The following is a 230686-nucleotide window of genomic DNA, read 5'->3' as shown; positions in this document are numbered from 1 at the left end:
AATTGTACTTGAACATAATTGTGATATTTGAGTTTTGACTTTTCTTTATTGCAAAAGGTCGCAAGAAATTCAGCACTTGAAACCAGTAAATTGACGCTGAAATCCACTTTCCTTTCGTTGAGTAGTTTTTTTGAAGATGTTCATATAGATCACCCTGTATCTCTTCGAGTAAATAATCCTTACAGAATAACTCCAATAAGCGATCGGCCCACTTAGGCGGCTGAACATCCATCATCAAACAGTTTTAATAGCGTACTGCTCCCAAAGGTTTACTCTTAAATCACGAGATAATTCAAGTGCTTTTCTTCCCGCAGTAGTGATTTCAAAGATTCGCTTTCTTCTTCCCCCTCTTTCCTTGGTGGCGCCTCCTAACTTGGAGTTGAGGAGTCCTTTTTCTTCGAGCCTACTGAGTACTGCATGCACAGCACCTATTGTGGTACTCCGTCCTGCTTGCTCTTTGATTAACTCCATAATAGCCAGTCCGTAGGCCTCTTCACCAGCGATACCCACAATGAGCAAAACAATCTCTTCAAATTCACCAAGATTCGATCCTTTCATAAGCTTCTGCAGTATTTTGTTCTACAAACATAGAAGATATTACGATAGTTTAAAATTATTTGTTCTACAAATACAGAATTAATCAAAAAAAAACCGCTATACATCTCTCGATTTGTATAACGGTTCAAACTAATCAACTAATTTCTATTACAAGCTTTGTTCTAATAATCGTACATTTTCAAATAAAATATTGTTCTCCAGATGAATATGTCTATGCAAGTCATTCACAAACTCCTCTAATTTTGCAAAAGCAACCTGATAGGTATTACAAGCATCCTCAGGTGGTGTAAAATTGCTTGACAAAGCTGCGATTTGTTTGAATGCATCTCCTTCAAAGTCATGCTCGCCTTCCATGGCTTGTATTGGGTTAGAAATGCTTCCGAATGGGAAAGGAGGCATAGGTTTATTGTGCAACTTAGCTTGCTCGATATTTTCTATGGCAGGAAATAAGATCAACTCCTCCTTTTTCATATGATCATACAAGGCATCCGTTGCTTCCTCGAAGATCTCTTTGATTTGAATCAATTCAGGATGTCTCTCTCCATGTACATTGGCGATTTTACTCAACAATTGAAATAGATAAGGCACCGTATCTTCAATATACGCATGATGGGTCTCGACTATATGTTTGATAAGCTGTGTATTGGTCCATCCTTCGTAGGAAATGGAACCGCTTTGCTGTTCATTTAGTGAATTAAGCTCTTCCAGCACACTATCCACATTCAACCCACTTTTTTCGCAGGCCTCAGATAATGGCACCTTTCCTCCACAACAAAAATCCAACCCATTGGCGCTGAAAATTTGTGCGGTTCTAAAGTCTTGTTTTACAATACTAGCTATTGTTTCTTGTTTATTGATCTGCATGATTTCCCTTATTTTTGACCAAAATTAACAAGGCGAAAGAATCGATTTTATGACCCAAATCATAAGAGAAAAAAATGATTGACCCAAGTATATTACAAGAGGCTGGAGCAAAGAAAATACATCTGAAAAAAGGAGAATGGGTTTTCAGACAAGGAGATCACGCGCTCAACTATTTCCAACTAATTGATGGTCAGATCAAGATGAGCAATTTCAGTGAGCAAGGACAGGAATTTGTTCAAGGGCTATTCACCGAAGGGCAGAGTTTTGGAGAACCTCCATTATTCGTTGACGTCACTTATCCAGCCAGTGCTCTGGCAACTACAGATAGTAATTTGCTAAAACTCGGAAAGGATAAATTCATGGACTTGCTGCTGGCCAACCCTTCAGTAAATCTGGAGGTTTCTAAAAACCTCGCCAAGCGACTTCACTACAAAGCAGTAATGGCAACAGAAATATCTAGCCACGATCCAGAACATAGAGTTTTAACGCTTCTAAAATATCTGAAAGCAGAAATGAACCTAAATACGGATGAACTGTTTGCCATTGAGCTCACTCGTCAGCAAATAGCGGATATGACTGGCCTGAGAGTAGAAACAGTTATTCGTGCAATAAAGAAAATGGAATCTGAGGGTATACTCATCATAAAAAACAGAAAAGTATATCTATAGTTTTAACTAATAACGAGGTGACTACTCTTGCTAAAGGCAAAATAATAAATATAATTATTTCAAGATGAAATTTTAAGTATACTTGAACTTTCACGGAAAATCTTAGTCCCATCCTATTCTTTATTGAATATTATTATTTTTACCTAGTGGCAATAGTTATGCAATGATTAGGATTAATCAGGACATCAAGTTCCACACAATAGCCGGCTAAACTTATCAAATAAGCAATCGACAAATTGCATTTTTATCATTTAAGCAAAAGCAAATAAAAACTTTTCAGCTATGACTACTGTGTTTAGAACCCTAAGAGATGATGAAATCGAAATTGTAATGAACGCTCCAGCCATGGTCGCTATGCTAATTGCTGGCGCAGACGATGATGTGGACAAGGATGAAATTGCAGAAGCCATTCATTATGCAACTACAGCTAAGCATCGGTATGATAAACTTGGTGAGTATTTTGAAGATATTGCCAGTCAATTCGAAGACATATTCAAAAATTATATTTCTGATTTACCAACTGATTTGGATACCAGACAACACACGATCACTTCGTATTTACGTCAGCTAAATGGTATACTGCCTAAGGTAGACCCTGAAGTGGCTAAACAGGTGCATCAATTTTTACTTGATTTAGCAAAGGTAGTTGCTGAGGCCTCTGGTGGTGTTTTTGGAATTAAAAAAATTAGCAAAGCAGAAGCCCAATGGTTGCCACTAGACATGATTGACAAACCAGCGGATTACGAAATGATGTAATTCTGTACAAAAAAAACATGAAGCCAGATTCAGCAATTGAATACTGGCTTTTTTTATGCCCATTTGCAACTATTTGAGTGGAGTGATGATCTATAGTCTAGATATAACCAAAAACTCAACTCATGTTTAAACACAACCTCATTCTGACCATTCGGAATTTTAAAAGATTCAAAAGTTCCTTTTTCATCAACCTGATTGGATTATCAACCGGATTGGCTTGCACTATGTTTATCTACCTGTGGGTGATTGATGAAATGAATACTGATAAGTACCATGCCAAAGATGAACGACTTTTTCAAGTCATGGAACATCAGCAATATGCCAACAATATTATGACTACCTGGTCTACTCCTGGGATCCTGGCTGAAACCCTCAAAGAAGAATTTCCAGACATTGAATATGCAGCAACAACTACGTGGGTAAATAAAATGACATTGACCTTTGAAGATAAAAATCTGAAATCAGAAGGATGGTATGTAGGTTCGGATTTCTTCAACATTTTTTCTTATGATCTAATCTCGGGTTCTCCTGATCAGGTTCTCCTGGACAAAAACCAAATTGTCATTTCTGATGTTCTCGCAGTTAAAATGTTCGGCACGACAGAAAATCTCATTGGCAAATCATTACAGTTAAACCATGACGAATCATTTCTGATATCAGGTATATTTAAAAAAATGCCTCCTACATCAAGTACCATTTTCGACTTTGTACTTTCATTTGAAAAATTTAAAGAAGATAATGTTTGGGTTACTCATTGGGGCAATAATGGACCTCGTACTTACATCACCATACAAGAAGGAACAAGCGAAGAAATTGTAAACAACAAAATTGCACCATTCATTAAGACAAAAAATGAAGACACCAATGTGACGCTTTTTCTCAAAAAATTTTCAGATAATTATTTGTATGGGAGATATGAAAATGGGCATCCTGCTGGAGGAAGAATAGAATACGTCCGGTTATTCTCGATCATCGCTGTATTTATATTGCTTATCGCTTGTATCAACTTCATGAACTTATCAACAGCTAGAGCCTCTCGAAGAGCCAAAGAAGTAGGTATTAAAAAAGCAGTTGGCGCGCCCAAATCCACCATCATCTCGCAATACATGATTGAATCTTTAATCATGTCTATGATTTCATTCACCGTTTCAATCGTGATTGTCTTCTTACTGCTTCCAAATTTCAATGAGATCACAGGAAAGGGAATTTCCAATTCTTTTGATCTGAATGTGATCTTAGTATTTTTTGGATTAACCATTATTACAGGAATAATCTCTGGCAGTTATCCAGCAATCTATTTATCTAATTTCACAATAGTTAAAGTTCTCAAAGGAGAAATGAAAGGTTCTCTAGCTGAGCTTTGGGCTAGAAAGGGCTTAGTGATTTTTCAGTTCACTCTATCCATTATACTAATAGTATCCGTGATGGTCATTTATAAGCAAATTGACTTCGTACAATCCAAAAGCCTCGGTTACAACAAAGACAATATGATCTATTTTGACCAGGAAGGTAAAGTGGAAAGCAATGTGGAGACTTTTCTTACTCAACTAAAATCTATACCCGGCATTGTATCTGCCACAAGCACCGGCCATACGTTACTTAATAGAAACAACAACACCTCTGGTCTGGAATGGAAAGGCAAAGACCCTGAAGCCAATATACTTTTTGAGAATGTTAGAACGAACTATGATATTTTTAAAACACTAGATATCACATTCAAAGAAGGAAGGGCCTTTTCCCGATCATTTGCCACGGATACTTCGAAAATCATTTTCAATGAAGCTGCAATCAAAGCGATGAATATGGAAGATCCTATTGGAAAGACGATTACGCTCTGGGAGGAGAATAAAATGGAAATTATTGGCGTAGTGAAGGATTTTCATTTTCAGTCATTGCACAATGAAGTGAAACCTCTGTTTTTTATACTTACTCCTGAAAACACTTGGCACATTATGGCCAGAATTCAGGCAGGAACAGAAAAACAGACACTAGCCGAATTGAAGGATTTTTATGAAGAATTCAATCCGGGCTTCGCATTTGAATACTATTTCATGGATGATACTTACAAAGCCCACTATGAAGCAGAACAACGAGTATCTACTCTTTCTAGATTTTTTGCTGGAATGGCTATTGTTATTTCCTGCCTTGGATTATTTGGGTTGGCTAGTTTCACAGCAGAACGCAGACAAAAAGAAATTGGCATCAGAAAAGTATTAGGATCTAGCGTTTTCAATATTGTATATCTGCTATCAAAAGATTTCACAAAACTGGTAGGTCTATCCATTCTATTAGCACTTCCTATTAGCTATTTCCTTATCAGTGACTGGCTAGATCAGTTTGCTTTTCGGATCAGTCTGGAAATATGGTTCTTTATCGGCGCTGGACTACTGTCTATGTTCATCGCATGGCTAACGGTTGGTTCACAAGCATTGCGTGCTGCTCAAATCAACCCAGCGGAGTGTTTAAGAGACGAATAAAGATTTTTGATTGATGGTTATATAGAAACGGCTGCCTATGGCAGTCGTTTTTTTTATTACACTATATATTTGTTGAAAACTGAAAGCCTATGTCATACGATGAACCAGTGATGAAACAACTCCTTCGATCAATTCCTCAGGTCGGAAAAGTAGAATGGATTGGAATACGCCAGGAACGTAAGGCAACCCCTACAGCGGTAGAGCACGTGATAGCTAAAAAAAAGACTGGTTTAGAAGGTGATCATTTCAAAGGAAGCCTCACTGGAAAAAGACAAGTGACTTTGATTCAAAAAGAACACTTAGAAGCTGTAGCGTCTATCCTCGGTAAGGACAGCATTGACCCGGTGCTTACTCGTAGGAATATTGTTGTCTCAGGCGTCAACCTACTTTCTTTTAAATCCCAAAAATTTAAAATCGGAGAAGTTACACTAGAAACATCAGGAATATGTGCACCCTGTAATCGAATGGAAGACAATCTGGGGCACGGTGGTTATAACGCTATGAGAGGACATGGCGGAATTACAGCAAGAGTAATTTCGGAAGGAGAAATCAAGATTGGCGATAAGGTTTTGTTAGCTTAGAATTTCCACCATTCATACTCGTTCAACATCAAAGCAATCAACTTAAATATATAAATATTTCAATATATAATTTCAGTATTAACTGATTATTAGCACCTGAAATATAAATAAACGAATAGTATACCGCATTCGTCGAAAACGATAGCCTTTGCTAATTATAGCTATTACTTTACTATTTCCAATCCCCCACTTTATCCCCTTTTTTGTTAATACAAAGTATATTTAACAGCTATGACTATAGATCATTCTTCGGAGAAAAGGGCCATGGTGAGGATGCAACAAATCTTTGATTTGTTTACCGAGCTTTCTGCCGATCAATCTTATCATTTTGACAAAGTACTCAAAAGGGCTACCGAGCTAGTTGAAATGGACATTGGAATCATCAGCCATATTGACAATAGTAAATATGAAGTACAAGAGGTGTATTGTACGGGAGAGAATGTGATTGAAAAAGGACAGTCATTCAGTCTAAACGACACCTACTGCAGCCTCACTTACGCCAGCAACAACATTGTGGATCTTAATCACATCGGTGCGTCAGAGCACTGTAGCCATCCTTGCTACCAGAACACAGAGTTGGAAGCATATATTGGGGTGCCAATCGAGGTAAGTGGTAAGAAATATGGCACGCTTAATTTCTCATCGCCATCACCACGAAAAAATCACTTCAATCAATTCGATAGAGATTTTGTTTTGTACTTAGGGCAGTGGTTGGGTCAGCATATTACCAGATTAGAATACGAAAAGAAGTTGAGTGAAAAAAACATACAACTCCAAGAACTTCTCGATGAACGCGAAAAATTAAGTTCCATTCTAATTCACGACCTCAAGGCACCTTTAAACAATTTAAGTGGTCTTTTGGATATCTCTGAGTCTATGACCGATGAGCATGTGATTTCAGACATGATGAAAGACTCATTGAATCGAGCCTTTGGGTTGATTAAAGATTTGCAGGAAATCAATCAGTTGGAACAAGGATTGACCAAGTTTCAACCTACCATATTGAACGGAGTTGAAATTGCAGAAATCATTATTGGCCAATTCATTAATGCTTCACAACAGAAAAATATTAATCTGGTTCTTTTGAGTATTGAAGAATTGATACCAGTGGAATCTGATATGAAATTGCTCTGTCGATCATTAAACAACCTGGTTTCTAATGCGATCAAATTCTCGAATGCAGATTCTACTGTAGAGTTGAGTGTATTCCAGGAAAATGATCAATTGCACTACAGAGTCAAAGACCAAGGGCCTGGGATCAGTCCCGAAGATCAAAAGAAGCTCTTCAAAAGGTTTCAGCGGCTTTCTGCAAAACCAACAGCCAATGAACACTCTTCTGGACTTGGCTTATATATTGTCAAAGAAAACTGTAAAATCTTAAAAGGTGACATAGCAGTAGAAAGTAAAGTTGATCACGGCACAGCGTTTACGTTGTCTATTCCATTAAAAGTGCAAAACAATTAGCGACAGCAAATACATGCCATCGCTAAATCAAAAATCAAGTCACTAAACTAACTATGCTAAAATATCTTCTCGAGTGACAGGGAGTTTTCTGATACGTCGGCCAGTAGCATCATAAATAGCATTGAGCACTGCTGGAGCCAATGGCGGTGTAGCTGGCTCTCCTAAGCCAGTAGGAGGCTCCTCACTCGGCACAAAATGCACTTCAATTTCCGGTACTTCATCTATCCGAAGTAATTTATTATTATGAAAATTGCGCTGCTGGACAACGCCATTTTTGATATCAATCCCACCATATTTCAGTGCAGACAATGCCCAAATTATACTTCCTTCCACTTGCCCTCGTCCAAAATGTGGATTGACTACGATTCCACAGTCTAATACACTCGTAATCTTCTTTATACGAATCCCCCAGTCGGAATCGTCCTTTTGTACTTCCACAATATGCGCACACACTGTACCAGCAAAAAAATCTTCCATGGCAAAACCTCTGCCTGTTCCTGGAGAATTCGCTCTTTCCCAAAATTGATTTTGTTCTACATAGTTGAGTACGCTTCTATAGTTTTTCCTCAGCGTAGTTCGAAACTCCTTTACCACCTCATCAAAGGGCTTTTGCCCTTCACGTGTTGGCCTATTGAACTTGACTGTTTCTATCTCCTTTGCCAGTAGTTCTTGTCGCAAAGCGATCGGATCTTTGTCTAATGCAATGGCCACCTCATCTATGAAGCACTCTTTGCCCATGGAACTAGAGTGAACCTGTACACTTCTCCAGGCTCCCTGATGCACCAGGCCATCTACCGCATTGAGATACGTATCCATATGCTCGACATAGTAAGGATGTTCCCATAAGTGATCTCCCGAACCGTAGTCCACCGTCTTAATAAGTTTTACTTGCATGCCTGCCAATTGACCCTCCTTGAGTAAAGCACTAAATCGCGATTCTTGAAAAGGGTGAAAATAGTCGTGTTGGATACCGTCCTCTCTGGACCATGTCAGTTTCACCGGCTTTTTAATTTGTCTAGATATATAGGCGGCTTCAATAGAAGTGTCTGGATAATATCTACGACCAAAAGAGCCCCCTGAATTTTGGGTATGCACCTCAATTTTATCTTCTGAAATATCTACTGCCTTAGCGACATTCAGCACAACGCTACTGGCATTTTGCGCACCTACCCATATCTGACACTTATCACCATCATAGTGAGCGGTGGCATTCATGGGCTCCATCAACGCATGCGCCTGATGCGGGTTGATATAGGTGGCTTCAATCTCACGATATCCATCCTCCTCTTTCAGCTTTTGATAGTTTCCTTGGGTATAAACAGGCTCTTCAAACTGCTCTCCAGCTTTGCTAAAAGCGTCTTCTAATTTCTTGTTGTTATTAGCTGCATTTTCTCCTAAATCCCATTCCACTTTCAATGCCTTTCGACCCTTGAACGCCGCCCATGTAGAGTTGGCTATCACCACCACCCCTTCCTGTATATGATTCATATCTTCTGCAGGTTCCAAGGCGGGCAATGCAAAGACCTGAGTCACACCATTGACCTTCAACGCCTCGGTGTCATCAAAGGCCTTGAGTTTACCTTTATAAACCGGGCACTTCTCTATGGAAGCATAAACCATGTCTGGCAAGTCTACATTGATGCCATAATTCGCTCCGCCGGCTACAACCTTATCAGTGATCAGATTACGAATGGGTTGACCCACAATCTTAAAATCGGCTGGTTTCTTAAACTCTACTTCCTCCGGCGCTTCAAGTTTAGAGGCGGCTTCAGCCAACTCGCCAAAACTTAGTTTTCTGTTAGTTGCGGTTTCTTTCACCCATCCTTCTACTACTTCCAGTTGATCAGCTGATATCTCCCACTGATTAGCAGCCGCGGTCTTGAGCATCTCGCGGGCAGTAGCACCCATTCTCCTCATCAGATCCCAATGGTCTTGTATGGTACCACTTCCACCTGTGGTTTCACGTATCACACCGATATACTTCTTGTCATAACCAGCCCGATTCACTTTTACCTTAGACCAGTCTGCTCCGAGTTCTTCTGCAAGTATCATAGGCAAGCCCGTTCCAGAACCTTGACCCATTTCATGGGCCGTCAATTGGAAAATGACATTACCATCCAGATCAATACTCAGAAAATGATTCAATTCAGAAAAACCACCTTCACTTCCTGACTGTACCAATTTAGCCATTCCAGGCACAGACATGGCTAGCATAAAACCTCCACCTGCTAATGAGCTGACTTTTAGAAATTCTCTTCTACTTGTTTTCATGACTCTTGAGTTTTGGCCGCTGTTTGAATCGCTTTCATTATTCTCGGATAAGTACCACACCGGCAAACATTGCCTTTCATGGCTCGATGAATCTGATCTTCGCTGGGCTGAGGAATACGCTCGAGTAAAGCAACCGCAGACATGATTTGTCCCGTTTGACAATAGCCACACTGTGGTACATCAATCTCCTTCCATGCTTCCTGCACCGGGTGATTTCCCTTTTCAGATAATCCTTCTATGGTAATCACCGACTTGCCTTGTAATCGCTCAATAGGTATTACACAAGAACGCACCGGCGTGCCGTCAATATGTACGGTACAAGCACCGCATTGGGCAATACCGCAGCCGTATTTGGTTCCATGAAGTTTCAACAGGTCTCGCAAGACCCATAACAAAGGCATATCAGCATCGGCTTCTATACTTTTTGATTGTCCATTAATGTTGAGTTGATATGTAGGCATATTATTTTTTTGATAGTTGAGGTGATAGTGTTACAAAATCAGCTTCATTACCCCAGGCGTTCTGGATGTAATTGATTACTTCGATGGTTTCCTTTTTGGAAATTGGAATAGCCAGCATACCGCCATTACCAGGAGATCCTTTTTCTATCAGGTACTTTGCTCTTTCTGTGAAGTCTGAAGCTATAGATTCACGCGTGAGCGTTGGGTAAGTTCCTCCAAGCCCCTTACCATCCGCTCCATGACAGCTCAGGCAATTCGCCAGATAGACCTCTTGCCCTCTCGCCCATTCCAGCTGTTGCTCATCCGACAAGCGACTGCAAGCACTAACTCCCCAGATACAAGCACACAGCGTCACTATTTTGAGTTTTGATATCATCTTTCGGTTCTTTTTTAAATAAGCTAACGAAAAACGTAATTGGAATGTACCCAGTCACTACGTACGACAGGATTAGGACGATCAATGACAACTGACCTACAATCCTCCAAATCGCACACTGATTGCACGAATATGAACATATGCTCACATATTGAAAAATGCTATCTGTCTGATAATCTATGAATTACCGTATCGGCACGTATTTTGGCACAATGGAGGAAAAACCAAGACATGCTAAAAAATTACTTTAAAATTGCACTTCGCACACTGATCAAGAACAAGACCTACGCTTTGATTAACATCCTGGGTCTTTCTGTTGGGATAACTTGTGCATCGCTCATCCTATTTTATGTAGAAGATGAATTGACTTATGATCAATTTCATAGTCAACATGAAAATATTTATCGCATAGTTGAATCAGACCACTCTGACCCCTCAGATGTACAATATTATGGTCAAACCTCACCAGGTGTATCAAATGCCATGCTCAGCGATGTTCCAGGAATAGATGATCGAACCAGAGTTTTTCAACCTGGAGGGCATATTGACATATTATGGAAAGGAGATAAAGAGCAAGTCCGTGACTACCTAATTGCTGATCACAACTTTTTTGATTTTTTTGATTTTGAATTTATCGCCGGCAACAAAGAATCAGCGCTCAAGGATAAAAATTCGATTATACTCACTGAAAGCGCGGCAGAGCGGTTTTTTGGCAAGGAAAATCCTATAGGCCAGACCATGAAGTGGACAGAACTTCATGATGTAAAAGTTACAGCCGTTCTCAAAGACCTTCCTGATAACTCTCACCTTCAATTCAGCGTTCTGCTTTCTTTTAATACTATTCAAGAAGAAGATGGTGGTGACGAATACCTCAGCAGCTGGAGAAGTTATGGTGCGCATTCTTATGTGCTACTCAATCCATCTACTCATGTACAAGCGGTAGAGGATAAATTTCCGGAATTAGTTACCAAATACGACAAAAGAAATACGCCCGAAGAAAGAAAATTCAGTCTTCAAAAAATGGAGGAGATATACCTCGATTCAGAAGACATCCAATATGGCATCACTGAAGCTAAGGGCAATGCATTCTACATAAAGTTATTCGTTGGCATTGCGGTCTTTATAATGATCGTTGTTTGCATCAATTATGTAAACCTGTCAACAGCCAAGTCTACTCAACGAGCCAAAGAAATAGGACTACGCAAAGTCAGTGGCGCCAGCAAAAAGCAATTGATCTCTCAGTTTTTGATTGAATCCATCGTTTTAGCTTTTTTCTCTTTCTTATTTTCTGTTTTGTTGATAGAAATCCTTCTGCCATATTTCAACGAGGTAGCCGGAAAAACTTTCGACCTCAACCAAGAAAATATCCTCAACATATCTTTAATTATTTTCTGCATCACCTTGTTTCTCGGAACTGCCTCGGGCTTTTATCCGGCCTTGGTGCTTTCTAAGCTACAACCCGTAGCCAGCCTTAAAGGTGAAGTAAAAACCAATTCTATGAATGTAAGGAGTTCGTTGGTTGTAGTACAATTTGCCATTAGTATAGTGATGCTTGTAGGGGCCATTGTTATTTATCAACAAATGAAATTTATAGAAAACAAGGCGCTTGGATTCGATCAGGAAAACATGCTGGTAGTGGATATAAATTCTGGCAATGTTCGAAGAAACTTTGAAGCCATGAAATCCCAATTGGCACAAGTGCCAGGTGTAGAAAAAGTGGCTACTTCTTCTCGCGTACCGGGTGAATGGAAAAACATAAGTAGAGTCGACTTCAAGTCACATCAAGCCAGTCAGGATTCAGTCAATTCCTACTTTATGTGTTTTGATGAACAAATGCTGGACACCTACCAATTCGAATTGTTGGAAGGATCCAACTTCACAGGAAACAAAGTTACTGATTCTACGAAGGTGATTTTGAATGAAGCTGCCGTCAAAGCGATGAACTTAGAAAATCCGATAGGACAAACCATCTATCTATCTGCCAGAAATTCTGGCCCGATGCAAATCATAGGTGTGGTGAAAGACTTTCATTATCAATCCCTACATAATGACATTGCGCCTATCGCCTTGGGCTACTGGGCCAATCCGGTCACGGCCATAGACTACTTTTCATTGAAGCTTAACACCTCGAACTTCAGTGAGACATTGGCCGGAATAAATGCTGTGCATGACAAATTTGACACAAGCACATCGATGGAGTGGCATTTCCTCGATAATCAAATCAACAACTTTTATGTCAACGACCAACGCATTGGTCAGCTCTTTGGAATTGGCGCTGTGATTATGTTGATCATTGCAGGCTTTGGTTTATTCGGCATCACGTCTTACATGATCGACAGACGCAAAAAAGAAATTGGGGTGAGAAAAGTCCTAGGGTCCACTGGCATACAGCTGGTTGCCTTACTCTTCAAGTCTTATGGCAAACAAGTACTCATTGCTTTTGGTGTAGCAGCACCGTTTGCTTACCTGTTCGCCAGCGAATGGTCGAGTCTTTTCACCTATAAAGAAACTATATCAGTAGTAGTTTTTCTTGTAGCCGGTTTAGTTGTAATGCTGTTCACTTTCCTCACGGTGAGTTACAGGGTGATCAACGCCGCCAGGCTAAACCCTGTAGATGTACTGAAAGACGAGTAGTTGGTTCTCCGTCTCAGTAGCAAAAAACTATAGGTCATTTACTCAAATTGATAATTCAGACGAAAGCCAAGCTTTATCTGAATAGAACCTACCATCCGAGTCGCCGCTAACGACAAAGGGTGGTAGGTTTTTTTTGATTACAGATCAAAGACCATCAAACAATTCATCAAACAACCGCTTGACCTGTATGTCCTGCTCGGTTGCATTTCCTAATGCGACTGAAATCTTCTAGGGCATTTCAAATGCCGGAAAGAACAATCGCAATTCAATTGCGATCGAGCGAGAATCGTGTAAATTAAATAAGACTTCTCTTATTACTAGGATGTTGTAAACTTCAATTTTATTTAATGTTAACTAGCTCATCAAACAACCGTTTAACCTGTAGATCACCAAATCCATAGATACTTTCTCTTTTGTTGAATTCTTTGAAAACCGGGCCAAATTCCTCAGTTTGTAGTTCGTTTATGATCTGCTTGAGTGACTCTTTGGGTCTGCCCAAACTTCCCTCCTTGGGTAACCGATCCAGATGTGCCTGAATGGCTGCAGGGATAAATGGAAAGTCAGTTTGAAGTTCCTGCCCAACGCTTACTAGCCGATCAAGATCATCGGCTCTATATGCTTCCCACAGTCCGGCCAAGTCAGGTAAAGCATCTATCTGAACCCGGTCAGCATAAGCCTGTGCTAGCCCTTGCTGATCCAGTGCGGCAAACCCATATGGGGTATGAACTTCGGGCCTGATCAAAAAGACATCAGCTTCTTTCACCAATTGCTGTAACACATGACACACAAACCAAAAGTTGACCTGACAAAACAGGTCGTCTTCAAACCAGAGATTGATTTCTGACCCATTGGAAATAGCCTTAATCTTCTCAAACTCATTTACGGTCAGATTTCGGTAGTCTTCGACAGTAATATCCCCATAAGTCTCTGATAAATACTTCGCCCGCACCTGAAACAGCTCTTCCAGTGTTTGGCTTTTTACGTCACCATCCACCAGGCATTCGCGTGCTACCAATAGCTCTCCTTTGATGTAATTGGGAAATTGCTCCTTGAGTGCGTCGCCGTTGAGTATGTGGTAGGTTATCATGGTTTTCTAAAAAATTAGGTCGTTTCAAAAGTTTTCAAACCGTCATCGCGAGTGCAACGAAGCGATCTTAAAGCTCAAAGACCGAACGTATTTTAAGATTGCTTCACGTTGTTCGCAATAACGTTAACTTTTGAAACAGCTTCATCTACGACAAGATTTTACTTCTTATTTTCACCAAAAGACTTGTTCGGATACTCAGGTACCGGAGGTACATCTCTTGGATCTTCCTTGATCAGCTTTTGCAGATGCTCTATGGCGGCATCCAACTGTGCGTCCTGACCATTGAACGTAGCGTGAGGCAGATTGTCTAACTCCACATCCGGCACAAAACCGTGTCCTTCGATCACCCATTCGCCTTTTTCATTATATACACCAAACATCGGCGCTCTGGCATAGCCGTTGTCACTCAGACGATTACCGCTATGCAACCAGATCTCGCCTCCCCAGGTTCGTGTACCTATGGTCACGCCCATACCTAACTCTCTAAATCCTTCAGCAAAGGCCTCGCCGTCGGAGTACGTATTTTCATTCACCAATACTACCATGTGCCCTCTAAAAGCGTACGGCATATTCCAGTAGGGCTCCCCATTTCTAGCTTTCCAATACATCCATGCTTTTCTTAGCAGTTTCTCAAGAATGAAGCTGTCAATATTTCCACCAAAATTATATCGCACATCTATGATTAATCCCCGTTTGTTGAACACTGGATAGAATTCACGATAGAACTGACTCAAATCACGACTTCCCATAGCACGCAGGTGCAAATAGCCGATTTCGTCATTTCCTTTCTCTTCTACTTCCAGTCGTTTAGCATATTCCCAATCTCTATATCGCAGGCTGTATTCATCAGAAATTGGTTTTACAATAATATCTCTGGTGTCTGCTCCTCTTTTCAACGTCATTCGAACTTGCTTGCCTTGTTGGTTTCGGATCAACTCACCCATATCCATGGCCGATAAAGCCGCTCTACCGTTCACGTTGGTGATTACATCTCCCACGCGAACATCCAAATAGGGGTCGTCCAAAGGCGATTTTTCATTTGGGTAATCAGGGTCCACTTGGTAGATATAGTCGATTCTGAATCCTTGATTCACTTCGTCTCTACTAAACTCAGCACCCAAGCTCGCAACCGAAATATCTTTATTATCCAACCTCCAATCTCCTCCTCGCACACTGGTGTGCAAGGCTGAAAGTTCTCCCACAAACCGTCCAATCAAATCTGATAATTCTTGTCGAGTCGTCACTCTTTCTACCAATGGCAGATACTTAGCATGCATCGCATCCCAATCTACCCCATGCATGTTTTGATCATAAAAATAATCTCGCTCCATACGCCAGGCATCTGTAAAGATCTGTTTCCAATCTTCCAACGGAGTAATGGCAAATCGCCAGCCGCTGAGATCAATTTTACTATCTGATAGGCTACTCACTTTGCCTGTTCCGGCATCGATCATGTAGTAACTGTTCTTTTTTGTTACTAATATTTTCTCCCCATCAGCAGAAAGTTCATAACCATCCGCTCCTTCAACCATCGTTTTCACTTTAGCTTCTTCATTGTCAATTTTAATGACGTTCAAATGACTTTTTGCATTCAGACCGGTTTCTCTGGACATCAAATAGATGGCCTTTTTATTAACGGATAATCTGCTGTAGTTGCCAGCCGACACTGGCACTTCCATGATTCTTTGCTGGATACCTGGTAGATCAATCTCAACTACCAACTTGTCGTCTTCTCCTTTCTTCTTACCTTTTTTGCTCTTGGTTTTTGCAGGCTTCTCTTCTCCCACTTTGTAGAGTTCATCCGGTTCTCTAAATGGTGATCTTGTTCCTTTTTTCAACGCCACATGATAAACCTTTTCGCTTGCATCGAAATATGGCTCTGGCTGTCTGGTACCCCATGGGCTTCCTACTAAAGACGTAAAACTTCGATCCGATAAGAAATAGATAAACTCCCCGTCCGGGCTCCATTTCACACTCATACTGTTGGCTCGATCCGTAGTAAGATCAAAAGAGTTTCCTGTGTTCACATTATGTACCTTAATCTGGTACATGGTGTTTTTGGCAGCCTGTACAAACGCAATCCACTGGCTATCCGGTGACCAGGAAAAATCAAGAATACCTTCTTCATTGGTAGAGATTAACTTACTCACACCCGTTTCCAAATTGAGCACATACATGCGGTTGGCCAAGTCATCGTATGCCAGCCACTTTCCATCAAGCGATGGAACACCGGCGTATCTCAGGATATTCCCATCGCTGGTCAATTGTTTTTCGCTGCTCAGTCCATCAGCTGACATCTTCACAAATTCAAATTCCCCAGACTCGTCCGACAAGGTATAGACATCCTCTCCATCATGAGAAAAAACAGCATCCCGCATTCTTACATTTTTCTTTTCCGTAAAGGAAACCATGCGACCAGATTTAGCCGGAGCAACAAACACACGTCCCCTTGCCGTAATCACCATTCTATCCCCAGACGGGCTCGGATGCACCGATGTGATGTACTGCGCTGGATTACGTTCCCACTTCTCTCTCAACTGATCCATATCCGAAGCCAATCGAATATCAATCACTTTGGTTTGACCTGTAGAAATATTTAAATGCCAGAGATCAGCCCCTCTTTGATAGACAATATTGCCTTCCGATAGATTGGCATATCGCACATCAAAGGCTGTGTGAGTAGTATGCTGCTTAAGGTCGACTCCTGATTCGTTCATCGACCAGATATTCATGGTGCCATCACGATCTGTGATAAAGTACACTCGACCATTGTACCACATCGGATGATGACTTTCGCCCAAATGGTCCGTAGTCAGTTTCACCGCCTCTTCCGAACCTTCGGTAAACTTCCAGATCTGTCTGGCCGTCCCTCCTTTGTATCTTTTGGTCACATTTCTATGAAAACCTGGTCTCACAAAGTAGACTGTTTTACCCGAATCGTTGAAAGAAGCTTCACTTGCTTGATATAGTGGAATTCTTGATTTTTTCTTTGATTGTAATTCAATAGTCACCAATTGATAATCAGGCAATTTGGAGTAAGCCATGGTAGCATACACCAATTTACCATCTGGTGTCCATTCATTCACTACAGAGCTATTGGACTCATAAGTCCATCGTGTAGGTAATCCACCTTCGATGGGCATGGTATAGATTTCTCTAGGTCCTTCATATCTGCCAGAGAAGGCTAAAGTTTTGCCATCTGGAGAAATAGCTGCATTCGTTTCCTCCTCCATGTGTGTAGTCAGACGCTTGGCCAAACCACCTGCGAGAGGCACAGACCAAAGGTCGCCTTCTGCCGTGAATACCACCGTATTTTGGTGTACATCAGGAAATCGATAATAGCCTTGAAAGCCCTGGGCAGAAGCAGCAAAAGAAGTCGCGAGATAAATGAAAAATAATAAAGAAATTTTGGTCAGTCGTAAAGACGAGTGGTCAATCATGGTGATAGGATTAGGGTCTAAAAAGTATTCTATGCTCAAGAGCCAAGGTAAGAAACATATTTTACCCTAATTATCTATACAGTACTAAGACTAAAAGGTTCAAAATAACATGAGGGGTTAAAAAGTTATTTTAAAGGAGTTTGTTTTTAGTACTTGCTTGTGCAACTCACCATCTATGTTCCTATTTTGACCGGTGTACATAGCTCAATCAAAAAACCATTATTGTCCAGCACATAGCCTACCTTTTGTCCCCATGGCTTTTCTACCAGAGGTTCATATTCGGTAGCCCCTGCTTTTATTGTTCTTTGAAATTCGGATTCAATGTTTTCCGTAGTGAAAGCGAGTTCTACCCCAAACGGTTTGCTTGACCTCGATATCGGTTCAAATCCTTTTTTGAAATTTGATGCCCCCAATTCTCTTGAGGCAAAGGCCAGGGTTGTTGCTCCTGTGAGTAATTCTCCGTAATCATTTTCAGGGGTGACAAACTTCCTTTTCAAGCCAAAGGCTTTTTCATAGAATTCAACGGTTTCTGTTACAGATTCAACGTACAGGATGGTATAGGCAAATTTCATATTTAAATCTTGATTTCAACTTGTTGCTCTGGTCACTTATTGAAAGTGAATTAGCTATTACGAGTCGATTTAGATTTGGGTTTGCTGGCTTTGGCCAAAGGGTTGAATGCCAGACACAAGTCGATCCAGTGCTCTAAGTCAGATTCAAAATCAAATCCTGGAGGAGTGATGAATATATAGCCCTTCATAGGCCTGCCGGTAAAATCCATTGGCAGACATTCTTCCCTATTTATGTGTTGCTCATAAGCCTCCTCGCCTATTCGAGCCATCAACAAGCTGTCTCCATATTTTTTATCGATGTGAATGCCGCAAAACATTTTATCATCAACCATAAACAGTAAACCTCCCATCATTTTCTTGCTATAGAAGTTCACTGACTTATTTTTCAAAATGTTGGTGATTCGTTCACCGAGATATTCGTCGTAGGCCATTGGGTTTACATTACAGCAGTAGTATCTTCTTCCATCTCTATGACTTCCGGTTCTGGAAAATAGTTGATGGTATTACTTTCAACCAATTGCTTTAGGTTGCCTAGATTTTTTTCTTCTTGCTCCTTCATCATGGCCGGAAAGAACGATACGATCGATTGATTCATCAAACCATTGCCTGTCACTAAAGATTTAGTTCGTACGATAGTCTTACCATCCTTTTCCTCCAGAGATATTTCATAGTCCATGTTCATGAAGTCCATGGTAAAAGTCATCGCCATCAATCGGTTGGGCTCTATAGCAGTGATGGTTTCTTGCATCACCATTTCTTCACCGTTTTCTTCTACGTAGATATTGGATACAGCGCCCACGGTGTTCTTCTCACCACTCACCAACTCACCCCTCTTGTAGCCTTCGAGCCATTCGATAAGACGTGATTCATCCGACATCACAGCCCAGGTCTCAGCAGCAGATTTGTTTACGCTAACTTCGCAGTCATATGCTATCGATGGCGTCATGAGTCCCTTACCCAAAAATATGACGACCAAGGCCAGGACAACATAAAGGAGATACTTTAGATATTTCATGGTTTAGTGGGTTTGTTGAACAACTAATTTAAGGAATTTGGGAGAATGTTGTTGGATGGGATAACATTTATGTTCACCGTGCACTTCTCTCCCTTAATATGCCAGTATAGACTTCATTATACAAATCAGAACCTATAAGAATACTACGAACAAACGAGCATAGCTAAGCCCGATGGAAATCTGATCATAATACCGATGCTACTTTTCCTACCATCAACCTAGTGATTCAAGGTAAGCATCAATCGCTTGTTTCCAGTCCTGCAGATCGTGCTGATACATTCGTTTGATATGGTGTCTGTTGAGTTCGTTGCCTTTGGGTGTTAGTCCGATGTAGGTATAAGTCACGGTTGCTTTCGTGTGCTTATCCTCCGCGATCGACTCGCAACTGACTGTAATCGTCCAATCCCTATGGGCTGTGGAAACAAAGTATTGAATGAGATTCGAGGCTTTATCAAACTGAATGACACGCCACAGATAAGAATCTTCTTCACCGTGCCCATCTACAGAAAAAGTTGTACCTACTTCGATAACCTCCGTTTCAGGGTAAATCAATTTTGGGTTCCAACTCTTCTCCCATTTCCGTTCTTCAAAGGCGTCGAATAGAGGAAAGACCGTTTCAATATTCTCCTCGATAACAAACGAGGCAGTTTGGCTCACTTTTTCAGCCACAAAAGGTGATGTGCTCATGGTATCTGATTTTTTGCACCCTAGTAGTATTAGGGCTATTACGAAATGTTTCATGTGACAAAATTGGCGGATGCCAGTCTCAATTGCATTTACATTTGTTGAGAAAACCGCTTGCGTGCACGGCTGAGTTGAGTCGGTGTGATACCCAAAAAATTGGCCACCAAATAATGAGGAATACGATTAATCAGATTAGGATACTCTTCTAAAAACAGCCTGTATTTTTCTACGGAGTTCAAATTTACCAATGCGACCAATCGAGATTGCAGCCGCTGATTCATCTTTTCAAAGGCTCGGTTGATGATGTCAGTAATTTCCTGATTCTTATTGACATGAGACATCACTTCGGAGAAGTTGGCCATAGAAATGGTCGTCTTTTCTACTGCCTGTAGGTTGATGGTTGCAGCTACATTAGGAATGAAATTGCCAGATATGATGTCTCCCTCATGGTAAAAATGTGTAGTGATTTCATGGCCTTCCTGATCATAAACAAACCCTCTGATCACGCCCTGTTCAATTCCACAAATTTTTTGATTCATCTGGCCTTGCCGAATGAAAAATTCTCCCTTTTCCAACACCAAAGTCTGGTGCAAGGAGTCCACGAAATTGAATCCTTCAGATTCCATCAGAATTATATACCCTTTGACTAACAAGTAAATATAATGATCAGGCTTTACTAAAAGTCAAACTGGTTCAGCGACCTTCTCTATGCTTACCACTGACTTTTCTATGATTCTGGTTTGATTCTTTCGAGTCTCTTGTTCAACTCTATTTCGATTCTTCTTCTTAATCTTCAGCCACACCCAAAAAGTAGTAACCGACAGCATCAACCAAAAAACATCTATAAACAGCACCTGAATGTGGCCATCTTGTAGCGAATTCCAAAGCCAGGTGCCCGATGTGAGTCCATTGACTATCGGGATTAAAAAGCCTATAGTGCTTCCAGACAACAAAGTCACACGGTTCATGAAATTCAAGTCCTTTTTCCATATCAAAAAGGCCGAAGCAATCAACCACGTAATAAAATAGAACTGGTACAGAAAAGTCATACCTACTCCTACGGTTTTAACAGCTATGAAAGCCAACGCAGTCACCGGATACATACTCAAGCAAATGGCCAAGTACACCCGAGCGACTCGTTCATTGAATATTCTTCTCTTCTCTGGTACATTCTTTTTTCGTCGAGCCACTAGCCAGATCATGACACCAGAGGCAATAACAAAGCAGGATATGATTCCCAATACAAAGGAGACCAATTTGAGGGCATACCCACCATAGTCGCCGTAATGCAGACGGTAGAGCGTATTCATAACTCCATCTCTGTAACTGGCTGTCTCGAAGGGATTTTGCTCATCTACCCATTCACCGCTTGAGACTTGATACAGTCGCTTGCCTGGGCCGGTAAACTTCGCATCCCGATCAGTCTCACCTTCTACGGCGATGTGCATGTTAGCATCTCCATAGTTGAAGATGTGAAGATGATTTACAGTGAATGCTGGCCAGTCCTTTTGGGTTTCTGCAACTAAATCATTGATGCTGAAGTCTGCCATCAAAGGCTGGCCCAAGTATTCAATCTCCGGTTCACCATAGCCCAAATCATCGTAAAGCGCGGATTCGTCACCGTCATAGAGCATGAATACGCTAGGCGCAATAAGTACGGCTTTGATCATGAAAAATGCACCCGTAACCGCATATACAAACTGAAAAGGCAATCCGATCGTACCGAGTGCGGTATGTGCATCCGTCCATAGAGTTTTGAGTTTGGCCCAGGGCCTAAACAAATAAAAATTGGAAATGATCTTGTCCCAATGCACCAAAATCCCTGTGATAATGGCAAACAAAAAAAAGAAGGCGGTAAAGCCAGAGAGGTAATAACCATACGGATAGGGAACTTGTGCGAAGAAATGTAGTCGATACAAAAACTCACCTAAAGAATAAGAGCTGACATAATCCGCAGTATGAAGTGTCTTAGTATCTTGATAGAAGAAATGTTCCGCTTTTCCTTTCTCTTGTGCCAAATTGTCTTGGGAGGGGTCTAGACTCACCGCAATCCTGCGTTCTATATGATGTCGAGATATGGAAATGTTTCTGCCATGCAATGCGTATTTTTCATCAAGCGAATCGAGGGCAGCATCCAAATCCATTGAGATTTGTTCCGTATTTTCTACGGCATGGTTCCGTTCCCAATTCACGATTTCGTCTCTGAAAAAAGAGAACGAACCAGCAAAAAAGATGATATACAAAATCACACTAATTACAATACCACTGACAGTATGCAGGTGAAACAGCACATTATAAATTCTCTTACTCATCCTTCTATATTGATTCTGGTAAATACAATTTCCCTGCATAAACCACGCCCATAAAAACAGCGGTCAGCAACAAATAAACGCCCCAGGTTTTCCAGCCATTTTTACCCAAAAAGGCCACGACCATAAGCGCAGCCCAAAGAATGAATCCTGTAAACGTAGCGGTAATCAGCACCGTAGAGCGATCCAGCCACTGTGCCAAGGCGAGATGAAGAGACATAGTCACCAGGTAACCGCCTAGGATAGCTGCTGAAATTTTTGCTATGCGCTGATGCAGTGATTTGGTCAGGTGTTTTTTGTTTGCCGGCATATCAGTAAATCAAAAATTCTAAAACAAAACAGATGGCCGTAAGGCTCAGTACAAACTTGTAGTTGAGCACCTTAAGCGGCACCAACAGCACGATCAAGCTACCCAAGGTCATCAACTGGATAAAAAAGAAAAGTACCCCTGCTCCCAATCCCCATGTTTGTACAGAAAGCACCAATGACATGAGGAAAAGCGCAATTCCAGTTCCTCTGGTATTAATACTCTGCTGACGAAACCATTGAACAAATGGCAAGTCGTTGCTAAACTCCACTCTATTGGATCCTATGTACAATGAAAAAAAACCAGAAAAAACCAGAAAAACAGATAGCGTGATCATGAATGAATATTAATTGTTGATATAGGCGGTGGCGCAATGCCAGATGAATTCGTAATCCTTCCCTCTAAACTGACCCGGCACTTCTTCTTTGATGGTGGTCTCTACGATATACTTGGTTTGCCAAGGCAGTTGAAAAGAGACTACACCATTCTCATCGGTTTCCAATGTTTTTGACCACTGATCTGCCACGAATACCTTCACCTCGTTTTCTGCCAGAGGTTTTCCCTGATAGGTCACCAAAAGTTTGATTCCGTCCTCAGAGACTAATCGCTGAAGAGCGATGCCTTCTTCGTTTTGAGCGGTGGTATCAGCTTCCTTTTCTCCAATTTGCACCTTGGCGATGGAATTGTAATGCGTTCTGAAAATACCGAAGTCATATTGAGTATAGTCTATCACATCAATCTGATCATTGTCTAGCACAATGGTATAGGTACCTTCTTTCTTCGGCGTAAATGAGGCCAAATAATGATCTTCTTGAGCGGATACTTCCAACTCCGTCTTTTTACCTTTTGGATCTATCACAAATAGCTGAAAATCCTTCACAGCGTTGAAGCCATCTCCTCCTACTTTTTCTATCACACCATACGTGTATTCCCCGAAATGGACTTTGATAGTTTGCTCTTGGTTTAGTTTTCCAGCGGGACTGGTTTCTACCCACATATAGTGAGCTGACGCCAATGGAATGGTCATTACCGTCATCAATATGATCGAAAGTATTTTTCTCATGATTCTTAATTTGCTAGTCGAAATGCCCAAACCAACATAGTATGAGCACTTCGACACTTTATTTTCAATTGCCAGTTTTCTGTTCAAAGAACTAATTGGCAAAAATTGATTGAAGCTGGTTGCCGATAATCTTCGCGCCTTTGGTCGCTGTTGCAGTAGCTGCATCCACTTGATACACGTAAGTTTCGCTACCATCATTTACAGAGATATAAACCTTCCCATCTTCAACCAAATATGGGGTTTGATACTGCCCGCCATGCATTGGCACATCATCTACTATGGTAACCGTTTCATTTTCCAAGTCTAATACGGCTATGTTCAAAATTGGGGTAGATACGCCGAAAGCCGCCCATTGTGAAGATTCTGAAGCTTGCTCATCCAGAGTAGTAGAAATCACTCTTGCAACCACTAAATCGTTTCCGGCATAAGCCCCTGAAATAGCTTTGTAACCTGAGGCCTCCACATCAAAATGATAGTTTGCATCAAATTCGTCCTCTCCAGCATTGATTTTAAGGATACCAGATGGTTTGGTTACTTGAGTAAATCCAGTAACCTTAGACCCTCCAGAAATGGTGAAATGATCTCCAGTTTCATTTTCTAAGATGGCAGGTGAACCACCATAGTAACCAATAGGTCCTACTCTAATGTCCTTGATTGTTTTGATATATTCCAAATCAGGATAAGAATAAACACTAACAAAGGCTGAATCTGTTGTAGGTGTAGCCCAGCTCACTCCATGAAGTGGATAAAAACTTACGAAAACTTTGTCGGCATCTCTAAAAATGCCGGTCGGCCAGGCATTGAGCTGCTCTCCTTCTGCATCATAACTCTCATAAATTGGATGCTTCACGTTTTTGTGAATGGCAATGTCCTCTACGTTTACTACCTGCAATTGGCAGTCGAACGACCCACCACCCCATGGCGCACCAATCGCCAGAAAATTTTCATCATCCAATGAACTCATCATATCCATTCGTTCAAAAACGAATTTTCCTTCTTGAAGAAGCTTACCACTTTCCTCTTTGAAACCAATACACTCGTTCAAATCGTACCCAAAAGCAAAATAAGTTCCGCCAAAATCACCATAGTAGTTCCATCCTATCAACTCAGTACCTTGACCTTCAGCTGTGATTTCTCCTGACATCAGGTCATCGACGGCTAGATAATAATCTGCAGTCTCATCTTCAGAAACCGCTATTCTCAAAGAGGTCACGTATTTTGAACTCAACCCTTCTTCTACTTCCTCGTTTTCGTCGTCGTCGCAAGATGCACTCAAAAACAAGAACAACACCACCAACAATTGGATGGTCATTCTATTTAAATTCACTGTAAACATTTTGTTTTTAATTTGATCCATTATTTATCTATTGTAAAAAATAACTCAGCTTGAGATTGTAAGCTCTCCCCGGTTTCTGTAGTAAGAAATTGTCATACAATTTTTCGTTCATTAGGTTGGTGCAGCTTAAGGACAGGTTGTATTTACCGTTTAGCCAAGTGTAAGATGCTGACAGGTTATGGGACAATTGTCGAGGAATATCAGCTTTGGTTTCTTTATCCCCGTTGATCGGCCACTTTAGGAAAAACTCTTCGACAAATGCTGTAGACCAGTTTATTCCCAACTTGCCTGTCTCATGTCCTATTTGATCGAAGAGTACGCCCACTTTTGCATTACCAAACAAAATGGGCATATTAGGTACTTGAGCTTCATATAGATAGTTGGTGCCTCCAGTGAGTGGGTTGATTTCGGTATCATTTACAATTTTTTGATAAGTACCGTTGACCTCAATGTTTAAAATTCGCTTGTAGTTATATTTTATTCCCCCTTCAAAAATATTAGCTTTTGCAGCTAACAAATTCTCATAGGCACTTTCGTTACCAGTGGCATGATTTCTTATTAAGTTTTCTGGTAAACGATAGAGGTATCCGACTTCAACAAGAAATTCGTTTTCTCCATATCTTTTTCTTCCCAAAAAACTTATGTTATAGTTTTGGCTTTTCTCCGGTTGTAGTGTTGGGTTTTCATATATCTGTAAACCATTTCCAAACAGTTCCAAAACCTCCGGTAATCTATAAGTATTCTCATAGGATATTTTGGCTTGCAAACCATCAGTAAAAAAGTAAGTAGCAGCAATTCCAAAACCTTTATAGAGGTCTGAATTGGTTATTGGCACTAGCTCATCTTCATCAGTCTCAGTCCGAGTTAGAGCATTTAAATAAAAGAGTTTTCCAAAAGTCACAGTCTTCAAGCGATTATCTAACAAGTTCAGCGAATAGGCCAGACCTGTAATATTCTTCTCTAATGTGTTGGGTTCTTTAAATGGCACTGAACTCATGGCAATTGGGTCGTCTCCCACGCGATTGTAGTAGCTGTAGTTGTTGTTCAAAGAGATAGCCTGTTGATCGTTGATTTCATATGAGATATTGGCAGAAGCCAGAAAAGCATTATCATCAAACCTAAAGAGTGTCTTATCCCAACTGATTTCCCCTGAATTAACCGAAACATCTTTGGTAGAAAATTCGCCCAACCAATTGTATTTGCGACTACTTGTATCAATTCGCATGCTTTCACCATACTTATAGGTAGCATTAAATCGAAGGTCTAGCCCCTCGATCATCAGATCATTTTTTTGATATTTCAAAGTTGGTATCAGTACTTTGTCTGTGGTATTTGCCTCTCCAACTACATTAGTAAGGTTAAATCCGGTTTGAATTTCTTTTTCATTACTTGAAACAATAACTCCCACAAACAATCTGTCTGCAAAGGGCTTATTTTCCACACCTACTTCCAATTGCAATGTTTGAGATTGGTAACCATCATGAAATCGTTCCACATCTTGTTCTGTTACTTTACCTGAGTTCGTATCCACAACCTCGGCTGTTACTGTATAGTTATTGTCAGAGTAATTGAAGAAACCGTTCGCTTTTACTACCAATCCATGGTCAGTGGTAACTCTACCTACAATAGCTGCACGATGGGTATTGAATGAACCTATAGAATAAGAAGCATTAAGATAGTTCTGAATACCTCTGTCTGTGGTTACGTTCACTGCTCCACCCAACGCATCTGATCCTAAATGAACGGGAACAACCCCTTTGTACACTTCGATTTTTGAAATCAGGTTTACCGGAATGTTATTTAGAGAAAGAGAAGAACCAAAATAATCCATCGGTATATCGTCTATAAAGAACTTGACCTGGCTACCAGAGAATCCATTGAGCGAGAAGTCAAAATTAGAACCAAGACCTCCTTCTTCTCTAATTCGTACACCTGTAGTGGTATTAAGTATCTGATTGACATCTAAATTTTGAATCTTGAGTGGTTCAGCGTCGATGGCAGTAATCGCAAAGGTCTGTTCTCTTAATTCAGTGACTTCTGATTTAGCTTCAATAGTCACCTCATCCAGACTGGTGGCATCAGTTTTCATTACTATGTGAAGTGGAGTCGTTTTTCCTTTGGCTATAACTACAGTCTGGATTTGCTCTAAATGACCCAGTGTAGAAATTTTAATTTGATGAGTCCCTGCCTTTATTTCTTTGAGGCTGAACTTGCCATTCATATCAGCGATTCCACCTGTATTGGTACCTACAATTAGAATTGTACTTCCAGGAAGTGCTTCACCTTTTTCATCTACAACAGTTCCACTTACAGACTGTGCTGCTGCCGTCCACGTCACAATCTGAAACCCCACAAAAAACCACAGTACCTTCTGCATTATTCTTATTTAGAATCGTTATAAATAGAATGCAAATGTACGTTTAGCAGCTGCAGCGGTGCAATCGCTATTGATAGTGAAATAGTAAACTACAATTTAGCTAGACCTAGTGAGCAGTCAAGAAAAGAGTCACTAGAAGTAGTGACTAAGGTTTAACGGCAATTGATTTAGTCAGGAAAATACTCACTGAGTATGGCCAGAAAATCCTCTTTGGTCAGAGGTTTTTTCAGAAATGATTTGATTTCATTAATGCCTTGAGCTTTAGCTTCATCATCAGGGTTCAAGGAGGTGGTTAACATCATAATAATCACCTGGCCCTTTTTAGAAGCGTCCAATTCATTATACTTATCTAAGAATTCCCATCCATTCATACCAGGCATATTAATATCCAATAAAATGAGATCTGGCTGAGGGTACTGTCCTTCTTTCTCTGTACATAGGTAATCCAATGCCTCACGTCCACTTTGAACGGCCACAATAGAACGGGTACAATCCAATTGTGAAATAAGCATCTCATTAAGAAAGTTAGTAGGCTCATCGTCATCTACAAGCAATACACAGTTCAATTTTTTCATGGTGCAATCATTTAGGTATTGAAAAATAAAAAGAACTTCCATTCTCTGGTACGGATTCCACCCAGATTTGTCCTCCGTGCAATTCAACAATTTTACGACAATGGGCCAAGCCTATGCCAGTCCCTTCATATTTATTCTTGTTGTGCAAACGTTGAAAAATTTCAAATATCCGATCTCGGTGCTCGTCTGCAATTCCAATGCCGTTGTCTTCTACTGAAAATACGATCTCATTTCTTTTTTTCTTTGCTTTTATTTCAACAATAGGAGATTCATCTGGCTTTCTAAATTTCATACCATTCGAAATGAGATTCTGAAAAAGTAGACGCAGCTCTACAGGATAGCCATTGACTGTTGGTAATTCATTTACTTTGAGAAGCGTATCAGATTCTTTTAACCCAGCGGCCAAATCTTTCTTAAGATCTTCCACAAGATCGTTGCAATTGATGGGTTCTTTTGATTCACTTTTTCCCAATCGACCATAATCTAATAAACCCTTGATCAACTGACTCATACGTCCGGTGGCATCTAAGATGAATTGTAAACTCTTCTTGCCTGTTTCATCGAATTGGTCATGGTATTTAGCTACCAGCATTTCTGAAAAACTAGTTATCGTCCGCAGCGGTTCTTGTAGATCATGAGAAGCTACATAGGTAAACTGCTCAAGTTCTTTGTTCTTGTTTTGCAATTGCTGACTGAATAATTCCATAGATTCTTCAGCTCCTTTTCGAAAAGAAATATCACGAATCGCTGCACTTATTAAAGTTCCTTCTTCTGTTTCCAGAGGACTAAGGGCTACCTCCATTGGAAATTCTTCTCCTGATTTCTTTTTACCTATTAATTCCACACCTATACCCTTCTGATCGAAATTTGGAATGTCAAAAAAACCGCTCCTATGCCCTTTATATAATCGGCGATATCTCTCTGGCATTAACAACTCTACACTTGTACCTATAAACTCCTCTTTTTCATATCCAAACAGATTAGTTATTTGTTGATTGATCAGCTGCACCTTCCCACGCTTGTCAGTAATGACCATAGCATCTGGAGCGCTTTCCAGCAGAGACTTATATCTTTCATTGCTTTGTTCAATGATCTGTTGTTTATCCCTTAACTCTTTGGTTCTTTCCTTAACTCTTTCTTCCAAATGATTTCGTGCTTCTTCAAGACTTCTAAATCCATTTTTTGCCATCATAACCAAGGCCGTACATACCCAAATCACAATCACTGAAATGACACGGTTCATACCAAATATCGCATCTCCAGTTGCTTCTGACCTTGAATAAATCAGCCCCAATACAATAAGAATTGTACAAAGCACTCCTGCATAAACAGGAGTCCGTCTACCTGGCAATAACCAGCTGTAGAAAATGACTATACAGTACATAGCACCTACTGCCACACCTAATGGTACTAGTAAATCTGCAATGAAGACCATAGAGGTAATGAACAGAGCAAAAAATGCCAGCACCATTATTTGAATCCAATCCTGATAATTCGATTGATGTTTCACTTCTTGGCTTTTAACTCGAGTAATTCCTTTTCTAGAGATTCGATTTTAGATCTGTATTCTGCGACCACATCATTCGGTTCCTTTTCTTCATCTATCAAATTAACCTGAAGGATTTTTGGCAAGTCACGAATAAGAGCAAAAACCGTAATTAGACTGACAATGGCAGTTAGGAACCTGATCAAAGCACTGAGTCTGTACGCAGGCCACCAAAACATAAGTGCATCTAAAATATGAGTAGCCCCGCAAAAAATAATGAATGCACCAAACAACCAGAACACAGGTAAAAAAGAAATGTCTTGTCGCCGTTGGATAAAATAAATGATAATAACAGGTATAATAAAATAAGCCAGCCAAATAGCGAAGTCACTGGTGATATACAACCAGCCATGAAAATTAGACCATTCTCCGCAAATCCAACGAGGGGGCCAGTCAGATGTATCAAAAAGGTTTTGTAAAAATTCAATTAATTCACTCATAGCAATAGCAGTTCTCGGTGATGATTTCATTTGGAGATCTAAAAAACAAATCTCTCATACTAAACAAGTCCTCTTTTGCTGATTGAGTAAATTCTAAGAATGCTGAAGATAATTTACAGGATTTGATTCAAAGATCAAAAGCTGCTGATTCTTATTCTGAATACAGTTGCTAAACCCACCTTCGCTCCCCTTTATAGCATATCCTGCTTTTTCGCAGGATTATACTTGCAATAAAGCACTTCAAGCTTTGCCAACCATCATTTTTAGCTCAGAGTCAGTAGTATATTTTTGTACGTATAAATACGTATTTCACATACACAAACTACGTAAGTTAAAATCAAACACCAATACAATATGTACGCTACTATTTCTCAAGAGAAAGCTACCAAAATCAACTTATTCGACTTTAAGTCGCTTCAAATGCGAACTTTTCATCTGAGCTGGATGGCCTTTTTTCTATGTTTCTTTGGCTGGTTTGCTCATGCACCGTTGATGAACTCCACCATCGGGCCGGACATGGACCTCAGTAAAGCACAAAAAATTACTGCTTTTATAGCTTCTGTCGGTGTCACCATTTTTGCCCGACTACTTATTGGTAATCTCTGCGATAAAATAGGGCCTCGCAAAAGCTACACTTACTTGCTAGTATTTGGTGCTATCGTAGTGGCAGGTTCTTCATTCGCCTATAATTGGGAAACATATTTGATTTCAAGAATGGCCATTGGTGTTATAGGAGCTTCGTTTGTGATTACTCAATATCACACCACAAAAATGTTTGCACCTAACGTTGTGGGGATTGCCAATGCAACTACTGCTGGATGGGGTAACCTAGGTGGCGGTGTGACACAAGCTTTGATGCCACTAATCGCCTCAGGCATGTTGGCTTTAGGCTTTGCCGAATCCGAGCTTTCTAAATGGAGACCAGCTATGTTCGTACCTGCTTTGATCATGGTAGGTGTGGCCTTTTTATATTGGAAGTATACCAAAGACACTCCAAAAGGAAACTTCGATGAAGCACCGGATGAGAAACCAAAAACTGCCAAAGGCGAATCTGGCCTATTCATGTCGGCAGTGAAAGACAAAAGAGTTTGGATTCTATTCGCTATCTATGGTGCTTGTTTTGGATTAGAACTTTTTGTAAACGGCAGAGCGGCTACATATTATCAAACCAAATTCGAGCTCAATGAAACTACGGCCGGTATGATTGCCGCTTTGTTCGGACTAATGAATTTATTTGCTCGATCTATGGGTGGTTGGTTAGGCGACCGATTCTCTAAAACGGGAGGTTTGAGTGGAAGAGTAAAATGGTTGGTCATGGTACTTTTTGCTGAAGGATTTGCCCTGATGTTATTTTCCCGAATGGACATGTTAGGCCTTGCGATTATCACAATGATCATTTTTTCGCTCTTCGTGCAAATGGCTGAAGGAGCCACTTATTCAGTAGTTCCATTTATCAATAAAAAATCGCTTGGTGCAGTAGCTGGTATCGTAGGTGCCGGTGGCAATGTTGGCGCCGTGATGTATGCTCAATTTTTGCTTCGAAGTGGTGCCACATTAGAAAATAGCTTTTTGTATTTTGGAATGGCAGTGGTGGCCATCAGTTTGCTCGGGCTCGGAATTAAATTCTCTGATGCTGATGAAGCTGCAGCGGTTGAAGAACAAAAGAAATTAGAAGATATGAAAGAGCGATTGCTTACTAAAGAGAAGCTCGCGGCCTAAGACTTTTGGGTTTAATGTTGTAGAAGCCCTGTTTCGATTTCCGAAATAGGGCTTTTTTATTGCCTGGCGAAAATAACTTCTCTGCCAGGTTAGCTCGTCTAAAAATAGTTATTTCAGATTTAGGAGTACCTCCCCATCTGGATCTTAGATTCAGACCTACCCCCTATTCGCCTACTATGGCGACGAACTGAGTTCCAGACCCTCTCCGGTTCATCCTTTTAATTCCACAATTCATCTACATCATACCCCGACTTACCGATTTATTATTCTGATTATTGTTGCCAATACTGAGTTTTGAAGTATCAAAAAAATAAAACTCAGATGACCAAATCAATTTTAACACTACTCTTAATAGGTGCTTCACTACTCACCGAAGCTACTACGATCAAAGGCCGAATCACGGACCCTACCGGCGAAGGCCTCCCGGGAGTCAACGTATTTATCAAAGACACCTACGACGGTGCTACTACGGACATGGATGGCAACTACTCATTTGACACCTTTGAAACCGGCGAACAAACCTTGGTGGCCAGTTTTATTGGGTACAAAAAGCATGAACAGCTGGTTGACCTTTCAAAGCCTATTTCTCTGAATATCGAATTGAAAGAGGAAGTAAACCGACTCTCAGGTGTGACCATTACGGCCGGCAGCTTTGAAGCCAGTGACTAGTCCTAAATAAGCGTTACAGATTTTAGGATAAAATATTAGATAGCATCGGGTTTCAACTCGATGCTATTTTTGTTTCTATAGTTTCTGATCTTGACCTTATCTTGCTGGTGCATAAGGGCTGGTGTATTCATCCAACAGCTCCAATGAGGCCGATCATGATTGTAAATATAAATACTCTGCTCAATGAGTTTGTCCATTAGTGTTACATCTGATGTGGTGATCCCTAAGATAAATTCATGTTTCAATATCCCATTCACCCTTTCGGCTATAGCATTTTGATACGGATCATAGGTTTCTGTCATACTACAAGTAATTGCTGCCTCATCAAGCAACTGCTGATAAGCATCGCAACAATACTGCAACCCTCTGTCTGAGTGATGGATCAACATTCGCTCAGGATATATACGATTGGCAATAGCCATATTAAGGGCTGATATTGCACCTGAAGCATCTAGGCTTTTCGATACATCATAGCCCATGATCCGCTTTGAATAAGCATCCGTGACCAGCGATAAATACATCGGGTTTTTCCGTGTTCCAATGTAGGTGATATCCGATACCCATACTTGCTCAGGCCTTTGTATGGAAAGCCCATCAATAAGGTTTTTATGTTTTCTAAATCGATGATGTGAGTCAGTAGTAATATGATATTGTCTCTTAGGTGCTATTTGGAGGTGATTTGCTTTCATAATAGCAAATAGCCTGTCTCTTCCAACTCCCAGCGGCTGAAGTTGGTCATAAAGTAAATGATACAACTTTCTGGTACCGATACGAGGCATTTTCATACGCACCTTTTCAACCATGATTACTACCTTGGTGGCTATTTCTTGCTTTTGTTTACTCCTTCTGATAGAGCGGTAATAGATTTGCCTATTCATCCCCAACAGTCTACAGATCTGGGTTACCCCTTCTTTTTGTTCAACCTTGAATCGATCAACTGTTGGGGTAAAGACTTTTTTCTGATAGGGAGTTTGAATTCTTCTTCGGCTATGTCGATCATCATATCAAAGAAAATAGCTTTCTTATCTGCGTTTTCAACCTGCTGTTCAAGCTCTTTTTTCTGTTTTTCCAACAGCCGTACTTTCTGTTCGAGTTCGTATAGTTTTTGGTCTTTAGATTTTGGCATCCGAAGTGTTGATTTATTGACCCAATCAAAGTTACCGTATTTCCGAAGCCAATTGGTAACTGTAGAGTGTGACTGAATACCATACTTGCGAGCGGCGGCTTTTATACCTAACTCTCCGCTTTCAACTTCTGACACAACTGACAATTTAAAAGCGTAGCTGTAGTCCTTCTGTGTTCTTTTAACATACTTGTTCTCTGTGAGTTCGTTCATGACGTCGTTTTTTGTGTAACGCTATTTCAGGACGAGACACAGTGACGAAAAAAAAGCTGTGGTACTTAAACCGCTAGACATTGCCATGACAGCAGGTGTACTAGCAGATATCCCTGGTGCTTTGAGCAAACTACCTGGAACTTCCACTAATGGTGAATCAGGCAGACTATTCGTAAGAGGCGGTACTGCGGCAGAGACACAAGCTTTCATCGATGGTATTTTAGTACATAGCTTTTATACTCCAACACCGAACAACGTTCCTTCCAGAAGCAGATTCTCTCCTTTTCTCTTCAAGGGAACTTTCTTTAGCACCGGTGGCTATTCAGCAGAATATGGGCAAGCCTTATCTTCTGTATTGTCTTTGAATTCTAATGACATCGCAGACGAAACCAGAACAGATTTTTCCTTAATGACCGTGGGTGTGGATGCGTCGCACACACAGAAGTGGGAAAATGGTTCAGCCTTTGGACAGGTGAATTACACCAACCTCGACCCATATATGAGCATGGTGGACCAAGCCTACGACTGGGAAGATGGCTACACATCTCAAAGTGGTACGTTTATGCTTCGCCAAAAGCTCAGCAAACACGATATGTTGAAAGTATATGCGAATTACGACCACAGCGCCTTTGTCATCAATCAAGAAAGCTTGAATCAAGCAGGCTATGATCATACGGATATGGGCAACACAAATTTCTACTTGAACACAAGCTATAAAAGAGCAATTGGAGAAAATAGCACGGCTTATGTAGGCACTTCTTATGGGCGAACATATACAGATGTAATCTTCAATGAAGCGCATGTCAAAGACACGCAAAACAGTATTCATGGCAAAGGATACTTCACTTCGGATATCAACAGTCTTTCTATTAAGGTAGGCGGAGAAATCATGAGCACTAAGCATGAAGAAAAAACAGTAATAGCAAATGGAGGCACCTTCATTCCTGACTATACCAATCATCTATCCGCTGGATTCGCAGAAGCTGATTACTACCTGACCAACAGCCTGACCATACGTGGTGGATTGCGGTATGCTCACTATTCCATATTCAATGAAAGCGCACTGTCGCCGAGATTGTCCATGGCATTGAAAACTGGAGAAAATGCTCAACTGTCATGGGCCTATGGAAAGTTCCACCAAATGCCAACGAGAGATCTAATGCTCCGCTCACAGCAAATGAGTTTCGAGAGAGCAGACCACTACATGCTCAGCTACCAAACCATCAACAATGGCAGAACTTTTCGCTCAGAGATCTATTATAAAAACTATGATGAACTGGTGAAATTTGATGGCAACGACCCATTCAACCCTACCACTTTCAACAACAGTGGTGGTGGATACGCCCAAGGCATTGACCTTTTCTGGAGAGACAGTAAAACCTTCAAAAATGTAGACTACTGGGTGTCCTATTCATACATTGATACCGAAAGAGATTTTAGAGACTATCCCTATCAGGCCAAACCAACATTCGCAGCAGGACACAATTTTGCCATTGTTTACAAGCATTGGCTGCCAACAATGAGAACGCAAATAGGTGCCTCATATACTTACAACAATGGTAGACCTTATAATGACCCAAATAAAGATGAATTCAATGGAAGTCAAACCAAACATTACTCGGACCTGAGTTTCAATTTCGCTTATTTATTCAAACCAAATTTTATCATCTACGCATCTGCCACCAACCTCCTGGGCCGTGACAATGTATTCGGCTATGACTATGCCGACAGTCCGAATGCCAGCGGTATCTATGAATCCAGACCTATAGGACAACCAGCCAAACGGTTTTACTTCCTAGGGGTATTCATTACCCTGACCAAAGACAAGAATAAAAACAACCTTGAAAACTTATAACCAACATTTATAAATCAAAATTAAGAACACATGAAAAAGTCAATTTTAACTGTATTGGGAATTGTGGTAGCCACACTTTCTATACTCGCTTCAGATGGACAAAATGAACTGACTGTAGTGATAAAAAACATGAAAAGTACGGAGGGTGTACTTGAGGTCACACTTTTCGACTCGAAAGGCAACTGGCTCAAAGATGGTCAGATGCAAAAAGCTGCCATTGACAATACCGGAGAAGTTATAGTTTCCTTCAAAGACGTACCATCGGGCACGTATGCCGTCGCAGTGATCCATGATGCGAATGATAATGGAGAATTGGACACGGGTGCATTTGGAATCCCAACTGAAGCCTATGGTTTTTCTAATGATGCCAGAGGCATGTTCGGCCCTGCCGATTTTGACGAAAGTCAATTCGAAGTAAACCAAGACAAACAAATTGAAATCAATATCAAATAACTCAACTAAATATCATACTATGAAATCTCTAAACATCCTTATCGTATTTGTGATTGCGGCCACCTTCGCTCATGCCCAAAACAAAAAATACATCAAAACCATGGAAACCAGTATTCCAACTATTTTCCAGGCTGAGAGCACAGAATCTCTCGATGCCACCGCCAATAAATTTGATCGAATCGGACAGGCAGAAGAATCAGAATGGGAGCCGTACTATTACGCTGCTTTGTCTCATGTGTTCAAGGCTTTTAGAATTGAAGATTTACAGGCTAAAGACAAAGTGTTAGACCAAGCGCTTGTTTCGCTGGGTAAAGCCGGCATGCTTTCTGAAAATAATTCGGAAATCATTGCACTCCAAGGCTTTATCAATATGATAAAAATAGGCGTAGACCCTGGTACTCGAGGGCAGACATTGTCTCCAAAAATCATGGCAGATTTTGGAAAGGCGATGGAATTAGCACCCAACAATCCTAGAACCAATCTTTTTATGGGCCAGATGTTATTTGGTACTGCTCAGTTTTTTGGCACTGGTGTAGAAGATGCCTGTGCTCTGGTGGACAAATCAATGGCTCTTTTTGAATCTGAAAAGCCAGCATCTAGCATTGCACCAAGCTGGGGACTATATAGCGCCAAGCAGTATAAGCAGCAGTGTGAGTCTGCGCTTGCCAAAAAAGAAAGTCAAGAATAAAAGTATGCATTCCTCCCAGAGTTACTCTACAAAGAACTCTGGGAAGCTGCTCCTACCACAGAAATCCGTGTATTTAATCCAAAGTAAGAAGAGCTCATTTAAGAATTGCTTGACTTTTAAGCCAACCTCTTTATTTTGCATCTTTAACTCGAATCATGTCAAACATCAACTATTGTAGCAGTATTTCGAAAGACCCCAAGGCTCTTATCCAAACTTGGTTTACCATTCCATTTCTTGGTGCACTGGTGATCACCATTTTTTATGATTTTCATAATCTTAGAGAAGGAGATTACCTTACTTTCGTTCAAAGCTGGGGTGTTTCATATGCCTTTTGGAGCCTGATTTCAAATGGCCATAATATTATCATCTATTGGATCGAAAAGCGATGGACGTGGCTGGACCATCCAGTCCAGCGAGCAACCATTGGCATTCTCGCCATCTTTGCTTATACACCTATTATCTCCTTGTTGATTATATTTTGTTTCGTTGAATTTGTACTTGGTGTTAGTTTTCAAAAAGTACTAGAAGACCAAAGTGTCTTCAGTTTACTGCTCGTTCCTATGCTTATAACGGTAGTAGTTGCCCTGTGGGGACATGGTCGTGGATTCTTTATAGAGTGGAGACAGGCCGCCATCGACGTAGAACGCCTGAAAAATGAAAACCTAAAATCAAAATTCGAAACACTCAAAACACAAGTCAATCCTCATTTTCTATTCAATAGCTTGAATGCTTTGACTTCATTGGTGTATGCGGATCAAGGGAAAGCTGTAGACTTTATCCTAAAACTCTCACAGGTCTATCGGTATGTACTGGATCATCAAAACGATGAGGTAGTACCATTGCAAACTGAAGTCGATTTTCTAAAGTCCTTCGTTTATCTCAATACGATACGATTTGGGGACAATTTTGAAGTCGAGTATAAAAACATGGATGACTTCGATTCGATTGAAACTGTTCCACCCGTGACGCTTCAAATGCTTATTGAAAATTGCATCAAGCACAATGAGATTTCAAAAAAGCATCGGCTGAAAATATCCATAGAAAGGAGCAACGGATCGGTGAGTATTACAAACAACATCAATCCCATCCAATCTGCCAAGCAGGACTCTAGTGGATTAGGTCTAAGTAATATCATATCTCGATATGAAATGCTTTCAGATCAAAAAGTGGAAGTAATTCCTTCTGCTAATGTTTTCAAAGTTATTGTTCCTATCCTTTCGTTAGACTCATGAAAGCACTAATTGTTGAAGATGAGGGTATTGCCGCCGATCGACTGATCCAGTTATTGAAACAATTGGATGATTCTATTGAAATTCTTGAAAATTTAGATTCTGTCAAGTCAGTTGTGGAGTGGCTACAAACCCATACTGCCCCAGATCTCGCTTTTTTTGATATCCAATTGGCCGATGGTTTGAGTTTTGAGGTTTTCAAACAAGTAGATATAAGTTGTCCAATCATTTTCACCACAGCTTATGATCAATATGCCATAGAAGCCTTTAAAGTCAATAGTATCGATTATCTATTGAAACCGATTATGGAAGTTGATTTACAGAGAGCGCTTGATAAGTTCAAAAAACAAAATCAGCCGATTCCTTCCGTAGATGTCTCTGCACTCATGAATTTAATGCAGCAACAAAACAAATCCTACAAGGAGCGATTTGTCATCAAAGTAGGCGAACATTTAAAATCAGTGTTGACTGACGAAGTTGAAATCTTTCTAAGTGAGAATAAAGCAACTTATCTCTTATCCAATGATAGCAAGAAGTACATCATAGACTTCACTCTTGATCAAATTCAGGAAGCTGTAGACCCTCTGTCTTTTTTCAGGATCAACAGAAAGTATCTGATCCAAATCGACGGCATCAAAGACATCATCACCTACTCCAACAGCCGCCTCAAACTAAAACTCCACCACTTCAACGCGGATGACCTGATCGTCTCACGTGAAAAAGTCGCACAATTCAAAGAATGGCTGGACCGATAACTCTTTAAAATACTCCGTCATTACCCGTCCCGATCGCTATAGGGATACGGGTAATCTGCCTATGATTTGTAGGAGATTCATCGGGAGTAGCTGTCTTTCCTTACAAATCATGGACTATCGCCGCAGGATAACGACTTTGAACAATCCCGGAACCATTTCACATCCATTTTATTTTTCTATATCAGCAACAAACACCTTGAATATGCGTATTCAAATTTTCGTTTTATTACTCATATTTGCTCATTCGCTTTCAGCACAAACTAAAAACATGGAAATAGCAACTTTCGGAAACGGCTGCTTTTGGTGTACAGAGGCCATATTTCAAGAATTAAAAGGAGTATCAAAAGCCATATCTGGCTACATGGGTGGAGAAGTAAAAAACCCCACCTACAAGGAAGTTTGTTCTGGCACTACAGGCCATGCTGAAGTACTGCAGATCACTTACGATCCTTCGTTGATTACTTTCGATGAGTTGCTAGAGGTTTTTTGGAAAACACACGATCCTACTACGCTTAACCGCCAAGGTAATGACGTGGGAACACAATACCGCTCAGCAGTCTTCTATCACAATGAAGAACAAAAGGACTTAGCTACCCAATACAAAACCAAACTGGATACGTCCAACGCATGGAATGATCCGATAGTCACAGAGATCACCGAAGCAGACACCTTCTACCCTGCCGAAGACTACCACCAGGAGTATTTCAGCCTCAACGGCTCACAGCCTTATTGCAACTTCGTCATCCGCCCGAAGGTGGAGAAGTTTAAAAAGGTGTTCAAGGATAAGTTGAAGGGGTGAGAAATCAGTATTAAACCTATAAGGTTTTTAGCCAATTACTCCTGTGAAATCGCAAATGGATGAAGGTCCATCGGATAACCATCAGAAGAAGTGGCTCCACCATCATCTCCAAACACCCCATGATATAAGATATTGGTTCCTGACGCATCGTCTATATAGAAAGTCTGCTTGAATGCACCAGATTGATTATCCCTACTACTAGTTTGTTGGCCTTTCACTTTGTTCGCAATCACGGTAGTCCCATTCAATTGAGCTTCGATGGTTTCTAGCACCTGAAAAGTAATAGTCACCGTTTCAGTAACGTCGGGATCCTCGCATGCCTCACTACTATACTGATGGATAGTAATTACAAGATTTTCATTTTCAAAATCAAAGGATTCATTCAAACGATACGAGGTAAAGTCGATACAATCTGATTTCCAGATTCCATCCAATGAAATTTCATTTCCCGAACTGGTTAATGCAGTGGTTTTTATAGGGTCTTCTTCACTACAACTCCATAATAGAAAAAACAAACTGACAATGGAATACACTTTTTTGTTATACATTTTATTGAATTTTTGATGATGACCAAATCAACGACGAATCGACAGAACATGTCATCATTTTTTCTTTTCAGATATTCGGATTCATGCATTCGAATAAAATAATTGTGTAAAATTGATTTATGATCCTGATTCATGACTTGTCCATATTATTCAATACCATTTTTTTGGGCATGAGTATCTTCATAGCCTTCTTACTTTGGAATCAAAAAACGATTTATCGCCAGTCCAATCGGATGCTCTCATTACTACTAGTATCCATCGCATTGATCACATTTAATACTATCGTCCGACTCTCCTATTACATGGAGCAAATGGACTTCTATCAGCACATTTCTAATGCCGCTTTATTATTAATGGGTCCTGCTATTTATCTATTTATTAACATCAGGGTATCAGTAAAAAAAATGAACAAGTGGGTGTTTCATTTCCTCCCGTTTTGCTTTTATGTATTGATATTTTTAAGCCATTTAATCTGCTCTTTCCCTGAAAAAATTGACCTAGTTGACCAATTTGCTTTTATCGCCTTCGTGGTTCAATGGGTCACCTATCTTGGTCTTTCTTATTATTTAGTAGACAGGTATCAAAATCAGACGAAACAGAGTTTTTCCAACTTGGATAATCATGATTTTAAATGGATAAGAGTAGTGATTGTGCTTCTTTTATCCACTCTGCTTCTTAGGATAGGGTTATTAGTCTATTCAAACTTGGTCGAAAAAACACTTGATGTCATTGGCCTCAATTTGACTTTGGTTTTTGCGATCATCACCTGCTATTTGGGTTTTAACATATTTAAAAAACCAGAGTTATTTGTTAAACTTGACAGTTATGCCCAATCGAAATTATCAGTTACTGATCTCCAGCTCAACAAAGAAAAAATTGAAAAAGTGATGATAAATCAGTCACTGTTTACAAACCCGAAATTGACTATTAATGAATTAGCCGATAAAGTAGGCCTACATAGTCGTATAGTCTCACAAACACTCAATCAAGAAGTCAATCAAAATTTTTTCGATTTTGTAAATAGCTACAGAGTCCAAAATTTGATTGAAAAGTTAAAAAGTCCAGACGCAAAGAGCTACACCCTTCAAGCATTGATGGAAGAGTCAGGATTCCAATCCCCTTCAGTTGCCTATGCAGCATTCAAAAAAGTTACCGGTACTACTCCAGCTAGATTTAGAGAAACTATAGTGTCAATTGAATAAAATTACTTCGATCAGCTCATTTTTTTAGGGCGGAATACTACTACCCTCAAGACTTTGGTCAAAACAGCTCACAACCATTTGACAATTCTTTGATCCGTCATAAAATAGAGAAGTTTAGAAAGGTGTTTATGTATAAGTTGCAAGAGTGATATAACCTCCTTTGCGCACCTGTTGCGCGATCTGTCAGTTCTTACAACTGCAACCTTTGACACAGATTCTATAGCCGGCGCGCATCTGTGATGCGTGACACTTCTTGACTGGCATTTTAACGGCTTATCTATATTTCAGACGCATTTTGAAATGCGCCCGAGTGGCATAGAACATAATGATTAGATCAAAAACTGGCGGTAGATAAAACCACTGGAGATTGCCGCTTCGATCCCTTCATTTCTCAATGAATGGATGCTCCTCGCAATGAAGTGGAGAAATTGGATTCAGCAGTATTCAAACAAAAATCAAACTTTTAAACGTCATTGCGAGAAAACTGCATGGCTGATAAGCAAAGCAGTTGACGCGGCAATCTTGTCAGTACTAACCATTCCCAAACCGATAAGTTTTAAGCTCCGGGTCGTGTCCTCACGGACCTTCTACTCCTGCCTTAATGACTTCACCGGATTGGCTGTAGCCGTACGGATAGACTGAAAGCTGATAGTGGCCAAGACCAAAGCAATGGTTATCAGGCTGGCTATACCAAAGTTCCAATAAGAGATATCCACGCGATAAGCAAATTCATCCAGCCAGGAGTTGGCTAAAAAATAAGCTGTAGGAATAGCTATCAACATAGCGCCTATAGCCAATAAAACAAATCGTTGTGAGAGCATTAAAACCAATCCTGAAACCGACGCTCCTAGCACCTTGCGGATACCAACTTCTTTCATTTTTTGTCCGGCGATAAACATAATCATACCATAAGACCCTAAGCAGGAAATCAAAATGGCTAAAATGGAGAAATTGCTGATCAATTGACCCAACTGCTCCTGCTCGCCATAGCTCTGTTCCAATTGCTCATCCAGAAACTGAGCGGCAAAGGTCTCCGTTGGGAAATGTTTATTCCATACTTCCTCGATCGCACTCAGCGTCTGAGGTATGTTTTGATTGTTAATCTTAAAAGAAAAGTGTGTAAAAGCTGGTATGCGGATATCTATGATCATAGCTCCCATGCCTTGAGATAATGGCATAAAATTAAAATCCTTAGCCACACCGATTACCTTTCCTATTTTTCCTTCTACATTAATCGACTTGCCTAATGCTGTTTCAGGAGAACCAAAGTCGTAAGTATCTATAGCGGTCTCATTGATTATAAAAGCCGTCTGAGGGTCAGTTTCAAATTCTTCTGAAAAATTTCGACCTGCTATTATGTCTATACCATAAGTACTTACAAAATCAAAATCTACAGAAAGTACAGGGGCCAGCAGATTATCTTCTGCTGTAAACCCATGCGGAATTACATTTCGGTGGGCTACACCTTGTCCAGGTATCCCAGCAGACAACGTACTAGCCAATACACCAGGAATACTGGTCAATTCAGTCTCGAACGCATCCATTGCTTTTCTTTTATCCTCACTGACTGCTCCAAATACATTATTGAAATTAGCACTCATTACTGGAGCTGTCACCATATGATCCCTATTCAGCCCCAGGGGTTTGTTTTGCAAAAAATTCAACTGATCAAACACGATTAGCGTTCCTGAAATCAAAAGAATTGAAATCGAAAACTGAATGACAATCAATCCTTTTCTAAAGGACAAGCCTCCTTTAGCACTTCCGCTACTTAAGCCTTTCAAACTATATATTGGAGAAATTCTGGTGGCGAAAAATGCTGGATATAACCCCGCTAATAAACTGGTGATAAAAAACAATCCTACATACCCTATGATAATCTCAGGACGGTAAAGTGCTGCCAATTCTAATTCTTTTCCTGTCACACTGTTGAGGACTGGCAATAAAAACACGGACGAAATGTAAGCCACTGCTGCTGCAACCCCTGCGGTTACAAAGGACTCACCAAGGAACTGCGCAACTAAACTTCCTTTCCAAGCACCCATCACTTTTCGCATCCCAATTTCTTTAGTTCTCTGTAGGGATCGAGCAGTGGATAAATTCACAAAATTGATACAAGCAATCAATAACGTCAATGCTCCCACAGCCATAAAAACAAATAAAAATATGCGACTACCTGATTGTTCAAGTTGAGCACCAACTTCATCATTCAAATGTATATCCAGCAATGGCTGAATTTTGAATGACTGTCCCTTCTGCATGTTTTCCGGGATTTTTTCTGTTACAAAATCTGCGAATCGATCATTTACAGATTCAGGGGCTGCCCCTTCTTTGAGGAGTACATAAGTGGGAGAATGAGAAACCATCCAATTCCCTTTAAAATTTTGCCGCAGTCCGGTCGCCAAAGGTTCGGGTTCTAAATCATACATGTTTTGAAAAGGAACCATGGCGTTGAAGTGAAAATGTGAGTTCGTCGGATATGCTGCAACGACAGCTGTCACTCGAAAAGACTTACCTTCCATTTTGATGACTTGTCCTACAGCAGATTGGTTACCAAAATACTTTTCAGCCAGTTCTTTGGTAATGATGACCGTGAATGGTTCATGCAATGGCAATTCTGCCGAACCTTCTAAAAACTCAAAATCGAAAATTTCAAAAGTCGAGGAATCAGTAAAAAAAACATTTTCTTCTTCAAATTTCTTCATGTCCCCATGAAGTCCATCTACCTGAACACTGATACCTCGAGTAAATAGTCGAGTGGTCTTTTCTATTTCAGGAAAGAAGTCATTCAGATGCTCTGCGAAAACAGGAGGAACTCTTGCTATGTTGAATTCCTGAATAAAGTATTGCAAGCGATAGATACGATCTTTTTTACTCTGAAACTTATCGTAACTCAATTCATCATTGACAAATACAAAAATGAGCAAGCAACAGGTAAGTCCACCTGCTAAACCAATGATATTAATGAAGCTAAATGCCTTGTGTTTGAATAGATTCCGAAAAGCAATTTTGATGTAGTTCGTGAGCATGACCGAGTATTTAAGTTGAGTATGTTCTTACAGTTAGTACTATATAAACCAATATTATTACATATCAGCATTCGTTTTTAGGAGTGGAATTTTCTGGATACAAGCGGTTACGCATATCCCTATTTCTACAGTTTTTGCTGAATTAACAAAAAAGAAATTCAATTTGTTATGCATGCATACTATTTTTTTATATATTTGAATTTGTTATGCATGCATAACAAAAGAAAAGTCATTAACTTTAAGCATTAATAAAGAAATAGATATGGAAACCACAGCGGAAAAAAGATCGATTCGAGGAGGAGAATTTCTCATCAAAGAATCACAAGCAGAAGACATCTTCATCAGAGAGGAGTTTTCTGAGGAGCAAAAAATGATGGCTCAGGCTACTAAGGATTTCATTGAAAAGGAAATCAACCCTAACATAGAAAAAATTGAAAAACAAGAAGAAGGATTAATGCCTTCCCTAATGGAAAAAGCTGGTGAGCTTGGACTATTGGGTGTTGCAGTACCAGAAGAGTATGGTGGGCTAGGCATGGACTTTAACACTTCCATGTTGATCGCAGATGAGATAGGTGCGACTGGTTCATTTTCGACAGCCTATGGTGCACATACAGGCATCGGAACTCTACCTATTCTATACTATGGCAATGAAGAACAGAAAAAAGCTTACCTACCAAAACTGGCAAGTGGTGAATGGAAATCATGCTATTGTTTGACTGAACCAGATGCTGGGTCAGATGCCAACTCTGGCAAAACAAAAGCTGCTTTGACAGATGATGGTAAGCACTATGTGATCAATGGACAAAAAATGTGGATCTCCAATGGTGGATTCGCTGATCTACTGATCGTATTTGCTAAAATCGATGACGACAAGAAATTGACTGCTTTCTTAGTAGAGAAAACTTATGGCGGTATCACCATGAACGATGAAGAAGTGAAGTTGGGAATCAAGGGCTCTTCTACACGTCAAATTTTCTTCAACGACTGTAAAGTACCTGTGGAAAACATGCTCTCAGAAAGAGAGAATGGATTCAAAATTGCCGTAAACATTCTAAATATTGGAAGGATTAAATTAGGCGCTGGTGTAATCGGTGGATGTAAGGAAGTAATTTCACAGTCAACAAATTACTCCAACGAAAGAAAGCAATTCAACACGCCAATTTCAAGCTTTGGAGCTATCAAGCATAAGTTGGCTGAAATGGCAATCAAGACTTGGGTGACTGAATCTGCGGCTTATAGAGCTGGACAAAACATCGATGACAAAATTGCAGACCTGATCGGTCGCGGTACAGACCCTGCAGAAGCTAAACTGAAAAGTTTTGAGCAATTCTCTATCGAATGTGCCATCATCAAAATACACGGATCGGAAATGCTTGACTACATAGTAGATCAAGGTGTTCAAATCTATGGCGGCATGGGCTTCTCAGAAGATGCACCGATGGCCAGAGCCTATAGAGATGCACGTATCACAAGAATTTATGAAGGCACCAATGAAATCAACCGAATGTTGATGGTCGGAATGATCATGAAACGAGCAATGAAAGGAGAATTGAATATTATGGAGCCTGCCATGGCAGTTGCGAAAGAATTGGTTTCGGTGCCTTCTTTCGAAGTCCCAGATCTTTCGAAGCCTTTCGCTGAAGAGAAAGATGTCTTGAAGAAATTGAAAAAGGCAGTCTTGATGGTCGCTGGTAAAGCAGCTCAGACTTTTGGTCCTAAGTTGGAAGAAGAGCAAGAGATTATGATGAATGCAGCAGATATGATGATCGAAATCTACGCAGCGGAGTCAGCGCTTTTGAGAGCAGAGAAATTAGTAGGAATGAATGGAGAAGAAGCTGCCAAAATGCAAATAAACGCTGCCAAAGTGTACTTGTATGAAGCTGTTGAGAAAATCAACAAAGCGGGCAAAGACGCGATAGCTTCTTTCGCTACCGGAGACGAGCAAAAAGTAATGTTGATGGGATTGAAAAGGTTTACCAAAATGAATCCCGTAAACATCAAGCAGCTAAGAAGAGAAATCGCTGATCATTTGATTAGCAAAAACCAATACGCTCTTTAATTAAGCGCATATCCAAAATACAATTGTTTGATTTAGTATCTAAAGGCCGTTCTAGCGAGAGCGGCCTTTTTCTTTTTTGGACAGGTCAACGATACAATGAAAGTCAAGTCCCCTCCACGGAGGGGTTAGGGGTGGGTTAATTGCCCTGAGCTGTCATTTCATTCACAGTATAATATATCTCATTCAATACCCATTTGATATTGGTTTTAATATCAATGTCATCAAACCTTAAAAATTTGACTCCTAAAGACTCCAATCTACCTTGTCTCTTTTTGTCTTTTGTTGGTTGATCATCGTGATAATGACTCTCTCCATCAACTTCTATGGCGAGAAACAGATCTTTGCAATAAAAGTCAACAATAAAATGATCTATAGGTATCTGTCGGCTAAACCGTACACCCAGTTGTTTGTTTTTAATTTCTTGCCAAAGTAGAATTTCAGCTAAAGTCATATTGTTCCTTAGTTTACGCGCCAGAGGAACTAGTTTTTTATCGTATGGAATGATTTCACGCATAGGTTAAAGATAATGATTTGGATGAACCCACCTCTAAATCTCCTCCTTGGAGGAGACTTGCGTATTTTATAAGAAAAGGCCAACCAGCTATGTCAATGGTTGGGGAATCCTCTCACCCCAACTCCCCCACAATCAACTTCCCATGATAGGCATCCGCACCGATGAGTTGATCAATTTCAAGCAGGTTCTTATCTGTCACTTTACCTGCAGCTATAATTTGAATTTTGCCTTGAGCAGCTTCTATCATTCTTTTGATATTCTCCGCCCCTTCTTTCGCTGTGGGTTTTCCGCCAGAAGTCAATACTCCTGTAATTTCAGGAATAGCAAGCAGTTGCCTCACTCCTTCCGCCGGGTCTTTCAATTCATCAATCGCCTTATGAAAAGTGACATTCATTGGCGCGGCAAGTTGAGCCAGTTTTTTTGTGGTTGCGAGATCAATATTGTTTTGCTCGGTGAGAAGGCCAAGTACAATTTCTTGCACGCCCATCTTCTTTAAAATTTCAATAGTAACGGCCATCTCATCAACCTCGTCTTCTGAATAGACAAAATCCCCTCCTCTTGGTCGAACCATCACTTTCGTGTGAATGGAGAGACTATTCAATACCTCCTCCACTAACTTCATATCCGGAGTGATTCCATCCAAATCCAACCTTCCACAGAGTTCTACTTGAGTAGCTCCCATTGCTTCAGCTATTTTAGCTCCGTCTAAATATTCAACACATACCTCTTTAATCATTTCAGAACAAGATACATCCATAAATAAATAAAAATACTTTTAAAGTGAGTAAAAGCCTATTAACTTAAATTGTCAAATTGTCTAGATCCTATGAAAAAACTATTCTTCTCACTTCTAATTACAATACCATTTTTTTCAATCATCCAAGCTCAAGACAAACCCGTTTCTGTCTACATGAGTGAGTACAACGTAACTCCAGAAGATTTGGAGGCTGGATTGAAAGACGCCAATGCCTCTTTTCTATTCGAGGCCCGAGTTCATCAAATTGTAGGACAAGACACGACTACACAGCTGGGGAGGTTTGACCCCAAGCTCCCAGTTTCTGAAAAATGGATGATACTAGAGCATGACGGCAGAGTACCGACTAAAAAAGAATACAAAACATTCTACAAATACCATAACACAAAAAAAGACGGTATAAACGCTTCCATCATGGCGGATAGCTGGGCTATTGAATCTGAGGATGATAACATTTTGGTTATTAGTTTCATGTATGAAGAAAAGTCACTTCCCAAAAAGTATCATTTTTTGGCTGATACCAAAGGGCACGCACATATCAATAAAAAAGCCAATCGATTGATGCATGTGGTTTTCAAAAACAAAAACTCGCAAAAGGTTAAGCAATACAAAGTAGATTCTTATGAACTCTTTATGAAATATTACTTTGACACCCGCGATAAAGTCTACCTGATCGAATGGGAAGATCTAAAAATGGAGACATCCAACGGTCCTTTGAAAGAATTAACCGAATTTTTTGATTATCGTAAAGTGAAATAACTATGAAAAACCTAACCTATGTATTTATTATTGGCTTGCTCATCAGCGGCCTGTCTATTTCAAATGTTTCAGCACAAAAGCTCAATTATGGAAACTCTGTTTCCATCTTAGTACCCACAGGCAACTTTGGTGACCTTTATAAAGGTGGCTTTGGCGTCAATGCCAACTTTGAAGCTAAACTCAGCAAAATAGCGATTATTGGCGAATTCGGATATTCCATGTTTACTGGCAATGATTTAGATGGCTCCGCACTGGAAGATTTAACTGCTTGGGATTTGCTGGCTGGAATCAAGCTAAATCTACTTGGACCACTTTATATTGAAGGAAGAACGGGCTATTACTTTGGTGATTTTGACGAATTCGTACTTATACCTGCAGTAGGTGCAAGATTCAAAAAATTTGATCTCAATGTAGGCTACCAAGCCGCTGGAGATGTGAATTTCATGAATTTTAGAGTTGGGTATCTATGGGGAGGGTCGGATTGACAACCCTTTCTATTTCTTTTTATTCCACTTGAAAAGAGGAATACGTTCGCCTTGTGCTGAACATTCGATCATTTTAGCCAAACGACGCTGGCGAGTGGCATCTTGTTTTGCACTAATGACCCACCAGACGGTGGGTTTTTTGATAGAAGGTGGTAAATCATTAAAATAAGTCCAGGCCAGTTGATTGGCACGAAGCTGATCTTCATATTCTTTGGGGAGCTTAATTTCCTCCTGCTCAAAAGATGCTTTCCGGGCATTTTCTTTATCCCTTTGGTTGTAAATGTCCATGCCTGCTGGAGAAACCAAATCTTCAGCGATCAAGTGTTTCATCTTTTTAAGATTCACCGCACTCCAGTGACTTTTGGCTTTGCGCGGCGTAAACCTAATCTTATAGCTATCCTCATCGATAGATTTTCTGAGCCCATCAATCCAACCGTAACAAAGTGCTTGATCCACAGATTCTGACCATGTCATGGAAGGTCGACCAGATTTCACTTTATAAAATCCCACCCATTGCTCCGTGAGCTTCTGATGGTGCGTTGCTAGCCATTGACCAAACTCAGGTGACGAAGAGAAAAAAACTACTTGCTCAGACATATTCATTAATTAACCTCAATTCAAATGTATAAAAGGTCGATGATAAATCTGCCTTGCCCTATTGTGACATTTCCCATTGCTCTCACTCTATACTTTGATCTTTATTTGTTTATCAAATTTTAACAACAGAACGGTATGAAAGTACAACTGGCCATAGCCATTGTGACTATTGCGCTCTCAGCGTGTAGAACTAACACTTCCAATTCTATTACTTCAGCTCCATTTGCAGCAGAAGTAGACAGCCTACTTTCATTAATGACCATTGAAGAAAAGGTTGGCCAGCTCAATTTGTATGCTGGTAGCTGGGAGTTCACCGGACCTGTACCTGAAGACGTTAACAATCAAAAAAAGTTTGAGAATATTAAAAGCGGGCGTGTTGGCGCTATGCTCAACGTAATCACTGCTGAAGGAACCAGAGAAGCTCAAAAACTAGCTGTTGAAAATAGCCGGTTGGGCATCCCATTACTCTTTGGATACGACGTCATTCATGGTTATAAAACCATGATGCCTATTCCTCTAGGTCAAGCTGCCAGCTGGGATGCCGAAGTAGCAAGGACCGGTGCCGAAGTAGCGGCCAGGGAAGCATCGGCTTCCGGAATCAACTGGACTTTCGCACCGATGATGGACATAGCGCGAGATGCGCGCTGGGGACGGATGATGGAAAGTCCCGGCGAAGATCCATATTTAGCTTCGTATATGTCTAAGGCCTGGATTGAGGGTTTTCAAGGCGGTAACCTTTCAAACGAGGCGACTATCGCAGCCTGTGCTAAGCATTTTGCAGCCTATGGTTTTGCTGAAGCTGGTCGTGACTACAACACCGTGGACATCAGCATGCAAACGCTATACAACATGGTATTACCTCCATTTAAGGCGGCCAGTGAAGCAGGTGTAGCCTCATTTATGAATTCATTTAATGAAATAGGCGGTGTACCTGCCAACGGAAGTGAACTACTTCAGCGCGAATTACTCAAAGGAGCATGGAACTACCAAAACGGGTTCGTAGTCTCAGATTGGGGTTCTATTGGAGAAATGATCACTCACGGTTTTGCGGCCGATACATTGGAAGCTGGATACAAGGCGTTGACTGCTGGGAGCGACATGGATATGGAGGCCCATATCTATGAAAATTCTCTCGAAGAGCTTGTTTCATCTGGCAAAATCAATGAAGAGATATTGAACGATGCGGTTCGAAGAATCTTAACTATCAAATTTCAGCTAGGTCTATTTGACAACCCCTATCGATACAGTGACGTAGAGCGAGAAAAATCAGAATTGCTTACCAAAGAAAACTTGCAAATAGCCAGAGAAGCCGCTCGTAAATCTATTGTACTTCTAAAAAATGATAACGACCTACTTCCACTTAGCAAAGAAGGACAATCCATAGCCGTTATCGGTTCATTGGCCGCCGACAAAGATGTGCCCTTAGGCAGCTGGAGAGCTCAAGCCAACGAAGGCAGTGCTGTGTCGGTCTTAGAAGGAATACAAGGTGCTGTTGCTAACAAAGCCGATGTCAATTTCGCACAAGGATATACTTTGACGAAAGGAAGAAGACAGTTCATTTACGAATTAGAAATTGTAGAAGGAGATCAATCAGGATTTGCTGAGGCCATTAATCTGGCCAAGAAAGTAGATGTAGTCGTATTGGCTCTTGGAGAAGATTGCTGGCAGTCCGGCGAAGGACGTAGCCAAACAGACATTGGCCTAAAAGGTGATCAAATGGACTTGATGTATGAATTACTAAAAGTGAATAAAAACATTGTGGTGACACTCATGAATGGTCGTTCTTTGGCTATCCCTGAATTAGATGAAAATATTCCTGCCATTCTGGAAGTCTGGCATCTGGGGTCCGAAGCAGGCAACGCCATCGCCGACGTATTATTTGGAGACTACAATCCTTCTGGAAAACTCCCCGTAAGTTTTCCAAGAAACGTAGGGCAATGTCCAATTTATTACAACCATAAAAATGGTGGGCGACCTACTACAAACCCACACGATGCCGGCATGGTGTTTTGGTCACACTACACAGATTCTCCAAACACACCGCTCTATCCATTTGGTTATGGCTTAAGCTATACTACGTTTGAGTATAGCGATCTCAAGCTCTCATCATCAGAATTGAATCAAGCTGGTGAGATTTCTGCATCAGTTACAGTTAAAAATACCGGAAAGGTAAATGGACAGGAAACGGTACAGTTCTATATCAGGGACTACGTTGGGAGTGTCACCCGACCTGTGAAAGAATTAAAGGGTTTTGAAAAAATTACGCTAAAGCCTGGGGAGGAAAAAGAGGTCCAGTTTACTATCAATAACGAAACACTCTCCTACTATCGGGCAGATCTGTCTTTCGGCTCTGAGCCTGGCAAATTTGCTGTGATGATAGGTGGCAATTCCCAAAAAATATTAATGACTGATTTTAGATTAGTTGATTAATAGATTTTAGCAAAAATTAGTTTTGGGTAAGTGGAGAGGAGTCGAGAGGCTCCTCTTTTTTTTATCTGCATTAATGCATGCGATCAGGTCGCACTTCTAAGTTCTTTAAGATTGCAGCTTCTGCCTCCAAAAACTCCGACCAACGTTTCATCACGTAATCTTCTGGTTTAAACTTCTTTGCCATATCCAAAAAACTATTGTAGTGACCAGCTTCGGATACCATCAGTTCAAAATAAAATTTACTAAGCTCGTCATCCTCGATATTCTTATGCAAGATTTTGAATCTCTCGCAGCTACGCGCCTCAATGAGTGCATTCAAAAGCAGCTTTTCCACCAATTGATCTTCTCTGCTTCCACCTCCTTTGAGAATCTTTGATATCGCAAGTACGTATTCATCCTTTCGCATTCGATCCAGTTTGATGCCTCGTTTTTTCATCATCTCAAGTACACGCTCAAAATGGCTCCATTCTTCAGCCACCAAATCAGTCAGCATTTCTACCAGTTCTTCATGCTCAGGATATTGTACGATCAATGATATGCCAGAGGAAGCAGCCTTTTGTTCACAATAGGCATGGTCGATTAAAATCTCCGCAATAGACTTCTCTGCAATATTTACCCAACGAGGGTCCGTAGGTAGATTAAGGCCAAGTGTTGTTTTATTCTGCTGTTCCATGGTTATCAATCATAAAAATGCCACCTCAACCCAAAATCAAACATTTTCCTTGTCCCGGGATAGTATGGAGTCTCAAAATATCCTTCCTCTTTCTTTTGGTTGAAATACTTAAACTTGGCCCATATGCTCAGTTTTTGAGCCTTCATTACAAAGAAGAGATCTGCGGTCCAAAAAGAAGGGACCTTGAATTCATTTTGGAGGTGAAATTGTTGTGTAATCGGATCATAGGCATTGGCAAAATAGGCCGACTGCCATCTGAGGTTAACCCCCAATTGCATTTCCATATAATTATTGAAAACAATATTTTCATAATACCATTTGCCAAAATAATTCCAGTCTGGCGTACGAATAGCATCTGCTCCATCCCCCGATACATTATTGAAAATAACTCTATTTTCAAACTTGAAATGCTTCATCGAAGCGAAATCCGCTTTTAGCGAATATTTGTTCACTAACGCCACAGCTGAATTTTGAGCGGGCATTTTATCCAATCCAAAATAAACGTAGTTGTTTATAGTTGATATTTTCACTTCCGGCTCTAATCTTACAAATGAAAATTCATAAAATATTGACCCAGAAATTGTATTAGACAAAATATCAGAAAAACTGTTTGACCATTCGTAGTGATTACCAAAATACCTTTCTGTCATGAATGATGGCAAATATTTGCTCGAGGTATATTCAGCTTTTAAAAAATTGTTTTGGTAACGGCCAGAAAACATATACTGACCACCATCATTTACTTCCACTTCACCACTCAGTACATTACTTTTTGTGATGTAGAGCATAATATCACCACCCAAATAATTCTCTGCTGTATGTCCAAACGAATCCAGGTGTCTGTAGCTGAAATCCATATCTCTTCGTTTTACATAGCCTGAATAGTAGATACGCTTCCCTGCTCGCCCTTTCAAACCGGCTTCAACCTTCCATTCTTTAAATAATGAAGCATCCAGAGTAGAATCTGTACGGATTAAAAACTGTTCATAATAATCGGTAGTAGATGACAATGGAAAATCTTCAAATTTATTCTCCACATTATTCCGCTCTACTACAGCATATATCTCAAAGAAATCAGCCACAGAATACTCTTGATACAAGTGTAGTCTGGTCCGATTGTCATAACTCTTCGCATTTCTTAATTTGATATCTGAGTCCTGATATTGAAAGTAATCCCGTTCTTCTGGATCTTCTGGCAACTTGATCCCTCCGGTTTCACTCGCTCCATGCTCGAATTTGTATGCATGAAACATCAGATGATATTTTGAATTTTTGGAACTATGAAAAGTATAAGCATCAATCACTGTCCCTGAGATTTGAGTCTCCCGCAATGAGGAAGCACCAATAAGTTTAAATGAAGAAATTTTATGAACATCAAAGCCAATATTCCATTGTGCATTGATATTTCTGGAAAAATTAAAATCAACGACATTTCGACCTTTACCTCCTAATCCAACACTCAACTCAATAAAAGGAGACTTGGAATCATAATATTTAAAGTCAGCAGACTTTTTTACATAAGGCGTATAGGATTCAAACCCTGTAGTCCTTCCTACTGTTGTGGGTTCGCTGTAATAAATTGGCCGCAAGGCAGTTCCATTGTTTCCCAAATCCTGATACACTGTTTCTGTTCTGTCTTTAAACTCAAACTTTTCGAGGTTATGAATTGCCGTATCTATGGTATGGTATAGTGTATCGCTACGCATTAAATCCTTTTCGAAAATGTACCTCGTAGTAGTAGGCCCATAGACCAACTTCGTCGAATCATCGAGCATCTGCGACCAAGCCGGAGATGAGAGGCATATAAAAACAAAAAAGAATATTCTATTCACTATCTGGATTTGCGTTTGGCAAGATGTTCAGAATCAAGCGCTCAAAGTTAGAACGATCTGATATAAATTCTATTTCTTCGGTAGAATTAAATGCGTTTAAAGCGTTAATTGAGTTTCTAATAAAAAAGACCAAGCTCCCTTTCTTTAAATACGGCATCATATCTTTTTCTATTTTTTTATAATCGCCTTGATCAGGTGAATTGTATACTAAAATAGCATCTGCTTCATTCATCCCTTTTATACTCTCCTGCAATTTTCCAATGGGGTAAAGGGCATCCTGAGTAAAAGGACGACTGTAATCTGTGATCAACAACCTGAATTGTGGACGGATTTCTTGCGGTGAATAAGCATCATCCATTACGAAAGCCGGAGTACGAGGATTACATTGATACCATTCCGAAAGACCGAGTACTTTGTGTTTGGTGCAAAATGTTTGTGGAGTATTTAGAGGATTGAGGTAGGCAACAGAATCATCTTTTACTTTTTCCAAATGGTATTTAGCTACATTGGAGCCATCTACATGAAGGGTTCCTTTTAGTAATTGTTGTAAATATCTAGATATGGCAATGGTGGGGTCATCAGCTAGTGAACCAACAAATACTACTGGAACTTCAAACTCAACGGATTTCCAAATACCCAGATCAAACAATCTATTTCTCAATAGGCCTCGACTCCAGTTCAAAACCGCTAGGGGCCACCACACATACCTCCATTTTGCAATCATCATTCAAAATTAATCGCCCCATGACTAACCTCATCTTAGATAGCTCATTAATTTAGCCAAAGGGATTACTTATATTTAAAGAACTATGCGAATAAATGACATTATAGGAGCGCTGAACCAATGGGCTCCGCCTTCTTATCAGGAATCCTATGATAACGCCAGGCTTATCACAGGAAATCCAGAACAAGAACTTCGAGGTTTATTGGTTAGTTTGGATTGCACCGAAGAGGTGGTACAAGAAGCGATAGCTAAAGGAGCCAATTTGATCGTTTCGCATCACCCTATAGTTTTTAAAGGTCTTAAAACATTCATTGGAAAAAACTATGTGGAACGCACGGTAATCAAAGCCATCAAAAATGACATTGCCATTTTTAGCATTCACACCAACCTTGACAATGTAAACACCGGAGTTAATCGAATGATCTGCAATCGTTTAGGTTTAATCAACTGCAAAACCCTCGCTCCCAAAACCGGCATTCTAAGCAAAATAGTGACCTTCGTTCCTTCGAAGGATACACAGAAGGTACTGGATGCACTTTATGCAGCAGGTGTAGGGCATATTGGCAACTATGATGAATGTAGCTTCCAAGTCAAAGGAACGGGAACTTTTAGACCTAATGACCAAGCCAATCCAGCGATAGGGAAACACAATAAAAGTGAATCAGTTGATGAAACAAGAATAGAAGGCATATTCCCATCTCATCTAAAAAACAAGGTAATAGCTGCTTTAAACAAAGCACATCCTTACGAAGAAGTAGCCTATTATCTCACATCACTGGAAAATGAAAATCAAGAGGTAGGGTCTGGCATGGTAGGTGAATTAGCATCTCCTATACCTACCGAATCTTTCATGAGACTTCTCAAAGAGCAATTCAACTTAAAGGTTATTCGTCATACGCACTTTCACAAAACCGAAGTGAAAAAAATAGCTGTTTGTGGAGGGGCAGGAAGCTTCTTACTGGGTCATGCCAAGGGAGCGGGTGCTGATGTTTTTGTCACGGCAGATTTTAAGTATCATGAGTTTTTTGATGCCGAAGAAAAAATAATCATATCCGATATTGGACATTATGAAAGTGAGGTGTTTACAAAAGAATTGATTTGCAATTTTTTAAAAGAAAAATTCGCTAATATTGCACTCAATTTATCCGAGGTGGATACAAATCCTATAAAATACTTTTAAAATACATGGAAAGTACGGTAGCAAAAAAGCTCGAAGCTCTAACAAAATTACAGTCAATAGATTCACAATTAGATGAATTAATTAAAGTCAGAGGGGCTTTACCTGAGGAAGTGATGGATCTCGAAGATGAGATAGCCGGATATGAAACTAGGGTAAACAATCACAACGGCCAAATCGAGGAATTAGAATTGGCTATTTCTAACAATAAAACTGCTATTAAAGATGCAGAGAAACTCATTGCAAAATATGAGGAGCAGCAAATGAATGTTAGAAACAACAGAGAGTATGATGCAATCACCAAAGAGGTTGAATTGCAACAGTTGGAGATTCAGATTCTTGAAAAGAGAATAAAAGAAGCTTATGCTAATATTGAAGCTAAGAACGAAGAAATCGCCGACACTAAAAATGCTCTTGAAGAAAGAAAAAAAGACCTCGATAGCAAAAAAGGTGAATTAGACAATATCACTACTGAAAGCAAAGAGGAAGAAGATAAACTTCTTAAAGGAAGAGAAAAAGCATCTAAAGGTATTGAAGAACGTTTACTCCTTTCTTACAACAAGATCAGAGAAAATGTAAGAAATGGCTTGGCAGTAGTTCCTGTAAAAAGAGATGCGTGTGGCGGATGTTTCAACATCGTTCCTCCTCAAAAACAAGCTGAGATCAGAGAAAAGAAAAAACTGATTGTTTGTGAGCACTGTGGAAGAGTATTGGCAGATGTAGAAGAGGTAGTAGTAGAAGAGAAAAAGCCAACAAGAACAAGAAGAAAAGCAGCGGCAAAGAAATAAGCTAGTTTGAAGGCTGTTCTAAAACATATAACAATAATAAAGGTGAGCGTGTCTCACCTTTTTTTGTTTTTTACCTTTCTTATTTTTTTACCAGGCCAGGCACAAAGTATCAAGGATCACCCTGAGATATACGAAGCATATCACGATGTATTGAAACTTAAGTTGGAGAGCGGCAGAGCCAAACTCAATCAAGTGATTCCTAATCATGCTCAGCTAGGTCATTATCACTATGTGAAAAGTCTTGCGGACGTGGTAGAAATACTTGTGACTGAAGACCCAAAACTTTTCAAAAAATACGAGGACAGTGAAGAGGACAACCTGGATGGCCTTCGAGAAATGGAAGATGACGATCCTCATAAACGTTTCTACAATGCTGAAATAAGAACCCAGTGGGCCATCGTAAAAATTCTATTTGATGAAGACATGAGAGCAGGCATGTCATTAAAAACTGCTTACAATTACATTGAAAAGAATATTGAGAAACATCCTGATTTCACTGCGAACTACAAATCGTATGGCACATTACATGTGCTATTTGCGGTGGTACCCGAAAGTTACCACTGGGTACTTAAACTCTTTGGTATAAGAGGAAATGCCATCCTTGGATGGGAAGAGCTGAATAAAATACAACCTGACAATCCCTACTGGCTCGAAACAGGACTTATCAAGACGCTTATTTCTATCAATATTCTCAACAAAGAAGAACAAACCTTATCCCTATTAGAAGAATTGAGGCGTTCTCATAAAGATAATCTCATTGTCAACTATTTGTACAATACAGCACTTATCAAATTCTCGAAAAGTGAGCAGGCTTTACCTAACCTGAGGAAGTTACTTTTTACCAGCTCAGATTACTATCGCATAGATAACATCTATTACAAACTGGGGGATATTTATATGCAAAAACAGCAGTACCCTTTGGCCAGATACCATCTATCTAAATTTCTGAACCAGTATGATGGTCAAAACTACATCAAAGACACATGGTTCAAAATCTTCCTGAGCTATTGGCTTGAGGACAATGAAAAGATGGCTGAGATCCATTGGAACAAGGCAAAGGAATCTGGTCAGACACTAGCCTCTGCTGATAGGAATGCCAACAGCCTATTGGAAGAAGACGAATATCCAAACCCACTACTTATGAAAGCCAGACTGGCCACAGATGGTGGATATTTTACTTTAGCCAAACAAGCGTTAGATGATATCCAACAAGGATCATTAGCCAATAAAAAAGAAGAGTCTGAATATTTCTATCGTTTCGGGCGCCTGTACGACAAAACAGGAAGGAAACAGGATGCTATTTTCAATTACTTGAACGCTATTAAGAAAGCTGGGAAGGAAAACTGGTATTTCGCACCTTCGGCATGTTTGTATACTGGTTATATCTATGAATCTCGAAATGAACTAGAAAAAGCTGAATTCTATTATGAGAAGGCAATATCCTATAAGAAGCATCCGTATAAGGCAGGTATAGACCACAAGGCCAACGCGGCGTTACAACTTCTCAGAGACAAGCTTCCAAAAAAGAAGAAATAGATTAGCAGCAGGTGCCTTCAACGCAAATGGTTTGCTTAGCGAAAAACTGAGAAAAAGCTACCGAAATAGACTCCCATTTCTCTGAATCAATACAATAACAGGTACTCGTTCCTTCGATGTTGCCTTTGATGATTCCCAAATTCTTAAGTTCTTTAAGATGTTGAGAAACAGTCGCCTGCGCCAAACCTAATTCACCTACGATATCTCCGCAGATACAACTATTGGCTTTGAGCAAGTACTCAAGAATAGCTATTCTAGCTGGGTGCCCTAATGCTTTCGACATCACGGCTAATTCATTCTGATGTACTGAGAATTTTTCTGTTTTCGATAATCCCATAATCGTAATATTACGACAAATTTAATCAATAGTTTTTTGATCTAAATCTTGAGCAGATTTGACCATTCTCGAAAAGACTATCGCTGATTTATTAAGTCTTCCATAGATATGAGGAAAAAGAGCATTTCTCGACTTCACATCATTGATTTTCACTTCGACCTCCACTTTTGCTAAATCTATCCCTAGCAAAACCAATTCATCATTGGGATTGAAATACTTTTCATAAGAAGTCCTTAACTCAGAGATATAGGAGGTATGAATAAACCCTTCTTCTTGGAGAGAAGGGTGAGTATATAATGTACTTTGTTCCTGCTCCTCCCAACTTGTCTTTGTAGCTAAATGAAAACTAATTGACTCTTGACTCGATGGAGACTGAAACCTCCGAGCCTCAACAAAATTTATAAATGTATTAAGCACAAACTGATTGGCTCTAATCAGAAAAACATGTCGTTCCTTCCCTTCCATTAGCTCCAAGCCATCCTTACCTAAGAAGCCATAATACATCCATGCAAAAAAAAGAAAGACTAAAAACAGATTACTTTGATAATGATACCAGCCTAAAGACAAGGCCAACCAGGACAAGCAAGTACCTATTCCTCCAATTACAAGAGGAATAATCAACTTTTTCCGGCTGACAACGAGACTCTTGATATTCGTTAATAGAAAATCCGATCGTTTGCCTTTGAAAATGACAACCAAAGTCTGATCATACAAGAGCAACATGTTTTGTGCGTCTTCACTCTTCCCTAAATAGCATTTGAGTAATACGGGTTGCATCAATGTCTTTTTAAAAAATCAATCATTTTCGATACAAGCACTTTAGTAAATTCAGGCAATTCAGGTTCGCTCCAAGGGTGCTTGCCTCCAAAAGTATGATTGGCTCCATTTATACGATGAGTCTCCATGGATGGATAAACGCCCTTCAACAGTAGCAATGCTTCAACCGGCACCGTTTCATCATCTGTACCATGAATTGCTAAGAAAGGAATATTGAGTTTTGACAGCTGACCTGATATTCTGAATCGCTGGGAATTTTTCTCGAAGTCCTCGACCATTTGATAATAAAGAGGCATGTCTTGAAGCGTGCGAGCATTTTTGATGTACTGAACACCTTCCTCTTTCCATTCTTTTACAAAATCTGCCGACCAAAATGCTTCTAAATCAGCCACTGCAGCCCATGTAACTAGTCGCTTCACTCTTTTGTCTTCGCATGCCTTCAGGATAGACACTGCTCCTCCACGACTATGACCTGCCAAACATAGCTGAGAAGGATCAATTTCATTACTAGGAAGGTCTAACTTATGATTACAAATATGGTCGATCACCACTTCGATATCATCCAACTCTATACTGAAGTTATTTTTCCCAAATGCCTCTAAATCAACAAATTCTTGAGGGTGATCCGGTGTAACTCCATTATGGGAAAGGTTCATTTTCACATATACGTAACCAGCTTCGGCAATTTCATCTGCTATAGCATTAAAATGCATCGCATCTTTAAACCCTTTAAAGCCATGAACGAATAAAATCACAGGCTTTTGCACGTTATTAGGTATATACCTTACGTCAATAGCAAATGGTCTCTGATGATGTTTCGAATTGAGTATGAGTTCCTTTTTTATCATCTGTTGTGCTGAGTGTAAATCCAAATATCAACATCCTGATCTCATTATAGAAATAATTATCAAGAACCTTCTAATAATTTTCAGTCTGTTGCCTCATTGTATTAATTTGCGGCCAAATAATGGCGCTTAGAATAAAAGACATCCAATCCCCTGTAGCCAATGAGATGGCTGAATTCGAAAAAAAATTCAGACAGTCCATGAAAAGCAATGTAATGCTCCTGGACAAAATCATGGCCTACATTGTAAAACGAAAGGGAAAGCAAATGCGCCCACTATTCGTATTTCTAAGTGCAGCTACTACTGGAACAGTATCCGAAGCATCTTATCGAGGAGCATCTCTTATAGAACTTTTACATACAGCCACTTTGGTTCACGACGATGTGGTGGATGACTCTACCTACCGAAGAGGTTTCTTTTCTGTAAATGCTTTATGGAAAAATAAGATTGCTGTTCTTGTTGGAGACTTTCTTCTTTCAAGAGGCATGCTTCTATCTATCGATAATGAAGACTTCGATTTGCTCAAACTAGTCTCTGAAGCCATCAGGGAAATGAGTGAGGGAGAACTGCTTCAGATGGAAAAAGCTAAAAAACTGGATATCACAGAAGAGGTCTACTATGAAGTGATCCGACAGAAGACTGCCAGTTTGATTAAAGCCTGTTGTGCGGTGGGTGCTGCTTCAACTGGTGCTGACCCGGTGACTGTGCAAACTATGGGAGAGTTTGGTGAGAAGGTAGGCATGGCCTTTCAGATTAAAGATGACCTGTTTGACTATGGCACACAAGAAATTGGGAAGCCTCTGGGCATCGATATCCGAGAGAAGAAAATGACTCTACCGCTTATTCATGCATTGAATCAGGCCACCAGCTCGGAGAAAAAAAATATCAAGCGCATCATCAAAAAACACAGCGAAAACACGAAGAAAGTGAATGAAGTGATTGACTTTGTAAAAGAAAAACAAGGCATCGCTTATGCTACGGATGTGATGAATACTTATCACGCTGACGCCATCCAGATGCTAAAGACTTTTCCAGACACGCCTGCTCGTCAGTCATTAGAGCAGCTCGTTCAGTTCACTATTGAAAGGACTAAGTAGTACTAACTTCTAATTATGATTTGCATTAACCATTTTATCTAGATAGTCTGTCACTCATTTTATCAATAAGCTAGCTTACCAAATAATCTAGAGCCTCATCTCTAGTCGAAAAAGGAATAAGTTTGTTTGGAGTAATTTTATTGTAACCCATTAACAGTACTTTTTTTATACCTACAACTCCTACAATTGCGGCCTTTACTGACTTATGATTGAATAATTTTTCCCCTGATTTTTTTGCTGCATCCATGTACTTTCTAGATCCAGGAATATTTGTCACATCAATAAGATGCAAACTTTTTCCTGGGATCGACCCTACCACTTCTTCAGATTCTTTAAGAACAGCAAGCATTTCTTCAGTGTTTTCACAATTAGTATAATCTATTAGTACCACCTGTTTTCCTTTATGAACTAGTAATTTAACAGCCATCTTAATTTGATTAAATTTTAGTAAATATCTCTATGAGAGAAATAAATACCCAATGATCACAGTATACAAATCATATACAGCTTCGCATACATACTTCTATTCTAACAAAATGAACCCAGATGTTTTTTTATCAAAGGGGTTTTAGCACGTTCACTGCGAGTTTTAAAGAAGTGATTTTTTGAAGAAAAATATAGCTCACGTTATAGATGTGATGAATCCCCTGCTCGTCAATCATTGGAACAGCTGGTTCAGTTTACCATCGAGAGGACAAAATAAAGTTTCTTACTCAAAGGCTAATTCCTTAAATCCACCAATTCTATTAAAAAGGTAGTACCTTTTCCTACTTCTGAATGAACTTCTATAGATCCTTTTAGATTAGTGATAATCTCTTTAACGATATACAACCCAAGTCCGGTACCATCACTTTTATGTGTAGCCCGGTAAAACATATTGAAAACCTTCTCTTGCTCTTCGAGTGGTATCCCAGGTCCATTATCGGCTATAGTTAGTTTTATCCCAGCCTCTGTATTATCAATGACAACTTTGACAAAAGGATTGGAAACATCATCTGGTGAGTGATGCTTGTAAGCATTAGTAATTAGGTTATTCAGTACAATCTTTAGACGATTGGCATCTGAGTGAATTAAACCATCCCCATTACATTCAACTATAGGCTCTATTTTGGGGAAATTCTCAGAGTAAGTTAACCCTTCGATTACATCCTCCACTTCCTGCCTCAAATCCAAAGTTGTTATCTCCAACTCCGTTCTGGCGTTTTTGGAATGATCTACAATATCTTGAAGCAAGGAGTCAAGTCGCTCTACACTATTTTTGATATAAGCCAGATACTCCTCCTTATTTGGTGTTTTATCTAACGAAGCGACATTAATTAAACCTAAAATGGATGACAATGGAGAGCGCATTTCGTGCGACGCACTGTAAACGAAGCGATCCAACTCAGCATTCACTTTCCTCAATTCTCTGTTTTGATTATTGATAAACGCCACACGCCAGGAAAAGAATAAGAAAATAGTAGACAATACAATTATGATACATAGAGCAAAAAACCAAGTGGTTTCATAGTAGAACGGGTCAACCGTGAAAGTCAAAGCATCACCCTCCTCATTCCAAACATGACTATCATTGGTGCCCATCACTCTAATAGTATAATCACCTGGCGACAGGTTGGTGTATTCTACCGTTCCTTCGTATGTTGCTGCGCTCCAACCTTTATCATATCCTTCTAACTTATACTTGAACTGGTTTCTATCGGGGGAGCTAAAGCTCAATACGCAGAAGTCAAACCTATATCGAGAAGTCCCTGGTCCTATTTGAATCTTAGCTTCTTCAATATTGATCATTTCATCATCAGCTATCATTTGTCGGATTTTAACCTTCGGGATATAAACATCTCTGTCAAATGAAAAAGGATCTATAAAGACTACACCCCCTAGTGTTGGCACACTTATATGACCATTGGATAATTTGGTGGATCGGGTGGCACCAGTACACTCTTCTGTATTCATTCCACTACTCTGATCTACAATAAAGTAACTTAAATGTTCCACTTCTCCCGCCCTATACTCTTCCCAGTTAGATTTTTGAATTTGAAGTACTCCCAAATTAGTAGTCAGCCACATATGATCATAATCATCAATAATCAGGTCGAAGAAAGTATTACTCCTTTGGTCGGACTGTAGTTTGACCCTCTCAAGGTTTTCTCCATCAAAATACAACAAGCCACTGTTGGCAGTCACAAAGGCACTTTTCTTAGAATCAAAGTCTACATTGAAAATTACCAAACCGGAATCATCTGTTGATACATGATGAGTCTTACAATCACCATTTGGCTTTATAATGGTCAGCCCACCACTAAAAGTCCCCACATAAATATCACCATTAGCCGACTCTTCAACAGCAAGCACAAAATTGGATTCCAATCCATTGCCATTAGAATAGACTTGCAAGACCTTACCTTCTCGAAATTTGACGAGTCCTCCGGATCTGGTACAAAACCAGAAATTTCCTTTTGAATCCTTTAAAATTCTCCTGAAGTCGTTTGCAGGCATACCGTTCAATTCAGAATACACCCTCTCTTTTCCTTCTTTGATATGGATGATTCCTACGTAAGTGGCCAACCAAATGGACCCGTCTGTATCATGGTAAATATCTCGAATACCATTTCCATGCAATTCCGTTTGTACTTTCAGGCTATTGATTTTATCTCCATCATAAACGTCAATAATATTTCCATCTGTACCAATATAATAGTTGCCATCCCAAGATTCATGTATCATATTTATTCGTGTACTCGACAGCTCAGGCTCAGACAAATTAATTACTTTACTCCCTTTGATTTGAACAAGCCCTGAACGATTTGAAGACATCCATATTTGATTCTCCTCGTCCTGATGCAGTCCATTGATTCTAACTAAATCAATATCATGTTTAGAATAAAGCCACTCAATTTTTGCTGATTGAGGTATCCACCTGGCCACTCCGGCCTCTGTTCCAATCCACAAGCTTCCACGATGATCAACTAATAGGGTATTGATATAATGATCTTCAAGAATTGGAATTTCTTGAAGAGCGAGGTCATTACCTAAATCCATGGATTGAAGGCCTTTTGCCGTACCCATAAAGAGTTTATTTTCTCGATATAAAAGTGCCAATACATTATTGCTTAAAATCCCGTCATCCAGGCCAAAATGGAGAAAACCATCCTTACCGACTCGATTGAGCCCCCCACCTTCGGTACCAAACCAAATATTATGATTATCATCTTCTGTAATGGAGCGGATCATCGCATGACCAAAAAGCTCTCCTTCCACTTTGTATAAAGAATCATCCATTACCCTAAAAAGCCCTTCATGATTGGAACCTATGTATAAACTACTATCCGAAGCTATAAACAACCTCCGTACAGATCTAGGAACTGTTCCACCCCTTGGTTTATAAGAACTAAAGAGACCATTTTCGTATTTCACTATACCATCGCCGTTGCTTGCTATGTAGATGACACCATCATGGCCTTGTGCAATATTGTAGAACCCATCATTTTTTAAAAATGACAATCTATTCTTGTCATAAGAATCTACTCTTTCACCATCATAAATCATAAAACCATTGTAGGAAGTCACCCAGATCAAACCTTCTGAATCTTGAAACACCGAATTAGTATTATTTGAAGGCAAACCATCTTTATTAGTCCATTGCTTAAGGCTTATGTTGTCTATGGACTGATCAGGGTCAAATGAAGACAATTGTCCCAATACAATAGTACTGGACATTAGGAGGCATATAACCAAAGTTGGTTTTAGTTTCATGGTCAGTTTCTTCCAATTAGCTGATAAAGAATGAAGAAGATAATGAATAATAATTATTAATAATAAACTGAATTGTTCGTCGAACATAAAAAAAGGCAGTGACTAAATGGTCAAAACCAATACCATAAGCAAGTCCCATTGTTGAATACTCACCAATTAACTACTTCCTACATTATTAATTCACAATCCTTAGTTATTTTAGACTTTAGAATTGTTTCAAGCCTAGGACAGTTCAATTTTCATAAATGAATATTTCCAAAAAGAGTCTTTTCCTTATAGTTATTAGTCTAATTATCCGCTTGGAGTCCTTTGCTCAATTAAACGCTGGCTTTGGGCAAAATCCAAATAAACAACAATGGCAGGAGCTCACGTCTCCAAAAATTGACATTGTGTTTCCACAAGGAAAGGAGGCACAAGCTCAGCGCATTGCGAGTCTTATCAATTATCAAGGTACAGCACTTACGGGTACAATAGGACCTATAGTAAAGAAACCCAACCTTCTATTACAGACTGAAACTGTTATATCAAATGGATTCGTTGGCCTTGCTCCTTTTAGAAGTGAATTCTTTGCCACTCCTCCTGCAAACATGAAAATTTTTGGAGCCATTGGTTGGTTGGATCTTTTGTCCTTACATGAATATAGACATGTACAACAAAACAACAATTCACTTCATGGAATGACCAAGGCCTTGAGGTATCTGCAAGGCGAGAATGGATGGGTATTTGGGCGAGTACTAGTAGTGCCCAATTGGTTTATGGAAGGAGATGCTGTTTGGGCAGAGACCAAATTCTCTTCTGGAGGCCGAGGTCGTGTACCTCATTTCACTAAGGAACAACGTGCAATTACCTTGTCTGGAATGAACTATAAATATCAAAAATTTAGAAACGGATCATTCAAAACCCAACTACCCAGTCACTACCCTACTGGATATATGTTATGCTCATACCTCAGAAATGAGGAAGGAGCAGAAGTTTGGAACGAGATTTTCTCTGATGCTACCGCCTGGAAAGGTGTATTCTGGTCTTTCAATCAAGCCATCAAAAGTCATTCGAAATATCGAAACAGCAGTCAACTATTTGATGCTGCTTGGAAAAATATGAATTCAAAATGGCAAAAGCAGCGATTGGCTGCCAATATCCAACTTGGAGAATCAATTAGCAGTAAACGTAAAACAATCACATACTACACCTTTCCGCAGGAATCGGCTCCTGGGAAAATAGTAGTATGGAAAAGGAGTTATCAGCATACGGATCAAATTGTAGAAATTTCGGATAAACAAGAACGTGTCCTTTTTTCACCCGGTTACAACCTCTGGCAATACTTCAATATCAAAGAGGAGTCATTTGTTTGGACAGAGCTATCACAAAACGCAAGAAGAAATAATGAGAGTTATTCAGACATTTATATCAAACAATCCGAAGACACCCCCAATGAGAGAATTACTATCAATGAAAATTATTTTAGCCCTGTTTTTGGAAAAAACACTGAAGAAATTTTTGCCGTCAATTATAATTCTGATTTAATTCCTACACTTCAAAAAATCAATCTAGCTACTAAAGAAATAAAAGACATCATCGCTTTTAGCACTAATGAGTTTTTAGGCAGGATTTCCTTCTTAGAAAAGGAAAATGCCGTTATAGCCGTATATAAAGAGATCAATGAATTGACGCTCATTAAAATCAACCTAACGAATGGACAAACTGAGGAATTATTACCTCGGACCAAGCATACTATAGATGATGTTTCAATTCATAATGGGTACGCTTATTTTTCCAGTTCATACACAGGCATTGACAATATATTTCGCACGCCTTTAGATGGGTCGAAAAAAATTGAACAAATGTCGTCAGAGCAGGTGGGAGCCTACAATCCAAACGTAAGTGATGATGGTAAAACCTTATATTATACCGTTTTTGATGAATTGGGTTTTGAAGTAGCCCAGCGGCCAAATGAAAAACTAAAGAGTGCTACACCATTTGTTTATCAAGAGCCTACTCAAATGGAATGGCAAGATGAGACGCCTGATTTATTTGAAATCAAATCGGCCTCGGTCATTACAGAAGCACCCAATAATACATACACCACTCGTGCTTATTCAAAATCTCCATTCAGAGGCATTCAAGCACATTCCTGGAACATCATTCCTTCCACTGTTGCTCCAGGTTTATCACTAATCATGAACAACTACACCAATGACATCGCAGGTCATGTCAGTGCAGGATATAACTTCAATGAAGAAGGGGCGTATTTTGGTACATCTTTGATTTACTCCAGGCTTTTTCCTGTAATATCAATAAATGGAAGACACAACTTCCGCACTTCTGACTTCCTATTGCCTTCAAATAGACTTGCACGTGTAGGCTATAGAGAAACAGTTATTGGAGGTAAAATAGGTATACCATTGAAATGGCTAAAAAACAATTACAGAACCACACTAGAACCGTCAGTTGCTTATGATTACCACATCACTAAAAACATAGCTGAAGAGGGTAACAATTTTCAAATTGATGATACGAATTACTCTACGCTAAAAGAAGGAATTTCATTTTCATTTCTTCGTAGAACGGCGCGACAGAATCTCGCACCAAGATTTGGTGTGAGTATATCCTCTTCATATACACACAATTTAACCGAAAAATCAAATCAGAAATTTACTGGAATAGGAAGGTTGTATTTACCCGGAATCAGCATAAATCACTCCTTGAAGTTGACTGCTGCCTATCAGGACGAACCCCTCAGTAATGTCTTTCAAGAAGTAGATTTATTTCAGTATTCAAGAGGATACAAAAGACCCATCAACGATAGATTTTTTAGATTATCTGTTGACTACGCTTTTCCTTTGCTCTATCCGGACTTAGGCTTTTTTGGCCTTACCTATTTCAAAAGAATACGAGTTAATGCATTCTTAGATATTGGAAAAGGCACAATCGATCAACTAAACTCTAAACTGGATTATAACTCCACTGGGTTGGAGATTATTTTTGACAACACTTACTTAAACCTGACAATTCCATTGAGTATCGGTATTAGAGGTTCATATCTATTAGACACAGATCCTCAAAAACCAAATAATACGTTTGTTACAGGGCTATTTATTACTGGTAGCTTTTAATACTCATATGGAGGAGTACCTGTCAACTCCCAATGTCCTAAGGATATCGGAATATTTCCGATACTATTCAATTCATCAAAGAAATCTCTGGTTATAAATGGTTCCCCTTCCAATTCTTTAAGCCTAGCCACTTCGGCTATAGCATTCTCCAGCAGATATTTGCCGGTGATATAGCTAGTACCATACCCTGGTTGCCTTAAGTAAAGGTGTTGCTCAAAAAGCAATAACTCTTTCTCGGTCTTCATCCAACCCCGGGGTGTATATTCTGAATGAATACTGCCAGCTTCTTCCATGGTCATTTCATTGGCGTGTGCATAGAGTGAACCAAGACCTCGAGCAGCTCTCTGTGCAAACATGATATAGACAATTTCTCGGACTCTGGGTGCGTCGTCATACAAGCCGGCTTGCATAAACATTTCTTCTACAGCTGTAGCAGTGCCCTCATTTCTAGAGTCAAAAATATTGTACAATAAGGGGCCTTTTCGGATTTCACTGTCATGCGGCTCAGTGTCCATTCTGGCCAATTCAAACCAATGGTAGAAATGAGAATACAACGGCCTCGGATCATAATGCTCACCTATGATGAAGAAGTTTCTCTTTTCCTCAGGAACAAACTTCCCCAAATGCTCGCGTAAAGCCGGATCAAAATAGTCTTTAACAGTCACAATCTCCTGCTTATCTAAGAACCCAATCAGGCTCTTGGCCGCAGCATCTGCCATGGCATCGTAAGCTTCCGGAGAATCGGCGGCTTCCAATTCAGGCAACTCACGATTCCTATGCTCTTCCAGTTTTAATGAAGACCAGGCTCGCGCTAGTTCTCTCTTGAGTAGCATTACCTCATCATCCCAGGTCAATGGCACCAAATGTACATTTTGTAAATACCAGGTATAGTTGTCTTTACCAATTCCTGACGGACCGTTTTTCGATTCGGATTGTTTCTCCAACCAATTCACCAAATCTGTAGTTGCCTCTTTGGCTGACTCTATAGCCTGAACTATCTCTGAATCTGACGAAACCCCTGGTTTAGCCATCAGGTTATCCAGAGCAGTATTTTGATAATCAATATAGGCGATGCCTGCAATCCACAATTCCCTGGCATTGCCTGTCAGGTTTTGTTTGGCTTGTGTAAACAAGGGAGGAATGACTTGCAAATCGGAAAGCAACTGATCTTTCCTTTCTCCACTTACAGGGAAATCATACATCCATACTTCTGTAATCTCATGATGTGTAGGCCCTTCATGTGCGGGGACATCACTTCGAGCTTCCCAAACGGAATAATAAAATGCCGGGTCGCGTGCCCAGGGCTTGAGTATACGATGATTGAAGTCGTAGCCATTCATCTCCGCCCAAACAATCATCCAGTCTACTTTCTCATTTGTGTCCCAGCCGGAAGTGTCCATGGCTTGCAATTGATTTTGCAATTTCTTGAATTCAGGCCATCGCTTCTCGAATGTGGCAGCCGTATAGTCAGGAGCTCCATCCATCCTTGGAGGATTTTCAAATTCCCGCCAGTTTTTAAATAGCGCAACAAGATCAGAATAGTCAGATGTTACTTTTACAACTGGAGCTTCTTCCTGATTGGTAGTGCTGCAAGCAAAAAACAATACTGCACAAAAGAGGGATAAAATGTATTTCATTAGTTTGATTCTTGTTTAGCATGTACCATAAGTGAAATCTTATGGCAATTCATTGAGGGATTTAGAAGGATACCGCATTTTAGCTGGGCAACCTCTTTTTTATAAATTTTATCTGGCCATTGTGATTGGATTCATGCTCGCAGACATGAAACCATTTACAATGATTGTTGGTCATTTGCTTACCAAAGAAGGGCTCAGCTTTCATCAACCAATCGTCGTCACGTTTGGCGAATTCTTTCTCAGTTTCAGCTCTTACCCCCGACAGTTTCATCAGATAAAAATCAATATCATAATCTTTTATTTTCTCCCGCCCCATGTCCCCGAGACCCATGGGCAAATCCCATTCTTGCTTTATGTCATCACTCCACGAACCCCATTCCATTTCATCAAAGGTATTCAACTGATAATACCGCTCAGTTGCGGCCAGATGCCAAAGCATCGCGCCAATGGAATTGGATTGATCATCGATTTGAAAGTCTAACTGTTCTACTGTCAAATCTTTCACTGAGTCGACCACCCAAGCACGCATCATAGTCATGGTAGATAGCAAGGTGCCTACTCTAGGGGAATATCCCTCTTTCGGACCAATCATATATATGCTGTCTGCATTCTGAAAATTCTCCTCTTGAACAAACCCTGTCAAGGGTGTAGCCAGCAGCCCAGCTGCCAGCACGCCCGAATTTCTAAGGAAATTTCGTCGCTCGATGTTTTCTTCTAATTTCATTTTCTAAGTGGTTTATTCGGCAATCGCAAAGCAGCTGACATTAAAACTGTCCTGAATCGACATCCTTAATGAATTGAATCAAAGCAGGGAAATAAGTTTCCGGATCGTCAAATTGTGAACAATGACTCCCGTTGGTTGTTACACTTCTCCCATTTTGCACTTCTTCTGCCATCCACTTCATGTACTCAGGGTCCATGGTATCGTGTTTAGCTCCGAGCATCAAGGTAGGCACTGTCAGCTCTTTGAGTCGGCCGGATACATCCCAGTCTGATAGCGTAGCATCTTTGGTCATGCCAAATTCGCTTTGTCCCTGCATATAGGTATAAACTTGCGGATTCAAATGCGCAAATGCCACATTGACCGCTTGCGGCCATTCGCTGAGTGGTTTCCTCAATATATGTTCGGTATAATAATGATTCATGAGCAATTCCAAATACCTTGGTTTGTCAAATTCTTCATTAGCCTCCATTGTTTTGATCTCGTTCAATACCTCAGGATCCATTTGTGGGCCTAGCACCTCATTGGCATATTTGGTGTATGCTGGCGCGCTCGCCACCATATTAGAAATAATGAGGCCCTTCAGATTTTCCTGATATTTGAGTGCATACTGCATTGCCAGCATACCACCCCACGACTGCCCATACAGATAAAAGTTGTCCTTGTTGAGATTGAGAGCTTTTCGTACTTGCTCTACCTCCTCTACATATCGCTCTATCGTCCACAACGAGGTATCATTGGGCTGATCGCTAAAATAGGATTCCAGCTGATCGTAATAGATGTATTCGATTTCCTCTTTCGGCAAATAGCCGTTGAAATTATCGAAAAACTCATGTGTACCACCGGGGCCTCCGTGCAAAAGCAACACCCGCATTGTTGGGCTGTTGCCCATACGCTTGGTGTAAACATTGAAAGTACCTTTGGGTGTTTCGATCGGGATCATCTTTACACCCCCTGTGGATTGATCATCCTGACCAGAATAATCAAAGAATCCAATCTCATTTTCGGTGGATTCATTAGGCTTTTCAGCACTGGTACAACCAACCAAAAAAACCAAGGACAACAAAAGGAGGCTATATAATCGATTCATGGGATAATGTGATTGAAGTGAAATTTGGGTTAATAATCTTCAATATAATAAGTATGAAGGAATATGTATCGAACACCAACTACAATACTATTTTACTGAACAAGCAGCAAACTATCGTACCCTTCCATTTTCACCTTGCCGTCATCGATCAACAACCGGATGGCTTCAGTAAACACAAAGTCGCTTTTGGTATCCACTGAGTCTTTCAATTCATCTATGTAAGTAGTGCCCGAGGACACAAGTACCAATATTCCAGATTTGGTTTCATCCAGTGCAGCCATCAGCTTTTCTTCTTTTTTTGCTTTGATACACACATCACAAACGCCACAATTCAGATAAGCCTTTTCATTAAAATATTCCTGAAAGACCCGTGTACGGCAGCCTTCATGATTCTCTGCATAGGCCTTCATCGCCTCTACTTTTTCTTTTATTACCTGTTGGCGAGGCGCCACTTCATTATAGTATTTTTTCAAGGCCGAGACTTCCAGTCTGGGCGTGAGGTAAGTAAGCTGTGGCAGCGTCTTCATTGGGTCATAGATGATTACTCCCTGTTTCTCCAGTAGCTGCAGTTTCTTGATCACCTCACTTTTGGATAGTTTGGCCAGTTTGGCCAGTTCAAACTCAGACACATTCATAAAGTCGGTATAGAGCCCTCCTCCATACAAACGAAGCATCGACTTGATCACGGATTGATAGCCTCCATTAGAGATGGTAAATTTATACACTTCGCTAGCATCCAGTGCGAACTTGACCGTACTCGATTTATTCAAACTCTCACTAACCATGATCAAACCCATCTCTTCCAATTTCTGAATACAAAAGTGTGCTTCTCTTGGATTGAGTTGATAGGTAGACGCAAACTGCTTCAGATCAAAATCATAGCTCTGCCATTGACTACTGCCCGTCGCCAACTTGAAGTAGTTAGCTATGGCCTGATAAACCCGCTGTACATAGTCGAGCTTTGGATTACGATGTTTTTCACTTTCGCTCAAGCGAAAGAGATCGGATGGATTGTATAGTAAGACTGCAAATGCACTTCGTTCGTCTCGGCCGGCACGCCCTGCCTCCTGATAATAAGCTTCCAATGAATCTGGTAAATCCAGATGTACGACTACTCTCACGTCAGGTTTATCGATCCCCATACCGAAGGCATTGGTAGCCACCATCACACGTCGTACATTGTTGATCCACTCTTCTTGTTTCTTATTACGAGTGGCGGGGTCCAATCCTGCGTGATAGAAATCTGAAGAGATGCCATGCTGGTAGAGGTATTTAGCCACATTCTGGGTTTCCAGACGACTCTTTACATACACGATGGCTGAGCCTTTGACATTGTTTAAGATATCGATGAGTTTTGGTCCCTTGTTCTCCAACTCAAAAGCAGAGTAAGACAAATTAGCCCGTGCGAAGCTCTTTTGAAAAACGGCGGGTTCGTTGAACTCCAATTTTTCGCAAATGTCGTTGGCTACATCCGAGGTAGCTGTAGCCGTTAGGGCAATTTTTTTGGTGTGTGAAAGACAATCGTAGATAGAAGCAATCTCCACATAAGACGGACGAAAGTCATAGCCCCATTGTGAAATACAATGTGCTTCGTCGATGGCTAGTAGCCCCACGTTCATTTTCTTCAATCGTCCGATAAACAGATCGGATTTGAGCCGCTCAGGCGAGACATAGAGAAACTTCACTTTGCCAAAAACACAATTGTCCAAAAGAATATCGATTTCTCGTTTGGGCATGCCGGATGTCACTGCAGCTGCCGCAATGCCTCGATTTTTGAGCTGCTGTACTTGATCGATCATCAGAGCGATCAATGGAGAAATGACAAGACATACCCCTTCCAGCATCAAGCCGGGCACCTGAAAACAAATGGATTTCCCTCCACCCGTGGGCAAAAGAGCGAGCGTGTTCTTACCTTCGAGCACAGACTCGATGATCTCCTCCTGCAAAGGACGAAAAGTATCGTATCCCCAGTTTTTTTTTAGTATGTTCTTGGCTTCGCTCAATCGATTGAATTATTTGTAACAAATAAACGAATAACTCAGTTAATTCCTACAAACCTTAGACACATGAACAAGATTAACCTCAAAGAAAAATTCAGCCTATTCGACGACTACTGGCATCCTCGCATCATCGGTAAACTCAACGGCCAGCTCGTGAAAATCGCCAAATTCAAAGGCTCCTTTGAAATGCACAAACACGACCATGAGGACGAACTCTTTCAGGTGATCAAAGGACAGATTCAAATCAAGTTCGAAGACCGGATGGAAACACTAGACGAAGGTGAAATGATCGTAGTACCCAAAGGCGTACTGCATCAGCCCAGTGCAGCAGAAGAGGCTTGGGTGGTAATGTTTGAGCCAGCTTCTACTGTAAACACAGGAGAGAAAGAAAATTCAGAATTGACCCAAGAGAATTTGGAGTGGATTTGAATAAATATTAACTCTGGTATAAAAATTAGTCTTGTAATAAAGCAATAAGACTGCTTCGTCGTGCCTCCTCGCAGTGACGTTGATTAATTATAAGTAGAGAGCGCCATCAAATAATGTCATCGCGAGGAACGGGGACGCCTAGTCGACGCGATCACGTAAATTATTTACCCGCCTAACCAAAAGAGAACTTCCGACAACCCATACTAGCCTATTCAACTATTAGCATTTTGATCTACTACCAAAACACCTTAAACTTGGACTTCAGCTTTTTAGAAAATTAATTAATATGGTATATACAAAATTTGGATATACCGCATATGCACAGTATCCATATATTAGCAGCAATATCAAAAATTACATGAAGAATTGGAATAATACAGGAAAAGTTAAAGCTACGATACTTTTTATCCTTGCAATAATCAACCTATTTAACCCCATTGAATCACCCCTGAACTTTTCATTTATGTTATTAATTCAAGCTGTGATAACGATATTGTTTGCAGCCTTTATGGTTCCAATAGCAATTAAAATAAACAAGGTTATTTTTGGTCTCAACTCAGAAACACCGAATTGGAATCACAGTATTTTATCATTTAAAAGAGCATTATCTGGATGGCAATTCATGGCATACTTCTTTATAAGTACTGGAGTTTCGATGATACTTGGAGCATTAATTCACTACCAAACATTCAATGCAATTGGAATCGTTGCAATTTCTTTTGGAACAGGCATTTTATGGGGTATCAAGCGAACAGCGATAAATTGAAAAGACAAATTTAATAAGGAGTTTATTCAAATAACCCATAAGACGAACAAGGATCCTTGAGATTGACAATAATGAAAAAAATGCTAACATTACCTATCTCTCCATGGTGATTACTGCAAGAGTCGAGTGCAGCGGGTTCTACCAGCACCGGAAAATCTTCGCTTTCCCTCACGTAGCTAAAAAAAGGCAGTGACCAAAATCAAAGATTTTCCTAATTTGTAACCGAAACAATATACGACAAGCACCACAGAGGATAGTTTGACCGTTACCCACCTACTCCACCAAAACGCTATCTGGTAATAGTTCTTGATATTGTGGGCCGTAGGTTTTGATAAATTCCAGATAAGCATCCGACAGGATTTGACTCCAGTTTTCGAAGGTTCGGAGTTGGCCGTAGTTGGAGTCGATGATGGCTTTCGCATTTTCTGATTTTTTGAATTCTACCGTATTCATGTGCTGCATGTATTCGATGCCATTTTTCTGATACATCTCCTGAAATGCATATAGGCTGGAGAGTTCCAATAAAATGTCTTGATCAAAATCCTTGATAGCACCTGTGGAATTAGCCACATTCCAGGCGGCATTGCTTAATAATGGGATATTAAATCCCAAGGAATATTTCATTGGTTTATCTTGATCATAAGAGTCCTTATATACCTTCACTTCTTCCAAGCGTTCTTGATAGGTCAATTGCTCTTCGGCTACATCTTTTTGGTTGGTGTAGATTTCCATGAAAATATTCACCAAAGCCCTTTCCGCCAGTTTTTGATCATTGTTGGCTTCCCGCCAATGATTCAAGCCTAAGGCCAAAAGCACTGCAAATACTACGGACACAAACTCCATCAGGAGTTTACCTATCCATCCTTTTTTATTTTCCATCGGTCAGGTTTAGATGTTTGATTTTATCTACCAATACTTCGTTGATCTTTTGGTAAGACTCGAACGACCAACCACCCACATGTGGGGAAAAGAGCATCCGATCGTCTTTGATCAACTGATTAATTATTTTGGCTTGTGCATCGGTCAAAAAATGAAGTTTTTCATTCTCCAATACATCCAGTGCAGCCATGCGTACCGTTCCATCTTTCATGGCAGCAAGCAAATCTTTTAATGGCACCACCTCTCCCCTCGAAGCATTGATGAATACAATCGGTTTTTTGAATTTTTTGAAATAGGCGAGATTGACCATTTTTTTGGTTTCCTCAGTCAGTGGCACATGCAAACTGAAAATGTCAGCCTGCTCAAAAACATCCTCCATAGCCACTTGCTCGGCATAGAGGTCGCCATAGTTTTCCTTGTATTTGTCATACGCGATCACCCGACATCCAAATCCACTCAACTTCTCTGCTACGGCACTACCCATGTGTCCATAGCCCAGAAGACCTACAGTCTTTCCGCTGATTTCAAAACCACGATTACCTTCTCTGTCCCACACTTTGTTTCGCACATCCATATCGCCATGTCGAAGATTGTTGGATAATGACAACAACATGCCCACTACATGCTCCCCCAGTGCATCGCGATTGCCCTCCGGCGCATTAAGCAGTTCAATATTTCTTGAGGCCAAATAGTCCACATCGCACTGATCTACACCAGCCCCTGCACGTGCGATAAACTTCAGTTCTTTTTGACCTTCGAGCAATTCTTGGTCGATTGTGGTCTTACTTCTGACTACAAACCCTACAAACTGATCTTTGCGATTGATAATTTGCTCCCTGGTAATATTGGGCTCATAATTTGGCTCAAAGCCGGCTTTTTTCAACAATGTAGAAATGCTCTTGTGCATTTCGTCGATGATTAAAATGCGATGATTGGTCATGGAATTAGAAACCGTATAGAAAATGTGCTACTAGAAAATAAACTGTCAAACCCAGTAAATCGTTGGCTGTGGTAATGAATGGTCCAGAGGCCATAGCAGGATTAATACCTACCCGATCCAATATCAACGGCGTAATGGTACCCATAAAAGAAGCCAGCAACACCACACTAAAAAGAGCAATGGCCACAGTGCCCGCCATGGCTTGATCTGACGTAGAGAATATCACAATGCCGAAAACAATCAAAGCGAGAATGATGCCGTTGACTACTGCTACAAATAGTACCTTGATCATTTTTTTGAAAAGGGAATCCTCGAAGGCATTGTAACTGGCTAAGCCCTGCACTACTATAGATGAGGACTGAATCCCTACATTTCCCCCAGTCGCAGTGATAAGCGGGATGAAAAATGCCATGGCTGGAATGAGCGCAATATCTTTCTCGAACAGGCTGATAAATTTAGCACCCAACAATCCGCCCACCAATCCAATCACCAACCAAGGCAAGCGGGCTTTTGATAGTATCCAAACACTGTCGTCCTCCTCCACATCACCCGAGATACCGGTCATCATCTGACGGTCTTCTTCGGCCTGCTCAGTAATGACGTCCATCGCATCGTCAATCGTGATACGACCGACCAGTTTGCCTTTCACATTCACTACAGGCAAAGCTTCCAAATCGTACTTCTGCATGGTGAGCGCAACCTCTTCTTCGTCGGCATGTGTACCCACCGAAACAATATCTTCTTCGTAAATATCAGCCACCAAAGCATCGGGCTCAGACAGGATAATTTTCTTTAGAGAAACTCGACCGAGTAACTTACCTTCGTTGTCTACCACATAGACCGAGTAGATTTTCTCTACATTTTCAGCCTGTTTTCTAATTTCTTCGATACATTGTTGGATGGTCCAATTCAGATTGGCACAGATCATCTCCTTGGCCATCAAGCCCCCTGCCACATCTTCCTCGTAGCGTAGCAGGTCAAGGATGTATCCGGCTTTTTCATCGTTTTCAACAGAGGCGATTACTTCTTCGCGCTTCTCTATCGGCAACTCATTGATGACGTCCACTCCATCATCTGAGTCCATCTGATCCACAAAACCCGCGAGTTCGTCTGCGGTGAAATTTTCGAGAAATAAAGATTGACGATCCTCTTCAAGATTCACAATGATCTCTGCTCCTACTTCTACATCCAAAAGGTCGATCACGAACTTCGTCTGTTCGGCGTCGAGTTCTCGAATAACTTCTGAAATATCTGCGGGATTTACACCATCAAGTGTAGAAGTGACAAAGCCCTCCTCTTTAGCATCCACCGCTTCGGTAAAACGCTCGAGATATTCCTTCGACAGTTCAAACTCCATGTGCTCAGTCATGACCTTCAATCAGTTTAGTCAATTCGATAAAATCTGCTACAGAAAGTTGTTCGGCGCGCTTGTTTAGCACATCCATTTGCTGTGCAGATTCGGGCAAATTTAGCCCTTTCAATGCGTTTCGCAAGGTTTTGCGTCGCTTTCCAAAACCTTCCTTGACTACTCGTTTGAATAGTGCCTCATCACAGTCTAGTTGCTCTACATTATTGCGAACCAGGCGTATCACACCTGAGTTTACCTTGGGTGGTGGATTAAAAACATTGGGTGGAACGGTAAACAGATATTCTATATCATAATAAGCCTGAAGCAAAACACTAAGAATACCATAAGTCTTATTTCCTTCTTTGGAAACAATGCGATCTGCCACTTCCTTTTGGATCATGCCGACGACATAATTGACCTGATTTCTATTTTCTAAAACCTTAAAGAATATCTGGGAAGAAATGTTGTATGGGAAATTGCCAATAATACTCAACGGTTGGTCTTTGAATATTTTCTTAAAATCACTTTTAAGAAAATCTGCGTATTGGATATCTACCTTTTGTCCGATGTATCTATGCTTAAGATAATCGATTGATTCTGAATCCAAATCCATCAAAACCAATTGATCGATGTCTTTGTCTACCATCAGATCAGAAAGCACACCAGTACCGGGCCCCACCTCCAACACACAAGCAGGTTTAGCTACGTCAAATAATCCTTTCACAATATTATTCGCAATGTTTTGATCTTTGAGAAAGTGCTGACCTAAATGTTTTTTGGGTTTTACTCCAGCCATAGTTTATGCAATGATTAATCGAGAATCGACGCTAGTATTCGGTTTAATTTTCTAATTTAATTGATTGCAAGTATGGATCAAGAACACTAGGTGTATCTCAGGTATTCCATTTAAATTAGCAATCATTTATATATTCAATACATACCTAAATGTAGATGATCCATATACCAAATACGTGGTTGTGGATCATTAAATTTTGACATTAGACATGGACAAAGAATCTAAAAGCCATAAACAAAAACCATTAATTGGAATCACAATGGGTGACATCAACGGCATTGGACCGGAAGTGATCATTAAGGCATTGGAAAACAGTAAAATCACCCAACACCTTACACCCATTATATATGGCTCGGCAAAAATACTTTCGTTTTATAGAAAGCAACTCGACCGTAACAATTTTAATTTTTCACCTATCAACAATTTGTCAAAACCATACCATAGAAAGGTGAATGTACTCAACTGTTGGGAAGATGTGGTAGAAATAAACCCAGGCGAGGACAATGCCACTGGTGGAAAATATGCTTTCAAGGCGTTAGAAGCGGCCACCAATGATCTAAAAGAAGGAAAAATCGCAGCCTTGGTGACTGCGCCTATCAATAAACTCAACATCCAAAATGACAATTTTAAGTTTGCCGGACATACGGAATATCTCGCAGAAAAAGCCGGTTCGAAAGAAAGTCTGATGTTCATGGTATCCGACTCCATGCGAGTGGGTGTTTTGACTGGGCACATTCCACTCAAAGATGTAGCTGCAGCAGTCACTAAAGAAAGCATCATCAAAAAGCTCAAAATGATGAGTAAATCCCTCAAGCAAGACTTTGGTATTCAGAAACCAAAAATAGCCGTATTAGGACTCAATCCACATGCCGGCGAAGATGGTCTCTTGGGTAAAGAAGAAATTGAAATCATCCGTCCGGCCATTGAAGAGTTCAAATCAAAAGGGCAAATTGTGATGGGACCTTACCCTGCAGATGGTTTCTTCGGCTCTGGAGAACACCACAAATTTGATGCGGTACTAGCCATGTATCATGATCAAGGGTTGATACCTTTCAAAAGCCTTACTTTTTCGACTGGAGTCAATTTTACAGCAGGTCTACCTTTCGTTCGAACTTCTCCTGATCATGGAACTGCCTATGCTATCGCTGGGAAAGGTCAGGCAGATGAAGGTTCTATGCGTACGGCTATTTATGCGGCATTGGATATTGCCAATTCTAGAATGGAAAACTCGACTTCATAAATGCGAACACACTGGATAAAAATTAATCCAAATGGAACGAGTGTCGGATTAGCAGAAATAACATCTGAGCATGATGAAATTCTAAAACAAGACCATTCAGACTTAGATCATCTCCATCCAAAAAAAAGGCTAGAATTTTTGGCTTCCCGCCAATTGATGGCACAACTGTGTGAAGGTTTGTATATTCCTTACCAGGGAATTGAAAAAGATGAATTTGGCAAACCTCATTTGATAAACTCCTCTTATCAAATTTCTATTTCTCATAGTTACCCAATGGTTGCTTGTGCCATACACCCTTCCAAACCATGTGGCATTGATATTGAGTCTATTCGTCCTCAATTGCTAAAAATCAAACATAAGTTTCTTAATCCAAAAGAGCTCTCTTACTGCGGCGACGATTTGAAAAAATTATGCTTGCATTGGTCTAGTAAAGAAGCTTTGTACAAAGTTCATGGCAGAAAGAGCCTGATTTTCGCTGAGCAGCTCGCCATTCAACAGATTTCCCCAAATGAGATCCACGCCGAAATCATAACTGATCAAAACATCAAGAATTATATACTCAATTATGAGTATTTTTTAGAATATTTTCTGGTTTATAACGTTTAATTGATGCGCTTCTAAAGTAAGAATCAGTAAAATTTCTACCTTTAAAGTAGTTACCAAAAACCGAACATGAACCTAAAACTCACCTATACCATTGGGGCTATGTTAGTCTCCTCTCTTTGCTTTGCTCAAAACATAATTAGCAAGAACCTTCGCTTGTACAATGTAGTGACGGATAATGAAATCACAATGAATCAATTCGATTCTCATAGTGCCGTTGTCATGGTATTTACCAGTATTCGATGTCCTTATGCCAAGCTATACAAAGAGCGAGTAAGTGCATTATCGGCTCAGTATTCAGATCAAAATGTACGTTTCGTTTTTGTAAACCCACATGCCTCTCATCCTTCAAAAAAAGAAACTATTGCACATATGAAGCAGGAAGCCAATAGCCTAGACGACGACTTGCTATATTTTGCTGACAAAAACCATACGGTGCGGAAATCATTAAATGTAGAAAAAAGTCCTGAAGTAATTATACTTACTCCTACCACCAAAGGGTATCGGAAAGTATATCAGGGAGCGATAGATGATAGTCCACAGTCGGAGTCTTTAGTTCGCAACAATTATGTGCAGATGACATTGAATAATGTACTATCAAACAAAGAAATTTCGGTAGCCTATCAACAACCCGTCGGGTGTCGAATCAAATAGATTTCGCAGATCTGAACGCTTACATGTAAAAAAGTATGATAGCAAGCAGCAGTAGTAATAAGGGCTTTTTGGTTGGATAGCTTAAGAGCAGTACAACATAGTATACTCGTCTTCCTGCGATTGTCAAGTCCAAAAATGAAATGGACTGGTAATGGTAATAAATGGTTACATTTATGTCATCAACTTTCAAAACTCATGAAATACATCTTACTTGGATTGTTGATTTCTTTGCTTCTGTCATGCAATAAAAAAGAATCAACTTCAACATTTGAAACCCTTCAATACACACTTCTTTTTGGTGATAACAAAGCTGGATTCTTCACTAGCTCACAAACAAGTGATGATACATACCAGTTTGTTTATGAATATAACGATCGCGGAAGAGGACCACATTTAGAAGAATCCATAAGGCTCAATGAAGAAGGAGTCATCCAATCATTAGAAATTCAGGGTCACAATTATCTAAAAGATACAGTTACAGAAATATTCTCTCTAGGAAGTGAGAAAGCCAAATGGAAAAGCGCCTCAGAATCAGGTGAAGCAAAAAGTCAAAATGCATTTTACCTAGGCATCAACAGCACACCCGGCTGCTGGAATCTTTTAGTGAAGAAATTATTAGAATCAAAATCCATTGACCTATACCCGAGCGGAACAGCAAAGCTCTCATCTATCAATGAATACACCATAGGTGATACACTTAAGTTGAAGCTTGTAGAATTTGTAGGCATTGAATTTGAACCAAATTATGTATGGTTGGACTATGAAAATCGATTTTTCGCCTCGCCTTCTTCATGGCTCACAACTATTAAACAAGGCTATGAATCTATAGGACAGCACCTTTATGAAATTCAAACCAACAAACAGAAAGAGAATTACAGGAACCTAGCCACTGAACTAACAATAATTCCACAAGGAAAGCTGATTATTAAAAACGTGAATGTATTTGACTCTGAGAATGGCTCACTTCTCACAAACAAAACAGTAACTGTAAAGGGGAAATACATTGAAAGCATAACAGACCAAGCAAAAGCAGAAGAGAATTCACTCGTAATTGATGGAACGGGAAAAACACTACTTCCTGGATTGTTTGACATGCATGGTCATTTATCTCGTTCAGATGGTATATTAAACTTGGCTGGCGGGGTTACCTCGGTGAGAGATATGGCGAATTCTTTTGAACTTCCCACCATCAGAGATGAGTTTAATGCTAATACAGTTTTAGGTCCAAGAATATTAATAATGAGTGGTTTTATTGATCAGGCAGGCCCATACGCTGGTCCTGTAGGTAAAATTATAAATTCATTGTCGGAAGGGCTCGAGGCGATAGACTTCTATCATGATCGAGGTTACCAACAAATAAAACTGTATAGCTCCATTGACCCTTCTTGGGTAAAGCCAATGGCCAAGCGAGTACATGAATATGGCATGAGATTAAGCGGCCATATTCCTGCTTATATGATTGCAGAACAAGCAATCAATGATGGCTACGACGAAATTCAGCATGTAAATATGCTTGCCCTGAATTTTCTAGGAGATACTATCGACACCCGAACGCCCTTACGATTTTCTATGGTGGGCAAATATGCCCATAGCATTGATCTTGAAAGTGAAAATTTTCAATCCTTCCTTAGATTATTGAAGGAGAAAGATATAGTTATCGACCCGACAGTTTCAATTTTTGAAGGCATGCTCACTTCAAAACCTAGAGAACCAGACCCTAGTTTTGATACCATTTTGGATCGCTTACCTATTCAGGTTAAAAGAGGCTTTTATTCTGTGGGGTTACCAATGACAGCAGATGAAGCACCAGTTTTCCAACAATCCTATCTCCACCTTTTGAAAATTGTAAAAGCACTTTTTGATGCTGGAATTCGAATTGTCCCAGGCACTGATTCTATGGTGGGATTTGGCTTGCACGAAGAACTAGAAAATTATGCAAAAGCGGGAATACCAAATGCAGAAGTCTTAAAAATCGCTACGCTAAACTCAGCCAAGGTTGCTCAAGCCGACAATTTAGGAGTCATAAAAGAAGGCTATTTAGCAGATATGATTTTGATAGACGGAAATCCTCTTGAAGACATGAGCGACATCAGAAGAGTAGAAACGACCATAAAAGATGGCAAGGTCTATGACTGTAAAACGCTCTATGCAACCGTAGGAGTAGCTCATTTTAAATAAAAGTGATGAAGCATTTATTCACTGTTATACTACTAGCATCCTCCTGGTTGTCCTATGGACAAAAGTGGCCGATGCGCAATGACTCAAATTTTGATGCTTCAGTATCTGATCCTGCTTTTGTTCAAAATGAAGGTCCAAAGATTCTACTAGACGGTGGCCATCATAACTTTTTCATTAAAGAAGGATTTATCAAACCACTCGAACAGGTAGCAAAAGCAGACGGTTTTCAGCCAATTATTGACAGCGCAAAGTTTACGACTCCCTATCTCAAAAAATTTGATATTGTCATAATCATTACGGCATTGCCTTTTGATTTTACAACAAAGACATCTGTGACTAACGAGTCGACATTTACCAATAGCGAAATCAATCACCTTTATCAATGGGTGAATGATGGAGGCTCGTTGCTAGTGTTCAGTGAGCATGCTCCTTTTGATCAGGCTATTAATCCGTTACTACGTAAGTTTGGCCTAGAATCTTCCGTAGGCTATGTTATTGATTCGTTGAATTTTGACCCTAAAGGACATCCCGGTTGGATTAAATTTTCTAAAGATAATGGGCTTCTGAATCAAAATCATCCCATAACACAAGGTCGTAATGAAGAACTAAAAGTCACAAGAGTGATGACCTATGGTGGCAGTGCCTTGAGAGGGAAAGGTTACGACAATATCTTTCGGCTAGCAGCTTCGTCTCAAATAATCGAACACCACACCGGAGTTGGGCCAGAAGGGTCAGGAAACTCTCAATGTCTAGCGGCAAAAATCGGAAAAGGTAAAGTAGTTGCTTTTGGAGATTCCAATGGATTTACTGCTATGTTGTTTGATTCAGATAATGACGAAAGTTCCTGTGGGATGAGTGACAAAGACTATGAATGGAAAAAATTAGTTCGGAACGTGTTGTATTGGCTCAGTAATTAGGCCAATGATCCAAATGTCTAATTTCATTATCTCGTAGCTTACATATTTTACTTAGAACAATTACCCCAAAGCTTTAGTCTTTTTTGAGGGAGCTATTACCTTTGCGTTTTATTTCGAAACACACACTATGAAAATATTTCCAAGTAATCCCTGGCACAAAGTGGCCGTTGGCGCGGGCACGCCAGATGTGGTGAATGGTATCATTGAAATCCCACAAAACACAAGGGCAAAATACGAACTTGATAAAGACTCTGGTCTTTTGATGATGGACAGAGTCCTTTATTCTGCAATGTATTACCCTGCTAACTATGGCTTCATTCCTCAAACATACTGTGATGATGGTGATCCGCTGGATATTGTAGTGTTGTCTCAAATCGACATTGTACCGATGTGTATCGTTTCTGCCAAAGTGATAGGTGTAATGCGCATGCTCGACGGTGGCGAAGCAGATGATAAAATCATCGCGGTTGCGGAAAATGACATGAGTGTCAATCACATGAATGACATTGGCGATTTACCTCCTCACTTTACCAAGGAATTGAAAAACTTCTTTGAGGATTATAAAAAGCTAGAGCAAAAAACAGTAGAGGTAGAAGAATTTCAAGATGCCGCTACAGCTAAAGAGATTATTCTGCAGAGTATTGTTGACTATAAAGAATTAATGGCTCAAAATTCATAAAAAACAAACCAACCATGACCGAAATCCTATTCCCTACCCTGGCGGCGCTGATTGGCACCGCCTTTGGTGGGCTGATCACCTACTTCACCCAGCGTCAACAGCTCAAACATGATGTAGAACTCCTGAAGCAAACCTACAAGACAGACTTCATGGCTGAGGAGACTGCGAAACACTTTTTGAGTCATAAGACGTATACCGACCGATCATTCGATGTACTAAAGAAGCATCTGGGCGGATTTGATGATGACGAATTAAGAAAAATTCTAGTAAGGGCTGGTGCCATCCGTGAATTTAGAGAAGACGGATCCGAATGGTGGAGGCTATTGTCACGTATGGATGAATACATCGAAAGAAAGAAGAATGGCAAATAAATGCTATTCATTCTGAAGAGTCAACCAGTCATTAATTATTGGAAATAGTTCTTCAGGAAAATCTCTTGTGTTTGCATCCAACAAACTATGGTCGGCATTTTCAAAACTATAAATAGTGAAGTTTGATTTGTCCATGGCCATTACAATCTCCTCATCATACAATGTTGGGTGGCTGGTATCTTTTTCACCAAATATGAATAGTGTCTCTATTTTCATATCCGCTAATACTGGCTTTGGATCATACCCAATTGTTCCTTCGTATTGGTAAATTGACTGATTGGCTTCGGTTATCGACAAACCTTCGGCTATCAAACTTTCATAATAATTCTCTTCTCCAGTAGAAGCAGCTCCTCCGCTTACAAAAAGCATCATACTAATATCGGAAGCCATTTGCTCGTGGACGATGGTGCTCACCCAAGTACCCTGACTTGCTGCAAAAAGCCCAATTCTATCTGATTTCAAATCCATATGTTTCTTTAATAGCTTAACAATACTCTGCACATCTTCGGCTCTTGCTGTCAAAAAATCAAAGGGGTTTTCAATAGTTTCCAAAGGGTAACTCCCTGTAGATCCACCTAAGCCACGCTTATCATATATATAAAGTCCATAACCAAAGGAATTGAATATTGGAGCAAAAGGTGCTGTACTTTCCCTACTTTCATTACCCGACCCTTCTACTGCAATCAGCACAGGGAAAGGTCCATTCCCTTCGGGCAAAAAGAGCTGTCCCTCAATAGATGCGTTTTCGATTTGAGTAATAAATACACCTTCCCCTGAAATCACATCATCTCCTGAATCACAAGATGAAATTATTAATAGAAAAACCAACCATCGAAAAGTGCATTGGGACTTTTGTGACTTATATGTGCAATGCATATCAAATGAAATCAAGTCAATTTAAAATATAGTATACCTTAAAGACGACCCAAGCAGGCCTGACACGTAGCACAAACCAAATGATCTCATTATTTTATATCTACTTCAACCAAATAATGATATTTTTTTTACTGATACAGACCGGTAACTTAATCATCAATTTTCAGAACAAAAACTGAAATTAACCTTATGAACAGTTAAAATATTAACCACTATTTAATACAAATACATCAGTTAATTCTCTTTTATATCCAAAAACACCTCGAAGATAAATATCCCCATAAAACAGCCTTTAAATCAAATCAAAGCTATATCCGTATATTTACTGAGCACAAATTCACGAATATTATAGAGTTTCAATGAAGCTTGATTCGGATAACTTGCACATGTAATCAATTAAGATAAATCCAAAAATAACTGAACGATGAAAAAGCTATTATTTACCCTCGGCGCAGTATTTTTTATTTGCACAGTAAGCCAGGCACAAAGTAAAAATGATTTGAAAGGACCCAAAGCCAAAAATTATAAAGTTTGGCAAGACGACAGTCCATCGGCCACTGTATTCACCTCCGCGGATCAAGCCACATTGAAAGGCCCCGAAGCCAAAAACAAAAAAGTATGGGCAGATACGACAGCTGATGAAAATAAAGTAGTCATCAAAAGAGATACTAGAAGAAAAGGCTTAAAAGGGCCAGCGGCTAAGAACTTTAAGCCTTGGAAATAATATTTATGTGATCAACAGATCACTAAAAAGATCAATTTTCTTCAAATTTTTAAGACTTGCTCCATTACCACATTAGGTAAAAGAGCGAGTCTTTTTTCTTAGAAATAACTAGCAAACCCAAACTGAACCCCTGCGGTTTTAGATACCGGGTTACCCAAAAAGTCCCTCTCCCAGTGTCTTCTATAGTTTAGTCTCAACAATGTGTTACTTGAAAATCTTAAGCTCAAGCCCGGGACTATTGCAAAAATCTCATCGTAAATTTTAGTCCCTGTTGACTTAAAAACATCTTGATTATAGTCCACATATTCCAGGCGATTAATCAAATTCAGTGTCACACCTTTCCATCCCAACATATCCTTTTTAAGAATTGGGTAAATCAAATCTAAATGAGTTCCTAATTGCTTATTCCCAAATTGCTGACCGTAATCCTCAGGCACGTCAATAGTAGCCCAGGCAGTTTCACTGATCAATTGTAATTTTGAAAACTGAAGATTAAAATCTATTGCAAATAGACTGACACGACGCTTGTCATCCACCGGCTCACCTTCTATTTCAAATTCATTGTAGATACCAGTATATCCTGAAACTCCAAATTCACCCAAATGAGATACATTAAACGCCAGTCTAGACGAAAAGGCTGGTACACCGTTATTGTCTCTTGCAAACATTTCTTCAGACTTTCCTGCATCTAGAAAAGTACGATTCTGTTCGTTGGCAATGATGCCATTACTTAGTCCATTGGTCAAATACAACTCATAAGTAAATTTATGCTTGCCCACTGGGATCTTACCATAGAATCCCATGCCTACCTCAGATAAAGTAGACGGAATTACATCTGTAGAAACTAAGGGTCGTTCGACAAATTCCCATTTCGGACTGTCATGATTCTGATTGAAATATCCGATCGGTGGCAGTAAAATACCCATTCGAAAAACTAAGGCTGGATGAATTTCAAAATCCAATAATGCTGTTTCCAATGCAATTTCTTCGGTACCGTGTTCAAATTCGAGTTCAGAAATAAACTTTATTCTCTCGTGAACCGAGGCAAAAAGAAAAATATTGAATCTTCTAAGCTCCATACTAAATCCGTCAGATATTCCATCTGTAGAGAAATAATTGGTATTTCCTTCTACATATCCACCAATCGAGGCAGAAGAAGCGCCACCTTGAGCCTCATAGATAAATGGCCTGTTAAAGATCGCTTCCAAATTGGTATAAGTAGAATCTGTATCTTGTGAAAATGCCGGAACTATTGACCAGGCTGATAAAATGAAAAGTGCTAGATAGTTTTTCATGATTTTTATAAATCACATCACCTGATTAGGTAATGAAAATAAAGTCTTCGTTTGTAGTTACTTTGAATTTCTTGAGGTCTTCTTCTGCCGGCCCTGTAATTACTTTGCCGGTGTTTGTAAATTCACTTCCATGACACGGGCAGTGCAATTCTTGACCAAATGGCGCTACTTCACACTCTTTGTGCGTGCACAACATGAGAACAGCTGAAAAACTAGCTCCATTTTTCATCAGATAAATGGGTGCAGGCAATCTATCGTCTTTGATAACTACAGCTGATCGTTCATCAAATTCAGACTTAGCTACTTTTATACTTTTGTCCACCACAGCATACTGTGCATAATATACCTTGGCACAGGATGTAAGGAGGGTGCCACCAGCTATTGCTCCCAGGCACACAGCACCTGTCTTCTGAATAAATTTTCTCCTCTCCATCTTACAAGGATTCTAAAAATTGTATGACAAAAGCCCGGTCTTCTTCAGAGAGGCTCATATAATTTGAAACTGACTGAGTCGCCTCGCCACCATGCATAGTGATAGCATCATTAATGCTTCGGGCCCTTCCGTCATGTAATAAGAAGTACTCTCCTCCTTGCGCATCTTTTGACAGGCCAAGTCCCCAAAGCGCCGGTGTTTTCCACTCAGAAGTGGTGGCAGTCCCTTCGGTGTATCCATCATCCAAACCTGGTCCCATATCATGCATCAGTAAGTCGGTATAAGGATGAAAAGTCTGATTAGCTAAAGCTTGAACCGCATGGTCGCCCGTATGAAATGTAGGCATGTGACAAGCAGTACAGCCAATTTGCTCAAACAACTCTTCTCCTGCTATCACTGATGGATCATCTTCACCTCTCCTTAAAGGAGGCTTTAGTGTACTGAGGTAAAAAACAACCTCATTCACCGTACTAGCAGAAACTTCAGGATCATCTACACTGCCGATGGTGATATCAGAATCATTGTAATTGATCGGGTCTTCTAAATCAAAATCAGAGGTCACCCCCATATCCTGTTTATAAGCTCCTACTGTCTGCATTTTCAAATCTATGGCGCCTGCTTTTTTGCCAAATCGTCCGATATATGAATTTCCGTTGGCAATATGAAAAGCTCTGGGTTCAAAAAAGTCTGGCGCCTCAATATAATTGGGAACACCAGATATGCCATCACCATCCAGATCATTGGGATCAGCATTTGCTAAAATATCTGCATCAGATACAGCTTCCAGAAGTCCCAGTCCAGTAACAGCTGGCGCCAGAAAAGTAGTGACCCCTGTAGCTTCCGCTGGTATAACTTCCGCATTGAAACCTGGAATGGCTCTGATTTGAAGCTGAGGACCTCCTTGATTTAGCATGTGATCAAAACTTCCATTGGTAAATTTCCCAAATCGCGTCAAAGCAGAAGAAGGATGTCCTTTGCCATCACCTGGATGACAGGTGATACAAGAAGAGGTTACGAAATATGGCCCTAAACCTGTTTCAGGAGTAAACACTTCGGAAAATTTCTCATCTCCAGCCAAAAACACCCTCAGCTGAGCTGCTGACAAGCCTTCTATTGGACCATCGAGCACCTCATTGTCAGCAGGGGCACTAGGCATAATCTCCTGACAACTCTGCACGGCTCCCATTAGAAGGAGTAAGAAGTATATTCTCTTCATTTTTATTGTTCTAATAATATTTTAAAGCAAAGCTAGTTTATTTTTTAGATAAGCCTAAATTATTTATTAGAAAAATCATGACACAAAAAAACCTCTTGGAATGCAAGAGGCTTCGTTTAAATCTCATTCATCACAAATTAATCGTAGTACAAACTAACATCACCCCCAGAGGCGTGTAAGCTCACTAAGGAACCTCCGCCATTAACTCGACCTTCTACCAAATGATCCTTAGAAGTTCCAGAGAAATTATCGAGTGTGGTCCGTATATCTTCGGCTCGAAGGAGCAAATCAAATCCCTTATTGCCAGGAATAGTAACAGCTATACTTCCATCAGAGGTACGAAGCTCTAAATCACCATTCAACTCAAGCATATTGCCTTTAATCTGTCCATCGGAAGTCCTGGCTTTCATTGTACCTGAAAGATCACGAAATGAAATATCACCATCAGACGTATTCAATATCATGACACCGTTAGCTCGCCCAATTCGTAAGTCACCATCACTACTGGTGAGTTCCATATTTCCATCGATACCTACAGCCGTGATATCTCCATCGCTAGTCACTAAATCTGCATTCCCATTAATATTCTCCAATTCAACATCACCATCTGAGGTTCTGCCATCCACATCTCCATTTATATTTTTTAATTCTATATCTCCGTCGCTTGTAATCGACTCTAAACCTCCTACAATTTGATTCATATAAATATCGCCATCTGAAGTCCTTGCATATATGTCTCCTTTTACTCTAGATACATCTATATCGCCGTCACTTGTTTGCATCTCTTGAGCAGCGGTCAGTCCTTTCATTTTCACATCTCCATCAGAGGTTCGTAAGTCACATGAAGTTTTGAATGGAGTATATATATCAAATGAAACATTAAGCCTGTTTCTCCAATCTTTCATTCGATATTGGTACCGTTGTTTAACTGATATGGACAAATAGTTATTACCAGAAGAAATGTCAATGATAAATTCCTCCGCCAATTCTTCTTTTGAGATCCTCAACACCTCATTATTGCGTTCAACAATGTAGAAGACTTCTATTTCGTTTTTATCCGATGGATAAACGGACACATCACCATCAGCTGTATTGATTGATAATTTAGGTGCATCTGATACTGCATAGACTTCATTGTAAGAATACTCATTCTTTTGAGTATATCCATTCCATGAAATGAACAGGCAACTTATTATTAAAGAAGTGAATAGTGAGTTTTTCATGACTTTAGTTTTATAGTAAATAACAAAACAAAGACATGGCACTTTCACAGAAGTTGCATGAAAATGAAAATTATCTGGTTTGAGTAATAGAAACAGAAGCTTTTTTGCAAACTCCTTTTATTGGAGGGTTATGTTTGCTTACTGATGCTGTGACTTGCTGAACAGCATCAAACTGCTTGAGCAGCTCTCTACACATAGAAGAAGCCAATGTTTCCAGCAATTTAGTTGAAACAGACATGATGGTGGATACGGTCAGGTAAATCTCCTCGTAGTTGATGGTTTGATCGAGATCATCGTCTGTATACGCTGTATTTTCTACCAATACCTCTATATCAACAGTGTATTTATTACCTACTTTTCTCTCCTCTTCATAATACCCGTGATGGGCGAAGAAGTCTAATTCTTCCAGCCTTATTGTAGTCATTGATTAATCTTCCAATTCGTCAAAAAATGACAATCCACCTTCCACAACTGGTGCTTTCTGCACTTTTGGTTTAGCTACCTGTGGTGTAGGCGCTGTCCTTGAAATAGGGTTTTCTTCAGAAATGTAATTTTTCTTGACCGTAGATTGATCATTTGCCTCTGGTTTGGCTTCCTCCAAATTGTCTTCCTTGGTTGGCTCTTTTTTGATCTTCTCCATTTTCACTTCTTCAAGTTTGATGGATTCAATTTTTGAAACGCTTTCATCAGAGTGGTTGCTTACTCTTTCAGATGTTTCACGAAGCAATTGCTTCACTTTCTTCACGTGTGTTTCAATACCAGACTCTTGATATTTGACTTTCTCTACCTTGCTCATGACATCACCAGAAAGCATTTTGAGTTGGGAAATGATATTGTCCCTTTGGTTTTCTATGATGCGATAGTTTTCCTCCAATTCTTTCACTTCACCTGTCATTTCTTCCATGACATCCCGTGCTTCCATTTCAGCCTTTTCAATGATTGCTCTAGCTTTATTCTTAGCTTCGTTAATCATCGCATCTGCATTGATTTGAGCTTCTTTAAGGTGTAGAGCAGCTGTTTTGTTGGCCTGATCCACGACACTGGCTCCAGTATCTTCAGCTGTTTTCAGTGTTTTGAATAAAGTAGTTTCTACTTCTCTGAGTTTCTGAACTTCTTGTTCAAGTTTATCTCTTTGCTGCTTGAGATCTTTGTTTTCGTCTAGAAAACGCTCCCATTCGTGCGAAAGGGATAATAAAAATGCCGTAACCTCGTCCTTGTCTAGTCCTCTAAATGACTTTTCGAACGTTTTTTGCCTAATTTCTAATGGAGTAATCTTCATCTGTCTATAGATCTTTTAAACACCAAAGGGATCAATTATGATTCAATCACCTCATCCGATAGATGTTTGGTTCAAGCTATTTCGATCAGTAGTTTTCTATACCTATCAATCTTAATATACTTATATTAATACGTACAAACTGGTAGTTTAATTACTAATTGGGCGGCTTATAATGCAATTATAAACATTATTTCTTAATATCTATACGCCAAACGCCTATAGAACGGTCATCACTACAAGAGATTAAAAGGTCTTCGTATTCCATCCAGAGCAATTTATTCACCGAAGTTAAATGCCCTTTATGTCGCGCTTTATCAATCACTTTGATCAATTTACGCTGCTGATAGTCCCAGATTTTAATCGTTTTGTCCATGCTGGCACTGGCCAAATAAGCTCCATCTACTCTCTCTACGATATCATTAATCGCGTACATATGCGCATTGATAGACTCGTCCAAATCCAAAGAATTGGAATCTGAAAATTTGAGCCTTGCATCTCGACTACCACTGATGATGAATTGATCCTTTTCTATTAATGCAAAAACTGAATTGTCGTGAACATGAACTTCATGCTTTAATTCAAAACTTGGCAGTTCAAATTTTCGAATAAATCCATCGCTCGACCCTACCAAACAATGGTTATCATTAGTGATTAGTATCTCGCGAAGGTTCTGATCACAAACCTCGACCTCTTTCAATACTTTGAGTTTTGGTAAGTCGATCACTACAAGTTTTCCATCGCCTGTGCCTACGATCAACAAATCCCCAATGACTTGCATATCAAAAATAGCGGCTTTGGTAAACTGTAAAGAACCTAGTTCCTTATTGGATAAGACATCAATCAGATGAATGCCTTCATAGTTTTGAGCAACAATTAGTAAGTGTCTTTCAGGAACTAAACGAATGGAATATACAGAGGCAGGCACCTTCGCAATCAATCGGCCACTCTCCGTTTTATTCAAATCCCACTCAACGATATGACCATCACCTCCTGCGGAATAAAAGAGATGTGGCTCTACTCCTTTTTCAAGTGTGTACACCGCATCAGAATGTCCAGTGTAGGTAATTGTTTTTTCAATCTGGACCATGGGGTCTAATTAGGCCTGTATGGCTGACTTTATTTTGCGGGCAGTAGCAGCCAATTCTTCCTGTGTTGGTTTCAATTTGGGGCGCGCAAAATTGGCGTCCTCCATATTATTCATCGGAATCAGGTGTACGTGTGCATGTGGCACTTCCAGTCCCAAAACTGAAACAGCGATTCGTTCACATGGAATCGCTGCCTGAATACCTAAAGCAACTTTTTTGGCAAAGAGGTGTAAGCCAGCTAAAGTCTCATCGTCCAAGTCATAGATATAATCAATATCCACTTTAGGAATGGCTAAGCAATGACCCTCCATCAATGGATTGATGTCAAGAAACGCCAGATAATTGTCATCTTCAGCTACAATATGTGCTGGTATTTCCCTTTTGATTATTTTACTAAATATGCTTGGCATGATTATGCAAGTCCGATTTCTAAAATTTCAAACTCGATTTTACCGGCTGGCGCATCTATGATAGCTACTTCTCCAACTTTCTTTCCTAACAACCCTTTACCAAAAGGTGATTTTACAGAAATTTTTGCGGCTTTCAAATCAGCTTCTTCTTCGGCAACGAGTGTGTATTTCACTTCCATACCGTTTTTCTTGTTTTTGATTTTTACCGTCGAAAGAATAGATGCTTTAGACGTATCAATTTGCGATTCATCAATTACTCTCGCATTTCCTACTACCACCTCCAACTTTGCAATTTTCAATTCTAGTAAGCCTTGCGCATCTTTTGCGGCGTCATATTCAGCATTTTCACTTAAATCGCCTTTATCCCTTGCTTCAGCAATTTGCTTTGCAATATCCGTTCTGCCATGTGTTTGAAGATGGTTCAGTTCGTCTTTTAATTTCTGAAGTCCTTCTTTTGTATAATATGATACACTCATGATGTTTGGTTTATAATAAAAAAGAACGGTCTCATTGCTGAAACCGTTGCTTGTTATTTTCTTAAATGTCTGCGCAAATCTACGAAGAAATAACGAATTACCCTTTCGTTTAGTTGCCAGAATTCAACGTTTGAACTTATCCTTTATTTTGCTCTTTTATCAAATTCAGAGCAGATCCCGCTTTAAACCATTCGATTTGGCTATCATTATATGTATGATTGGTAACAATTGAATCTTCTGACCCATCCGCATGCTTAGCTACGATAGTAAGTGGCTTTCCAGAGGCAAAATGTTCCAAATCAACAAAGTCAAATGTATCATCTTCTAAAACTTTATCATAGTCAGACTCATTAGCAAAAGTTAATCCTAACATTCCCTGTTTTTTCAAGTTAGTTTCATGAATTCTCGCAAACGACTTCACCAATACTGCGATCACGCCTAAATGACGAGGCTGCATGGCTGCATGCTCTCTTGATGATCCTTCTCCATAATTATGATCTCCTACTACGATCGTTGGAATTCCTGCTGCTTTGTAGCCTCTCTGAGTCTCAGGCACGGGACCATACTCGCCTGTCAATTGACTTTTTACTTTGTCCGTTTCACCATTGAATGCATTCACCGCACCGATCAAAGTATTATTCGCAATATTGTCCAAATGACCTCTAAACCTCAACCATGGACCGGCCATAGAGATGTGGTCAGTAGTACATTTGCCTTGAGCTTTGATTAGTAATTTTGCTCCCGTGATGTTCTTCCCATCCCATGGCGCAAACCCTGCTAGCAATTGAAGTCTTTTAGAATCTTCCGCCACAGACACCTGAACAGATGAACCATCTTTGGCCGGAGCCTGATAACCAGGGTCTTCTACATCAAAACCTTTGGAAGGCAATTCATCTCCTTTAGGCGGGTTCAACTTCACTTGTTCACCCGATTCACTGGTCAAGGTATCAGTTATCGGATTGAACCCTAAATCACCGGATATTGCCAATGCAGCCACCATTTCTGGAGATGTGACAAAGGCATGGGTGTTTGGATTTCCATCTGCTCGTTTAGCAAAATTTCTATTGAAGGAATGGACGATTGTATTCTTTTCTTGCTTATCCGCTCCAGCTCTAGCCCATTGTCCGATACATGGTCCACAGGCATTGGTAAACACCTTCGTACCTAGTTTCTCAAAAGTTTCGATGATTCCATCCCTTTCGATGGTATACCTTACCTGCTCAGAACCAGGGTTAATACCGAATTCAGCTTTAGGCTTGATGCCATGCGCCACAGCTTGCTCTACAATCGAAGCTGCTCTGGTCATATCTTCATAGGATGAATTGGTACAAGATCCAATCAAACCCCATTCAATTTTAGTAGGCCAATCATTCGCTTTTGCCTTTTCTCCCATTTCAGCAATTGGTGTGGCCAAATCTGGCGTAAAAGGACCGTTTACGTGTGGAGACAAAGTTGATAGATCAATTTCTATGACCTGATCAAAGTATTGCTCAGGGTTGGCGTACACTTCATCATCACCTGTTAAGTGTTCTTTGATTCCATTGGCAAGGTCAGCAACTTCAGCCCGACCTGTGGCCCTCAAATATCTTTCCATGGATTCGTCATACCCGAAAGTAGAAGTAGTCGCTCCTATTTCTGCTCCCATATTACAAATGGTACCTTTACCTGTACAAGAAAGGCTTTTGGCTCCATCTCCAAAATATTCTACTATTGCTCCAGTTCCTCCTTTTACTGTCAGGATTCCTGCTACTTTCAAGATCACATCTTTGGCTGAGGTCCAGCCGTTCATTTTGCCAGTCAGCTTCACGCCAATCAATTTTGGAAACTTTAATTCCCAAGGCATACCCGCCATTACATCTACTGCATCGGCTCCACCAACGCCTACAGCTACCATTCCCAAACCTCCGGCATTTACCGTATGGGAATCTGTGCCTATCATCATACCACCAGGAAAGGCATAATTTTCGAGCACTACTTGGTGAATAATTCCTGCCCCAGGCTTCCAAAACCCAATACCATATTTATTAGAAACTGATTCCAGAAAGTTAAAAACTTCATTTGAGGTGTTAATCGCGTTTTGTAAATCTGCTGCCGCACCAATCTTTGCCTGGATCAAGTGATCACAATGAACCGTGGTAGGTACAGCTACCTTTTCCTTGCCGGCCTGCATAAATTGAAGCAGTGCCATTTGTGCTGTAGCATCCTGACAAGCAATTCTATCCGGTTCGAAATCCACATAAGACTCCCCTCTTTGATAAGGTTTTGATGGGTCTCCTTCGGTCAAATGCGAGTAGAGTATTTTTTCTGATAGGGTTAATGGTTTTCCCGTTGCTTTTCTTGCTGCCTCTACTCTATTTGGAAATTTAGCGTAGACGCTTTTTATCATGTCGATATCAAATGCCATAAATATAATTTTAATTATTCCTAATTAGTCTTCTAATTTAACTAATAAACGGGGATTATGTCACTAGCGTTAGTGATTAGACATCAATAAAATTGATAACAAAAAAGCCCTAGTCTATGATTTCTCGTCTTTGTTGGTCTTTTGACTAACAGCCTACAAAAGTTGTGGCCAAACGATTTCCTAATTCCATGCTAGACGAACCTAATGAATAATAGTTCATGCAATCAACAAGCTGTAGTAGATTCGTTGGTCACAAGACTAACGAAAGCAGCGGAAGATTTTTCGTGAAAACAAAAAAAGCCCAAGCCTATGACCTGGGCTTTCCTTATTGCTAGAAATATTTTGCTATTTCACAAGTAGCTTTCCAGAAGGCTTAAACTTGGTCAAGTCTATACCCTCTACAGCTGCCTCGTACTCATCCAATTTAGGTGTACGTCCAAGGAGTGTAGACATCACCACGACTGGTGTTGAAGAAAGCAAAGATTCTCCTTTTTTCTCATTAGAATCTTTCACCACTCTACCTTGGAACAATCTTGTAGAGGTTGCCATTACGGTATCACCTGGTTCTGCTTTTTCCTGATTACCCATACATAGGTTACATCCTGGACGCTCGAGGTACAGCATGTTCTCATACTTGGTACGTGCTTCGCCCTTAGGCGCCTCATCATTGAATTCGAAGCCCGAGTATTTCTGTAAGACTTCCCAGTCACCTTCTGCTTTCAATTCATCCACGATATTGTATGTAGGAGGTGCAACGACTAAAGGTGCGTTGAATTCAACTTTCCCTTTTTGTGACTCAATGTTTTTCAACATTTGCGCCAAAATTTTCATGTCACCTTTGTGTACCATGCAAGATCCAATGAACCCAAGATCTACTTTTTTATCTCCTCCATAATAAGACAATGGACGGATAGTATCGTGTGTATATCGTTTAGACACATCTGCGTTGTTCACATCTGGATCGGCAATCATTGGTTCAGCAATTTGATCCAAGTCAACTTCTACTTCGGCATAATATTTCGCTGAAGCATCAGGAGTTAATGCAGGTTTTTCACCTGATCTGATTTCAGCAATTCTAGCATTGGCTTTATCAATCAATCCTTGGAGCACCTGCTTCTCATTATCCATACCCTTATCGATCATAATCTGGATTCTGCCTTTGGCAATTTCCAACGATTCAATCAAAGTCTCATCTTCAGATATACAGATAGATGCTTTAGCTTTCATTTCTGCTGTCCAATCAGTAAATGTAAAGGCCTGATCGGCCGTCAATGTACCAATATGAACCTCTATCACTCTTCCCTGGAAGACATTTTCGCCGCTAAACTGCTTTAGCATTTGCTGCTGCGTTGCATGCACCACATCACGAAAATCCATGTAGCTCTTCATTTCTCCTTTGAAGGTCACTTTTACAGACTCAGGAATTGGCATGGTTGCCTCTCCTGTAGCCAAAGCCAAAGCCACAGTACCAGAATCAGCACCGAAAGCCACTCCCTTTGACATTCTCGTATGAGAATCACCACCAATAATGATCGCCCAATCGTCAATTGTAATATCATTTAACACTTTATGAATCACATCAGTCATGGCGTGATATCCTCCTTTCGGATCACGTGCCGTGATCAACCCGAAGTCATTCATAAACTGCATCAATTTAGGAATATTGGCTTGAGCTTTTTTGTCCCAAACTGAAGCTGTATGACACCCTGATTGGTAAGCGCCATCTACGATTGGTGAAATGACTGTGGCAGCCATGGCTTCCAATTCCTGAGATGTCATTAAACCAGTGGTATCTTGAGACCCTACAATATTTACTTCTACACGAACATCTGATCCGGCATGCAGAGTTTTACCTGGTGTAGTACCCACTGCATTTTTGTTGAAAATCTTTTCTACTGCTGTTAGCCCTTGTCCATCATTGGAGATTTCTTTGGAAGCGGCGAATACTGAAGGGGCCTCTATCCCTAAAGTCTTTGCAGCAAATGTTTGAAGTTTTTTACCAAAAACAACAGCGTAAGAACCCCCAGCTTTGATAAATTCTACTTTCTGAGGTGTCAGTGCTGCAGAAATATCTTTTACCACATCTCCGTTTTTGTAAAGCTTTTTTTCCTTGGTATTGATGGTCAATACCGTTCCTGTCTCTACCGAATAAGCTTGTTCCAATACAGGCTCTCCATCAGCATCAACTACAGTTTTACCATCAGCATCTTTTTTCTTCACCCAATTTTGAAGATCGATTCCAATACCACCAGTTACACCTACTGTCGTTAGGAAAATTGGAGAAATACCATTGGTGCCTGCTATAATCGGAGCAATGTTAATGAAAGGCACATAAGGACTGGCCTGGACACCTGTCCACAACGCAACATTATTTACACCAGACATTCTAGATGAACCTACGCCCATGGTTCCCTTTTCAGCGATCAACATCACTCGCTTATCTGGGTATTGTGCTTTAAGAGCGGAAAGCTCTTGTTGCATTTCTTTGTTGTGTTCGAAAATACACTGTCCATGTAGCTCGCGATCTGATCTCGAATGCGCATCTGCGCCTGGAGAAAGCAAATCCGTAGAGATATCTCCCGTACCAGCGATGAACGTCACAATGTCAATTTCTTCTTCTACTTCTGGAAGCTTCGTAAAAAACTCAGCCTTGGCATAGCTTTCCAATAAATCTTTTGCAATCGTATTTCCTTCATTGAAAGCAGCCTCCAATCGCGCCATATCAGCATCGTAAAGGAAAACCTGCGTCTTAAGGATATCCGCTCCTTTTTTAGCAATAGCCTCATTTTCACCAAGCGCTAAATCAAGCAATACGTCAATAGAAGGCCCACCCTTCATGTGTGATAACAACTCAAATGCAAAATCCGGCTTGATTTCCTCTACGATAGAATTACCAAGAATAATTTCTTTTAAGAACTTCGCCTTTACTCCAGCGGCGCTCGTTGTTCCTGGTAAAGTATTATAAATAAAGAATTTGACTGCATCGTCTCTGTGCTGGTTCCCTGAATCTTTGATGAGTGCTATTATTGCACTTGTTAGACCTGCACCATCAATCGGCTTAGGACTTAGCCCCTGCTCTTTTCTTTCTTCAATCTCCTTGATGTAATCGTTGTATTGCTTTTGAAGCATATCCGGATCATTTGCCATAATCGCTACTATTAAGTTGAAATTTTGTATTAAAAATTAATCGGTGGGTCAAATGCTAATTTTTAAGGTGGCAAAAGTATGGATTTTTACCTGCAATTCACACCCTGACCATTCAAAAATGCGGTATGACTTTGGGAATTATTACAAGGATTTAGGAAAGTTAGCCTACTTTATGCTGATAATATTTGAGTAAATCTGTAGAGGTCACAATACCAACCAATTTTGTCCCGTCTACCACTGGTAAAGCATGAAAATGATTCTTCAGAAATATATCAGTGGCCTCTTTGATTGTTCCTGAAATGTCAATCGTGATTGGTTTTTTCATCAGCGCTTTGACACTTACCTCCTCCAGCTCTTCAAACAATATCCGATCGCCTGAATCCAATACTTGACAAAACTGCTTCATCATGGCGACATCTGATTTGCTGACCATACCCAGTAAAGTATCTCCAGAAACCACAGGGACGTGACGGATTTTAATATTATCAAAGACATTAGCTACTTCCTTGAGGTTATCCTCCAGCGTCACGGTAATGAGGTCCGTGATCATAATATCTGACATTAGCATTGACATAAACTTATTGATTCGTTTATTCCAAACTTAATTTGATTATCCAAGCAATCAAAGTGTCAATACTACATTTCTATGGAAATAAAAAAGCACAACTTTCGTCGTGCTTTAAGTCTTTTGAATTTCTACTTAGTCATCAAACATTGAATCTGAAATGCATCACATCACCATCCTTAACAACATAATCCTTACCCTCTATGGCTAGTTTTCCGGCTTCTTTACAAGCTTGCTCTGAACCTAGCGCTTCGTAATCTGGAATCTTGATCACTTCTGCTTTAATAAATCCTTTTTCGAAATCAGTGTGAATTACACCTGCTGCTTGAGGAGCCTTCCATCCTTTTTTAATTGTCCAAGCTCTCACCTCAGTTTCACCAGCAGTGAAGTAGGTAATCAAGTCTAATAGCTCATAAGCAGCACGAATCAATTTGTCTAGTCCAGATTCTTTCAGACCATACTCTTCCAAAAACATTTCTTTTTCTTCTGGCTCTTCAAATTCCGCAATTTGAGATTCAATGGCAGCACTCACTAAAATCACTTGAGCGTCTTCATCTGCCACAGCTGCTTTCAACGCTTCTACATGTTCATTGCCAGTATGAATTGCTGACTCTTCTACATTGGCTACATAAATCACTGGCTTGATGGTTAGCAACTGCAAAGGTCCTACTACCTCTTTTCGTTCTTTAGTCAACTCTAGTGCTCTAGCGTTTTGACCGGATTCCAGCAACTCTTTGTATTCACGTAGCACTTCTACCATCGCTTTCAACTTGGCATCCCCTGACTTAGCTGCTTTTTCGTTTTTCTGGAGTTGTTTGTCAATTGACTCCAAATCCTTCAATTGTAGTTCGGTATCAATTACATCTTTATCCGCTACAGGGTTCACATGACCATCAACATGAACAATATTGTCATCATTAAAACAACGGGTTACGTGCACTATCGCATCTACCTCTCGAATATTGGCCAGAAATTTATTACCTAGTCCTTCTCCTTTGCTGGCTCCTTTTACCAATCCTGCGATATCTACAAACTCGATTACAGTAGGTAAAACTTTTTGTGGATTAACCAGCTTTTCTAATATACCAAGTCTATTATCAGGCACGGTAATTACACCTACATTAGGTTCAATCGTACAGAAAGGAAAATTGGCAGCCTCTGCCTTTGCATTAGATAATGCATTAAAAAGGGTTGATTTACCTACATTCGGCAAACCTACAATCCCACATTGCAATCCCATTTATATTATATTTTTTGATACTTGAAAAATCCTGTAGCTCTTAAATCCGTCTCTGATTTCCATGACAGACACACGAATGATCGTATAGACTGGAATGGCTGCAATCATGCCCGGAATACCGGCTAAACTTGCGGCCGCAAAGATAACAACAAAAATTTCTAATGGATGCGCCTTCACACTTTTAGAAAATATGAGTGGCTGGAGAAGCACGTTGTCTGTGATCTGTACGACACTAAATACAGAAACAATCTTCAACATAAAAATAACCGTAAACTGATCAAAGGCGAAATGTCCACTAGTGGAAAGGCCAACGATGATTCCGAAAATTGCTCCGAGTAATGGACCCATATACGGAATCAGATTGGCCACAGCAGCAAAAACAGCTATCGTAAGCGCATATTTTACACTAAATATAGAAAGGCCTAAACCAGCGATGGAAAAAATAGCCATCATTTGCAAAACCAATCCAATCAAATAATTGGACAACAAGTGCTCAATCTTATGTATAGCTGAAATAAATAATTCAAAATATTGATTGGGTACGATAGCAATCAATCGACGGCTCAATAGACCATTTTCCAAAAGAAGGAAAAAAGTAATGAAAGCTATGGCCAAAACACTTACAAAAAAGCCTCCTGTAAACGTCAAAAGATTGTTGATGATATTTCGAAAGTTGAGATTACTTACAAATCCGAATACATTAGATCTCATCGTTTCTGTGAGGCTATGCTCATCTTCACTCACGAGTTGGTATTCTATGAGAAAATTTTCTACCGCCACCACCGGTTGAGACAGGTTTGAATATACCTTATCAAAGCTCACATTGGAGAGTACATTCACTTGCTCAACAATCAGTGGGATAAATAGCAAGACAAACGAAAACACTACTCCTACCACCGCACAGTAAGAAACCAAAATGGCTATCACTCTAGGCATTCTTACCCTATATATATACGTTCTATGGATAAAATTAGTAAGTGGCCTGAGTATAGTAGCCAATACTATGGATATACAGATGTAAATGAAGATATCACTAAAGAGCCACGCACTAAATACAAATAATGCTACGACAATAATTAAAAACAATAGTGTTCTTCTGATCATGATTTAAAAATAGAAAAAGCTCTTGGAGTACCCAAGAGCTTTTAAGTTTCTTCTATCAAAGAATTATATTAATCCCATTTTAGTTCGCTGTCATCATTGGATGGAACAGTCGCAGGTTGACTCTCATATTCTTCTTTCTCTCTATCAAATTGCTCAAAATCAACTTCAGGCATCAATTCAGTTTTAACATGATTGACAGAATCATTGAGCGCTTGAATAAATTTATTGAAATCCTCTTTATATAAGAATATTTTATGCTTTTCGTAGAAATAACCATCATCCTTGTAACGTCGTTTACTCTCAGTAATGGTTAAATAATAATCATTTGAACGTGTGGCCTTTACATCAAAAAAATAGGTTCTTTTCCCCGCTCTGACTCTCTCAGAAAATATCTCTTCTCTTTCATTATCCTTATGATCTTCCACTTTTTTTCAGTTTGATTTAGTAGTTAGAATTTAGATTTTAACGATTAATTAAAGTCATTAAAAGCTTTAAATATAATGTTTTTTAATTCACAAAAGCAAATCACACCTGATAAACTCAATAAGATCAATCAAGCCCCTAAATCCTATTAAAAATTTCCCCTAAAAATTCACTTTTTATTATAATATTGACAACGACACAGATCATTTATATCTTGCGTCCGTTGACCTAATAAAAAAATCTGTGAAATTTGATATAGACATTAACAAACTCAAAGAGTACGCCAATGTAGAATTATTAGCTCGTCAACTCGTTGAAGGTTTTATTACCGGTTTGCACAAATCCCCTTACCATGGGTTTTCGGTAGAATTTGCCGAACATAGATTGTACAATTATGGAGAAAGTACGCGGCATATCGACTGGAAAGTATTTGCCAAAACTGACCGGCTTTATACCAAGCGCTACGAAGAAGAAACAAACCTAAGGTGCTACATTGTGCTAGACACCTCGTCTTCCATGTACTATCCAAAACCTTCGTATGGTAAAATCAAATTCTCCATTTTGGCCGGAGCAGCTATTTCATTTTTATTACAAAAACAGCGTGATGCTGTTGGCCTATTTACGTTTAGCGATCAAATTGATTTTCAATCGGACACTAGGTCTACCTCTTCCCATGTCCACCATCTTCTGAATAAGTATCAACAGCTTTTCGAAAAACCACCGATCAAACAGAAAACTAATGTGGCTCAGGTACTTCATGAAATAGCTGAGAAAATTCCTAAACGATCTCTAGTGGTAATATTTTCTGATATGCTACAGCAGGAAAACGATCAGGAAGAGCTATTCTCTGCACTCAATCATTTGAAACACAACAAACATGAAGTTTTGCTGTTTCATGTCCATGATAAGGAAACAGAACTTGACTTTCAGTTTGAAGATAGGCCCTATCGCTTCGAAGATTTAGAAACTGGTCAGGTTGTAAAACTGACACCGACAGAAATAAAACAAGTTTATAAAAAGTCGATGGATGAATCTTTCAGAGATTTATTCTTGAAATGCTCTCAGCTAAAAATTGATTTTGTGGATGCTGACATCAAAAGCGGTTTCGACAAAATTTTGAGCACCTACTTAACCAAAAGAGCAAAGATGGGTTAGTCAAACCCATCAATTTTCATATCTTTATTTCATGCAAAATTCCAACGAACTCAAACTAGCCAATGTCGCCTACTGGATGATCGTTATAGCTGGCACAATTGCAGTTTTGATGTACTTTCAGAATTTTTTAAAAGTATTCTGTATTTCATTTTTTATCTGGTACGTCGTAAAGAAAATTAGAGATCAGGTCAGCAAAATCAAAATAGGGAAGTTTAAGCTCCCAAAATGGTTGGTTACGGGAATCAGTACAACAGCAGTTTTTCTAGTCATCTACACGATTGCAAAAATTATAAGTACAAACTTTAAGAGCCTGGCACAGAACCTACCTCAGTACAGTGACAATATTTCCAAAGCGCTTATTTCTTTGAGTAACCTGACTGGTATCGAAAACTTAGATCATTCATTTGATTCTATGTTTTCAGAATACAATTCCAGTATCGTCACTTATGCTGGTTCTTTTGCAGGGGCGGTGGGTCAGTTTATCATCATTCTAATTTATGTCGTTTTCCTCCTTTTGGAAGAAACATTGTTTGAAGAGAAAATTCAAAAAGTATTAAAAACCACTGCGGCAGGTGGAAATATTTACAAGACTTTCAATGCGGTCACGAACCTTTTTGACGACTATCTATCTGTGAAAATATTTACCAGTTTTTTAACTGGCCTACTCAGCTATTTTGCCTTGTTGATCATTGATATAGAATTACCAGCACTTTGGGCATTCATTATCTTTCTATTCAATTTCATTCCTTCTATCGGGTCCATAGTGGCGACGCTCTTTCCCACTTTGTTCGGATTGATTCAATACGGCGAACCACATATAGCGCTTACTGTCCTCGTTGCCGTTGGTGCTATTCAGATTTTGGTTGGCAATGTGCTTGACCCAAGACTGATGGGAAGCAGGTTAAATATCAGTCCTCTAGTGGTTCTATTAAGTCTAACATTGTGGGGCTTTCTCTGGGGAGTGGTTGGGATGATTTTATCAGTTCCGATTACAGCCACTTTGATCATCATTTTTGGACAATTTGACAACACCAGGCCTTTGGCGATTCTACTTTCACAAAATGGTGAGATCCATTTTGGAGAAGAAAATGAAGACTAAACAGTCTGTTCCGCCATGTATTTTTTGAGCATAGTAGCACACTGAGCTTGTACTTTTTTGTGCAAATAGCTGGTCCAGCCTAATAAAATTCCTGGCATACCTAGTGCCATTCTGCTCCACTTGTAGAAATCAAAATAGTCTCGATGCCCTACAATCAGTCCATCTTTAAACTCAAATTTCGCATCAATTACGTTATGTACTTTTCGCCCAGTTTTTGAAAATGGGTATTTAGCTTCCCAGTCCACACCACCAAACTCGTTTTCAGACCAGGCGTTCTTAAAAGTAATTTCAATGTTGTTGTTACCACTCAACAGCATGTCCCACATGGCACAAGCCTGCTTGTAATCCAAAACACCGAATGCTGGGTCTTCAAATTCCAATTCTTTGTGATAGCATTCAGCCATAGTTTTGGCATCCTTTTCATTGAAGGCAATGTAAAATTTCTCAATAAGGGCAACGTGTTCTTTTACAAGCATAATTAGATTTTTAGAATTTTCTTGATAAATCGATCAACCCGTCTGGCAGGCACTAAACTTAGCAAGTGATACTTCACAAATTTATTTTTAATCACCACATCAGAGACTTTTGGTCTATTGCTTCTGAAGGTCTTAAAAACCCGATGAGCAAAATCATCCGCATCTATCGCATCCTTAGACTCTTTGTCTACAAGTTTTATAAAGCGCTTGAGTATGGGTTCATAGACCGTCCCTTCAACCTTGTCCATATTTACATCAATTTTATCCCATATAGGTGTTTGTATGGGGCCTGGATTGATAGTCACAGCATCAATACCATAGACCAACAATTCTCTTCTCAGTCCTTCTGTAAAACTATCGACAGCTGCTTTTGATCCAGCATAAGGGGTCATAAAAGGCATAGTTCGCTTGCTGGCAATCGAACTCATATTGATGATTTTTCCCGGCTTGAATGGACAGTTATCTTGCGCACCTAACAGAGGCAAAAAGGCCTTTGTTACTGCAATCAAGCCAAAGTAGTTGACCTCATACTGCTTTCGATAAGCATCCAGGTCAAGTAATTCAACAGCACCTGTCACTGCAATACCAGCATTGTTAATTAATAATTCTAATCCGGCTCCATTGAGCTCATTTGTCAAATCAGCTGCAGATTTTTGAATAGCCAGCTCATCAGTTACATCAAACAGTAAAGGATGAAAATTCTCTCCCAACTCTTTGCTCAACCGGCCGGCATCCCCTGGTTTTCTTACACTTCCATAAACAGCATAGCCCTCTTGAATGAATTTTTTAGCACAAGCTGCGCCAATCCCGGTCGAAGCTCCTGTGATTAGTATATTGGCTTTGGTCATCTTTCGAAGATAACAAAAAAAGGGGCTGTTGTACAGCCCCCTTTAATTAAGTATTATTCTATTCTCTATTTCCAGACGTTCAAATCAAAGTCGTCTGCAAATTTTGATGCTTTCTCATATCCAGCGTCATGATGTCGAAAGATACCCATTGCTGGGTCATTATGCAAAACTCTTTTAAGACATTTTTCTGCACGCTCCGTTCCATCAGCCAAAACAACCATGCCAGCGTGTTGTGAATAACCCATGCCTACACCTCCGCCGTGATGAAAAGAAATCCAGGTTGCACCGCCTGTAGCATTAGACATTAAGTTCAACAATGGCCAATCTGAAACAGCATCTGTTCCATCCTTCATACCTTCTGTTTCTCTGTTAGGAGAAGCTACCGATCCGCAATCCAAATGGTCTCTACCTATCACGATTGGGGCTTTCACCTTGCCTGATTTTACCAAGTCATTGAAAATCAGACCGGCCTTTTCTCTTTCGCCCATTCCTAACCAACAGATTCTACAAGGTATCCCCTGGAAAGCCACTTTCTTCTGAGCTTCTTGTAGCCAGTTGATCATGTGCTTATTTTCAGGAAATGCTTCTATCAGTGCTTGATCTGTCACATAGATATCTTCAGGATCTCCAGACAACGCCGCCCACCTGAATGGGCCTTTGCCTTCACAAAATAGTGGTCGCACATATTCCGGCACAAAACCATTAAAATCAAAAGCATTTGGCTCTCCACCCTGCTTGGCGAATTCACGTATGTTGTTTCCGTAGTCAAAGGTTTTACTTCCTTTCTTCTGTAAATCCAACATCAATCCTACGTGTCTGGCCATGCTTTTCAGTGAGAGTGTCTTGTATTTCTCTTGGTCGGTCTTTCTAAGTTCAGCTGCTTCTTTCAACGACAGTCCATTAGGCACATAGCCAAATACTGGATCGTGTGCAGAAGTCTGATCTGTCAATACCTCAGGAACAATTCCATCAGCAATCAGTCTTTCCAACATATCACCAGCGTCAGCCACTAAACCAACCGATAAATTTTCTCCCTTAGCTTTAGCCTCCATCACCCAATCACGTGCTTCTTCATAGGAATGTGTCATTCGGTCAATGTATTTGGTATCCAATCTCTTTTGGATTCTGGCTGGGTCAATGTCAGCACCAAGAAAAGTTGCTCCCGCCATAGTAGCGGCTAGTGGCTGAGCGCCACCCATACCCCCTAGTCCGGCTGTTACGACCAATTTCCCTTTCAGGCTTCCACCAAAATGCTTTTCTCCGCAAGCCACAAACGTCTCGTAGGTTCCTTGCAAAATACCTTGCGAACCAATGTAAATCCAGCTCCCAGCGGTCATCTGTCCATACATCATCAACCCTCTTTCTTTGAGCGACTGAAAATGCTCCCAATTGGACCAGGCAGGCACAAGATTGGAGTTAGCAATTAATACACGGGGGGCTTCCGCATGTGTACGTACAATACCCACAGGCTTTCCTGATTGCACTAAAAGACTCTCGTCCTCTTCTAGCTTCAGCAAAAGCTCAATGATTTTCTGAAGTGATTCTACATTTCTAGCCGCCTGTCCGGTTCCGCCATACACCACCAACTCGGATGGGTCTTCCGCCACTTCCTCATCCAAATTGTTGAGTAGCATACGAAGCGCCGCCTCAGTCTGCCAAGTCTTGGCGTGTAGCTGATTTCCTGTTGGTGCTTTGTAGTTAGGATGCGAAGCGTATTGATTAATAAATTCCGAATACTTCATTGTTATATAGTTTAATGTTGTTGTGATCTGCGGCAGCATGGGCTACAGATACAATTTCTTTATTTCTAATTAAGTCAGTAGCGATGATCATATCATCTCCAAAGATCCTATCCTCGGTAGCGAATGTGATTTGTTTGCGAACATGGGCATGCACCTCTTCTAGTATCGCGCTTGATTTTAAAGGTCTTCTAAAATCAAATCCTTGAGCCGCGCAAAAGAGTTCGATTCCTAAGATATTTTCTAAGTTGTCAAGGATGGTATTAAATTTTCGTCCTCCAATAGAACCCATACTCACATGATCTTCCTGCCCCATGGATGTAGGCACGCTGTCTGCACTCGATGGGAAGCACAAGCCTTTGTTTTCACTGACCAAAGCGGCAGAAGTATATTGCGGAATCATAAAGCCAGAATTGAGGCCGGTGTTTTTCATGAGCAGTGTTGGAAGCCCTTCGTCTTCACCCTCCAACATGAGATACACTCTTCGATCTGAAATATTGCCAATTTCGGCAGAAGCCAACGCAGCGTAATCGATAGGCATCGCCATCGGCTGACCATGGAAATTTCCTCCGCTAATAGTTTTATCTACACTGCAAATGATCGGATTGTCAGTTACCGAATTGATCTCTACGGTCAACATATCCTTCAAGTGCAACCAGGCATTTCGGGAAGCACCATGCACTTGTGGCATGCAACGTAACGAATATGGATCTTGTACCCTGCTGCAGTTTTGATGGGACTCAATAATTTCTGATCCAGCCACCAATTTTTCTAGGCGATCAGCTACATAGATCGAACCCTGATACGGTCTGATTTGATGCAATTCCTGATCAAAGGGTTTCATAGAGCCTTTCAATGCCTCTAAGCTCAAAGCCCCAATAATATCAGCTGAATCAAGACAGTTACTCATTCGTACAAAACCCTTCAAAGCGTAGGCTGCGATGAATTGTGTTCCATTGATTAGTGCCAAACCCTCTTTTGGCCCAAGGTTGAGCGACGTTTTATTTTCCTTTTGAAATAATTCTTTGGTCGTAACCCAGCGATCATCTTGCCAGATTTTCCCTTCACCAATCAACGGCAAAAACAAATGAGCCAAAGGTGCCAAATCTCCTGACGCTCCCACTGAACCTTGTTGCGGTACGTGAGGAATGAAATCATTCTCAATGTGCCAAATAATTCTTTCCAGTGTTTCCAGGGCCACACCCGAGTACCCTTTCGACAAAGCGTGTACTTTTAAGATCATCATCAACTTAGCCACATCGAGCGGAGTCTCTGCACCCACGCCGACACTATGACTTCGGAGGATATTCTCCTGCAGTTTGCCAGCATCAGCCTTATTGATGATCGTAGTGCATAGCGATCCAAATCCGGTATTTACGCCATAGACTATCTTTTCTTGTTCGGTGATATCCAGCACATTTTGGCGACTGGCCAAAATCTTTTGCGTGGCTTCTTCATTCAAAACACCCTGGGAGCGGCCTTCGGCTATGTCGATGGCTATACCCGGGGTGAGATGATCGATTCCATAATTGAAAATCGGCATAATATTGTTGTTTATCAATTGGGGTTGTTAGAACAATCACACATTGTTTGGGGCTTCGAGAGCCTCAGCCTGACAAACTCATGTGCCTTGTTGTTGAATGAAAAAGTCTATGCTTTTAATTCATGAACAATATTAATTGCTAATTTTGATTACTGAAAATACTTTGTAGATCAACAATTGATAACAATGAGTAATCAAATAGAATTCAGACACCTGAGATATTTTATGGTTGTAGCTCAGGAATTGCACTTTCGGAAGGCATCAGAGCGGCTTTTCATTACCCAACCGGGTTTGAGTCGTCAGATCAAACAACTGGAAGACGAATTGGGCGTGCAACTTTTTATCAGAAACAAACGCACCGTGGAACTGACCGATGCCGGCAAGTATCTGTATGACGAGAGTTCGAATCTGCTCAATCAATTGGAATCTATCAAACGCTCTATCCAACTGATCGACAAAGGAGAAGAAGGTGAATTAAACATCGGTTTTGTGGGATCGGCTATGCAAGCCGTCGTCCCTCACCTCCTACTCAAGCTCAATGAAAAATTCCCAAAGATTCATACGTCTCTAGAAGAAATGAGCAATGAAGATCAAATCTTTGCCATCCAGCACAACAAACTGGATATAGGTTTCATTCGTGCCAAACAAGCCCCTGAAGGAATTGCTTTTAAGCAGATATTCAAGGACAACTTCTCGATTGTGCTACCCAAAAACCACAAAATCAACGAGGGCAACTTCAAAGACCTGAGTCAATTCTCCCAAGACAACTTTATCCTATTCTCTAGTGACTACAGTCGCACCTACTACAACAAAGTGATGAGTATCTTCGATGATCACGGCTTCACACCAAAGATCTCTCACAAATCGGTACATGCCAATACGATCTTTCGCTTGGTAGAAAATGGACTTGGTGTGGCTATTGTCCCCACTTCCTTGAAGCATGGATTTGATCTAGACATCAAATTCATTGAATTGAAAAACGTGAAGCAGATCACCTACCTCTCTCTGATCTGGAAAGAAGGTACCACTAATGGGTTGATAAAAAAGTTTGTGAGTTTGGTGGGGTAGACCTTAAGGCACAAGTTGTGAGTCTGTGCCTACGGGGAATTGTTAATCTCTTTTATGTTCTGGTTCTTCGTTGTTCGTTCGCCTGTTTCGAAGAAAATATGCTTGGGCAAATCCAAGAAGGAAAAACGGGCTTGCCATTAATGCTGACCTTAGAGTTAGACTTTGGCTCATAAATAGTGTAAAGAGCAAGAAAATCACATACGTAACTACGCCAACTTTTATTCCTTGCTTTACCCAGTTTGAACGATTTATTTCTATTAGAGTCTTGCCATCATTCTTGTTCGTATACCGAACAGAATATCTTCTTACTAAATACAGAATTGTTGCTGTTATCACGCTGAAAAAAGTAAGCCAGAATCCTGCAAATAAGAAAGTTTGTTGAGTTATGGTTTCATCTAAAAATAGGTGAGCAAATCCGATAATCAAAAGACACAATGTTACAAGTAGCAACCATAAAAAGAGAAAAATGTAAAACCAATTCGAAAAAATTTTGTTAGGATTCATGAGTTCTATGTTCCGAAAATAATCGTTAACAATTTCAGAAAAGCCATGCACTTGATGCTCACTACATCAATACGGATTAATCTAACTTTTGATTTTTCTAAAAAAAAGATGCTACGCAAGGATATAAAATATTTAGTTCAGATCAAAAACAAGCAGCAGATCAGGCCAGATGGGATTGCCGCGTCGATTGTTTGCCTCGCGGCAAAACACTCTCCTCGCAAGGACGGGTTGAAATTAACTTCAGTAGAATTTAGTGTAAAACAATCTTTTGATCGTCATTGCCAATCGTTTTGTTCCATGCCAATCGAATGCCCAATAGCTATGGCGAGTAGCCATGACGTGCTTTTGATGAGTAAAATAGAATTGTCAGTCTGAGGTACTGGAAGACGACAGTGCCAGGTCTACCCTTCGAGGACCTCAGGGTGACAATTCGAGGGCCTCAGGGTGACACTTCGAGGGCCTCAGGGTCACACTTCGAGAGCTTCAGGATAGCACTCATGTGCGCATCACGTCAATCTCAATATTTATTGTAGAAACCTATAAAACCAGCAAATGAAGACCAAAGGATTACCCGGACCTAGGTCGGGTAATGACGAGGTAATCGTTATGGCTTCAACAACCGCCTAAAATTATCACAGAAAACCGCGGTAGACACTGCCACATTTAAAGACTCGGCACCTCCATAACCAGGGATAAAAACTTCTTGAGTCAGGTATTGTTTTAAGTCTTCTGCCAAGCCTTCAGATTCATTACCAAAAACAACTACTGCCGGTTCCTGGAATTTCAATTCATGGATATTGTCACCTTGTAAAGTGGTGCCATAGACATGTTCAGATTTATTTAGCAGTTCACCAAGAACTGCATAATGCACTTGTACCCGCGCAAACGAACCCATAGTGGCGGAGATCACTTTAGGGTTGTAGCAATCTACAGACTCAGGTGAACACACAATCTGTTTAAAGCCGTACCAGTCGGCGATCCTGATGACCGTTCCTAAGTTTCCTGGGTCTTTGATGCGGTCGAAGGCCAATATTGATTGTGTATCATCGATTCCGGTCTGTGGAGGTATTTTGACCAAGGCTAAAGCGGCATTGTTACTGGAGAAGCTCCCGACTTTCTTTAAGTCTACTTCCTTCGTTTCAGTCAGCAACGCCGAATACGCTGATAGCTTCTCTTGATACTTCTCCAAAAAGCTATTCGTTGCGAACACCTTTATCACTTCTAGGTCTGAGTGAAGCAATTCTAGCACATTTTTTGCCCCTTCCACGACAAATTGATTTTCCAGTTGCCTGAATTTTTTTAATTGTAGGGATTTAATGAATTTTGACTCTCGATTTGAAATCATCAATTGTTGTGCTTTATTTATCAAAATTTAGCTTTTGCGCGGCATTCACGGCGATCTAAAACCGAAAGCTGATATTAGTCCAAACTTAATGGATAATCAGTAAATCAAGGCAATTGATCATCGACTAGACAGAGAAAAGTATTAACATTTTCAAACCTTCATATAGGCCTATTATTCTAATCCTATTTCTGTTTCTCACAGGATGTATGGGAAGGAGGTTTTTACCTGACGGCGAATCCTTATTAGTCGAACAAAAACTGGATGGAGCAGACAAATTGAATAAAGAAGAAATTCAATCTCTTTACGAATACGAACCCAATCGAAAAATACTTTTCATTCCGTGGTCACCCTATGTAGGCATATATCAACGAGGGTTGAAGCGTTATGATTCAGCAAAATATGAGCAGAAAATTGAAGCCATTCAAACCAAATTCAATAAAAAAATAGCAAAAAAGGACAAAGAGAAGAAACAAAAAAGGCTTCGAGCCAAAATGAATAAAAAGGTCAATAAAGAGGTCCGAAATATAAAAGAAGGAAATTTTGGAATGAGAATGGGTGAACCATTGGCCATTTTTGACTCTGCCAAAGAGAATGCCACTGTGGAGAAAATCCAGGATTACATGGAAACCAAAGGTTACTTTAATTCAGAGGTGACTTATACGACTGAGAGTACTTTCAAAATGGTTTCTACACTTTATACCATTGAAAGAAATCAGCCTTACGTTATTGATTCTATATTCTACAATATACCAGACACCGCTATGTACAATAGAGTGATTGAATCATCTGATGAATCGCTATTGCGGACCAGTGAAAATTATGAACAAGCAAATCTGGTAGAAGAAAGAGACCGACTCAATACCTATATGCTCAACAATGGCTATTACAATTTCAGCCGTCAATTTATCAGTTTCGTTGTGGATTCTTCTTCACTTGGAGATAGAAAAGTTATCATCGGACTAACTATTCGAAACCCCAACAATCAACCCAAACACAAAGTATATACGATAGATTCAGTCATATTCACGACAGATGCAGACATTACAGGTTTAGTCTCAAATAGGCAGAATGAGGAATACAAAGGAATTACGTACCAATTCTACAGCAAGAGATATTCAGAGAAAATTCTGGACAGAAGAATATTCTTGAAACCTGGAGATCTCTATCGAAGGTCCAACACATTGGAAACACAAAAACAATTATCCAATATGGACATTTTCAAATTCATCAATGTAAACTATGACACAACTGGCGGACAATTTGTTTCCAACGTATTTACTAGCCCATTGAAAAAATTTCAAACCTCCTCTGAATTAGGACTCAATGTAAGCAAAGGTTTACCAGGCCCATTCTTCAATGCTTCAATTAAGAATAGAAATACATTTCGAGGATTGGAAGTGATGGAATTGAGTGGCAGAGTAGGTTTCGAAGGTATCTCTGGTGCGACAGATACTGGCAACCCGTACTCATCACTTGATTATGGAGCAAACCTGGCCTTTACTTTTCCGCAATTTATGATTCCGATCGGTTCGGATTTGAGAGTCAAACTTGGCCACCTCAACCCCAAAACCAGACTTTCTTTTGGCTTGAACTACACGGATAGAACAGAATACTTACGAACCAATATCAACACATCTTTGAACCTTAGTTGGCAGAACTACAAAAAACGCCGAAATTATATATTAAGTATTGCAGACATTAACTTCATAGATTCGGATGTAACAGACAGTTATCAAAAATTTCTGGATGAACTTGAAGCACAAGGCAACAATTTGAGCAACTCCTTCTTGCCTTCTTTTGTAAGTAGCTCATGGCTTAGTGTCACGTACAATATCAATGACTACGGAAATAGGAATGAAAAATCGTCCTTTTTCCGATATCGGATTATCGCAGGAGGTAATTTTTACAGTGCTATTGCCAAACAAATATTTGACAGAGATTTAGAATATTTCAAATATGCCAAAATAGACCTTGACTTCAGACATTCTGCTCCGATGAATTCCCAAATTACGCTAGCCTACCGGGCACATTTGGGAGTAGCAATCCCTTATGGAGAAAACAAAACTTTGCCGTATGAAGAATTCTTCTTTGCGGGGGGTAGCAATAGTATTCGTGCCTGGCAGCCCCGACGACTTGGTCCTGGATCATTCTTACCTGTCGATTCTTTAGGTGTATACAATAACGACTTTGAGCAACCTGGAGAGATTCTGCTAGAAACCAGTGTCGAATTTAGACATAAGATATTTGGTTTTTTACATGGTGCGCTATTTGTAGACATGGGGAATACCTGGACCATGCGAGTGGATCCAGTGAGACCGGGTAGTCAGTTCCAATTTGATAGTTTCTTAAAGGAAATTGCCATAGGAGCTGGATATGGTCTGAGATTAGATTTCTCCTTCCTTCTCTTAAGGCTCGATGCAGCATGGAAAATTTACGACCCGGGTAGTCAAACCAGGTATGACAATGCCGTGAGTAGAGGAAGTTTCGATCTCCCTGACTACAGCAACTATAACCGCCTGGTATGGAATCTGGGTATTGGTTATCCTTTTTAATACTAAGAAATGACGAAAGAAGAAATACAAGATTGGTTCAAAGGACTTCAAGATGGCATTTGCTCAGCCTTGGAAAAAACCGACGGAAAGGGAAAATTTCACCAAGACCTATGGGAAAGACCAGAAGGAGGAGGTGGCCGAACCAGAGTCATAAGAGACGGAAACATTCTGGAGAAAGGAGGAGTAAATTTCTCTGCGGTGCATGGTCCTACGCCAGACAAAATTCTAGAAGCACTTAAAATCGATCAAGCTGATTTCTTTGCCACAGGCGTGTCCATTGTCATGCATCCCCATAGTCCTATGGTCCCGATCATTCATATGAACGTTCGTTATTTTGAAATGAGCAACGGCATCAGCTGGTTTGGTGGTGGCATAGACCTCACTCCTCATTATGTAGATGAAAAGGATGCCAAATATTTCCACAACCAAATGAAGAGCTGCTGCGATAAACACGATGCCTCCTACTATCCAGAATTCAAAAAGTGGGCAGATGATTATTTCTTTATAAAACACCGAAAAGAGACCCGAGGAGTAGGTGGTATTTTCTTTGATCGCCTGTCGGCCAATGACCAGTTTAGCAAAGAAGACCGTTGGAAGTTTGTGCAAGATGTAGGCAGTCAGTTTGCGCCTATCTACACCCATTTGATGGCAAAAAACAAAGACTTGCCATTTAGTGAAAGCGAAAAACAATGGCAATACTTGCGTCGAGGCCGCTATGCTGAGTTCAATTTGGTCTGGGACAAAGGCACCAAGTTCGGATTAGACACAGACGGGCGAACAGAGTCTATTTTGATGAGCTTGCCTCCTCAAGCGAACTGGGAGTACAATCATACTCCGGCAGAGGGATCAAAGGAGCAACAAACATTAGATCTGCTTAAAAAAGGGATAGATTGGGTATAGCACTTTATATGTTCCTTGAGGACCAGACCAACAAAGGTTAACCGCCACTTCGAGACTTAACATATGGCATGCAGCCGAACAAAAAAGAGATAACTTCAACACCCTCAGAGTTACTCACATGAGCACTCTGAGGATGAAAATCCTTAAACACAGAGTCCCTTTCAGGTGACTCTGTGTGATATTTAGTAACTGCTTGGATGAGTGCGTTATTGATATACGTTGCTAAAAATCTCCTATGGCCTGCAACAAGGAATTGATTCGATATAAATTGGCTCAGCAGAAAGCCGATGGGGATGGCCACGTCCGCTGACGATCCTTTCAGTCTATCAGCATCCTCGCCATGACGAGGTGACCCAAAAAAAAAGCATCCTGCCGGCCAGGACAGGATGCTTTGCATGATACAAAAACAAAACTACTTAACGATTAAGTTTCTTTAGCGTACCGATCGAGTCGGTTACTTCTTTTCGATTTTCTTTCGTACGCTGTAATCTTCGTTGCTTACTTCGTAAGAATATGATCCAGCAGGCAAATTCGAAATATCGAATCTTTTCAATACCTTGTCTCTTTTTACTTTGCCTCCGTAAAGGACAACACCAGCTTCATCTTTGATGGTAATTCTCACTTTACTATCCGCAGAGTTCTCTACCTGGATGTAAACCATACCATTTTTCTGCGTGAAAATATTTGCCTTTACTTCTGAAACGTCCTTGGTATCTACACCGTGGATTTCAGCTGTTGCTACTGATGAGAAGGTTAAAGTTGCGATCACTAATAATGATAAAGCTTTCATAAGAATTTGTTTTTCTTGTTTAATAATTATGTAGCAAGGTTAACGGCGTTTTCCGACTGGCGAAAGCGATTTCCGGTGAGCTTCATTATTTGTCGGGTGAAATGCAGCAGTTTTCAGATGAATTTTAAGGGGCATTTTGGGGTTAAAAACAGCACCAAACAATAGCTATATTTTTATCTGTCAGATGACAGGTTTTTAGTAGTAAAAGTGCAGATAAATGAAATAGATGAGTGTTTTATTAAAGAGGTTACTTGAAGTAACCTCTTTAATTCTTGGCTTTCAAGACGACAAGTAATCAAATTAAACCCCTGATACTTGTTGGTGACAACACCAACAAGGGCGGAGATAATTGCTTAAATAATTGAAAAGATCAATTTGAGATTGGATATTCACTAAATTATCATTTTACCCAAACCTTCAAATTTGCAAAACTGCTTCTAGTATTTCCCGCACCTTTACCAAATACTCCAAAAACTGCCGAACCTGTCCCGGTCATCGAAGCGAAGTGCGCTCCTTGTTCAAGAAGTTGTCCTTTGATCTGTTGAATTTCCGGATGGGCAGCGAAAACCGTCTCTTCAAAGTCGTTGACAACGGTGCCTTGCCAGTTTTTGGGTGGTTCTTGAAGAGTAGCTCTTAGATCGTAATTCGGCTCTCTAGGAGTAATGCCACTGAAAGCCGTTTTGGTACTGACGTGAATGCCTGGAAACACCACGACTAGCTCATAACCTGAAAGGTCAACCGTAACATCTTCCATCACTTCTCCTATTCCAGTCACTAGCTTCGGCTTATTGTCGATAAAGAATGGGCAATCCGCCCCTAAGGTTTTGGCGTAGGTCTCTAATTCTCCTTTAGTCAATCCTATTTCAAAGAGATCATTCAACAATTTCAAGGCAAAAGCCCCGTCTGCCGAACCGCCACCTAATCCTGCTCCCATTGGGATCACTTTGTGCAAATGCATTTTTACCGGCGGGATGTCGTGCTTATTTTTTAGTAATTCATAAGCTTTCACGCATAGGTTGCCGTTGCTATCGCCTGGAATGTCCAAGCCAGATGAAGTGAATTCGAATAGCTCTGAAGGAACTACTTCGAGCGCGTCCTTCCAGTCAATAGGCAAAAAACAAGAAGAGAGATTGTGATAGCCATCCGCTCGCTTGGAGGTGATATTGAGACCGATGTTGATCTTGGCGTTGGGGAAGGCGATCATGGGAAGGTGCGTAATTGATCGCATCAAAAATCTAATCCATCATCACGAGGATACGAAGTGATCTTATTGTTCGAATTCCAATCGATCTATAAGATTGCTTCATGTTGTTCGCAATGACGAACTTTTTGATGCGATCATTCAAGTTTTACTTAGTCATCTGATCTACGATGTCCTGCGTGATACCGGACGAAGAGAATCCACCGTCGTGCATCAAGTTTTGCATGGTCACCATCTTAGTCAAGTCAGAGAACATAGAGATACAGTAGTCTGCACAAGCAGCCGCAGAAGCATTGCCTAGTGGCGACATTTTCTCTGCATAGTCCATGAATACATCGAAACCTCCAACTCCAGACCCAGCAGTGGTCATGGTTGGCGACTGAGAGATGGTGTTCACTCTTACTTTCTTTAATCTCGCGAATCTCTCACCATAGCTTCGTGCGATAGACTCCAGCATGGCTTTGGCTTGCGCCATATCTGAATAATCAGGGAAAGTTCTTTGCGCAGCGATATAGGTCAATGCCAGGATAGAACCCCACTCGTTCATGGCGTCTTGCTTTTCAGCTACTGCCATTACTTTATGAAATGAAATCGCAGAAATGTCCATGGTCTTGAGCATCCAATCGTAATTCAAATCACCGTACTCTTTATTTTTTCTTACATTCGGGCTCATGCCGATCGAATGCAACACGAAATCCAATTTTCCACCTAATACTTCCTGAGACTTGGTGAACAAATTTTCCAAATCTTCTACAGAGGTAGCATCTGCTGGGATCACTTCAGATCCACATTCTTCTGCCAATTTGTTGATCGCACCCATACGCAAAGCGATTGGGGCGTTGGTCAATGTAAATGAAGCACCTTGCTCTTTGGCTTTCAAAGCCACTTTCCATGCAATTGAATTTTCGTCCAAAGCACCAAAGATGATCCCTCTTTTTCCTTTTAATAGATTATTAGACATTTGATTTAGTTTCTATTGTTGTATAAAATCGTAAAGATAAACTTTACTCAGTATTTAGTAATTAGTATTTGGTTTTTAGTAGGCGAAGGGACAAATTCTATTGGAACTTTTCCAAAGTTTCCCTTCATTCTCCTCTTCGATAAGAGGCTAGCTGCCGTTTTAAGAACCAACTTTAGAAAAGATTATTTCATTTCTATGAGTTCCTTGGCACTATTTCGTGCTGTATCCGAAGGATTCTCTCCTCCGATCATTTTGGCAATTTCTTCCAGACGATCAGCAGGCTCCAGTTTACGAATCATACTCTCAGCTTTCTCCGCTTCGTTGTTTTTGTAAACAAAATAATGCGCCTGACCGCGAGCTGCAATCTGCGGCAAATGACTGATCGAAATGATCTGATGATTTTCAGACATTCGTCGCATCATATTCGCCATCTTCAAGGCAATCTCTCCAGACACACCAGTATCTATTTCATCAAACACCACCGTAGGCATAGCTGTTTTGCTTGCCAGCAAATATTTGATACAGAACATCAATCGAGAAAATTCTCCTCCTGAAGCTACATTGCCTACTGGCTCTGGTTTAATCCCTTTATTCGCACTAAAAAGTATTTCGATTTCATCTATACCCAGTTTCCAAGGCTCCACTCTTTTATAGACAAACTCTACATGCCCATCAGGCATACCCACTTCGGCAAGTAAATCGTTCAATGAAGAAGAAAAAGTATCGATTTGACTACGCCTTTTTTCTGAAAGTGCTTCAGCCGATTGGATCATCTGCCGTTCTAACTTATCCTTTTCGATCCTCAATCCATTGATCTCTTCTTCCAGATTAATGCCATCAAGCGTATCGCTTTCAAGCTCATTTTGAATTGCAATCAATCCTCCAATATCAGTCACTTTGTGCTTTTGTTGGAGTTTATAAATCAGATCGAGTCGTTGGTTTACCTCTTCAAGACGAGCCGGGTTGTGTTCTACATTATCCTGAATATTGATCACATCCCGGATGATATCAATAATTTCTTCTGTTGCTGATTCAAACCTAGAACTCAGCGTTTCCAATTCCTTAGAAAAGCCAGCTATATTTTTTAATGCCACTGTGGCTTCCTTCAAGCGGTCATTGATCGCCACTTCACTTTCATCAAACTCCACAGATATTTGAGACAGTTTGAGTTTAATCTCTTCTGCGTGCTCCAGGAGCTTGAGTTCTTCTTCCAGCACTGATTGCTCTTCAGCCTTTAGGTCAGCTGCCACTAATTCTTCTAAAAGGTACTTTTTATAGTCTTCGTCGGTCTTTGAGTTTTTTTCTTTCTCTAGTAGTGTTGTTAGCTTTTTGGACAATTGACTGAATGTCTGAAAATCAGATAGAAACTGCTGCAATTCTTTAGTCGTCTGAGCGAAATCATCAATCAGCTTTACCTTCACTGATTTATTACCCAATTGAATACTTTCATTTTGAGAATGAATATCGATCAAACGCAGCCCCACAGTCTTCATCACCTCCAGTGTCACTGGCACATCATTGATAAAGGCTCTTGATTTGCCTTTAGGATTAATCTCTCGTCGGATAATAGAAGCATCTTCATAGTCTAGATCCTCCTCCTCAAAAAGCGAGGCTAAGCCAAGTTTGGAAATGTCAAACTCCCCTTCTACTACGCACTTTTTTTCTTTATCTAGCAGCGCTTTGGTATCTGCCCGCTTGCCTAGCAATAACCCTACGGCGCCAAGCATGATGGACTTGCCAGCTCCAGTTTCACCAGTGATAATATTCAACCCTGCATCCGGCTCGAGTTGCAGTTTTTTTATCAATGCATAATTACTGATGGACAAACTGGAAATCATATATAGGCTATTCCTTCTTTAGGTGAAAATGAGGTCAAAAATAAGAACTTTCAAGATATGTAACTGCTTATCTTTTCCAAAGTTTAGCTCTTTGAAAAAGCTATAGGTTAGTTATCCAATATCTTTCCAAATTGCTCAGTTTTGGAAGGCTCTAGCGCTTTGAGGATATTATAAACTTCTCGCCGTTGAGACAAGTCACCTTCAGAAAAGATACTCACAATCTCATCCATTTTGGCATCTAAAAATGAAATGATCAAAATAGACCTTGGCTTAGAACGATTAACTTCTTGTACCTTTTTCAAAGCTTCGAAGATATTTGTTCTTGCGGTCTCAGGATCATCAGCCATCAGGTCCAATCCTTTGAGATGGTAATCGTACATTACCTCGCGCATGGGCTCCATTACTTGGTCGATGCTATTCTCGGCCAGCCAATACCTATTTCTTACACTATTGAATTGATCCCAACCAGTATAGCCCGACTGCTGTGCATTGTTTACCACTTGCCAGGCAGCTTCAAAATATCGCTGACCACCAAGCTTTTCAAAAGAGTCGTAATCATTGGCTATGATCATATAGGCATAAAATCCCAGCATCGAAGTGATGTTAGATATAAAGGTTGTGGGTTGAAAATCAAGCGGTTGAGATTCCGTATATTCAAAATTAAAATCTCTATCTGCAAAATTGATCAGCACTGCTTCGTAAGATGAGTTGAAGACCGGTCTGGCTGCAATGACTTGCACGGTAGCTTGAAAATTACCCAAAGATGGCTGAGATTCTAAAGTAATATTCACTCCACAATTAATTCTTTCTTGATTTTCAAATCGTTCATCCGCCCATTTCCTATCATTTAGAAATTTAGAAAACTCCACTTCCATTTCTTGAAATACTTTTCTTTCAGTGGTTTCAATTTGTACGGCATTCACTGTCACTTGACAGTTTAACTCTTGAGCGGTTAGAGGCCGGATAGGCCAAGCCAATAAAACAATAAGGAAAAAATTAAGATTGGATCTTTTCATGAATGCAGTCAACAATATCTTCAGCTACTTTTTGCTTTGATTTCAGCTCAAAGTGTTTTGGTTTTTGATCAACGCTGAAGATAGTAATTTTATTAGTATCGACAGAAAATCCGGCACCATTATCGTTTAAAGAATTCAGCACAATGAGATCAAAATTCTTCTTAACCAATTTCTCTCGTGCATGTTGCTCTTCATTTTCCGTCTCAAGAGCGAAGCCTACATTGATTTGCGTCTGAGACTTACGCTGCCCCATTTCAGCCGCAATGTCCTTGTTTTTGATTAACTCTATGGTCATGGACTCGCCTGCCTTTTTGATTTTCTCTTCAGCAGGAGAAACGGGTCTATAATCTGCCACTGCGGCAGCAAAAATTGTGATATCGGACTTAGGATATCTTTCGCCCACTGCTTCATACATTTCATCCGCTGAAGAAACATGAACTAAGGTAATTGAATCAGAATCCACTGGATATTTCCCCGGCCCAGCAATAAGTTGAACATGAGCTCCTTCTCTCGCCAAGACATGAGCAATCGCTAGTCCCATTTTTCCAGAAGAGTGATTGCCAATAAAACGGACTGGGTCAATTTTCTCGAAGGTAGGTCCAGCAGTTATTAAAACTTGCTTTCCTTCAAATCTTTTTTTTTTAGCAAAGTGAGACTCTACTTTGTCCAATAGCTCCTCTGGCTCGGCCATTCGTCCTTCTCCTACAAGTCCGCTAGCCAATTCTCCATGATTAGCATCCAACACTTGATGGCCGAAAGACTGTAAAGTTTTGAGATTTTGTAAGGTGGCAGGGTGCTTATACATATCCAAATCCATAGCAGGTGCTAACATTACTGGACATTTAGCGGATAAATAAGTGGCTAGCAGCAGGTTGTCGCATAGACCATTTGCCATTTTCGCCAAAGTATTGGCACTGGCTGGAGCGATTAGAAACAAATCGGCCCAAAGGCCTAATTCCACATGGTTTTCCCACTGTCCTTGCTCATCTTTTTCAAAAGAAGAAACTGCAGGATTTTTAGAAAGTGTAGAAAGTGTAAGTGGTGTAATAAAAGTTTTGGCTGATGAAGTCATAACTACACGAACCTCACAACCAGCTTTGACCAAGAGTCTGATCAAAAGTGCGGATTTGTATGCGGCTATACTGCCGCATACTCCTAATAATATTTTCTTCCCCTTTAGCATTGGGGCTTCAATTAAATTTCGATGCCGCCTTCTTCTTTCACAGCATCTCTAACCAAGACTTTTCCTTCGGAAAATTCTTCGATAGCCACGATCGTTGGCTTTGGCATTCTTTCGTAAAACTTAGAAATCTCGATTTGCTCTCTGTTTTCGAAGATTTCCTCCAAGTTGTCAACAGTAGATGCAAATTCCGCCAATTTTCCACTCAACTCCTCTCTTACATTGGAAGAAATTTGTCTTGCTCTTTTAGAAATTACATTCAAAGACTTGTAGATGTTGCCAGTTGAAGCTGACAAATCAGTAATATCTCTTGTTACAATTGATGGTTTAACCGCCATTATTATGAATTTTTAGATAATTTTTTCTTTTGTTCAAGTGACTCTACATAAAACTTCTCCGCTTTCTTTAAGAATTCACTTTCCGGATATTTGTCTATAAACTCCTCATAGAGTTCAATAGTTTTTTGATAACGCTCTTTTTGCTTTGCCCTTATACTCTGCTTAGCATAGCTATACTCAGAATCCACTGCATAATACATGATTTCCTCATTTAGCTTTGAGTCTGGAAACTCATCTGCAAAAGTTTCGAAAGCCACTCTAGCCGCTTCCCACCTTTCCAATCGATGATACTGTTTAGCATTTTCAAATGCCTTTTTTTCTAATTTTCGTTGCAGCTCATCAATGTACTTAGTCGCTGGTTCTGCATACTCGCTATATGGGTTTCTATTGATAAAGGCCTGAAATTCGTTGACCGCCGTATAGGTACTGGTCTGATCTAAGTTGTAATCAGGACTCTGAAGATAAGCAGAATAAGCTGACATGTAAGCTGCTTCAACCGCCCACTCACTTCGAGAATAAATGGTCGCAAATTCCTTAAAATAGCTACCGCTTAGTATATATTGTCTTTGATGATAGTATGAATAGGCTCGATAAAAACTTGCTTTTTCGGCATCCTGAGTACCCTTAATTATAGGTAATACCTGATCAAATAAAACACCTGCTTTATAATACTCCTCTTCTTCGTAGTATCGAATAGCAGCCTCGTACTTCATTTGCCAGTCTGTACTTTTTTGCAGTCTTTTGAATTCACTACACGAAATGGCTAAAATCGCCACCAAAACCAGTACAAAATTCCCTAAAACCCTCATTTTTCGCATAAGCCTGCAAATATAGCTTCTTTGTTTTAAATACAATACATTTTTGAGACGAGATTATTATCAACCAGAATGGTTCTACCGCTCTTTTAACAAATGATCCTGAGTGGATTTTAGTTGCTTCATCATGCCAGATTTATCACCGTTTTCCAGCATTTTTTTCCCCTTTTCTATTTCCTCCTTATTTTTCTCAATTAGGAGCTTAGTCTTGCTTTCTAGGTTACCATATTTCGTCACCTTGTCACCAGGCTTATAATAGGTAGCTACTTCGTATAATTCCGGCCTTTCATCTGAACGCCAATCGAAGTCTTCAAGAAACATCTGATCTTCCTCCAATTCATGCGGTGGAATAAACTGTGCCTCTGGCTGTGTATAAAAGGAGATGTTCTTCATCAAGTTGTCTTCGAATCGTAGGGTCATTGAGCTACAGAAAATTTTATTCATTCCAATCATCAAACTATCTCCTTTAAGGACAAAATAATGACTCTCACCATTACCATTGATATCCATGGTTTGAATATCTCCATATTCATTAAAATCGCCAACCATCTTCCTGCCCTTAATTTGATTGTGTTGCCCAAGGGTATCAATTGAAATCAAGAAAGCTTTTTTTCTAAGTGTCATTGTTCTAAGAATATCATCTTTGAACAATAAATCAATACTATCTGAGACCATCTGACTGCTCTTATTCCAAATTACAGGATCGTTATACATGTGTATAGTAGAATCAGAAAGAAAATACGCCACCGAATCGCACTTACCTTGCATATTCAATTTGTACATCAGAATGTTATGATATGCCAGAATTCGTTCTTTGTCTTTATCCACATCTTCTATAGAAACCAATGCGTCGGATACCATAAAGAATGTATCTTGACGCATCACCCGCTTCATCAGTGGCCGGCCATAGACGGTACTTACTCCCGCTTTTTTATCATAGACTGCCTTTTCTCCGAAAATCAGGATATCATCTTTCTTTGATGTCATGACTACATTTCCCTTCGCTGTATAATATTTTTTTTGATCATCCAGAAACAACTCATCGCCAGTCACGATATAATTTCTTGTTTCTATAGTTCCTTCATTGAAGGTCGTTTGGTCATGGGAAGTTCTAAAACGACCACCATCTGAGTCTACGGTTGTTCCATCTTTATCCTCTATATAGGTTGGGCCTTTTGTCATAGCAACCTTAGTCCTAGATGAATACTCCAAGGTATCAGCCCTAAGATTGAAATCTGGAGATACCAAAAGCACATTGCGATAGAAGAAAGCCTGACTGCTTTTGGAATGGTACACACCATAGACGCTGGTTAGTGTATTTCTTTCATCCACCAGTTTACCATGTTCTTTAAATTCTCCTACTTCGGTAACTAAATTGTAGTCCAATATATCTGTATATAGTACTTTTTGTCCTTTTCTATATACCACATCCTCACGAAGCAAGGCCATGCCCTCATTTCCTTTATAAATAAGTTTTTTGGCTGTAATCGTAACAGAATCATCAACAATCCTTACTCTGCCAAAAGCTTCCATTTCGTTCTTTCGACTATAGAAATAAGCTGAATCACAATACACTGTAGTAGACTTTTGAGTAAAACTAACGTTGTGTAAAAGTTTCTTAAATCTTATTTTTCCGTCACGAGCATTTGTCAATCGATCAGCCTTATATCTAATCTTCTCTCCTTTCTGAGCTGTTGCAGCTTCAGAGATAAACAACGCACAAACCAACAAAAACAGAAATGTATTTCGCATAGTGTAAAAATATGTGGCAAAACTACATGGAAACCATGAGATAAGTAAACAATAAAACCGAGGACTGCTCAAACAAATCAGATGCCAAATGAACACATGTTCATTCGCTTCCCAAAAGAAAAAAAACTAAGTTTGATCAAAAATTATACGGTGAGCACACTATTAAATCAAGTCAAGCAACACATCAATAAAAACAGTCTTTTTCAGTCAGATGATAAGCTGTTGGTTGCATTGAGTGGGGGCGTCGATTCGATGGTGTTAACTCACATACTTTTTCAGCTAGATTATCATATTGGTGTGGCTCATTGCAATTTTCAACTCAGGGGACAGGAATCAGATACTGACGCGGAGTTTGTAGAAGCATTCGCCAAAATGCATAAGATACCATTCTACACTAAAGCTTTTAATACGAAAAGCTTTGCTCAGGAACAAAAAATCTCCACTCAACTTGCAGCAAGAGATTTAAGATACAACTGGTTTGATGAAGTGATGAAGGATCAGGCTTACGATTATCTAGTTACAGCTCACCATGCCAATGACCAGGTAGAAACTATGCTCTATAATCTAACCAAAGGCACTGGCATTGCAGGGCTCAGAGGCATTCCACTCAAAAACGATCAAATCCGAAGGCCATTACTCTCAGCTTCTAAAGCAGATATAGAAATCTATGCTCAAGAGCATCAGCTTCAATGGCGCGAAGATATTTCCAATCGAGATGACAAATACAGCAGGAATCGCATACGCTTACATGTAATTCCTGAACTCAAACAACTAAACCCAGGACTCGAGCAGACCCTATCAAATAACAGCAAACGATTTGAAGCCTTAGAAAGGCTACTCCTACATCAAACCAATGACATACGATCGAAATTTTTATCCAAACACCAAGACTATAATACCTTGCAGTTGTCTTGGTATGATAAAGATACAGGTGGGTTGGCCATTCTTATAGAATTATTAAAACCATTTGGCTTTAATTTAGATCAATGCTTCTCTATTGCTGATGGTTTTTCCAATATTTCTGGCAAACAATTCTACTCTTCTGACCATGTATTAACTGTAGATCGAGACAAACTTCAGATCGGTCCAAAGGAAGAAGAAAAAGAATACCAATTGATGGTTGAAGATTCTGACCATTTAATTTCAACTCCTTGGGCTGATTTCGCCATCGAAAACATTACTTCTCAAACCGAATGGCCCAAGAACAATCTGACTGCTTGTCTGGACGCTGATTTGGTGCAATTTCCATTGAAAGTGAGAAATTGGACTCAAGGTGATAGCTTCTACCCCTTGGGAATGAAGGGCAAAAAAAAGCTAAGCGATTTTATGATTGATGAGAAAATTCCCGTAAACTTGAAATCAAGGGTATTGCTGTTTGAATCTAATCAAGACATCATCTGGGTAGCAGGCTATAGAATTGACGATCGATATAAAATTACTTCAAACACCAAACGCCTTTTGCTCATAAAAATGACCGATCATGTTTAATCCATTCAAGAAAAAATACAGCAAAGAAGAACTTGATCTTATCGCATTTATGGCGCAGACCAGGCACTTTGAAAAATTGGATGAAGATGAATTGGCTTTGTTTCTCCCCAGCATGTATCTACGAACCTACCAGCAAGACGAAGTTGTTTTCTTTTCTGGAGACCCGAGTCATGCACTATATGTGATCAAGAGAGGATCTGTCTCACTTTCCATAGATGTGAATGACAAATTTGAGCAACTAGCTGAAACTTATAGAGGGGGTATATTCGGTGACAATAGTCTAATCGAAGATGCCAAAAGAATTTATACCACAGTGATTACCTCTGAGAAAGCTCAACTCTATGTAATCCCTCAAATCAACATACTAGAAATTTTTCAGTCACACCCTGAAGTAAAGGCCAAAATGATGAGCGCGTTCTCTGAAATCTACAACGAGTACACGACACAACTTTTCAAAACATACAAGTCGCACTTTGGCTTTTTCGAACTAAGCAAAGTCTATCAGGGGAAAATCTAACCTTCTTCTAAGAAATCATTTCAATATTCCCAATTAGCCCAATATTTGGCTATTTTTGCGGCACGAAATGATCCCTAATTTAGAATTATAAAAATACAAACAAGATGAAAGTAACCGTAGTAGGTGCCGGAAATGTAGGCGCCAGCGTAGCCGAGTACATCGCTATGAGAGAAATAGCCGATGAAGTAGTAATCCTTGACATCAAAGAAGGTTTTGCCGAAGGTAAGGCCATGGATTTGAATCAATGCGCAACCCTAAATGGATTCAACGCAAAAGTAACTGGAACTACGGGAGATTATTCTAAAACAGCAGGATCTTCAGTAGTAGTGATCACTTCTGGTATTCCAAGAAAACCAGGAATGACAAGAGAAGAATTGATCGGTACCAATGCAGGTATTGTGAAGTCCGTAACTGAAAACCTAGTGAAGCACTCTCCTGATGCAACATTGGTAGTAATCTCCAATCCAATGGATACCATGACATACTTGTCAGTGAAAACCAGTGGATTGGCCAAAAACAAAGTTATTGGTATGGGTGGTGCTTTGGATAGCGCAAGATTCAAGTACAGATTATCTGAAGCATTGGAGTGCAACCCTAATGACGTAAAAGGAATGGTAATCGGAGGACATGGTGATACTACTATGATTCCTTTGACCAGACTAGCGTCTTACAACTCTACTCCTGCTTCTGACTACATTTCTGCAGAAAGAATGGAAAAAGTATCTGCTGACACTATGGTGGGTGGTGCTACTTTGACTGGATTATTAGGAACTTCTGCATGGTATGCCCCTGGTGCTGCTGGCGCTGAGGTAGTAGAAGCTATCGTAAGAGACAAAAAAGTAATGATTCCTTGCTCTGTGTACCTGGAAGGTGAGTATGGACAAAATGATATCTGTATCGGAGTACCTGTAATTTTAGGTAAAAATGGAATCGAGAAAATTGTTGAGCTAGATTTGAATGACGACGAAAAAGCGAAGTTTGAAGCTAGTGCCGAAGCGGTAAGAAAAATGAACACTGCTTTGGAATTGTAATCCCTCAAGGGCCTCAGGGTGACAATTTCATTTCTCCGAGGAAAAACTTACTCCCACTTGATTAGATCAAGTGGGAGTTTTTTATTTATAGGATCATTGACAGGAATCACTCCCTTACACTCCAAATTTCATGAATGGGATTTCCCTTACTTGATAGTCCTTTGTGGTGCCAATTTCCATCTATCAGTTCGTAGTCAAACTTCAAGCTGAGACCTGTTTTGGAGTCGTCGCGCGAAAAGAACTCAATATTCTCTGTGTAAACTCCGCCCTCCGTAGAGTATGTACCTCCACCCGTTCCTTTAAACTCTTTGGTTTCTGTGTCATAGGCGATCCACTGAAAACGGGTGCCTGACAAAATCTTCATGGTCTTTCTTGATCGTGTGGTATCGCGCTGCAGCATTTTGCCATCTCGCACTCTGCCAGACATGAGCCAGGCACCCTGGAGGGCTCCTGGACTGCTGTCGTCAATTCTCTTGAATTTGACATCACTTCCTACTACTTGAATAGTATTATCTGTCAGTTTTACTTCGAAAACGGATTGAGTCCCCACCTTCTCGGCATTATCCGTATGAAATTCTACCTTCTCGGTCATCACATTTCCATCTAGTTTCCATGTACCACCGTTGGTATGTACGAATTTTCCAGACTCAACTTCATAGACACTCAAGACTTGATAATAGTCAGCAAATATGACTATGTTCCTATGTTGTACTCCAGTTTCAGTGGTCGTGAGTGCTTCCCAAGCTCCAATCGGGCTTTGTGCCTTCATCCCTAGGGTTACAGAAATCAAAATAAGAGTAGTTATAATTTTTGACATAAAAAGCGACAATTATGTTTGACAAATGTTTCTTTCCCTAATTTAATATTCTCTTTCCTTTTTATTTTTAGTGAGCGCCGTTGGTTTCAAGTTGAATCCATTCATGTCATCCAAAAAGTAGTAAAGAATACAATACTCCGATAGATGAATTGTGCAACCATCCCTCCTACCATGATGAGCAATCCACTCCAAACGGCATGCATCCATTTCACCTGAGTAAAGCGCCGAAAACTGACAATCGCAAAAAACAAAGGGAGTATCATCATAAAAGTTGGCATCCAAAACACCCAGGGACCTACTGAAGAGCCAAGCCACTGATTCACAACGATATAATAACCTTTAGCCGTAAAAACACCTACCACGATGCACAGCAAAAAGACCGTAAAAAAATGCATGCTAAAAATAAGACTGTCGAAATAATATTTGCGTTTACGAATGGCTAACAAGTAGACGAAAAATGCCATCAAAGGCACATTCAAAATCATGATAGTTTTCGATATATTGTCAGAAGCTTGGTTGTATACCTCAGCATAATCCTCCATCTCCATATTTTCTTCAGTGAGCCTATCCTCAACCATCCGAGTGGCAATAGCACCATGGGTAGGCTGTTTGATCTGATCGGACAAGGGGAGTGAATAGTCCGTAAGTGGGGAAATGAAAAAGTACAGCACATTGACGAACAAAAACAAAGTGACCGGAGGCATAAACTTACGCCGCTTGCCTTCCAGAAACTCATACGTCATTACCCCAGGCTTGAAGACGAGATACCTATAGCTCACCCAAATCCGATTGTCTACAAAGAAAAGATTGTTGATAAGATCCCCAAATAAATGTTTGAGCGATCGATCGCCTCCCTTGAGTCGTTGGCCACATTCAGCACAGAAGTTTCCTTCTAATGGGGTCCCACAGTTCAAACATTCATCTGCCATTTGACTTGCTTAGGTTTATGTATCGTAAACATAATGGATTTGGCTGAATTGTGGGTGATAGGGGTTTAACGACCAACTAAAATGAGTAAACGCCCCAGTTGCTAGAGCCTTGAGGCTTCCGATTTCTGATGTTCTTTCAAATAGCTCAGTTCGTATATTCATTTTAGTGTTTGTTAGCGGTTTTTTTCTTGAATCGGAAGTATTTCATGAATTGATAATTATTAATTCCATCGCGGATTTGCAAATAACCAATCAACATAAAAGTCAATACTATAAAATATTTCCACCATCCGTTTTCGGCTAATGATAATAACGCTACTAAACCTTTCTGACGAGTTGGCCCACCACTTTCATCAAAAAGAGAAGCCATCTGGCTAAAACCATTTAATAACAAAGTCACTCCGATGGCTATAGAAATAGCTCCTGAAAAGATTTCTTCATGCCACTTCAATACTCTTGACTTGCCTTTCTGTCTAATCTGTAAAAAATTGAACTTGTCACTATATTTTGCATTTGGTGAAATAGGCAGTAGTGTAGATGGCACGAGAGGATTGTTTATCTCTACTTTTAATCCTTTAAGCCACGCCAGTTTTGAATATCCTATAGCGGGGTGAGAGATGAATTCACCTATCAAAGGCATGTATTGATTTCTATGGTTGTGCCGTCTTGGGGTAAGAAGCTCATTAATTGCTAATTCGCAACCTGTCTTATCTCTATTAATCAAGGATCTAAAAAAAAGAACATCAGGTTTAATTGTGGAATGTGCTTTCTTCTGACTCAGTTGATCCAATACATTTATATATTCATGATTTAACTCGTCCTTTATTGCTAATTGAATTGCATAAATAATTGAACCCTTTTCAGTAATTCTATCATATCCATCTTGGGTGAAACCTGCATACCTTTTTATAAGGTTAATATTATCACTTTACAATGCATAGCTTATATGTGCCATTCCGTATTCTAGAATACGTCCTTTGTACTTGTTAATAACTATTTCATCAAGCATCCCGCATTCAAATAAATACTGTTTTGTTAACTCTATATTTTTATCAATAAAATAAGCCTTTAGAGATAACATTTCGTATTCATACCACTTAGAGGATAAGAACGACTCAATGTTTGTATGCCCTTTTCGAATGTTTTCTTTAATTTTTCTATCATCAATAGGATTATCACAGGTATTGATTAACCATTCTTCTTTTGTGATATTTCTTTTCTCAACCATGCAGATATCCTAATAATCGATAACGGCCAGCTAAAATCCTTAGGCTTGTCGCTTGTTAAAAATCATAAAAGTATCTGTTTCAAATGCCTTTTGAAAGTAGCTGATTAGCCTATGGATTTTTAGCATTTGTTGGCAAGCGTTATTTTTTCAACACTTTGATTTTACCTAGTTGCTTGTCAGGAGTATTGATATTTAAGAAATATAAGCCTTTTGGTTGGGACAACTTTACACCGATCTCTTGAAGGTTACTAAATTTTTCCGTGGAAACTTTTTCACCTGTCTGATTATAGATATTAATTGAAACATCTGGGTATCTTTTATCTAATGAAAGGGTGAATTGACCTGATGATGGATTAGGGTAAGCTTTGATAGTAGTATTCTTGTTGAATGCTACCACATCAGTTGTAATATCAAAAATAATTTCGGTGATTCCCTGGTTTGTACATGCATAAAGATTACCATTATCTGCGTAATAGACAGAATTAACAATATTCGAGCTCAAACCATTTTCAACGGTGTATTGCGACCACTCCCCATTATGTTTTAATAGTCCATTATTTGTTGCAAACCAAAGCTGATTGTCGTTGTCACAAGTACCTCCGTTGATCAGGCCCCCAGAGTAAAAAGACTCCCAGCTACTATCTTTGAAGATCAGAATTCTGTCGCCTCCGTAGGCATAAAGCTCTCCATTTTTATCCTCAAGAAATCCCAAGATGGATGCTGTCGAAACAAAATCTTCTCCGCTCATGTAATGCTGAAAACTTTGTTTTTCATACACACTTATGCCAGATCTGCTGCCAATCCAGACCCTTCCCTTTGAGTCTTCATAGAGAGCTTCAACATATTTAGATTGAAAACCGCTATTTTGAGCATGATGTGTCCAGGTTGTACCATCATACATTAATAAATAGTTAAAACCAGCAAACCAGAGGTTGTCATTTGCATCTTGCAAAACGTCAATGATCCAGCCAGCAAACATGCCATTAACTTCAGAATTAAAGACTTCCCAAGTAGAATTACTCTTTTTGAAAATACCGTTTACAGTCCCAAACCATAAATCTCCGTTTTTGTCTTGCAAACCTCTTTTTACCCACTCAATATTGTTTCCATCCGTGGTAAGCTGGTAATTGAGCCAAGAAGAATCGTCATATTTGCTTATTCCCCCTTGGGTGCAGAACCACAAGTCTTTATTGGTATCCTCAAAGACCGAGTTGACATCATTATTGATTAGTCCATTGTCATTTGGTGAGTAGGAGGTCCAAGCTTCATTTGCATATCTTGCGACCCCACCTTCGGTCCCTACCCAAACAGCATCATTTTGCACAAAACTGGTGAATACATTGTTATGAGGGATTCCATCCCCAGTAGTAAAAGAACTGAATGTACTTCCGTTCAGAATTGTAAACCCTTTAGAGGTTGAGAAAAATATTTGACCTTTGTCGTCACCGTGAATATCCCAAACAAGCCCAAAATTATCCGTTTCTGAGATTTCAACCGTGCTCCAGGAGCCGTTGTACTTGTAATTTTGATCAGCAGCCACCCAAATATTTCCTGAGTCATCTATATAAATATCTCTGACATTGTCTGAAGAATTGGTTTCCCAACTAAAAGGTACTATTTCATCATTTTGCAGTAGATAAACTCCAGCCCCAGCAGTGCCAATCCATATGTCGCCATTGTTGTCTTGTGCAATTGAATTAATGCCAATATTGGGCAACCCTTCGGTGATGGAATAGGTGACCCAAGTTTCACCGTCATATTTACTAATACCACCGTTGTTTGAAAAACCTGTCGCGAACCATACATGACCATTTTGGTCGACCATGATGTCATTCACTTTGTCAGAAAATAGACCATCTTGTTCTCGGAAATGTGTAAAATCACTGCCATTATACATACTTACACCAGCATGATAGCTTCCATAACTTATCCAAATATTGTTATTGCTGTCCATAGAAATATCGCCAACTTCGTCCACTGTCAATCCGTCAAGTGAAGTTATTGAATTCCAGGTCCCCCCATCAAACTGGTTTATTCCATATGCTGAACCAACCCAAAGGATATCAACGGCATCATTTAAGAAACAATAGATGTAGCCGCCTACAATTCCATTTTCACCTGTGTTTGATGTATTGTATTGAATCCATGTATGTTGTCCTGTTGCCTTGAAACATGAAATCACAACAAAAATTAAAGGCAGGAGTTTTTTCATAATTGATTTTGAAAATAGTTCTTTTTTATTGAGTTCACCATGATTGCCAACGCCTGTCTATGTACCGTGGCGTTTGATTGATTTAATGTTTCGGACACAAAGTAGGGAAAATCTTCGATTTTTTCATGACCTTGTTTTCGACTACATGGAAAAATCGGAGATTTTTCCCGGTGCAGCCAGAATGCAAAAAAGCCTCGGGCTTCTCAGAACCACCATGGGATATAGTTCCCATGATATAACCCAATGGCGTTAATACTAAAAACCAAAGGATTTATATCATGGATGATTTAAGTAAATACAATTTATTCATTGGCATTGATGTTCACAAGCGAAACTGGTCTGTCAGTATATTTTCAGCCAGTATTCATCATCGAACTTTTAGTCAACCACCCCATCCAGAAGCACTGAAGTCCTATATTGACAAACATTTTAAGGAAGCTAGAGTGATTTGTGCCTATGAGGCATCAAAGCTTGGTTTTTGGATTTTCAGGGTATTGGAGCGTTATGGTTATCGGTGTTTGGTGGTCAATCCAGCAGATATTCCCACCACTAATAAGGAAAGTAGTGAAAAGACAGATCCGGTGGATAGTCGTAAAATAGCCAAGGCACTCAGAGCTGGTTTACTTCGTGGGATCTACGTTCCTCAGGTGGATACCGAAGGGGACCGACAGTTGTTTCGATATCGTAAGAAGTTATGGGGTGATTTGGTAAGAATAAAGAATCGCATTAAGGATAAGTTCTTGTTCGCAGGTATAGACTTACCAAAAGCATACGACAATGCTTATTGGAGTAAACCATTTTTGGCTTGGATTCCTACCGTACAATTTGAGTCTGAAAGCACCAAATTGACTGTTGATTTTCTTTTAGAACAATATCACTTTGTCTACGCTCATTTTCTGAAAACATCAATAGCTGTTCGACGACTACAAAGGCAGGCCAAGTACAAGACAAGAGCAAAACTACTACGAGGAATTCCAGGGATTGGTCCCTTGACTACCGTTCAGCTATTGACTGAAATAGAGGACATCAACCGCTACCCCAACTTCAAACATTTCAATGGATTTGTCGGCTTAAAGCCAATGACGCATTCAAGTGGTGAACGGGACTTAAAAGGCTACATGACTTACCGTCGGCACAATGCCTTGCGTAGCTCATTGATTGAATGCGCCTGGAGCAGTGTGCAAAAGGATCCGGCGATGCTCATACGTTATGAGCAGCTGCTGCAAAACCACACCAAAAAGCGGGCGATCGTAATCATAGCCAGAAAATTATTATCAAGAATATATCATGTACTCAAAACAGGAGAAGCCTATGAAGTAGGATTGGTTAAATAAAAGCCAGAAGCTAGTAATAATAAAGTCCACCAAAAGATACACACCTCGACCACTTAACATGGTGTGAGCCCTGAGCTCTTGCTCATAGTATGTGGCGAGGTGTAATTTTCTATCTGATGGGAAGCTGTGACCGACAACTGGATCACTAATGGAAGCATGACTTGTATTATGCTAGACAAAGGAAATTGACAACTCACAATAAGTAAAGGCGTGGGAATTACAACAATACTCACACAGGAAAACTGCGGCCATCCTTGACTTATTGTGATCCGCCAATTGAATCAAAGCCAACATAAAAAAGTCTTTAAAAAAGAAATTGAGAACGAATATTAGTAAATTAGATAGCGATAGGGTTATTCATGGAAGACCTTGTTATCATTTTTTTCAATCCCAAAAGCTTCCGCTAGAAACTAATGAATCTAGTGTTTTCGATTCTCCAAGTTCCTCTGAGAGAATGTCATAAACCTTTTCAAGGTCTGTACTATCTGAGAAATATAGGTGATACAAATATTTCATGTAGAGGCTCTTATTATTCTCATATTCGGTAACCATCACACTTGCATAAACCGAATCACTCAAAGATTGGGCTAACGTCAACTTTCGAAAACTCAGCCAATTTCCAGTTTGATGAGTTGTTGGGATGTCGTATAGATAATATAGCGCTTCTAGAGTATCTCCCTTAAGCAGTTCTTGATCCGAATTATGTATTGCTATGTTGGTTTCCCTTCTATCATTCGAAAAAGCATTATGCTTTGATGCAAGCCTCAGAGAGTTGATGATTTTCTCGCTGTACCATAGATTGTCTCGGAAATTATAACTGTCACTGAGTACAGGTTTTTGGTTCTCTATTTCAATTCTGTATTTGAAAAAGTTGAAATTGTCATTGTAGGTTAAAAGAATCGTAAGTTCAGAATGATGATCTTTATGGTCTAGATTAAAGAATGAAGCTGCTCCATTAGTTGAGTTGATGTGATGAATAATGGAAAGGTTTCCAGTCTTAATTTTTCGCTTAAGATCTTTTTCGAAGATATGTTCAAAGACGCTCTTTTGTGTTCCTGTGATATTAGATACACGGTCTTTGAATGCTTTGTTACTCCAAGTCGAATTGACGATAGAAAAATCAAAATCATTAATGCTTTTGATTAGGTCTTTTGAAAGTCCTACGATCTTTGCCTTGTGTTCGGCAGTTAATGGTTCAGTTTCTGTTTTCTTGTTAGAGCAAGAAGAAATAGCAACAAGAATTAGTAGGAGAGTAGTTATTCTAAGCATTTATTAATGATAACGACCATGTATGGCGAGTGCCCCCGCGGTTTCTAAAAGCAGAAAGATAGCCGAATCGCTCGATACTGCAAAAGCTTGTTTAGCCATTCCTGTTGAGTGATGGAATGCCGGCTGACCCAAATGTCCATTCCACGGCCTTCTACTGACTGCTGAGTGAAGCGGCGGTGCTGTTACCTGCACGCTTTCGTTCGCGCAGCATGGGCATTCGCTATACGCTATGTTATCAGGCTTTTCTTAATTGAGATCTCAAAAATCGCTGCGTATTCAAAAGTTTGAATTCGAAAAACAAAAATGGAAGCAAGGGAATAATGAAATTGATAGTTGCTCTCAATACAGGTTCTTTGTGAGGTTCAAAAAGTTCGAATAAGAGTTCAATAAATGCAAATGGCAAGTAGATGAAGAATAACCCAAAATACAGGAAGTATCTATTCATAGTAATTTCCACTTCAGAGCCTTCCTTTTTATGATATACCTGAATAGTTAAAAAGTGCCAGTGCAATGCTTTTGGGCTGTTGAAAGAGAAACGCCCATAGTCTTTGTAAGTGCCTAAAAAGTTGATATTGGGATCATTGATTACACTGCCCTTCATCATATCTGTTTGGGCTCCAAATTTACTTGTTGACTTTAGGATGTCTTTTGGCTCATACAACTTGAACAGTTTCTGTTTAGTTTCTTCAAAAGAACCGGTTAAAGCAATCGTTAATTTTCTTCTCATTCAGTTATATCCATGCCTGATAACGACCAGCTATCGGGCGTATGTCCACAGCTAGTGAATAGCACGAATCTAGTGAAATCTGCCGAAGCTCACAACGGTTCCAAATGGCACTGCGCTCTGAAAGTCTAAATCTCCTGTGAGCCGAAGTATGTAGAAAGTACTGCCGATTCTCAGCGGCAGATTCACGGTCGAGTTGCACCGAAACCGGCCAGAAAGCACTAAGACATATGCCCGATCAGCGTCTGTTATGCGCTAATTTTCGAAGCGCTGGTATTGAGAAGTTAGCCCGTTCTCACTGGACATTATAAGCAAATCTGGGGTTGGGAGGGATATTCGGCTTGTTTGTTTGCCCCACTCAAAAAAGAGAGTTAGCGAGTCACCATTCAGAATGTAGGGAACAACAGGGTCACCATCAAAATCAGCGATGTAATATTTGTCTTTATCAATTAGAAAAGCTGCGTTCGGGGAACTATGTTCGTTCGCCCAAACCCCAAAAAGTTGAGAGGTATCTACTTGGACGTTCCGAAATACGGGACGGCTTGGTCTACCAGCTGAATCGAAAGTTAAGGGTTCATCGGCTGCAATAAGTTCTTCTTCGGTTTCTTGTTCGGCTGCTGTGGTATCAGTATCCAATGTTGGTTCGGTAGGAGTCGTCTGTTCTACCGTTACTGTATCGATTGGAGTTTCTTCGCTTGAGGTTTTGGAGTTCGGGTTACTGCAAGAGTTCAGAAGACAAAGAATTACAATAATGTTCAAGTACCTCATGTTTTTCCGATTAGCACATTTGCGCATAACGACCATGTATGAGGCGTGTGCTCTCACTTTATGGATAGCACTAAAGTAGTGAAGTCTGCCTGTGCTTCCAAAGTTTGTAGAATGCACTGCGTTCTGAAGAGAAAAAATCCGCGAGCTGAAGTTGCCAAATCGCTGCAAAAATTTCTCGGCGGTAGACTCACGGTCGAGTCCTGGTGCAGCAAGTAGGAAGCACTCAAGCACATGCCTTCATAGTTCCCATGATATAACCCAATGGCGTTAATACTAAAAACCAAAGGATTTATATCATGGATGATTTAAGTAAATACAATTTATTCATTGGCATTGATGTTCACAAGCGAAACTGGTCTGTCAGTATATTTTCAGCCAGTATTCATCATCGAACTTTTAGTCAACCACCCCATCCAGAAGCACTGAAGTCCTATATTGACAAACATTTTAAGGAAGCTAGAGTGATTTGTGCCTATGAGGCATCAAAGCTTGGTTTTTGGATTTTCAGGGTATTGGAGCGTTATGGTTATCGGTGTTTGGTGGTCAATCCAGCAGATATTCCCACCACTAATAAGGAAAGTAGTGAAAAGACAGATCCGGTGGATAGTCGTAAAATAGCCAAGGCACTCAGAGCTGGTTTACTTCGTGGGATCTACGTTCCTCAGGTGGATACCGAAGGGGACCGACAGTTGTTTCGATATCGTAAGAAGTTATGGGGTGATTTGGTAAGAATAAAGAATCGCATTAAGGATAAGTTCTTGTTCGCAGGTATAGACTTACCAAAAGCATACGACAATGCTTATTGGAGTAAACCATTTTTGGCTTGGATTCCTACCGTACAATTTGAGTCTGAAAGCACCAAATTGACTGTTGATTTTCTTTTAGAACAATATCACTTTGTCTACGCTCATTTTCTGAAAACATCAATAGCTGTTCGACGACTACAAAGGCAGGCCAAGTACAAGACAAGAGCAAAACTACTACGAGGAATTCCAGGGATTGGTCCCTTGACTACCGTTCAGCTATTGACTGAAATAGAGGACATCAACCGCTACCCCAACTTCAAACATTTCAATGGATTTGTCGGCTTAAAGCCAATGACGCATTCAAGTGGTGAACGGGACTTAAAAGGCTACATGACTTACCGTCGGCACAATGCCTTGCGTAGCTCATTGATTGAATGCGCCTGGAGCAGTGTGCAAAAGGATCCGGCGATGCTCATACGTTATGAGCAGCTGCTGCAAAACCACACCAAAAAGCGGGCGATCGTAATCATAGCCAGAAAATTATTATCAAGAATATATCATGTACTCAAAACAGGAGAAGCCTATGAAGTAGGATTGGTTAAATAAAAGCCAGAAGCTAGTAATAATAAAGTCCACCAAAAGATACACACCTCGACCACTTAACATGGTGTGAGCCCTGAGCTCTTGCTCATAGTATGTGGCGAGGTGTAATTTTCTATCTGATGGGAAGCTGTGACCGACAACTGGATCACTAATGGAAGCATGACTTGTATTATGCTAGACAAAGGAAATTGACAACTCACAATAAGTAAAGGCGTGGGAATTACAACAATACTCACACAGGAAAACTGCGGCCATCCTTGACTTATTGTGATCCGCCAATTGAATCAAAGCCAACATAAAAAAGTCTTTAAAAAAGAAATTGAGAACGAATATTAGTAAATTAGATAGCGATAGGGTTATTCATGGAACATAATGTTATGTGCCTGATTTGAGGTTGTTGATGAGTTCAGTCCTTGCCTTGTCGTTCACTCCAAATTTGCTCCAAGAGACAATAATGGCATCAAATCCGCCAGACTCGTCTTTTTCTTGTTCAGTTAAGACCACCAGAATGTCAACTATTTGAGAGTTGTTCGAATGATATTCTTTGGCTTCTTCGAAGTATTCCGATTTTGTTCGGATACCATAATGTCTAGGTCCGTGACCCAATGCAAATCCAATTTGTTTTTCAGTGAAGTTAAACTCTGCTCGTTGGCGCTGTTTTTCCAGTTTTTCGTTCAGGAAAGTTGACTCGTAGGAGTTCAGTTCGGGGTTATCGTTCAGTCCCAGGCTGTCCAGGTTCTGGCAAAATGCAAGGTTCGAAAACAGTAGAATGGTTGCTACCAGAAGATTTTTGAGTTGAGTTACCAATTGCTTTAAAGTTAATCTTAAGTGCACTTCTGGCACATAACGATCCAGCTAGCGAGCGTATGCCCCGAGCTGACTAAGTAACCACTAAAATAGCTATACTGCCCAAACCCCACAAACTTTCCGCGAGACGGTGCGATTTGAAAGATTAAACTCCAGAAGCAGGGTAGATGCCACGGGTGATGAAGCTAACAGAATGGGCAGTGTAGCGGGCAAGTTGCAGAACTGCTGGCAGATAACCACGTAGGCATATGCTCGCTAGCGACTGTTATCGGCTTTTTTTATTTCATCAAGATACCGGTTAGTAAGGAGTTTCCATGTCCCAGTAGAGTTGTCCAAAACAAACCTAAAGTCAGGTTGATACCCGTTGGTTCCTCCACAAGAAATTGCAAAGTCAGCCTTCTTGAATCGCAAGCCTTTGTGGAAGTGGATTTGTCGTTTTGCTGTTACAGCTACATTTCCAAAGTTCACGTCAATGGTGTCTTGAGATATTATCTTATGAGTAGTTCTAATTGCGTTAATCGTCTGTTTCCTGTTAAGCGACTCTTGAATTAGTTCGCTATCGCTTAAGAACCTAAAATGATTGATGTTGCCAATTCTTGCTGTTACCTCGTTTTGTTCAAAGAAGATAGGTCCACCTACAAGAGCAAGGTCTATTCGCCCTTCTATTGCCTGAAAGTAAATTGAATCCAAAACTTCAGTTGAAACATTGGAATCTTGAGCGTTCGAGTACGTTGATGCAAAAATTAGAGATATGAGGATTGCTTTTTTCATGGCGGCATTGCCGATAACGCCTGTGTAGGACGATGTGCCCTCACAGCTTGATTAAGGCAGAAAGATAGCCGATCCGCGCACAACCACAAAAGCTTGTTTAGCCATTACGTTTGATTTGGACTGCTAAGGAAACCACGAATGCTTTCTCGGTATTGTAGAGATTCCGCGAGGAGCGGTGGTGCTGATTCTGGCATTGATTCGGTAAGCTCGTAAGGGCATTCGTGCCTAGTTCCCATGATATAACCCAATGGCGTTAATACTAAAAACCAAAGGATTTATATCATGGATGATTTAAGTAAATACAATTTATTCATTGGCATTGATGTTCACAAGCGAAACTGGTCTGTCAGTATATTTTCAGCCAGTATTCATCATCGAACTTTTAGTCAACCACCCCATCCAGAAGCACTGAAGTCCTATATTGACAAACATTTTAAGGAAGCTAGAGTGATTTGTGCCTATGAGGCATCAAAGCTTGGTTTTTGGATTTTCAGGGTATTGGAGCGTTATGGTTATCGGTGTTTGGTGGTCAATCCAGCAGATATTCCCACCACTAATAAGGAAAGTAGTGAAAAGACAGATCCGGTGGATAGTCGTAAAATAGCCAAGGCACTCAGAGCTGGTTTACTTCGTGGGATCTACGTTCCTCAGGTGGATACCGAAGGGGACCGACAGTTGTTTCGATATCGTAAGAAGTTATGGGGTGATTTGGTAAGAATAAAGAATCGCATTAAGGATAAGTTCTTGTTCGCAGGTATAGACTTACCAAAAGCATACGACAATGCTTATTGGAGTAAACCATTTTTGGCTTGGATTCCTACCGTACAATTTGAGTCTGAAAGCACCAAATTGACTGTTGATTTTCTTTTAGAACAATATCACTTTGTCTACGCTCATTTTCTGAAAACATCAATAGCTGTTCGACGACTACAAAGGCAGGCCAAGTACAAGACAAGAGCAAAACTACTACGAGGAATTCCAGGGATTGGTCCCTTGACTACCGTTCAGCTATTGACTGAAATAGAGGACATCAACCGCTACCCCAACTTCAAACATTTCAATGGATTTGTCGGCTTAAAGCCAATGACGCATTCAAGTGGTGAACGGGACTTAAAAGGCTACATGACTTACCGTCGGCACAATGCCTTGCGTAGCTCATTGATTGAATGCGCCTGGAGCAGTGTGCAAAAGGATCCGGCGATGCTCATACGTTATGAGCAGCTGCTGCAAAACCACACCAAAAAGCGGGCGATCGTAATCATAGCCAGAAAATTATTATCAAGAATATATCATGTACTCAAAACAGGAGAAGCCTATGAAGTAGGATTGGTTAAATAAAAGCCAGAAGCTAGTAATAATAAAGTCCACCAAAAGATACACACCTCGACCACTTAACATGGTGTGAGCCCTGAGCTCTTGCTCATAGTATGTGGCGAGGTGTAATTTTCTATCTGATGGGAAGCTGTGACCGACAACTGGATCACTAATGGAAGCATGACTTGTATTATGCTAGACAAAGGAAATTGACAACTCACAATAAGTAAAGGCGTGGGAATTACAACAATACTCACACAGGAAAACTGCGGCCATCCTTGACTTATTGTGATCCGCCAATTGAATCAAAGCCAACATAAAAAAGTCTTTAAAAAAGAAATTGAGAACGAATATTAGTAAATTAGATAGCGATAGGGTTATTCATGGAACACTATGTTAGCATCACTTTTTTCTAGTTGCCTGTTGCCAATAGAAGAAAATACCTGAAAAAATTACTCCAAGTGATGCCCAGCGAGTTCCAGAGTTCGGATTCATCAAAGTGTTAACAAGCAGTCCAATGGCTATAATAGTTAGGCCAATAAGTACCCATTTGAATGATCTTGATTGAAATTCCGTTTTGCCCTTTTCAATTGTTCGTTCCTTAGCCAATTCTACCTTCTGAAGAAAAACTGGTAAGTAGTATAAAAAATTCTCAAAATCGTCCTTCTGAGGAAAATATGTATAACGATAAAATTTATACTGCTGGTTGTTCGTAAGTGTTAATCTGAACGAATCTAATCCACGATCTTCCTGGTTCACATAGTCAATGACCCTGTTCCAATCGAGTTCAATATTCTGTTTGTTACTGAGAAAAAATCGTCTGATCCAAATCGTTCGAAATGCATCTTCAGCTAGTTCTACCCTGATTTTCCCACGTGATAACAGAGTAGTTGGAATTATTGGGAATAAGAAAAGGATCGCAATTATAACGTAGCTGAGAAAGTCAGGCAAGTCTCTTGGGATTTCGCCTATTAAATAAATGGAAAGACCAAAGAAAACAATTGCAACAGGTACTGCTCTCAAATTTGAGTTGATGTTAATTTCGAAAGTCCTCATATTGATGCTAACGTTGAGGTAAATATATATGATCTGGTGTTTTGAAAAACGAAGAGGGTTTTCATAATATGCCTTGGCTTGAAAATTCCTCTTAAGATCATTGAATTTACCGATTGTTGTGTTGAGATTTTTTCTGCGTTTCTATAGCGCTTTAAATTTACGTTACGGCAGTATAAGTAATGACAGAAAAAAACGTAGTGACTTGCATTTCTCCTTCCAGCAAGGCCTCTAATATTTTTACTAAACTCAATGGATCGATTACGGCACGGTATCATCTGTTGAGGGTAGGCAGCAGAGCAAATAATAAAACGATGGATTGAAGTTCTTTTCCAGTTATCCGATTACAAACGTTTAATAACGGATATTGTCCTTGGAATAGGCTAACTTCATCAAGTCTTTGAGACGTTTCGACACGTCTACAAGTAGTCCCTACTTGCACGGTCTCACCGCTAAGACTTGAAAACCAGGCTACCCCTGGTTTCTAAATTCAATCCATCTCCGATTCTGCTGAAAAATATTTAGGCCAATACTACGAAATGAAAGTTATTCAATACAACATTTATGTAAGTGTAACAAGTTACACTTATTTCTTTTATATAGTTACCATTCATTTTTCTGAAAAGAGCTGCAACCCAAGTAATCCATTCCAGTAGAAGATCAAAACTAAGTCCAATCAAACCTACAAGGTTTTCAAAACCTTATAGGTTTGATCACAAATTTTCTACTCCATCTCGACTACCAAATCGTCCTGATCGACCATTTCACCGGCTTTGATCACGATGGATTTGATCGTGCCAGACATCGGTGAGGAAATGGTGGATTCCATCTTCATGGCCTCAATAGCAAACAGTGGATCGTTTTCTTCCACCTGATCACCTACTTTCACGAATACACTAGATAGCTTCCCTTGCAATGGCGCACCAATCTCCTGAGGATTGTCTTTGTCTGCTTTCTTGTGAGATATCGCTGTGGCTTTGACATGAATGTCTTTTACCTGTACGCGTCGCACTTGGCCATTCAGTTCGAAGCCTACAGTACACATGCCCGTTTCGTCAGGATCGAGAATATACATGAGCTTCACCATGATAGTCTTGCCTTTGCCCAGTGTGACCAGGATCTCCTCTCCTTTTTTCATGCCGTAGAAAAAGGCCTTGGACGGTATTTTATCTACATAACCAAACTCCGCGTGGTGCTTGTAGTAGTCATCAAACACTTTAGGATAGAGCTTATAGGACAAGAAATCAAGGAAATCAGAGTACTCCGTGTATTTCTCCTGAAATTCAGCGAACTCCTGATCAAAATCTATGGGTGTCAGATGTTCATTTGGTCTGCCTTTCATAGGTTTTATGTCCTTCAGGATCACCTTCTGCAGTTGCTGAGGGAAGCCACCTTCGGGTTGCCCCAGGTCTCCTCTGAAGAACCCAATTACCGAATCCGGAAAAGACAATTTCTTGCTTTCGTCCAACACATCAGCTGGCGTGAGGTTGTTGGAAGTCATGAAAATGGCCATGTCTCCTACCACTTTCGAACTAGGTGTCACCTTCACGATGTTGCCAAACATTTCATTGACCACCGCATAGTTCTTCTTCACCCGTTCGAAGTCCTCTCCTACCAGACCAATGGCTGCCGCTTGTGGTTTGAGGTTGGAGTATTGTCCACCCGGTATTTCATTCTCATATACCTGCGCTGTACCTGCTTTGAGCCCCGACTCAAATGGATAATAAATCTCACGAACGTCCTCCCAGTAGTTGGACTGCTTGTTTATGGCTTCGAGATTGATGTCCGGCTGGCGATCGTGATGACCGAGTACAGAAACCAATGAGTTGAAGTTGGGCTGCGAAGTCAGCCCTGACATCGACGCCAAAGCACAGTCGACTACATCCACCCCCTGCTCAATCGCCTTGAGGTAAGTGGCATTTTGCATGGAAGATGTATCATGTGTATGCAAGTGGATAGGTAAATCCACAGCCTTTTTCAAAGCGGGAATCAATTGCTCTGCCGCATATGGTGTCAGCAGCCCCGCCATATCTTTGATGGCCAAAATGTGAGCACCTTCGTCCTCAATGCGTTTGGCCATGTCCACGTAGTAATCCAAATTGTACTTTTTATTCTCAGGATTGAGAATATCTCCGGTATAGCCAATACACACTTCCGCCAGCGAATTGGTGCGCTCTTTCACGGCTTTAATACTCACTTTCATGGCTTCTAGCCAATTGAGTGAATCAAAGATTCTAAACACATCAATCCCCTCTTCTCCAGCCTTTTCTACAAACTTCTCTACCAGATTATCTGGATACGCCGTATACCCCACAGCATTAGAACCCCTTAAAAGCATTTGAAATAGAATGTTGGGCGCTGCCTGTCGTAACAACTTGAGTCGCTCCCAAGGACACTCATGCAAGAAGCGCATCGCCACATCAAAAGTAGCTCCACCCCACATTTCCATGGAAAAGGTCTGCGGCACGTTTTTGGCGTAGCTCTCGGCAATGGCCAACAAGTCAATGGTTCTAAACCTGGTGGCCAATAAGGATTGATGTGCATCTCTGAAGGTCGTATCCGTAAACAGAATTTGTTTTTCGTCCTTCATCCATTGCACAAACCCCTCACGGCCTAGTTCGTTTAGTCGGTCTTTAGTGCCTTTAGGGTACGCCCCATACTTGTCGAAAGCCGGAATGACTGGCGTCACAAATTTCTTATTAGGATCCACGAACTTCACATCTGGATTTCCGTTCACGCTCACTTTCGCAAGATATTTCAGTGTTTTGGTCCCTCTGTCTTGTGTTCGCTTGATTTTGAAGAGGTCCGGGTGATTACCAATGAAATTGACCGTACAATCTCCAGCATTGAACACTGGGTGTGAGATCACGTTCTTCAGGAAACCAATGTTAGTCTTCACACCACGAATCCTGAATTCGGTGAGCGTTCGCTGGAGTCTTTCGCTTGCTCCTCGAAGTGTGCGACCAGACGCACTAACCTTCACCAACATAGAGTCAAAGAAGGGCGAGATACGCATACCCGGATAGGTAGAACCTTCATCCAGACGGATTCCAAATCCAGCTGCATTTCTGTAGGCGATGATCGTGCCGTAGTCCGGTTTGAAATCGTGTACCGGATCCTCCGTAGTCACCCTGCATTGAATGGCATAGCCATTGACTTTGATATCGTCCTGACTATTAAGAAAAATACCCTTATAGGTAAGCGGATGACCCTGAGCAATAAGAATTTGTGAACGAACAATATCAACCCCTGTAATCTCTTCGGTAATGGTATGCTCTACCTGAATCCTGGGATTCACCTCGATAAAGAATACTTCCCCAGATTTGTTTACCAAAAATTCGACGGTTCCTACATTGTTGTAGTTCACATGCTTAGCAATGCTGATGGCATAGTCGAATATCTCCTGACGCGTCTCTTGCTTTAGATTGGGGCTAGGTGCTACTTCTACTACCTTCTGGAACCTTCGTTGTACCGAACAATCACGTTCGTGCAAATGCACAATATTGCCATGATTGTCCCCCATGAGCTGCACGTCGATGTGCTTGGGCTCATCAATGAATTTCTCAATAAAGACCGTATCGTCTCCGAAGAATTTCTCCGCTTCACTCTTAGAATCGTGAAACGCCTTTTCTAATTCATTTTCTGATCGAATCACTCGCATGCCTCGCCCACCTCCACCGGAAGCCGCTTTCAGCATAATGGGATAGCCGATTCTATTGGCCTCTTTCTTGGCAATAGCCACATCCACCAAATCTTCCTGACTATCTTGGATCACAGGCACCTTGGCATCAATAGCTAGCTTTTTCGCTTCCACTTTATCACCCAATCGAGCCATAATCTCAGACCTCGGACCAACGAAAATGATCCCCTCTTCTTCGCATCTTCTGGCAAAAGTGACATTCTCAGACAAGAATCCGTATCCCGGATGAATCGCATCAATTTGATGTTCCTTAGCCAGGGCGATGATTTCCTCAATATTTAGATATGGTTTCAGTGGATCGTCATCCTCACCAATTTGGTAGGCTTCATCTGCCTTGTAGCGGTGCAGCGAATACCTGTCTTCATAAGTATACATCGCTACTGTTCTCACCTGAAGTTCGGAGGCAGCTCGCAAGATGCGAATAGCTATTTCTCCTCTATTCGCTACAAGTATCTTGTCGAGTTTTTTTAAGTTTTGGGGCATTACGTTAAGTGTTAAAGTTTGGGCGTATAGAATATATTTTTATTACACAATTGAGTTGATCTATATATACAAATATATGACCTAGAAATGTATTCACAAGCGATGTCAAAAAGTCAATGATTACTATTGCTCCCGCGAACTACAATTCAATTTTATTTCGAAATTTTGTTATTATCAAAATGTTATTTTGATTTATAGATTATATTTTAATCAAACAGAATAAACCACTGGCACTTTCCAAGAGGAACAAAAAACACCTTACCCTTTTAGCTAAAATTTTTGAGGGAGATTACAAAACTGATTTACAAATAAATATTGCTGGATTGCAGTAAAGGTCGAAAGTGTTAACTAAATCAATTCGTTGTCCTTAGCAAACTGTACCACCTGCATACTGTTCTTTAGGTCAAGCTTACGCATCATGTTTCTGCGATGTGTTTGTACGGTGAGTTCAGAAATGAATAAACGATCGGCTATTTGGTGGCTGGTGAGTCCTTCGGCTACTAGCTTGATCACATCCAACTCTCGACTGCTCAGTTTATACTGCCTCACCTCTTCTTCTGAAGAATTGAAATTTTTGAGACGATCATAATATTGGCTACCACTCATCACGCGATAAATGGCTGTGGTCAACTCCTTGCCTGTATTATTTTTCAGTAAGCAGCCATCGATACCAATTTTAACAATTTCATCCACAAATGACTTCTGAGGATACATGGTTAGAATGATAATCTTAATATCTGGATATTCTTTCTTGAGCCTTCTGGCACAGGTGATACCATCCATCACCGGCATATTGATATCTAAGACAACTACGTCTACTTTTTGTTTGGCAACGAATTGCAATACTTTCTCACCGTCAAGCACAGTACCCACCACATCAAAATCCTCCTCGGCACTCAGTACGACCTGAAGGCCCTCCATGACAATCGAATGATCATCTGCGATTAATACTTTTATTGTGTTCATATCGGTAATTCGATTATAGTCGTGGTGCCTTTTCCTTTATTACTTTCTATGGTCAAATGCCCGTCCATTCGATCTACTCTAGACCTCAGGTTTTTCAATCCTAACCCATTGTCTGCTTGATTCGTATCGAATCCAATTCCATTGTCTTCAAAAATAAGTGTAAAATGATCTCTAGCCAGAGTCAAATCGATGTTTATCGTACTTGCTCTAGCATGTTTTAACGTATTGTTTAACAATTCCTGAACAATGCGGTATACCTGTACATTGGTTTGACTGTCCATCTCCTCACCCAAATCGATATGACTAGTTACTTGAATTGTCTGCGATTCATTGAGTGCTCCAATTAATTCATTTATGGCTGCTCCAAGTCCGAAATGCTTCAGTAAACCAGAGTGCAAACTATGCGAAATTTTACGGGTGGCTTCTGTGGCCTGAGCTGCAATTTCACTAATCTTCGCTGCCAAGGATTTTAAAGACTCTGGATCAGATTTTTTAGGCAATGTATCAGAGAGCATATTTAAGGTCACAAGCATACTTCCCAGGTTATCATGTAACTCTTCTGCTACTTGCTTATAAGCTCGTTCTTGTCCTTCGAGTATACTATAGGCCGACTTCAGTTCCTGCTTTTTTAGTAAATCCTCAATTTCCTGATACTCCAACTTTCTTTTGAGGAGTTTGCGCTGATAAAGGTAAATAAACAGCACAATGGCAGTGGTAAGCAAAAACATGCCACTGGTACCCAGTATCAGGATCATTTCTGTATTTAGCGAGTTGGCTTGATGCACCATGGTATTGCCCTAAGGCAGCTCTACATTTTAAGTTTACAAATACAATTTAACCCTTTCAAAGATGAAAGACATTAGTCAATATGCAAATACCTAAAAATGAGTATTAACCCTCAGTTAACCTTAAAAGGGTTTGAAACTCTGTTAAGATTCCTCTGATAGAACATGCTTCACTCTGCCGACTTCACCAGAATCAAGCTGTACTTTGATGCCGTGGGGATGATTCGGAGATTTGGTAAGCAACCGTTTAACAATGCCGTTCGTAAGCTCTCCGGTGCGCTGATGGTGTTTTTGAACGATTTCTACTTCTGCACCTACCTGTATGTTTTTCCTGATGGTTCCGTCTGACATGTTTCTAAGTTTGATTCAAATATACAAACCATCTTCATTTGTCTCACAAATTCGAATATTGCTTAAAACCTAAGAAACCAATCCAAATTGCTACAATCCCAATGATCCATAGGCCAATTGTGCTAATTCCGAAAGGGCCGAATAGAATTATAGCCAAGCTACCTAGTACCCAGCCGGCATCCAACAAGCTAATCAACTTCACAAGTCCTGATTTTTCTATTTGCCATCCTGTGACATAAAAAACAAATCCAGCAAACACCAGTAAGTTGGCTCCAATTATCGGAAACAATAGCGGATCGGTCAATTGAAAAATCTGATTGAGTTTCTCTGAAAACAACAACATTACCAAACCGCTCAATGCGGAAAATGCATAATTAATCGATAAATAAAGTCTGAGTTTAGTCATTATATAAAGTTAGTTAATTGTATAGCTCAAAATCCTTTTCCGCGAGTTTCTTACCATTCACCAGAATCCCTATTTTGTGAAAACCTGGATGATGTTTTCTTGTGGTTAAATCCCTAAAGGATAGTTTCTTATTGAAAGTGGTTGAATTCACGGAGTCAAACTCCTTTTCGGTAACGTGAAAAATCTTATCTGACAACGAACCATTGGCTTTTTGATAGGACACCACAAAGCCCACCTTAGCAAAAGCACTTTTTGATTCAAGATTCAATATTTGAAACTCAATTTTTATATCGCCACCCAGCTTCACCTTGTTATCTGAAAGCTTAAAATCCGGAACCCTGAATTTAGCTTTATCATTGAACCCAATAATTTGAAGTGCCCTTTTATTCCCATTCTTTAAAAGTGTTCGCAATCCGTGTTTGACAATCCAATTGGTATTAGAATTCTTTCCGTACCATTTTTCGCAAAATACTAAGGCTACTTTAGGGTTATCCTTTGTAATATCATTGATATTGTTAGCCACACTTTTTCGTACGTACAAAGAATCATCGGCTTTGAGATTTTCTAAAATGGGCAGAATTAGACTAGGGTCCTTTTTAAACGCAGGCAAGGCCATTGCCCATGGAAGCCGAGAGCGACAACCTTCAGAGGCCAACCGTCTGACATGCTCATTTTCATCCTGACTCCACTCAAGCATAGATTGCATCACTTCCTTTTCATATTTTACAATAAAAGGACGAATGGCGAATTCGGAAGATGAATACTTAGTCATTTCATACATAGCTTCTAAAGACTCTTCCAAATGATCTAAACCATAAACTTCTACATAGTCTGGAAAGGTCATCCCGACCAATCCACCAAAATTTATTGATATTTCGGTCATGATTTTAAGCTGACTTGGATAATCCAGAGAAGAGTGCGCATGAACCATGTTCGTGATATGCCGCATTCGAGCTTTGAGTTCTCGATCTTCCCAGTTGTCATTGATTATGGAGCAGACAAAACCATCCAGATTGAACGATTCGTCTCTTTCAGCAAGTAAATCACCCAATTTATTGACGAAGGATTCGTTGTATTCGTTTTTAAGTGGTTCAGGCATGTTTTGTTAGTTTATGGTCAATGGTCGATAGTCGATAGACTATGAGCCTATGGACTATCGACCGAATTACTTAACGGCGTAGCGAATAATTGTTTTCAATTTTTCCTCAGCAGTTTTTGTAGGGTCCGAAATATAAATCTCATGATGATGTCCATTCATTTCTAATCCATTCAGCTTCATGTATTCCATAATCTTCGTAATACTTGGTTCTTCTTTATAGTACGAACCTTTGTGTAAGACCTGCACACTTTTCCCTTCATGTATGGGCTTCAGTTGAACTTCGTTGGCCAACACCACCTTCTTCTTCTGGATTACTTCTTCAACAGCCTGATCCACATGGTCATTAAAGACAAACTCAGGCATGCGAATCATAAGTTGCCAATGCCAATCGGACTGTGGCGTTTCATCAAACACCAACCCATCTTCTACCCACCAAAAGGCTTCCAACTTGGGAACAACAAAATCATTGTTATCTGATTTACAGTACTTTTTCACCGTATAAGCGACGGCATATAAAGCTCCAATACTACTTTGAAAACTCTCTCCATCTGGTGCTCCAATCCCGCTAATTGTCAGGCAGTTGATTGGTTCTACATCTAGTTCTACAGGCTGACTTTTTGCTCTGTAATACGCTGGATATTCTTTGATTAAATTGATCTTTTCCATCAGGCTACTTGTTTTACATGTAAGAAAAATTTGACTTCGTCGAATGCAGACAAATACGGCGCATAAAGCTCATCCTGCTGCATCTCTTTTACTTTTTCGGCTGCAAATTCTGCGCATTCCAGGTTCTTCCATTCCACTTGGTCAACAAAAAGTCCCTCTTCTCTTAAAGCATGATAGGTCTGATAGTTTAGCATGCCATCAAAGCTTTTTACCAGTTCCCTGAAATGATGAATAATTTTCGTTTGGTAATTCTCCACCTGATTGGGTTTGATTTTGTAAATCACCAACTCTGTCACTTGATCGGTCATTTGTATAAAGTTTAAATTTTGAATTTGATTTGATACAAATGAAACACCCCTCACTGACAGCCCTATGTCAGTGTATTATGAGAAAAGAAAATTTTATTGATTTTTTTAAAAAACAGAAGGCAAACCAGCCAGCAATCATCGATTGCAAGGTCATCATCGTCGATTTTTGCCCTTATATCGTCGATAAATCTTCCTATATATCAAATCAAACTTTAAATTGTGCAATAAATCAAATACACCTTATTACTCATGAAGCAATTAAAAAGACTATTAACCAGCACCATTCTGGCCTCAGCCGTGCTTTTTGCCTGCACGGAAGATGAGCCAGAAGTAGACATTACAGACATCAAATTTGATGGAGACAAAGTGATTGTAACCGAGGGTTTCAGTGTAGACCTCGATACCGTTTTGGTCATTTCAGGATCCGATGCTGATCAAGCTCAAATAACATTTACTTCGGGAGACGAAACTATATTTAGTGTTGATGGATTTATTTTGACAGCCGTCAAACCCGGAACAACCACAGTGACCGCTACAGAAGCAAACACAGAATTGACTGCCTCTGTGCCTGTGGAAGTAGTAGCCAAAACAGTGGACGTCACAGGCGTATCGCTCGACAAAGAAACCGCCGACATGAAAGTTGGTGATGAGCTGCAACTAATTGCAACAGTAGCCCCAGACGACGCTACAGAAAAAGGCGTAACATGGAGTGTGGCCTTTTCATCCGAAGCCAAAAACAAAGAAGACAATCCTACTGACATTGCTACAGTTTCTGATGAAGGGTTAGTAAAAGCACTAGCTGCTGGAGAGGTGGTTGTGACCGCCAAAACAAAAGATGGAGAATTTACAGCTAGTGCAAGTATCACCATAACAAACGTAGCAGTGACTCAGATTTCTATTTCTCCGGAAAACGTCAATGTTAATGTCAATGAGACGGCGCAATTAACAGCTACCATAATACCAGAAAACGCTACACTTAAAGATGTAAACTGGTCGATAGATTACGACGCCACAGCAGGAAGAACTCAAGCTGCAGATCCTGCCAGCAACTATTTAGAAATTACACAAGATGGATTGTTAAAAGCTATTCAAAGATGTGACGAATGCGCATTCATCGCTAGAGCTACTTCATCAGACGAGCAAGTTTCCAGCTATATCAATGTTTCTATTAGCTATATTCCCGTCACAGGAATTACTCTTGACCCCATTGAACTCTTCAATATATTTAAAGGAAACACTCGCCAAATAAAATACACAATAGAACCTGAAAATGCCTCTGATCCTGTGATATCTTCCTGGGATATTTCACATACTGGTGTTCCTGACCTGTGCGGGTTAAGTTCAATTGATTTTGACACTTACGCAACGGTTGACGAAAATGGCCTACTTACAGCACTAAATTCTTTCTTTGATGACTGCAATAACAATTTAGTTGTGAGAGCGCATCATCCAGATTTGGATAATGCAGCCACAGTTGAATTTGACGTAACCAATCCAGTAGAATCGCTAAATATTTTAGATGATACGGGAGAGCCTACGACTTCTATAGACTGGCATGGATGCGGGTCCTACGACTTAGGAGTGAGTATAACCGCTATCTTTCCGTATAACTCATCCGTTACCTGGAGTTCAGAAAGTCCTGACATATTACCTGTAGATAAAAACGGGGTAATTTCCCTCGGGCCAAATGCCCCATCCGAGATAAACGCCACTATAAAAGTTACTGTCACAGCAGATGATGGATCTGGCGCTACAGATACCATAGATATAGTCGTCAACCATAATGGCTGCTAACTCATAAAAAATTAGTTTTTCAAGACCAGTTAATTACTGGTCTTTTTTTATGCTCTATCTGTAGTTAACTTTCTCCCATGAATCCAAAAATCATCGCATTCGATGCCGACGATACGCTTTGGCACAACGAATCTTATTTTAGGGAAACCGAAAAGAAGTTTTATGCCTTGCTAGAAGGCTATTTGCCCGAACATAGTCTAGCCAAAGAGCTGTTTAAAACAGAAATGCAAAACCTGGATCTATACGGCTATGGAATCAAAGCCTTCACCCTGTCAATGATTGAAAGCGCCATGGAAATTTCGGATCAAACGATCAAAGTGGAAGACATAGAAAAAATCATCAACTATGGCAAAGAATTACTTCAAATGCCTGTTGAGATGATCGATGATGTGGAAAGTGTCCTTCAGAATTTGTCCGGCCAATACAAGCTTGTATTGGCCACCAAAGGAGACTTACTTGATCAGCATAGAAAATTAACCAAATCAGGACTGGGCAAGTACTTTCATCATATCGAAATTATGTCCGAAAAGAAAGAACATGATTATCGGCGGCTATTGAAAAGGCTGGAGATTCAGCCGGAAGAGTTTGTGATGATTGGCAATTCACTCAAATCTGATGTCCTACCTGTGTTGGAATTGGGTGGCACGGCCTTTCACATCCCCTATCATGTCACCTGGGCTCATGAACATGTGGATAGAGAGATCGAACACGAGCATTTTCACTCCTTAGAGAAAATCACCGACCTAATAAATTTCTTTGATTAGAATTGAAATCCAATTCTTGATATCCAACCTTTCAATCTACCTGAATATACAGCATCATTTATGTCTGCATGTAATCCCCAAACTCTATAGCCCAATGACATGTAAAACAGTTTTGAAAAGTGAAAAACAGCTTCGGTATTGAGCTGATAGGCCTGATGTTGCCAAAACCTTAAACCATAATCTGCATAACCCATAATCTCCAAGCGCCGAATAGGAAAATATCGAACCCTGTAGGCGACCATGGGGTCAAACCAAATGGAGTGCCTTTCTCCTTCCATCGGAAATACCAGAACAGTACCTTTGATACGTGCTTTTACGCTGGCAATTTTTACTCCGCCAAAAATTTCCATATCCACCTTACGCCTATCCAAAAACAAATAGCCGAAGGCTAAATCTCCACTGAAATAATGAAATTTCAGATTGACATCTTTCAATAATATTTCTTTAGAAGTTACGGCATCCGTGTCAAGAATTAATGACATGAAATTGAATTTACTCACCAGCCAATCTCCTCGGTAATCACCTGAAATCATCATGGCAAACTTGATCGAATGAGAGATATCTTTGAAATCCAAATCGATATCTATGATTGGCTCAATTTCAGGTATATTTGACGGCTTAGGAGGTGCATTCACTTGCCCTTCGATTCCTATATACCAGAAGAAAGGGCTAATCCTAAATTCCCACTTATTGAACTCCTTAGCAACTGTTGAATCCTGCTTTTGAGCAACGACCTCAGTCAAACCAAATACCCAAATAGTTGCTACTAAAACCCCAAACTTTGTTAGCATATAAGGTAAATCTAATTCAAAAGATTAAAATGGCAACCCCTTTCAAGAATGTTGTTGATTCTAACATAAGAGTTGATTCAGTGTGCCTAACAAGAGACTTTACTAGTGCCTCCCTATCTATTTTTCTCGGAAAATTGATGAAAATTCACTAAATTATACAACTAAGCAAACCACCCATTCTCATGTTGAAGCAAATCACTTCCCTCCTGGGCCTTGTTCTGGCCATTGGGTTCTTGGTGCAGTGTACCGATGATGAGCCCGAAATCAAAATCACAAGCCTCACATTCGACACAGCATCTGTGGAAGTGACAGAGGGTACCACAGTTGACTTGAATGACTATTTGATTGTTGAAGGCGAAGATGCCAATCAAGCCATCGTAACTTTTACTACTTCCAACGATGAGGTTTTCACAGTTAGTGGCGTCGTGCTTTCGGCTGTTGGAGTTGGTACAGCCCAAATAGTGGCCACCGAAGCCAATACTGATCTAACGGCTAACATAGATGTGACTGTCATTCCTAAGGTGGTAGCTGTCACAGGCATCAGTCTCGACAAAACTGAAGCCGAGTTGAAAGTGGGTGAAGAGCTCCAGCTGACAGCTACTATTGCTCCAGAAGACGCTACTGAAAAAGGAGTCATATGGATCGTATCTTTCCCCTCCGATGGCAGCACCTCTGAAGACGTTCCCACAGACATCGCAACAGTAAGTGAAGCTGGACTAGTCACAGCTAAAGCGCTAGGTGATGTGGTGGTTACAGCAAAGACCTTAGACGGTGAATTTACCGCAAACATTAGCATTTCAATAACTAATCAATTAGTGACCAGCCTAACAATAACTCCTGGATCATTTTCCGTAAATGTGGGAGAAACTCAACAACTTGAAGCCACTGCAGAACCTGCAAACGCCACAAATAAAGAAGTGACTTGGTCAATTGAAAAGTCAAGCTCCAACTGCAGATCTCTCGCATCAGAACCTGTATATGCTACTATTGATCAAAATGGCTTGGTTACAGGCGTGGAAAACCAAGGTTGCTACGAATTGACTGTAGTTGCTACATCAGTTGACGGACCCAGTGCTAGCGCTACTTTTGATGTCATCCAACTTGTCACATCTCTATCTGTTTTTGATGGAGATACTGAAGTTGGTGATGCAATCGAAAACTGTGATGATATTCAGTTTAGTGTTGTCGTAAGCCCACCAAATGCCTCTGATCAATCTGTAACTTGGAGTATTGAAGAAAATGATGCCTTCGAGGTTGATCAAACTGGATTAGTATCACATAAAGAAGGTTACATTTTTACAGATGACGTGTCGGTGACAGTCACGGTCACTGCCAATGATGAATCCGGAATTTCCACTGCATTTCAAAACAATTTCACGCTGTATGGAGAATGCCATTAGATCAAAGTAAGAATAATTCTGTAGAGTCCACAAAGAACTTATCAATCATGAAAAATCATTTCTTTTCAATTTTAATACTACTCACAATCACTACTATTCTCGTCAGATGTACTGAAGACGACCCCGAAATCAAAATTACCAGTATGACTTTCGACGCAGTGTCTGTTGAAGTAGTAGAAGGTACCACCGTCGATCTAAATGATTATTTGATTATTGAAGGCGAAGATGCCGATCAAGCCATTGTGTCTTTTACTACTTCCAACGATGAGGTTGTCACAGTAAGTGGCGTTGTGCTTTCGGCTGTTGGGGTAGGCACAGCCCAAATAGTGGCCACCGAAGTCAATACAGATCTAACAGCTACCATAGATGTAACTGTAATCTCAAAGGTGATTGCAGTCACCGGCATCAGTTTAGACAAATCCGAGGCCGATTTAAAAGTGGGCGAAGAGTTGCAACTCACCGCTACCATTACTCCCGACGATGCCACAGAAAAGGGAGTCACATGGTCAGTCTCCTTTCCTTCTGAAGCAAAAAAACAGGACGAATTGCCCACCGACATTGCCACCGTTTCTGAAGAGGGGTTGGTAACTGCCGTGGCTGCCGGGAGTGTGGTTGTAACTGCAGCCTCAAAAGAAGGAGATTTTTCTGCCAGCGCTACAATCACCATCACTAGTGTGGCCGTTACCGGCATTACATTGAGTGCAAGCTCACTCTCTGTCAACATTGGAGAAACGGGTTCGCTGGAGGCAACGATTAGTCCAGAAAATGCAACTAACAAGAATGTAGTTTGGACATTAACTGAAGATGAAGGAAGTCCCGAGACCTATGCATCGGTCGATGCTGAAACCGGAGTGGTTACTGGTATTAGCGAGTGTGATGCTTGTGGGTTAGCTCTCGTAGCCACCACCGAGGATGGCGACTTTACTGCTGTAGTAGATCTTTTCGTTGTGTATGTACCTGTCACTGGAATTACGATTGATCCTTCTTCTTTTTCTGTTGAAGCCGGAGAAACTCAACAATTGGTTGCGATGGTAGAACCGACAAATGCCAGTAATAAAAATGTAACCTGGTCTGTAAGGTTTACTTCATTTTGTGATGCAATTCCAGAAGACTATGCTACCGTATCTGCTACTGGTTTAGTAACAGGAGTATCACCTGAAATCTGCGATCTGGAAATTCGGGCTACGGCCGAAAATGAAACTAGAACTTTCGGGACAGCTTTTGTTGATGTGACCGTCACAGCCACCAGCGTAACAATTGTGGATGATGAGGAATTACCGTTTGCAGGAAAATCTATTTCTCTTGATTATATCGAATCTAGCATGCAGCTATACCTAGCTTTTACTCCTTCAAACGCTACAAATACCTTGGTAACCTGGGAATCAGATGACTCAGAGGCGATTGATGTCAGCGATACCGGATTATTGTCTGGTTTATCATCTAGCACAGCTCGAATCACTGTTACACTTAATGATGGGTCGGGACTATCAGATTATGTTGACGTCTCCTTTTTCGAGCCTTGATTGGAGCACATATTCTCTAAAACTATTTTAGTTACTGGCGGTTAATCAATATATCTTCGCCAAATAGATTGATTAGCTCATGCCGAAGAAAGACATTCAGGAAGAACTCAAAAACCTACTTATACTTCTTAAGAAGGAAAAAGACGCCGATCTTCAGCAGTATCGCCAAAAAATGGCCGGCACTTCGCTCAAAGAACGCAGAAAACAGGGCGTTTGCTGGTACCCTATCAATCTGGAAAAAACCAAGTACGATGCCGGTGAAAGGCTGATTGTAAAAATATCAAGACCACCTGAGCATACAGATGCGCACCTCTTTCAGTCCGGAAAACTGATCAGCTTGTTTTCAGCAGCAGGCGGCCAAGGCGATTATGACGATGCGGTAAATGGCGTGGTCAACAACGTGACCAAAACCCACATGCACATCACCATGAATGTGGACGAACTCCCAACTTGGTTGCATCATGGGCAGCTGGGCGTGCAATTGCTCTTCGATGAAAACGCTTATCGCGAAATGGAGCGTACCCTCACCGCTCTGCTCAACACCAAAGAGGATCGCCTGACGGAGTTCAAAAAAATACTCCTGGGAGACAAAGCTGCACAGTTTACAGACCATGAAACCATTCGTGATCTAGGACTAAACGAAAGCCAAAATGCTGCACTGTACCAAATTCACAATGCACAAGATATTGCCATCATCCACGGCCCTCCCGGTACCGGAAAAACGACTACCGTGGTACAGGCCATTTTGGAAACCTTGAAGTCTGAAGATCAGGTGTTGGTTTGTGCACCGAGTAATGCTGCCGTGGATTTGCTCGCTGAAAAACTGGGTGAGCAAAAAGTGGAAGTGCTTCGAATCGGCCATCCAGCTCGAGTAACTGAAGAAATTCTCAGTAAAACGCTAGACGCAAAAATTGCCAACCACAAGGACTATAAAGACCTGAAGGCGCTACGAAAACAATCAGCGGAGTATTTTGCCATGGCTGGCAAATTCAAGCGCAACTTTGGCCATTCTGAAAAGAAGCAACGCAAGGCCCTTCGTGATGAAGCAAAAACACTTAAAGCTCAAGCAGAGCATCTCAATTATTACATCGTCAATGATATCATTTCCAAATCGCAAGTGATCGCCTGTACACTAGTTGGTGCCAACAACCAGATGCTAAAAGGCATGACATTCGAAACCGTTTTTATCGATGAGGCCGCACAGGCGCTCGAGCCGGCTTCCTGGATTCCAATCCTCAAATCTAACCGTGTGATTTTTGCGGGTGATCATTGCCAGCTACCTCCTACCATCAAGTCTTTCGAAGCTGCCAAGGCCGGACTGGAAGTGACCCTCTTTGAAAAAGCCATTCAAAGAAACCAGGCTGACACTATGCTGCAGGAGCAGTATCGTATGCATGAGCTAATCATGAACTTTAGTAGTCGACTCTTCTACAAAGACCAGCTCATCGCCAATGATATGGTAAAAAATTGGAAGGTATTTTCAGAAGATCAAACTGTAGAATTTATCGATACCGCTGGATGCGGCTACTTTGAAGAGGTAGACCCCGAAACCAGAAGTTCGTTCAACAAAGAAGAAGCTGATCTACTTTTCAGACACCTGACCAACTACCTTATGTCTTTGGACGCCATGGAAAAGAATGACGAGTTAACCAGTGTAGGTATCATTTCCCCCTACAAGGCGCAAGTGGTGAATATGCAGGAGCAACTGGCTGCGATGGAACTGGATGAATCCACCGCCAACAAACTGGCCGTAAATACCATCGACTCCTTCCAGGGGCAGGAACGCGATGTCATTTATATCAGTTTAGTACGCTCCAATGAAAATGGAGAGATTGGCTTTCTAGCCGATACCAGAAGAATGAATGTGGCCTTGACCAGAGCCAGGAAAAAGTTGGTAGTCATCGGCGACAGTGCCACCATAGGCCAGCATCCTTTTTATGAAAAATTCCTGGACTACACCAACGAGATCGACGCTTATCATAGTGCGTTTGAGTGGATGGAGTGAAATCTAACACCGTCATTGCGAGCACAGCGAAGCAATCTTATTCTTCAACTACCTAAACGTCCAATAACGACAAGCCTGTATTCAAGCTCAAGACTGCTTCGTCGTGCCTCCTCGCAGTGACGTTAGGATTATCATCTCTCTAACAAAAAGCAGTTGAAGGATTGGGTAGCAAGAAGTCCAAAGTCAGAAGTTTGTTGCAAAAACTACTCTGCTTCTTCCAACATCCGACTCTAAGCTTCGGACTTTACAAATAAGTTTTTTTGTCTTAGCAAAGCGATTAAATTTGCGCTAGATTTTGAGGCTGACGGGCAAGCCAATTGATTATCCACAAAGAAAAAATTATGGCAAACAAATATGATCTTATCGTGATCGGTAGCGGACCGGGTGGTTATGTAGCTGCGATCAGAGCATCTCAATTAGGAAAAAAAGTAGCAGTAGTAGAAAAAGCTGAAATCGGCGGTATCTGTCTCAACTGGGGATGTATCCCTACCAAAGCACTGCTAAAAAGTGCACAGGTATTTGAATATCTTTCTCACGCGCAAGACTACGGTATCAGTGTGAAGGACGCCAAAGCGGATTTCTCTGGCATGGTAAAAAGAAGCCGTGGTGTTGCTGATGGCATGAGTAAGGGTATCCAGTTCCTTTTCAAGAAAAATAAGATCGATCAGTTGCTTGGGTTTGGTAAGCTAGCTGCCAATAAAACCGTAGTAGTTACAGACGACAAAGGCAAGTCTGAAAACTATACCGCCGACAACATCATCGTAGCTACTGGAGGTCGTTCAAGAGAACTGCCAAACTTACCAATTGACGGTAAAAAAATCATTGGCTACAGAGAAGCTATGAGCTTACCTAAGCAGCCAAAGAAAATGGTCATTGTAGGCTCTGGCGCGATCGGCGTTGAGTTTGCTTACTTCTACCACTCGATTGGCACGGAAGTGACCATCGTAGAGTACTTGCCAAACGTAGTTCCAGTAGAAGATGAAGACATTTCTAAGCAGTTGGCCAGATCATTCAAGAAGTCAGGCATGAAAATCATGACTGGATCTGAAGTAACTTCTGTAGACACCAAAGGCAAAACCTGCAAGGTGACTGTTAAAACCAAGAAAGGTGAAGAAGTAATCGATGCAGACATCGTACTTTCTGCGGTAGGTGTATCTTCTAACATCGAAGGTATTGGACTAGAGGATGTAGGTGTGATGACTGACAAAGGCAAGATCCTGGTTGACGATTACTACAAAACCAATATCCCAGGTATTTATGCTATTGGTGATATCGTTCATGGCCCTGCACTGGCTCACGTAGCATCTGCTGAGGCTATAATCTGTGCGGAGAAAATCTGTGGAGAATCTCCAGAGCCATTGGACTACGGCAACATCCCTGGCTGTACGTACTGCTCTCCAGAAATTGCTTCTGTAGGCATGACTGAGAAAGCGGCTAAAGAAGCTGGATACGAAATCAAAGTAGGTAAATTCCCATTCTCAGCTTCTGGAAAAGCACAAGCTGGCGGAAACGCAGAAGGTTTCGTAAAAGTGATCTTCGACGCCAAGTACGGCGAGTGGTTGGGTTGTCACCTCATCGGAGCCAACGTAACAGAAATGATCGCTGAAGCCGTGGTAGCTAGAAAGCTAGAAACTACAGGGCACGAAATCATGAAAGCGGTTCACCCTCACCCTACCATGTCTGAAGCCATCAAAGATGCTGTGGAAGATGCGTATGGAGAAGCGGTGCACTTGTAAGCAAGTCAAAAAATAATTTTAGAGGTTCACTCAAAAGTTTAGCATTCGTCATCACGAGTGCAACGAAGTGATCTTAAGCCTAGAACACCGTTCGAACTTTAAGATTGCTTCACTCCGTTCGCAATGACGGGTCGCTTTTGACTGAACCTCTTTTTTATGCTCATCCGTATAATCTCCCTTATGCTTAAAAATACACCCTTCGCCAATTGGCCCTTCCATCCTGCAAAAACTCCTTTTTACTATGGCTGGGCTATCATCGTACTGGGCACGATAGGCATCTGCATGAGTATTCCGGGGCAAACGATGGGAGTGTCTACGTTTACCGACAGCCTGATCGATGCGCTCAATATGAGTCGCAGTGAATTGGGTTTTGCCTACATGTGTGGCACGGTGACCAGTGCCTCTATGCTGACCTGGGTAGGTATAAAATATGATCAATACGGTGTACGACCGATAGCCATCATGGCTGCCATTGGTATGGCGATTACTTTGGTCTTTATGAGTAAATCGGATGTTATTCAAGCACATCTCCCCAGCTTCCTCGAAGGCCGAGTGGGCAATTTCCTCATCATGTATGTAGGGTTTGCATCGTTGCGTTTTACTGGACAAGGGGCACTCACGCTGGTTTCTCGCAACATGATGATGAAATGGTTCGAGAAGCGCAGAGGTTTTGCCATGGGATTCTCCAATGTGGTGACTTCTCTTACTTTTTCCGCCGCACCAGTTTTCTTCGAAATGCTCATTCTGGACTATGGGTGGAAAGATGCCTGGTTGATTATAGCTGTTATTGCGGGGGTAGGGTTTCCGTTGATTGTATTGTTTCTCTTTAGAGATGACCCAGAGAAAAGTGGTCTAAAACCCGACGGAAACTACAAAGAAAAGAAAACCAAAGCCAATCGTTTTCCGGTGGTAAAGCAATACAACCTAAGTGAAACCATGCAGAGCTTTCCTTTCTGGGTCTTTGCATTAATGCTGGCCACACAGGCCTTTTACTGGACAGGCTTTACCTTCAATGTGGTGTCGCTGTTTGAAACAGCCAACTACGATCGCAGCACGGCAGTTTCGATTTTCGTTCCCTCGTCCGTTATTGCAGTGTTGGTAACCTTGTCTGTCAGCAGTTTGAGTGATTATATCAAATTAAAATACCTACTGTATGTCTCAGGTATCGGATCACTTATTGCTACCGTGGGTTTGATCTATTTAGATCAATGGCCGTTTATGATCCATGTAATGATCACAGGAAACGGTATTCTCCTGGGGCTCTATGGCGTATTTCTTTCAGTAGTTTGGCCACGGTTCTACGGCACGCGCTATCTCGGAGCCATTTCTGGCCGTGCCATGACTTTTGTGGTCTTAGGTAGTTCGATTGGCCCTATCATTTTTAGTGAATCACTGGCACGTACGGATTCTTACAGTGCGGCAGGATGGTTGTGTTTTGGCATTTTCCTACTACTTACCATCGCTGGATTTTGGGCAAATAATCCGCAGGAGGGGTATCGAACATCAGGCTAATAACTTTTTAGTGTTGTCAAATGTTCTAAAAAATGATTTATGCACTATATTCACTGTTATCACCAATATTAGGTAATAAACCTATTTTCTCTTGATCATATTAATCAGGCATTGAATTTGATATTTTGTGATTATAAACATTAAATGTCATGAAGCACTATTTAACAGTTGCAATTCTATTGATCACGTTGAAGGGCTTTTCTCAAGAAACATCAAACCCTTTGACTGATACTAAAATAACACGGCATGTATCAATTATGGATATTGAGGGTGAAATTTTCGAAGATGTCACAGTGACAATGAAGTCAATATCACCAGATTACTTTATTTCAGATAATTATAAAGTAAAGGTCACAATAATTGATAATGAAGGACAACACATTTGGAAAAAAACGCTTAAAAACACTTTTCTCTATGTTTTCTCAAACGGACAAGTACAAGTTGGACAAAAAAAATTCAACAAAATCGTCATACAAAAAACCTCTGGAGAGTTTTATGGAATCATTAGAGAAAATGAAGGTGTTTATTAGTTAATCCAACTAACAATAATCTACCATTAAACCATAATAGCATCTACCCCTCCACCCTCTAAAAATTAAAAAGATTCCGCCTTTCTTGATGTAGTTACCAAGATGACTTCACCTAACACTAATCAATCCTGCCTCTTCATCAGTTTATCAAACCAAACTTCCCTCCCAATATGTCGATCTAGGTATTGGAAAAAGTAAAAGATCACAAAGCAGAGGTAGAGATAAATGCCATGAGCCAGAAATAGCGCTACTTTTCTTTCACCAAACAAGTGGTGACTCCACTCCATCGGCTCTTCATTCAGGTAGAAATGAACAGTCTTTTCTAAAATGGAAACACCTATGGTGATTCCTGTGTAGATCACCGCTTTGATTGTTATCTCTCGAATCGGCCTGAGTTTTTGCAGCCAGCGATGCATCGGCAGTTTGTCAATGAGAAACACCACCTTACCCATGGCCAGCGCACCTACAATCGTTGTCGCCCACCCATAAAAAGAAATCTGATACTGGATCAACAACAATTTTTTGATGATCATAAAAACGGCGAAGCAGACAAAGAAATACAGCGTTATTAACCCTACCTCTATCATTTCTTGTTTGATCTTATCAAGTTTCATAGGCACATATTATAAAGTTTTCAATTCCTTTTCCAACTCCTCTTCCATTTGCTGCTTGTGTGCGTAAGTCGGCGGAGCAACTCGATGGTCACAATCCGGAATAGAACAGCGCTCACACGTGGTATGCACAGTTTTGGTACGAAGACCAGGATCTTTGATAAAGTTGAAAGCTCCTTTCAAACTGTCGGTCATCATAAGCCCCAACGTAATACTACTGGCTCCATCTCCTTTGTAGTTGTCGGGCTCCGCCACAGAAATACAGAAGTACGAACTATTGGTTTGCCAATATTCCGATATCTGAGCATCGATCAAGTGATCTTCTTGCTTACTTCGGATGTTTTTGATCGAACTTATCGACAACCAGCGATGACAAAGGTGTTCATCTAGCTCAGTATGATAAGGATTGTGCAACTGTGAAAGGTGCAACTCCTTGGTAATGTCATATTTGATCAGATCGCTGGTGCTTTGTAAGCGAATGAAGAACAGATCACGAATATTGAAGTGATGTGGCAATAAGTTCGTAAACCGCTGCAATAAGGTCTCCGGTGTCACTTGATACTTTTGTAGCAACTTGCCAATCAAACTCGGCTTCCAGGTCGTTGATCTGGCTATTGACTCAATATCCTTGACCAGCTCATCAGCATCCATCAGCAAGGCCGCTGCGAAATAGGAAGCTTTGAAGTTGCTCAATAGCTTGTCAAATGACGCCTCCTTGTTCAGCTGAGTCTCGTAGGACCTTTCGGTGAGTTTCAAATATTGAAAGCCCAATTCCTTGGATAGGATAAAATTCTCCTGCCCTTCGGACAATCCCTCATTGATGTATAGCACCTTCTTTTCGGCTTGGTAATAAGATCTGAATTTTTTCAGTTTCTTGTTCTTACTCAAACTCACCCGATCAATGGTGATGTCATACTGCTGCCTTAAGGCATCTGCCAGTAGATCATAACCATACGGCAGTTTGTTTTTCAGCTTCATCTCCTTTTTAAATTGGTGCACGGCCTCTTCCAAGTCTGGAAAATAGTTGTCATGCATATCCTGATATGAGCGAAGTGCAATACGATAAAAATGCTCCTTTTCAATTTGGTAGCTACGCACCATTTTCAGAATGGTACTGATAAAGGCACTGATGCGATCCGGTGAGTTACTGAACACATCGATCAGCTTATCCGGGCTAATCCCAAATTCACCCAATGGAAAAAACTTAAAAAACCCGGAGTTCAATAATTCGATGACCGGACGAAGCTTTTTATCCGCTCTGGTACTCACCAGCTCATCATAATCTAGCTGAAAAGCTTGCGCCAAAGCACTGATCTTATCCGGTTTAGGGTATTTCTTCCCTTTTTCTATGTCATTCAAATAGGAAACTGACAGGCCTGTCTGCTTCGAAAGCTCCTGATAGGAAACCTTGTGCTGCAAGCGTAAATGCTTGATTTTGAAACCGAGGATAAGTTTTACGATGTCATTGTCGCTGATCATGCAAAGTGCTTTTCTAATTCAGAGCTAAAATAAATCAAAAAAAGGAAATAAATTAATTAGCGGAATTTCCGCTTTTAGAATATTTTCATATATTTGAAGAAATATTCGCAACTATGTCACAACTATACATTACACCAGAAAGGCTCCTAACCTACCAAGACATTTACACAGATGAGGTTTTGCAAGCCCTTGAAGCACTCGCTCCACTCAATGCCAAACAGAAGGTTTTGATGGAAGAAAGAAATCAGCGCAGAGCTGATCGCATTGCCAATCAAACATTATTGGATTTTTTACCGGAAGAGGCCTGTATCGGCCCGAATCACCTGAGGGTGGCAGACATTCGATTGGGAGATTTTGAAGGCAGTATAATTCCCGATGATCTGCAACGACAATGGATCCAGGGCACCGGTCCGGCTGCTAAACCCAACGCTACGCTCGAGTCGAGTATTAGAAATGTAGCCTATGCCCTTCTATCCGGTGCTGATGGCTGGATGTTTGATGGTGAGGACGCTTTGGGTCAGATCAACTCCATGTCACTCGACAACCAACGCAACCTGAAACTGGCCATTCATAAGGATGAAACTTTCATGACAGCCGCCGAACAGGTAGCCCAAGAAATGAACCAATGGGCACAAGGCTTTTTGGGCAAATCCATTATTGATGACTGGAAAACTCAATTGGATTTCACCACATTGATCTTCAGAGCCAGAGGATTACACCTGGACGACCGCCATATTACGATGGAAAATGGCGATTCATTCTCTGCGGCTATTACCGATACAACACTTTTCATAGTAAATAACTACAAGGTCCTCCAAGCCAAAGGCGCCTCACTTGTGCTGTATCTACCCAAAATTCAAACAGCACAAGAGGCTGCCTTTTGGAACAAGATACTCTCCAGCCTAGAGAAGCACCTAGGACTAGACACAGGCACGATCAAGTGTTATGTATTGGTAGAGCAACTGGAGGCTACTTACCAATTGCTTGAAATCCGAGCCGCGCTTGGCCCCCACTTCGTAGGATTCAACACCGGAAGGTGGGATTACATCAACGCTGTAGCTGACGCCATGTGCGGCATAGATGATTTCATTAATCCAAATATTGAATCCATCACCATGACTTACGCCTATATGGCGGCTTATGAAGATCGCGTACGCAAAGCCGTAAACACGCCCGATCAAAATGGCAACTATAGTCTTTGGCAAGGCGGCATGGAGCCCAACATTCCCGTAGGCTCTGAAGCTGGAGTAAAAGCGAGCATGGAGAAAGCATTAGCTGGAGCCAAAAGAGAACAAGCAGCCGGTGCTTCAGGAAAGTGGGTGGCGCACTGGAAGATGGTACAAATCATCCGTCCCGTGTGGGAAGAAATAGGTGAAACCAATCAGCTCGGCCGTGACTTTGGCGCACTGACTTACACTGAAGTAGATCGACAAGCGCTCATCACTTTGCAGGATGCCCCACTGACCATCAGAGGTGGTAGAAACCTTTTGAGCGTAGCGCTGCAGTACGGCAATGCCTTTTTGCAAGGCTTTCAGGCAGCGGCATTAAAACCTGCAGATTTCTTCGGAAACGAAGACATTCTTTATCTCATGGAAGACATGGCCACCGGTGAAATCCGCCTAAGCGTACTCTGGGAGTGGCTGCACAAAGGCGCCAGACTGACCGAAGGAGATGAAGAGCTTTCGCTCAACAATGGTGCATTGTTCACCCAGGAAATCTTCGATCAATTGTTAACGGAAGAATACCAGAAGCTACTGGATGCCAACAACAAAGACGTTCACGACGATTCGAAAAAGTCCACACTGCCTATTTCACTGGAAATAGTGAAAACCTACGTCACTTCAGAGGTGAAAGGACCCTGGTTTATTGACTTGCTCAACCTCAACTTAAACAATGATAATCTGAGTATTGCGCAAGAGCGCATCTCCAGATACTATGACGAGTTGACTTCTACAGGTCACCGCCTCACAGAAAATCTTGACTTAGAACCCAATACACACATAAACGCATAAGAAAATGAAAAACGAGACCCAACAGATCAAAGACAGAACAGCCGCTATGGAGGCTTACTTCAACAAGCCCAGATTCAAAGGCATCAAACGATTGTATTCTCCAAGACAAGTCGTCGAGCAACAAGGCACGATTCCGGCCAGCTACACCGTGGCGCAAAAATCTGCTGAGGCGTTTTTCAACCGCTTACGCGAAATGCACAACGAGAAAAAGCAGATCACTACATTCGGTCCCTATACGCCCAGCCAGGCCGTAATGATGAAAAGAGCTGGCATCGAAGGCATCTACCTTGGTGGATGGGCCACCTCCGCCAAAGGCTCAGCCGACGAAGACCCTGGAGCAGACCTGGCGAGTTACCCACTGAGCCAAGTACCGAATGAAGCCGCAGGCATCGTACGAGCATTGATGGCTGCTGATCGCAATCAACATTTTCAACGCATGAAAATGTCTGAGGAACAACGAAAAGCAACCAAAGAGTTTGACTTCAGGCCATTCATCATCGCCGATGCCGACACCGGACATGGAGGAGATGCTCACGTTAGAAACTTGATCAGAAGGTTTGTAGAAGCCGGCGTAACCGGCTACCACATCGAAGACCAAAAACCCGGCACCAAAAAATGTGGGCACCAGGGCGGCAAAGTACTGGTGTCCAGCGACGAGCAAATCAAAAGAATCAATACGGCCAGACTACAACTGGACGTGATGGGTGTTCCCGGTATTATCGTAGCCCGAACCGATGCTGAAGCCGCTTCATTGTTGGAAAACATCTCTGATGAGCGAGATCAGCCGTTTGTTCTTGGTGCTACCAATCTGAACGTGCCTTCGTACAAAAATGCTTTTCTTGCTTTACAGCAATGTCTGAGTGAATTGGGTGCTACCCAAATCAAAGGACACGAATTGTATCAAGTAGGCGAAGATGACCGAATCGCTGCGCGTGAATGGATATTGAATGCCCCTTTCGCCTCGCTGCTGACGCAGCTGAAAGCCGAATTGATCAGCGACGATGCCAGTCTATTCGAACCCGCCTATGACCAAATATCTGCTGAATTTGTGAAATTCTGGGAAGCCAACGCGGGCGTTACCACCTTTAGGTGTGCAGTGGCCAACCACATAGAAGAATGCAGCAAAGAAGGCGATGAATTTGAGATGTGCCACCAGGAATGGTTGCAATTTGCCGCGACTGCTTCTCTCAGTCAAGCACGTAAAAAAGCCGACGAACTGGGTGTAAATGTAAAATGGGATTGCGATCTCGCTCGTACTCCAGAAGGGTACTATCAAGCCAAAGGAGGTATTCCGTTCGCTATTGCGAAATCACTAGCAGTAGCACCTTATGCAGACATCCTCTGGATGGAAACCAAAACCGCTGATCTGGAAGATGCTCGCAAGTTTGCGAATGCCATTCACGAAGTGTATCCGGACAAAATGCTGGCTTACAACTTATCGCCATCTTTCAACTGGGATACGACAGGCATGACCGAAGAAGAAATGTCCAAATTCCCATCAGAGCTGGGCAAGCTGGGCTTTGTGTTCAACTTCATCACTTATGGCGGTCACCAAATCGACGGACTGGCTTCAGATGAATTTGCCAACTCGCTCCAGACCGAAGGCATGTTAGCCCTGGCCAGAGTTCAGCGAAAGCTAAGACTCCTGGATTCGCCATACAAAACGCCACAATCGCATGTAGGCGGCCCAAGACTGGACAGTGCACTGGCGGCAAGTTCAGGCAGAACCGCTACCACCAAAGCCATGGGCAAAGGGTCTACACAGTTCCAGCACCTGAAGCAAACGGAGTTGCCTACTACCCTACTCGATCAGTGGATTACTGAATGGGCTGAGTTTTACAAAATCAAGGATGACATTCAGATAAAACTGAGACCACACAAACCGGGATCGACAGTGATGGAATTGGCGTTATCCATTGGCGAAGAAAAAGTAGCCAACTTGGTTTTCACCTCTGTAACCGATAGAAACAAACGACAGATATTGTCGATACGTGATCAGAACATGTTCAGAGAGAACTTGAGACAAAAGCGTCTGATGACTTTGATGCATTTGTTCATCATCAATAGATACCAATGCGACACAGTACACTACCTCACACCGACGGACGACAACGCCAAGCAGTGTGAAGCGATGCTGAAAATGGAGCTGTACGCTGCTTTTACCGATGAGATCGGACAGATTATTGTAGCCGATATTGCTACGGATGAGGTTCGGGCTTATGTAAACATCGAAGGCCGTATCTCCAGACTCATTCATAAAAAACAACAAACCCAACTGGTAGATGTCTAAGGTCGCTACCGCAGAATGATAGGATCGGCGTTGCCGATCCTTTTTTTTGTTTCTCTAAGTCCTACATAAGCGTTTTATTAAACACATATACACGTTCAATAACACGCTTATATGTTTGCTTTCTTTTTATTAACACTTCACTATCTCGTAATAAGTAGAACTTAACGACCTACGTATTTAGCACAAAACATGGTACACTCACTGGATAGCCATATTTCAGAATCAATTCAACAATCATAGAAAGAAGAAAAATACACTTTAGATCTTCTAAGTTGGTCAACATTAAAAATCAACTAGATTTGTGAAACAACCATGTGACATATAGTGGATAACACACATTATGTGCGTCATAAAACAGACCTAATCAGTGAATAAAGACAAAAATATAATTCAAGGTTCGTTATTCGAGGAAGACTACCTAATTCGAACACTAGGTAATTTAGGTAGTCAACCAGAAATAGCACTTACAGAACTTGTAGCTAATGCTTGGGACGCAGGTGCAACTTATGTGGATATTTTCATCCCTGAAAATAGAGGTGAAAAAATTACTATTGAAGACAATGGAATAGGTTTAACTAAAGAAGAGTTTTACTCCCGTTGGATGAAGTTGGGTTACAATAGACTAAGGCATCAAGGTAAAATGGTTGTTTTCCCGAACGGCTTAGAATTAAATCGATTTGCCTATGGCAGAAATGGTGTTGGAAGACACGGCTTACTTTGCTTCAACCATGAGTATAAAGTAATAACCAATAAGGAAGGTTCTCAGTCAACATTTACAATAACGACAAAAAGTGAAAAGCAACCTTTTATCATCAGTAATGAGACTTTTAATAAATCTACAAAAGCTGGAACCAGATTGGAAGTAGTTGTTCAAAAAAACCTGCCAAGAGCCGAACATATTCTCGAAGTATTATCTGCCAGATTCTTACACGATCCGAAATTTATAGTCTCAATAAATAAACAAACGATCCAACTTGAAGAACATAAGGGGTTAATTGAATCCGACGTAATTGATATAAATGATGTAAAACTGCAAATCCACCTTATAGACTCTAAAAAAGCTAGAAAATCAACACTATATCAAGGTATAGCAATTTGGCAAAGTGGTAGATTGGTAGGTGAACCTTCATGGATTATCGGACACAATATGGTTCTAGATGGAAGATCAAAAGAAGCAAAAAGATATTCTGTTGTTGTTCAAACAAAAGATTTAGCTGAATATATTAAAGAAGACTGGACGGGCTTTAAATCAGCTACGGAAATGAATCCTGTATATGATAAGATCAATGAAACTGTCCAAACAATGTTTTCCAAAATAGCCAAAGAGAATATTGAAGAAACGACAAAACAAATCAGAACTAACTACAAAAAAGAATATAATGAACTAAGTCCATTAGCTAAGTATGAATTTAATGAAGCGGTAGAGCACATTTCCATCACAAATCCAACAGCAAGACAAGATTCAATTTCATTAGCTGTAGAGACTGTGCTGAACCTTGAAAAAACTAGAAGTGGCAGCCAATTGCTCTTAAAGCTATCAAATTTATCTAATGAGGACGTAGAGGGTCTAAACACGTTATTGGATAATTGGAGTGTCAAAGACGCGCTTACAGTATTGGACGAGATCGACAAGAGAATATCCGTTATAGAGGCAATTAGAAAATTAGCCAATGACCCGACTGTAGACGAACTTCATGTTTTACATCCTTTAGTGGCTAATGCAAGATGGATTTTCGGCCCTGAATATGATTCGCCAGAATATTCATCGAATAGTCAACTACAAACTACCGTAGATAAAGTATTTGGAAAAAAAATTGATAAAGGAGCTTTTAACAACCCTCGTAAAAGGCCAGACATTGTTGTAATGGGAGAATCTTTACTTTCCATCACGGGCACGACTGACTTTGATCATGATAATGGATTAAGCTCAATTAAAAAAATACTGATTATTGAACTCAAACGTGGTGGTTTCAAGTTAGGAAGAGGAGAAAGGAATCAAGCTGTGGGATATGTTGAAGATTTCATGAATTGTGGGACTTTAATAGGAAACCCATACATTAACGCATATGTAGTTGGTGAATCATTCAGTGAAAAAGTTCAACCTATTCAATCCATAGAAAATGAGAACAAAGTAGAAATAGGGAAAGTACAAATTTGTTTATTTTCTCAGATCGTCGATTCTTCAGAGCGTAGGTTGTTTAATCTTAGAGAGAGACTTAACGAGAGATATTCTAAAGTTTCAGGTGTCGATTTATTCAATCAGCAGAAGAAATTAGCAATATAAGCCCATGCTAGCCAGAAAGAAACAGAGAGTGCTTCAACATGTAATGGAGGATAAATCGTATGAGATAATAAAACGTCAAATACCTGATCACTGGGTGATTAGAGAGTTTAACAGACCAGACTACGGTATTGATGTTGTAATTGAACTTTTCGATAAAATTAGTGAGGATGTAGCAGAAACATTAGGCGAGTTCATATATGTTCAAGTCAAATCTGTAAAGTCAATTGATATAAAGAAGGAGACTATTTATGATGTTGGAAATGTTGCTAAAGGGGCGTGGAGTGAAAATAAACAAAGGCACACAGAACTGGATGTTGTTAATTATATTCTTGACACAAATTCAATTTTCACCATTCAATCCTTAGGAGCAAGTGTGTCTGTTTTACTGTTTGTTGTTGATTTAAGTAGCGAAAACGTATACTTTATTTGCCTAAACGATTACATTGATAAAATCATTTTGCCCAAAAAACCAAAATACGTTGAGCAAAAATCTCTTTCATTAACAATTCCTGTTCTTAACAAATTGTCTGATGCTGATATAGCAACTACTGCTTTAAGATTTTATGGCAAGAGAGCCAAACTGCTTGCTGGTTTTTCTAAGTTTTCATATCAAAAAAATGAAATTGGGTATCTGTTTGGATATAAAGACTATCCAATCTGGACTTACAGAGACGAAATTGTAAAAGACAATTCTCCACAAAAGGACGAGATAATAACTCAGCTACTCTACTTTATTTCTCAAATTGAAGAAATAGATATTTGGAAGCATAATGAGTGGGCTGTTTTGCCTCAAGCTCATAAAGACCTTTTAAGTATTAAGAGCCTTCTTTTGCAAGAAGATATCGAATTAGACCTTATTAAAGATAAAGTAATCGTCTTATGGCATCAACTAACCAATCTGGGTACTATGTATGAAGACCTTTGCCGCGAATGGTATTTACCTAAATTAATAGGCTTACTTACCTCTTATCCCCAACAGCCAGATATTATAGAAGAGTAAAACTAACGCACAACATGCTGTATCAAATCATGGCGGGTTAGCTGTAATAGAAAGCTCTATTCGTTTTGGAAGCCCCGCCATATCTCAGATTAACGCTATGGAAATAAAAAGGGATAGTGCAAATCAGAGATTTGGCTATCTTGTAACCGAACCCTCTGGTCGTAGGTTAAGCGAAGCGGTCCTAGGACCATTTATGGATAAGAGCGTCCGCCCGATTGATTATAATAGCACCTCTCACTAAACCATAAACCTAATCTAATCAATGGGTAGAAAATATGCTATACGAGACCAGTTGTCCATATATAGTCTCACATTAACCGTAGTAAATTGGATAGACTTATTTATCAGAGATAAATTCAAACTGATCATACAATCCAGTTTGCAGTATTGTCAAGCAAACAAGTATTTGAAAGTCCACGCTTATTGCATTATGACCAGTCATATTCATATAATTCTAAGTGTGAGCGAAGGGGAATTATCTGATGTAATTAGGGATTTTAAAAGTCATACTTCAAGCGCTTTGAGGAAAGAATTAGTCAATAAGGAAAATTTGGAAAGCCGTCGGGAATGGTTGCTATGGATGTTTGAACGAGCTGGCAAGAAGAATAGAAGAAATGCTGATTTTCAACCGTGGCACGGTCCGACGGTTCGGCAGCACATTGATCCGATCGAATTATCTACAAATCGAATGATAGATCAACGATTAAATTATATTCATTGAAATCCAGTAGAAGCAGGATTCGTGTTTAAAGCTGAAGATTGGGTGTGGAGCAGTGCCAGACAATATGCTGGTGAAAACAGTGACATTAAGTTGTATTATTTGTGATCGAGCGGACGCTCTCATTGTTTTAGGTCTTAGCGGACCGGGTCGCGGAGACGCTACGACCAGAAGGGGGTCCGATAATTCTCTGCTAGCAGAACGCTGTTCCGCTCTGGAAGCAATGCAATTCCGAGGAATCCCATTCTGCAACCGATACATTCCTGATGAGACTGAACTACCAGACAAACCTTGACTGTGTGGAGCGGATCAGCTAGATTCGAGGTATTACAAAACTTTTCGTGGTTGGGCACACAGCCTACCATGACGTTGTACTTCATTAAAAATAACCAATGATAAAATTCTTTAGAAAAATTCGCCAAAATCTACTTTCAGAAGGAAATACAGGAAAGTATTTGAAATATGCTATTGGAGAAATAATACTTGTGGTTATTGGAATTCTAATAGCACTGCAAATCAACAACTGGAATGAGAGCCAAAAATCAGCACGGCAAGAAAAAACCTACTACTGCAAAATTGCTGAAGATTTACAGGTAGATATCCAAAATATTGATAGCTCATTGGTCACCTTAGATACACGTTTGGAAAACACAGAACGGTTTTTGAAAGCCCTTTTGAAAACCCCAAATGATAAACAAGATATTTTTAAATACTTTATACCGACGTTTAGGCATTATAAATTCATTCCAACCAAACCAGCTATTATAGATATTACGTCGTCTGGAAAACTTGAAACACTTAGAAATCAAACGTTGAAAAACAGAATTTTAAGCCACTACACAGAACAAGAGAATGCATTACAAATTATTGCTGTAAATGAAAAAGGGCATTATGATAAATTTCTTGAAATTGAAAATTATTCTGATTTTGGAATTCAAGAAATACCAGAATATCAAAACATATTTGATGAAGAATTGCAAGGATTATTATCCAGTAGGCAATGGCAACAAAATCCGAAGAACGAGTTTTTTGTAAAGATTATGGATGTAATGCTTTTTGCTGTAATTATAAATTCTCGCGAAAAACAGCTTCTTAAAGACATCAAAGCTGATGCAATAGTATTGACTGGGTTATTAGTTGAAAACTGTAATTGATATACTAAAGTTCTTTGCAAGAAAAATAACGAAAGCCCAACTAAAAATCTTGAAATGAATATCCAAACCCTATCATTTATTACATTATTAGCCATATGCTCATATTGCACTCCAGCTGATGTCTCCAATCAACCTACTTTGGCTGATTATCGGGTTGGCGAGAAATGGGTTTGGAAATACAAAGGTGTAACTACAGCGGGAGAAGTGCGCTCGGATGGCACAGACACAAGAGAGATAATCAATGTTGATGGAGTTTTAGGTATGACAGTGGAGAAGGACACCATACCGGTTTCAGATATTGTGAAACCCGAAGAGAGTGAGACACCCAAGTATGCCTGGCCCCTGGAAGTTGGGAAAAAGTGGAAATATGAGAATAGCTGGACAAGTCAAGACGGAACCACAGGCAATCAAAGTCAGGATGCAGAAGTTTTGTCTTACCAGGAAGAAACAGTAGAGGCTGGGACTTTCATGGCGTATACCATCCGATACACTGGCAAAATTTCAAACTCCAGAGGATATAGCGCAGATGAAAAGGAAGTTTGGTTGTACGCTCCTGCTGTAAAAACCTTCATTAAACTAACCCAGACTCAAGGTGATTTTAACTACGTAGAGGAACTCATCGAGTTCTCAAAACCTGAATAGCCCTTCCATGTGTGGTTTAAACGACACCTTTATTTTGTGTCGTAAAAAAGATACTAAAGCGTAACTACTCTTGGTAGCTATAGGGACCAATCCCTACTCTACTCATCATGGCTGATCGTTGCAACTTATTGCATAAATGAACTCCAACAGGCATAGAGCAATAATTCTCAGGTGTTGTTTTAAACGCCGCGTGAGATATGACGGGATTTCGCTACCTTTCTACCTTTTAAGGAATATCTGATCATTAACCAATCCTACCAAAAATGAAAAGTAAATTGTCAGCCATATTAGTTGTGCTCCTTTTTTGTCAATGCAATAAGGACGAACCAAATGCAGCAACCGAAACAAATAGGAATTTTAAGCTGGGATTCACTACATGGAGCTATGGACCAAACTTAGAAGATGTCATCGATACATACTCCTTTATCGCAAACAATGGAGACATCTATACCGAGCATATAGATAACAGTATTCCCTGGAACGCATGGATCAATGATTCAGCACTCCCTGTGGCTTTCACTAATGAAATCACCGGAAGGGCAAACATGAAAATTCCAGACAAACAATTATTACTTTCCGTTAGCCTGTTAAGCTTAAATAGAGATGAACTTGCCTTGGATTTTGATGGCACCACACCTGAATACACTCATCTGGATGACAATCATATTAAAGATGCATATTTTAAACACGTTAGTTATCTGGTGAATGCATTTAGTCCAGACTACCTTGTTATAGCCATTGAAGTCAACGAATTAAGGTTAAAGTCTCCGGAGAAGTGGGATTCGTACAAGAAATTAATTCATGACGTAAAAACAAGAATAAAGCAGTCATATCCTGATTTAAAAATTTCAGAATCAATTTCTCTACACAATTTATACAAAGAGGACGTTTCAAACCCTCAAGCCTATATTGACGAAATTTCTAGCCAAATCAATCAAAATGATTTTGTAGCGATTAGCTTTTATCCTTTCCTCAAAAACCTCAGTTCAAAAGCAGATTTTCAGGGAGCCTTAGACTTTTTACATGAGCTTACTGACCTGCCGATTGCTTTCGTCGAAACTGCACACCTGGCTGAGGACTTAGTCATTCCTAACCTAAAGGTGTCAATCGAAGGAACTGAAAACGGACAAAAAGAATACCTTGAAACTTTGATTGAGAATGCGCATACCCGCGATTACGAATTCATAATCTGGTGGGCACATAGAGACTTTGATGCGCTTTGGGAAACTTTCCCCGAAGAAGTAAAAGATTTAGGACAGGTCTGGAGAGACACCGGACTATTAAGTGAAACAGGAACAGAAAGGCCTGCATTTTCCATTTGGACGAATAGCTTGCAGCATTGAAACCACTAATCAATGTTGGAATAAAAGCGAAACTGTGCAATTTTTATCATGTCAAATCAGGTGAGAAATCTATGAGGGTTTACAACCAGCGTGAATATGTGTATTCGCTTTTGGCTGGACACTCAAACCACTTCTCACAAATGACGTAGATTTGAATCTATGAAGTATTTCGACTCATTCACCAATGCCTTTGTAGGCACAGTAGATTGGACCTGGAAGTCCATCCTCTTCGAAGTGCCCTGGTACACCAACTACTTTTGGGGATTGATTGTGATTTCATTGGTGGTGTGGGGATTGGAGATTGTATTTCCCTGGCGAAAGAATCAGCCCATCATCCGAAAGGACTTTTGGCTGGATGCGTTTTATATGTTTTTCAACTTTTTCATCTTTTCCATTGCTATCAGTGGATTCTACAAAATGCTCACTCTGATTTTCGCTGACCTGGGCATTTCCTCCAAAAGCCTGGCAATTATCGATATTACGAATTGGGCTTTGTGGGCTCAGTTGTTGGTGTTTTTTATCGTTCTGGATTTTGTGCAGTGGTTTACCCACGTACTGCTGCACCGATGGCCGGTTTTGTGGCAGTTTCACAAAGTGCACCACAGCGTGAAGGTAATGGGCTTCGCCGCACATTTGCGCTACCACTGGATGGAAAACATTCTGTATAAGCCGCTCAAAACCTTCGGGGTGATGATCTTGGGAGGTTTTGAACCTGAACAAGCCTACATCGTGCATTTTGCAGCCATCACCATCGGCCATCTCAACCATTCGAATGTAAAAATCACCTGGGGACCGTTCAAGTACATTTTCAACAATCCGGTGATGCATCTCTACCATCATGCCTACACCCTTCCAGAGGGCAAAGCAGGGGTCAACTTTGGCATTAGCCTCAGCTTGTGGGATTATCTATTCAAAACCAATTACATCCCTGAGGACAGCGGCACTATCGAGTTAGGCTTTGAAGGTGATGATCAATTCCCCCAAGATTTCCTGGGTCAAAATACTTACGGGTTTAGGAATAATACGGATTAATACTAAAGAATAAGGACCATGAATACCGAGCATTTCGAAAAACTGAGCAATATGTATTTGAGCTCTAAAGTGAATACTCAAATATTCGACACCACAGAATGCAATATCGAACACAAAAAAGCCACTATCACTTTAACAGTTGCCGAGAAATATTTTCATGCGCTAGGTGCTATTCATGGTTCGGTCTATTTCAAACTGCTCGATGATGCCGCCTTCTTTGCAGTCAACTCTATCGTGGAAGACGTATTTATACTGACCACTTCTTTCACCACCAACATTGTGCGACCTGTCAGCACAGGAAAAATCACGGCAATAGGCAAAGTTAGGTTTGTTTCCAGAAATTTATTTATTGCAGAATCATCGATGATTAATGAGGCCGGAAAGGAAATTGCCTTTGGTACAGGGCATTTTGCCAAAAGCAAAATTACGCTCAGCGAAGAGATTGGATACAAGTTGTGAAGCATGTACATTTAGTCGCCACGGAATTGACTGGAGAAATTTCAATCAAACTTTCATTTATTAGTTCGAGCGAATTATCATTGCCAATCAATTAACCAGATATTATTTATATGTTCAAATCAATTGGCAATTTCTTCAAAGGTCTATTCGAAAAAGAGCCGGAAGAGTACATCGCTAAAATCTCAAAGGAAAATCAAATCGAGCTTTACAACACTTTAAAGCTTGCTGAGGAAGTGAAAGAAGAGCAAAAGCGACAAGCCATTTTAGCTGAAAAGCGTGCAAAGAAGGAAGCAGAGATCGCCAAAAAGAAGGCTGAGAAGCAAGCGAAGATTGATGCAAAAATAGCTGCCAAAAAAGCTAAAGAAGAAGCTAAAGCCGCAGCCAAAGCCAAGAAGCAAGCGGAGAAAGAAGCCAAGAAAAAGGCAGCCTAAATAATTCAAGTATCATGATTGGGCTTGAAACCGAAAGGCTTGTTTTCAGACAATGGCTAAAATCGGATTATCCAGCCCTTGCTGATTTTTATGCTAAAGAAGAAAATGCACATTTTGTAGGCGGCATTAAACCTCCAGAAGAGGCGTGGCGGCTTATGGCTACATACATCGGGCATTACCTTTTACATGGTTATTCTTACTTGGCGCTTGAGACTATGGACTCTCATCAGCTCATTGGCACGGTAGGCTTGTGGAATTCTGACCCATGGCCTGAACCTGAATTAGGGTATTGGCTCCTTCCGGAGGCGCAAGGCAAAGGATATGCAAAGGAAGCTGGTCTGGCAGTGAAAAAATTTGCATTGGAGGAGTTGAAACTGAACTCATTGGTCAGCTATATCGATTCGAAAAACGAACCGTCCATAAATTTAGCGCTTGCTTTAGGAGCTCACTTAGATGGAACTATAGATTTGCTGGATTTCGGTCCTCACGAGGTATATCGCTATAAATAGCCGCCTCATCTCTCCAATTTTCATTATCTTGTAGGATTAGCTTACTCTAAAAGACAAGGTATATATGAAAATCAGAACAAGTACACCCTCGCCCAAGTCTAAAGAAATTGCCCGACTGTTGAACTCCAAACTACCTAAGGGCTCAGCAAAACTGTTTGGATTCGATTGCTACAAAACTATCCTGGTAAGAAAATCACCCTTAGTAGGCGTACAAATTACCAGGCGAAACCAAGAACTAATAATCGAAGGTTCATTGCCCTCTGTTTTTGCTTCCATCTTATCAAGCCTATTAATGATTGAGGGCTTTATGTACCTGTTTGAAATCATTTTTCATAAGCAATGGAAAAATTTGGAAACAGAAGTGGCTGCTGTACTATCAGACCAATATACGTGAGCCAATCAGTGAAGATCCGAAAAGCTAATCTCCGTGACTACGATGCCGTTTGGGATATCTTTTCCGCTGTGATAAAAACTGGAGACACCTATGTATTTGACCCGGAAACACCTGTGGAAGACCTACAGAAGTTATGGTTTGCCGATTACATGGACACTTTTGTGGCAGAAGAGGACGGCAAAGTACTGGGCACCTATATCATCAAACCCAATCATCCCGGGCAAGGGAGTCACATCGCTAATGGCTCTTTCATGATCCACCCAAATGCACAAGGCAAGGGTATCGGAAAGCTCCTATGCGAGCATTCGTTGGAATACGCCAAAGAAGCAGGTTATCATGCGATCCAGTTCAACATAGTAGTCAGCACGAATCAAGCAGCGGTCGAACTTTGGAAGAAGTTTGGTTTCGAAATTATTGGAACCACCCCGAATGGTTTTCGGCACGCAGCACTTGGATTGGTAGATACCTATATTATGTATAGAAAACTCTAACTGAGGCGGCTTTACACTCCAATCTTCGGTATTTTTCTTTCTATTTATGTATTTTTTCTCAAAAATAGAAACATATACTCTATCATTGCCGTTAGTATTATCTCAAAAATAGAAACATATATGAAAGGGTATTTAGGAGAATTCGAAGAACTGGTCTTGCTTACCATCGCTAACCTAGGTGAGGAAGCCTACGGACTAGCCCTGATTAGAGATATCAACGAGCGAGCCAAAAGAAATCTAAGCATGGGTGCAATGCACTCTACGCTCACCAGATTAGAGGAAAAAGGATTCGTTACTTCTTATCTCGGTGAACCTACGAAAGCAAGAGGTGGCAGAAAAAAACGCTACTTCGAGTTGACCAGTCTGGCTAAATCGAGTCTGACTGAAATGAAGTCTCTTCGTGATCAATTATGGGCTAATTCTAAAATCAAATTATCAGTATGAATCGCCCTACAGACCCATCACCTCCACTTTGGATAAAGAAACTCTTCTTGTGGTGGGCAAAGAATGCTTATATCGAAGATCTCATTGGGGATCTGGACGAATATTATATCTATAACCTGGAAGAAAAAGGCAAACTCAAAGCGCAATACTTATACTTTAAGGATGTGCTGTCATTGATTTTATCCTATGCCCTAAGCAAACGAAAAAGATCAGCTTCCTACTCAAATTATTATCACTCAAACTCAATAGCAATGGTCAAAAATTATTTCAAAATAGCTTTTAGAAATTTCTCAAAACACAAATTTTTTACTTCAATCAATATTATTGGGCTAGCCCTAGGCATGTCCATCAGTTTACTGGTACTTTCCATCACTGTAGCGGTTTACAAATCGGATGATTTGCAAGCAAAAAAGGATCGAATCTATCAAATAAATACATTTATCGACGATGGAAAAAACACCAAAACTTTCGCTTCCACTTTTTACGCAGTAGGCGATCTCCTCAAAGAAAAACACCCCTTTATCGAAAGGGTTGTTAAAATTAAAAATGGATTCAATCCTGAAATCACGCATCAAGGCAGCAAAATGAATTTTCGTGGGTATTACTCCAATGAAGCATTTTTCGATGCGTTTAGTTTTCAAATGATCAGCGGAAACCCGCAAACCGCATTAGCCAAACCTTTCAGTATAGTACTTACAAAATCAGTGGCTGAGAAACTCTATAGAGACATTGACCCGATTGGTCAGGAAGTAGAAACAGAAATGGGTTCGTTCATAGTTACTGGTGTCATGGAAGACCTTAAGCAGACCCATTTACTCTTCGATGTACTTGCTTCCTATGATACTTTCGCTGAGCTTGAAACGACCACAAACCCTAAAAATGATTGGGGAAACTTCCGTGACAACTATGTCTATGTACTCCTAAAGCCAGAAACTACTCAAAATACCTTGACTGAATCTTTGACACAAACCGCTGAAATTGCTTCAGAATTCCAACCAGAGCATACAATTAAATTCGAGTCGGTAGTTCTACAGGATGTTGTACCACGTTGGAATACCAGCAATGAACTAGGCATTAGCTGGGATAAGGCCACATTAAGTTTTTTCATGTCCATCGGACTTCTTATTCTTCTCCCAGCAGTTTTCAATTATACTAATCTCTCTATTGCCAGAGCACTCAAACGAGGTAAGGAAATAGGTATTCGCAAGGTAGTTGGGGCTGAAAAAAGGCAGATTAAGCTGCAGTTTATCATAGAAACCGTAGTACTTTCTGTGATCTCCCTTCTTGCATCCTTTTTCATTTTTACTCACCTTCAAAGAGAATTTCTAGACCTTTTAAGAGCCTCAGCGGTGATGGATACGTCTATTGGCTTTACGCTAATTGGTACCTTCATCCTCTTTGCTGTGATCATTGGGATTCTTGCCGGCTTGTTCCCTGCCGCGTATTTTTCTAGGTTAAACCCAATTTATACACTTAAAGGAGGATCACTACACCAAACTGCGAACATCTCTCATATCAAGAAAGGACTTTTTGTATTCCAATTTTTCATGTCCCTTGTTTTCATAATTGGCGTCGGTGCGCTCACTAAAGAATACGTTTATGTACTAAATACTAACCATGGTTTCGAATCTGATAATACATTGGCTGTTGAATTTCATGATATGGACAAACAGCTTGCGATCAACGAACTAAGCAATCACCCAGATGTGAAATCCATTACCACAGCCTCAAACTTGCCTGGTGTTCCATTGCCAACAATGACAGAAGCAACACCAAACGGACAAGACACAATAGATGTTAAACAAATTTTTATTGGGGATAATTTCATTGAAAATCTAGATATTAAACTCGCTTGGGAAAATAGTAACAACCTCAATAGATCTACCAAAAACGAAGAACTGGTTGTTGTCAATGAAACTTTTATGAAATCCGCTGCTGTTTTCAACTTCGAAAAGGATTCACTGACCTTCACCTTGGAAGATGGCTCTAATTGCAAAATTGTTGGGGTTTTAGAGGATTTTAACTTCGAACCTTTAGATAAAATGATTCATCCTTTAGTGCTCAGACACTCCTTGGATGAAAGCAACTATGCTTTACTAATGTTAAATTCTTCGGACATCAAGAGCACCATTGAAGAGTTAGACGAAATCTGGATTAGCATAGATCAAAAAGCAAAGTTCGAATCTTCATTCCTGGATGATGAAATCGAACGGGCCTATTACTTCTTAACGGTACAAATCAAGTTTTTTACTTTTTTGAGCACATTTGCCATTAGTATATCATGTTTGGGCTTACTGGGCATGGTCTCCTATACCACTGAAAACAGAACCAAAGAAATAGCCATTCGAAAAATCATGGGAGCAAGTAGCAAAAACTTGTACTACCTACTCACCAAAGACTTCATAAAACTGATTCTGATTTCCTCAGCGATCGCAGTTCCATTTTCCTATCTTTTCTATGAAAAGCTCTTCTTATATTTCGTTCTGCCTTATGGGAATGGACTTGGAATCATAGAAGTGCTTTTGAGTATGGTATTTTTGTTCTTAGTGGGCTTTGCGACTATCTATTGGCAAACTTCAAAAGTAGCTCATTCAAATCCAGCAAAGAACCTTAGATATGAATGATAATTAGAACAGAGATGTGCTTTGACTAAAACTTTTCAAAGCACATCTCTTAAGCTTTCATCGCGATCAAACACACTCCTGGCAAAAGTGCATAGCGGAATGATGCTAATCTTTTTAACTCTGGCAAAATCAACAGCTTCTAAAACCAACTGCTTCCCTACCCCTTTACCTTTAAACTCGGGATTGACTTCTGTGTGATCAATAATTATTCTATCATCTCCTGCCCAGGAATATGACATCCGACCGGCTTCTTTTTCGTCCTCGATGGCTTTAAAGAATCCTTTGTTATCTCTATCAAACTGTTCAATATTCATAATCTCAATTTAAGTTTTTTCAGCGTTGAAAGCTCACTCAATAGTAGTCGTTGTGATTTATATGTCGTTGCCATATCTTTAGAGTCTATTCCATATGCTCATGAAAATTTTCAAACTCACTTTCCTTGCTTTATTATTTACCTCTTTGGTTGTAGTGGCTCAAGACAACCAAACGCAGTCTGAAGAAGTAGTAAAAGAAGAAATACAGCCGATTGCCATTCCAGAAGTCTCATCCCAGGCCGAAGCACTAGTCAAGCGAATAGAAAGTGAATACAAAGTGGCCATCGCTAAACCTACCATTTCTCTAGTCAAACAACAAGCAGATACGCTTCAAAAAGAACTAGACAACATCACCTCCATTACAAATCATATCATGGAGGAAAACCTGCCTTATCGATATGTAGAAGGCTTTGTTAAAAAATGGGATCGACTCATTGCAAGAGCGACCGTACCAGAAATGACCATCAAAGGACATACGGAAAGGATTGATGAGATTTTTCAAGAACTAGCAAAACAGGAAGTTCTCTGGGAAAAAACTAGAGAAGCCTATGCCGACAAAGAAGAAATTCCTGATGAGTTATTTGATCGGATTTTCTTTTCTGTCGATCAAATCAAGAGCCTGAAAAAAACTATGAGCGATAGCCTGCTTCTGGCGATCAATGTGCAAAACCAGATCTTAGATTTAAAACTCGATGCCAACAACTATGCGAACAATCTGGATGAAGTGCTCAAAACTCAGTTCAGCACATTATTGTCGGAACGCCATTTACCCATATGGAATTCCGTGTTTGATAGCACCGTTTATAACAGAACACTCGCCAACAATAAGCTCTGGATACCCATTGCCATGGAGGAATCAACAAGTTACATTCAACTCAATGCCTCCAAAATAGTAGTATTACTTGTCATTTTCATGGTCTTTTTAAGCATTATTTATTGGATGCGTAGTAAACTCACCGAACTCAAAGCCAAAGACCTCGCCGAACTACCTTTGGGAGAAAAAATACTCGACCGTCCAGTTGGAGCAGCCATGCTTTTTACCATGATGGCCAGCCTGATCATCCTGCAAAACAGACCGCTCTATTTGGATATAGTTATGAGTCTTCTTTTTCTTATTCCCTTCATGCTGGTGACAACAAACATCATCATAAAGAAACTGAAATGGACCATCATCTATCTTGCCTGCATGTTTATTTTGGTCGATAGCAGTCGGGTACTTATCCTTTCTGACTACAGCAATCGATTCCTGATGCTCATGATTTCAGGTGCCATGGCCTTTTACTTTTATTGGCTTTTAAAAAAAATCACACGAGAAGAAAGACAAGATGAGGCCAATGACATTTGGTATCGCGTATTGCTCTTCGTTTCACCACTGTTTTTATTGGGGATGCTCGTTTCTATTCTCTCCAACATTGTAGGGTACATTTATATATCTACATTAATCACAGAAGGTTTACTTACTTCTACCATTTTAGCCTTACTACTCGGTGCCTTTTATGTCAGTCTCAAAACTTTAGTACTTCTGTTTCTCAATACAAATGTTGCTCAGAAATCTAAAGTTTTGGAACGTTACAAGGACCAAACTTTTCGTACAATAAAAATTAGCTTGAAAATCTTCTATCTGGTCATTTGGTTCTATTATACAGCCAATGTCACCATGATTTTCAATCCTATTATTGAGCTATATTATGAGATTTGGAATTGGGGAGTCACTGTAGGAACTATTAGCATCTCCGTTGGTGGGGTGATCAGTTTTGGTATCATTCTTTTCATTTCCTGGCTGGTTGCCAATTTCACCAAAGTACTACTTCAGGTAGAATTTCTCGACCGCTTTAACTTGCCCAGGGGTGTTTCAATGGCTGTTGGTTCCCTTACCAATTATGCCGTTATGTTTCTTGGATTCTTCATGGCCTTAAGTAGTTTGGGATTTGATTTAGAAAATTTGGGACTGCTAGCTGGAGCACTCGGCGTAGGTATTGGGTTCGGCTTACAAAATATTGTAGGGAATTTTATTTCTGGATTGATACTCGTATTTGAGAGGCCGATCACCATAGGAGACATTGTAACAGTAGACACCATAGAAGGTGAAGTAACTGCGATAGGCATTCGTGCCAGTAATATTCGTCAATATGATGGTGCCGAATTGATCGTTCCCAACTCATCTCTCATCTCTAGCAACGTTATCAATTGGACACTATCTGATAAACGTAGAAGAATAAAACTAGTCATTCAAACCGACACTAAGGCTAATCCAGAAAATGTAATCGAGTGGATGGAAGAAGCCTTGGCAGAAATAGAAGGAGTGATGAAGCTTCCTATGTGCAAAGCCTATTTTGAGGGGGTAATAGAACAGTCTTATCAATTCTACATTCTCTATTGGGTGTCCAACGATATTTTAAGAGTGAAAAACGAGGTAAACATCCGAATCATCGAAAACCTCAAAAAACACAAAGTAACTGTTTCAGCTCAGCGAAAAGTAGAATTATTGGGCAAGTAAATAAGCATGCAGCATTGTAATTAACAATTGCTTTAAGTTTCGCATGATTCCTTGTAATTTGGCGGATTATTAACCCCACGTTATGCTCAGCAAAATCAAAATTCCTCACGTATTCGCTCTATTGACTATCATCATTCTAGTAGCGAGTATCTTTAGCTATATTATTACCTCAGGCAGCTATGAGCGAAAAGAAGTCCAAGTTGGGCAAATGACCCGAACTGTAGTAGTTCCTAATTCCTTTCGGGAAATCCCAAAGCATTATTCTTTCAAAGGCATATTCGTAGGAGATGAAGTGGAAGGCAAAGCCACGCCAGTCAGTTTTTTTGGTTTTTTGAAGGCCATTCCTAAAGGCCTTGAAGAAAGCGCGGATATCATCTTTTTTGTCTTTTTGATTGGCGGTGCCTTTGGCATGATCAAACGGACAGGAACCATCACGGCTGTCATTCAGGCGCTGATCAATAAATTTAGCAACTCTGGCACTGCCCTCACTGTGGTGCTCATGATAGCCATATCTGCAGCCGGCTCAACATTAGGTATGGGCGAAGAATTTATCCCACTGGTGCCCGTTTTCTTATATGTTTCTCACAAGCTAGGGTACGATAAATTGTATGGATTAGCACTGGTTTTTGTATCTGCTGAAATTGGATTCGCTTCTGCCACCACCAATCCATTCAATGTTCAAATCGCTCAAGGCATCGCAGAAGTACCACTGGGAAGTGGCATGGGATTTCGCTTGATTTTTTATGTAGTGATACTCATCGCAGCCATCATCTACATGCTGAGATATGGCAAAAAACTAAAAGAAGATTTTTCTAATTCTTACCTCGAACCTGACAACGTCTATAAAGAGGATGACTCCTTAGCTCAGTTTGATCTCACCAGCAAACACATACAGATCGTGGTAGTGAGTGCCATTCTTTTTGTAAGTATCCTATGGGCCGTACAAACTCAAGGCTGGTGGATGGCAGAAATGGGTGCAGGTTTTTTACTTATCGGTATGGTTGCAGCCATCATTGGCAGACTATCTCTGAATGAAGCGACAAAGGCATTTATTCTTGGCATGGAAGAAATGTTAGTAGGCGCTCTGGTTATTGGTTTTGCCAAGGGCATTCAAGTTGCTCTGGTGGAGGGACAAATCATGGATTCGGTTATTTATTACTCCTCCAGTACTTTGCAGTACCTTCCAAAGATTGTTGCCGCAGAAGGCATGCTCATTTTTCAAACGATACTCAATTTCTTCATTCCATCAGGTTCAGGCCAGGCAGCCACTACTATTCCCATCATGGTGCCATTAGCAGACTTGCTTGGCATTACTCGAAATACCGCGATTTTCGCCTTCACTTGTGGGGATGGCTTCGCCAATTCCATCATACCTACTTCTGGTATATTGATGGCTATGCTTGGCATAGCAGGCATTCCTTATAAGGATTGGTTGAAATTTATATTACCACTGTTTGGTTGGCTTATGGCTATTTCTGCCATATTCCTAGCCATAGCGGTATGGATTGAATATTAATCGGTCGCCGTATCCATTTCTATTTCCATACCTCTTGTGAAGCTAATAAGTATATTGACCCTCAAAATATTGAATAAGTAATATAAGTTAATATCATTTGTATGATTGATTTATGAACTTTTTCACTTTTCAAAACTCAGGACTGAAAACGAGGAAATCCATTACTTAATTCAATAATTAAATTTTCAACATCGTCCTCTAGCTCAGTAAAGCTATCATAAGTCTTGCCTTGAATATTTTCACGATGTTTGGTAAGAATATCATTTAACTCAGTTTCATTAATGTGATCATTGTCATCAATGCTGTAATAAAACTCACTATGCACAACGTAACCAGATTTTAATGCAATATTCAAAACCCTAATGATTTTTGATATCAAAGCATTTTCAATTATTAAGCCTTGATTTCTTGACACCCTATTTCCTTTGTTATTAGGTTCAATAAGACTATTAATTTTAGCAATAGCTGTTAATACTCCATCTCTGATGTAATTAACTATTGTAACATTAACGTTCTCAATTTGTGTCAAACATTGATCAAAAAGATTCCTATTCGCCTGAATCCTTGCACTTTCTGTAGTATGAGAATACCTTTCAAGAATTTCATCTGAAAATGGAAAAAACGGATCCTCCTTTAAATCTCGATACCTTTCAATTATTTTGAGATCATTTTTCATTACATATCCCTTTTAATAGTAACTACGTCAATTATTTTTTGTAATGCTTTAAATTTTTCATCTTCATTCACATCCATAATCTCATTCACATTTTGAATCATGTCTTCAACTTCATCTGAAGATTTAACAATTATATGTGTAATATCTTCCAGGTTAAAGAACACTTTATCAAAATCTGGCCGCTGATGATATCTTGAGTTTAATTTTTCGACTTCCTCTTTGGCATTATCAGTTTCCAAAACCTGCCTTGGCGCTTTGTCTGCTGGTGTCAAATATCTCCACTCTCTCGCTTCATAGTATATTTTATGTTCGCTATGGAAAGGTTTGGTAAAATATGATTGCTCTTTCAAATGTATCAGCAACTCTTCTTTTAAAAGTTCAAATTCTAAAACAAAATTTGGAGACTTTTCACTCAAATTTTCACGAACAAGTAGCCCACTCAATTTTTCTATTCCTCGTAAGCTCTCTCTATGATTAAAAGCATAGAGAGAATCTATATTCCTATACAATAAAGGATTAACTTGATACTTTTGAACAATTTTGTCTTTCCTTAAGCCAATACCATAACTACCATATCTTCCATGTTTTTCAAATTCGCTTTCGTCATAATCATAGCTGAAATATGTCGTCAAAGGAATATCACAAAAACAAACCATAGGTAGAGCAACAAATCTTGTTTGATCATCTAAGTCTTCAATGTTTTCCTCACAATAGCTTGTCCACAAGCTTCTTGATTTAATTATTGAAATTAGCTTGTCTAAGCTTTTTGTAAAATGAAATAAACTACTTGCAACCATAAAATATCACATTTCGATAAGTCTATTTTTGTGCAGTCTCCATTTCAATCTCGATTCCACCTGTAAAAGAAGCAATCAGATTGTAAACAACGCAACCAATGGCAGTAAAGATAAATCCTATCAGCCCATACATAAGCGGAATGAATAGTAAGGCTACCGGACCGAATTCTGAGAACTCAGGAAAAAACTCATCAGTAAACATAGTTCCAATGAGAGCGAATGGCAGAAAAACAACAAAGGATACTATAGCATAAATAATTGCTGCTACTTTAGCTGTCTGCAACACTCCAAATTTTTTAACTCTTATCATTTTACTTATTTCATTTAGAAATTCTATTCTTTTTTGAGGTCAAGATATAAACAAGCCTTAGTTTATACTCGTAAGTTTTGGAAAAAATTACAGTTTACTCGTTTTCATATCAGAGAATACCCTGTGACAATTATATTTGTGAATTATTAAGAATCTATTCAGTATGAGGCTCGGAACTTTAGCAAGAAAAATAAGCATTACCCCATCCAAGCTGACTGCCTTTTTGGAGTCACAAAACATAGACCTATCTAGTGGAACCAACACTAAGCTGAACGAAGAAGAAATTGAATTGGTACTGGACCATTACAAGGCTGCTTTAGAAGAAGAAAAGCCAGAGCCGGAAGTAGAAGTGGTTGCCGAAGTAGAAGAAGAAAGCCCGGCATTAGAACAAGAGCTGATAGAAGAAAACACTTCTGAAATTGAAGAGACCGAAACTGAGATTCTTGAAGAAGAAGAAAAGGAATCCAAAGAAGAAGAAAAGAAAAAAGAAGAACCAAGAATATCTGAGTCTTTTGTAGAAATTGCTTTGCCTCATGAACTAGAAGATGCTCCAGTTGATTTAGAAGCAACCAAACATGAGCCTATAGAGGAAGATATTATTCAGGAATCTGAGTCTCAAGAAGATGGACCTGAAGAAGTCGAATATGTTCCTCAGGTTCCAGAAGATTTGGATCCTGATATTGAATCTTATGTAGAGCGTCTGGCTTATGACGAAAACATAGAGGTAATCAAACCCGCCAAGGTTAAACTACAAGGATTAACTGTAAAAGGAAAAATCGACCTTCCGGAACCCAAAGTGGAAACTGAGAAAACTGAAGAGCCTAAAAAAGAAGAAAAGAAGGCATACGATCCCGATGAGATTATAACCACCACTGGACCTAGAAGAGACAGAAAAAGAAAGCCTAAAAATTATAAGGGCAAGAAATTCAACAAGGATTACAATCCATTAGAAGCTGCTCGCAAGAAAAAAGAATGGGAGGAGAAAAAGAGAAAAGAACAAGAAGAGCGTCGAAAGAAAAAAGCGAAGGCCAAGCATTACAAGAAGAATGTGAAACCTGCTTCAGCTACACCTACTGCTAAAAAGAAACCTAAAAAAGTTACTGCAAAAAAGAAGCAGCTACAAGAACAACAAACAGGAAATATGCTCCAACGATTCTGGCGATGGATGAATACATAAGGTCCTAATCGCGTTCTAAAAAATCTTAATACGCTTCAGTAATCGTAATACTTCTGAGACCCAATTTATCAGACTTCGTAGAGTTGGTAATTACCGTTGCAGCATAGCGCAACCCTTCGATATCAAACTTAAAAAGTATGCCCTCTTCCTCCTTAGCATTAGTCGAAATAGAGGTGTTGATATAGGTTGCTCCGTTGGCTTTGATAATATTTCTAAAGTCAATCTCTAATGTTCCAGAACTATTTTGCCCACCGAAACCAAGACCTAACTCCTGCCATTTTCTTGGTAATTGATTGCCAGCAGCCGCATCAAAGAACACTTTATTCACTACTTCATTTTGACTAGAAAGTACAGAGAAATTTCCGGCGATATCATATTGCTCGCATCTCTCCGTGCCATTATTTTCTTTCACTTGTTTGATACAAGTGCCTCGGTCTTCAATCTCTTCATTGGTTGTTTGCCCTATGACTATTCCAAATGGAAGTTGAGTTAAACTTGATTGAGCCGAAAGTACACTCACCGAACATGCAGCGAACAGCGTACAAACACAAATTCTGTAGATCTTATTCATATATCCAATTTATCAAAAAATTGGCCCTTTATCAAGTGAGTCAATTAGCGAATGTTGCCAAAATACGCTAATCAACTAATTATGATTGATTGCCTCACCTATTGATCACAAAATTTCGTAACTTTTAGTAACAACAAATGCTTCTAATGATATGAAGGCAACATCCCCAAACGAAGCAGTTATCTTTTTTGCCGGTGATTCCGGTGACGGCATACAACTTACTGGAGGTCAGTTTTCAGAAACTGTTGAGATTTTTGGCAACGACATCAGTACGTTTCCCAATTTCCCGGCCGAGATAAGAGCGCCAAAAGGAACGCTTTTTGGCGTATCCGGTTTTCAGTTAAAATTAGGAAGCGTTAAGGTTTTTACACCCGGAGATCAATACGATGTATTGGTAGCCATGAATGCCGCTTCGCTCAAAACCAATTTGCACCAACTGAAAAAAGGAGGAGTGATTATCGCCAACACTTCAGGTTTTGATAAAAAGAATCTGACCTTGGCCAAATATGAAAATGGTGTAAATCCTTTAGAAGACCATTCTCTCGATAATTATGACGTGCATGATTTTGATGTCACTAAAATGACTCAAGATTCATTGGTAGACACTGGCATGGACAGAAAAGAAATCGAACGATGCAAAAACATGTTTGTACTAGGATTTGTTTATTGGATGTTCAATCAGGATCTTAAATACACGATTACATTTCTAACCGAAAAATTCAAATCAAAACCCGAACTAGCAGATGCCAATATCAAAGTGCTAAAAGCTGGTTTCAACTTTGCCGACACCAGTGAGACCTTTACTTCCAGATTTAGTATCAAACCAGCCAAATTACCGAAAGGACATTATAGAAATGTAAACGGCAACCAAGCTGTTGCGCTTGCCCTCGTGGCCGCTTCCAAAAAATCTGGATTGGAGTTATTTTATGGCAGTTACCCGATTACACCGGCATCGAACATTTTACATCAACTGTCGAGATACAAAAATTATGGTGTGAAAACTTACCAAGCGGAAGATGAAATTGCTGCCGTTTGTTCAGCCATCGGCGCATCATTTGCCGGCAACCTGGGAGCTACAGCTTCTTCAGGTCCGGGTATTGCACTAAAAGGCGAGGCCATGGGGTTGGCTATGATTTTGGAATTGCCATTGGTGATAGTCAATGTCCAAAGAGGTGGGCCATCTACTGGGCTTCCTACCAAAACCGAACAAGCCGATCTCTTACAAGCACTCTATGGCAGAAATGGTGAGGCACCCATTCCAATATTTGCTCCCTCCACCCCAAAAGATTGTTTTGATATGACTTTCATGGCTTGTAAAATAGCCCTCGAGCATATGACACCTGTAATGCTTCTTACGGATGGGTACATTGCTAATGGCTCTGAACCCTGGCAGTATCCCGAAAGCAAAGACCTGGCTGACATTAAGCCACCGCTTATTAAAAAGAATCAAAAAGACGACCACTTTCTACCCTACCAACGAGATGAAAATTTGGTAAGGAAATGGGCAATTCCTGGTATAGCAGGATACGAGCATCGTATCGGCGGACTCGAAAAGGAGATGGATACGGGTAATGTGAGCTATGACCCTGACAACCATGAACAAATGATTAAGATCAGGGCAGAGAAAGTAGAAAAGGTGGCTAGTGTATTTCCTGAACAGACTTACGCCCAAGGAAGTGAAAAGTCCAAACTACTCGTCATCGGCTGGGGATCTACCTATGGTGCCATTGAATCAGCGATTATTGATTTGGGAGAGGAAGGGTATGATATAGCCCATATTCATCTGAGAATGATTCACCCTCTCCCGTCCAATTTAGGTGAAATCCTAAGACATTTTGAGCAAATCATAGTTCCTGAAATGAACAATGGACAACTTGTTATGGTCCTCAGAAACAAGTTTCTGCTGCCATTAAAAAGTGTGACTAAAATCAAGGGCGTTCCCTTTACAGTTCAAGAAATAAAAGAAGCCATCTTAAACCAATTGAGTCATGGATAAAGTAGCAGAACCAAAAAACTATACGGCTAAAGACTTTGCCTCTGATCAAGAAGTCAGGTGGTGTCCGGGTTGTGGAGACTATAGCATTCTGAATCAAGTAAAGAAGATCTTACCTGAAATTGGTGTGGCTAAAGAGAACATTGTTTTCATTTCTGGCATTGGTTGCTCCTCGCGTTTCCCCTACTATACCGAAACCTATGGCATGCACAGTATTCATGGTAGAGCAACGGCGATAGCCAGTGGACTCAAAGCAGCCAATCCAAAACTAGATGTTTGGATTATTACCGGTGACGGCGATGCATTGTCCATCGGTGGCAATCATCTGATTCACCTTTTAAGGAGGAATTTCAATGTGAATATTTTGCTTTTCAATAACGAGATTTATGGTTTGACCAAAGGCCAATATTCTCCTACTTCTCCTATTGGTAAGATTTCAGCTTCTACTCCTCAAGGGTCACTGGATTACCCCTTCAATCCACTGATGTTGGCGTTAGGTGCGGAAGGTACTTTCGTCGCCAGGTCTATTGACACTAACCCTACCCACTTACGTGAAACTTTGCTTCAAGCGCACAATCATCATGGCGCTAGCTTTGTTGAGATTTATCAAAACTGCAATGTATTTAATGACGGTTGTTTTGCTCCCTTCTCAGACAAAGGGGTAAAAGACGATCATGTGGTGATGCTGGAGGAAGGTAAACCTTTGGTTTTTGGTGCTGACTCCGACAAAGGAGTTACACTAGATGGTTTCAAACCCAAAATTATTGAATTATCCAATGGTCACACTCCAGAAGAATGCTGGATACACGATCCTACAGATCGAATAAAGGCTACTATACTCACTCAATTTTTCGAATATAGTGCTGAACCAGGCGTGCTGCCTCGACCATTCGGGTTGTTTTACAAAGAAGATAGATACAGCTACGAAGATCATATGGAAGACCAACTGAAACAATCGGATGAAAAAAATGGGAAAGGTGATTTGGACGAATTGCTCTCGGGTCCTAACCCTTGGCAAGTAGCCTAGCGCATCTTCGGATTAATCTTTTTTCGGTCTTATATTTGTACACAGCCCAAGAGTACAATTAAATTTCTGTTTCAATCACCAGGAAAGAATGACCAAAAAGTTAGCACTTCTCAACCTATTCCTATTCCTATCTCAATTACTCTCGGCACAAGATGTTGCTTCGCTGTCTATTAGTGAAAAATTTGTAGAGGCTAAAGTGGGAGATGAAATCAGTGTACAGGTTGAGCAAAAAGGCCAAGGCAGTATCGTCATGAAAAATGCGCCAAATGATGCCTCGCTCGCTGAAGATGGTACTTTTTCCTGGGTGATTCCTGAAAGTGCCGAGGATTCAAAAATTACTGTAGAGTTCTTTTTGATAGACAGTGCCAAACTTATCGACATTGAATCCATTTTCATCAAGGTGCTGGCTGACTATGATCCTCCCAAGTTTTTCATTCATTCAAACCATGAATTAACGAATGGTTTTTATCAGCTTCATCCCGGGCAAACGATTGAACTCTCTGTGTTGGGATATGCTTCTCAAGACTCCTCCAAAGTTGAGCTTAGTCATTTTTTCAATGACAATACTGGAGAATTCCATATCGGAAATGGTAAAGTAGAAATTATTCACAATCAACTTACTTTCAAATGGACACCACTAGACATCCATCTGGATCAAAAATATTTTAGTTTGACTGTGAATGCCCATGACACACAGGGCCAAAGTTCACAACATATATTCCTTTTCATCATCAATAGAAAAAATGAGTCTCCATATTTTAAGTTTCCCGTCCTTGATGAATATCTTCTTCATGCTAATGAAGCCTTAGAAGTAGACCTGTCTGTAGTAGATCCAGATCAGGACTCGCTGGTTTACAAAATGGACATCCCTACTTCCATTGGCAATCCAAAACTTACCAATGGGAAGTTTTACTGGAAACTGAATCCCTATCAAATTGAGCAGTTGAAGAAGTTATTTCCTATTGAGGTTTATGTAGAAGTCAGTGAGCAAGGAAATGAAAACCCAATCTCTATCAATAAGACATTCCTGATCAAGCGGAGTGTCATGAACCAACCGCCAAAAATTCTGAATCTTCAAAACGAAGCGGTTTATGAGGGGCTTCCCTTTCATCGAACGATCTTCATCCAAGATGCCAATGATGATTTTGAAGACTTGAAATTTGATATCATCGGTGCTCCGGAGGGAATGACATGGGAAGCAAAAAACAACGCAGTGGAATTAAACTGGACGCCCAGTTATGACATTATAGGAATCGAACTAAAACCCAAAAAATTTGACATGCTCATGGTGGCTGAAGACCCAGATGGTTCTATCGACCAACGGGCTTTTACACTTACGGTTCATCATAGAGAGAATACGGAGATCACATACCAAAGCTACCTCAACTACAGAGACGAAGCGATTTTCCTTATAGACCATTTGAATGAAATGCATGCCGACCTTGAGCAAAGGGAAGGAAGTGTAAAAAACCTCAAAAGAGGTCTGTCCGTCATGACGATGCTATTTGCCACTTACACCGCAGCCGGAAATGTTTTTACAGAAGGCTCCGCTGCTCATAAAGCAGTACCCTATATCGGGATTATGGCGGCTATTGCTGGTGGTATCAATGCTTTTGGTTTCAATGATTTGAGCAGATATGGGTCATTGAGAAGTCAGACCTTCATATTGCAGCAAAAGCTCATCTATGTGCTGGCTATCCTGCGAGATTACCACATCGATGGACCCAACAGCCCCAATCTGGAAAATGCAGAATTTAGAGACCAGCTGGCCAACTATGAAAACTGGATGGTTCAGGACAAACTCAATTTCAAGAGCTATTACAACAGTTATAAAAGTCTGAATTACATCCAAAAAAGAACCAAGAAACAAGTTCGCAAAGCGCAAGCCCTTGGCAAAAAACCTGAAGGTTTACTGTTTATAGATTTGACTGAGTTTTAGACACCAATAGTCTATCCTCTCTCACATGCTGAACCCAGAAAACCTGTTAGATTTGTAATAGACATATCATGGATAACACACATTATGTTAGCCACTTGTTAGTGAGAATTGAAAATGGAGATTGACACATTATCATGTATTTTTTTGATCACTTAGGAGTTTTTTATTACTGGATGTATTTGAACATAGCAAATAGAATAAGGAACAAATCCGTTCCAACAATTTCTGAAATAATAAAAGGAGATGGTAAGTATGAGAAAGGAGACATTGTTGATCAACAAGCCTACGGATTAAATTTCAAAATACTTGGAGTGGTTGTGACTCTAATTATCATCAAACTTATAATGTACTCTGGTATATAAGATGAGTGATCAGCTTAAGAACATCATTCTAGCTATTGGATTGGCTATCTGTTTCACTTGGTTAACTCTGTACGCTACTGATGCACTTAACCTCCAATTTGATCCTGACAACTACTCAACGCACACCCGAATTTTAAGAATGAACCCGAAGGTTGAATATGGAAAGTTCGGGAACGAAATGATTGTGATAGATGATCAAGATCCACTCATTGTCCCAACCACCAATTTCTTTCTCAAAAGCAATGGTATTTCAACCAGCGAATTCTTGGAAGAAGTTCATATTGGTGATACCGTAACATACTCCATTGAAAATGAATCAGTGTTTTTCAGCAATCCTAACCAGGTTCAGGCTTTGAGCATTGGAACTAAGACATACTTGGCACTTGAACACCTTGAGTACAAGAACTCGATTGGTTTTCGAATACTCAAATATTCTGTTGCCATCCTAATGTTCGCTGGAATCCTGTATAACGCAGTATTAATGATTCGAACATAAAAGTCTCTCTAACATGGCGTGATAGTGCATGTGCGAACTGAGCATTTGGCCAGCCTCGGCGGAACGAACCCGTGCATCTGCCGGCGGAAATCACTTCTCTGCTTATAGCGATATCAGTTCGTCGCATCGGAAGATCGGCAGAACGTGGCTCTTACCGAATCGCTAGCAGGTTCGGCAGATTTTCACTACTTTGGCTCTTTTATCAAACGACACGCACACGCACCATACGCAGGCGTTGACATGCATAATAAAATCAACAAAATGAAAAGACTAATTATCTTTATGTCACTTTTATATGCATGCTCTCTGAATGCACAAAATAAATCAATCTTAAAATCCAAGGATAATATATTTAGATTGAGGCCCATAAATCCTGCCTTACCAATTGATACGCTAATACACGAATCAAATAATGGAGTTTTTAAAATCACCCCTTCAGGGTTACTCACCTTCCCTTCTGGGATAAGTTATCAGTTGAAAATAGAAAAAAACCTCATAGTAGAACAAGCCAGCATCTACCAAACTAAAGGTTTCACCTATGTGTTTCACGATGAGACAAATTTAATGGAAGGTGGTTTTTGGTTAGTCAAAATTGACAATTCAAATATGCAACAGATTTATAAAGAATACATAGTCTCTGTTTCATCCGGTCCAATAATTAAAGATAATTACACCTACATCACATTTTCTACTCATGCAAAGAAAATAGACTTAGAGACGGGTAAGAATGTTTGGTACCATCAAGATGTTAGAAATGGAAATGTTGATATTAAGATAGACTTGGATACCATAATATTTGATAATTCTGTTGTTAAATTCATCTCAAGAAAAAGTCACAGTATACTACAAAACGACACTATTGTTATTGATGACAAAATAGGAAAAATAATCAAAACGTCGTTTTAAAAAACACATGCTAACATTTGATTTGAGATGCATGGCAGCATAGCGATATTAGAGAGTTCGGTGGTTTTTACAAGCCCCGCCGATTCTGTTCTACGCCTCATGAGAAATCAAAAATGTATGAACAGAATCACAGGTTCAGCTATCTTTCTGCTTTAATCAAGCTGTGAGGTCACATCGTCCTACACAGGCGATGTAAAGAGATTTTTTATTTTGGTTAACCTCTTTAACTCTATATTTGGCATATGAACTTGCCTCGTTACAATTTATCATCTGATACTCATTTAACAACTTTCGAATTTATTAGTGAAGGACCAAAAGGGAAAATTGTCAAACTTGTACAATATTCTCCAACCAATCTGAAGAACGTCTTCAACTTGGCATTTGGAGATAAAAATGGAGAAACAGGCCAAATCGATGATCAAACGATTTCGAACAACGGTGATAGCGAAAAGATTCTTGCAACTGTGGTAAGTACTATTTATGCATTTACAGATCAACACCCTAAGGCAAATATCTATGCAACTGGAAGTACAGAAAGCCGAACTAGGCTGTATAGAATTGGAATTACAAAATACATTGAAGAAATTTCACAGGACTTTCATGTCTATGGTGAACTCAACAAGGGCTGGGAAAAATTCGTTAAGGATAGAGATTATCTCGGTTTTTTAGTCTATAGAAAATAAGCTTAACTTTACATTATGAGCGCGAAGAATATTTCTAAGAAGAATGTACCAGTTGTTCGAATCAACAAAAAGCTTGATTCTATAGCTTCAGTGGTTCTATTTCCAGAAAAGGTGGCAAAGGCTAATGATATGCTAAGAAAAACAGGATTGCCCCAGTTGTCTAAATAGGTCAACTGAAAAATACATCTAATATCATACATCAATTCAAGCTACTGGCTGCTATAGGACAGTTTTGAACTTGCTCCAGCCCCGCTGAATCCCAGATTCAGCTATATTTCATCCGAAACTTAACTACATAACGCACGAATGATGTATCGGCATTATCACTAAAAAGTTATCAAACCAAGTCATTTGATTAAGATGGTATTATCGTGATAATTCTATTTCAATTTTATGTAAACGACAAACACCAGGCAAAAGGAAATGCTAAAAAATGTTAAATGCAGAATCTCACCTTTTGGCCTATCCCAGGGATGTCTATATTTGTTTGATTTGAAAATTCTCTTATATGGTTTGGAGCGGTGAGATCGGCAGCTTAGAATTATTCTTTATTATACTTTTTGGCTTCTTTTATGTGCTGTACATATTTAGAACAGTAAGAGCGGCAAAAGCATTGGGCACCAGCTATCGTCGTGTATTCTATAAGGTTACTTTAAGGGCAGCGTATTTCGCTTTATTTCTGGTCGCACTCTTAGGGCCATCATTTGGAGAATCTACCAAAGAGATCAAGTCCATCGGCAAGGATATATTTATAGCCATAGATCTGTCCGAGTCTATGAATGCATTCGATATCCAACCTACCCGCCTTGAAAAAATTAAGTTTGAATTAAAAGAAATCGTTGATGCCTTTTCTTCCGACCGCATAGGACTCATCATGTTTTCAAATGAAGCCTACGTACAATGCCCGCTGACCTATGACAAAAGTGCGTTGAACTTATTTATAGAAACGCTAAATACCAATCTGGTTCCAAACACAGGCACTGACTTCGGCCCACCGCTCAAAATGGCCCTCGACAAGATTTCAGTTGACAAGGAAACAGTCACCAGACAAAAGTCAAAAATTATTATCCTGATCAGTGATGGAGAAGATTTTGGTGAAAACACAGCGAGTATCGCAAAATCAATAGAGAAAGAAGGAATAAAATTATTCACCCTTGGTATAGGAACCGCCAAAGGAAGTAAAATAATGACGCAACGAGGATTCAAAAAAGACAATAAAGGGCAGGATGTTCTTTCTAAATTGAACCCGGTGTCTTTAAAGAAAATTGCCTCGGCTACCAGCGGCAAATATTTTGAGATCAATGCCACACAAAATGATGTAGAAAAGTTAATCAATACCATCGGCGATATCGAAGGAGAATTGCGTGATAGTAAAACGATGGACGTCTCTGCCAACAAGTACTATTACTTCCTGGCACTTGCGCTGGTTTTAGTCTGTATAGATGCTGTAATAAAAGTAAGAACTGTTAATATATGAAGTTACTTAGCACGATATTGATTCTTACGGTATGCTTCCAAGCTTCGGCCAATGACATCTCAAAAATCAACGAGCTGAAGAAAAATGCCGAAATCGCATTTAAACACCAGCAGTATGAGGTCGCTGTCTCCAATTACTCCTTTCTTATTGATACTCTACAAGTATTCGATGAAGAGTCAATCATGAATCTGGGTCATGCTTATTTTCAGCTCAACCAAAAAGATCAGGCGCAGGCCCAATATCAGAAACTTGTATTGTCTAAAAATGAACAACTCAAGTCAGTAGCCTATCAGCAACTCGGCGCTATGTCGAACGATCCTAAAACGCTCGAAAAAGCCATGTCTTATTTCAAAGAATCCATCAAGTCGGACCCGAGTAACCTGGATGCTCGATACAACTATGAACTGGTAAAAAAGAAATTGAAAGACCAGCAGGAACAGAATCAGAATCAGGAGAATCAGGACCAGAATAACGAAAATCAGGAAAACCAGGACGAAGAGAAAAAAGATCAAGACCAGCAGGAAAACGAAGACCAGCAAGAAGGCGATCAAAATCAGGATCAGAAGAATCAAAATTCAGAAGATCAAGAGCAACAAGATCAAGAAAATCAGGATCAACAGGACCAACAGGACCAGGAAAACCAAGACGATCAGCAGTCAAAAGATGGTGAGGAGAACGAAAAGGAAGGCGACCAACAAGAGCAACAGCAACCTCAGGATGGAGAAGAAAGTGAGGACAAAAGTGAAAAGCAGGACCAGCAGCAGCCAAGCCCATCCGACAAAATGCAAGAAATGAATATCTCAGAGGAAAAGGCCAAGATGATTCTCGAGGCCCTTAAAAACAGTGAAATTCAGTACATTCAGCAAAATCGACGAAAGCCAACTAAACGCAAAGACAGCGACAAGCCGGATTGGTAAATCTATAAATTACTGAACCACCAATAACGATTGATCCTGAATCACAGAGCCATCTTTCATATGAGCTGTCACTAATATCTGATAATTGGTACTTAGATCAGAAGTCTTTAGGTCGATCCAGAAAGAGCCTTTGTTCTTATCCACTTTTGCATTCCAATACAATTGATGCCTAAAATCTGGCGCATACTCATTATCCACATTCTTCTTATTCAAGTTTTGGCAACGCTGTAGAATAGGCAAATTATTATATGCATCCTTTAGGGGATTTTCAACACCTTCCTTAAGGTAAAAGGAAACAGAGCCATTCAAACTGAAATTTCCTAAATGTCCATTGGCTGCATAAGAATTTCTTACTTCAACTCTAGAAATATCCTTAGGATTTAGATTTAGAATCGTTCGCTTATCATAGATCGGAAGATCATTTAGAAAAATCAGAGGTGAACCGCGATATTTATACGTACTCATGTAACGATACATAGTTAATTCTGGCTCATCACCTTTACTCTTTACCACTGAAACATACTTCACTACATAGTTTATCATGTCCACCATAGTATTTGGCACATCGTAATCATCCATGTTATAAGTGAAATCAGGCTCTGGCAGAGAAGCTTTTTGCTTCTCATTATTTTGAAACGAAAGCATAATGTTTCGTTGTGTATCATACTCCTTAATATAGGCTACCTCGCGATCCGACAAGCGCAATACGGTACTCATTGGAGGGTATCTAAATTCTACGCTTTCTTTGAAGTTGGCCTGCTCAATAGGCTGAAGATAGGTAGTAAAGTGATATGGGAAAATTTGAGAGTTTTTACCAGCTACACGCTCGAAATCATGAATTCCTGTAATGCTTTCACATCGGATATCTAGTGCTTTCATGGTAGTCAAATTCAAGACTGACAATTCATCGAAAGGAAACCCCTCCCTATAACTCAACACGCCATGAAACTGTTTGGCATTTAATCTTTCGATATTTTCACTTTTTTGAAGATCAGCTCCAAAGAATATCAAATAAGAGTCAAAATCACGGTCATCAACTAATTGTAAGTCCAAGCCCACTTGATCGAAATAAAATTCTTCATAAAAATTTCTTTGCTGAGCATAATTCTTATCAATAATGGATACATCCAAATAGTCTATTTGCTCCGAATTGTCGTCGATGACATATTCCACTTCTTCATTGTTTGATGCGACGATTGTGTTGAGATATAGATTTTCCTCAACTGCCGGAACATGAAAATAAGTGAATGGGCTGACTTCTGTATTTTGATAATTAAAACCGATTTGTTGAATGCCATATTCTAATTGTCTTGCCGGCAGCATGATATCTAAAGTATCTGCATTTTCTACAAAAACAGATTTGACGGCGGTTGTACCATTGAGCAAAACTTCAATCGGCTCTGTCCCTTGGCTTTCTCGCTTCAATTTGATTAAAATGGATTCATTTTTACGCTGGATATCCACAGCCAATGCTGCTCTTCCAGGAACTAAATCAATAGTCTTTTTACCGAAACGTATTTTATACAAACTATCTGTTGGGTTTAATTCAAAACCTACTATTCCATTCGCATCAGTATCTAGGTATTGCACCAAAGAATCCAAACTATTGACAAGGGTGCCTTTGGATTGAATTCCTGCTCCTGAGGAATCAACTAGCCGTGCAACCACTTGATTATTCTGCCCTTGATGTAATGCCCCTCCTTTGTATTTCACCTGAATATCGCTTGCTTCTTGAACAGCGTTCTCCTCAAGCTCCAATGCGTAGACCTGAATATTTTTAACCGCTTGGGTAGCTCCTTTGCTATTACAAATTATTCTATAAACACCTGACTCCAAACTATCCGACAACGAAAAAAAATACTTCGCTTCTGGATTTTCCAACGAGCTTTTCGTTTGTACAATTTGACCATTGGGTGCAACTAAGTCCGTAAATAGCGGAGCCTCGTCTTCATCGACTTTCTCTTCTCCAAATCTTGTCACCTTGTACATGACTTGTTCCCCTACTACGAATTTGTCTTTGTTGGTACTTATATACAGTGCGTCTTGGGCCAGTACATCTGTCAACGAAATACAAAGAGTTAATAATATTACAAATAGCTTATACATTACTTATTTTCATTAAGGGTTTTTTCTGAAGTAAATAGGGTCCCACCAGTCAGGCATACTTGATTGGACAGGACTATCATCGTATGCCAATACTCTGCAATCAAAACACCACGGGGCAAAAGGAGGACCAAATGAACAACGTTCATCATTTATCCACCCACCATAATTACTGATTTCACTTTCATCAAAATACCACCTACCAAATGTCTCATTTACCACACCAAAGTATCCAAATACGTTAGTATCATCGGATGATAGATTTGACTCAATATTATAGGGTGGCGTCGCAAATAATTCGCTTTGATTTAGTTGCTTTTCTACTTCCTTCCAAAAGGTATAATATTTGGAGTTCATGACTGTCTGGCGAATTAGCACAGAATAGCCATGATTGAGTCTTGAGCCCTTAGTTTTTAAAAAAAAGAGCTCGTTTGCAATCCCGCCTTCGTAATCTTCAAGCAATTGATATTCTTGAAAAAAATATTTTGAAGTAGCCCAGCAATATTTGATCGGACTGTTATCTGCGGCTAGTGCAGCATTGTATATCCAGGTAATCTCCAAATCCCACTTATAGTAAACAGGTTCTGATAATTCATTAGCCAATGTAGTAACGTAAAAACTGATGCCTTCTTGCTCTGCAATACTGACTTCTTCGCGAATATTTTCATAATCGAGTTTTGTCCCTTCAACAAGAGAAAAAGAACCCATGTCCATCCCTTTTTCCAATGTTTGTATCTCGGATGTTATCTTTTTTCCGTCAGCTAAAGTAATTTCTAGATGATAGCCGTGAGCTTCATCGGCCTTAAAATCTTCATAAAACAAGCCATACTCTCCGTTTTCTATTTCAGCGTAGTCATATACTACTCCATCGTCTTGATGGAGTTCGATTTTTGCTCCCAATACTGGCTCATTCCGAACATTATCTAACTCACCTACATTCGATAATTTGAGTGTGAAATATCGAGCAGGAAGTGGTAATGGAATGAGGTCGTTATAAGACTGGTTGGTAATAAATCCTTCTACAACGATTCCCTCTCCGGCAGAAACGCCATCGAATTCAAAATCCTCAATACAAGAACCAAGAGTTAAGAAAATCAATATCGAAATGGTTAGCTGGAATCTATTCATCGTAGATCAATTATTTAGGCGAATAGCGACTATCCCACCAAATTGGTGCTTCATTGGACACTGGCCCATCATAACTATATTGTAAACAATTGAAACATGAAGCCGGATATGGTGGTGGCACATCATCAAAAACACACCCTTTTTTATAACCACCATAATTAGAGACTTCGTCTTTATCAAAATACCACCGCTTATAGTCTTCCTGGACTACACCAAAGTATCCGAAGACATTGATTTCGTCAGAATGTAAATTGGAAACAAGATTGAACGGTGGTTTGGCAAATAACTCACTTTGTTCTCCCTGTACTTGTAGATCCTTCATAAACTGATAATAGCCCTTTGGCATTTTCATTTGCCTAATCATAACTGAAAACCCTTCATTAAGTCTGGAGTTATTGGTATCCAAAAAGAACAGACTACTTGGCGCATTGCCTTTGAGGTCTTCTAACAGTTTATAGTCTTTGTAATAATAAATAGAGCTTGTCCAACAGTATCTGAATGGGCTATTATCTCCTGCTAAAAATGCAGTTTTAATGAACGTGGTAATAAAATCCCACTTATAGTAATATGGACTTCCCGAATTGTTCGGCGCTGTTTTAATATTGAGATTGATCCCATTCTTCTCCGAAATAACCAATTCATCTCTTCTGTATTCATATACAGACTGACTGGCTTCCTCTATAAATAAATCCCCGACTGGTGAACTTTCTGGCAATCCTGTCATTTCTGAATAGATTTCTGTGCCATCTTCGAGTGTAATTATAATTTGATATTCTAAACCAGGTAGCGCTTTAACCTCTCCATAAAAAAGGCCATATCTACCCTCTCCTATTTCCGCATAGTCATACACTTCTCCAGAAGACCCATGTAATTCTATTTGGGCCCCGAGTACTGGTTCATCTCTGACATTGGTAACATCCGAAGTATACCTAAGCCCCAGTTCAAATATGGCCGGGTCTTTCGGATAAGCCAATTGATCGGAATACGACAAATTAGATATATATCCTTCCACTACAATTCCTTTCACATCCGACGGGACGTCAAATTTAAAATCCTCTACGCAAGATATGTTGCAAAGCAAAGCGATTATTAAACTCAATATTTTGATAGCACCTTTCATTTTTTCAAAAATCAATCTTAGAATTTAATAATCACTTGGACAGTTTAAAATTGTAGGTGACTGATGGGAAAATGGTCCCCATGATAGACAGCTTCTTAGCAAATCCAGATTTTGTGAAATATATGGAGTAGGCATTTTTTCGAGCATATACATTAAATATCGAGAATACCCATTCGCCATTAATGAACTTATCTCTTCTTAAGCTAGGCTTGATCGTTAGCGACAAGTCTAAACGATGATAATCTGGAATTCGATATTCATTCCGTTCTGAGTAATTCAGCACAGCCAATTGTCTGTCAAATGAGAATTTCGAAACTGGTACTGTGATTGGTCTTCCAGTGCTATAACTGAAATTAGCCGAAAGAATCACTCTTCCTCCGAGCTTATAATTCATCACCATAGATAAGTCATGAGGTTTGTCATTATTTGCACTATAATACTCTCCATTATTAATAGTTTGATACTCATATTGACCATTAAAACGTTTTAAGCTTCTAGAATAAGTATAAGAAATCCATCCGTTCAGTCTGCCTGTATTTTTCTTCAATTGCAGCTCTAATCCATACGTTCTACCAACCCCTTGTACAATACTTCCTTCCAATTGTTTGTTGCCAATAATCTCAGCGCCTTCCAAAAAGTCAAGTGAATTTTTGATGTCCTTATAATAACTTTCAGCCGATACTTGATAAGCATTGTTTTGAAAATTTCTGAAATAACCAACAGACCATTGATCTGCATACTGTGGGTCTAAATTATTTCCACTGGCTAAATAGTAATCTTGAGGCGTGGCTGACACGGTATTAGAAATTAAATGCAAGTATTGATACGACCGGTAATAGCTGAATTTAAGCGAAGAATTGGTGGTAAGCAGATATCTCAAGGAAACTCTAGGCTCTAAGCCTACAAACGTTTTTATCGTTTCACCACTGCCATAACTGACAGAGTCGATTACTTGTGGTTCTCTCACCACATTTGCTCCTTCATCGAAAATATATTCTGTATCTGGTCCTGTTCTCACAAAGCTAGACAAACGTATCCCTGCAGAAAGTGCTAACCTGGCACCCAGGTCCCAATCATCTTGTGCGAAAAGTGCAATTTCATGAGCATGTTGATCGCTCATTTTCACATATTTTGTATTTGAATTTTCTCCAAATGCCGATAGTTCACCAGGTCGAATATTATGATTGTTGTACTCTGCGCCGACAGTTAAAGAATTCTTTGGGTGCATTTTATACAAGAATTCATATTTAGCTGAAAAGTTCTGTATGCCATTTTCAAATTCGAAAGCTTCGACCTCTTCTTCCAAATTTTTTGAGTTGACATTATAATTGCTAGTGGTCAACCAAAGTGTTGAAAGAGTCTTGGTCCCAAAAACGTGGTTCCATTCCAAACTAAAATTTTTCGTTCCCCAATCGTATTGTGCTTCTCCTGCGAAATTGAAATCATCATGACTAAGATAAAATGACCCAGTAATGTAATCTTTGTCACTCACCCGATAAAGAAGCTTTGCGTTCAAATCATAAAAAGCTGCTTCACTACTTTGTAATTCAATATTTTTGATTCTATGAAGCAACCAGTTAGTATATGACGTACGACCACCAATCAAAAAGGAAGCTTTATTTTTCACGATAGGACCTTCAGCTGTTAGCCTACTAGAAACTAATCCGATACCTCCATTGACTTCATATTTCTCGTCATTTCCATGTCGGAGTTTGATATCCAAAACCGATGAGATACGGCCTCCAAAGTTCGCAGGACCACCCCCTTTGTATAGGTTCACCTCATTGACCATGTCAGAGTTGAACGCACTATAAAAACCGAATAAATGCGTAGGATTATATATTACTGCTCCATCCTGAACTATTAAATTTTGCCCAGTTTCACCGCCGCGAACATTAAAACCAGAGGACAATTCACCAGTGGTCGAAATACCAGGCATCGTTGTCAAACTTTTCACCGGATCAACTTCTCCCATAAAGGTCGGCAGCTGTTTGATGGTTTCAATGTTCATATTTTCCAATCCAGAAACTCTTTGCTGTACATTGGCATCTTGTCCATCTGCAGTAATTACGAGTTCATCCAATTGAAGAGAACCAGAAAATAAACTAACATCCAATTGACCAGCTGATTTAATAATTACGTCTATCGGCTTACCCTCATAGCTTATCGAACTGTAGTCAATCGTATATTTGCCTACCGGAACTCTTAAATTATAGTTACCATTAAAATCTGTAACTGTTCCAATGTTGAGGGAACTGATATAAACCCTAGCGCCTATTAATGGCTCATCATTGCCTCCGTCTGTAATTCGCCCCGTTACAGATACTACTTCGTTTAGCTCAGAGTTTTTATCACCAATTACAATCAAACTCTCATCCGCCGTCGATTCGATCTGGTACAATTCCGGATTATTCGCAACAAAAACGATAGAACCGCGATAGGGCACCGCTTTTAATCCACTTTCAGCTAAATTTTCATTCAAAAATTCTAAAACTGTAAGGCCTTTCCCTGAAACTGTTACTTTACGATCTTTCACCCATTCAGGATTGTAGAATATTTTGGCCTTTGTTTCAGCCTTAATCGAATCCAGCGCATTAGACATGCTCATCCCCTGATAGGATTGATCCAGATGCATGTCTTCCTGAGCTAATGCCAATAAGGGAGCACAACAGGCTAAGACAATAATTATGATTTTGGAGATGCTCATTGGAATGATGAAAGGTTGAATTAATGTTAATAATCGTCGCAAGATTAGTGAGAATGAGTGTAATGATCCCGACATATATTGTTAATTTTTCTACGGAAATGTTAATGGTATCATATATGGATAATCGGCAGTATTATCTGTTAGCTGGATGTGAAATCCCCTATAAAAACAGAACAATATTCTTGTAACACTAAAGGGTGAAATAGAAAATTCTTAACGTACTATTCACAAATCTATCTCAGTGCCCAGCAAGTGCTATTGATTGAATCAATTTTTGATTCAAATGTCGCATTTGGACATTTGTTTGAAAAAGGCTAGTCGTGGTTATCTCGTCCTTACTCAAGAAGCTCATGAGAATATAACATTGATTATTTGGCAATTGCACAATTCATTTTTTACTTTACAGTACACTTTATTAGGCATGATTAAAAAATCACTTCATATCACAAAGAATTTTTACTTCCTTTCTGGTCTTGCCTTTTTAGTCTGGATGCTTTTTTTCGATACAAACGACTTCTATTCGCAGCATCAACTGGGACAAAAAGTAGAAGAACTGGAAAATCAGGAAAAATACTACCTGCAAAAAATTGAAGAAGTAAATGCTGATAGAGAAGCGCTCATCAACGACATGGAGCTTTTGGAGCGCTTTGCGCGTGAAAAATACTACATGAAAAAAGACGGGGAAGATCTATTTGTAGTTGTTGAAGAATAGAATCTGATTGTACCATACTTTCTAAATCCTACACAAATGAATAAAAGACTATTTCTACTTGCACTACTTTGTGCACTTTATGTTTCTGAGAGTTCTGCACAGGAAAGTTTTGATAATGTCTTAGGAAGTGACAGGTCATCATGGGTGGACAAGGTATATGTAGGTGGTGGATTAGGAGGATTTGGCATCAGCGATAGGCAAGTATGGGTCAATATCAGTGGTCAAGTGGGTTATAGAATTACGCCAAACTGGAACGCTGGTATAGGGTTGACTTATCAATATTTTAAATACAAAGAACCTATCAATCAGTCCTTCAACGACTATGGGATAAACTTCTATACACAGTACGTAGTTTATAAGCCATTTTTCTTGATGGCACAATATGAAATCTTTTTCCTAGACTTAGTAGAAGGTGGACACACCACGTACAACACCTTTTTACTCGGTGCAGGTATTTCTCAACCTATGGGTAACAAAGGGTTTTTAAATTTTTACGCTTTGTACAATGTGTTTTACTCAGAAGGTGGCGACAATGGGCGTTATGACAGCCCTTGGGTCATAGGAATGAACTTCGGAATAGGCTTTTAAAATTTCAACTTGAATTTTTCCGCTAATTCATTTAGATCCTGGACTACAGGGTCAAGAAGCGGAATACCGTCTTTTGCTCTCGCAGCCTCCATATTTCTTTCGTAATCACCTGGGATTTGAACTGGATTGTTTACATCAATAGGTGTCGAAGATCTGAATCTTTCGATCCAGGTATCCATGTGATTCTTAAACTCATCAGCCTTCCTAAATGCATCGATTCGCATGGCCCCAAAAAAATGACCAAGGCCCTCACCTACAGGATCAGAGACTGGGTCTATAAAGCTCACGAATGGGGGAACCCACGGTCCATAATTAGCTCCAGAAAGCACTGCAGAGAAAATATCCACAATAGAACCGAGAATATAACCTTTATGAGAAGCGTGCTCTCTATCACCCCCTAGCGGCAACAAAGCCCCTCCATCTTTTACGCCGTTAGCATTGGTGGTAGGGTTTCCATCCTGGTCTTGTACCCATCCAAGAGGCGCATCTTCATTTTTTCTTTGTAAAATTTCTAGTTTACCATTGGCAGCCGTGGTTGTAGCCATATCTGCTACAAATGGAGGCTGCTTGCCGGCAGGAATAGCTACCGAAATTGGATTGGTACCCAGTAACCTTTCCTTTGAAAAAGTAGGCGCTACCAACGGGCTGGCATTGGTCATAGAAATGCCGATCATATCCTGATCCAACGCCATCATCGCATGATAACCCGCGATACCATAATGATTGGAATTCTTCACCGACACCCAACCTGTGCCCACACTTTTCGCCTTGATCATTGCAATTTTCATTGCCTCAGGCCCAGAAATCAATCCTAATGATTCGTCTGCATTCAGCACAGCAGTTGACGGCGTCTCGTGCTCTATCTGAAAGATAGGTTTGGCATTGATTCTTTTTGCTTCCCACAATCTCACATACCCTTTGAGTCGAGCAATACCATGAGAATCTACCCCACGCATATCTGCACTGACCAGTACGGTAGCTGCAGTGTCGGCCATTTTCTCTGTGTGTCCCATCGACACGAAGACTTGTTTAGCAAAGTCAAATAATCTCTGATAGCTGTACATATGGCGAATTTATTTTCTTTTTGGCAAACCACTATACTACTACTGCTCTTTTAGAGATCAAAATTCATCTTTTTAGACTCAACCTTATTGAATGCTACTGACTAACTTTTCTATTTTTTGTTCTAGTCCCGATACAAATCCTTTTACATCGCATAATGGAGATTCTTTAACTTTTAGTGGCAATTTCTTTTTCAACCTGAAGAGTTCTGCTTTATGAGTTGCCCAATACACAGCTTTTTCCAAATATTCCGTTTCATTGCTGCAATTCCAATCTTTCATTGAGGCAGCTGCATTCACTCCACTTCCTAACCTTGAAACAAATGTTTCACCAGGTAAAGTTAAAACTGGAACTCCCATCATTAACGCATTGGCCGCAGTGGAGCCTGCACCATAAAAAAAACTATCTAGAAAAATATCAGCCAATTTTAATCGAGCTAGATACTCAGTATAGGATACATTATCTGCAAATATTATTCTGTCTTTATCAACTTCGAACTTAGATACTTCTTTCATTAAATTTTCCTGTTGCAACTCCAAGGGTGCGTAGATCCAAAGCACACTATTCTGTACTTCAATTAATATTTTCATCCAAACATTAAACACTTCTGGACTCAGCTTTTTGGGGAAATTAAAACTGCAATACACGAGAGCATTTTCGGGTAGGTTACAATCTGCTTTCGTAAGGTTAGGGATTTCATCTGGTATTTTTGATGCTACCCAACCATGCTTCAAATAAAGAATTTCTTCGGTATATAATTTTTGATGCTTCTCCGGTACCATTTCACTATCACTTAAAAAATAGGGCGTAAATTCAGCCCCCATCGTTCCTGGATTACCCAAATAATGCATCTGTATAACAGCAGGTTTTAAAGCAACCACTGCCGGCTTGCTATAGGTTGTATAACCGACTAAGTCAATTAACACATCTATTTCATCTGCTCGAATTTTTTTTGCAATTTCTACTGCAGTGAGATGATGGCAGTTAATGAAATGATCACAATTTTCTTGGATTGCCTGTGAAACGAAATCAACTTCTTCAGTCACTATCGTAGCATATGCAAAAGTCTCAAACCGTTCTTTGTTGTGGAATTCAAAAATCTCATATATCAATCGCCCTACCGCATGTTCTCTAAAGTCTGGAGAGAGGTAACCTACTTTGAGCTTTTTGTTCTTAGCATTTATCTTACGAATTGGCCATTCAGCCAATCGCTTGTCCTTCAGTTGTTTCTCAATCTGCTTCGCACATTTTGTGGCAGTTTCCTTATGTATGTTAGGTGGGAGATCGAAATAGTTGATATCAAAAGAAGCCCGCGTAAGACTAATGTCTCCTGACATGGTTATTTGACTTAATGCTTGCTCAAAGCCTACTCTATCTTGCAGATAAGAAGACCAATCACAAATACTTGCTCTAGCACTGGAAAGTTCCATTCTGGATTGCAAATGCCCTGAATCACACTCGAGTGCTTTTTGATAATTTTTGATAGCGCTTTCAAAATCTTGCATAAAAGCATACGCAATCCCTAATCCATAATACCCATCCGCATGGTCAGGTTCAAGCTTTAAAAGCTCCTCGTAGTGAGCGATCGATTTTCGGGGCATATTCAGCTCTTGTAGAATCGTAGCCAATTGAAAATGAGCAGACGCTGCAAATTCAGGAAATTTGATCAATTGTCTATATAGTTTTGCTGACGCTTTAATTCGTCCCAATTGTTTGTACAAAAAGGCCAATCGATTGACAAGTACAGGTTGATTGGGATGCATTTTCAAACCAACCTTCAAATTCTCCTCAACTTTCTCATAGACTTTTAAATGATAATAGCAGTCAGCAATTGTCAACCATAACCCTTTGATCTCAGGATTCAACTGACCACATTTCAGAAAACATTTCAAGGCCTTCTGAGTTTGTGAAACTTTCAAATACAATTGACCTACAGCCATCCAAATCAAACTATCCTCCGGATACTTCTTGAGATATACTTTCAAATTGGTCAACGTATTTTCAATTTCATTGACTAGAGGAGCCAACTTTACTAAAGACAATAATATTAAACGATCATATGGATTCTGCAATAAGCGCTTTGCTTGATTATTGTACTCATTTATTTGTTGTTGATGATCCATTTCGGTTACCATTTAATTCTTGCCAGATAAACTCAGACATACTCATTCTTTTAGCGAATATAAAATCATAAAAACATACCACAACTTTTCCAGCAATAATCCAATATGATCTCCACATATCACCAAACGGGAAATTATTGTAAATAAACACTTGTATGTCCCATGATATTTTCGGATCTTCATACTAGTATTTCATCCTGACCTCATCCAGCGTTTTATTATTCTAATAACATTTAAACAAGATCTTGTTTTGTCTCGATTGGTGATTTGTCAATCAACAAAGCGGAATGTATTATTATATGAGCAACGCTCCAAAACCATTCGATTGTGATTACACACCACAATTCGCAGAATTACTGCATAAACTAGAAATCTCACTAGCTATTAGTACTTACCAAGCCAACAAGGTTATTGTAATTAGTGCTGTAGAGACCGACAAATTAATCCAACTACCTCGGACATTTAATAGCCCTATGGGTATGGCAACTGCTCCGGACTCCTTGGCTGTGGCCACGCGCAACGAAGTGGTTGTATTAAGAAACGCCAAGGAACTGGCGGCATCTTACCCTAAAAAACCTAATACTTACGACTCGCTGTATGTACCGCGTAGCAGGTATAATACAGGATATGTGGCCATGCATGACATGATGTTCAGCAACGAGGAAAATTCTTTAACCGGAATCAACACCTTGTTCTCCTGTGTGTGTCAGATCGATCACCAATATAGTTTTACCCCTATTTGGAAGCCACCATTTATTACTGATTTAGCTTCAGAAGACCGATGCCATCTCAATGGATTGGCTGAAGAAAATAGCGAAATAAAATATGTGACCGCACTGGGTCAAACAGACCAAGCTCAAGGATGGAGAGACGATAAAATGACTGGAGGTATTGTGATGGAATACCCTTCCGGCAAAATCATAAAAGACGGATTAGGTATGCCACATTCTCCTCGGGTATATGATGGGAAGTTATATGTACTCAATTCCACACAAGGCGAATTGATCCGAATAGATAGGCAGACTGGCAAACACGAAGTAGTATGCCAACTAGGTGGGTTTGCCAGAGGCATGAGTAGATGCGGAGATTATCTATTTATTGGTGTATCAAAGCTTAGACACAATTCGTGGGCTTTCAAGGATCTTCCTATTGCAGAGACTTCGTTTGCGGGAGTTGTTGCAGTATATCTACCATATGGCAGCATAGTAGGAAGTTTCAAATACCAAATGACTGTAGATGAAATTTATGATGTGAAGGTTTTATCCAATACAAAACGAGCGTCTATTCTTTCTCCCGACATGGAAATTCACAACAATGCCTTGTCAATTCCAGGTCAAGGCATGTGGGGTGCATCTAAAGAACAAAAAGAATTGGACCCTATGAACAATTAGGGATTTATTAATGACATACGTATAATGTAAACTTAATTCATATGAAAAAACCACAACTACGATTTTCGAATGGTTCGGTGCGATATCGACTGATTCGAAAATGCCGTAATCTTTATAAGCGGGTCAGGTTGTTGCTTGAAAGTGACAACCCCTGCGAAAAGGAACTCAAGCGGCTGACTCACAAACTAGAAGGTGTTTATCGAAGACTAGAAAGGGCCTTTTCTAAAGCCGGCGTAAAAGTAGCTGGCACTGCATTAGCCATTGCGCTCACTGCTACTATTTCTCAAGCTCAGACCGTTACTTTTGAAAAACAGGTAGTCCCAGGATCTGAGCCACTTTTCGACAAAATAGAAGTTGGTGGGGAAGTCGCACCTACGTTTGTCGATATTGATGGAGATGGAGACATGGATCTTTTTGTTGGAGAATCAGGTGGAGAATATGGAGGTATTTCATTTTATGAAAATATCGGAACTAGTTCCGAACCATATTTTAAAACACGATCTGAAAATGAAAACCCCTTGGATCAAGTCAACGGTTTCTATCGCACTAACGTATCCTTCGGTGACATTGATGGGGACGGAGACCTTGACGCCATAGTTGGAGAATATTATGGCTTTGTTCATTTCTACGAAAACACCGGATCGTCCTCAGACCCGGCATTTGCTCTGAATGATAATACAGATGGAAGCAATCCATTTAATGGCATAGATGTTGGCGAGTATTCTCATCCAGAACTAGCTGATATTGATGGAGATGGAGATCTGGATTTATTCATCGGAGACAGTAATGGCAATATCGACTACTATAAAAATACCGGATCTAATTCCTCGGCCACGTTCGCCGAGCAAACTGGCGGTGCTAATCCATTCGATGGCGAGAGCGTAGATGGCTACGCTACTCCGACCTTTATAGATATCGACGATGATGGGGATTTGGATGCGCTTGTTGGTCAATACTACTATAATTACTCCGGGTATGTAAATTTCTTTGAAAACACAGGAACTGCATCAGCGCCTGCGTTTGCCGAACGAAATGGTAACGAAGATCCTTTTCGTGCTATAGAACCGGATTCTGGTTATACAGACCCTACGTTTGCAGATTTAGACAATGATGGGGATTTAGATGTACTAGTAGGCAATAGCTATGGCACTCCGGAGTATTTTGAAAATAAGGGCACTGCATCTGAACCTGATTTTGGTGCCACAGCTTTCACAAAATTAACTTCTGGATATTTCTATGATGCTGCTCCTTCGTTTGCCGATATAGACAATGATGGAGACATGGATCTTTTTGTTGGAGGAGAATATGGTTATATCAATTTCTATGAAAACACGGGAACTGCCTCAGCACCTGCGTTTTCAGGAGGTGAAAACCCATTAAGTGCAGTTTCAAGCGATGTTAGTTATAACGCCAATGTAGCTTTTGCTGATGTAGATGCCGACGGAGATTTAGATGCGTTGGTCGGTGAAAAATATGGCAGTATTTTATTTTATGAGAATACCGGAAGTGCTTCGGCTGCAGCTTTTGCACTCAACACATTTACTGATGCTAGTAATCCTTTTTACGGAATATCTGTAGACAGCTGGTCCAACCCTGAACTTGCGGATATCGATGATGATGGTGATTTTGATCTATTCATTGGAGATTACGATGGCTATATTGCCTTCTATGAAAATACAGGCGATGCGACAGATGCTGCCTTTCAAAATCAAACAGGTGCAGCTAACCCTTTTGACAGTCAAATAGTTGATTATAGCGCCAACCCGTCATTCGGAGATTTCGATGATGATGGCGATTTAGATATGCTTACAGGATCATATAGCGGTTACATTAGCTTCTTTGAAAATACTGGATCAGCATCTGCTCCGGCATTCGTTCAATTGGTCGGTGCAAACAACCCATTTGATCACATAAACCACTCTGATTATTCACATGTGGCAGTTGCTGATTTGGATAATGATGGTGACTTTGACTTATTGGTTGGAGATGATTATGGTGATTATTATAGTGATCGGGAGTTGCACTATTATGAAAATGAAGGTACAGCTGCTGAACCAAATTTTGAAGTAGAAGAAGACGAACTAGTACCCAATACACTCAATCCTTTGGATGAGGTAGCCATCTACTTCGGAGCTCGTGCTACGTTTGTCGACATCGACAACGACGGTGACATGGATGCATTTTTTGGAACTTCTTACGATGGCCTGAGTTATTACAAAAATACTGGTAATAACACATCTGCAGCATTTTCTGAAGTGACAGGCTCCGCTGATCCATTCGATGGACTAATAGGTGGTGAAGGTGGTCCTAGACGTGTTCGTGCGGAAATTTCAGAGGCCACTTATATTGGGGATAGTGCTCCAATTTTTGCAGACATAGATAACGATGGAGATATGGATGCCTTCATAGGCTCTAAATCAGGACCAATTTACTATTTCAAAAACACAGGATCTGCGGCTTCACCAGCCTTTGCAGAACAAACCGGCTCTGACAACCCATTTGATGGGTTGATAGGTGGCAGCGGTATTCCAGCGAGAGTAAATACTGGATATGCACCGTCTTACTATGCCGGCGATACCAAGCCAGCCTTGGTGGATTTAGATGGCGACGGAGACTTAGATGCTATTGTTGGCTCTGAAGACGGTGATATTTTCTATTTAAAAAACACCGGCTCAGCATCAGCACCAGCATTCGAAGAGCAAACTGATGAGGCTAATCCATTTAGTAACATTGGAGAATCTGAAGTACCTGAATTTGCAAGAATAGAACTTAAGGGCCCTGAATCTTCATTGCGATATTCACACCCTTCTTTTGCTGACTTGGACAAAGATGGTGATATGGATCTTATTCTTGGAGATAAATATGGAAGCATCCAATATTACAAAAATACAGGTTCCTCTTCAGCTCCATCTTTTGAAGAACAAACTGGAAGTGCAAACAACCCATTTGAAGGTGAAACAGGAGGTGAATATAGTGCACCAGCATTTGTAGATATTGATGGTGATGGTGACATGGATCTTTTCGTTAGTTATGAAGTTGGAGGAGAAGGACCTCCTATGAGCTCGTTCAGTTTCTTTAAAAACACTACTAACGCAGCTCCTACCATCACTAGCAATGGAGGTGACGATACAGCCGAAGTCTCTGCAGCTGAAAATCAAACGTCCGTTGCAACTGTCAAGGCAACAGATCCTAATGGCGATGCCATCAGCTATTCTATTTCAGATGGTGCCGACAAGGCCTTGTTTAGCATCAATTCAAGTTCGGGAGTATTGACTTTTAAAACTGCTCCTGATTTTGAAGCACCAGGCGATGCTAACGCTGACAACAAGTATGAATTAGAAGTCACGGCCATGGATGATGGCGATGGCAATCTTGTGGATACACAAACCATCACCGTCAGTGTAACTGATGTATCTGATGATATTACCGCAATTAATGATTTGAATAAGCAAATTTCAGTTTATCCAAATCCTGCAAGTCACTTGATTAACATCAAGGGCTTAAGTAGTCAGATTCAGTCTATCAGACTGGTTGATTTTTCAGGTAAAACCCTATTGGAAAAAGATTCGATTACTTCGGAAGTAAGCATCGATCTTTCAGCTTATAAAGCAGGGATTTACATTATGAAAATTCAGACTGACAGAGGTCTTATTAATCAGAAGATTCAGAAGCTGTAATTCTTAGATCTTAAAATCAAACTCACAACAACGAACACTTCCTCTCTCGAGGAAGTGTTTTTTTATGGTCTTTTTGGCAAACCGTGATATAGGAGCCCCTCTTTTAGTGCAAATGGGGAAACTTTTATTTGATCAAAATGGCAAAGGTCCATTATAACCTTGATGGCTATAGAAGCAGAAACGATCATGTCCACTCGCATCGGGATCATGCCTGGTATGGCCAGTCGCTCCTCTCGATCAAGTACCATCAATTCCTCATGGATTTCTTCAAAATAGTCTTTGAATAAAATCGGTTGTTGCATGGGTAATGCTCCTGGTATTCTAGCGTGAATATCCCACAACGTATCAAATGAACCCGAGGAACCGATCAAATAAGCAGCCTGATGTGCCTTACATTGATCTATCACCTCTTTGAGGTTTTCTAAAAGAAATGACTCTAATTTTTCTTTTTCATCTGCGGTAATAGGGTCTGTATGGTGGAACTGATCGATTAGTCGTTGTCCTCCGAGTTCATAACTTTTGAGCCATTTAACTTCATCCTTATTCGCCAGGATGAATTCGATACTCCCTCCACCAATGTCCATGATCAATCCAGTCTCTTCTCCAAAATCGATGTACTCACTCACACCCTTGTGAATTAAACCAGCTTCATCTTCTCCGGAAAGCACGCTAATTTCGAGTCCAATTTTCTCCTTGATCAAATCAACAAACGCTTGTTGATTATCGGCATTTCGGACGGCACTTGTAGCAGATACTATGATCTCGTCTACCACTTCGTTCTTCATCTTCTGTGCAAAATCAGTGAGTGTATCTACAGCCCTCTCCATGGCATCTGGTTGGATGACATTGTTACTGATTCCTCCTTTTCCCAACCGAACCGCAACTTTCTCCTTATGAAGAATCTTCATGTTTCGAGCACGATCTGCGATTAGCAAGTGAAAAGTATTCGTCCCAATGTCAATTATTCCTACTCTCATACTGATTTTTAAAATTCCGCTAATTTATGAATAAAAATGAGAACCCAATTGGGACAAAAAACCTACCGTCATATTTACGCAAGTACCTATATTTGAGCCGAACTAATAACCCAAGTGAAAATGAATTTCAAATCTTCAGAAGAAAAAATCCAATACCTAGAAAAACTCAATCAAGAAGCACTCCTCGGTGGTGGTGAAAAAAGAATTGAATCGCAACACAAAAAAGGCAAACTAACTGCCCGTGAGCGTATCGAACTCCTAATAGACGAAGGAACTTTTGAAGAAATTGGAAAATTCGTCACACACCGAGCGACTGATTTTGGTTTGGATAAACAAAAAATCTTGGGTGACGGAGTGGTCACTGGCTATGGCCAGGTCAATGGTAGACTGACCTATGTTTTCAGTCAGGATTTTACCGTGTTTGGAGGTTCACTATCTGAGACCTACGCAGAAAAGATTGTGAAAATCATGGATCTGGCCATGCAGAATGGAGCACCTGTCATTGGGTTAAATGATTCCGGTGGGGCTAGAATCCAGGAAGGAGTAGTCTCATTGGGTGGCTATGCAGATATTTTCTATAGAAATACGTTGGCCTCTGGAGTGATCCCTCAGATCTCGGCGATCATGGGTCCATGTGCTGGAGGTGCAGTCTATTCACCAGCCATCACTGACTTTATTATGATGGTAGAAAACACTTCCTACATGTTTGTAACGGGACCTAACGTTGTGAAGACTGTGACTCAGGAAGATGTGACAGCCGAAGAGCTCGGTGGTGCAAGTACACATAGCACCAAAAGTGGTGTGACGCACTTCTCCTGTGCCAATGAAGTCGAGTGTATCAAGAACATCAAAAGATTGTTGAGCTTTATCCCTCAGAACTGTGAGGAAACACCGGACATGCTTCCTTATGAAGCAGGAGATGAAGTTAGAAAGCAATTAGACGAAATTGTACCGACCAACCCTAATCAGCCTTATGACATCAAAGAGGTAATCGAAGGCATTGTAGATGGTGGAGATTTCTTCGAAGTACATAAAAATTATGCGGAAAACATCGTGGTCGGTTTTGCTCGTTTGGGTGGCAGAAGCATCGGTATTGTAGCGAATCAGCCGGCAAGTTTGGCTGGTGTACTTGACAATGACGCCAGTGTGAAAGGAGCCAGATTTGTCAGATTCTGCGATTGTTTCAATATTCCGCTATTGGTATTGGAAGATGTGCCAGGCTTCTTACCAGGTACAGATCAGGAATGGAATGCTATTATCATGAACGGTGCTAAATTGCTTTATGCGTTTAGTGAAGCAACCGTTCCGAGAATTACAGTAATTACCAGAAAGGCTTACGGTGGTGCCTATGACGTGATGAACTCCAAGCATATCGGTGCCGACATGAACTATGCCTGGCCAACGGCAGAGATAGCTGTAATGGGCGCCAAAGGAGCAGCAGAAATTATTTTCAAAAATGAAATTAAAGCAGCAGACGATCCACAAGCGAAACTGGACGAAAAGGTTGACGAATACACGGAGAAGTTTGCTAACCCATATATTGCAGCAGCACGTGGTTATGTTGATGAAGTGATCTTGCCACATAATACCAGAAAGAAACTGATATCTGCATTCAATATGCTAGAAAACAAAGTGGGCAACATGCCTCGAAAAAAACACGGAAATATTCCATTGTAATGTACTACACTTAACTCTTCCAAAGTTCCAAACTTTGGAAGAGTTTATTACCACCAACCTGTAATGCTAATACCTGATAAATTCTATCATATTTATAATCGTGCAAATGGAACAGAAAACCTATTCTGCAATGATGAGAATTTTAGGTTTTTCTTAGAAAAATATAAGCTATATATCAATCCTTGGGTTAATACTTTTTCATACTGCTTAATGCCCAATCATTTTCACTTTTTTATTAGGATCAAAGACATCAGAGAGTTGAAGGAAAAAACCAACTTTTCCAAAGTCACAAACATTGAAAAAGATACATCCGAAGAGCACCTTTGCCATTTTATGTCAAAACAGTTTTCCAAACTATTTAGCTCATACACTCAGGCATTTAACAAACAAAGTGGCCGAACTGGTAGCCTATTTCAAAAAAACTTTAAAAGAAAAGAAGTAACTCATTTCAAATATTTCCAAAAACTAATCTTATATATTCACGCAAATCCAATTCATCACGGTTTCACATCTGACATTAAGGATTGGGCACATAGTTCTTACCACTCAATTATTTCGGATTCCCCTACAGCACTAAGCCGAGAAAATGTGATTGAGTGGTTTGATTCTAAACAAAACTTCGAATTTTGCCATGAACAAGCAGTAGATTTGAGACCCATTAACGAATTAACATTCGATTGAACATGAATAAAAAAAGCGAAAAGTTTTTATACGAATACCTAAACAATGCCTCTCCGACCGGATTTGAATCTTCAGGACAAAAAATCTGGTTGGACTATGTAAAACCATATACTGATGAGTATATCACTGATACTTATGGTTCGGTGGCAGCAGTAATCAATCCAAAGTCAGCATACAAAGTAGTCATCGAAGCCCATGCCGATGAGATCTCCTGGTTTGTCAACTACATCGACGACAATGGCTATATCTATGTCATTCGTAATGGTGGGTCTGATCATCAAATTGCGCCGTCGAAGCGAGTGAACATCTTCACCAAAAAAGGTATTGTAAAAGGTATATTTGGCTGGCCGGCTATTCATGTAAGAAAGTCAGAAAAAGAAAAGTCTCCGACCATGGAAAACATCTTTATTGATGTAGGATGTGAGTCAAAAAAAGAAGTCGAAGAACTCGGTGTCAAAGTCGGTTGTGTGATTACTTTCGATGATGAGCTCATGGACTTGAATAAGAAGTTTGTTTGCGGACGTGCATTAGACAACCGTATCGGCGGTTTTATGATAGCCGAAGTAGCTAGAAAACTGAAAGAAAATAAAGTGGACTTGCCCTTTGGTTTGTACATCGTTAATGCCGTACAGGAAGAAATAGGACTCCGTGGTGCAGAAATGATGGCGGCCAGAATCAAGCCAAATGTCGCTGTAATCACCGATGTGTGCCATGATACCCACTCTCCCATGTACGACAAAAAAACAAGTGGAGACCAAAAAGCAGGTAAAGGACCAGTGCTTACTTTCGGGCCAGCCGTGCAAAACAACTTGCTTTCTGACATCATAAAAACTGCTGAGAAAAACTACATCCCTTATCAGCGGGCGGCGACTTCTCGAGCTACTGGCACGGATACAGATGCCTTTGCCTACTCCAACGAGGGTGTGGCTTCTGCCTTGATCTCTCTACCACTCAAGTACATGCACACAACGGTAGAAACAGCTCATTATGAAGATATCAATAACGTCATCGAGTTGATTTACCAATACTTGCTGCAGCTGAAGGATGGGGAGGATTATAGGTATATTAAATGATAAGTTAAACTTTTACACACCAGCGCTTCACGTATGAAAAAAATAATCCTTTTGATCTTAATTAGCACTCTTTCATATTTTGTAATTGCCCAAGCAGATTCAACCGAACTAGGGCCATATGAAATTTTAATTGACGGACAATGGGTTACTCCTAACTCAGGGACTCCACCAATTAGCTTAAACGTCCCTATTGGCTTTGATGAAGCATTGATATCTAATCTAGAATATCCTAATCTGGCACGAAGAATGGGAATTGAAGGTATTACTGCTTTTAAATTATATATTGATAATGAGGGTAATACAAAAGAAAATCAAGTTGTAGTTGATATTGGGGCTGATACAGAAAAGGCATTGAAATCGGCAATATCATTTTTACCAACAAAATGGATTCCAGCCTTTTATGAAAACGAACCTGTTGAATCCATGATATTAGTTTTGGTTATATATTCATTAGATGATATGAATCCTAACATAAACTCAAATGCCTCTTATAAATGCTTTATAAGAACTGCCCTTCCAAATAAAACATGGAATGTAGCTGCCAAACCATCAAAAGTTAAAAAAACAAAAAGAAAGAAAAAGAAGCCCAAAACTATTGATCTTTAGACTTATAAACATACGTCCGCTGAGACCAATTTGTATGTTACGCCATCCTTTCCGCCATTGTTGGAGTTGTCTCCAACAAATCTCTGCAGCAAATAGATTGCAACAAAAAGCTCGATCAGTCAAAAGACCAGCATATGAAATTGTAAAGTCCAGAATAGTTAACTAGTGACAACACCAATTAGGGCGAGAAATACATGCACACCACAGTAGAGACTGCTTACTACGATGATATCAATCATGTGATTGAATTGATCTATCAGTAATTGGCACAGTTGAAAAATGGCGAGGGTTATCGGTATATTAAATAATTTAATCTGTACATAGTGTATAAGCACTACATACAGATGTGCATATCCATTAGACTGAAGTGCGAGTTTGTGCGAAAACTACTATCTTTTCACTATGACGATTGAACAACGAAAACTGGAACTCATTACGTGGATAACTGCTATTTTCGCCTTTGTTGGAGTTGTCTCCAACAAACCTCTGCAGCAAATAAATGGCAGCAAACGGCTTGATTGATCAAAATACCAGCATTATTGAGATTTTGAAGTCGAGAACGGCTAGTTGGTGACAACACGAACTACGACGAGATCATATTCTAAGTATTGAATAGCAAGTTAGCATCGACACCAACCTGGACAGGAAATGTTGTTTATCACAATTCTTCAGTAACTTTAACTTATGAACAAGCAGATAGCCATAGATTCTCTCAAAGACATGCCTCAGGATTTTGAACTGGATGAGTTGATCGAGAGACTGATCGTTTTGGATAAAATTGAAAAAGGCCGAAAAGATGTTAATAACGGCAAGATCTTTTCACATGATGATGCTAAAAACAAGCTCGACAAGTGGCTGAAATAAACTGGACGAGTAACGCGCTAACAGACTTGTCCGAAATTGGTGAGTACATTGCCAAAAACTCCCCTAAATATGCTGAACTAACCGTATCAAAACTTTATTCTAAAGTGGAGATTCTCAGTTCACACCCGAAAATTGGACGAGTCGTCCCTGAGTCAGAACAAGATAACTTAAGAGAGCTCATCGAAGGGAGCTATCGAATCATTTATGAAATAATTGGAGAAAATATTTTCATTCTCACCATTCATCATAGTGCAAGAAGGCTAAACTTAGAATGAATTCTGTTTACTAGAGCTAGATACTTTTCCACCATTGTTGGAGTTGTCTCCAACAAATCTCTGTAGCCAATAGATAGCAGCAATCCGTTTGTTTGATCAAAAGACCAATATAATTGAGATTTTGAAATCGAGGATGGCTAGTTGGTGACAACACCAACTAGGGCGGGCAAAGACAGCAATTATTTCTATGACTATAGCATTCTTGAAGACTCTTCTATATTAGCAGTTCAATATTACTTTTTACATTTTTCCTTTCCATGAAATCCTCCCCCCTCCTAAAAATCACCTTTGCTCAGATGAGCCCGGAAGAGCGAGAAAAACTCGAGAAGAAGTTCAAATTTATGGGGCCGATGGGCTTGTTCGTATTGGCGATACTCGCTCTGGTCAATTACGGCATGGGAATTGATTTTTTCACGATTCTCATTGATGTATTGTTTATCATCGCTTTTGTCACCATTTACCGGGCTTTCAAACTCGACCTAAGAGAAAACGAAAAGAAGATATGGCAAGGACTGATCACCAACAAGCACTATACCGTACGATCCAATAAAAACAGTAAAAGCACCTACACCTATTACTTTTACTTTGGCGATCAGAGAAGATCCATCAACGAAGAGATTTACAATCAATTTAAAGAGGGGGATATGATCGAAATCCACTTGGCCAAGCGTGTATGGGGGGTATACTTCGACACCAAACTGCTCAAAGAAAACGCCATGCCGGAAAAATTAGCTGAATATCAAGAACAGGTTGTCAGTACAAAAAAGAAATCCAGTAAAGTTGGTTGTATTATATTTTTGATCTTAGGCCTGATCATGGTACTTGGTTTTCTGATGGCTACGGAAATTATAGAGTTACCAGTTGTTGAAGGGTTTCTTAAGGATTTTTTTGAGGGCTTGGAATAATCCAGACTACTCCTTCTTCAATGTTTGTATGTCTTCAATCAAACGCTTTATCTCGAGTGGTAGTGTGCCATTGTACACACCTCGGATACGCCTTTTGGTATCAATAAGTATGATATTCTCAGTATGCAAAAAATCCTCCTCAGTAGTTGCCGTCTTGCCAAATCCTTCGTCAGCGAAATAGGCTTCACGAGCCATGCTATATAAATCCGCTTTGTCACCAGTGACTAATTGCCACTGTTTGTCATCTATATCATTCAAGCGAGCATATTCCGCCAAACGACCAACAGAATCCACCCAAGGCATTACAGTATGAGAAAGAATTTTGACGGACTCATCTTCTGCAAACTCCGTTTGGATCTTCTTTAGGTTTTTTGTCATCCGAGGGCAAACATTCGGACAGATGGTAAAGAAGAAGTTGGTGACGTAGATCTTGCCATCGAAAGTACCATTGGTAACGATGTCACCATTTTGATTGATGAATGAAAAATCTTTGATCGTATGAATGGAATCGTATTTTAAATCCCTTTCGCTGATCCATTCAGGAGTAAAAGTTGCTTCATTGTAAAAAGGCAACTCAATTTCAGGATTCATTCTTTCCTTTTTGGATTCAGTACAAGACCAAATGCAAAAACTAACCAATCCAGCTAAGATTACTTTATTCATTTTATATTTCCTGTATATGGGTCTATGTCTCCAGTTTCACTATCTATTTTTGCACAGCGTTTTATACCTAGCATACCATATCTACGACCATTTTCTCTGACAACATAATTCGACCGCATTTTTCCATCTCGGCGCCAGTATTTTTGTGAGCCTAGTTCCTTTCCGTCCTTATAGTTCATTTCCTTTTTGGGGTTGCCTGAAGTATACCAATCCTTGTGCGTTCCTTGACTAAGTCCATTTACAAACACATATTGAAATTTGGGTTGCCCATCTTCAAAATAGCCCAGATGTTCGCCGTGCTTGTTTCCCAAATGATAAGGGCGAATGCTATAGATTTGGCCTGATGGGTAGTAAGAAATATAATCCCCTTCTAAACGCCCTTCATAAATACCTTTCCTAGACTTTAGAGAACTATCCGCATAATAAGACACCAAAAAACCTGAATACAGTACACTATCCAAATAAAGGACACCGTCATTAGCTAAAGACAATCTCATGTCATTTTCCTGAAGTTCAACTTCGGGGATGCGAGCAGAAAAATTAATGACTTGCAGTTCTTCTGAACTAGAATTACCGCAAGCCATCATGCTTATTGAAAACAAAAAGAATAAGCAGTATTTCATTTTATTGCGTCACTGTTCCTGCCTCTCCGTAGAACCCATCCTCATTAATCCATGGAAAATCTACTGTAACATGGTAGTGATAGATGCCTTCCGGAAATTCAGCCGTGGTACCGAAATGACCGTGGTAGTCATCTAGTATTCCTCCATCGTCCTTGGATAACACTTCCACTCCATTCTCATGAGTTCCATATACTGGAAAACCATCTAGAAGTATTCCTACCAGAGCTTCGTTGTCATACCCCTCTCTCTCCTGAGTTAGCCAGATAGGTTCTGTGTGATAATGGTAAGTCTCTCCTGCTGGATGACCTTCGAATTGATCGAAAGTGTTCAATTCTTCAAAGATATCATCATCCCCTGCTGCATTTTGATTAAACAGGGCCACACTATTGATTGTGACTCCCATAGGTCCCATTGGTGTTGTCGCCTTATTAGTAGCTTCAGTTGGATATCTTGGAACTTTGAATACCAGATTTTGCTCTTGGATAGAACCAGGGTTCTTTTTGAAGTCTGAGTTATCCGGCTCATCATAGGCCTCGTAAAGAGCTTCATCCTCATCATAATACATACTCTTATGATCTGGTAAATCTTTTGATGTAATCGTTACCCATTCATCATCAAATGTAAATGTGATAGCGTCTGTGTGATAAAAAAGATCTTTCAACACACTAATATCTGCTTGATACTCTGCTTCATCTTCCTTATCCGCTTCATCGTCGTCCTTATTCTCCATATCATCGTTCATGTTATCAAGATTAGAATCCTCATCGGAATCACATCCTACAAACATTACGGTTGCTACCACCACCAGTAGCATCATCAGTAAACTATTCTTTCCTCTCATCTTAAACTTTTTAATTAAAAAAATGTTAATAAACCCATTCAAGCGAGGCAAAGTTAAGTGTAATAGAATTCTATTCTTAAACTGGACTTAATTTTCTCCTTTTCAAGGTTCTCAGAAGTAAAACGAACACTCCCTCATTTACCCTACTGAAATATTTGACCTTCTGATTTGAAATAATTAGCAGGGTCATAACCTTGAAAGTCTTGCCACCTTTGACTTATGATAATTGTGATGGGAGTATCAGGGTCAGGAAAAACAACAATTGCTAAATTATTAGCAGGCGCACTGTCTATTCCTTTTTATGACGCTGATGATTTTCATCCAGAAAGCAATATTAGGAAGCTTTCTTCCGGGCAACCGTTGACAGATCAGGATCGTCAACCCTGGTTAGAAACCTTAGGTGAAGAAATAAAAACCTGGGAAGCCAGCGGGGGAGCAGTGCTGGCCTGTTCAGCACTAAAAGAAAAATACAGAAGAACGCTATCAAGCATCCCTGATGAGCAACTCTCCATTATTCAATTGTCGGGAAGTTTTGATTTGATTAACCGTCGACTTACTGAGCGAAAAGATCATTTTCTAGATCCATCGATTCTGAAAAGTCAATTTGATGATTTGGAGGAATCTAGTAAGGCAATTCAAGTAAGCATAGACCAAAAGCCAGAAGAAATAATACAAGAAATACTAAGTAAAATGAGTAGTAAAACTGCATTCGGAATCATAGGCATGGGTGTGATGGGTCAAAACCTGGCCATCAACATGGCCAATAATAAAGTCAAACTTTCCGTATTCAACAGGCATGTGGCGGGCAAGGAAGAAGGAGTGGCCCAAGATTTTGTGGCCAAGCATCCCAATTTAAACATTCTGGGATTTGATAACCTTTCGGCATTTGTAGACTCCATGGCGGCCCCGAGAAACATCTTGCTCATGGTACAGGCAGGAACTGCAGTTGACGCTATCATAGATGAATTGACTCCACTATTAGGGCCAGATGACCTAATCATTGATGGGGGTAATTCAAATTACCTGGACACCAATCGCAGAGATCAAGCCCTGGCTATGCATGATATCAATTTCATTGGATCGGGCATATCAGGCGGAGAAGAGGGCGCAAGAAAAGGGCCATCGATCATGCCTGGAGGAAGCCGGACAGCCTATAATAGAATCGCCCCTTTTCTGGAAAACATAGCAGCGAAAGATGCCAATGGAAAAGCTTGCTGCACTTATGTAGGACCTGAAGGCTCCGGTCATTTCATCAAAATGGTTCACAATGGAATTGAATATGCTGAAATGCAATTGTTGGCTGAAGTATATGAATTGATGCGCAATGGATTAGGCATGCAACCAGAAGCAATTGCCAAAACCTTAGAACACTGGAAAACCAAAGGCCTGGATAGCTACCTATTAGAAATCACTATCAATATTCTCCGCAAAGAAGAAAACAGAGAGCTTTTACTTGATAAAATACTAGATGCGGCTTCTCAAAAAGGTACCGGAGGATGGTCGACAGAAGCCGCCATACGGCTAGGCGCACCTTTGAACACCATTGCTGATGCAGTAATGGCTCGAAACATCTCAGCTCAAAAAGAAACACGGATAGCTGCCAACGAGCTATATGGACAGATTAAACAACCCATAGCCGAAGATCGAGATAGCTTCATTTCTGCTTTAATGGAAGGATACTCTGCCGCTCGAATTGTGAATCATGCGGTTGGATTTGATATGATGAAAGAAGCATCAAACCAATACAACTGGGATTTAGACTTTAGTGAAATTTCAAGAATATGGACCAATGGCTGCATCATTCGATCAGAGCTGATGAATGCCATGGTCAACTTTTTCAAGGATACTGACCGCTTGCTTTTTCATCCTGCAGTGGTCAAATCACTCAACGAACAACAAGCTAGTCTAGCAAAGATCGTAGGACAAGCAGTAGCGAGTGGGTACCCGATACCAGTGTTCTCTTCAGCCATGAATTTCTTCCTTGGATATGTCAATGGTCTATCCTCAGCAAATATGTTACAGGCACAAAGAGACTATTTCGGAGCACATACCTACAAGCGTATTGACCAGCCTCTTTCTGAATCCTTTCACACCGAGTGGACATGATAGATATTCAGCTCATATTAGCAGTAGTTGCAGGCATAAGCTTCCTGCTTTTTCTAATTCTTTACTTTAAGATTCAGGCTTTTATTGCGTTGCTGATTGCCAGCATTGGAGTGGGACT

The 230686-nt window shown here is 40.1% G+C and carries 206 protein-coding genes and 1 pseudogene (2 of these 207 only partly in view); 93 read left to right on the top strand and 114 right to left on the bottom strand.

The features are described 5' to 3' along the window. The 4 genes and pseudogenes from ACOQO5_RS19670 to ric form a co-directional block, all read right to left on the bottom strand. Positions 1 to 16: the 5' portion of an ABC transporter permease gene (locus ACOQO5_RS19670; protein ID WP_420583438.1), read on the bottom strand. It extends 2396 nt beyond the left edge of the window; only the first 16 of its 2412 coding nucleotides appear in the window; it begins with the start codon at positions 14 to 16; its stop codon lies off the left edge, out of view. 33 nt (positions 17 to 49) lie between these two features. Beyond that, a pseudogene (locus ACOQO5_RS19665) lies at positions 50 to 232 on the bottom strand (permease prefix domain 2-containing transporter); the annotation flags it as partial. A gap of 2 nt (positions 233 to 234) precedes the next feature. Further along, complete coding sequence (locus tag ACOQO5_RS19660; protein WP_420583396.1) at positions 235 to 558, bottom strand: PadR family transcriptional regulator; 324 nt, start codon at positions 556 to 558, stop codon at positions 235 to 237. A gap of 147 nt (positions 559 to 705) precedes the next feature. Next, the gene (gene ric, locus ACOQO5_RS19655) at positions 706 to 1422 is read right to left on the bottom strand and encodes an iron-sulfur cluster repair di-iron protein (RefSeq protein ID WP_420583395.1); all 717 of its coding nucleotides are present in this window, start codon (positions 1420 to 1422) and stop codon (positions 706 to 708) included. 74 nt (positions 1423 to 1496) lie between these two features. On the opposite strand from ric, the gene ACOQO5_RS19650 reads away from it, so the two are divergent. The 5 genes from ACOQO5_RS19650 to ACOQO5_RS19630 all read left to right on the top strand — a co-directional run bounded on the left by ACOQO5_RS19650 (position 1497) and on the right by ACOQO5_RS19630 (position 7368). Beyond that, positions 1497 to 2090 (top strand): Crp/Fnr family transcriptional regulator, encoded by a 594-nt coding sequence (locus ACOQO5_RS19650; protein ID WP_420583394.1) that lies wholly within the window; start codon positions 1497 to 1499, stop codon positions 2088 to 2090. Between the two features lie 282 nt (positions 2091 to 2372). Next, on the top strand, positions 2373 to 2846 hold the full coding sequence (locus ACOQO5_RS19645) for a hypothetical protein (RefSeq protein ID WP_420583393.1): 474 nt from the start codon (positions 2373 to 2375) through the stop codon (positions 2844 to 2846). A gap of 122 nt (positions 2847 to 2968) precedes the next feature. After that, positions 2969 to 5323, top strand: a complete 2355-nt coding sequence (locus ACOQO5_RS19640; RefSeq protein ID WP_420583392.1) for an ABC transporter permease — start codon at positions 2969 to 2971, stop codon at positions 5321 to 5323. 89 nt (positions 5324 to 5412) lie between these two features. Beyond that, positions 5413 to 5904 (top strand): MOSC domain-containing protein, encoded by a 492-nt coding sequence (locus tag ACOQO5_RS19635; protein WP_420583391.1) that lies wholly within the window; start codon positions 5413 to 5415, stop codon positions 5902 to 5904. Between the two features lie 231 nt (positions 5905 to 6135). Continuing rightward, complete coding sequence (locus ACOQO5_RS19630; protein ID WP_420583390.1) at positions 6136 to 7368, top strand: GAF domain-containing sensor histidine kinase; 1233 nt, start codon at positions 6136 to 6138, stop codon at positions 7366 to 7368. Between the two features lie 51 nt (positions 7369 to 7419). Here ACOQO5_RS19630 and ACOQO5_RS19625 read toward each other — a convergent pair whose 3' ends face one another. The 3 genes from ACOQO5_RS19625 to ACOQO5_RS19615 are packed head-to-tail and all read right to left on the bottom strand — an operon-like array spanning position 7420 to position 10476. Beyond that, a complete protein-coding gene (locus tag ACOQO5_RS19625) occupies positions 7420 to 9639 on the bottom strand; it encodes a molybdopterin cofactor-binding domain-containing protein (RefSeq protein WP_420583389.1) in 2220 nt (739 codons plus the stop codon). Continuing rightward, the gene (locus ACOQO5_RS19620; protein ID WP_420583388.1) at positions 9636 to 10100 is read right to left on the bottom strand and encodes a (2Fe-2S)-binding protein; all 465 of its coding nucleotides are present in this window, start codon (positions 10098 to 10100) and stop codon (positions 9636 to 9638) included. The genes ACOQO5_RS19625 and ACOQO5_RS19620 overlap by 4 nt, the downstream gene beginning before the upstream one ends. A gap of 1 nt (position 10101) precedes the next feature. Beyond that, the gene (locus tag ACOQO5_RS19615) at positions 10102 to 10476 is read right to left on the bottom strand and encodes a c-type cytochrome (protein WP_420583387.1); all 375 of its coding nucleotides are present in this window, start codon (positions 10474 to 10476) and stop codon (positions 10102 to 10104) included. Positions 10477 to 10707: 231 nt separating this feature from the next. On the opposite strand from ACOQO5_RS19615, the gene ACOQO5_RS19610 reads away from it, so the two are divergent. Next, entirely contained in the window at positions 10708 to 13110 is a 2403-nt protein-coding gene (locus ACOQO5_RS19610; protein WP_420583386.1) for an ABC transporter permease, read from the top strand. A 340-nt stretch (positions 13111 to 13450) separates the two neighbouring features. Here the strand turns inward: ACOQO5_RS19610 and ACOQO5_RS19605 are convergent, their stop codons facing one another. The 16 genes from ACOQO5_RS19605 to ACOQO5_RS19530 form a co-directional block, all read right to left on the bottom strand. After that, positions 13451 to 14197, bottom strand: coding sequence for a DUF1835 domain-containing protein (locus ACOQO5_RS19605; RefSeq protein WP_420583385.1), 747 nt, complete (start codon positions 14195 to 14197; stop codon positions 13451 to 13453). Positions 14198 to 14355: 158 nt separating this feature from the next. Then, positions 14356 to 17676 carry a S41 family peptidase gene (locus ACOQO5_RS19600; protein ID WP_420583384.1) on the bottom strand — a complete coding sequence of 1107 codons (3321 nt, stop codon included), beginning with the start codon at positions 17674 to 17676 and terminating at the stop codon, positions 14356 to 14358. A gap of 134 nt (positions 17677 to 17810) precedes the next feature. Beyond that, positions 17811 to 18209 (bottom strand): VOC family protein, encoded by a 399-nt coding sequence (locus ACOQO5_RS19595; RefSeq protein WP_420583383.1) that lies wholly within the window; start codon positions 18207 to 18209, stop codon positions 17811 to 17813. Positions 18210 to 18259: 50 nt separating this feature from the next. After that, a complete protein-coding gene (locus tag ACOQO5_RS19590; protein WP_420583382.1) occupies positions 18260 to 18640 on the bottom strand; it encodes a TfoX/Sxy family protein in 381 nt (126 codons plus the stop codon). Between the two features lie 5 nt (positions 18641 to 18645). Next, positions 18646 to 19224 (bottom strand): SRPBCC family protein, encoded by a 579-nt coding sequence (locus ACOQO5_RS19585; RefSeq protein WP_420583381.1) that lies wholly within the window; start codon positions 19222 to 19224, stop codon positions 18646 to 18648. Positions 19225 to 19437: 213 nt separating this feature from the next. Beyond that, positions 19438 to 19911, bottom strand: a complete 474-nt coding sequence (locus tag ACOQO5_RS19580) for a hypothetical protein (protein ID WP_420583380.1) — start codon at positions 19909 to 19911, stop codon at positions 19438 to 19440. 89 nt (positions 19912 to 20000) lie between these two features. Beyond that, positions 20001 to 20534 (bottom strand): Crp/Fnr family transcriptional regulator, encoded by a 534-nt coding sequence (locus ACOQO5_RS19575; protein ID WP_420583379.1) that lies wholly within the window; start codon positions 20532 to 20534, stop codon positions 20001 to 20003. 57 nt (positions 20535 to 20591) lie between these two features. After that, positions 20592 to 22220 (bottom strand): PepSY-associated TM helix domain-containing protein, encoded by a 1629-nt coding sequence (locus ACOQO5_RS19570; RefSeq protein ID WP_420583378.1) that lies wholly within the window; start codon positions 22218 to 22220, stop codon positions 20592 to 20594. A gap of 4 nt (positions 22221 to 22224) precedes the next feature. After that, complete coding sequence (locus tag ACOQO5_RS19565) at positions 22225 to 22527, bottom strand: hypothetical protein (protein ID WP_420583377.1); 303 nt, start codon at positions 22525 to 22527, stop codon at positions 22225 to 22227. Between the two features lies 1 nt (position 22528). Next, complete coding sequence (locus ACOQO5_RS19560) at positions 22529 to 22861, bottom strand: hypothetical protein (RefSeq protein WP_420583376.1); 333 nt, start codon at positions 22859 to 22861, stop codon at positions 22529 to 22531. A gap of 9 nt (positions 22862 to 22870) precedes the next feature. Beyond that, on the bottom strand, positions 22871 to 23587 hold the full coding sequence (locus ACOQO5_RS19555; protein WP_420583375.1) for a DUF4198 domain-containing protein: 717 nt from the start codon (positions 23585 to 23587) through the stop codon (positions 22871 to 22873). Between the two features lie 91 nt (positions 23588 to 23678). After that, positions 23679 to 24944: a DUF4374 domain-containing protein gene (locus ACOQO5_RS19550; RefSeq protein WP_420583374.1), complete on the bottom strand. Its 1266-nt coding sequence runs from the start codon at positions 24942 to 24944 to the stop codon at positions 23679 to 23681. A 7-nt stretch (positions 24945 to 24951) separates the two neighbouring features. Then, positions 24952 to 27300, bottom strand: a complete 2349-nt coding sequence (locus ACOQO5_RS19545) for a TonB-dependent receptor (protein WP_420583373.1) — start codon at positions 27298 to 27300, stop codon at positions 24952 to 24954. 167 nt (positions 27301 to 27467) lie between these two features. Continuing rightward, a complete protein-coding gene (locus ACOQO5_RS19540) occupies positions 27468 to 27875 on the bottom strand; it encodes a response regulator (protein WP_420583372.1) in 408 nt (135 codons plus the stop codon). Between the two features lie 7 nt (positions 27876 to 27882). Then, on the bottom strand, positions 27883 to 29385 hold the full coding sequence (locus tag ACOQO5_RS19535; protein WP_420583371.1) for a sensor histidine kinase: 1503 nt from the start codon (positions 29383 to 29385) through the stop codon (positions 27883 to 27885). After that, complete coding sequence (locus ACOQO5_RS19530) at positions 29382 to 29861, bottom strand: hypothetical protein (RefSeq protein WP_420583370.1); 480 nt, start codon at positions 29859 to 29861, stop codon at positions 29382 to 29384. Before ACOQO5_RS19530 ends, ACOQO5_RS19535 begins: the two co-directional genes overlap by 4 nt. 354 nt (positions 29862 to 30215) lie before the next feature. Here ACOQO5_RS19530 and ACOQO5_RS19525 point away from each other — a divergent pair, with 354 nt between their 5' ends. Both ACOQO5_RS19525 and ACOQO5_RS19520 read left to right on the top strand, forming a co-directional pair. Beyond that, complete coding sequence (locus ACOQO5_RS19525) at positions 30216 to 31580, top strand: MFS transporter (RefSeq protein ID WP_420583369.1); 1365 nt, start codon at positions 30216 to 30218, stop codon at positions 31578 to 31580. Between the two features lie 321 nt (positions 31581 to 31901). Next, positions 31902 to 32249, top strand: a complete 348-nt coding sequence (locus ACOQO5_RS19520) for a carboxypeptidase-like regulatory domain-containing protein (RefSeq protein ID WP_420583368.1) — start codon at positions 31902 to 31904, stop codon at positions 32247 to 32249. A 35-nt stretch (positions 32250 to 32284) separates the two neighbouring features. Here ACOQO5_RS19520 and ACOQO5_RS19515 read toward each other — a convergent pair whose 3' ends face one another. Both ACOQO5_RS19515 and ACOQO5_RS19510 read right to left on the bottom strand, forming a co-directional pair. After that, the gene (locus ACOQO5_RS19515) at positions 32285 to 33127 is read right to left on the bottom strand and encodes an IS3 family transposase (protein WP_420579689.1); all 843 of its coding nucleotides are present in this window, start codon (positions 33125 to 33127) and stop codon (positions 32285 to 32287) included. 23 nt (positions 33128 to 33150) lie between these two features. Further along, positions 33151 to 33585: a transposase gene (locus ACOQO5_RS19510; RefSeq protein WP_420579690.1), complete on the bottom strand. Its 435-nt coding sequence runs from the start codon at positions 33583 to 33585 to the stop codon at positions 33151 to 33153. A 58-nt stretch (positions 33586 to 33643) separates the two neighbouring features. Between ACOQO5_RS19510 and ACOQO5_RS19505 the strand changes: the two genes are divergently transcribed. From ACOQO5_RS19505 to msrA, 6 genes are all read left to right on the top strand, one after another. Continuing rightward, complete coding sequence (locus ACOQO5_RS19505; protein ID WP_420583367.1) at positions 33644 to 35440, top strand: TonB-dependent receptor plug domain-containing protein; 1797 nt, start codon at positions 33644 to 33646, stop codon at positions 35438 to 35440. A 30-nt stretch (positions 35441 to 35470) separates the two neighbouring features. Further along, entirely contained in the window at positions 35471 to 35893 is a 423-nt protein-coding gene (locus ACOQO5_RS19500) for a DUF2141 domain-containing protein (protein ID WP_420583366.1), read from the top strand. A gap of 19 nt (positions 35894 to 35912) precedes the next feature. After that, a complete protein-coding gene (locus tag ACOQO5_RS19495) occupies positions 35913 to 36581 on the top strand; it encodes a hypothetical protein (RefSeq protein WP_420583365.1) in 669 nt (222 codons plus the stop codon). A 155-nt stretch (positions 36582 to 36736) separates the two neighbouring features. After that, entirely contained in the window at positions 36737 to 37813 is a 1077-nt protein-coding gene (locus ACOQO5_RS19490) for a sensor histidine kinase (RefSeq protein ID WP_420583364.1), read from the top strand. After that, the gene (locus ACOQO5_RS19485) at positions 37810 to 38565 is read left to right on the top strand and encodes a LytR/AlgR family response regulator transcription factor (protein ID WP_420583363.1); all 756 of its coding nucleotides are present in this window, start codon (positions 37810 to 37812) and stop codon (positions 38563 to 38565) included. The genes ACOQO5_RS19490 and ACOQO5_RS19485 overlap by 4 nt, the downstream gene beginning before the upstream one ends. Positions 38566 to 38767: 202 nt before the next feature. Next, positions 38768 to 39364 carry a peptide-methionine (S)-S-oxide reductase MsrA gene (msrA, locus tag ACOQO5_RS19480; protein WP_420583362.1) on the top strand — a complete coding sequence of 199 codons (597 nt, stop codon included), beginning with the start codon at positions 38768 to 38770 and terminating at the stop codon, positions 39362 to 39364. Positions 39365 to 39399: 35 nt separating this feature from the next. On the opposite strand, the gene ACOQO5_RS19475 is transcribed toward msrA, so the two are convergent. Beyond that, positions 39400 to 39912: a hypothetical protein gene (locus ACOQO5_RS19475; RefSeq protein ID WP_420583361.1), complete on the bottom strand. Its 513-nt coding sequence runs from the start codon at positions 39910 to 39912 to the stop codon at positions 39400 to 39402. A gap of 119 nt (positions 39913 to 40031) precedes the next feature. Here ACOQO5_RS19475 and ACOQO5_RS19470 point away from each other — a divergent pair, with 119 nt between their 5' ends. After that, positions 40032 to 41114, top strand: coding sequence for a helix-turn-helix domain-containing protein (locus ACOQO5_RS19470; protein ID WP_420583360.1), 1083 nt, complete (start codon positions 40032 to 40034; stop codon positions 41112 to 41114). A gap of 587 nt (positions 41115 to 41701) precedes the next feature. On the opposite strand, the gene ACOQO5_RS19465 is transcribed toward ACOQO5_RS19470, so the two are convergent. Next, the gene (locus ACOQO5_RS19465) at positions 41702 to 44143 is read right to left on the bottom strand and encodes an ABC transporter permease (protein ID WP_420583359.1); all 2442 of its coding nucleotides are present in this window, start codon (positions 44141 to 44143) and stop codon (positions 41702 to 41704) included. 262 nt (positions 44144 to 44405) lie between these two features. On the opposite strand from ACOQO5_RS19465, the gene ACOQO5_RS19460 reads away from it, so the two are divergent. Further along, positions 44406 to 46202: an acyl-CoA dehydrogenase family protein gene (locus tag ACOQO5_RS19460; protein WP_420583358.1), complete on the top strand. Its 1797-nt coding sequence runs from the start codon at positions 44406 to 44408 to the stop codon at positions 46200 to 46202. Positions 46203 to 46338: 136 nt separating this feature from the next. On the opposite strand, the gene ACOQO5_RS19455 is transcribed toward ACOQO5_RS19460, so the two are convergent. Both ACOQO5_RS19455 and ACOQO5_RS19450 read right to left on the bottom strand, forming a co-directional pair. Further along, positions 46339 to 46716: an endonuclease domain-containing protein gene (locus ACOQO5_RS19455; protein ID WP_420583357.1), complete on the bottom strand. Its 378-nt coding sequence runs from the start codon at positions 46714 to 46716 to the stop codon at positions 46339 to 46341. Between the two features lie 112 nt (positions 46717 to 46828). Further along, positions 46829 to 47452 (bottom strand): copper homeostasis protein CutC, encoded by a 624-nt coding sequence (locus ACOQO5_RS19450; protein ID WP_420583356.1) that lies wholly within the window; start codon positions 47450 to 47452, stop codon positions 46829 to 46831. A 90-nt stretch (positions 47453 to 47542) separates the two neighbouring features. On the opposite strand from ACOQO5_RS19450, the gene ACOQO5_RS19445 reads away from it, so the two are divergent. Together ACOQO5_RS19445 and ACOQO5_RS19440 are read left to right on the top strand one after the other, a co-directional pair. Further along, positions 47543 to 48229 carry a hypothetical protein gene (locus tag ACOQO5_RS19445; RefSeq protein WP_420583355.1) on the top strand — a complete coding sequence of 229 codons (687 nt, stop codon included), beginning with the start codon at positions 47543 to 47545 and terminating at the stop codon, positions 48227 to 48229. A gap of 2 nt (positions 48230 to 48231) precedes the next feature. Beyond that, a complete protein-coding gene (locus ACOQO5_RS19440) occupies positions 48232 to 48714 on the top strand; it encodes a hypothetical protein (protein WP_420583354.1) in 483 nt (160 codons plus the stop codon). 9 nt (positions 48715 to 48723) lie between these two features. Here the strand turns inward: ACOQO5_RS19440 and ACOQO5_RS19435 are convergent, their stop codons facing one another. Continuing rightward, a complete protein-coding gene (locus ACOQO5_RS19435) occupies positions 48724 to 49311 on the bottom strand; it encodes a YdeI/OmpD-associated family protein (protein ID WP_420583353.1) in 588 nt (195 codons plus the stop codon). A gap of 135 nt (positions 49312 to 49446) precedes the next feature. Between ACOQO5_RS19435 and bglX the strand changes: the two genes are divergently transcribed. Then, entirely contained in the window at positions 49447 to 51741 is a 2295-nt protein-coding gene (bglX, locus tag ACOQO5_RS19430) for a beta-glucosidase BglX (protein ID WP_420583352.1), read from the top strand. Positions 51742 to 51811: 70 nt separating this feature from the next. On the opposite strand, the gene ACOQO5_RS19425 is transcribed toward bglX, so the two are convergent. The 3 genes from ACOQO5_RS19425 to ACOQO5_RS19415 are packed head-to-tail and all read right to left on the bottom strand — an operon-like array spanning position 51812 to position 54949. Then, positions 51812 to 52414, bottom strand: coding sequence for a tRNA-(ms[2]io[6]A)-hydroxylase (locus ACOQO5_RS19425; protein ID WP_420583351.1), 603 nt, complete (start codon positions 52412 to 52414; stop codon positions 51812 to 51814). A gap of 5 nt (positions 52415 to 52419) precedes the next feature. Continuing rightward, a complete protein-coding gene (locus tag ACOQO5_RS19420; RefSeq protein ID WP_420583350.1) occupies positions 52420 to 54246 on the bottom strand; it encodes a putative porin in 1827 nt (608 codons plus the stop codon). Continuing rightward, on the bottom strand, positions 54239 to 54949 hold the full coding sequence (locus ACOQO5_RS19415) for a tetraacyldisaccharide 4'-kinase (protein ID WP_420583349.1): 711 nt from the start codon (positions 54947 to 54949) through the stop codon (positions 54239 to 54241). Before ACOQO5_RS19415 ends, ACOQO5_RS19420 begins: the two co-directional genes overlap by 8 nt. A 106-nt stretch (positions 54950 to 55055) precedes the next feature. Between ACOQO5_RS19415 and ACOQO5_RS19410 the strand changes: the two genes are divergently transcribed. Genes ACOQO5_RS19410 through ACOQO5_RS19400 form a run of 3 tightly spaced genes read left to right on the top strand, consistent with a single transcriptional unit; the run spans position 55056 to position 58471 of the window. Further along, positions 55056 to 56150, top strand: coding sequence for a Nif3-like dinuclear metal center hexameric protein (locus ACOQO5_RS19410; protein WP_420583348.1), 1095 nt, complete (start codon positions 55056 to 55058; stop codon positions 56148 to 56150). A 5-nt stretch (positions 56151 to 56155) separates the two neighbouring features. Beyond that, positions 56156 to 56935, top strand: coding sequence for a zinc ribbon domain-containing protein (locus ACOQO5_RS19405; protein WP_420583347.1), 780 nt, complete (start codon positions 56156 to 56158; stop codon positions 56933 to 56935). Between the two features lie 48 nt (positions 56936 to 56983). Next, positions 56984 to 58471, top strand: coding sequence for a tetratricopeptide repeat protein (locus ACOQO5_RS19400; protein WP_420583346.1), 1488 nt, complete (start codon positions 56984 to 56986; stop codon positions 58469 to 58471). Between the two features lies 1 nt (position 58472). Here the strand turns inward: ACOQO5_RS19400 and ACOQO5_RS19395 are convergent, their stop codons facing one another. The 3 genes from ACOQO5_RS19395 to ACOQO5_RS19385 are packed head-to-tail and all read right to left on the bottom strand — an operon-like array spanning position 58473 to position 60433. Then, entirely contained in the window at positions 58473 to 58808 is a 336-nt protein-coding gene (locus ACOQO5_RS19395; RefSeq protein WP_420583345.1) for an ArsR/SmtB family transcription factor, read from the bottom strand. A 21-nt stretch (positions 58809 to 58829) separates the two neighbouring features. Then, a complete protein-coding gene (locus ACOQO5_RS19390) occupies positions 58830 to 59585 on the bottom strand; it encodes a DUF952 domain-containing protein (RefSeq protein WP_420583344.1) in 756 nt (251 codons plus the stop codon). Further along, a complete protein-coding gene (locus ACOQO5_RS19385) occupies positions 59585 to 60433 on the bottom strand; it encodes an alpha/beta hydrolase family protein (protein ID WP_420583343.1) in 849 nt (282 codons plus the stop codon). Before ACOQO5_RS19385 ends, ACOQO5_RS19390 begins: the two co-directional genes overlap by 1 nt. Positions 60434 to 60552: 119 nt before the next feature. On the opposite strand from ACOQO5_RS19385, the gene ACOQO5_RS19380 reads away from it, so the two are divergent. Then, positions 60553 to 61527, top strand: a complete 975-nt coding sequence (locus ACOQO5_RS19380) for a polyprenyl synthetase family protein (protein ID WP_420583342.1) — start codon at positions 60553 to 60555, stop codon at positions 61525 to 61527. A gap of 70 nt (positions 61528 to 61597) precedes the next feature. Here the strand turns inward: ACOQO5_RS19380 and ACOQO5_RS19375 are convergent, their stop codons facing one another. Then, on the bottom strand, positions 61598 to 61954 hold the full coding sequence (locus ACOQO5_RS19375; RefSeq protein WP_420583341.1) for a hypothetical protein: 357 nt from the start codon (positions 61952 to 61954) through the stop codon (positions 61598 to 61600). A gap of 293 nt (positions 61955 to 62247) precedes the next feature. Continuing rightward, positions 62248 to 65244 (bottom strand): two-component regulator propeller domain-containing protein, encoded by a 2997-nt coding sequence (locus ACOQO5_RS19370; RefSeq protein ID WP_420583340.1) that lies wholly within the window; start codon positions 65242 to 65244, stop codon positions 62248 to 62250. Between the two features lie 281 nt (positions 65245 to 65525). On the opposite strand from ACOQO5_RS19370, the gene ACOQO5_RS19365 reads away from it, so the two are divergent. Continuing rightward, positions 65526 to 68393: a hypothetical protein gene (locus tag ACOQO5_RS19365; protein ID WP_420583339.1), complete on the top strand. Its 2868-nt coding sequence runs from the start codon at positions 65526 to 65528 to the stop codon at positions 68391 to 68393. On the opposite strand, the gene ACOQO5_RS19360 is transcribed toward ACOQO5_RS19365, so the two are convergent. The 4 genes from ACOQO5_RS19360 to ACOQO5_RS19345 form a co-directional block, all read right to left on the bottom strand. Further along, entirely contained in the window at positions 68390 to 70030 is a 1641-nt protein-coding gene (locus tag ACOQO5_RS19360) for a hypothetical protein (RefSeq protein ID WP_420583338.1), read from the bottom strand. The two genes, ACOQO5_RS19365 and ACOQO5_RS19360, sit on opposite strands and share 4 nt — an antisense overlap. 79 nt (positions 70031 to 70109) lie before the next feature. Further along, positions 70110 to 70754, bottom strand: coding sequence for a DinB family protein (locus ACOQO5_RS19355; protein ID WP_420583337.1), 645 nt, complete (start codon positions 70752 to 70754; stop codon positions 70110 to 70112). Between the two features lie 40 nt (positions 70755 to 70794). Then, on the bottom strand, positions 70795 to 71841 hold the full coding sequence (locus ACOQO5_RS19350) for a proline iminopeptidase-family hydrolase (RefSeq protein ID WP_420583336.1): 1047 nt from the start codon (positions 71839 to 71841) through the stop codon (positions 70795 to 70797). A 92-nt stretch (positions 71842 to 71933) separates the two neighbouring features. Then, on the bottom strand, positions 71934 to 73844 hold the full coding sequence (locus ACOQO5_RS19345) for a RecQ family ATP-dependent DNA helicase (protein WP_420583335.1): 1911 nt from the start codon (positions 73842 to 73844) through the stop codon (positions 71934 to 71936). 63 nt (positions 73845 to 73907) lie between these two features. Here ACOQO5_RS19345 and ACOQO5_RS19340 point away from each other — a divergent pair, with 63 nt between their 5' ends. Then, positions 73908 to 74270, top strand: coding sequence for a cupin domain-containing protein (locus ACOQO5_RS19340; RefSeq protein WP_420583334.1), 363 nt, complete (start codon positions 73908 to 73910; stop codon positions 74268 to 74270). Positions 74271 to 74556: 286 nt separating this feature from the next. Continuing rightward, entirely contained in the window at positions 74557 to 75036 is a 480-nt protein-coding gene (locus ACOQO5_RS19335) for a hypothetical protein (RefSeq protein WP_420583333.1), read from the top strand. A gap of 273 nt (positions 75037 to 75309) precedes the next feature. Here the strand turns inward: ACOQO5_RS19335 and ACOQO5_RS19330 are convergent, their stop codons facing one another. From ACOQO5_RS19330 to rsmA, 4 genes are read right to left on the bottom strand one after another with little or no spacing between them, the layout of a single operon-like run. Then, positions 75310 to 75915 carry a hypothetical protein gene (locus ACOQO5_RS19330; protein WP_420583332.1) on the bottom strand — a complete coding sequence of 202 codons (606 nt, stop codon included), beginning with the start codon at positions 75913 to 75915 and terminating at the stop codon, positions 75310 to 75312. Next, on the bottom strand, positions 75905 to 76855 hold the full coding sequence (locus ACOQO5_RS19325) for an NAD(P)-dependent oxidoreductase (protein ID WP_420583331.1): 951 nt from the start codon (positions 76853 to 76855) through the stop codon (positions 75905 to 75907). The genes ACOQO5_RS19330 and ACOQO5_RS19325 overlap by 11 nt, the downstream gene beginning before the upstream one ends. 4 nt (positions 76856 to 76859) lie before the next feature. Then, a complete protein-coding gene (gene mgtE / locus ACOQO5_RS19320) occupies positions 76860 to 78224 on the bottom strand; it encodes a magnesium transporter (RefSeq protein WP_420583330.1) in 1365 nt (454 codons plus the stop codon). Then, a complete protein-coding gene (gene rsmA / locus ACOQO5_RS19315; RefSeq protein WP_420583329.1) occupies positions 78217 to 78999 on the bottom strand; it encodes a 16S rRNA (adenine(1518)-N(6)/adenine(1519)-N(6))-dimethyltransferase RsmA in 783 nt (260 codons plus the stop codon). The genes mgtE and rsmA overlap by 8 nt, the downstream gene beginning before the upstream one ends. Positions 79000 to 79207: 208 nt before the next feature. On the opposite strand from rsmA, the gene pdxA reads away from it, so the two are divergent. From pdxA to ACOQO5_RS19280, 7 genes are all read left to right on the top strand, one after another. Next, a complete protein-coding gene (pdxA, locus tag ACOQO5_RS19310; protein ID WP_420583328.1) occupies positions 79208 to 80239 on the top strand; it encodes a 4-hydroxythreonine-4-phosphate dehydrogenase PdxA in 1032 nt (343 codons plus the stop codon). After that, entirely contained in the window at positions 80240 to 80845 is a 606-nt protein-coding gene (locus ACOQO5_RS19305; protein ID WP_420583327.1) for a 4'-phosphopantetheinyl transferase family protein, read from the top strand. It begins immediately after the preceding gene. Positions 80846 to 80911: 66 nt separating this feature from the next. Beyond that, positions 80912 to 81496 carry a thioredoxin-like domain-containing protein gene (locus tag ACOQO5_RS19300; protein WP_420583326.1) on the top strand — a complete coding sequence of 195 codons (585 nt, stop codon included), beginning with the start codon at positions 80912 to 80914 and terminating at the stop codon, positions 81494 to 81496. Between the two features lie 195 nt (positions 81497 to 81691). Beyond that, complete coding sequence (locus tag ACOQO5_RS19295; protein ID WP_420583325.1) at positions 81692 to 83674, top strand: amidohydrolase family protein; 1983 nt, start codon at positions 81692 to 81694, stop codon at positions 83672 to 83674. A 5-nt stretch (positions 83675 to 83679) separates the two neighbouring features. After that, entirely contained in the window at positions 83680 to 84591 is a 912-nt protein-coding gene (locus tag ACOQO5_RS19290) for a hypothetical protein (protein ID WP_420583324.1), read from the top strand. A 127-nt stretch (positions 84592 to 84718) separates the two neighbouring features. Continuing rightward, positions 84719 to 85270, top strand: coding sequence for an inorganic diphosphatase (locus ACOQO5_RS19285; RefSeq protein ID WP_420583323.1), 552 nt, complete (start codon positions 84719 to 84721; stop codon positions 85268 to 85270). 14 nt (positions 85271 to 85284) lie between these two features. Then, entirely contained in the window at positions 85285 to 85641 is a 357-nt protein-coding gene (locus tag ACOQO5_RS19280) for a hypothetical protein (protein WP_420583322.1), read from the top strand. Positions 85642 to 85644: 3 nt separating this feature from the next. Here the strand turns inward: ACOQO5_RS19280 and ACOQO5_RS19275 are convergent, their stop codons facing one another. Further along, the gene (locus ACOQO5_RS19275) at positions 85645 to 86517 is read right to left on the bottom strand and encodes an alpha/beta hydrolase family protein (protein ID WP_420583321.1); all 873 of its coding nucleotides are present in this window, start codon (positions 86515 to 86517) and stop codon (positions 85645 to 85647) included. Between the two features lie 424 nt (positions 86518 to 86941). Here ACOQO5_RS19275 and ACOQO5_RS19270 point away from each other — a divergent pair, with 424 nt between their 5' ends. Next, positions 86942 to 87241: a hypothetical protein gene (locus tag ACOQO5_RS19270; protein ID WP_420583320.1), complete on the top strand. Its 300-nt coding sequence runs from the start codon at positions 86942 to 86944 to the stop codon at positions 87239 to 87241. 98 nt (positions 87242 to 87339) lie between these two features. On the opposite strand, the gene ACOQO5_RS19265 is transcribed toward ACOQO5_RS19270, so the two are convergent. The 15 genes from ACOQO5_RS19265 to ACOQO5_RS19195 all read right to left on the bottom strand — a co-directional run bounded on the left by ACOQO5_RS19265 (position 87340) and on the right by ACOQO5_RS19195 (position 103543). Continuing rightward, a complete protein-coding gene (locus tag ACOQO5_RS19265) occupies positions 87340 to 88536 on the bottom strand; it encodes a hypothetical protein (protein WP_420583319.1) in 1197 nt (398 codons plus the stop codon). Between the two features lie 25 nt (positions 88537 to 88561). Further along, positions 88562 to 88969: a ubiquinol-cytochrome c reductase iron-sulfur subunit gene (locus ACOQO5_RS19260; RefSeq protein WP_420583318.1), complete on the bottom strand. Its 408-nt coding sequence runs from the start codon at positions 88967 to 88969 to the stop codon at positions 88562 to 88564. Position 88970: 1 nt separating this feature from the next. Next, a complete protein-coding gene (locus ACOQO5_RS19255) occupies positions 88971 to 90185 on the bottom strand; it encodes a di-heme oxidoredictase family protein (protein WP_420583317.1) in 1215 nt (404 codons plus the stop codon). 137 nt (positions 90186 to 90322) lie between these two features. After that, positions 90323 to 91408: a DUF4097 family beta strand repeat-containing protein gene (locus ACOQO5_RS19250; protein ID WP_420583316.1), complete on the bottom strand. Its 1086-nt coding sequence runs from the start codon at positions 91406 to 91408 to the stop codon at positions 90323 to 90325. Between the two features lie 70 nt (positions 91409 to 91478). Beyond that, positions 91479 to 91832 (bottom strand): dihydroneopterin aldolase, encoded by a 354-nt coding sequence (folB, locus tag ACOQO5_RS19245; protein ID WP_420583315.1) that lies wholly within the window; start codon positions 91830 to 91832, stop codon positions 91479 to 91481. 3 nt (positions 91833 to 91835) lie between these two features. Continuing rightward, a complete protein-coding gene (locus tag ACOQO5_RS19240; RefSeq protein WP_420583314.1) occupies positions 91836 to 92687 on the bottom strand; it encodes a DivIVA domain-containing protein in 852 nt (283 codons plus the stop codon). 187 nt (positions 92688 to 92874) lie between these two features. After that, positions 92875 to 93774: a WD40 repeat domain-containing protein gene (locus tag ACOQO5_RS19235; RefSeq protein WP_420583313.1), complete on the bottom strand. Its 900-nt coding sequence runs from the start codon at positions 93772 to 93774 to the stop codon at positions 92875 to 92877. Between the two features lie 9 nt (positions 93775 to 93783). After that, positions 93784 to 94182 carry an HIT family protein gene (locus ACOQO5_RS19230; protein WP_420583312.1) on the bottom strand — a complete coding sequence of 133 codons (399 nt, stop codon included), beginning with the start codon at positions 94180 to 94182 and terminating at the stop codon, positions 93784 to 93786. A 2-nt stretch (positions 94183 to 94184) separates the two neighbouring features. Next, complete coding sequence (greA, locus tag ACOQO5_RS19225) at positions 94185 to 94661, bottom strand: transcription elongation factor GreA (protein WP_420583437.1); 477 nt, start codon at positions 94659 to 94661, stop codon at positions 94185 to 94187. 133 nt (positions 94662 to 94794) lie between these two features. Further along, on the bottom strand, positions 94795 to 97062 hold the full coding sequence (locus ACOQO5_RS19220) for an aconitate hydratase (protein ID WP_420583311.1): 2268 nt from the start codon (positions 97060 to 97062) through the stop codon (positions 94795 to 94797). A gap of 345 nt (positions 97063 to 97407) precedes the next feature. After that, a complete protein-coding gene (locus ACOQO5_RS19215; protein WP_420583310.1) occupies positions 97408 to 100209 on the bottom strand; it encodes a bifunctional aconitate hydratase 2/2-methylisocitrate dehydratase in 2802 nt (933 codons plus the stop codon). Positions 100210 to 100369: 160 nt separating this feature from the next. Next, on the bottom strand, positions 100370 to 100759 hold the full coding sequence (locus ACOQO5_RS19210) for a CBS domain-containing protein (RefSeq protein ID WP_420583309.1): 390 nt from the start codon (positions 100757 to 100759) through the stop codon (positions 100370 to 100372). A 157-nt stretch (positions 100760 to 100916) separates the two neighbouring features. Continuing rightward, on the bottom strand, positions 100917 to 102014 hold the full coding sequence (gene ychF / locus ACOQO5_RS19205) for a redox-regulated ATPase YchF (protein WP_420583308.1): 1098 nt from the start codon (positions 102012 to 102014) through the stop codon (positions 100917 to 100919). After that, a complete protein-coding gene (locus ACOQO5_RS19200; RefSeq protein WP_420583307.1) occupies positions 102015 to 103118 on the bottom strand; it encodes an AI-2E family transporter in 1104 nt (367 codons plus the stop codon). Positions 103119 to 103186: 68 nt separating this feature from the next. Further along, a complete protein-coding gene (locus ACOQO5_RS19195; RefSeq protein ID WP_420583306.1) occupies positions 103187 to 103543 on the bottom strand; it encodes a DUF3276 family protein in 357 nt (118 codons plus the stop codon). A gap of 241 nt (positions 103544 to 103784) precedes the next feature. Between ACOQO5_RS19195 and ACOQO5_RS19190 the strand changes: the two genes are divergently transcribed. Next, the gene (locus ACOQO5_RS19190) at positions 103785 to 104696 is read left to right on the top strand and encodes a DUF58 domain-containing protein (RefSeq protein ID WP_420583305.1); all 912 of its coding nucleotides are present in this window, start codon (positions 103785 to 103787) and stop codon (positions 104694 to 104696) included. Between the two features lie 31 nt (positions 104697 to 104727). Continuing rightward, complete coding sequence (locus ACOQO5_RS19185; protein ID WP_420583304.1) at positions 104728 to 105795, top strand: AI-2E family transporter; 1068 nt, start codon at positions 104728 to 104730, stop codon at positions 105793 to 105795. Here ACOQO5_RS19185 and ACOQO5_RS19180 read toward each other — a convergent pair. The 4 genes from ACOQO5_RS19180 to hutH all read right to left on the bottom strand — a co-directional run bounded on the left by ACOQO5_RS19180 (position 105792) and on the right by hutH (position 110401). Beyond that, positions 105792 to 106271 (bottom strand): nuclear transport factor 2 family protein, encoded by a 480-nt coding sequence (locus tag ACOQO5_RS19180; RefSeq protein WP_420583303.1) that lies wholly within the window; start codon positions 106269 to 106271, stop codon positions 105792 to 105794. The two genes, ACOQO5_RS19185 and ACOQO5_RS19180, sit on opposite strands and share 4 nt — an antisense overlap. Before the next feature lie 2 nt (positions 106272 to 106273). Further along, positions 106274 to 107119, bottom strand: coding sequence for an SDR family NAD(P)-dependent oxidoreductase (locus ACOQO5_RS19175; RefSeq protein WP_420583302.1), 846 nt, complete (start codon positions 107117 to 107119; stop codon positions 106274 to 106276). A 65-nt stretch (positions 107120 to 107184) separates the two neighbouring features. Beyond that, entirely contained in the window at positions 107185 to 108861 is a 1677-nt protein-coding gene (gene hutU / locus ACOQO5_RS19170; protein ID WP_420583301.1) for a urocanate hydratase, read from the bottom strand. Beyond that, a complete protein-coding gene (gene hutH, locus ACOQO5_RS19165; RefSeq protein WP_420583300.1) occupies positions 108839 to 110401 on the bottom strand; it encodes a histidine ammonia-lyase in 1563 nt (520 codons plus the stop codon). Before hutH ends, hutU begins: the two co-directional genes overlap by 23 nt. A 186-nt stretch (positions 110402 to 110587) precedes the next feature. Between hutH and ACOQO5_RS19160 the strand changes: the two genes are divergently transcribed. Beyond that, complete coding sequence (locus ACOQO5_RS19160) at positions 110588 to 111469, top strand: LysR substrate-binding domain-containing protein (protein ID WP_420583299.1); 882 nt, start codon at positions 110588 to 110590, stop codon at positions 111467 to 111469. A gap of 1108 nt (positions 111470 to 112577) precedes the next feature. Here the strand turns inward: ACOQO5_RS19160 and ACOQO5_RS19155 are convergent. Next, positions 112578 to 113318, bottom strand: coding sequence for a TrmH family RNA methyltransferase (locus tag ACOQO5_RS19155; RefSeq protein ID WP_420583436.1), 741 nt, complete (start codon positions 113316 to 113318; stop codon positions 112578 to 112580). A gap of 206 nt (positions 113319 to 113524) precedes the next feature. On the opposite strand from ACOQO5_RS19155, the gene ACOQO5_RS19150 reads away from it, so the two are divergent. After that, entirely contained in the window at positions 113525 to 115870 is a 2346-nt protein-coding gene (locus ACOQO5_RS19150; protein ID WP_420583298.1) for a BamA/TamA family outer membrane protein, read from the top strand. Between the two features lie 9 nt (positions 115871 to 115879). Continuing rightward, complete coding sequence (gene hemF, locus ACOQO5_RS19145) at positions 115880 to 116770, top strand: oxygen-dependent coproporphyrinogen oxidase (protein WP_420583297.1); 891 nt, start codon at positions 115880 to 115882, stop codon at positions 116768 to 116770. Positions 116771 to 116807: 37 nt separating this feature from the next. Here the strand turns inward: hemF and ACOQO5_RS19140 are convergent, their stop codons facing one another. The 10 genes from ACOQO5_RS19140 to ACOQO5_RS19095 all read right to left on the bottom strand — a co-directional run bounded on the left by ACOQO5_RS19140 (position 116808) and on the right by ACOQO5_RS19095 (position 126661). Continuing rightward, on the bottom strand, positions 116808 to 117167 hold the full coding sequence (locus tag ACOQO5_RS19140) for a hypothetical protein (RefSeq protein ID WP_420583296.1): 360 nt from the start codon (positions 117165 to 117167) through the stop codon (positions 116808 to 116810). Between the two features lie 57 nt (positions 117168 to 117224). Further along, positions 117225 to 117560 carry a T9SS type A sorting domain-containing protein gene (locus ACOQO5_RS19135; RefSeq protein ID WP_420583295.1) on the bottom strand — a complete coding sequence of 112 codons (336 nt, stop codon included), beginning with the start codon at positions 117558 to 117560 and terminating at the stop codon, positions 117225 to 117227. A 400-nt stretch (positions 117561 to 117960) separates the two neighbouring features. Next, a complete protein-coding gene (gene ispE, locus ACOQO5_RS19130) occupies positions 117961 to 118788 on the bottom strand; it encodes a 4-(cytidine 5'-diphospho)-2-C-methyl-D-erythritol kinase (protein ID WP_420583294.1) in 828 nt (275 codons plus the stop codon). A gap of 121 nt (positions 118789 to 118909) precedes the next feature. Further along, positions 118910 to 119722, bottom strand: a complete 813-nt coding sequence (locus ACOQO5_RS19125; RefSeq protein ID WP_420583293.1) for an enoyl-ACP reductase FabI — start codon at positions 119720 to 119722, stop codon at positions 118910 to 118912. 182 nt (positions 119723 to 119904) lie between these two features. After that, positions 119905 to 121560, bottom strand: a complete 1656-nt coding sequence (recN, locus tag ACOQO5_RS19120; protein WP_420583292.1) for a DNA repair protein RecN — start codon at positions 121558 to 121560, stop codon at positions 119905 to 119907. A 107-nt stretch (positions 121561 to 121667) separates the two neighbouring features. Continuing rightward, positions 121668 to 122576, bottom strand: coding sequence for a DUF4835 family protein (locus ACOQO5_RS19115; RefSeq protein WP_420583291.1), 909 nt, complete (start codon positions 122574 to 122576; stop codon positions 121668 to 121670). Next, a complete protein-coding gene (coaBC, locus tag ACOQO5_RS19110; protein ID WP_420583290.1) occupies positions 122557 to 123759 on the bottom strand; it encodes a bifunctional phosphopantothenoylcysteine decarboxylase/phosphopantothenate--cysteine ligase CoaBC in 1203 nt (400 codons plus the stop codon). The genes ACOQO5_RS19115 and coaBC overlap by 20 nt, the downstream gene beginning before the upstream one ends. A gap of 11 nt (positions 123760 to 123770) precedes the next feature. Beyond that, positions 123771 to 124094 (bottom strand): DNA-directed RNA polymerase subunit omega, encoded by a 324-nt coding sequence (locus tag ACOQO5_RS19105; protein ID WP_420583289.1) that lies wholly within the window; start codon positions 124092 to 124094, stop codon positions 123771 to 123773. Between the two features lie 2 nt (positions 124095 to 124096). Beyond that, positions 124097 to 124912: an outer membrane protein assembly factor BamD gene (locus ACOQO5_RS19100; protein ID WP_420583288.1), complete on the bottom strand. Its 816-nt coding sequence runs from the start codon at positions 124910 to 124912 to the stop codon at positions 124097 to 124099. 75 nt (positions 124913 to 124987) lie between these two features. Beyond that, positions 124988 to 126661 (bottom strand): OstA-like protein, encoded by a 1674-nt coding sequence (locus tag ACOQO5_RS19095; protein WP_420583287.1) that lies wholly within the window; start codon positions 126659 to 126661, stop codon positions 124988 to 124990. An 81-nt stretch (positions 126662 to 126742) separates the two neighbouring features. Between ACOQO5_RS19095 and tilS the strand changes: the two genes are divergently transcribed. From tilS to mdh, 3 genes are all read left to right on the top strand, one after another. Beyond that, positions 126743 to 128149, top strand: a complete 1407-nt coding sequence (tilS, locus tag ACOQO5_RS19090) for a tRNA lysidine(34) synthetase TilS (RefSeq protein ID WP_420583286.1) — start codon at positions 126743 to 126745, stop codon at positions 128147 to 128149. Next, entirely contained in the window at positions 128142 to 128666 is a 525-nt protein-coding gene (locus ACOQO5_RS19085; RefSeq protein ID WP_420583285.1) for a cyclic nucleotide-binding domain-containing protein, read from the top strand. The genes tilS and ACOQO5_RS19085 overlap by 8 nt, the downstream gene beginning before the upstream one ends. Before the next feature lie 104 nt (positions 128667 to 128770). Further along, the gene (mdh, locus tag ACOQO5_RS19080; protein WP_420583284.1) at positions 128771 to 129697 is read left to right on the top strand and encodes a malate dehydrogenase; all 927 of its coding nucleotides are present in this window, start codon (positions 128771 to 128773) and stop codon (positions 129695 to 129697) included. Positions 129698 to 129803: 106 nt separating this feature from the next. On the opposite strand, the gene ACOQO5_RS19075 is transcribed toward mdh, so the two are convergent. The 5 genes from ACOQO5_RS19075 to ACOQO5_RS19055 form a co-directional block, all read right to left on the bottom strand. Then, a complete protein-coding gene (locus ACOQO5_RS19075; protein ID WP_420583283.1) occupies positions 129804 to 130514 on the bottom strand; it encodes a membrane or secreted protein in 711 nt (236 codons plus the stop codon). Positions 130515 to 130615: 101 nt separating this feature from the next. Then, the gene (locus tag ACOQO5_RS19070) at positions 130616 to 131443 is read right to left on the bottom strand and encodes a DUF3667 domain-containing protein (RefSeq protein ID WP_420583282.1); all 828 of its coding nucleotides are present in this window, start codon (positions 131441 to 131443) and stop codon (positions 130616 to 130618) included. 163 nt (positions 131444 to 131606) lie between these two features. After that, the gene (locus tag ACOQO5_RS19065) at positions 131607 to 132233 is read right to left on the bottom strand and encodes an immunity 49 family protein (protein ID WP_420583281.1); all 627 of its coding nucleotides are present in this window, start codon (positions 132231 to 132233) and stop codon (positions 131607 to 131609) included. Positions 132234 to 132371: 138 nt separating this feature from the next. Then, the gene (locus ACOQO5_RS19060) at positions 132372 to 132671 is read right to left on the bottom strand and encodes a hypothetical protein (protein WP_420583280.1); all 300 of its coding nucleotides are present in this window, start codon (positions 132669 to 132671) and stop codon (positions 132372 to 132374) included. 139 nt (positions 132672 to 132810) lie between these two features. After that, on the bottom strand, positions 132811 to 134883 hold the full coding sequence (locus tag ACOQO5_RS19055) for a two-component regulator propeller domain-containing protein (RefSeq protein ID WP_420583279.1): 2073 nt from the start codon (positions 134881 to 134883) through the stop codon (positions 132811 to 132813). 278 nt (positions 134884 to 135161) lie between these two features. Here ACOQO5_RS19055 and ACOQO5_RS19050 point away from each other — a divergent pair, with 278 nt between their 5' ends. Beyond that, positions 135162 to 136217 carry an IS110 family transposase gene (locus ACOQO5_RS19050; protein ID WP_420582795.1) on the top strand — a complete coding sequence of 352 codons (1056 nt, stop codon included), beginning with the start codon at positions 135162 to 135164 and terminating at the stop codon, positions 136215 to 136217. A gap of 384 nt (positions 136218 to 136601) precedes the next feature. Here ACOQO5_RS19050 and ACOQO5_RS19045 read toward each other — a convergent pair whose 3' ends face one another. The 3 genes from ACOQO5_RS19045 to ACOQO5_RS19035 form a co-directional block, all read right to left on the bottom strand. Further along, positions 136602 to 137486: a hypothetical protein gene (locus tag ACOQO5_RS19045; RefSeq protein WP_420583278.1), complete on the bottom strand. Its 885-nt coding sequence runs from the start codon at positions 137484 to 137486 to the stop codon at positions 136602 to 136604. A gap of 235 nt (positions 137487 to 137721) precedes the next feature. Then, complete coding sequence (locus tag ACOQO5_RS19040) at positions 137722 to 138213, bottom strand: hypothetical protein (RefSeq protein WP_420583277.1); 492 nt, start codon at positions 138211 to 138213, stop codon at positions 137722 to 137724. A 252-nt stretch (positions 138214 to 138465) separates the two neighbouring features. Next, entirely contained in the window at positions 138466 to 138978 is a 513-nt protein-coding gene (locus ACOQO5_RS19035; protein ID WP_420583276.1) for a hypothetical protein, read from the bottom strand. Positions 138979 to 139274: 296 nt separating this feature from the next. Here ACOQO5_RS19035 and ACOQO5_RS19030 point away from each other — a divergent pair, with 296 nt between their 5' ends. Further along, positions 139275 to 140330 (top strand): IS110 family transposase, encoded by a 1056-nt coding sequence (locus ACOQO5_RS19030; RefSeq protein WP_420582795.1) that lies wholly within the window; start codon positions 139275 to 139277, stop codon positions 140328 to 140330. A 372-nt stretch (positions 140331 to 140702) separates the two neighbouring features. On the opposite strand, the gene ACOQO5_RS19025 is transcribed toward ACOQO5_RS19030, so the two are convergent. Next, on the bottom strand, positions 140703 to 141134 hold the full coding sequence (locus ACOQO5_RS19025) for a hypothetical protein (RefSeq protein ID WP_420583275.1): 432 nt from the start codon (positions 141132 to 141134) through the stop codon (positions 140703 to 140705). A 255-nt stretch (positions 141135 to 141389) separates the two neighbouring features. After that, the gene (locus ACOQO5_RS19020; protein WP_420583274.1) at positions 141390 to 141905 is read right to left on the bottom strand and encodes a hypothetical protein; all 516 of its coding nucleotides are present in this window, start codon (positions 141903 to 141905) and stop codon (positions 141390 to 141392) included. A gap of 282 nt (positions 141906 to 142187) precedes the next feature. Between ACOQO5_RS19020 and ACOQO5_RS19015 the strand changes: the two genes are divergently transcribed. Continuing rightward, positions 142188 to 143243 carry an IS110 family transposase gene (locus tag ACOQO5_RS19015; protein ID WP_420582795.1) on the top strand — a complete coding sequence of 352 codons (1056 nt, stop codon included), beginning with the start codon at positions 142188 to 142190 and terminating at the stop codon, positions 143241 to 143243. Between the two features lie 378 nt (positions 143244 to 143621). Here ACOQO5_RS19015 and ACOQO5_RS19010 read toward each other — a convergent pair whose 3' ends face one another. From ACOQO5_RS19010 to ACOQO5_RS18970, 9 genes are all read right to left on the bottom strand, one after another. After that, complete coding sequence (locus ACOQO5_RS19010; RefSeq protein ID WP_420583273.1) at positions 143622 to 144275, bottom strand: hypothetical protein; 654 nt, start codon at positions 144273 to 144275, stop codon at positions 143622 to 143624. 721 nt (positions 144276 to 144996) lie between these two features. Further along, positions 144997 to 148455, bottom strand: coding sequence for a pyruvate carboxylase (locus ACOQO5_RS19005; protein ID WP_420583272.1), 3459 nt, complete (start codon positions 148453 to 148455; stop codon positions 144997 to 144999). Positions 148456 to 148803: 348 nt separating this feature from the next. Next, on the bottom strand, positions 148804 to 149421 hold the full coding sequence (locus tag ACOQO5_RS19000) for a response regulator transcription factor (RefSeq protein WP_420583271.1): 618 nt from the start codon (positions 149419 to 149421) through the stop codon (positions 148804 to 148806). Further along, complete coding sequence (locus ACOQO5_RS18995; protein WP_420583270.1) at positions 149418 to 150176, bottom strand: sensor histidine kinase; 759 nt, start codon at positions 150174 to 150176, stop codon at positions 149418 to 149420. The genes ACOQO5_RS19000 and ACOQO5_RS18995 overlap by 4 nt, the downstream gene beginning before the upstream one ends. 174 nt (positions 150177 to 150350) lie before the next feature. Next, complete coding sequence (locus ACOQO5_RS18990; protein ID WP_420583269.1) at positions 150351 to 150557, bottom strand: YwbE family protein; 207 nt, start codon at positions 150555 to 150557, stop codon at positions 150351 to 150353. A gap of 43 nt (positions 150558 to 150600) precedes the next feature. Continuing rightward, on the bottom strand, positions 150601 to 150963 hold the full coding sequence (locus tag ACOQO5_RS18985) for a hypothetical protein (RefSeq protein ID WP_420583268.1): 363 nt from the start codon (positions 150961 to 150963) through the stop codon (positions 150601 to 150603). Between the two features lie 13 nt (positions 150964 to 150976). Next, the gene (locus tag ACOQO5_RS18980; RefSeq protein WP_420583267.1) at positions 150977 to 152062 is read right to left on the bottom strand and encodes a DNA alkylation repair protein; all 1086 of its coding nucleotides are present in this window, start codon (positions 152060 to 152062) and stop codon (positions 150977 to 150979) included. A gap of 66 nt (positions 152063 to 152128) precedes the next feature. Continuing rightward, positions 152129 to 152728 carry a GyrI-like domain-containing protein gene (locus ACOQO5_RS18975; protein ID WP_420583266.1) on the bottom strand — a complete coding sequence of 200 codons (600 nt, stop codon included), beginning with the start codon at positions 152726 to 152728 and terminating at the stop codon, positions 152129 to 152131. Beyond that, positions 152728 to 153036, bottom strand: coding sequence for a hypothetical protein (locus ACOQO5_RS18970; RefSeq protein WP_420583265.1), 309 nt, complete (start codon positions 153034 to 153036; stop codon positions 152728 to 152730). Before ACOQO5_RS18970 ends, ACOQO5_RS18975 begins: the two co-directional genes overlap by 1 nt. Before the next feature lie 249 nt (positions 153037 to 153285). Between ACOQO5_RS18970 and ACOQO5_RS18965 the strand changes: the two genes are divergently transcribed. Further along, positions 153286 to 154830, top strand: coding sequence for an Ig-like domain-containing protein (locus ACOQO5_RS18965; protein ID WP_420583264.1), 1545 nt, complete (start codon positions 153286 to 153288; stop codon positions 154828 to 154830). Positions 154831 to 154907: 77 nt separating this feature from the next. After that, positions 154908 to 155594: an HAD family hydrolase gene (locus tag ACOQO5_RS18960; protein WP_420583263.1), complete on the top strand. Its 687-nt coding sequence runs from the start codon at positions 154908 to 154910 to the stop codon at positions 155592 to 155594. On the opposite strand, the gene ACOQO5_RS18955 is transcribed toward ACOQO5_RS18960, so the two are convergent. After that, positions 155591 to 156385: a hypothetical protein gene (locus ACOQO5_RS18955; RefSeq protein WP_420583262.1), complete on the bottom strand. Its 795-nt coding sequence runs from the start codon at positions 156383 to 156385 to the stop codon at positions 155591 to 155593. The genes ACOQO5_RS18960 and ACOQO5_RS18955 overlap by 4 nt on opposite strands. A 182-nt stretch (positions 156386 to 156567) precedes the next feature. On the opposite strand from ACOQO5_RS18955, the gene ACOQO5_RS18950 reads away from it, so the two are divergent. The 6 genes from ACOQO5_RS18950 (at position 156568) to ACOQO5_RS18925 (ending at position 165091) form a co-directional block, all read left to right on the top strand. Beyond that, entirely contained in the window at positions 156568 to 157785 is a 1218-nt protein-coding gene (locus ACOQO5_RS18950) for an Ig-like domain-containing protein (protein WP_420583261.1), read from the top strand. A gap of 47 nt (positions 157786 to 157832) precedes the next feature. Then, complete coding sequence (locus ACOQO5_RS18945; protein WP_420583260.1) at positions 157833 to 159308, top strand: Ig-like domain-containing protein; 1476 nt, start codon at positions 157833 to 157835, stop codon at positions 159306 to 159308. Between the two features lie 79 nt (positions 159309 to 159387). Then, positions 159388 to 161313: an AAA domain-containing protein gene (locus ACOQO5_RS18940; RefSeq protein WP_420583259.1), complete on the top strand. Its 1926-nt coding sequence runs from the start codon at positions 159388 to 159390 to the stop codon at positions 161311 to 161313. Positions 161314 to 161654: 341 nt separating this feature from the next. Next, the gene (gene lpdA / locus ACOQO5_RS18935) at positions 161655 to 163049 is read left to right on the top strand and encodes a dihydrolipoyl dehydrogenase (protein WP_420583258.1); all 1395 of its coding nucleotides are present in this window, start codon (positions 161655 to 161657) and stop codon (positions 163047 to 163049) included. 180 nt (positions 163050 to 163229) lie between these two features. After that, positions 163230 to 164561 carry an MFS transporter gene (locus tag ACOQO5_RS18930; RefSeq protein ID WP_420583257.1) on the top strand — a complete coding sequence of 444 codons (1332 nt, stop codon included), beginning with the start codon at positions 163230 to 163232 and terminating at the stop codon, positions 164559 to 164561. Between the two features lie 149 nt (positions 164562 to 164710). Further along, positions 164711 to 165091: a hypothetical protein gene (locus tag ACOQO5_RS18925; RefSeq protein ID WP_420583256.1), complete on the top strand. Its 381-nt coding sequence runs from the start codon at positions 164711 to 164713 to the stop codon at positions 165089 to 165091. A gap of 122 nt (positions 165092 to 165213) precedes the next feature. Here the strand turns inward: ACOQO5_RS18925 and ACOQO5_RS18920 are convergent, their stop codons facing one another. Together ACOQO5_RS18920 and ACOQO5_RS18915 are read right to left on the bottom strand one after the other, a co-directional pair. Next, on the bottom strand, positions 165214 to 165705 hold the full coding sequence (locus tag ACOQO5_RS18920) for a hypothetical protein (RefSeq protein ID WP_420583255.1): 492 nt from the start codon (positions 165703 to 165705) through the stop codon (positions 165214 to 165216). Positions 165706 to 165714: 9 nt separating this feature from the next. After that, a complete protein-coding gene (locus tag ACOQO5_RS18915) occupies positions 165715 to 167181 on the bottom strand; it encodes a helix-turn-helix domain-containing protein (RefSeq protein ID WP_420583254.1) in 1467 nt (488 codons plus the stop codon). A gap of 113 nt (positions 167182 to 167294) precedes the next feature. On the opposite strand from ACOQO5_RS18915, the gene ACOQO5_RS18910 reads away from it, so the two are divergent. The 16 genes from ACOQO5_RS18910 to ACOQO5_RS18835 all read left to right on the top strand — a co-directional run bounded on the left by ACOQO5_RS18910 (position 167295) and on the right by ACOQO5_RS18835 (position 185008). Further along, positions 167295 to 169193: a malate synthase gene (locus ACOQO5_RS18910; protein WP_420583253.1), complete on the top strand. Its 1899-nt coding sequence runs from the start codon at positions 167295 to 167297 to the stop codon at positions 169191 to 169193. 4 nt (positions 169194 to 169197) lie between these two features. Beyond that, entirely contained in the window at positions 169198 to 171483 is a 2286-nt protein-coding gene (locus tag ACOQO5_RS18905; RefSeq protein ID WP_420583252.1) for an isocitrate lyase/phosphoenolpyruvate mutase family protein, read from the top strand. A 367-nt stretch (positions 171484 to 171850) separates the two neighbouring features. Further along, positions 171851 to 173767 carry an ATP-binding protein gene (locus ACOQO5_RS18900; RefSeq protein WP_420583251.1) on the top strand — a complete coding sequence of 639 codons (1917 nt, stop codon included), beginning with the start codon at positions 171851 to 171853 and terminating at the stop codon, positions 173765 to 173767. Positions 173768 to 173771: 4 nt separating this feature from the next. Then, positions 173772 to 174767 carry a DUF4365 domain-containing protein gene (locus ACOQO5_RS18895; protein ID WP_420583250.1) on the top strand — a complete coding sequence of 332 codons (996 nt, stop codon included), beginning with the start codon at positions 173772 to 173774 and terminating at the stop codon, positions 174765 to 174767. Between the two features lie 262 nt (positions 174768 to 175029). After that, positions 175030 to 175488, top strand: coding sequence for a transposase (locus ACOQO5_RS18890; protein WP_420583249.1), 459 nt, complete (start codon positions 175030 to 175032; stop codon positions 175486 to 175488). Between the two features lie 389 nt (positions 175489 to 175877). Next, positions 175878 to 176639, top strand: coding sequence for a DUF6090 family protein (locus ACOQO5_RS18885; protein ID WP_420583248.1), 762 nt, complete (start codon positions 175878 to 175880; stop codon positions 176637 to 176639). A 54-nt stretch (positions 176640 to 176693) separates the two neighbouring features. Beyond that, positions 176694 to 177281, top strand: coding sequence for a hypothetical protein (locus ACOQO5_RS18880; RefSeq protein ID WP_420583247.1), 588 nt, complete (start codon positions 176694 to 176696; stop codon positions 177279 to 177281). 263 nt (positions 177282 to 177544) lie between these two features. After that, complete coding sequence (locus tag ACOQO5_RS18875) at positions 177545 to 178624, top strand: glycosyl hydrolase 53 family protein (RefSeq protein ID WP_420583246.1); 1080 nt, start codon at positions 177545 to 177547, stop codon at positions 178622 to 178624. Positions 178625 to 178783: 159 nt separating this feature from the next. After that, positions 178784 to 179656, top strand: a complete 873-nt coding sequence (locus ACOQO5_RS18870; RefSeq protein ID WP_420583245.1) for a sterol desaturase family protein — start codon at positions 178784 to 178786, stop codon at positions 179654 to 179656. An 18-nt stretch (positions 179657 to 179674) separates the two neighbouring features. Beyond that, positions 179675 to 180115, top strand: coding sequence for a PaaI family thioesterase (locus ACOQO5_RS18865; RefSeq protein WP_420583244.1), 441 nt, complete (start codon positions 179675 to 179677; stop codon positions 180113 to 180115). 110 nt (positions 180116 to 180225) lie between these two features. Beyond that, on the top strand, positions 180226 to 180546 hold the full coding sequence (locus ACOQO5_RS18860; protein WP_420583243.1) for a hypothetical protein: 321 nt from the start codon (positions 180226 to 180228) through the stop codon (positions 180544 to 180546). A 14-nt stretch (positions 180547 to 180560) separates the two neighbouring features. Next, positions 180561 to 181055 carry a GNAT family N-acetyltransferase gene (locus ACOQO5_RS18855; RefSeq protein ID WP_420583242.1) on the top strand — a complete coding sequence of 165 codons (495 nt, stop codon included), beginning with the start codon at positions 180561 to 180563 and terminating at the stop codon, positions 181053 to 181055. 64 nt (positions 181056 to 181119) lie between these two features. After that, positions 181120 to 181449 (top strand): hypothetical protein, encoded by a 330-nt coding sequence (locus ACOQO5_RS18850; protein WP_420583241.1) that lies wholly within the window; start codon positions 181120 to 181122, stop codon positions 181447 to 181449. Continuing rightward, a complete protein-coding gene (locus ACOQO5_RS18845; protein ID WP_420583240.1) occupies positions 181446 to 181940 on the top strand; it encodes a GNAT family N-acetyltransferase in 495 nt (164 codons plus the stop codon). The genes ACOQO5_RS18850 and ACOQO5_RS18845 overlap by 4 nt, the downstream gene beginning before the upstream one ends. A 120-nt stretch (positions 181941 to 182060) precedes the next feature. Next, positions 182061 to 182384, top strand: a complete 324-nt coding sequence (locus tag ACOQO5_RS18840; protein ID WP_420583239.1) for a PadR family transcriptional regulator — start codon at positions 182061 to 182063, stop codon at positions 182382 to 182384. After that, positions 182381 to 185008 (top strand): ABC transporter permease, encoded by a 2628-nt coding sequence (locus ACOQO5_RS18835; protein WP_420583238.1) that lies wholly within the window; start codon positions 182381 to 182383, stop codon positions 185006 to 185008. Before ACOQO5_RS18840 ends, ACOQO5_RS18835 begins: the two co-directional genes overlap by 4 nt. A 35-nt stretch (positions 185009 to 185043) precedes the next feature. Here the strand turns inward: ACOQO5_RS18835 and ACOQO5_RS18830 are convergent, their stop codons facing one another. After that, on the bottom strand, positions 185044 to 185322 hold the full coding sequence (locus tag ACOQO5_RS18830) for a GNAT family N-acetyltransferase (protein WP_420583237.1): 279 nt from the start codon (positions 185320 to 185322) through the stop codon (positions 185044 to 185046). Between the two features lie 100 nt (positions 185323 to 185422). Between ACOQO5_RS18830 and ACOQO5_RS18825 the strand changes: the two genes are divergently transcribed. Further along, on the top strand, positions 185423 to 187819 hold the full coding sequence (locus ACOQO5_RS18825) for a mechanosensitive ion channel family protein (RefSeq protein ID WP_420583236.1): 2397 nt from the start codon (positions 185423 to 185425) through the stop codon (positions 187817 to 187819). Between the two features lie 82 nt (positions 187820 to 187901). Further along, complete coding sequence (locus tag ACOQO5_RS18820) at positions 187902 to 189335, top strand: YfcC family protein (protein ID WP_420583235.1); 1434 nt, start codon at positions 187902 to 187904, stop codon at positions 189333 to 189335. A gap of 136 nt (positions 189336 to 189471) precedes the next feature. On the opposite strand, the gene ACOQO5_RS18815 is transcribed toward ACOQO5_RS18820, so the two are convergent. From ACOQO5_RS18815 to ACOQO5_RS18805, 3 genes are read right to left on the bottom strand one after another with little or no spacing between them, the layout of a single operon-like run. Further along, positions 189472 to 190011, bottom strand: coding sequence for a hypothetical protein (locus ACOQO5_RS18815; protein ID WP_420583234.1), 540 nt, complete (start codon positions 190009 to 190011; stop codon positions 189472 to 189474). Then, a complete protein-coding gene (locus ACOQO5_RS18810) occupies positions 190011 to 190808 on the bottom strand; it encodes an abortive infection system antitoxin AbiGi family protein (RefSeq protein WP_420583233.1) in 798 nt (265 codons plus the stop codon). Before ACOQO5_RS18810 ends, ACOQO5_RS18815 begins: the two co-directional genes overlap by 1 nt. A gap of 22 nt (positions 190809 to 190830) precedes the next feature. Continuing rightward, entirely contained in the window at positions 190831 to 191118 is a 288-nt protein-coding gene (locus ACOQO5_RS18805) for a hypothetical protein (RefSeq protein ID WP_420583232.1), read from the bottom strand. Between the two features lie 163 nt (positions 191119 to 191281). Between ACOQO5_RS18805 and ACOQO5_RS18800 the strand changes: the two genes are divergently transcribed. After that, positions 191282 to 192295, top strand: coding sequence for a hypothetical protein (locus ACOQO5_RS18800; protein ID WP_420583231.1), 1014 nt, complete (start codon positions 191282 to 191284; stop codon positions 192293 to 192295). A 25-nt stretch (positions 192296 to 192320) separates the two neighbouring features. Here the strand turns inward: ACOQO5_RS18800 and ACOQO5_RS18795 are convergent, their stop codons facing one another. Continuing rightward, complete coding sequence (locus ACOQO5_RS18795) at positions 192321 to 192866, bottom strand: hypothetical protein (protein WP_420583230.1); 546 nt, start codon at positions 192864 to 192866, stop codon at positions 192321 to 192323. A 151-nt stretch (positions 192867 to 193017) separates the two neighbouring features. Here ACOQO5_RS18795 and ACOQO5_RS18790 point away from each other — a divergent pair, with 151 nt between their 5' ends. The 9 genes from ACOQO5_RS18790 to ACOQO5_RS18750 all read left to right on the top strand — a co-directional run bounded on the left by ACOQO5_RS18790 (position 193018) and on the right by ACOQO5_RS18750 (position 202666). Further along, positions 193018 to 194862: a 2-oxoacid:acceptor oxidoreductase subunit alpha gene (locus tag ACOQO5_RS18790; RefSeq protein ID WP_420583229.1), complete on the top strand. Its 1845-nt coding sequence runs from the start codon at positions 193018 to 193020 to the stop codon at positions 194860 to 194862. Beyond that, positions 194855 to 195886: a 2-oxoacid:ferredoxin oxidoreductase subunit beta gene (locus tag ACOQO5_RS18785; RefSeq protein WP_420583228.1), complete on the top strand. Its 1032-nt coding sequence runs from the start codon at positions 194855 to 194857 to the stop codon at positions 195884 to 195886. The genes ACOQO5_RS18790 and ACOQO5_RS18785 overlap by 8 nt, the downstream gene beginning before the upstream one ends. Before the next feature lie 88 nt (positions 195887 to 195974). Beyond that, positions 195975 to 197825: a hypothetical protein gene (locus ACOQO5_RS18780; protein ID WP_420583227.1), complete on the top strand. Its 1851-nt coding sequence runs from the start codon at positions 195975 to 195977 to the stop codon at positions 197823 to 197825. A 363-nt stretch (positions 197826 to 198188) separates the two neighbouring features. Further along, positions 198189 to 198683 carry a hypothetical protein gene (locus tag ACOQO5_RS18775; RefSeq protein ID WP_420583226.1) on the top strand — a complete coding sequence of 165 codons (495 nt, stop codon included), beginning with the start codon at positions 198189 to 198191 and terminating at the stop codon, positions 198681 to 198683. 261 nt (positions 198684 to 198944) lie between these two features. Further along, the gene (locus ACOQO5_RS18770; protein WP_420583225.1) at positions 198945 to 199589 is read left to right on the top strand and encodes a hypothetical protein; all 645 of its coding nucleotides are present in this window, start codon (positions 198945 to 198947) and stop codon (positions 199587 to 199589) included. Positions 199590 to 199831: 242 nt separating this feature from the next. Then, on the top strand, positions 199832 to 200272 hold the full coding sequence (locus ACOQO5_RS18765; RefSeq protein WP_420583224.1) for a DUF6934 family protein: 441 nt from the start codon (positions 199832 to 199834) through the stop codon (positions 200270 to 200272). Positions 200273 to 200287: 15 nt separating this feature from the next. Then, positions 200288 to 200440 (top strand): hypothetical protein, encoded by a 153-nt coding sequence (locus ACOQO5_RS18760; RefSeq protein WP_420583223.1) that lies wholly within the window; start codon positions 200288 to 200290, stop codon positions 200438 to 200440. Between the two features lie 340 nt (positions 200441 to 200780). Continuing rightward, the gene (locus ACOQO5_RS18755) at positions 200781 to 201749 is read left to right on the top strand and encodes a vWA domain-containing protein (protein ID WP_420583222.1); all 969 of its coding nucleotides are present in this window, start codon (positions 200781 to 200783) and stop codon (positions 201747 to 201749) included. Continuing rightward, on the top strand, positions 201746 to 202666 hold the full coding sequence (locus ACOQO5_RS18750) for a hypothetical protein (protein ID WP_420583221.1): 921 nt from the start codon (positions 201746 to 201748) through the stop codon (positions 202664 to 202666). The genes ACOQO5_RS18755 and ACOQO5_RS18750 overlap by 4 nt, the downstream gene beginning before the upstream one ends. Positions 202667 to 202675: 9 nt before the next feature. On the opposite strand, the gene ACOQO5_RS18745 is transcribed toward ACOQO5_RS18750, so the two are convergent. The 4 genes from ACOQO5_RS18745 to ACOQO5_RS18730 are packed head-to-tail and all read right to left on the bottom strand — an operon-like array spanning position 202676 to position 209724. Next, on the bottom strand, positions 202676 to 204772 hold the full coding sequence (locus ACOQO5_RS18745) for a hypothetical protein (protein ID WP_420583220.1): 2097 nt from the start codon (positions 204770 to 204772) through the stop codon (positions 202676 to 202678). Between the two features lie 12 nt (positions 204773 to 204784). After that, positions 204785 to 205897 (bottom strand): DUF4249 domain-containing protein, encoded by a 1113-nt coding sequence (locus tag ACOQO5_RS18740; protein ID WP_420583219.1) that lies wholly within the window; start codon positions 205895 to 205897, stop codon positions 204785 to 204787. Between the two features lie 10 nt (positions 205898 to 205907). Continuing rightward, positions 205908 to 207017 (bottom strand): DUF4249 domain-containing protein, encoded by a 1110-nt coding sequence (locus ACOQO5_RS18735; RefSeq protein ID WP_420583218.1) that lies wholly within the window; start codon positions 207015 to 207017, stop codon positions 205908 to 205910. Positions 207018 to 207048: 31 nt separating this feature from the next. Further along, positions 207049 to 209724: a TonB-dependent receptor gene (locus ACOQO5_RS18730; protein WP_420583217.1), complete on the bottom strand. Its 2676-nt coding sequence runs from the start codon at positions 209722 to 209724 to the stop codon at positions 207049 to 207051. Positions 209725 to 210007: 283 nt separating this feature from the next. On the opposite strand from ACOQO5_RS18730, the gene ACOQO5_RS18725 reads away from it, so the two are divergent. Together ACOQO5_RS18725 and ACOQO5_RS18720 are read left to right on the top strand one after the other, a co-directional pair. Further along, positions 210008 to 210436 carry an FtsB family cell division protein gene (locus tag ACOQO5_RS18725; RefSeq protein WP_420583216.1) on the top strand — a complete coding sequence of 143 codons (429 nt, stop codon included), beginning with the start codon at positions 210008 to 210010 and terminating at the stop codon, positions 210434 to 210436. 36 nt (positions 210437 to 210472) lie between these two features. Further along, on the top strand, positions 210473 to 211024 hold the full coding sequence (locus tag ACOQO5_RS18720) for a hypothetical protein (RefSeq protein WP_420583215.1): 552 nt from the start codon (positions 210473 to 210475) through the stop codon (positions 211022 to 211024). Here the strand turns inward: ACOQO5_RS18720 and ACOQO5_RS18715 are convergent. Both ACOQO5_RS18715 and ACOQO5_RS18710 read right to left on the bottom strand, forming a co-directional pair. Next, positions 211021 to 212088 carry an Ldh family oxidoreductase gene (locus ACOQO5_RS18715; RefSeq protein ID WP_420583214.1) on the bottom strand — a complete coding sequence of 356 codons (1068 nt, stop codon included), beginning with the start codon at positions 212086 to 212088 and terminating at the stop codon, positions 211021 to 211023. The genes ACOQO5_RS18720 and ACOQO5_RS18715 overlap by 4 nt on opposite strands. 84 nt (positions 212089 to 212172) lie before the next feature. Beyond that, entirely contained in the window at positions 212173 to 214209 is a 2037-nt protein-coding gene (locus ACOQO5_RS18710; RefSeq protein WP_420583213.1) for a tetratricopeptide repeat protein, read from the bottom strand. A 299-nt stretch (positions 214210 to 214508) separates the two neighbouring features. On the opposite strand from ACOQO5_RS18710, the gene ACOQO5_RS18705 reads away from it, so the two are divergent. After that, a complete protein-coding gene (locus ACOQO5_RS18705; RefSeq protein ID WP_420583212.1) occupies positions 214509 to 215600 on the top strand; it encodes a TIGR03032 family protein in 1092 nt (363 codons plus the stop codon). Between the two features lie 41 nt (positions 215601 to 215641). Beyond that, complete coding sequence (locus ACOQO5_RS18700) at positions 215642 to 219277, top strand: FG-GAP-like repeat-containing protein (RefSeq protein WP_420583211.1); 3636 nt, start codon at positions 215642 to 215644, stop codon at positions 219275 to 219277. 62 nt (positions 219278 to 219339) lie between these two features. Here ACOQO5_RS18700 and ACOQO5_RS18695 read toward each other — a convergent pair whose 3' ends face one another. Beyond that, positions 219340 to 220254, bottom strand: a complete 915-nt coding sequence (locus ACOQO5_RS18695; RefSeq protein WP_420583210.1) for an exopolyphosphatase — start codon at positions 220252 to 220254, stop codon at positions 219340 to 219342. Between the two features lie 120 nt (positions 220255 to 220374). Here ACOQO5_RS18695 and ACOQO5_RS18690 point away from each other — a divergent pair, with 120 nt between their 5' ends. The 6 genes from ACOQO5_RS18690 to ACOQO5_RS18665 all read left to right on the top strand — a co-directional run bounded on the left by ACOQO5_RS18690 (position 220375) and on the right by ACOQO5_RS18665 (position 226335). Next, on the top strand, positions 220375 to 221931 hold the full coding sequence (locus ACOQO5_RS18690; protein WP_420583209.1) for an acyl-CoA carboxylase subunit beta: 1557 nt from the start codon (positions 220375 to 220377) through the stop codon (positions 221929 to 221931). Positions 221932 to 222614: 683 nt separating this feature from the next. Then, entirely contained in the window at positions 222615 to 223685 is a 1071-nt protein-coding gene (locus ACOQO5_RS18685) for a M42 family metallopeptidase (protein WP_420583208.1), read from the top strand. A 33-nt stretch (positions 223686 to 223718) separates the two neighbouring features. Further along, positions 223719 to 224291 (top strand): energy transducer TonB, encoded by a 573-nt coding sequence (locus ACOQO5_RS18680; protein ID WP_420583207.1) that lies wholly within the window; start codon positions 223719 to 223721, stop codon positions 224289 to 224291. A 684-nt stretch (positions 224292 to 224975) separates the two neighbouring features. Continuing rightward, positions 224976 to 225155: a hypothetical protein gene (locus tag ACOQO5_RS18675; RefSeq protein ID WP_420583206.1), complete on the top strand. Its 180-nt coding sequence runs from the start codon at positions 224976 to 224978 to the stop codon at positions 225153 to 225155. Next, positions 225143 to 225430 carry a type II toxin-antitoxin system RelE/ParE family toxin gene (locus ACOQO5_RS18670; protein WP_420583205.1) on the top strand — a complete coding sequence of 96 codons (288 nt, stop codon included), beginning with the start codon at positions 225143 to 225145 and terminating at the stop codon, positions 225428 to 225430. The genes ACOQO5_RS18675 and ACOQO5_RS18670 overlap by 13 nt, the downstream gene beginning before the upstream one ends. 257 nt (positions 225431 to 225687) lie before the next feature. Next, complete coding sequence (locus tag ACOQO5_RS18665) at positions 225688 to 226335, top strand: hypothetical protein (protein ID WP_420583204.1); 648 nt, start codon at positions 225688 to 225690, stop codon at positions 226333 to 226335. Positions 226336 to 226341: 6 nt separating this feature from the next. Here the strand turns inward: ACOQO5_RS18665 and ACOQO5_RS18660 are convergent, their stop codons facing one another. From ACOQO5_RS18660 to ACOQO5_RS18650, 3 genes are read right to left on the bottom strand one after another with little or no spacing between them, the layout of a single operon-like run. Continuing rightward, on the bottom strand, positions 226342 to 226998 hold the full coding sequence (locus ACOQO5_RS18660) for an SCO family protein (protein WP_420583203.1): 657 nt from the start codon (positions 226996 to 226998) through the stop codon (positions 226342 to 226344). Then, positions 226995 to 227621: a toxin-antitoxin system YwqK family antitoxin gene (locus tag ACOQO5_RS18655; RefSeq protein WP_420583202.1), complete on the bottom strand. Its 627-nt coding sequence runs from the start codon at positions 227619 to 227621 to the stop codon at positions 226995 to 226997. The genes ACOQO5_RS18660 and ACOQO5_RS18655 overlap by 4 nt, the downstream gene beginning before the upstream one ends. Position 227622: 1 nt before the next feature. Further along, positions 227623 to 228462, bottom strand: a complete 840-nt coding sequence (locus ACOQO5_RS18650; RefSeq protein WP_420583201.1) for a YHYH protein — start codon at positions 228460 to 228462, stop codon at positions 227623 to 227625. A 219-nt stretch (positions 228463 to 228681) separates the two neighbouring features. Between ACOQO5_RS18650 and gndA the strand changes: the two genes are divergently transcribed. Together gndA and ACOQO5_RS18640 are read left to right on the top strand one after the other, a co-directional pair. After that, positions 228682 to 230568 (top strand): NADP-dependent phosphogluconate dehydrogenase, encoded by a 1887-nt coding sequence (gene gndA / locus ACOQO5_RS18645; protein WP_420583200.1) that lies wholly within the window; start codon positions 228682 to 228684, stop codon positions 230566 to 230568. Then, positions 230565 to 230686: the 5' portion of a GntP family permease gene (locus ACOQO5_RS18640; protein WP_420583199.1), read on the top strand. 1210 nt of this gene lie beyond the right edge of the window; 122 of the gene's 1332 nt are visible here — the first part of the coding sequence; the start codon lies at positions 230565 to 230567; its stop codon lies off the right edge, out of view. Before gndA ends, ACOQO5_RS18640 begins: the two co-directional genes overlap by 4 nt.

This window comes from Reichenbachiella sp., assembly GCF_965223055.1.
Classification (GTDB): domain Bacteria; phylum Bacteroidota; class Bacteroidia; order Cytophagales; family Cyclobacteriaceae; genus Reichenbachiella.
This window is presented reverse-complemented; position numbering and strand designations above follow the sequence as displayed.

Excerpts from the sequence above, each read along its gene's own strand:
- ACOQO5_RS19660 (WP_420583396.1), bottom strand. The coding sequence starts at position 558 with ATGAAAGGATCGAATCTTGGTGAATTTGAAGAGATTGTTTTGCTCATT.
- ric (WP_420583395.1), bottom strand. The coding sequence starts at position 1,422 with ATGCAGATCAATAAACAAGAAACAATAGCTAGTATTGTAAAACAAGAC.
- ACOQO5_RS19650 (WP_420583394.1), top strand. The coding sequence starts at position 1,497 with ATGATTGACCCAAGTATATTACAAGAGGCTGGAGCAAAGAAAATACAT.
- ACOQO5_RS19645 (WP_420583393.1), top strand. The coding sequence starts at position 2,373 with ATGACTACTGTGTTTAGAACCCTAAGAGATGATGAAATCGAAATTGTA.
- ACOQO5_RS19640 (WP_420583392.1), top strand. The coding sequence starts at position 2,969 with ATGTTTAAACACAACCTCATTCTGACCATTCGGAATTTTAAAAGATTC.
- ACOQO5_RS19635 (WP_420583391.1), top strand. The coding sequence starts at position 5,413 with ATGTCATACGATGAACCAGTGATGAAACAACTCCTTCGATCAATTCCT.
- ACOQO5_RS19630 (WP_420583390.1), top strand. The coding sequence starts at position 6,136 with ATGACTATAGATCATTCTTCGGAGAAAAGGGCCATGGTGAGGATGCAA.
- ACOQO5_RS19625 (WP_420583389.1), bottom strand. The coding sequence starts at position 9,639 with ATGAAAACAAGTAGAAGAGAATTTCTAAAAGTCAGCTCATTAGCAGGT.
- ACOQO5_RS19620 (WP_420583388.1), bottom strand. The coding sequence starts at position 10,100 with ATGCCTACATATCAACTCAACATTAATGGACAATCAAAAAGTATAGAA.
- ACOQO5_RS19615 (WP_420583387.1), bottom strand. The coding sequence starts at position 10,476 with ATGATATCAAAACTCAAAATAGTGACGCTGTGTGCTTGTATCTGGGGA.
- ACOQO5_RS19610 (WP_420583386.1), top strand. The coding sequence starts at position 10,708 with ATGCTAAAAAATTACTTTAAAATTGCACTTCGCACACTGATCAAGAAC.
- ACOQO5_RS19605 (WP_420583385.1), bottom strand. The coding sequence starts at position 14,197 with ATGATAACCTACCACATACTCAACGGCGACGCACTCAAGGAGCAATTT.
- ACOQO5_RS19595 (WP_420583383.1), bottom strand. The coding sequence starts at position 18,209 with ATGAAATTTGCCTATACCATCCTGTACGTTGAATCTGTAACAGAAACC.
- ACOQO5_RS19590 (WP_420583382.1), bottom strand. The coding sequence starts at position 18,640 with ATGGCCTACGACGAATATCTCGGTGAACGAATCACCAACATTTTGAAA.
- ACOQO5_RS19585 (WP_420583381.1), bottom strand. The coding sequence starts at position 19,224 with ATGAAATATCTAAAGTATCTCCTTTATGTTGTCCTGGCCTTGGTCGTC.
- ACOQO5_RS19580 (WP_420583380.1), bottom strand. The coding sequence starts at position 19,911 with ATGAGCACATCACCTTTTGTGGCTGAAAAAGTGAGCCAAACTGCCTCG.
- ACOQO5_RS19575 (WP_420583379.1), bottom strand. The coding sequence starts at position 20,534 with ATGGAATCTGAAGGATTCAATTTCGTGGACTCCTTGCACCAGACTTTG.
- ACOQO5_RS19570 (WP_420583378.1), bottom strand. The coding sequence starts at position 22,220 with ATGAGTAAGAGAATTTATAATGTGCTGTTTCACCTGCATACTGTCAGT.
- ACOQO5_RS19565 (WP_420583377.1), bottom strand. The coding sequence starts at position 22,527 with ATGCCGGCAAACAAAAAACACCTGACCAAATCACTGCATCAGCGCATA.
- ACOQO5_RS19560 (WP_420583376.1), bottom strand. The coding sequence starts at position 22,861 with ATGATCACGCTATCTGTTTTTCTGGTTTTTTCTGGTTTTTTTTCATTG.
- ACOQO5_RS19555 (WP_420583375.1), bottom strand. The coding sequence starts at position 23,587 with ATGAGAAAAATACTTTCGATCATATTGATGACGGTAATGACCATTCCA.
- ACOQO5_RS19550 (WP_420583374.1), bottom strand. The coding sequence starts at position 24,944 with ATGGATCAAATTAAAAACAAAATGTTTACAGTGAATTTAAATAGAATG.
- ACOQO5_RS19545 (WP_420583373.1), bottom strand. The coding sequence starts at position 27,300 with ATGCAGAAGGTACTGTGGTTTTTTGTGGGGTTTCAGATTGTGACGTGG.
- ACOQO5_RS19540 (WP_420583372.1), bottom strand. The coding sequence starts at position 27,875 with ATGAAAAAATTGAACTGTGTATTGCTTGTAGATGACGATGAGCCTACT.
- ACOQO5_RS19530 (WP_420583370.1), bottom strand. The coding sequence starts at position 29,861 with ATGAGTGAATTAATTGAATTTTTACAAAACCTTTTTGATACATCTGAC.
- ACOQO5_RS19525 (WP_420583369.1), top strand. The coding sequence starts at position 30,216 with ATGTACGCTACTATTTCTCAAGAGAAAGCTACCAAAATCAACTTATTC.
- ACOQO5_RS19520 (WP_420583368.1), top strand. The coding sequence starts at position 31,902 with ATGACCAAATCAATTTTAACACTACTCTTAATAGGTGCTTCACTACTC.
- ACOQO5_RS19515 (WP_420579689.1), bottom strand. The coding sequence starts at position 33,127 with ATGAATAGGCAAATCTATTACCGCTCTATCAGAAGGAGTAAACAAAAG.
- ACOQO5_RS19510 (WP_420579690.1), bottom strand. The coding sequence starts at position 33,585 with ATGAACGAACTCACAGAGAACAAGTATGTTAAAAGAACACAGAAGGAC.
- ACOQO5_RS19500 (WP_420583366.1), top strand. The coding sequence starts at position 35,471 with ATGAAAAAGTCAATTTTAACTGTATTGGGAATTGTGGTAGCCACACTT.
- ACOQO5_RS19495 (WP_420583365.1), top strand. The coding sequence starts at position 35,913 with ATGAAATCTCTAAACATCCTTATCGTATTTGTGATTGCGGCCACCTTC.
- ACOQO5_RS19490 (WP_420583364.1), top strand. The coding sequence starts at position 36,737 with ATGTCAAACATCAACTATTGTAGCAGTATTTCGAAAGACCCCAAGGCT.
- ACOQO5_RS19485 (WP_420583363.1), top strand. The coding sequence starts at position 37,810 with ATGAAAGCACTAATTGTTGAAGATGAGGGTATTGCCGCCGATCGACTG.
- msrA (WP_420583362.1), top strand. The coding sequence starts at position 38,768 with ATGCGTATTCAAATTTTCGTTTTATTACTCATATTTGCTCATTCGCTT.
- ACOQO5_RS19475 (WP_420583361.1), bottom strand. The coding sequence starts at position 39,912 with ATGTATAACAAAAAAGTGTATTCCATTGTCAGTTTGTTTTTTCTATTA.
- ACOQO5_RS19470 (WP_420583360.1), top strand. The coding sequence starts at position 40,032 with ATGATCCTGATTCATGACTTGTCCATATTATTCAATACCATTTTTTTG.
- ACOQO5_RS19465 (WP_420583359.1), bottom strand. The coding sequence starts at position 44,143 with ATGCTCACGAACTACATCAAAATTGCTTTTCGGAATCTATTCAAACAC.
- ACOQO5_RS19460 (WP_420583358.1), top strand. The coding sequence starts at position 44,406 with ATGGAAACCACAGCGGAAAAAAGATCGATTCGAGGAGGAGAATTTCTC.
- ACOQO5_RS19455 (WP_420583357.1), bottom strand. The coding sequence starts at position 46,716 with ATGCGTGAAATCATTCCATACGATAAAAAACTAGTTCCTCTGGCGCGT.
- ACOQO5_RS19450 (WP_420583356.1), bottom strand. The coding sequence starts at position 47,452 with ATGATTAAAGAGGTATGTGTTGAATATTTAGACGGAGCTAAAATAGCT.
- ACOQO5_RS19445 (WP_420583355.1), top strand. The coding sequence starts at position 47,543 with ATGAAAAAACTATTCTTCTCACTTCTAATTACAATACCATTTTTTTCA.
- ACOQO5_RS19440 (WP_420583354.1), top strand. The coding sequence starts at position 48,232 with ATGAAAAACCTAACCTATGTATTTATTATTGGCTTGCTCATCAGCGGC.
- ACOQO5_RS19435 (WP_420583353.1), bottom strand. The coding sequence starts at position 49,311 with ATGTCTGAGCAAGTAGTTTTTTTCTCTTCGTCACCTGAGTTTGGTCAA.
- bglX (WP_420583352.1), top strand. The coding sequence starts at position 49,447 with ATGAAAGTACAACTGGCCATAGCCATTGTGACTATTGCGCTCTCAGCG.
- ACOQO5_RS19425 (WP_420583351.1), bottom strand. The coding sequence starts at position 52,414 with ATGGAACAGCAGAATAAAACAACACTTGGCCTTAATCTACCTACGGAC.
- ACOQO5_RS19410 (WP_420583348.1), top strand. The coding sequence starts at position 55,056 with ATGCGAATAAATGACATTATAGGAGCGCTGAACCAATGGGCTCCGCCT.
- ACOQO5_RS19405 (WP_420583347.1), top strand. The coding sequence starts at position 56,156 with ATGGAAAGTACGGTAGCAAAAAAGCTCGAAGCTCTAACAAAATTACAG.
- ACOQO5_RS19395 (WP_420583345.1), bottom strand. The coding sequence starts at position 58,808 with ATGGGATTATCGAAAACAGAAAAATTCTCAGTACATCAGAATGAATTA.
- ACOQO5_RS19390 (WP_420583344.1), bottom strand. The coding sequence starts at position 59,585 with ATGCAACCCGTATTACTCAAATGCTATTTAGGGAAGAGTGAAGACGCA.
- ACOQO5_RS19385 (WP_420583343.1), bottom strand. The coding sequence starts at position 60,433 with ATGATAAAAAAGGAACTCATACTCAATTCGAAACATCATCAGAGACCA.
- ACOQO5_RS19380 (WP_420583342.1), top strand. The coding sequence starts at position 60,553 with ATGGCGCTTAGAATAAAAGACATCCAATCCCCTGTAGCCAATGAGATG.
- ACOQO5_RS19375 (WP_420583341.1), bottom strand. The coding sequence starts at position 61,954 with ATGGCTGTTAAATTACTAGTTCATAAAGGAAAACAGGTGGTACTAATA.
- ACOQO5_RS19370 (WP_420583340.1), bottom strand. The coding sequence starts at position 65,244 with ATGTCCAGTACTATTGTATTGGGACAATTGTCTTCATTTGACCCTGAT.
- ACOQO5_RS19365 (WP_420583339.1), top strand. The coding sequence starts at position 65,526 with ATGAATATTTCCAAAAAGAGTCTTTTCCTTATAGTTATTAGTCTAATT.
- ACOQO5_RS19360 (WP_420583338.1), bottom strand. The coding sequence starts at position 70,030 with ATGAAATACATTTTATCCCTCTTTTGTGCAGTATTGTTTTTTGCTTGC.
- ACOQO5_RS19355 (WP_420583337.1), bottom strand. The coding sequence starts at position 70,754 with ATGAAATTAGAAGAAAACATCGAGCGACGAAATTTCCTTAGAAATTCG.
- ACOQO5_RS19350 (WP_420583336.1), bottom strand. The coding sequence starts at position 71,841 with ATGAATCGATTATATAGCCTCCTTTTGTTGTCCTTGGTTTTTTTGGTT.
- ACOQO5_RS19340 (WP_420583334.1), top strand. The coding sequence starts at position 73,908 with ATGAACAAGATTAACCTCAAAGAAAAATTCAGCCTATTCGACGACTAC.
- ACOQO5_RS19335 (WP_420583333.1), top strand. The coding sequence starts at position 74,557 with ATGGTATATACAAAATTTGGATATACCGCATATGCACAGTATCCATAT.
- ACOQO5_RS19330 (WP_420583332.1), bottom strand. The coding sequence starts at position 75,915 with ATGGAAAATAAAAAAGGATGGATAGGTAAACTCCTGATGGAGTTTGTG.
- ACOQO5_RS19325 (WP_420583331.1), bottom strand. The coding sequence starts at position 76,855 with ATGACCAATCATCGCATTTTAATCATCGACGAAATGCACAAGAGCATT.
- mgtE (WP_420583330.1), bottom strand. The coding sequence starts at position 78,224 with ATGACTGAGCACATGGAGTTTGAACTGTCGAAGGAATATCTCGAGCGT.
- rsmA (WP_420583329.1), bottom strand. The coding sequence starts at position 78,999 with ATGGCTGGAGTAAAACCCAAAAAACATTTAGGTCAGCACTTTCTCAAA.
- pdxA (WP_420583328.1), top strand. The coding sequence starts at position 79,208 with ATGGACAAAGAATCTAAAAGCCATAAACAAAAACCATTAATTGGAATC.
- ACOQO5_RS19305 (WP_420583327.1), top strand. The coding sequence starts at position 80,240 with ATGCGAACACACTGGATAAAAATTAATCCAAATGGAACGAGTGTCGGA.
- ACOQO5_RS19300 (WP_420583326.1), top strand. The coding sequence starts at position 80,912 with ATGAACCTAAAACTCACCTATACCATTGGGGCTATGTTAGTCTCCTCT.
- ACOQO5_RS19295 (WP_420583325.1), top strand. The coding sequence starts at position 81,692 with ATGAAATACATCTTACTTGGATTGTTGATTTCTTTGCTTCTGTCATGC.
- ACOQO5_RS19290 (WP_420583324.1), top strand. The coding sequence starts at position 83,680 with ATGAAGCATTTATTCACTGTTATACTACTAGCATCCTCCTGGTTGTCC.
- ACOQO5_RS19285 (WP_420583323.1), top strand. The coding sequence starts at position 84,719 with ATGAAAATATTTCCAAGTAATCCCTGGCACAAAGTGGCCGTTGGCGCG.
- ACOQO5_RS19280 (WP_420583322.1), top strand. The coding sequence starts at position 85,285 with ATGACCGAAATCCTATTCCCTACCCTGGCGGCGCTGATTGGCACCGCC.
- ACOQO5_RS19275 (WP_420583321.1), bottom strand. The coding sequence starts at position 86,517 with ATGCATTGCACATATAAGTCACAAAAGTCCCAATGCACTTTTCGATGG.
- ACOQO5_RS19270 (WP_420583320.1), top strand. The coding sequence starts at position 86,942 with ATGAAAAAGCTATTATTTACCCTCGGCGCAGTATTTTTTATTTGCACA.
- ACOQO5_RS19265 (WP_420583319.1), bottom strand. The coding sequence starts at position 88,536 with ATGAAAAACTATCTAGCACTTTTCATTTTATCAGCCTGGTCAATAGTT.
- ACOQO5_RS19260 (WP_420583318.1), bottom strand. The coding sequence starts at position 88,969 with ATGGAGAGGAGAAAATTTATTCAGAAGACAGGTGCTGTGTGCCTGGGA.
- ACOQO5_RS19255 (WP_420583317.1), bottom strand. The coding sequence starts at position 90,185 with ATGAAGAGAATATACTTCTTACTCCTTCTAATGGGAGCCGTGCAGAGT.
- ACOQO5_RS19250 (WP_420583316.1), bottom strand. The coding sequence starts at position 91,408 with ATGAAAAACTCACTATTCACTTCTTTAATAATAAGTTGCCTGTTCATT.
- folB (WP_420583315.1), bottom strand. The coding sequence starts at position 91,832 with ATGACTACAATAAGGCTGGAAGAATTAGACTTCTTCGCCCATCACGGG.
- ACOQO5_RS19240 (WP_420583314.1), bottom strand. The coding sequence starts at position 92,687 with ATGAAGATTACTCCATTAGAAATTAGGCAAAAAACGTTCGAAAAGTCA.
- ACOQO5_RS19235 (WP_420583313.1), bottom strand. The coding sequence starts at position 93,774 with ATGGTCCAGATTGAAAAAACAATTACCTACACTGGACATTCTGATGCG.
- ACOQO5_RS19230 (WP_420583312.1), bottom strand. The coding sequence starts at position 94,182 with ATGCCAAGCATATTTAGTAAAATAATCAAAAGGGAAATACCAGCACAT.
- ACOQO5_RS19220 (WP_420583311.1), bottom strand. The coding sequence starts at position 97,062 with ATGGCATTTGATATCGACATGATAAAAAGCGTCTACGCTAAATTTCCA.
- ACOQO5_RS19215 (WP_420583310.1), bottom strand. The coding sequence starts at position 100,209 with ATGGCAAATGATCCGGATATGCTTCAAAAGCAATACAACGATTACATC.
- ACOQO5_RS19210 (WP_420583309.1), bottom strand. The coding sequence starts at position 100,759 with ATGATCACGGACCTCATTACCGTGACGCTGGAGGATAACCTCAAGGAA.
- ychF (WP_420583308.1), bottom strand. The coding sequence starts at position 102,014 with ATGGGATTGCAATGTGGGATTGTAGGTTTGCCGAATGTAGGTAAATCA.
- ACOQO5_RS19200 (WP_420583307.1), bottom strand. The coding sequence starts at position 103,118 with ATGATCAGAAGAACACTATTGTTTTTAATTATTGTCGTAGCATTATTT.
- ACOQO5_RS19185 (WP_420583304.1), top strand. The coding sequence starts at position 104,728 with ATGCAAAATTCCAACGAACTCAAACTAGCCAATGTCGCCTACTGGATG.
- ACOQO5_RS19180 (WP_420583303.1), bottom strand. The coding sequence starts at position 106,271 with ATGCTTGTAAAAGAACACGTTGCCCTTATTGAGAAATTTTACATTGCC.
- ACOQO5_RS19175 (WP_420583302.1), bottom strand. The coding sequence starts at position 107,119 with ATGACCAAAGCCAATATACTAATCACAGGAGCTTCGACCGGGATTGGC.
- hutU (WP_420583301.1), bottom strand. The coding sequence starts at position 108,861 with ATGAAGTATTCGGAATTTATTAATCAATACGCTTCGCATCCTAACTAC.
- hutH (WP_420583300.1), bottom strand. The coding sequence starts at position 110,401 with ATGCCGATTTTCAATTATGGAATCGATCATCTCACCCCGGGTATAGCC.
- ACOQO5_RS19160 (WP_420583299.1), top strand. The coding sequence starts at position 110,588 with ATGAGTAATCAAATAGAATTCAGACACCTGAGATATTTTATGGTTGTA.
- ACOQO5_RS19155 (WP_420583436.1), bottom strand. The coding sequence starts at position 113,318 with ATGATTTCAAATCGAGAGTCAAAATTCATTAAATCCCTACAATTAAAA.
- ACOQO5_RS19150 (WP_420583298.1), top strand. The coding sequence starts at position 113,525 with ATGGGAAGGAGGTTTTTACCTGACGGCGAATCCTTATTAGTCGAACAA.
- hemF (WP_420583297.1), top strand. The coding sequence starts at position 115,880 with ATGACGAAAGAAGAAATACAAGATTGGTTCAAAGGACTTCAAGATGGC.
- ACOQO5_RS19140 (WP_420583296.1), bottom strand. The coding sequence starts at position 117,167 with ATGCAAAGCATCCTGTCCTGGCCGGCAGGATGCTTTTTTTTTGGGTCA.
- ACOQO5_RS19135 (WP_420583295.1), bottom strand. The coding sequence starts at position 117,560 with ATGAAAGCTTTATCATTATTAGTGATCGCAACTTTAACCTTCTCATCA.
- ispE (WP_420583294.1), bottom strand. The coding sequence starts at position 118,788 with ATGCGATCAATTACGCACCTTCCCATGATCGCCTTCCCCAACGCCAAG.
- ACOQO5_RS19125 (WP_420583293.1), bottom strand. The coding sequence starts at position 119,722 with ATGTCTAATAATCTATTAAAAGGAAAAAGAGGGATCATCTTTGGTGCT.
- recN (WP_420583292.1), bottom strand. The coding sequence starts at position 121,560 with ATGATTTCCAGTTTGTCCATCAGTAATTATGCATTGATAAAAAAACTG.
- ACOQO5_RS19115 (WP_420583291.1), bottom strand. The coding sequence starts at position 122,576 with ATGAAAAGATCCAATCTTAATTTTTTCCTTATTGTTTTATTGGCTTGG.
- coaBC (WP_420583290.1), bottom strand. The coding sequence starts at position 123,759 with ATGCTAAAGGGGAAGAAAATATTATTAGGAGTATGCGGCAGTATAGCC.
- ACOQO5_RS19105 (WP_420583289.1), bottom strand. The coding sequence starts at position 124,094 with ATGGCGGTTAAACCATCAATTGTAACAAGAGATATTACTGATTTGTCA.
- ACOQO5_RS19100 (WP_420583288.1), bottom strand. The coding sequence starts at position 124,912 with ATGCGAAAAATGAGGGTTTTAGGGAATTTTGTACTGGTTTTGGTGGCG.
- ACOQO5_RS19095 (WP_420583287.1), bottom strand. The coding sequence starts at position 126,661 with ATGCGAAATACATTTCTGTTTTTGTTGGTTTGTGCGTTGTTTATCTCT.
- tilS (WP_420583286.1), top strand. The coding sequence starts at position 126,743 with ATGCCAAATGAACACATGTTCATTCGCTTCCCAAAAGAAAAAAAACTA.
- ACOQO5_RS19085 (WP_420583285.1), top strand. The coding sequence starts at position 128,142 with ATGTTTAATCCATTCAAGAAAAAATACAGCAAAGAAGAACTTGATCTT.
- mdh (WP_420583284.1), top strand. The coding sequence starts at position 128,771 with ATGAAAGTAACCGTAGTAGGTGCCGGAAATGTAGGCGCCAGCGTAGCC.
- ACOQO5_RS19075 (WP_420583283.1), bottom strand. The coding sequence starts at position 130,514 with ATGTCAAAAATTATAACTACTCTTATTTTGATTTCTGTAACCCTAGGG.
- ACOQO5_RS19070 (WP_420583282.1), bottom strand. The coding sequence starts at position 131,443 with ATGGCAGATGAATGTTTGAACTGTGGGACCCCATTAGAAGGAAACTTC.
- ACOQO5_RS19060 (WP_420583280.1), bottom strand. The coding sequence starts at position 132,671 with ATGGTTGAGAAAAGAAATATCACAAAAGAAGAATGGTTAATCAATACC.
- ACOQO5_RS19055 (WP_420583279.1), bottom strand. The coding sequence starts at position 134,883 with ATGAAAAAACTCCTGCCTTTAATTTTTGTTGTGATTTCATGTTTCAAG.
- ACOQO5_RS19050 (WP_420582795.1), top strand. The coding sequence starts at position 135,162 with ATGGATGATTTAAGTAAATACAATTTATTCATTGGCATTGATGTTCAC.
- ACOQO5_RS19045 (WP_420583278.1), bottom strand. The coding sequence starts at position 137,486 with ATGCTTAGAATAACTACTCTCCTACTAATTCTTGTTGCTATTTCTTCT.
- ACOQO5_RS19040 (WP_420583277.1), bottom strand. The coding sequence starts at position 138,213 with ATGAGAAGAAAATTAACGATTGCTTTAACCGGTTCTTTTGAAGAAACT.
- ACOQO5_RS19035 (WP_420583276.1), bottom strand. The coding sequence starts at position 138,978 with ATGAGGTACTTGAACATTATTGTAATTCTTTGTCTTCTGAACTCTTGC.
- ACOQO5_RS19030 (WP_420582795.1), top strand. The coding sequence starts at position 139,275 with ATGGATGATTTAAGTAAATACAATTTATTCATTGGCATTGATGTTCAC.
- ACOQO5_RS19020 (WP_420583274.1), bottom strand. The coding sequence starts at position 141,905 with ATGAAAAAAGCAATCCTCATATCTCTAATTTTTGCATCAACGTACTCG.
- ACOQO5_RS19015 (WP_420582795.1), top strand. The coding sequence starts at position 142,188 with ATGGATGATTTAAGTAAATACAATTTATTCATTGGCATTGATGTTCAC.
- ACOQO5_RS19010 (WP_420583273.1), bottom strand. The coding sequence starts at position 144,275 with ATGAGGACTTTCGAAATTAACATCAACTCAAATTTGAGAGCAGTACCT.
- ACOQO5_RS19005 (WP_420583272.1), bottom strand. The coding sequence starts at position 148,455 with ATGCCCCAAAACTTAAAAAAACTCGACAAGATACTTGTAGCGAATAGA.
- ACOQO5_RS19000 (WP_420583271.1), bottom strand. The coding sequence starts at position 149,421 with ATGAACACAATAAAAGTATTAATCGCAGATGATCATTCGATTGTCATG.
- ACOQO5_RS18995 (WP_420583270.1), bottom strand. The coding sequence starts at position 150,176 with ATGATCCTGATACTGGGTACCAGTGGCATGTTTTTGCTTACCACTGCC.
- ACOQO5_RS18990 (WP_420583269.1), bottom strand. The coding sequence starts at position 150,557 with ATGTCAGACGGAACCATCAGGAAAAACATACAGGTAGGTGCAGAAGTA.
- ACOQO5_RS18985 (WP_420583268.1), bottom strand. The coding sequence starts at position 150,963 with ATGACTAAACTCAGACTTTATTTATCGATTAATTATGCATTTTCCGCA.
- ACOQO5_RS18980 (WP_420583267.1), bottom strand. The coding sequence starts at position 152,062 with ATGCCTGAACCACTTAAAAACGAATACAACGAATCCTTCGTCAATAAA.
- ACOQO5_RS18975 (WP_420583266.1), bottom strand. The coding sequence starts at position 152,728 with ATGGAAAAGATCAATTTAATCAAAGAATATCCAGCGTATTACAGAGCA.
- ACOQO5_RS18970 (WP_420583265.1), bottom strand. The coding sequence starts at position 153,036 with ATGACCGATCAAGTGACAGAGTTGGTGATTTACAAAATCAAACCCAAT.
- ACOQO5_RS18965 (WP_420583264.1), top strand. The coding sequence starts at position 153,286 with ATGAAGCAATTAAAAAGACTATTAACCAGCACCATTCTGGCCTCAGCC.
- ACOQO5_RS18960 (WP_420583263.1), top strand. The coding sequence starts at position 154,908 with ATGAATCCAAAAATCATCGCATTCGATGCCGACGATACGCTTTGGCAC.
- ACOQO5_RS18955 (WP_420583262.1), bottom strand. The coding sequence starts at position 156,385 with ATGCTAACAAAGTTTGGGGTTTTAGTAGCAACTATTTGGGTATTTGGT.
- ACOQO5_RS18950 (WP_420583261.1), top strand. The coding sequence starts at position 156,568 with ATGTTGAAGCAAATCACTTCCCTCCTGGGCCTTGTTCTGGCCATTGGG.
- ACOQO5_RS18945 (WP_420583260.1), top strand. The coding sequence starts at position 157,833 with ATGAAAAATCATTTCTTTTCAATTTTAATACTACTCACAATCACTACT.
- ACOQO5_RS18940 (WP_420583259.1), top strand. The coding sequence starts at position 159,388 with ATGCCGAAGAAAGACATTCAGGAAGAACTCAAAAACCTACTTATACTT.
- lpdA (WP_420583258.1), top strand. The coding sequence starts at position 161,655 with ATGGCAAACAAATATGATCTTATCGTGATCGGTAGCGGACCGGGTGGT.
- ACOQO5_RS18930 (WP_420583257.1), top strand. The coding sequence starts at position 163,230 with ATGCTTAAAAATACACCCTTCGCCAATTGGCCCTTCCATCCTGCAAAA.
- ACOQO5_RS18925 (WP_420583256.1), top strand. The coding sequence starts at position 164,711 with ATGAAGCACTATTTAACAGTTGCAATTCTATTGATCACGTTGAAGGGC.
- ACOQO5_RS18920 (WP_420583255.1), bottom strand. The coding sequence starts at position 165,705 with ATGAAACTTGATAAGATCAAACAAGAAATGATAGAGGTAGGGTTAATA.
- ACOQO5_RS18915 (WP_420583254.1), bottom strand. The coding sequence starts at position 167,181 with ATGATCAGCGACAATGACATCGTAAAACTTATCCTCGGTTTCAAAATC.
- ACOQO5_RS18910 (WP_420583253.1), top strand. The coding sequence starts at position 167,295 with ATGTCACAACTATACATTACACCAGAAAGGCTCCTAACCTACCAAGAC.
- ACOQO5_RS18905 (WP_420583252.1), top strand. The coding sequence starts at position 169,198 with ATGAAAAACGAGACCCAACAGATCAAAGACAGAACAGCCGCTATGGAG.
- ACOQO5_RS18895 (WP_420583250.1), top strand. The coding sequence starts at position 173,772 with ATGCTAGCCAGAAAGAAACAGAGAGTGCTTCAACATGTAATGGAGGAT.
- ACOQO5_RS18890 (WP_420583249.1), top strand. The coding sequence starts at position 175,030 with ATGGGTAGAAAATATGCTATACGAGACCAGTTGTCCATATATAGTCTC.
- ACOQO5_RS18885 (WP_420583248.1), top strand. The coding sequence starts at position 175,878 with ATGATAAAATTCTTTAGAAAAATTCGCCAAAATCTACTTTCAGAAGGA.
- ACOQO5_RS18880 (WP_420583247.1), top strand. The coding sequence starts at position 176,694 with ATGAATATCCAAACCCTATCATTTATTACATTATTAGCCATATGCTCA.
- ACOQO5_RS18875 (WP_420583246.1), top strand. The coding sequence starts at position 177,545 with ATGAAAAGTAAATTGTCAGCCATATTAGTTGTGCTCCTTTTTTGTCAA.
- ACOQO5_RS18870 (WP_420583245.1), top strand. The coding sequence starts at position 178,784 with ATGAAGTATTTCGACTCATTCACCAATGCCTTTGTAGGCACAGTAGAT.
- ACOQO5_RS18865 (WP_420583244.1), top strand. The coding sequence starts at position 179,675 with ATGAATACCGAGCATTTCGAAAAACTGAGCAATATGTATTTGAGCTCT.
- ACOQO5_RS18860 (WP_420583243.1), top strand. The coding sequence starts at position 180,226 with ATGTTCAAATCAATTGGCAATTTCTTCAAAGGTCTATTCGAAAAAGAG.
- ACOQO5_RS18855 (WP_420583242.1), top strand. The coding sequence starts at position 180,561 with ATGATTGGGCTTGAAACCGAAAGGCTTGTTTTCAGACAATGGCTAAAA.
- ACOQO5_RS18850 (WP_420583241.1), top strand. The coding sequence starts at position 181,120 with ATGAAAATCAGAACAAGTACACCCTCGCCCAAGTCTAAAGAAATTGCC.
- ACOQO5_RS18840 (WP_420583239.1), top strand. The coding sequence starts at position 182,061 with ATGAAAGGGTATTTAGGAGAATTCGAAGAACTGGTCTTGCTTACCATC.
- ACOQO5_RS18835 (WP_420583238.1), top strand. The coding sequence starts at position 182,381 with ATGAATCGCCCTACAGACCCATCACCTCCACTTTGGATAAAGAAACTC.
- ACOQO5_RS18830 (WP_420583237.1), bottom strand. The coding sequence starts at position 185,322 with ATGAATATTGAACAGTTTGATAGAGATAACAAAGGATTCTTTAAAGCC.
- ACOQO5_RS18825 (WP_420583236.1), top strand. The coding sequence starts at position 185,423 with ATGAAAATTTTCAAACTCACTTTCCTTGCTTTATTATTTACCTCTTTG.
- ACOQO5_RS18820 (WP_420583235.1), top strand. The coding sequence starts at position 187,902 with ATGCTCAGCAAAATCAAAATTCCTCACGTATTCGCTCTATTGACTATC.
- ACOQO5_RS18815 (WP_420583234.1), bottom strand. The coding sequence starts at position 190,011 with ATGAAAAATGATCTCAAAATAATTGAAAGGTATCGAGATTTAAAGGAG.
- ACOQO5_RS18810 (WP_420583233.1), bottom strand. The coding sequence starts at position 190,808 with ATGGTTGCAAGTAGTTTATTTCATTTTACAAAAAGCTTAGACAAGCTA.
- ACOQO5_RS18805 (WP_420583232.1), bottom strand. The coding sequence starts at position 191,118 with ATGATAAGAGTTAAAAAATTTGGAGTGTTGCAGACAGCTAAAGTAGCA.
- ACOQO5_RS18800 (WP_420583231.1), top strand. The coding sequence starts at position 191,282 with ATGAGGCTCGGAACTTTAGCAAGAAAAATAAGCATTACCCCATCCAAG.
- ACOQO5_RS18795 (WP_420583230.1), bottom strand. The coding sequence starts at position 192,866 with ATGAATAAGATCTACAGAATTTGTGTTTGTACGCTGTTCGCTGCATGT.
- ACOQO5_RS18790 (WP_420583229.1), top strand. The coding sequence starts at position 193,018 with ATGAAGGCAACATCCCCAAACGAAGCAGTTATCTTTTTTGCCGGTGAT.
- ACOQO5_RS18785 (WP_420583228.1), top strand. The coding sequence starts at position 194,855 with ATGGATAAAGTAGCAGAACCAAAAAACTATACGGCTAAAGACTTTGCC.
- ACOQO5_RS18780 (WP_420583227.1), top strand. The coding sequence starts at position 195,975 with ATGACCAAAAAGTTAGCACTTCTCAACCTATTCCTATTCCTATCTCAA.
- ACOQO5_RS18775 (WP_420583226.1), top strand. The coding sequence starts at position 198,189 with ATGAGTGATCAGCTTAAGAACATCATTCTAGCTATTGGATTGGCTATC.
- ACOQO5_RS18770 (WP_420583225.1), top strand. The coding sequence starts at position 198,945 with ATGAAAAGACTAATTATCTTTATGTCACTTTTATATGCATGCTCTCTG.
- ACOQO5_RS18765 (WP_420583224.1), top strand. The coding sequence starts at position 199,832 with ATGAACTTGCCTCGTTACAATTTATCATCTGATACTCATTTAACAACT.
- ACOQO5_RS18760 (WP_420583223.1), top strand. The coding sequence starts at position 200,288 with ATGAGCGCGAAGAATATTTCTAAGAAGAATGTACCAGTTGTTCGAATC.
- ACOQO5_RS18755 (WP_420583222.1), top strand. The coding sequence starts at position 200,781 with ATGGTTTGGAGCGGTGAGATCGGCAGCTTAGAATTATTCTTTATTATA.
- ACOQO5_RS18750 (WP_420583221.1), top strand. The coding sequence starts at position 201,746 with ATGAAGTTACTTAGCACGATATTGATTCTTACGGTATGCTTCCAAGCT.
- ACOQO5_RS18745 (WP_420583220.1), bottom strand. The coding sequence starts at position 204,772 with ATGTATAAGCTATTTGTAATATTATTAACTCTTTGTATTTCGTTGACA.
- ACOQO5_RS18740 (WP_420583219.1), bottom strand. The coding sequence starts at position 205,897 with ATGAATAGATTCCAGCTAACCATTTCGATATTGATTTTCTTAACTCTT.
- ACOQO5_RS18735 (WP_420583218.1), bottom strand. The coding sequence starts at position 207,017 with ATGAAAGGTGCTATCAAAATATTGAGTTTAATAATCGCTTTGCTTTGC.
- ACOQO5_RS18730 (WP_420583217.1), bottom strand. The coding sequence starts at position 209,724 with ATGAGCATCTCCAAAATCATAATTATTGTCTTAGCCTGTTGTGCTCCC.
- ACOQO5_RS18725 (WP_420583216.1), top strand. The coding sequence starts at position 210,008 with ATGTCGCATTTGGACATTTGTTTGAAAAAGGCTAGTCGTGGTTATCTC.
- ACOQO5_RS18720 (WP_420583215.1), top strand. The coding sequence starts at position 210,473 with ATGAATAAAAGACTATTTCTACTTGCACTACTTTGTGCACTTTATGTT.
- ACOQO5_RS18715 (WP_420583214.1), bottom strand. The coding sequence starts at position 212,088 with ATGTACAGCTATCAGAGATTATTTGACTTTGCTAAACAAGTCTTCGTG.
- ACOQO5_RS18710 (WP_420583213.1), bottom strand. The coding sequence starts at position 214,209 with ATGGATCATCAACAACAAATAAATGAGTACAATAATCAAGCAAAGCGC.
- ACOQO5_RS18705 (WP_420583212.1), top strand. The coding sequence starts at position 214,509 with ATGAGCAACGCTCCAAAACCATTCGATTGTGATTACACACCACAATTC.
- ACOQO5_RS18700 (WP_420583211.1), top strand. The coding sequence starts at position 215,642 with ATGAAAAAACCACAACTACGATTTTCGAATGGTTCGGTGCGATATCGA.
- ACOQO5_RS18695 (WP_420583210.1), bottom strand. The coding sequence starts at position 220,254 with ATGAGAGTAGGAATAATTGACATTGGGACGAATACTTTTCACTTGCTA.
- ACOQO5_RS18690 (WP_420583209.1), top strand. The coding sequence starts at position 220,375 with ATGAATTTCAAATCTTCAGAAGAAAAAATCCAATACCTAGAAAAACTC.
- ACOQO5_RS18685 (WP_420583208.1), top strand. The coding sequence starts at position 222,615 with ATGAATAAAAAAAGCGAAAAGTTTTTATACGAATACCTAAACAATGCC.
- ACOQO5_RS18680 (WP_420583207.1), top strand. The coding sequence starts at position 223,719 with ATGAAAAAAATAATCCTTTTGATCTTAATTAGCACTCTTTCATATTTT.
- ACOQO5_RS18675 (WP_420583206.1), top strand. The coding sequence starts at position 224,976 with ATGAACAAGCAGATAGCCATAGATTCTCTCAAAGACATGCCTCAGGAT.
- ACOQO5_RS18665 (WP_420583204.1), top strand. The coding sequence starts at position 225,688 with ATGAAATCCTCCCCCCTCCTAAAAATCACCTTTGCTCAGATGAGCCCG.
- ACOQO5_RS18660 (WP_420583203.1), bottom strand. The coding sequence starts at position 226,998 with ATGAATAAAGTAATCTTAGCTGGATTGGTTAGTTTTTGCATTTGGTCT.
- ACOQO5_RS18655 (WP_420583202.1), bottom strand. The coding sequence starts at position 227,621 with ATGAAATACTGCTTATTCTTTTTGTTTTCAATAAGCATGATGGCTTGC.
- ACOQO5_RS18650 (WP_420583201.1), bottom strand. The coding sequence starts at position 228,462 with ATGAGAGGAAAGAATAGTTTACTGATGATGCTACTGGTGGTGGTAGCA.
- gndA (WP_420583200.1), top strand. The coding sequence starts at position 228,682 with ATGATAATTGTGATGGGAGTATCAGGGTCAGGAAAAACAACAATTGCT.